Genomic DNA, 173,332 nt, shown 5'->3' with positions numbered 1-173,332 from the left:
AAAGTTCTGCATGCTTGTTGCCAAAAACTCTGTATTCTTATTTGCTAAAAACTGTGGATTACTAATTGCCGATTACACGTAGGACTTGGTTATTTGCGAATGGGGCAGCCTGCGACTGAACTCTCCGGTGGCGAAACGCAACGCATTAAACTGGCAACAGAGCTCCAACGTTCAGGCAAAGGAAATACGCTTTATATTCTTGATGAACCTACTACCGGATTGCATCCGGCCGATGTAGAAAAGTCGGTAGCGCAATTAAACAAGCTCGTTGATGGCGGAAATACTGTCATTGTAGTCGAGCATGACATGCATGTAATTGCACAAAGCGATTGGGTGGTGGATATTGGTCCCGGGGCAGGCGAAGAAGGTGGCCACATCATAGCCGAGGGCACGCCGGCTGAAGTAGCGCGGGTAAAGGCTAGTAAGACGGCCTTGTATTTAAGAAGAACGCTGGAGGGCATGCATGCGCTCCACAGTTGACGCTATTGAAAGAATTATAAAATTCAACCCGGCAGATTACACTCAGTCATTCCTTTTACAAACAGGCAAACGTTTGCAGACTTAAGAAATTGCAAGAATTTATTGAATAACTGCCCAAAGTCATCCTTAAACAAGAAAGCGCCGTAAGTTATTTAACTTGTAAGCCTTTAAACAAGACTGTTCAAAGTGTGTCAGCCAGCCTTACGGTAAGTCGTTGTTCGATTCGTTATACAATAGATCGCAACAATCCGCCTTCCACGCGAATGGAAGCACCATTTGTTGCTGATGCCAACGGACTTGAATAATATACTATGGTGTCGGCAACTTCTTCAACAGTAGCAAATCGTTGCAGGAGAGAAGTTGGACGCATATTATTAAAGAAATTATTTTCAACTTCTTCGGCAGACATGTTATTTGCCTTTGAGAGGTCTTCAAGAAAACTACCGACGCCTTTGGATTTTGTTGGTCCTGGTAAGATGGAGTTCACGGTTACATTCGAGCCTTTTGTCAGTTCCGCAAGCCCTCTGCCAACTGCTAATTGCGCAGTTTTCGTCATTCCATAATGAATCATTTCATCTGGAATGAAAACAGCAGACTCACTTGAAATAAAAATAATTCTACCCCAGTTCTTTTGAAGCATTTTCGGGAAGTAGTGTCTTGAAAGACGAATACCACTCATGACATTTACTTCGAAGAACCGGAACCAATCTTCATCGGGAATATCCGTAAACGGTTTGGGTTCAAAAATGCCTGCATTATTGATTAATATATCGACCTCTGGCAATTCCATAAGTAAGCGATTAACGTCTTCAACTTTTGAAAAGTCCGCAGGAATACCGGAAACTTTTGCGTTCGGTATCAATGTCTTTAATTCGGCTACGGCATTTTCGACAGATTGTTTTGTTCTCCCATTGATGGTTACTTCAGCTCCTTCTGCTAAGAATCTTTGTGCAGTGGCGAATCCGATCCCTGCCGTTGAGCCACTGATGAAAACGGTTTTATCATTGAGTTTTAAATCCATTTTTATTTTCGTTTTAATAAGTTATTGCTGTTGGTGTTTCCCTGAATGTTAAAAATGCAACGAAGGCTTTCAAAGTTACTAGATTTAAAATGCTTACCGCAGCAATCGTTGAGGATCTAAAATATTCAGGTAAATGTACATCTATCTGCCATTTTGTTTCGTTTGACAATACCGTATCACGCAGGCGAAAAGATTACTGTTACAGGAGAAAGCAGTTCCGAAGTTTGTTATGAAGCAGGCTTTGAAAGCCTCTCTTATTTTAATAAACTCTTTAAAAAACTAACGGGTGAAAATCCATCCCCATTAAAAAAAGATTTCTCCTTCGAGACCTAAGCGAACAATAATATTCAAGCGTTGAACACCGAAAATTTTTTTCTTCAAAATTTGAAGGGCTTGTTTCCCGTATTGGGTATATCTGGGTATAAACGGCCCCGTTAAACTTCAGGCTTTCGGAGCTCTATGTTGTGCTATTCATATGTAAATACGCAACACAACACTACTAAAGCTTTATCACTTTCTCTTCATTTAATACATCTTTATCTCGATTTTGTATAGAATTTAAATTCGGGAGAGAAACGACTTATTTCTAACTCTGAATTAATACTTCTAATTATGAGTACAAACAAAAATCAATTGGAACAAGTGTTTTCAGACGACACTTACCAGCTAACTGGTGTGGCTGTAGCAAAAGATGGCCGTGTGTTTACCTGTTATCCTTTATGGCCCGGGCCACATAAATACGATGTTGTCGAAATCTTGCCTGATAATAAAGTGAAACCTTATCCTGATGAACAATGGAATAATTGGAAGGAGGTGACGACGGAAAGAACAAATGGGTTTGTGTGCAGGCAGTGTATGTGGATGATGAGAATTACCTGTGGGTAGTGGACCCCGCCTGCCCTAATATGGAACAAGTATATGACAACTGCTTTAAGGTGGTGAAATTTAATCTGGGTACCAACAGCATCCAAAAAGTGTATTGGTTTGATGGCGTTCTAAGCAACAAAAGTTATATCAACGATGTGCGGGTAGACACCCGTAGAAAGATAGCTTATTTGACGAACTCCAATGAAGGGGGAATCGTGGTCGTTAATCTTGAAACGGGTACAATCCGGGAGTTGCTGAATAATCATTTTTCGGTGAAACATGACCCTTCCATCAAACTCATCGTAGATGGGAAAGAATTTAAAAAGAAAGGCAAACCGGTACATATTCAATCCGATGGCATTGCCTTAACCCCGGATGGCGAATGGCTCTACGACAAACCGCTAACCGACGATAAACTGTACCGCATTACAACGGAAGCCTTGCGTAATGAAGAATTGCCGGAAGAAGGCGTGGCGGCTGCGGTAGAAGATTTGGGAAAGTTTGGAGTTACGGATGGGATGATCTTTGACAAAGGGGGCAACCTATACCTGGGAGATTACCAGAACTATAAAATGGTTCAACTAACTCCTGCACATAAGAAAGAAGGTATAGTGGCAGACGAACGACTGGTATGGCCGGACAGTTATTCGATTTCGGATGATGGTTACTTCTACATCAGTTGCTCACATATCAACAAACAACCTGATTACAACGAAGGGGAAAATAAAAGGACAGGACCTTATACTATTTACCGGATGAAGTTGTCTGTTACTTAGAACCAACCATAAAATGAGCCTACCTAAATTGCCGAATAAATTCAAGAGCCAGCCGGCCCGTATTGTTTTTAATAATTTGATTAAATAAGCACTGCTGTAGCAATAGATGATTTGGGTCGCATTGGTTACCCTGAGGGAATAAGCACAAACTCACCTTTTGTACAAGATGAGTTTGTTTTAAAAAAACTTTACGCTGATGCAGCTGCAGTCTTTGCTTTTTTACCTGCGGATTGCTTCAAATCACTTTTCGATCTGCCTGGTTTTAAAATCACTTTAGTCCAGCCCTTATCACGGGCATCAAAATGCTCGTAGCCGTCAGGAGCATCATCTAAAGGCAATTCGTGTGAAATGATGGAGGACGGACTGGCTTTGCCTGCAGAGATCAGCGCGCAAAGCTCGCGGTTATAAGATTTAACATTACACTGCCCTGTCGCGATACGCTGCCCCTTCATCCAGAAATTACCAAAGTCAAAATCCATATGTCCCTTTTTCTGTAGAGGATCCTTGGAGTTGGGGTCCTGGTTTATAAAAACGCCAACCACACCGATAGAACCGGTGAACTTTACAGCCTGAACCAGGTCGTTCATGGTTTGGTTGGGCTGCTCTGTATTTCGTTGATTGCAGCATTGGTAACCCACGCATTCGCAACCTCTGTCGGCACCCTGGCCATCGGTCAGATCCATAACTTGCTCAACGGCAGAACCTTTTGAAAAATCTATAGGAATTGCTCCTAATTCTTCAGCCAGTTTCAATCTGTCCGGATGCATGTCAACCACCATGATTTTACTTGCCCCTTTAATGCCGGCTGAGATCGCGGCCATTAATCCCACCGGACCGGCACCAAAGATAACCACCGATTCTCCCGGCTTTAAACCCGCCAACTCCGTAGCATGATAGCCTGTCGGGAAGATATCGGACAGCAATACATAATCATTTTCTTTTTCTGCGGCATCTTCCGGCAGTTTAAGGCAATTGAAATCGCCATATGGCACCCTCAAAAATTCCGCTTGTCCTCCGTTATAAGGTCCCATGCCAGCAAATCCATATGCTGCACCTGCAAAGCCTGGGTTCAACTTAAGGCAGAAGGCCGATAACCCCCTTTCGCAGTTTTTGCAATGACCGCAGCTGATATTAAAAGGCATGCACACCATATCACCTACTTTAATTTGGGACACCGCCTTACCTACCTCCACAACTCTCCCAAGATTTTCGTGACCCAGGACTCTACCCGCCTCCATATTGGTTCTGCCCTCATACATATGAAGATCAGAACCACAAATATTGGTGGTGGTTATTTGTACTAGTACGTCGGTAGGTTGTTCTATTTTGGGATCTGGCACATTATCCACTCTTACGTCTCGTGGGCCATGATAAACAAGTGCTTTCATGTAGAATGTTTTAGAAGTGAAAAGATTGAACTCGTAGAGTGACATTCGCACAAAACGTATGCCATACACCGCTCTTCAATCCTTATACTTGTATACTTCATTTAACATTTAAACAGCCTATTGAAGCAGAGTATAATCGATGTTCTTCAGTTACATTGCCTGTACCCAGAGCGGTATCAAGCTTGTAACATCATTAATGCGACTGAGTTTGATATAACTGTAGGTCGTAGAAAATGTTTAATGAGACAACACTACCGTAGAAGACCCATACAATGGCGACCCCAAAAAATTAGCAGCTCGTGTAGTGAATCCTCAAAGAATTATTGTAGTGGCGGCAGGTCAGCCTTTCACATGGTTCTGCTGTGCAAAATCTTCCAGCTGTTGATAGCTTTTGTAAAGCCTTGCAATTGTCGCGAAGAATTTTCATTTGGAGCTGTATAATTTCGCCGATACTATAATAATCATCGCAAAGATTAATAAATACGAAACAATCTTGATGTACGAAGCAATAACCAAATTATTCTTGAATTAAGATAGACCCATATCGCATCGCGCACAAAAATAGCCTCTACACAAGCAGAGGCTATTCATTATTTGTTGATGACTTGAGTAAAGAGATTATTGTTTTACGACATTAGCAGCATTGACCTGTCCATTCCCAAAATAAGGATCTTTGCCTGGCGCACCTAAATCAACAGCAGAACTTTTCAGCTTAGATTCCAATTGGGAAGTTGAAATATCGCCATTGTACTTACCTACCAAAAGGGCTGCAACACCAGATGCCGCTGGACAGGCCATACTGGTTCCGGCCGCCCAGCTATAACCTGTAGACGAACCAGCACTTAGTACCATATCAAAAACATAAGATGGACGTGTAATGCCTATTACTGTTGCAGGTGTAGTACTTGCATCAAAATCACCTCCCGGACCAGCAAATGAAATCAGGCTGGAACCGTAGTTTGTATAGCTGGAAGGCACAAATAAAGACGTGTTTTCATTCAGTGCCCAATCATTCGGTGCATTAGCCGCAATCGTGACTACATCCACGCAATTCGCCGGGTAAAATGTTCCCTGCCCCTGCCCTGTAACATAGATGCCATCATTACCAGCAGCAACTATTGCCAAACTCCCCTTCTTACGGGCGTATTGAAAGGCTCTGTTCATGGAAGTGATCAGGTCTTGAACTTCTTTTGTTTCACTCACCTTTACATCATCGGTTGGGTCATTGGGTGTACCGTTATTGTCAACAAATTGCCCATTTCTGGGAAGCAACCCACCGAGGCTCATATTAATAATATCAGCACCCTGGTTCGCTGCATAATAAACACCTTCAATGATCCAGCTGAAAGCACCACTACCATTATCGCCTAATACTTTAACAAGCATGAGTTTTGCTTCAGGCGCAATCCCCGCAATTCCGATATTATTGTCAGAAGCAGCAACGATACCCGCCACGTGTGTACCATGGCTAAAAGCACCGGGATTAGCCATTTGTGCGGCCTGTCCCGGAACAAATGTTTTAGAGCCAATCACATTATTTACAATATCGGGATGGGTTAAATGGAAGCCACCATCCAGTACGGCTACGACCGCTCCTTTACCTTTATACCCTGCCTGAAAGGCACCTTTTGAATTTACCGAAGAAAGACTCCATTGCAAAGGAACAAAAGGGTTCGTACCTGATAAGCCTAAACTAGCGCTGGACTCCAGTGATTCGTTAACCATTTGTGTTTCATCAAAATCAACAATTTTATCGCCCTTGAGGGTTGATTTCAACCAATCCAGTTGTATGTCCCGCACAACATTTTGAACTTCTGCTAGCTTTTCCAGCTCCTGTTCAAAGCCAGGATTGGAAGAAGACGCCACAACGATACCCAAGCCATCAAGCTTTGAGGTTATACTACCAATGGCCGCTATTTTTTCCAGTAGGTTGCTGGATAAAGCTTGTTGCTTAGATAAAACGATATAGTTTATTTGACCATCCATCAAGACTCGGTTTGACGATAACGCAGTGGAAGATAGTTGGTTTGGAGAGGTGTCATCCGTAATTGAATTCTTTTTAGTGCAACTCAACAACAATAGCGAAGCGGCGCTGGCAGCAATAAGTAAATTTCTCATGTGTTTGTTCGTTTATGAATGATAGAAATAGAGAGAAGGGTAGTTGTTTTCACTCAGATTAAAAACGAAGATTTCATGGAGTACAAACAATGAAAAGTAATAACAATGTTTTTATAGTTCATGAAATATAACCATGATATGTTTATCCAACAAATGTTATTTCAAAGAAATAGGTTTATATTCAATACTAAACGAATATAGATTGTACTCAAAAGCTAAACAATAGTTACCTGGGTGACTTACCAGCAAGGCCACTTGAAAATGCAATGGCTGGTGATGGACTTCTTGCACAAATCATCATTGATAAACCTGTCGACCATCTGCCTCTCCATCGCTAAAGGGACAAAATCTTTAAAATCTTAGCCTACATCAGGACCATTTCTTATACAAGGTCATTGGAGCACCCACCTTCAATGAATGACATTTGTATTACAAATTAATTATGTAATCAAATAGAAATAGTTTTGACACAAAAATCAAAAGTTGCAGCTATCGGTCTTGGGCCAGACACTCTCTGATCGGTTACATAAGAAGGCAAAGCCGGTTAAAACACCAGGCACATTAAGCGGTGCTTCTTTTCAAAACGCAGCCTTTCAGCAGCCCGAAAAAGCAGTGATGTTTTATGCAACTGATGACATAAGCAGTAATTTTCAAATAGAAAACCTAATCGCCGAAACCGCTGGAAATACAAAGGGTACAGTTAAGAACTGGAAGGTTACTAAAAGGCCTACTTAAGCAACTCCGGGATGCATTAACTTCAACTATATGAAGCGGAATAACAAAATATTCATCATCACCGGCGATGCGGCGATGCTGTTGAAAGCTTTGAAGTTCTTTATGCCACTCACCGGTTGGCGGAAACAGGATATGAAAAAGTTATGATAGTGCCTGCTGTTAGACATTTTTATCCATGCTGATATACAAAAAATATGACCAGGTGGCTCTTGACCGGCAGTACAATAACCGGTTGCATGTTCCTGAATTTGCAACTTACTTAGCTAAATGGGAATCACTGAGCAACCAAACAGAAAAAGAAGGTCCGGCAATGAAAAACATTGCTTATGGTAAATTGCCCCGTGAGCAGCTTGATATTTACCCGTCGTCGCAGCCTTTTTCAAAAACATTGGTCTTTATTCATGGTGGCTACTGGCATAAGTTAGACAAAGGCAGTTTTCAATTTATCGCCAAAGCACTCGGGCCTTATGGTGTTACAACAGTGCTGATAAACTATCCGCTGGCCCCGTCGGTATCGATTGATCAGATATCAGCTTCATGCCGGGAAGCTGTTCAATGGCTATTCAAAAACATATCAGCATATAACGGAGACCCAGGTGAACTTTATATTGCCGGACACAGCGCCGGAGGACACCTTGCAGCTATGTTGCTTGCGACTGACTGGAGCGATTTTAATCTTCCATCAGATGTGATCAAAGGAGTAGTTGCGCTCAGTGGTTTGTATAATTTAATCCCAATCCGGCTTTCTGATATTAACCTGGTGCTGAATATGGATACGGAAACGGCTATCCGAAATAGCCCTGTTCAACTTTTGCCGCGAAGCCAGTGTCCATTGGTAATAGTTGTGGGTAGCAATGAAACAGATGAGTTCCTGGATCAAAGCAGGGAATTATACAAATCCTGGAAAGAAAGAATCCCGGTAGAAATGTTGGTCATGCAGGGACCTAATCATTATTCAATAGTAGAAACAATGCTTGACCTGAAATCCCCACTTCACCACGTGATGCTCCGGCAAATGAAAATTTTAAGTGAAAAACTACCCCCTTGATTGCATAAATGCAATGTGTTACCCTGATTTGTTTAACTACACAGAATGATAACCAGTAAGCCCATATCCTAATCTTTGATGTGAACAGTCAGGTTAGCATTTTTTGTGCTGATACTTGCTGCATAGGTAACCCTGCTGGCACCAGCAGTAACTGTAACTTCATATTCACCACAAAAGCCACGCAGGTTGTAGGCACCTTCTATATCAGTTTGCCCGTCTGAATTGGTCCACCATTCTTTGAAAACCAAATCAGTGTACGCCTTACCATTAGTGCGTATTGTCCAGTCTTTGTTCCATAATGCTGCCACAGGAAACCAATGCTGGCCTTCCCAGAACCCCCACTGGATAAAGCCTATAGTTGCAGGGTTACTATAAACAGCAGTCATGAAATCCCGCTGATAACTGGCCTTAAACTCCTCGTCGTTACTGTTAATATCAAATTCACTGATCTGAATTGGGTACCCCAAATCTGCAAACTTTTCCAGGCGTTCAATCACCAGCGGAATTCCAGGAGGTGTTCCACCGATATGGCCCTGTTCGCCGATGCCGTAGAGCGGGGCATTCTTTGATTTGAGATAACGTACTGTATTGTAGAAATGGTCAGCGGGTGAGCCTGGTCCGGTCCGGTGAAACATGGTATATTCATTGTAGAAAAGTCTGACGTCCGGCGCATAGGCATGGGCGGTATCAAACCATCTCAGCATTTCATCACGCCCCAGTATATCCAGCAGATCATGATGTGCATAAAGTTCATTGGTGACATCCCACTCTGCAAAATGCCCTTTCATGGTGGTTGTCTGATTTTTGATCAACCCGAAGATAGTTGCTCTTAAAGCAGCGGTATCATCTTTCAACCCTGCGAGGAATTTTGGTAAATGTTCCCAGGAAGGCCACAGCATTACATGCCCTCTTACGGGCAAATTGTGGTCTTTGGTCCATTGCAGTGCTTTTAACGTTTGTTGGTGTTTATCCCTGTTTTCGGCCCAACGTGGCCATTTCATTTCATTTTCAAAGACCACCTGGTTAAAATATTTCAGCAGTGTGTCCCGATACTTCTCCGAACCTGGGTCCGTGGTATCCAGCAACCTGGATGAGCTGGTGGCCGTGCCCCACGAATATGCATGACGCTTCATGCGGACAGATACCCTCGCATTCGGGACAGGCTTTCCTTTTGCATCTAATACTTTGATGATAAGATTTCCTTTTCGGTATTTGTCAATGTTGGCGGCAGCTGTTTTACGCCAGGGTGCATCCGGCGCGTCACCGTCATAACGGATCCTGGTTCTCGGGAGGTCAGCTAAGTTCACACCGGGAGAACATCGCAAAAAAGTAACGGGGCCCAGCTGAAAACGCTGCGCATAGGTATCAAATTGAATCACCAGTCTGGCATCCCCCGGCTGTACATCTTTTTCTATCAAAAAAGGAATACTGGTCTCTGTCCATTCAGATCCGATAGACACGCCTCTTTCCAAATGCGAAGGCCACTTATAAGCTCCGTTTACCAATTGGTCAAACCTAAGCTCAACGAATGCTTCACCTGTTTCCCTGGTACTTTGCAGGCATCGTGCCTTAAAAGAGATCCATAGTATGTCTCCCTTATTTAAAGCCCGTGATAATTGAGCCGATAAACCAATATTGCCTTTATCGGCAACTTTGTTAAAAGTATTTATCTCGTAGGCTTCCGCAAATGACTGCTGCGAAACCTTCACAGTACTTATAATGTTTGAGTGATCGCCACCTCCGAAATATTTTAATGACAATAATCCTTCACCTAATAACTGGGTGCCGCCGGATTGTTGCGCCTGGCAGACACACAGCTGAGATGTAAGAATAAGGAAGGATAGAAAACACTTAATTATTGTTAAAGGAGTGGATCGCATCATTGCCGGGTTAATAGTGACGTGCCAGTACAATTTCAAACAGCGTAAACACCAACGGATAAAACATTCCTGTCTGGTGTACAATCTTTCCTGTCTGCTGTGTATAATTAGGAATTAAAAGCAGCAACAACATTCACTTTAATAACAAATTCTAATACTTTAATATCAATCCTGATAACATTGCGCCCCGCTATTGCTGTCTGCAGATTTTCATCTGTTAATGTGAACCATAATTTTGTAAAAAAGAATATTTTAGCATTGATGAAAAACATAACAACAGTTTTATTCATGGCGGTTGGACACATTGCCACTGCTCAGCAAACAATAATTAAAGTATCCGCCGGCGATTACAAAAGGGTCCAAACCGTCGTAGTTGCGAGTTTATCAAAGCCGATAACATCAGCAGATTCTTATCAACTTGTGAACACAGAAAATGGTTCCACCGGGCCGGCCCAACCGATCCCTGGAAACAAAATAATATTTATTCTTCCCGATAGCCTGCAGCCCCACCAGGCCGCAACCTATAAATTGATACGGCTGACATCCAGGCGTCGCCCTGACCTTCCTGTGCAGGTGATAAAAAATGAGAAAGGTTTAAAGATAATGGTAAAGGGCAGGAATTTGTTATTCTATAATACTGCATTGGTACGCCCTCCGGTGGAGTTTCCAGAGATCTACTCAAGGAGTGGATTCATACACCCTTTATATACACCGGCCGGGAAAGTGTTAACTGATGATTTTCCGAAGGGGCATGCTCATCAACATGGTATCATGATGGCCTGGGTGAGCACCATTTTTAAGAACAAGCCCCGCGATTTTTGGAACCAACATCTGAAAACAGGAAATGTAGCACATGTTAACGTTGAAAGCATCAGCAGGGGTCCGGTAATTACGACGATACAAATCAGATTAAGACATTACACGAATTCAAACGAACAAGTGCTGGATGAACACTGGACTATTGCCATTTATCCCTTTCAACAATATTTTCTGTTTGACATCATTTCAACGCAGGTCAATAGTTCGAAAGACACTTTATACCTCAATAAATACCATTATGGCGGTATGTCTTTCAGGGGAAGCAAACAATGGAATAAAGATGACTCAGTCCATTTCCGCGGGAACTGGCGAATCAATACAGATCATCAAACAGATATTAAAAATGCCGATGGGACAAGAGCCACATACTTGTCTGCTTCAGGTTCGGTTGACGGCGTCCCCGGAGGAGTAACGGTGTTTGGGTTTCCGGCTAATTATAATTACCCCCAGCCCGTGCGGGTGCATCCTGTAATGCCTTATTGGTGTTTTGCACCAACTGCCTCGGGGCCTTTCACCATCAGTCCTTCAGAAAGTTTTGTGTCAGCATATCGTTATTATGTGCATGACAATTACCCGGAGCAAAACTTTATACAGCAATTAAATAATGATATGGTACACCCCGTTGAGATAACGATAACTGAGAAACAGGATTAATCTCTTATCAAGCCTCATGGTCAAACCTCACATAATACTGTTTGCGATAACTGAGTGGGCTTAACCCATACATTTGTAAAAACTGCCTGTTAAAATTTGATAAATTATTGAAGCCACATTCAAAACAAATTTCACTGATCGACTTCTGGGTTTCGATTAATAATTTTGAAGCGTGGCTTAACCTGATTTCATTTACAAAGCCAGAAAATGTTTTACGGGTGCGCTGACTGAAATACCGGGAGAAAGAGTTTTCCGCCATATTGACGAGACGCGCTACCTCGGAAATATTGATTTCTGTATCAAATCTTTTCAACACAAACTCAAATACCTTATTTAGTCTTTCCGACTCTTTGCTATTGTGACCAATTATTGTTTCATGAGAAATGTATTTGCAATCCCGGGATTCGGCTAAGATCAATAATATCTCTGCAAGGGTTAACCATCTCCTCATACCCGTGACGGAGATCAGTTCCTGCATTTTTTCTGAAACTATTTTATGGGTTTTTCCGGAAACTTCCAACCCCCTGGCAGATTTGGAGAAAAGTGATCTCAATGATTTTGCTTCCGGAAGCGAGAGGAAATCATTGCCAAGGGATGTTTCCAGGAAGTGGATCACTATTGATCTTGCGCGCAATTTGGACCGCGATGCATAGTATTCTGAATCATTGCGATACAAATGCGGCAGGTTTGGACCGAGGAAAGCAAGATTTCCAGCCGAAAAATCGCTGATATGATCTCCTATGAAACGTTTACCTGAACTTTCTAAAACCAATACCAGCTCATATTCGGGATGATAATGCCATGGTGTCGGAAAATATTTATAGTCAAACCCTTTCACTACAAAAGACTCTTCTGCTTCACGCGGTAGATGTTCCAGTACAGGTTTCATTCTGCTATTTTATCATCTAAAATTATCGGAAATTCCTCAATATATTGTTAGAATAGTATCAAATATTTAGGGATATCATGTAGTTTGATTCGATGTATACTTATAGTTTTGATCTTTAAATACTCAACGACTATGCCCTCACAATCTTTATCTGTTCAACAATTGAATGACTTCCAACGCGACGGCTATATCATTGTAAAAGGTTTTTGCAATAAAGCTGAAACTGATAAATTATACCAGGTTGCTATTGGCGATAGTGCCATGAGCAAACATGCTGTTAACGTTAATGATAAAAGCGGGAAAAAGAGTAAGTTGTCGCTCTGGTTCACTCCTGGAAATGATGTATTTGGATATCTAACCCGAAGTGAAAAAATGGTTAACCCGGTTTCTCAATTACTTGATAGCATTGCGCCGGTTTGCCATTTCCATTCAAAGCTTATGCAAAAGGAACCACGTGTAGGTGGAGCCTGGGAATGGCACCAGGATTACGGGTACTGGTATAAAAATCAGTTCATGTTTCCCGACAAGCTTATAAGTGTGATGGTGGCATTAACAACTGCCAACAAGGAAAACGGATGCCTCCAGGTTATCAAAGGTTCACACAAACTGGGACGCATAAATCATGGATTTTCCGGCGAACAGGTAGGAGCCGACCTGGTAATGGTAGAGAACGCGTTAAAAACCATGGAGCTTGTGTACTGTGAACTGGAGCCCGGAGATGCCCTGTTTTTCCATAGCAATCTTTTACACAGATCAGAAGCTAACTTATCCGATCATCCCAGGTGGTCCATCATTTCCTGTTATTCATCACAGGATAATCTTGCATACAACGAACCTTCCACGTCATGGAAAACCCCGGTGAATATTGTACCCGATGTGGCAATTCTTGAATGGGAAGCCGATTCATTGGCTGATGCGGATTTTCTGAAAAAAGAAAATGATCCGGCATTGAAAGAAACTGGTTGGGAAAAGGAAGCTACCACATGAGGCCAACTCGTAGCTGAGAAGCAACCTCTAAAACTAACTCGTTAACTGTTTTTCAATTTCCTCCAATGATTTTCCTTTTGTTTCAGGGATGTTTCTCCTGATAAATAAAAAGTAAATCAGGCAGATAGCTGCATGAATAGTAAACGTGACACCCAATCCGAAACGCTCTTTCAAAATTGGGAAAGAAGCTGTCGTGAAAAAATTAGCAATCCACAAACTTAACGTTGCCAGTGCCATTGCATTGCCCCGGATTCTGTTGGGAAAGATCTCTGATAAGAAAACCCAGGTAACGGGCCCCAACGTTGCAGAATAGATTGCTATAAAGCCCAACACAAAAAGGAGGATAAAAATTGATGGCGCTCCTATGAAAAAACATATCGCTAATGCTAACGCATCAACAAATAGCAATATAGAGCCGTATAATAATAGCTTTCTCCTGCCGGATTTGTCAATCAAAGCTATTGCCACAAAAGTTGCGAGGAAATTGATCAAACCGATAATGATGGATTGAAGAAAAGCAGAATCCTCTGCCATACCTGCCTGCTTGAAAATCACCGGGGCATAAGAAAAAAGAGAATTCTGGCCATCGGCCTGAGAAAAAACGGCAACCGCTATTCCCATCAGCAGAATCCACCGAAAATCCTTTTTCAATAGATCACTTAGCTTTTCTTTTGATTCGTTGATAAAACTTTTGCGTATCTCATTAAACTCCTGGGTTGCATATTCGTCGCCCCCTATCCTGCTTAAAATCTGTTTAGCTCTCCCGCCTTTGTTTTTACTTGCTAACCACCTCGGACTTTCGGGAACAAAAAATAAGCCCACGAAAAACAAGAGTGCAGGAACGGTTTGGGATGAAAACATCCAACGCCAGTTATCTACACCTGAGTCCAACAAAAGGTAATTGGAAAGATAAGCCAGCAACAAGCCGGTTACGATCGCCAGTTGATACAATGTAACCAGCCTTCCTCTTAATGAAGAAGGAGCCAACTCAGCAATGTATACGGGGCAAACTAGTGCCGCTGCACCTACTGCCACACCGCTTGCCAAACGCGCAATGATAAACCAGTTAAAATTACCAGCCCATCCTGTTGCAACGCCGGTAACGGCGAAAAGAATACCGCACAACAGCAATAAGGCTTTTCTACCAATTAAGTCGCTCAATTTCCCCGCCATTAAGGCTCCTGTCGCCGCGCCAATATTAATGCAACCTACTGCCCAGCCTGTATCTACCTCATCAAGCTTAAAATGAGCGGTAAAAAAAGGAACAGCACCGGATATGATCACGAGATCAAATCCAAATAAAACACCCCCGAGAGCAACAACCATACAAACCGGGTATATAAATCTATGGTTATACGGCTGAAGCGCTGCATTCCCGGAATCAAGTGAAACAGAAGGTATAAATGCCATTAAATTTTATAAATAATTAAACCACCCAAATAACAAACTAACCTATGGTAACAGTCCAAAATAAAAAAACCGTGAAGTAGAGACTTCACAGGTTTCGATTGCTATTGCTTGATAAATGAAAAAAATAAACAAGGTGTAAGATAATTGACGATTGAGGATTTTAACGAACAGTATCAATCAAGAAATGATACTATTCTAACATTTCTTAAATCACCAGTTGTTCCCTGGCGAATCTGGGTATCTACCTGAACTTCACCAGGCTTTTATCGATTAGAAGTATAGGTGCATCGTACACCGGTATGTCTGTGAAAGTAAACACCTTGCCGTCTTTACTCCATTGGGATGCGGGTATTTCAAAAACACCGCCTGTTATGATATCTACAAATACCGGTTGATCAAAATCTGCATTGGAGAAACTGATGTTGATCTTCTTAAGAATATTTTCATTCAGGGGAATGGTTTCATTTTGCCATATGCTGTACACTTGTTTACCGGAAGTTGCATTTCTATATCCATAAACTGCAAGACTCCGATCCGTGCTTTTTGAATACATCGGTTCACCGGTTGTTTTCAAAATATTTTTATTGTAGGTAGCATGCAGTCCCTTGATGCGTTCCAGCGAATGGTCGAAAATTGAGGTAACGTTTTGTATGGCATAGTAGGCAATTTTGGGTCGGATTGCTTTTTTTGTACTATCAGATTTAATAATGCCTTTATAATTCAACCGGTGAATCGGGCCACTGGTATATGCCATCTCAATCAAACCAAAAACGCTTGTCTCGATATCATGCCCCAGGTCACCCAGCATCCTCCTGGTATCCCATTTGGCCTGCGATAATTCAGTCCAGTTATAATCACCCAGCGCACCCCGGCCGGCCCCGCCTTCTGACGGCGCGCCATTCTCACCCTGCCTTAATTTTATATGGGGAGCATATTTGTCAAGGATTCTTCTCAGGGATTCCACTTCGGGATAATGTGAATCGGGATTGTAGACATAATCATGATATGTCATATTATCAAACAAGTTCATTTTTCCTTTATCTGCAATAGTTTTAAAAAACAGATCGGCATAAGGAAGAGAAATATGACCCAGCGCAAGTCCGGAAATACGGGCTTCAGGTTGAATGCGTTTTATAATTTCGGCAGTCCGGATATTCAGCAATGCCGCCTTATCAGCCGTATTTTCTTCATTGTCGGCAAAGTTTGGCTCGTTCCAAACCTCCCAGTCTTTTACCTTACCCTTGTAACGCATAACCATCGCGGTAACCCATTTATCCCAGGCTTTCAACGCTTCGTCAGAATGAGGAACGCCTGCACCGAGATTTGATCCTCCCCCGCCAGGATAATTGTGATTTCCATATGAAGTTTGTAGCCACGGCTTAAAGCCTCTTTGTACTGCATCGTTAATGATATGATCCAGCCAGGCCCAATCGTAAACGCCCTTCACTTTCTCCGTTTTATCCCAGCCGGCCTGCATTCTTAATAACTTAATTCCAAGCGGGGCAATATACTCTTTAAACGAATCGTAATCGGTGAAATCACGATCCATGGTTTCACAACCAATTAACCAGTTTGAAGAAGATATTTCGGCAGTACTCCTCGGCACCACTGTACCGAGGTATTTGAACGGGATAGCAAGCTCTGTTTTTACCCGGTATCGACCGGTGTCTATCTTTTGTGCCATGGCGTTTCTACCGCAGCAGAAAAAAGCCATCACTAATAAAAGATGATTTCGGTAAAAGTGGTTTTTCTTCATAATTTTAAAATTTACTATCCGTCTGTTTTCTAAAGTCTCAACTACCCGAGAGAAATGCTTTAACGATTACAGTCAGTCCTTTAATTGAATTCGGTAAGTATTCATTTCATTTTCCTTAAAAACTGGCGACAAGCCTCCCTGGATGACAGGCATGGAGTTTTCGTTCGTTTCTATATGGCTGGTTTGCCAGGCTTTCAAAACCGGCAAACTAAATTTGATTTTGGGATGGCTGGTCTTTCCTTTAACATTCCACCATCGGGAAATAAGGCCGTTTTCTATTCCCTCCTCAGCAGGCTTCAGGCTCCATAAAATGACCGAAGAATCATTACTATTAAGAAATGAAAAAGAACCAGTTGGGTAACCACTTGAATTTCCTTCGGCTTTAGAAGCGATTAACGGGTTCTGATGCTCCAGTGAAAACTTCATAGCACTCACTTCGTCAAAGGTTTTAGCATGTGAGGTCAGGCCAAATTGGTACCTGAATTTCGTTTGCCCATCCTGGTGATATATTCCCATCATTACGGTATCTTTTCTTGCACCCGAAGTGGTAGTGTATGGATCTGTTTGGCCCCCGGCAAGCGCATGCAGTTGGGCAGAAGCAGACCACAGTGAGTCGGGAGTACTATTACCTAACTTAAAAAAACTACAGTCAGTATTAGATAAGGTAATGCCATAGTTGCCGGAACTCATATCTGCGAAATGATTGAACGTCTGCCAATCGTAGCGGGCATTCTGACTTGCATAATGACCACCTTCGGTTTCTTTCCTGGCTGTAATTATGGCACCTAATTCCTCATGCCTTGTTGTGGGCTGATCGAGGTTGAATGAAAAACTCCATTTCTGGAGATTCGTGAAATTGGCAACTATACTATCCTCGATATCAATACGGGAACTATTAGCGAAAAGAGTCAGCCTGACAATATGAGGAATTGGATTGTTGGAGATTGCTTTTAGCGTCACTGAGACTGGTCCCGCATTTTCCACAACTACATCCTCGCCGTCATCGGGATTGGTTGAACCGAGATCATTTACATAACGGGAATCAACCGCTTTTACCAACTGCCTGTTTTGTGCCAAATCGAACCAGTCACTGATAACACCAGCTTTGCGTAATCTTACACGATAGAATTTGTTACTGATCACCTCTCCATCTACAGATGCAGCCACAGGAAGTTCCCCTGGCTTGCCCATTCGCACTTCAAATGTTTTATAACCTAAAGAAGGTATATTCTCAGCCCATATCCTGATATATTTTTTTCCTCCCTTATAAACCAACTGACTGGCCGCTTCTTTTTTTGTACTTATATCTATTACAGTTACCGGCTGGTCTCCGGAATATTCCCAGTCAGCTACATCACTCCTGTTCCAGCTTAATGCATTGAAAACGTAAATGCGATTATTCTGCCCGGATGGAATAAGTTTACTGAATTCATTTTTTGATAACGAATATAAAGTGTCAGTATAATCAGTGATTTGCCGGCATATTTTATTTTGCCAGTCTGCTCTCTGCCTGCGGGACACAGGGCCGTCTGCGGTCCAATCATGCTCCCAATATAATCCATAAGATTCCCAGGCTAACCTGCGCATCCCCGTTAACTCCCGGGCAAAATTTTTATTTCGTAAAGCTACCAGTGTATACAACGCCTCAGCTGAACGTAGCTTTTCAAGCGAACGCCTAACACGCGCCGTAGTTTCATTCATAGACACACAATAAGTATCCCACTCGTTACCATAACTCACTGATTCAACGGGTAGCCGGGTATATGAACGTTCAATATCTTTAAAGAAATCTTCTTCAATGGCAACCCGAACCTTTCTGGTGGCATTGGTGCCTCGCCTGGCGGCTGCAATAAACGGGTCAGAAACATATGTATCCAGATCGTCCCAGCCATACCCGAAGGCCGCTGCAACATTATAAGGATACCGGGACGTAAGACTGACCGTATCACACATTTTATCCATGTCCTCAATCAACTGCTGCATATCGCCAGCAGGATCAGTTGGTTTTTTTTCGCGACGCGCCTCGGCATATCCACCCAGTGTTCTTCCATTAAAAATAGTACGTGCATACCATTTCATAGTTACGGACCGGCCATCAAGGCCCGTAAACCTGTACAACTGGTGGCGCCTGTTTGAAAGACTCTCATCAGACAACCTGCTGGCACAACCACAAACACCCCGCCAGCTATATTTCGCACCTGAACCAGCCCAAAGAGAACTGAGTCCGAGTGGAAGGGTTTGATTCTCCATACAAACCGCCATCCTAAACCGAAGTTGATGATCGCGTTCCATTTGTCCGGCATGATACATCCCGCGAATAACTGCTTCAGTAGGTTGAGCACCAAAAGTACTCACCAGGAAATTCAATGGACTGCTGATATGGCCTGACCTGATATAATTTATCAGGCGGTTATATTGTGCCGGGCTCCTGTATTTTTCATATGCTCTTAACCAATAACTGCCGTCGCAATTGAACCTCGCCTGGAAATCCGGTGGATTAGATTTCGTTTTATCAATCTGATCAATGTAGTAATCCAGCATATGAACAAATGCGCTATCGTATTCAGCTTCATTCGCGGTCCACATGTAATCAGTATGATCATCGTTACCAAGGTAAAGCCTCTTAACCGCTTGAGCCATTGTAACCTGGCCTGTACATCCCAGGAAGATAAATAAAGGGAGGTATCGCGGAAGATATAGAAGAACCCGTTTTATTTCAGCCGGGAATAATCGATATAGAGTATAACAAAACATCTGCGGATACTTTTAGAATGAAGTTTGCATTGATAATTTCAAAAATGCATATCCTACCTGCCCATCCAGCCACCGTCGACCGTAATAATGGTTCCATCAATATAGTCTGACGCAGCGCCGGCAAGAAAGATGGTTACGCCTTTCAAATCATCAGCCTTTCCCCAGCGACCGGCTGGAATCCTGCTTAGAATGGAAGCGTTACGGGTTTCATCAGCCCTCAAAGCACTGGTATTGTCAGTTGCAATATACCCCGGAGCAATAGCATTTACATTTACGCCTTTAGAAGCCCATTCATTGGCCAATGCTTTTGTAAGTGAGCCAATACCTGCTTTACTGCTGGCATAACCAGGCACGGTTATGCCGCCCTGGAAGGTTAATAAAGATGCAGTAAAGATAATTTTACCTTTACCCCTTTCAATCATGTCTTTTCCGAATTCCCGGGCGAGAATGAAAGGTGCACTCAGATTTATTTCCATTATTTCATCCCAGAACTCATCAGGATGTTCGGCAGCGGGTTTGCGGCGAATGTTGCCAGCATTGTTTACCAGGATATCAATTACCGGTGTTTGTTTCTTAACAGCTGAAATGAACTGATATAAAGCAATCCTGTTTTTGAAATCAGCCTGGTAGCTATAAAATTTTTGCCCGGTCGCACGGACCGCCAGTTCTACCTCACTATTCTCGGGTTCAAGTGTGGCTGAAACACCAACGATATCCGCACCAGCTTCTGCCAATGCAATAGCCATTGACTTTCCAATCCCTCTTTTACAACCTGTAACCAACGCAGTCTTTCCGCTGAGGTCAAATAGTGTCATCATATCAAATCAATTTTTAATGATATCGCCAGAGCAATAATGATATCAAATAATATTTGGTTTACTAAAGAATTTTTATTTGGTGCAACGGGGATCACCTACAGTCTAAAAGATATTTCATTCCGGATGGATTATTGTCTATCGTTTCAAACACTTCCTGGATTTGCTCAAGTGGAAAAACCTGGGTAATTAATTTATCCAATGGTAATTCGCCCGAAGCAGCCAGTTCAATGGCAGTGTCAAAATCTTCAGGTTCATACACCCTTGCACCGAGCATTTTAATTTCTTTCCAGAAAAACCTGAACAAGTCAACAGGTTTTGATTCGCTATGAATGGCTACCATAACGATCCTGCCACGAACGCGCGGTAATTGCGTCATCACTTCAACCGCAGCTTTAACTCCTGACACTTCAAAAACAATATCAGCCATAGCTCCATCTGTAAAAGTCTCTGTCACTTTTACTATATCTTCCTGCACAGGATTAACGACATTCAAGCCAAGGGACCTACAAAGTGCAATTCTTTTTTCGTTGGGCTCAGATAATAATACATTCGCCTTTTTATGTTTTGCTACCAACGCAATTAAAACACCGATTGGCCCTCCGCCTAAAACCACTACATTTTCACCGGCCTTTAATTCACTTAATCGGATATCATGGCAAGCAACAGCCAAGGGCTCAATCATTGCACCTAGCTGAAATGAAAGATGAGCGGGTAATTGGTGGAGCGTATAGGCAGGAACATTCCAGTAAGTTTGCATACCCCCTGCACTATCGATTCCGATAAACTTTAGATTTTTTCCAATATGTTTAAACCCATTGTCCGAAGGATCTTCCTTTCCTGGTTGCAGAGGTCGTACAGCAACCCTGTCCCCTACTTTAACTGATGTAACGTTATTCGCGATCTCTACTACTTCTCCACTAACTTCATGACCAATAATTTGCGGGATCTTCACACGAGCGTCCATTTTACCGTGGTAGATATGAACGTCAGTACCGCACACGCCACAGAAAGCTACTTTTACCTTCACCTGCCCATCCTGCAGAGGTTCTGAAACTCCCGGACCAATACTAAATTTTTGATTTCCTTCATAATGTGCAGCTGTCATTGTATAATTTATTTATTGAAAAATATTATCGGGCCGATTATAAAATGGTGCTTAGCAATAAAATCTTTATGACAAGTCATGCCTCAAATTTTCGTTCAAGAATCTGCAACATATTGCCTTCAGGATCGAATAGATTTCGCACTCTTCCGCCACCGTATGCATTGGTTAAAGCACCTCCCCAATTCACTTGCCTGGTATCGAGATAAGTGATTGCAGTCTCTATATCCGCGACGCGAAGTGCAATATGACTCCAGCCCGGTGTCCATGTTGTTCTTTCCGGGCGTATGGTTGCGTCCTTTGGCATAATTTCCAGCAGCGTCTTGTCTGGTGCCATCAACATCCAAACGGGCTTTTCATGAAAAAAGAACTTTGTGTATCCTAAAACATCACAATACCAGTCAGCCAGCCCATGAACATCGTTTGCAGCTACTGCAGGGTGATCAATTCCAATAAATGATAGGGGGTTCATGATTTATACTTTAGATTTGGATTCCAGGGAATAGTCCTCGCCTGATTGTTTCAACTCCGTTAACTGATTTCCGATCTGCAACTCCAGGTTTAAATGTTCATGGTGAAGCCATTGTACTGAATATGTATATTTATCTTTTTCCATCATAAATCCATTTGATGTCTTATCAAATTTCCATTGCTGAATATCTTTGGCATCGTCCGCAATGATAACATGGGTACTGAAAATTTCGGTTCCACTGTTAATGGCTGTAGTCCGAAACAGCAATCCGCTTCCTGATGCGCCCTCACCCGGCTGATTGGGCTTAACGTGATACGCGTCGTGAACGTGGGCATATACGGGACCGCTTACACTGATATTCCCGGTTGATATTAATCTCAGTGCGGTTTTATTTCGAACGGCAATTATATGATTACCATCAATGCGGTGCTGTGTCTTAAAATCCCTGTTATTAACCATCCAGTTCCAAACCGTTTTAACTGGTTGGCTGGCGCTTACATGATCTATTACGACAGTAACATGCCGGTCCAACTGCAACCAATGCCTCTTAAATAAAGTTATTGGCTCACCATAAGCATCGGCAACCTCGGAAACCACTAATGAAACTCCACTAAGCCGCTTCACACAAAGCAGCCTTCCGCCTCTGTCAACTGGCTTACCCACTTGTCCGTTTGAAATAATCCGTCGGGATAAAACATTCCGCTGTTCCAATAATTTGATTTTAGCAAGATCCTCCTGTAAGCCAAGTTTATCCTGCTGCAATAAAAAAGTGCAGGTATTGTGCGTCTGGGTGGCACTCTCGAGGCCGTGAATGATATTTCTATAACAACTATGACCTGCATCAATCAGCAGCCGTTCGTTTTTGTATGCTAACATGAAGCTATTCAGATCGCCCTGCAGGTGTCCCGGTGCAAAACAGCCATTATTGTTACCAGCCTGGATCGCCAGTATTGACTGGCCCGTCCAGCTATCACGAACAAATGTGTTACCGTTGGAAAAAGTGGTGGTAAGTGATAATTGGGCCTTAACAGGTGAAATGGGTTTCACTGATCTCAGCAACAAAGGAAGCGTCAAAAATCCCCAGTCATTTCTCATCCCAAAACTAGCGAGATCATGTGGTCCCTGGTTTGGACAAGACGAATAATATTCATGAAACATCCAGCTTGCTAACCCGGCAGCGATTTTATCGTCCTTATACCTCGCCGCTACATGTAACAAAAAATCACCAGACGGGCGGAATATTGCCGCACTATCATTGAAATTTACAGCTCTTGCTCTTGGCTCCTTGCCCCAGTAACCTCCCATTGGCTTGCGATACATCATACTCTGCGCCATCCAGGTCATACCTTTTGCGTATGCCGCTATGTTCAGCTTCGCCGCCCTGGCAGGATATTTTCGAATCAAAGCTTCATAAGCCATCATTAAGGCGTTGCCAAGATAATTGCCATATTGTAAAGACTCTCCATAAGAGCCATCGGGTTGAAATGCCTCTGATAAAATGGTGACTTCGTTAAGCATCTCATCGACAACACTGTGATCTTCCAGTACCGATCCCGCTACTAACGCACCAGAGGCAAGTATACCTCTCCAGTTAGCAAGGTGACTATTCTTTTGCAGCCATCGCCTGCACAAAAGAATCCCTTTGTCTTTTAGTGCCGACTTTATTACTGTGACTTCTTCAGTTGAAAATATTTCTTCTGCGAGATCAAGTACTGCGCTGATGCCCCAGCATAGGTGCGCCGTTTCGAGATGACCTGTAAGTGGTTCACTATGATCGCGAAATGCTGGTCCAACCCAGTCATACTCTTGTTTCAGCGCTATTTCAAGCGCGACTTTTTTGATCCATGAAGCTAATTTTTTCGAAGGTCGTAAAGCATAAAGCATAGCGGCGTCGGACAAGTACTCTGATGCAGGATAGTACCAATCACTGGTATCTTCGTCCTGAACCAAAGTGCCGGACCTGACTCTTTTCATTACCCTTCGTTCGAGCGCTTTGAGAAAAACAGTCGTATGGCGGTCACCACCTGATAGAATCTTCTTTTTCTCCTGCTTCGTTAAAAAAATGCCCATGTAACTGAATCAACTTTAAAAATAACCGCCATTTTTTACAACGTCTGTTGGTTTCATGCCACTTTCTACCATGGCCCTGATATCATCTTCTTTGAATAATATCTTTTCTGCGGCCAATAATACTTCATAAGCAATATTCGCGGGAATGGCAATTGCACCATCGATATCGCCAAAAATCCAGTCGCCGGGATTAACGATCACTTCGCCCATCAATACGGGTTTCTGATAATAGTACATCCGGAATCTTCCAAGCATACCAGTATTTGCTTTGTATTTATGAAAAACAGGGAAGCCTTGTTCAATAATGGCATTGGTATCTCTGATTCCATTTACAATAGCACCGCGGCAACCAGCACGTGAGGCGGCCATTGTCATGACTTCACCCCATTGAGAGGTTACCCTATCTCCCGTGCAATCCCACACCACAACTGAATCCTCATGGAGATCTTCCAGCATTTTTGCCCGCATTTCAAACTCGCCATCTATCGTAATATCGGGGCCACCTTTTACGGTAAATGCAAGTCCGGCTATTTTCATTTCTTCACGCAGTGGATGAAACTCAGAGGGCAAACTGGTTGCATGCATTTTATAGTTAAATCTTAATACATCATTGACCGCACCGGTATACAAACGCAGGTAGCGCCTGCGCATTTCAGCTATAGAAATGGGAAACTCGACACCTGGCTTGACTATCATGTTTCCATTAGTTATTTTCTCATTTGTTGACATAAAACAGATTTATATAATTTTTATAAGGTTAAATCAGTCTCGAATTACCCGGCAAGAAATTTCATATTATCAAAATTGACTTCTCTGATCAACATGTAGTCTGGCTGGGTGAGGACAAAAACGATAACCCGGGCGACATCTTCTGTTTTCAAAAATTTTTCCCGGGCAACCTGCCTGTCACCCCAGTAGTTACTATCTACCGGACCTGGATTTATATCAGTTACCTTGATCCCATTTTTTAACACCTGGTCTGCTAATCCACTGCTTAAGCCCCTCGCTCCAAACTTTGAAGCACAATAAACGGGTGCACCTGGATTGGTTCTTTGTCCGGCCATTGATATGACGGTAATAATGTGACCTGATTTTTTGGGCTTCATTACTTTCAGTGCTTCGCGATTACACAAAAACACGCCGCGAACATTTGTGTTGATCATCTTCTCAAAAGTCTCCAGATCGGTTTCAGCAAGATCAGGGGTTGGCAGGCCGATACCTGCATTGTTGATCAGTATATCCACGGTGCCAAAAGTTTCTACCAGCTTTCTGAAGGCAGCTTTAACTTCTTCTTCGATGCCTACATCGGCACTAAGAGACAAAAGGTTCGGATGTTGAACCTCAGCTGTCAGGGGTTTACTACGACTTAACTCAACTACCTTTGCACCCTGTTCAAGTAACAATTGAACGGTTGCCTTTCCAATGCCGCTGTTGCCGCCTGTTATCAGCACTACCTTATCTTTCAATTCGTTCATATAGTTTCTAATTCTTTTTTGGTGGATGATATAACTTTACCAGGAACGTCCACAACTTTTCTATTCATGTACCACATGAAGAAAGCCAGGATCAAACAAATTACACCGGCAATCATGGCTGCTATGCCGCTAATATTTTCGATAGATGGCAAACTCATCCCAATGAAGAGAAAACCTGTCACTGTCAGCGCTACTGCATATAATTTATTCATAGATCTCTGGAAATTCCAATTCTCTACCGGTTTCTGTGCTTCAGTTAAAGGAGTGCTCAGCTTCTTAAAGAAATCATCTACCCTTTGCTGATAAGACTCGCTTCCGGTCATAAAAATTCCCGAGGAAAGAAATACAACTATACATACCACTATCTCTATCAGCGTTCCTGTTTCCCAACTAACCTGGGGACTTGCATTCAGAATTAAGCCTGTAACAATGCCAGCTATAACTGTAGCCACCGCACCCCACGGATGAGGTCTTTTCAATAAAATACCCAGTACCAATGGAACCGTCATCGGGATAGCAAATAATCCTGTAAACAATTTATTGGCTTCAAAAGCCCCACCAAAGCCGCCAACGAACAGTGCCCCAACCGTAATCATTGCCCCCAGAAACAATGTCATCAAACGGCCAACCCATAATAATTCTTTTTCCTTTGCATCTTTTTTAAAGAGCCGCTGATAAATATCTTTTGTTAGTACACCGGCTGTTACATTGTATTCTCCACTTAAAACGCTCATGGTTGCTGCAAACATAGCTGCAACCATAAGACCCATAATTCCCTGTGGAAGCACTTTCAGACAAACACTTACATACGCCATCTCCGGGTTGTCCAGGTTGGGAATAATTGCTTTGGCAGCCATCGATGGAAAGAGGAAAATAATGGGAAATATGAAAAAGAATGCAGCAGTCAACAGCGCTTGCTTACGCCCTGCCTTCTCATCACGAACGCTATAAAAGCGTTGAATGAATGTCCAGTTACCACTGAATTTGATCAGCACCATGCCGTAGTACACGAGGATAAACAGTGGAGTACCTTTTTTGCCATTGAACCATTCAAAGTGTTGAGGAATCGTCTGAAATAAATTTTGAAAACCACCTGCAGCGGTGATGGTCAGTGGAACAAGGATTAATGTAGCTACAATCAAGATGACGAATTGCACAACATCCGTAATCACTACTGCCCATAGACCACCGGCAATCGTGTATAAGGCTACGATTATACCGCAAACCAGGATTGCTGATTCAAGGCTCATTCCGGTTGCTGCTTTCACAAAAAGACCTAAAGCATATAAACGAACCATGTTATCCAAAATCTTGAATAACACACCTGACCATGAAAAGATCTGTCGCACCGGTGCGTTGAACCGGGTTTCCAGGTATTCCATTGGAGTCATCACTCCTGCCCTACGCCATTTTTTTGCAAAAATGGCAGCGCCCAATAACATTGGCAAAACTGTACTCCAGATTATTGTTAAAGCAATCAGGCCATCACTGTAGGCAATCCCGGCATAAGCTACAAATATGAAGGTGCTGAATTTCGTCATGAAATTGCTTATAGCTCCGGAAACCCAGGGTATAGCATTTCCTCCCTTAAAATAATCGCCAATATTTTTCACAAAGCGGCCAAGGAACAAGCCAATCCCTGCCATTAACAACATGTAAATGACGATTGCTGTATAGTCGAGAGTTTGTAAAGTATTCATTGACTTATGGCCTCCATTGAATTTGTGAACGTTCAGCAATCAATACCGGGTAGTCAGGAATAAGGATATTCAGAAAAGTATAGCTGTTATCATTTTCTTTTATGAATTGTTGAGCGGGTATCTGATACACTTTACCAGTAATAAGGTCAACATATACCGGATCTTTGAAAACTACGTTCTTTACATTGAAGGTGATGACCTGCGTTTCAGAACTATCCTCGACCGGCGCCAACCTGGTATTCCACAGCGTTAATATGTCAGCATAGTTCGTGTTCTTCCGGCTATATCCAAATGCAAAAATATCAGCCCTCGTGTTAAAGCGTGTATTTTTAATCCGGATGATTTCATTGGAAAAAATACTGGCTGTGTACTGATAAGCGTAATAAGACAATTTAGGCTTTTCTATACTCAGATCTGGTCTCGCCTTTAATAATCCTTTTGCATTGTATCCTTTCAGATGATCTGATCCTGCATAGTACATATCAGAGATCTGAAAAATATTCGTGACAGCTATATCATTTCCCATATCGCCGGCCATTCTTCTTAAATTCCATTTTGCCTGTGTTAATTCAGACCAGTCGTATTGTCTTAATGCACCCGTTGATTCGCCTTTTTTTACTGAATTAGCACCATTTTCGCCCTGCCAGAAGACAAGACCAGGTTTTTTGGCCAGCGCAACTTTTTTGAGATCGTCAACATTTCTATAAGTTTCTTCAGGACGATATTTATATCCGTGAAAAGCTATTACATCAATGAGATCAAGTTGCCTGGTTGCTTCTAAATAAGTAAGTAATGTATCTGCATAGAACTCCCAACCAGTACAGCAAAGCGATAAACCTATAAGTTTAGCATGAGGTTGAATTTTGCGAATAATACGGGCGGTTCGTTCATAGAAACGGGCGTAATCTGTTGCGGTAAATTTACTGCCAAGGTCTGGCTCATTCCAGATTTCCCATTCGTTGACCCTATCTTTGAAATGTTCAACAAAGGCGGCAACCCACCTGTCCCAGGCCTGCAGGGCTTCCGGAGACGAAGGTATACCTCCTGCCAGTAATGCATCACCGCCACCGGGATAAATGGGATTGCCATACGACGCCTGCAGCCAGGGCTGTACTCCCTGGGCCAATGCATCGTTAATAATCGGGTCTAGCCATGTGAAGTCAAACTGACCTTTCAATTTCTCACAACGGGCCCAGCCACCCTGTATCCGGATGCGTTTCGCACCCAGCGGGCCGAGATAAGATTTATAGGCATCATAACTGGCATAGTCCCTATCCAGCGTTTCACCGCCGATTGACCAACGGGAAGAAGTTATTTCCTTTGCAGACAAGGTTTTTACCTTTCCCAGCAATGTAAGATCCGGGCTGGGCTGCTGGGCTTGAGCGCCAGAGCAAATGCCGCTCAACAATCCAACTATTAATCCAAACATCTTTCGCATACCCTTGAATAATTTCTGATTTTAAACCGAAAGCAAACACCAGGTTCTAAAAATTATTAGTATCCTGCATTTTGGCCCAGTAATGGGTTTAAATCAGTTTCCCTTTGCGGAATAGGAAATAATCTATGAAAGTCTTTTGTGGGATAACCTTTAGCGGTCATGACCGGCAAAAATCTACCTGTCCTGGTTAAATCAAACCAACGTTGCCCTTCAAAAGCAAATTCCGATCTTCTCTCTGCTTCGATCAACAAACGCATTTCGGCCTGCGTTAATGTATTTGGCTTAGCGGGCAAACCCGCCCGGGTTCTTACCTGATTAACAAAAGGTACCGCAGCAGCGGGTTGATTTTGTTCGTTTAGTGCTTCGGCATGCATCAAAAGCACATCGGCGTAACGAAGAATGGGAAAATCAAGATCCGCGTCATTTGGCACAATTCCCATTTGCCTGTATTTCAACACATATCTTTCCATTACTGTGTTGGCTCCGTTAAGATAACTGTTAGCCATAGACGCAGGTTTTCTCAGGTCGCCCGCTTCATAAGAACTCTCCATATCGGCAGTAGGTCGCATAAATCCGTCTCCTGTTCCGCTTAATACTCCCCATGCAGGATTGGTGGCGCTCGCGCCCCAGGGGATACAAGCGTTCCAGATGGAGCTTCCCTGGCCGATATTTCCTGATTTGTATTGCACCGCAAGAATCATATCCTTGTTCGCCGTAAACGAAGTAGTATGACTGAATACTGCCGGGTACGAATTAGCGGTAACATTGTAAAGTCCTGAAGAGATAATTTCGTTTAGCTTATTTGCTGCATTGCTATAATTTTTTTGAGTGAGATATACTTTTCCCAACAGTGCTTTAGCGGCCCACCTGGAAGCCCGGCCCGCTTCGGACGAGGGAATGACTGACGGTAAATTTGATTCTGCAAAAGTGAGATCAGTAATCACCTGTTCATAAACTTTGGCGGCTTCTGTACGAGGAATATTGTAACCTTCCCGCGGATCTGAAAATTCCTCAGTGACCAGTTGCACGTCTCCAAAAATTTTTACCAGGTTAAAATAAAAATAGCCACGGAGAAACCTGGCTTCCGCTTCATATCTTGACTTTAATGAAGCCTCAAAAGTCGCGTTATTCAGGCGGTTGATAATGGTATTCACCCTTGCAATACCGACATAGTGGCCTGTCCATGCATTAGTGAAGTTTGTATTACTAAGTGAAAAGTTGAAGTCCTCCAGCTCGAACACATTCACCACACTGGTACCCCGCGGGAACCCATAATCACAATTGTCTGAGGTAACTTCCCCTAAATTAAGTAATGCTGATGATGCATTGCTGGTACCAAATAATCCATTATGCTTGAATGTTGAATATGCTCCAACGATGGCTGTATTAAAATCAGATGAGGTTTTATAAACATTTTCGGTAACTCTTGAAGTTTCAGGCAACTGATTGAGAAAATCTTTATTGCATGAGCTCACAGCTGCAATAAATGCAAATGCAGCAGAAATATATTGAAGTCTTATTCTTTTCATAACTGACAATTGAATTGATTGTTAAAAACTGAAGTTGATACCTAAAGTATAAGTCCTCGCCAATGGATACGTTCCAAAATCAACACCCAGCACTGTCTGCGTGTCGCCGCCATTGCCAACTTCAGGATCATAGCCTGGATAGTTTGTAAAAGTGTAAACGTTGTTTACACCAATATAACACCTGGCGCCCTGTAGCTTCAATTTTGCCAGGAGTGACGCGGGAATAGAATAGTTCAATACTATTTGCCTGATGCGGAAAAATGAGGCGTCATAAATTGACCAGGAGCTGTAAGCGAAATTATCATTCTTTCCACCCCTGATTGAGCGACCAAATGATCCATACTTGCCCCCTCCCGGCTGGTCCGGTGATCTCCATCTTGCCTGATCAACAAAAGCCATATTGTTTTGTACGCCTGAATTATTAACTGCAAACAGCGACGCAAATATTTCCTGTCCAATCATTCCGTTAGTGAGAATGTCAAGACTGAAGCTTTTAAAAGAGAAAGTATTGTTGAATCCAAAAAAATAGTCTGGGTGGGGACTCCCGATAATCTGGCGATCATTGTCATCAATTTTTCCATTCTTGTCTACGTCCTGAAATTTGAAATCGCCCGCCTTCGCAAATGGCTGAGCAGGATAAGCTGCCGCTTCTGCATCTGTATTAAAAACCCCCTCGACTTTTTTGCCGTAAAACATACCAATGGGTTCACCTACCATCGTAACATTAGAGTTTCCGCGACCGCCTGTATTGCCAAACAATTTATCATTTGGCGTACTCATCGATAGAACCTTGTTTTTATTGAAGGTGATATTGAAATTGGTGTTCCAGCCAAATTTACCCACGAGGTTGCGGGTACTTAAAGAAAATTCAAAGCCTTTGTTCTGTACCTCACCCAGATTAACAATGGCATTAGTAAATCCGGTAACGGAAGGTATCTGCACATTAAACAACATGTCCTTATTGCGTTTATCGTAATAATCTGCAACAAGATTAACACGATTGCTAAATAAAGAAAGGTCAATACCTATGTCTAATTGCGCCTGCGATTCCCATCCGAGGTTGGAATTTGACAAACTACCCGGAACAGAGCCAGGGGTTAATATATCTCCCAAGACATAGTTGGAGGTGTTAAGCAACCCTAAAGCACGGTAATCACCGATTGCATTGTTACCGGTGACACCATAACTGGCTCTTAATTTAAGATCTGAGATAAGTTTGATACCCTGCATGAACTTTTCTTCAGATATTTTCCACCCGATAGAGCCTGAGGGAAAGGAACCCCACTTCCGGTCATCTCCAAATCTTGATGACCCGTCACGGCGCAAAGTTGCGGTCATCAAATACTTTCCCTTGAAAGCATAATTCACTCTCGCCAGCAAAGACATGATGTTGTTCCTGGAAATATTTTCGCTGCCTGATGTTACCGTACCACCATTTATATTCTGAACAAGGTCATCAGGAAAGTTGGTAGCATTGGTAGTGATAGCATCAAAGTAATCACTTTGTACAGTGAAACCGGCAACTGCGTCCAGCTGGTGCATTTCCGAAATTAATTTACGATAAGACAGTGTGGTCTCGCTCAGCCAGCTTGTTGCTTTGTTGTTTGTAACCGAAGCGGTGGCGGGTGCTGTTGGAGAGTTGCCAGACAGAGTAGATGGTTTGTATTCGCGCCTGTCATAGAAATTTACGTCGGCGCCGATGGAAGATCTCAGTTTAAGTGCGGGGACAATGGCGTATTCAGCATATGCATTGCTGAACAATCTTGATTGTGAATTTTTTATTGAATACTCTCGGGCAATCTTAACCGGATGGGCCAGGCCTGCATTTCCATTTTCACTCAGGTATGTGGGGTAGTAAGTTCCATCGGCATTATATACGGGCAACGTAGGATCTAAAGTAAGAGCTGAATTAATGATACCAAATGCACCATAGTGACCCACAATCGGTGGCGTGATTTCTGTACTGAAACTTGGCAGTAGTGAGACGCCCACGTTAACCTTATTACTTACTTTGGCATCAACATTTGCTTTAAAACTATAACGTTTAAAGTTGGTGTTGATAATAATACCATCCTGGTCGAAGTAGCCACCGGAAATTGAGTACCGGATACCTTCGTTACCACCTGAAACAGAAACCTGGTAGTTCTGAATAAAAGCCTCTCTGAAGATGGCATCCTGCCAGTCGGTTCCGTTTCCAACCGAATCAAGGAAAGCCTGATTTTTATATTTGTCCGAGATTTTATAAGAATTTCCCCTGGCACTATTGGGATCATTGATACTTGCGCCAGGCGTGTTGTCAACATATCCTGCATTTCGGGCGTCTATCAGAAACGAAGAGAATTGCCTGGCATTCATCATTTCTAATTTATTTGCAACAGACTGTACGCCCACATAAGCATCGAATTCAATTTTCGCCTTTCCGGATTTTCCTCTTTTCGTTGTGATGATAACTACACCATTGGATCCACGCGATCCATAGATCGCCGTGGCTGATGCGTCTTTCAATACATCCACTGATTCAATGTCATTCGGATTAATAGTAGAGAGAGGGTTACTATATCCTACGCTGTTTACAGGATATCCATCAATTACAAATAAGGGCTCAATACCCCCGGTTATTGAACTAATACCTCTGACGAGGATAGTCGTATTACCTCCTGGCGCGCCGGATGTTGAAGAAATCTGCAAACCTGCAACCTGTCCCTGCAGGGCCTTATCAAGACTGTTAGTAGGAATCTTTTCAATTTCTTTCGATCCTATAGATGCAATGGAGCCGGTGAGATCCCGCTTACGCTGGGTTCCATAACCAACCACCACTACCCGGTCAAGATCTTTCGATGTTGCAGTAAGGGTAATCTCAAGGGAAGTTTGGCCATTGACCTCTATCTCACGGGTGCCATATCCGATAAAACTGACTTCAATCGTGGCTGTCGGGGCTGATATACGCAGGCTGAACAGCCCGCCGTCACCCGACAATGTTTTATTGGAAGAACCTTTCTCCATTACCGTGGCACCTTTTAATGGCTCAGCTTTTTCATCCAGGATCTTCCCCGTTATTTGAATGTTTTGTGAAAAAGCGCTTGATGCCGAAAGTAAACCAATCAGTAGCAAAGGGAAAAAAGAAAAACAAGGAGTTAGATTCTTTTTCATACTGGCAGCTTTAATAATTTTGAATTCAATATTATTGAATCGTTATTCAATATGAATTCAAATGTATTTATTTCCCTGAATAAAAAAAATTAATTTTGGAAATTGATTTATGTCATCCCGAAAAAAATTATACATTTCAGCTTTACCAGCTATTGATATTATGATACAGGTAGTAGTTAGAGCACTAGACATACTTGAGTTTGTTGCGCAGCATGGAAAGGAACCTGTACAACTGATCAAAATAGCAGAGAATGCCGGTCTTAATCAACCAACCTGCGCAAACATTGTTAAGACTCTTGTTGAGAAGAATTACCTGGAAAATGTGGGTCGGAAGGAAGGCTACCGGTTAGGCGCCGGAGCGTATCAACTAACCGGGAATCTTTCCTATAATCAAAATCTTATACTGGCTGCGAAAGAACCAATGGAAGAATTATCCGCTCAGTTGAATGAAACTGCATTACTGGGGGTGCTGCGAAATAATAAACGATATATTCTTCATGCGGTGCAGGGCGACCAGGACCTCCAGGTAAGAACGCGCACGGAAGCTGATATTTACCCAACAGCTACCGGGCGGTTGTTAATGGCATTTCTGCCGGCTAAGGAACTTGACAAGGTGATCCAGAGCATTGGATTGCCCGGCTCTGCCATCTGGCCGGGTGTTCAAACAAGAGAAAGCCTGGAACAAGCTTTGAAAAAAATCAGGGAGGAAGAATTCGTTCAGACGCTTTCAACTAAACATATAGTAGGTTTTGCCGTTCCGGTTTACAAAGGAAAAGAGATCATTGCCGGCCTTAGTGTGTTCCTGCCTGAAAGTAGGTTTACCCCGGCTCACAAAGATAAAATCGCACGCCTGATTAAACGCACAGCAAAAAAAATAAAGGAAAAACTGAGCCAGGATTAACCTAAACAACTATCACAAATCAACTTCCGTTACCTTACCCCCCACTACGAATGTATCCTGGATTGCCAGATTTTTTGAGAGGTAATAGGCGAGGTAATTCAACGGGATGATGGTATGTAAAATGGATTCTTTCTCATTTATGTCGCCGACGTAGATATTAAATACTGAAGCGCCAGCCTTACCGATCGTTGCGCTTAGTTGTTTGCTTCGTTCAAAAGATTTCCCGTTCGCAACAATATTAATTACCACGCTCCCATCTGCAGTTTCTTTAGGACCATGATCATACTGCGCAGTAGCCATGCCGTTAAAATTCAACTTCGTGCTTTCGCTTAAAATGAGGGCAGCCTGCATTGCAGTTCCCATATTTGGTCCGCTGCCAATTACATACAACCCCGTTACTTTTTTCTCCTGATACAATCTGAATATCCCATCAGCAATGGATTTGCCAACCTCATGATATTCGTTTTCCCTTTCTGCTACTTTGTCGACTGCAGATGTCACATCTAAACCAAAGCCAAGAAACAAAGCCAATAAGGTATTAAAGTAGGTCTTAGATGAGGATCCTTTTTCCTCGCCTGCCAGTAGAGGGATGACCGCCGACACAGCCGGAAATTTCGCCAATGGGCTCTCTATATCATTCGTAATAGCAGTAAATTTCTCAAATAAAGAAGCACACCAAAGCACTTCAGTGCTCCGGCCTGACTGCGAAAGCAGGACACCATCGGCATATTTGGATTGGCCCGCGAGGTAATTGTAAAATTCGGAAGCAATTTCAGGGAAGATGTTTATGCCCATATATTTAAAGCACAGCGGGGCAAAATAAGATGACCCCATGCCAATATAGGGCACACCAACTGGCAACATATCCGGTTTTGCAACAGCCAAAAAATCTTTCGCCCTTAATGGCATTTCCTGAATTTCAGATAACAACATATTTCTTATATCGTTTTTTGAGGTATTTATTTCAGATAACAATAATATATCCCTGGTATAATCTATAACATTGAATTACTGAATCTTTTTTGAAGTCAACCGTGAGATAGCTGATGGCTGATTGTCGGCATGACTCCCTATTCATCACACAATTGATAATACGACTTTTTTCTTTTCATGTGATAGCAATAATGCCCCACCGATAGCCAGCACAATTCCTATGAATTCAAGCGCTGTTAAACTTTCATTTAAAAACAATATCGCCAGCACTATGGTAAAAACGGGTTGCAATGCGCCGGCTATAGTAGTTACGGCAGCAGCTTTGCCCTCTGAACGATATGCCGCAAAGCTGGCGAGTACACCCAGACCGTTTACGAGGCCCGCTACAACCCCGAGGCCTGTTGTTTTCGATGTAATATTAAAGTCAATTTTGCCTGCCACCAAAAAGCCAAACGCGATTACTGCAGAAGTCAATACAAAAGCCGCATATGACCATTCAGCTGAAATGTAGTTCGTAGCTATTTTTTGAAATGCACTAAATACACCCCAGGAAAAGATAGCTGCTATAGAAAACAAGAACCATTCATTTAAACCAATGCTCTTAAAAAATGTAGCGCTATCGGTAAACAACATTGTTTCACCGGATAAAAGTAATATCGCTGGCACAGAAATTAATATCCCCACGACATTCACCCAATTCAACCTCTCCCTGAAAACTGATACTGCGATGATTATCGTGATCAGGGGATAAAGATTGGTAACTGGTATTACAATTGATGCCAGGCCCCCTTTTGTAAAAGCATAGTAAACTGCAAGGTTACCGGCAATAGCAACCGTTCCTGCCATACAGGCCCATACAAAACCCTTTTTATTAAAACTCTCGCGGGTACACCGGCGAAATATCAAAGGAAGAGAAAAAAGCATTCCTATAGTAAATAAAAAGTGGTTCATAAAAGGACTGACATTTTCTGAGATGAGTTTAGCGATAACACCCCAAACTCCCCACAACAGTCCGGCAGCCACAGCAAAAACAAACCATTGATTCTTTTTGATGTCCATATTTTTTTCATTGTTATTGCCTGAATAAAGCAGCACCACCCAACATCCCGGCTAATTCTTCCAATGTGGAAATTGCGAGCTGAAAATCATATCCAGGGAATGGTGACAGGTAAGTGCTACCTTTTATTTCATCTATATAGTGGCCCAATCCTTTAGCAATTCCCCCACCCAACACAATCATGTCCGGCGCAAAGAGATTTACATAGTTGTGTATTCCAATATGTAAATAATGAACCACCTTACTCACAACCGCTACGGCATTTACATTTCCATTTCGGGCGGCTTCAAAAATTTCAGCTGGCGAAAATCCGGCTTCCTGATATTTTTTTGCTTCATTTAATATTCCTGTGGCAGAAACAAGTGATTCGAGGCAGCCTGTTTTGCCACAATAACAACTTTCTCCATCCTCGGAAATCTTAAGATGTCCTCCCATGTGGGCCAATGGATTTTCGTCAGTAAATTGCCCGTTAACCACTAACCCCAAACCAAGACCAGTCCCTAAGGTTAAAGTTAATACACGCCCGTAACCTTCACCCATACCATACAATGCTTCACCCAATGCAACCACCCTTGCATCATTATCAATCTTGCACGGAAGTTTCAATTTCTGTTCAACCAGCGCTCTGATGGGATAATTTTCCATAAAATCCAAAAAGCCGTAAGTCGTCATCACCACACCATCCTTAGTAGTGAATCCCGGAACGCCAAACCCTATTCCATTTATATTGCAGGAATTTGAATTTGCCAGGATTGTGAACTCACTAACTATCTCTTCAACCTGCTCAATAAAAACCGTACTATCATTTCTTTCGGTTGGCTTTACAACACTCTGTAAAACACTGCCGGTACCAATATTGATGAGACCATATTTCGTCCTGGTTCCTCCGATATCCACGCCAATAAACAAGTTGTTCCTGCCTTGAACCATTTCTACCCCTTTTTGCTTTTTAGTTTAAAAGTTACGGACATGACCCGGCATCCCTGTCATTTCCCTTAAAAAAATATCCTGAACGTCTGCATTTTATTGTGACCTATAATAGCATCAACTGCGCCGTTGTTTAAAGGAATTGCCTGGTCGTCAGTTTCAATATGTGTTATGCTGAAAGCTTTTGACATCTTTGACTCTGATGATAACGTGGTTTTTCGATCTTTATCAGCGAGGTTCCACAATCTTACTACCACGCCATTTTCAACACCGTCCTCGGCCGGCTTAATCGCCCACACTAACACATCAGGATCAGAAACATTCAACATTGAATACTGGTTTCCATGATATACTCCACCTGTTCCTGTTATTTTTGCTGCAATTAATGGATTCTGATGTTGCAGAGAGAATTTCATTGCAGCCACCGCTGAATTTTCCTTGCCCATGTATGGCCTTATAGCAAAAAAATCTTCAAAATAAGAATCACCATCCTGGTTTACCAAACCCAGGCTATTGTCAACCTGGGCCGCAGCTAAAATTTTGATATGTGCAGAGGTATCATCCAGTACATTGTTTACACTTTTACCGGTTTTCATAAAATAAGCATCGCGGTTAGAAATTACGATACCATTCTGACGATCATTGATATCAACAAAGTGATTCAATGCGAGCCAGTCAACCCGGTTTGCCGTATCAGCATAATGTCCGCCTTTCGAGACAGATTTGGCGTGAAGAATTGCCCCTGCTTCTTCATGCCAGACATCCGGCTTATCCATGTTAAAGGAAAATGAATAGGTGACAGGTTTTGCATCAAGATTTTGCAGGATGTAGTTTTCGATTTCAATGCGATCCAGATCCTGGAACAAGGTTAATTTTGAAATATGCTTGACAGGTTTATAAGAAGTAGCTACCAGGGTAAGAGAAACCGGGCCCCGGTTTTCCAATACCAGTTTTTCACCTTCGTTTTTAGTACCCGAGCCGAGATCATTGAAATAAAGCTTCTCAAATGATTTTACATATTCGCGCTGATGGGATTTATGCCATAAACTGGTGATTACCCCTTGCCTGGTAAATTGTATTTTATAGAACTTGTTTTCAATAGTACTATCAGTCGTCAAAAAATTGAATGTAAACTCGCCTGGAGATCTTTGTTTTTTTATCTCGAATACTTTATATCCCAGGGAAGGTATATCACTTGCAAGAACACGCAAGAATGAATCATGACCCTTTTTGATTATTTGAAAGGGGATTTCTTTTCGATTTGATTTATCTATCACTGTAACTGAGGAGCTTCCAGTATATGGATAGTCACTGTAATCCGTACGCACCCAACTCAATGGATTAAACACAAAAAAAGATTCATTACCGTTTGCTGAGACAGGAAGAAGATTTCCGAGTTTTTTAGCGGATCGGTTGAACAGCGTATCAACGTAGGCAGTGAACACCTTTGCGGTCTTTTTTTGCCAATCGGCTCTTTGCTTCCTGGTAATATGTGGTCCGTCAGCCGTCCAATCATGCTCAAAATACATCCCGCAGGCTAACCAGGCTTTTTCCTTCTGTTCCGCAAGATCCGATGCAAATTTTTTATCTTTTAAAGCTATCATGGTATACATAGCTTCGGCGGCTCTTAATTTTTCAATACCCCGCTTTACCGAGGCGGATACTTCTGCCAGGGAAGCAAAGCTGTTTCCCCATTCCGTACTGCCATATGAAATAGTTTCAGAAGGTAGTTTATCTCCATAATTTTTTTCAAAGTCTTTGAAGAAGTCAATCTCATTGGAAACAATGATTTCGTATGCACTATCCGATTTTTCCGCGGCAATCTTCACAAAGCTGTTCGTCAGCGTCTTAAGATCATCGCCCCCTTTCCCAAAGGCACCCGCTATTGTGTATGGATACACCGGATCATTCATCAATGCTTTACAATCGATAATTGCATTAGCCTGGTGATTGGCTTCGAGGTAGTTCCCTAAGTTATACCGATACTCCTTACGGTTTGTTATCATAGATGGATTAACAGAATACCACTTCATCAACACTTTCTGATCATCAATACCTTTATACCAAAACATCTGGGGTCGCTTCCGGTCAAGCCCATTTACTTTAGTTGCACAGGCGCAAACCCCTTTCCAGGAATATTTCGCACCCGACCCGGCCCAAAGGGAAGCCAGGCCCAGGGGAAGCACCTGGTCTTCCATATTAAGCACCAAAGAAAGATCGAGATTATATTTTCGCTTCAGTGAACCGGCATAATACATATCACGAATAGCAACCTCAGCTGGTGCGGCACCCATTAAAACAATCATTGAGTTAAGTGGTACTGTAATTTTGCCCTCCTTTATCTGGCGGATAAGCTGATCAAATTGCTTACTACTTCGCGTATGTCTGTAATTATAAACCCAGTAAGATCCATCACAGTTCCATTTGCTTTGTTGGTTGTAAGGGAGGTGGGCAGTTGAATCATTCAACTTGATATAATAGTCAAGCATTTCTGAAAAAGCAGCCTTATAGGTTTCCTCATCACCTGTCCACATGTAGTCAGTATGATCGTCGTTTGCCAGATATATTTTTTTAACCTGCGCATTAACGTCGGTGCCGGAAATAAAGCTCAAACAACACAGGATCCATTTGATAACTAGCAGGGATGAATTTTCTAAGATTTTTTTTGACGCTGATTTGTAGAGCTGCATTCTTTTCACTAAACTATCCGGTTTTTGTAATTGTAAAAAAATATAAGTTGCTGTTTTCATAAGCGATTGTTAGTGCAGGTCAACAATACTAAGTCTACCAGGTGAAAATCCTTGCAGGATTATCAACAAGAAATTTATTGATTGATAAGTCTGAAATTCCTTGTTCTTTCATCCACGGAACTGCTTTCCGCAACAAGTATGAATAAGTACGATCGTTGCCATCTACATTTGTATCGCCCCATAGTATCTTAATTTCACCGTTCTCTACCTTCCATGTAAGATCCATAGTGGCCACCATATTTCTGTCGTAGCCGCGTTTGCATAGTTCCCTGATGATCTGAGCCAGGTCGCCGGGTTTTGTGTGATTCCAGTTACCAAAATTATTAAAGCTGAGGGTACTTCCTTTTTCTGTAATCGTTTCCAGGTAGTCAATTTCCTCTGTCACTGACCGACCCTCCCAACCGAAAGTAGCCTCGGTATGAGAAAAGTAGCAGTGGGCTAAATCCGCCCCGGAGTCTTCCAGGATTTTTTGTTGCTCTACACATCCGCTAACCGCATGGGTACAAATTGGTAATTTATACCGCCTATGAATACGTGCAGCGGCAATAAATAAATTTTTCTCGGCTTCAGTAATGGGCAATCTTTTCGTAGCAATTTTTATAACCCCGGGACGGATACCTGAACCCTGGATACCTTCTTCAATTTCTCTTGTCATGTGACGCTCACATGCTTCAACCGTTAAGGATTGCTGTTCGGGTGTAAGGACATAATAACCTGTGCAACAGATAACATTTATACCCGTGGCCAAAGATACTTCCCTTATACCTGCCACATCGCGTTGCGGGTTTACGTCAACAATTGTTTTTAAACCCAGCGCTTTGGCTTTATTTAGTTCGCTGATAGCAAAAGCGATGCTTTTCTTTTTTTCATTTGGGTCAGCTTGTAACGCAATATGTTCGTGCAAGCTGGTGATGCCCATCTCATGAGAATCAATTGAGCCGGTAGCTGTTGGAATAACAGAACCAGCGAACATATTGTAACGCTGATTTGAAAGCAACTTCTCACCAGGACAAATGGCGGCCATTGAGGCCAGACTTAGATAGCGAAGAAAACTTCGTCGTTTTATTGGGTCATATGTTCCAGCGTTTAGCATGCAGGTTTCTACGTCACTTTTTTCGGGATGGGTTGAAACTATAGGTTCCCCTTTCCACTGCGGTGGACTTCAGGTTACGAAAACTGCCGGATAAGTCCGTCAGCGGCTGCCCTTCGAACCCAGTATATCCTGAATTGATAGCCGGACTGCCTGGTTTCAGGCGAAAGTCAGCCACTGCAGGATCAGTTGAAGGGTTTACAAACAACGGATCAGCTACGATGTCATTGCTTCCTTTGATATTTGGCAGGAAGCCACCATAATAAAGGTTATTGATTCTTACGATCCCCGCTGTGTCCTTATCGGGTCGGTTTAGCAGCCACCGGTCATTGGGCCGGGTGGGCAGTGCAACAGAAATATTATTGATCAGGCGAACATCCTTACAATAGTCAAAACCCAGGTTGCCCCACTTTAGATCTTCAGTTATTCCATTATGATAAAGGGTGTTGTTAATTACATCTAAACGATGACTACCCCACATCTGAATACCTCCCCCTCCGTTGCCATAAACGAGGTTGTTTTGAATTAATGTTCTTCCAAGGTATTTATCAGGATGAATGTAAGCTTCAGAATTCGCATCAAAAAGAAATCCATCCCCATTAAATATCTTTGGAGTGCCCACCTTTTTATGCACTCTTACCTGGTTGCCATAGGCCTGGTTATTTCTCACCACAATTTTTGTGGCGTTATCCACCTTATCAAAATCGGCATACATCATACACGCGAATCCCGCTGAACAAAGCTCCACCGTGGTATAGCAATTATTTCGAAAAATATTGTTTTCTACCAGCAGATAATCAACTGTTTGAGTAAATACACCATAACCGCCGCAGTACTCAACAAGGTTATCAGCCAGGCGAAAATGATGATACATCCGTGTTGGTCCCCAGGATCCATCAATATTGATTCCGTTTACCTGGGTGTTTTTTGTAGCGGTACCAAGATCAGCGGGATAGAGTTTTTCAGCATTGTCAGCATTACCTCTTATATGTAAACCCCTCAACTCTATATACGACAGCATAGGCGCCTCTCTGAATGTTGAATCATTCCCAAGCGCAATGTTTACTCCATGCTGCCCATAAGCCAGGATTACCGGTTTGTGCCCCGGATAGTTTTTAAGAGTGATCCAGGCTGATGGAAATCCGGCATGAACAAAGTTTGCGACTGCTTTTTGATTTGCGGGGCCACCATAAGTGCCATTCATCAGCAAAATGATATCGCCGGGTTTCGCAATATTTAAAGCTTTTTGGGGCGTAGCAAACGCAGTAGTCTCAGATCGCCCATTATTGTTATCACTGCCATCAGAACTAACATAATATGCTGCACTGGAAAAATTAACATTGTCAATCCTTAGTTCCTCCATCACTGGCACGCCAGGCTTGCCATCCTGCTCACTGATCTCAAAGCTCAGGTTTACAAAGGAATCAAGTGGATTAAACTTACCAGCTCCTGCTGGTAGCATCCCGGATAATTCAATAGAAGATCGCAAGAAATAATTTGGTGTGGGAGGATAAACCCGGGCTTGTAAGCCTCCGGTTCGTTTCCTGGAAGCATCAAATGACTCTATTTTAACCAATACCGGTCGGATAGACGAAACCCAACTATCGAAACTCAAAGTAAGTTTACCCAGGTGAGTCTCCCTGTTTACGCATGGCCTTAATCCTGAACTGATTGCAGCCGACCAATTTCCCCGGCCAAGGCTGTCCTTAACCGATAACACCAATGCCTCTGAGGGTGTAACAGTGTTAGCAACATCAATAGTACCTGATTTAGCCCAGGTTAGTTTTGTCGTAATTCCGGAATCGCTTTTTGTGGCAGCTGCATCTGACCATTTTTCATTAACCCGGTAGTCTTTATGCCAAACCCGCTCACGATTAAAGTCAGTACGAACGATAATCTGCGCCTGGGTATATGTTATACCAAGAAAGAATAAAACCACAAAAAAACGCTTTTGCAAATAATTGAAATTTTGCATCATTAAATTATCAGCCCGTAAGTATTCATTCGTGTATCTGAATTTCATATAAGAAAATCTGAATTTAATTTATGTTATTCCATGATATATTTACCCGGCGGCTACTTTTATTTTAACTGTTGATACTTAAATAACATGATCTGATTTTTTACAGACATACACATGATGCAAACTTCAGAACGCCTCACTTTCATAATGAATCTTATTATACACTTTGAGATTTCTGAACAACATTTTAGTACGCAGCATACATCGGATCGCAATTCGTCCGAAATCGTAAACAGGCCCATTATTGTTATGCCCTGAATCCATTACATCAAACATCAAAACTCCATCTATTGCTCCCCTGATACGTTTGCCGGTCTGGAGGAACTGAATTTTATGCCAGGTATTTTTTGATAGTGGAATATTCCGGGAAGAAAATGCGAGAGCCTGGTTGAATGGTTGTTTCATGAATGCCGAATTATCCAGGTCATTACGCATATCTGCCTGTTCGCGATAATATTCCCAGTGATAACTACGAACATCTTCTCCGTAAATCATCGTCATCCGCCCGCTCTTTCGTAACGGATAATCTGCCATAAAATCCTCCCTGTTCATCCCGGATGCCTGTGTTAGCAGAAGGCTCAAGCCGCCATACCTCAATGACTGGTATTCGTATTCTACGTAGAGGTCACCTTCAAATGGCTTTCTTGTCCAGAGATACATTTGTGAATCCAGCAAATTGGCAGTCATCTCCTTTTCAATCGTTTCAATCAATAAACCTTCATTAGTGATCTTCACATCAACCGGATTCCCCTGAACATAAAAACTATCTAAATGCGTCGTTTTTTTAAAACTAAGGTTCAGCTGATTTTTCCAGCTGCCATCAGGATTGAAACTAAATGGCTTAGGATTTTTTCCTGCATATGTGGTTAAAAGCTCATCATTCAGCTGCTGATCAAATTTTGTAGTTGTCTGCTTAAAACGATCCTGTATTTCAGTTGGCAGCAAGACATGATTGTAAAAATTGACATCGGAATAACAGAAGGTAGGATTCCCAATGTATAATGATGAATTGATAGAATCACGATGTGGTCTGTGGGTTTTATATTGATCCTCTCTCCCCACCTCAATTCCGTTTACATACATACGATATTGATCCTTCTCATAGTCCCAGGTGAGAGCATATTGATACCAGGTATGAGGTTTGATATTAAAATGACTTACGCTGATCAGCGCTTTATGTGGCATGTTGAAAGCATTTTCGTATAAACGCTCTTTACCAAACATTGCAATAAAATTGGGATGCCACCCGTTGTACCATACCCATTTAAAACTGGCTCCATCAAAGTTTTGTGGATTTGGGTTATCCGATAGCAATGGATAATATCGCCAATGGGGATTACTCTTTGCCATGCCAGAATAGCTAAAAGATGTAGCCAGTTCCTCCAGGGATAACACCCACATTGTGACCGAACCTCTTTTCTCCTTCATGGTATGCGCCTTCATCTCCAGCACCGTCCGGATACTGGTAATGTTGAGTCCTGTCCTTCCATCAACTGTTATCAGCCTGGCGGGGCCATCGAGCTTAACCCGTTGATCTTTTTTTAATGAGGCATTAATAATATAGCTGTGAATGGGTTTCTGGTTTTGCAATTGCGCTTGAATATGCGATTTACCATTTGACTGGCCAGAGCATTTTGTGGAGATAAACCCCGGTTGGATTGCAATGGTCAAGAGAATAATCTGTATCCGTAAGTATTTCCGCATTGGCTATAATGTTAAGGCTTCTTATCCTTCCAGAATTTGAAATCATCCCAATACAACTGGAAGGTTCCTCCAAGTGCATTCATCTGGTTAACGATATTGTTGGATGAATAAAATTTTATTGGATTGATCTCGGAAAGTCCGTTGGGACTGGGGTCATCAGGATGGGCAGTGTCGCCGTTAATATCAAATACCACCGTTTTTGCCCCGCCATCGGGCGTAACGGCAAAGTAAAATCTACCATTTCCCTTATTTCCTTCTTTAATATAATATTCGAGGGTCATCCATTTCCCGATAGGCACTGCAAAATCCATATTCTTCCTATACCATACCTGGACAAACTTGCCAGCCTCGTTTTTTTGCGCTTCCGCTTTAAAGTATAATGGTGATCCGATTGTGGCCGATCCCTTATCTATATTAATGCCGAATCTGAATGGAAAAGCAGCATTTCCACTCCACCACTCATTATTCCAAAACTCAAAAAGAGTAATCCAATCACCGGCGCCGGGAAACGGTGAATTGATCAGCTTATTGAAATCAGCCGGTACGAATAATTTTATGGATTGATAAATTTCCTTCAACCCATTATTCCCGTACAACTCAGCCTGCACCCTGGCTTTTTTATTAAATAATATCCCTCCCACAGTATATTGAGACGAAGGCGGAACTTCTATATGTGGTGTTTTAATTGTAAAGCTCAATACTTTGTTGGTAACATTGACCGGATCGGGAACAATTGCTGCCAGCCTTTGGGAAGAGTCTCCCTGTTCGTAATAAATCCTGAAAGAACCAATATTGGGATGTGCGTTAAAGTCCGTTGACCAGTCATTTGGCTTACTGACTGTCGCGTCTGTTCCCCTGAATTCGGCGATCTGTGCCGAGATGGCTACCATCGATGTTGGACTTTCAAAACCAGTATTAAAGATCAGCTGACTATTTTGGGTATTTACAGAAGGTGATGCAGGGCCTGGTGTGGGTACAATAGCGGGATTACTTTCCTCCCTTTTGCATCCTGATATACTCAAAGATATCACCAAAACCGACGACCAAAAAAGCCCTCGTTTCATAAGCGGTTATTTACAAGTTGTCTGTATGGATAAAAGTCGATTTGGGCGTTGGTCACCCAACGAATTGGTTAACCAATTTAACGCCCATTTTTTATCTCACAAAATTTTATATGATATTTTGCCTTACAATAACCTGTTAATTATTTTCCGCATATGTAGTTGAGGGGAAATTGAGGAACTTTTAATGATTTTTGTTATCCGCTTGTGCCACTCTACATCGCTCCACATTCCGACAAACTGCGGTCCGCAGAAATTACTACTGGCAATTGAAACCCATTGGCCGGTACCCGCAGCAACGCTAACGCCAAGCTCACATAAATCCTTCACCCAATTCCAGTTCAGACCTGGAAAATCTTTATAGTCAACGATAGCCCAGCATTCTGTGCTGATTAAAGGCATTTGAATGTCTTTTGAAGCAGCCGCGAAAAGATTGATCTGATCCACCAACAATTTCTTCCAGTAGTCAGGCTTGCTGCGATATAGTTTCTCGCCTTTTTCAATAAGGTTTTTGTAACTCTCCGATGAAAATTTATGCCAGTTGTAACCCACTGTGTTGTTAAACTCTCCTTTGTTTAAAGAAGCCATCCATATATGCTGTTCAATCAGATCAAAATGGGGTAAAGGATTTTTCCTCAACTTGTCTCCCACATCGTCTCCTGAATAATCAAATGAAAAAGTGAGTGGGAGTTGAGGATATTTGTCTTTTACGAGTTGTATTGACTTCTTCATCCAGTTAAGTGAAGGGACAGTGCCCCAGTTGTGACTGGGTTCTGTAAACATCACGGACCACACTGAAGTCCATTCATTGCAGAGATCCACGTACAGAATAGTATCGAGCAGACTATCTTTCGCGAGGAGATCAAGCGTTTTGATCCATATCTCCGCCATCTTTTCTGGTGAGTTTACTTTACTGCGAACATTGTTGACGTCCTCCCGGTACCAGGTGGATAATCCAATTTTTATGTCACGGTTTTTACATTTCTGCATGAACTCTTTCAGCGAGGGATAAACGCTCACATTGATCTTTCCCGGACTACCCCAATCCTGCTGGTCCCAGACAGGCAACAAGGTCCATTCCTTTGCCGGATCCTCTGCCAGCAAATGGGGATAGGCATCGATCCTGATGGCATTGTAACCGCGAACCAACAACTCATCCAGCACCTTGTCCCAGTCTTCATAACTACCACCCGGCCACCTGCGTTCGAGCCAGCTAAAATCCCACATTGTAATTGCCCTGGGTTGAGCAATCTTACTAACACGGTTATTAAAGTTTTTGCTAAAGCCAGCCTGGCCAGCGAGAACTGCCATTGAAGTCAGCGCACTCTTCATTATAAAGTCCTTTCTTTTCATACTGATTTCTTGTGGTTTACTGTTATTACTGTTATAGCTTTAATAAACTATGAAGAGTTTAAATGGGACCCACAATTGGCAGAATACTGTAACAAATGGAAGTATAGTGCTCGTGGTAATTTGGGCTATATGTTTTTGATAATTTTCAGAACTTCGGGTCTGAGATAAGGTTGATTCAAACTGACCAGAGGTTTATGTGCATAGGGATCTTCGCCTGCAACCATCACGATGTCCCGCATATCTTCAGTAAGGGGAAACTTTCCGTCCTGATCCCAGGGCAACATACTTTCAGCGCTCATATAATGATTAACCAGTGCGGTTCTGAAATGATCTTTTGTTTTATTGCGAAGGGAGCTATGTAAGAGGTAACCATTAAAAAAAACAACATCTCCTTTTTCGGCTTCCAGGGGCACGATCTCCTCAGGTTTGTAGCCTGATACATCGATGGAATCTTCGTCAGCATATTCGCTGCTTTTGTTATGAACACGCTTCATAATATAGCCGGGCCGCTGGCTACCAGGCACCACCCAAAGACAGCCGTTTTCTACCGATGCATTGTCTATGGCAATCCAGACCCCGGTAAGTGATTTATCCCGCGTTGGTATATAATATTCGTCCTGATGCCAGGATTGGCCGGCTTTACCAGGGCCCTTTACGAATAACATTGACTGCATGCATTTCACATTTTTACTTATGATAGCGGTAAGAATTGCCGTAATTGATGGATGAGCAAGATAATTTTTAATAACAGGCGAAATTTTATGCGGAAAATGGATAGCCACATATTTTACCAGTACCTCATGATCGGACGTGTTGTAATCAACGGGCAACATGCCGTCGATCGATCCATAAAAACCTTTGAAGATTTTCGCGGTATCCGTTTTGAGCTCCAGAATCTCGGTTGCGGTCAGTAAGCCCTTTGCAACAAGATACCCATACTCCTGATAGAAGCTGATATTTTTTTCCGAGATAAATTTGTTGAATATAACTCCATCTTCCTTTTCCATAAAATGACCATTATCGTTATTTAATTAAAATACTTTCAAGCTCTTCCAAAGATTTCCCTTTGGTCTCGGGAATCTTGAACCATATGTAAAAAAGATAAATCCCACAAAAAAATGCAAACAGCAACAAAGTTGTGGCAGTGCCGGCCCATTTATTCAAAACCGGAAATGAGAAGCTCGCGGCAAAGTCAGCCAGCCACAAAAGGAAGGTGGCGAGTGATAAAGCCATTGCACGTATCCGGTTAGGGAATATCTCTGAAAGAATTACCCAGGTAACTGCCCCGAGACTGGCTGAGAAGCCAGCGATATAAGCAAGAAGAAAAAACAACACAATGTAATGATCAAAAAACTTAAACTGGAAACATGCAGCTACCACGAGCAAAGAAACAGCCATAACAGCGCATCCGGCCAATAGTAGTTTTTTACGTCCGATACGATCTACCAGCCAGATGGCAATCAGTGTGAACAATAACATGGTAACTCCAATAGCTATAGTTTGAATTGCAGCAGTATCAGTATTTACTCCTGTGTTTTTAAATATTTCGGGGGCATAATACAGGATAGCGTTGATCCCGGTGATTTGCTGAAATACTGCTATCAAAATACCCATCAATATAACACGCCGGAAAGCAGGCAAGAAAAGATCTTTCCAATTTCCTTTAGTATCCTTGTATGTATATTCAGAGATAGTTTCGATCTCCTTCCGGGCATAGACTTCGCCGCCTGTCTTAAACAAGACGGCATAGGCTTTCGATTGCTGTCCCCGTGCTATTAACCACCTTGGTGTTTCCGGAACAACGAATAATAAAAAGAAAAACAGGGCTGCGGGAAAAGCCTGTGACGCAAACATCCATCGCCATCCATTAACACCACTATCTGTAAGTAAATAATTCACTACATAAGCCATTAATATACCAGCCACGATAGCTAATTGATACAATGCGACCATTCTCCCCCTCAACGGTGCAGGAACCGTTTCAGCGATGTACATTGGCACCACCATAGCGGCCGCGCCCACAGCCAGCCCCCCTATAATTCTGAATAATACAAACACCAACAATGATTCAGAAAGCGCAACGCCAATGCCCGTTACCGCAAATAAAAAGGCACACAGAAACAGTACCTTTCGCCTGCCGAATAAATCTGCAAGCTTTCCGGCAAACATGGCACCAAGCCCGCAACCCACCAAAATAGAACTCACAGCCCACCCGAGGGTCACTTCATTTAAATCGAAATATGTTTTGATAAATGGAATGGTGCCAGAAATAATAGCCGTATCGAACCCAAACAGTACTCCACCCAAAGCGGCAATGATACTGAGAAGCCAGAGATAAGATTTATTGAAAACCTGGCCATTCGTTTGCTCCAACACAACGTTTCCGCTTATACTAATACCCATACGATCTGGCTTGACTTTGCTTTCTGTTGGAGGATTGCTGCGACGCAGCCTGGACAATAAATAACGGATGTTGGTAGATCTGTCATAAGCAATCGAGATTTGTTAAATGTAGGAGGCCTTGAATACGGGCAACTTCCCTATGCATAATTAATCTTTAAAATAATTAAGAACATTAATCTTAATACTGAAAACAAGAACTTTTTTACTATAATTATGTTGGAATAAACAGCAAAGTTCTAAAATTGCTTCTACTATGAAACCGCTTATTCAAAAGCTACCACTCAACGCTGAAACTTCTTTTATTGCAAAAACTTTTCGCACCCCCCATTTTGAAGTATCGTGGCATCAACATATTGAGTTAGAGCTGATTTTGTTTACGGAGGGCACAGGTATGAGTTTTATAGGAAACGCCGTGGGTGAATTTAATACTGGTGACATCTTTTTTATTGGAAGTAATGTTCCGCACACCTTCCAGAAACATCAGGGCGATCAGATTGCAAGCGCGGTTGTAGTACAATTCACCGATACTTTCTGGGGTAAACAATTTCTGCAAATCCCCGAGACTAAACAGGCCGTTCAGTTGTTTGACCTTTCAATGAAAGGATTAAAGATTGAAGGCAGTGTTAAAAAAGCTTTAGGCAAACTGATCCAACAACTCGAACACGCCGAAGGCTTTTCAAGGATAAGCACTTTATGCAATTGCCTGCAAATAATTCTGGACAATAAAAACAATGTGTGTCTTTCGTCAGACCATATGAATGTATTAAACACAAAATCCAAAGAGCGGCTGGATAAAATCTTTCAATACACCATTACTAATTTTCAACAACCACTATCGTTGCAGCAGATCGCTCAAATTGCCAACATGAGTATAACGGCCTTTTGTAGTTATTTCAAAAAAAGTACGAAGAAATCTTATATAGAATTCCTGAATGAGGTAAGAGTTGGCTATGCCTGCAAACTATTGCAGGATACTGATAAACCTATTCGCGATATCTGTTACGAATGCGGATACAATACACCAGAGAATTTTAACAAGCAATTTCTTTCTATTAAGAAAGTTACTCCCAGGGCATTCAGAAATCAGTTCCGGCTTACTGTGGGATAATATTCAATCTATATTGAAGTTTAAGCTGACTTAATTATTGATAACTTTTAACTCGGCTTTGTACTTTTTGTCCTCCAGTGAATATGCCGCCTTTACATGCCGTAGGTCATTGTTCATTATGGTAATATCTGTTACCCTCCCCTCAAGTGAAATAAATGGGACCTTCCCCGACTTGGGTTTAGAAGAATGTACAAAAAGATTGTCGATGTCCTTGCATCGGATATACGCTTTGGCCTCATTGGATACTTCAGCTTTAAATTGATTTAGCACCACATCTGTTGCATCCTCAAAAAATAAAGCAGGCCTGTTGTCTACGCTGGCTACACTTACACTAAGATTATTGAATTGAATTCCTTTTACATGACGGCAATTAATTGCGTATGCAGGAGTAATTCCAAAATTGCTGTACTCGGGGTATGATTTTGCTTTATCCTCCATTACCCGATCAGCATCTTCTGACGTTCCACCGCCTGCAAACTGCAGAGAGATGTTGGTTAGCGTTATGTTTTCCACGCAATACCCGGGCTGGCCAACTATACTCATTCCAATTTTTGTTCCTTCGGAGGGTTTGTGATAATAAGCACTGGTGTCAGGCTTCCACATTCCTATTCCATCTGCAATGATATTAGAAAAACTGATATTTTTAATCTTTCCAGGTTTGTCTCCTTCCCTCTGGCCGATTTTCACAAAGATCCCTCCGTTTACATTGTGCATGGTCATATTGTTCACAGAGATGCGTTCCATCGAACCGCCGTCAACTATCTCCAGCGCTATACCCGCAAAACGACATTCATAAATTACACAATTAGAAATCGTAATGTCTGTAAATGAACCCAGGCTTCCGGTACCGCATTTGATACCATTAGATTCGGACTTAATAATACAATTCGTAATCACCAGGTTTTTTACCCCCATGTAGGATCGCTTTTGGGACAAATACAATCATCTCCGCAATCAAAAAAGCTGTTGGATACCACCATGTTCCAGCAATCGACAATGTCTAATCCATCGTTGTTTCCTACTACCCTGCTTATTAATTGAATATTATCATAAGTGATATTCTTGCATTGTGCCAGTCTGAATCCCCAGCAGGCACTATTCAAAAGGGTAAGATCCTTTAGGCTGATTTCTTCGCATTTAACCAAATATACTGCATGTGGCCTGTTTGGTCTGCCGTGCTTAAGATTTCCGCGGTAAAGAGGATGTTCGCCCTGGCCATAAATTTTTCCCTTACCTCCTATACCTATGTTTTTTTGTTCAAATGCGTAAATAAGCGCACGGTTTGAGTAAGCACTATCCGCCTTGATCTTTTGCTGCGAACGTTTGATCCATGAAGCAGACTGATCAGGATATGCTGTACTGTCCACCACTCCTTTGAGGATGGCAGTTTCACTTAAATAAAGAGTGACGTTGCTTTTCAGATATATCGTGCCCGTCATAAAAACGCCGTTTGGAATAAGTACTCTGCCTCCTCCCTCAGTGTTACATTTATCTATGGCATCCTGGATGAATTTTGTGTTAATGGTATTTCCATCTCCTATGGCGCCGAAACTTTCAACATTAAAAGAAGCTTGCGGGTAGGCAGACCTATTAATTAAAGAAAACACAAAAACCAAAAACAAGAATTTTCCCATTTGAATTTTGAATATTATAGTTTAGCCAGTGATTTTATTTCCCAACCTTTTTCATAAGTCCGGCTCCAAAGTTTTTCGGCTTCCTTGTTATTTAAAATATGTCCGTTCTTAGGATCACAATGCAATGTAGTTCCGGTACGCTGTGCAATATTTGATAAGTGGCAAAGTAATACGCTTTTATGGCCTTCTTCAATCGAGGCTGTGGCCTTTGTATTACCACGTATGCTTTCTATAAAATTTAATTGATGGTACACATCGGCATCACCGGTTGAACTGACAATATCAGTTGAATCGGCCTTTATATTTGTCTTAATCTCCCTGATAAGCTTGTTTTTGTTGTCGTAAAGCTTTGCACCGTTAACCAGGGTGCCTTTATCACCATATACAATGAATCCCCTGCCTCCTCCTTCGGAGGGATAGGAATTACAGCTTCTTCCTTCCCATGTAATCGTTTTCCGGTCAGCAAACTCGAATGAAGCGATCTGCGTATCCGGCGTTTCCCAATCGTCTTTATATGCATAGCGACCACCGGCAGACGTAACCTTAGTAGGATAGTCAACGCCCATGAACCAACGAAGACAATCAATTTCATGATTACCATTGTTGCAAGACTCCCCTGTTCCCCAATGCCAGAACCAGTGCCAGTTGTAGTGCACGATATTATCTTTGAATTCTTTTCTTGGAGCCGGGCCTTGCCAAAGTTCAAAGTCAAGGGTCGCCGGCACGGGAATAACCTTTCCGGTCCCGATCGCGCCCCTGTTATTGGTATACCAGGCTTTACCCATGTAGGGATTTCCGATAATTCCTTCTTTGACAAGTTTAGCAGCTTCGATCAAATTTGGAAACGATCTTCGTTGGCTGCCAACCTGTATAACCTTTCCATACTTCACCTGTGCCTGGATCAGCAATTCACTTTCATACGGATTATGACCACACGGTTTCTCAACATATACATGCTTACCATTTGCCACACCCATTAAAGCGGCCGGCGTATGCCAATGATCAGGGGCGGCGATCACCAGCGCATCAAAATCTTTCTTTGCCACCAGTTTCCTGATATCTTTTTCGACTATAGGCTTACGTGTCACATCCTTTGCAGCATCCAGGCCCTTTTTTATAGCATTATCTTCAACATCACAGATATATCCAACTTCAACCCCGGTAAGTTTTGAAAATTTGCCAACATGAAAGCTCCCCCGGCTATTAAGACCCATGACTGCCACGACTACTTTATTACTCGGTGCATTTTTACCGAAGATGGGAAAAGTTAAAAACATACCACCCGCTGCAAGTGAGGAACTTTTTAGAAATGTTCTTCTTTTCATATCATTAAAAGTTATTTGAACAGTGAACTAACAATAAAAAAATAAAAGAACTGCGATGTAGAAACATGCAGTTTTGATTGATTCTTATACCACATAAGAGAAAGACTTGAACCTCGTCCATGGCTATTTAATCCCGCTATTACCATCCCGGAATATCGTATTACAGGTTTTTCATAGTTTATATCTTTGTTTATAGTTGTTGCTTTTTTAATGAGTCAATAGCATAGTGAGCGGCTCTTGCGGTGAGTGCCATATATGTAAGTGATGGGTTTTGACATGCACCGGATGTCATACATGCTCCGTCAGTTACAAAAACGTTATTCACACCCCAAACCTGGTTGTTTTGATTAAGTACCGAAGTGCGGGCATCTTTTCCCATCCGTGCTGTCCCCATTTCATGTATGCCCAAACCCATTGCATTATTGGAGTCTTTGGTTTGTATGTTTACGAAACCCGCAGTCTCCAACATTTCTGCACCAGTGGCAATAATATCTTTTGTCATCCGGTGCTCATTTTCAGTGAATGCGGCATCAATATTCAACAAGGGAATACCCCAATCATCAACCCTTTCTTTACTAAGTGTTACTTTATTCTGATGATGAGGCAAACATTCACCCATACCTACCATGCTCAGCTGCCAGGATCCGGGGGTGGTCATTAGTTCTTTGAGATCAATTCCGATAGATGCATCCTGTGGGTTTTGCTTTTTGCGACCACTGGAAGCGGCAAACGCAAAGCCTCGTTTATAAGCTGTTTGATGATCCTTGCCCCAATTTCTGAATCTTGGAATATACACACCGGTAGGTCTTCGGCCATAATAGTATTTGTCATTAAATTCAGGGTGTTCGCCCGAGATTCTGCCGTTGTAATTATGATCCATTAAATTATGACCCAACTCGCCGCTATCGTTTCCCATGCCATTTGGAAATCGTGATGAAGTCGAATTCAACAAGATCAGTGTTGAATTCAGAGTTGAAGCATTCACAAAAATTACTTTAGCGTAAAATTCTGTGACAATTTTTGTTTCGGCATCTATAACCCGAACACCAGTTGCCTTCTGTGAACTATTATCAAACATGAGAGAGTGTACTACAGAAAATGGCCTGATGGTAAGATTACCAGTTAACTTAGCTGCGGGAATGGTAGATGAATTGCTACTGAAATATGCTCCGAATGGGCATCCCCTGAAACAAAGATTCCGGTATTGACAGGGTCCCCGACCCGATAACGCAGTGGACAAATTAGCTGTCCGGGACATAATCAGGTGGCGACCGGGATAATTTTCAGCAATACTTTTCTGCAGATGTTTTTCAATTGCATTCATCTCCATAGGTGGTAAAAACTCACCGTCCGGAACCTGGGAGAGTCCGTCCCTGTTGCCACTGATGCCGGCAAACTTTTCCACATAGCTATACCATGGCGCCAGATCTTTGTATCGGATAGGCCAGTCAATTGCAATACCTTCCCTGGCATTGGCTTCAAAATCTGCTTCGCTCCAGCGCTGTGTCCATCGTGCCCACAATAAAGATTTACCACCTACCTGGTATCCACGTATCCAGTCAAAAGGGCGCGTTTGCTGGTAAGGATGTTCATTATCCTTAACAAAAAAATGTTCTGTAGATTCCTCGAAAGCATAACAACGGCTGAGTATGGGATTTTCCTTTCTTACTTTCTCAGGCAAAATATTTCTATGCGGAAAATCCCAGGTGTTTTTGTTAGCCGTTGGATAATCTTTAATATGTTCCACCATTCGACCGCGTTCCAGCACCAGCGTCTTTAAACCGGCTTCACAAAATTCCTTGGCTGCCCAACCACCGGTTATACCGGATCCAATAACAATAACGTCGTAAGTATTTGCCTTTACACCTTTTACATTAAGGTTAACATTAAGGCTGTCATTTGGATTTCCCATAACTTAACCCATTACAAGTTTCATCAGATCAACATTTACCTTTTTATTCCAATGCAGCTGATTTTTGTATCCTGCCTGCAGTTCAGCCCCAGACTAATTATTTTGGAGACAGAATTGTTTAATAACTACCACCCGAATACTTTTTTGACATTCTGGCGACTTATTTTCCAGTCGTCCTGTAATGAGTTCGAAGGTGTAAAATCGGGGGGAAATGCAAGTTCGATGGCAACATCACCTTTGAAATGCTGGGCCTTCAGAGCCTGGGCTATTGCTTTAAAATCAGTAACGCCCTGGCCAACATACTCTGTCCATCTACCATCAGCATATTGATCCCTGATATGCATATACACCATTTGCTTACCGTAAGAATTAATGAAATCAACAGGATTGACACCTCCCCTGATCAACCAGTTTAAATCGGGACCTAATTTAAAATCAGGGATTCTTGCCAGGGTACCTTTGAGATCATGCATTCCGTTTGCTACTTCATAAGTATGGTTGTGAAGGTTAGCTTCAACACCATTGTTGGTACAAACACGACGGATCTCTTTTAATATTGTCGCCTGTGCATCCAGCTCTGACTCAGTTTTGGAACGCCTGGCATCCCCTACTGAAATACCTAATGCTTTTCCATTTAGCTTGCTTAATCGGGGAACTACTATATTAATATCATCCAGTATTTGCTGATGCTGGGCCGGATCCCACATCCTGAAATTCTGACTATTATAAGATGAACCAAAAACCGGAAGTTTGTATTTGCTGATGAACCCTGAAATTCGTTTGACTGCGTCATCATGGCGTAATGCATTTGCCATAAGTTCGATACCATCCAGACCCGCAGCACTCATGTCGGCAAATGCAGCTTCCATATTTGGAGTAACATCCCAGTTTGGGGGAAACTTACTGGCATAAACCCACAGATGACCATTAACTGACACCTTAGCGTTTTGTTGCGACAGCGCATAAACTTCAGCAATAAGATTATCGGCTAATATTGCTGCCCCGGTCACTAACGCAGTCCGCCTGATAAAGCTTCTGCGCGATGTATTTTTAAATGATGGCATGAATCGTTTGCTGTTGATTTAATCTGAACGAATTTAACGTCTTTACAAAATCGATGCTGTTAATCGATGCTGTTAATTAATGCTATCACTGAGCAAAATGGATATACTTCTCACTCGCTGGTTTAAACTCAATCCAATTTAAATCGCACTCATCCAGATCCATTCCGCCTGCCTGGATTTTTAGCGTACTGCGGCCATCTTTATTGATTTTTATGCCCCTCTTATGTATGGTTGCCCAGTTTGAATACTCACCTGTGTTGGGCACTTCGATATAAGCAACCAGCTTATCATCAATATAAATGTTAAATGCCTTATGATTCATAGGCGTTGCAATCCTGATATTAATGTCATATACACCAGCTTTAACGTCAACAGTATATTTTAACCACTCCCCAACAAAAAACCAACCAATCGTAGGTGATCCATCATTTGATTTGTACCAGGCTGGCTTTCCCTCAACAGGTTCCATCCCCTTGATACCTACGCCTTCATTCAAACGATATCCTTTCCCCTGGTTACTGGTAGTGCGATCATGGTAGCCTACACCCTCGCCACCCAGATCAAAATCTTCGGCTTCAATCTTTCCGGGTATGGTGCGAACTTTACCTCCATAAGGAGTCTGAGCCTTCAAGGTTGTTACACCAGCAAAGAATAAAACAACAACCAGGCAGCTTAGGTAATTTAATCTCATTGAATCTTTATTAGTGGTTTAAGATGAATGTTTTGGCCTTATACTCTACTCTAAAATTAATTTTCGAGGGTAAGCAAATATTCCCGTGTTTCAGTAACCCTGTCCCTGACGCGGTTTCTGAATATCAGGTTTGTTGTTACGCGATAAGTGGTATCCGCTATTCCTGCTTTTTTATACCTGTAATTCAATACAAAGTCACGAGTCCGGGGGTCATAGGAATTTGTGCCGTCTGCCGTAACTACCGGTTGCCCAGTAACACTTTCATAACTTATTGCGCGGTTTGCATCTACATTGAGATTAAAATTTAGCCCGCTTGTAAAAGCCGCAGGTGCCGATGTTGCTCTTACCTTATAAGGCCCCTGTGTTAGTAAGCGCCAGGTGTAGGTATCGGCTTCTGATAAGGCACTATCGGACACTGTTTTTGAATCAATAATCGCCCCATTCACCTCTTTCCGGATTACATTTTTGAAGAGATAATAGCCATCAACCCCCGCAATATATTTAACTGAAACTTTAATACTGTCCAGCCCTTTCGCAATAGAGTCCAGAGAGGTAGACACAATTTTCACTGGCAGGGTATATCCTTCCAGTGCATTGAGATTCCTGTACATCGATTTAGGATCGTTTAAAAATGTTACAGAATCCAGCACAATTGTGATATATCCCAGGAACTGACCAGCAGGAATTGTAACCCTTGCTTTAGCACCCAACTGGGCAGAATTATAGTAATTTGGTGGCAGCAACTCACGTGTATCAGTAGGCGATGTTTTGTTATAAACAGCGCCGATTTCAAGCTCAGCTGTTTCATCTTTTTTGTTTTCCAGTACGCCCGCCATCGCTGCGCCGATTTTAAATTGCAGGCCCTCTCCCACTACAACGGTGCGCGTATATTCCTGGAATGAAGCAAAATAAGCGGTAGTTTTTGGCAACCGGGGATTCAGGTATCCGTCATCATATTTTTTACAGCCCCACAACACTAATAAAAAGGCAACGCCTGTGACTACTCTATTCATAAATCAATTTTATTATTGTTCGAAAATTACCAGCCAATGTTATTGATCAGGTTTTGAGTCTTTACGAGCTCTGCATTAGGAATTGGCATATATGGCGATAAAAATGCCCGGGCTTCAATCGGATCGCTTGAATAAATTCCAAAAACAGGTCCGTTGATCGCTGCCAGATCGGCTACAGAGGTGGCCAGGCGTCTTAAATCCCAGAACCGGAAATCTTCAAAGCACAACTCAACACGCCTTTCATTTAAAACTGTGTTCAAGAACGCAGCGCTTTGAGTTACCGTTGGTAAATAAAGATCATTGGCTACACCTCCTAAGGCCCTGTTCCTGACTTTCGCCAACACCTCGCGGGCAGAATATCCATGAATTTTTGTCATTGGATTACCGGTGACCCTGATTGCTGCTTCTGCAAAATTTAAATACAACTCAGGTTTTCCTAAAAATATTGGAGCGAAAGAAGTCGTAACTGTTGTGGCAGCCGATGGAAGTCTTACGGTGGGATCTAATAATTTTTGAAGGTAAAAACCACTGCGCGTTGCATTTATATCCGAACCAAAGGCATCAGCCCCGCCAGGTCTCGCATCTATAGCTATATTGGCGAATGTCTCTCCCGAACGAACAATAAACAAATCAAGTCTTGGATCCCGGTTCACAACTATATTATTTTCATCATATGGTTTGGTTGGTGAAGTTCCCCTGGGATAGCCGTCGTTCATTGAAAAAGCATCGACAAGGTTTTTACTGGGGTTGAATGTGCCCCTGCCGCTGTTAGCCCGGGGTGGAAAATTTTCTGCCTCCAGTGTATTTACATTTGCACTCACACGTCCGCGAAAGAAAATATCTTTATTCGTATAATTTGCGTTGTTTAAATTATTCTTATTGAAATAGGTTGCAAAAGGTAAAAGGTCATCAAACCCGGTTCCGGTAAGGCCATTGCTTACAGCTATTGCCTCTGCTGCCGCTTTGGCTGCCTTATCCCATAAAGTAATATCATTGGTTTTGTTAAAAGCCGGGCTTGCGGCATACAAGTACGTTCGGGCCTTCAGAGCTCTTGCTGCTATCCCGGAACCTTTGCCTGCATCGGCTACAAGTCCATCCATGATAGAACCTGACGCCCTTGAGTATTGAACAGGAAGATATTTAAATGCACTATCACAATCTGCTGCGATCCGTTCAGCACACTCCAGGTAAGTGTTCCGCGCCAGATCGAGTTCGTCACCCGCTTTTAAATTTCGCGTTGAAATTGGAAATCCCCGTGGCTGGCCATCTGTACCCACACCACCATATTTCTGTAACAGATCAAATTGAAACCAGGCGCGTAAAAAATATGCTTCACCAAGTGTTTGATAAAAAGTCTGCATATTAATAGTGGAATCAATATTGAAGGTTACCGGTGTAGGATATTTGCCCTTGGTCGGATCCAGAACCATGCGTTCAATATACCAGTTGATACGATTGATACTGGCGTAGTCATTGGTCCAGTTGTCGCCGAGTGGATTGCTTTGTGCAGATAATCCGCCACGAGCGGCCCGCGATGCTGGTGTATTTTCATTGTTCGTAACGGCATTATCGGTAGCGGCTTCGTAGTTGAAGTTTATACGATTAGGAATGCTCCAGTAAGTATTATACAGTACACCTCTGAAATCGTTAGCTGACTGCAGCAATGTTTCCTCACTGAGATAGTTATCTTTTTGTGGCTCCATGAATTTTTTACATGAGCTGCCCCAGAAAAGGAATGAAATCAATAGTAAATATCTGAAAAGCTTCATATTACAATACGTTTAATGGCAAGTTGATTTGTTTAAAATGTAACTGTTATGCCTGCTGCAAAAGTTTTAAATAAAGGGAAATCAGATATTCCTGCATTTAACGATTCGGGATCCGTTTTGTCTATTTTGGAAAAGGTCAAAAGGTCCGTTCCATATAGGAAAAACCTTACATCCTGGCTTTTGATCTTACTTAGCCATTTGGAAGGCAAAGTGTAAGACAATGCAACGTTCTGTAATTTCAGAAAGCTATTATCCACTATCCAATAATCAGAAGTCTGAAAATCATTTGCACCAGTCCCTGTGGTTAGTTGCGGGTGAGCTTTACCATTTGGAAGGCCATCATTCACCACAGTAGAATATTTTCGGGTTGAATTGACCTGGTAGAAAGGGTTATTCAGAAGAGACTTATAATTGCTAAACCCCATAAACTGTGCATACAATTCAATGCCTTTGAATCCGAACTTAAAGTCAGCACCATACATGATCCGGGGACTATTGTTCCCGATGATGACCCGGTCGTAACGGTCAATTATTTTGTCTCCGTTAAGGTCCTGGTATATGATGTTTCCAACCCTTAAAGATGCATTGTCTATAAATGAAAGGGAGGGCAAACTGCTGGCACCTGCTTTGATCTGATCGATGTCCTGTTGTGAATAAGTACCTACAGCCTTATACCCGTAAATTGCATCTTCTGGTGTTCCCTGCTGGGTAAAAGCAGGATCAGGCGTTTCGTCAATCAGTATTCTTTCGCTTTTGCCATAAGTAAAGTGCCCCCCGACCTGGTAGCTAAACGCGCCAAATTTTCCTGCATAAGAAACTTCTGCTTCGATTCCTTTTAAGCCTTGCTCTCCGTAGTTAGTGAATGGCAAAAACGCAGGCCCCCCGAGAATTCCAGGAACGAGGTTTTCTTTTTTACTTAGCAGATCAGTTTGCAGGTATTCGAAATAAGAAAATTTCCAGCTCAGCATTTTAAACATCGTTGCCTCAAGGCTCAAATCAATCTGCCGTTGTTTTGGCCAGTCCAGCTCAGCATTTCCAACCTGGTTTAGCTGACTTGTAGGTGATATAGATGAGGTGTTAAAAGAATAATTGCCTACACGGGTCCATGACTCACGCCATTGGTTAGGAGCAATATTCCCATCACCCATAATTCCCCAGGAGGCATTCAGTTTTAAAAAATCAAAGAATCCCAAGGCTTCTACAAACTTTTCCTTTGACAATAACCACCCCACACCCAGTGCAGGGAAGGCTTTGAACCTGTTATCAGGTGTATAACTTTGTGAGCCGACATAATTCACTGCTCCTTCAAAAGTGTATTTTCCATCGAAAGTATAATTTGCACGAAGTCCAAGGTTCTGACGCTTATAATCCTGCAGATCTCCGGCATACACATTTTTTGAAATGAAATAGATCAGATCAGCATCGATCGCATGCTTACGCTCCGTGACGCGATACGATATGGTATTAATGAAACCCCATCTACGCCCATAGTCATCATCAGCAAGGGTTTGGGCCGTTGCTTTAATTGGTGCCTGGATAGTATTGTATGCAGCCGCAGTTCCATCAGGATTGAAAGCTGTTATACTATAAATTCCAACGGTATTTAGTTTCTGACGATTCTGCTTATGATAGAAGTCAAATGAATATGCGGGTTTCCAGGATAATCCTTTCAGAATTTTACCCAGGTTAATGTCGAAACTCAGGTCAGTTTGCATTCTCAGGTAATTTTCCTCGGTATAACCCCGTTGCACCTGGTGGGCGTAAGGATTGTCCCGAAAAGTTGCGGTTCCACCGGCACTATCTCCTCTCACAAAAATAGGATAGGCATTGGGGTACCGGGAAGAAAGGGTTCCTAGTATCGGGCCTCCCAATTCACCTGGGTATTGCTTGTAAGCAGCGTAGCCGGCGAAATTGGCATGAAGCGTTATAGCATCTGAAAATTTAGAATCCAGGTTTCCCTGGAGGTTGAAAACAGAAACACCTCTTGGATTCGTGGCAAACTTCTCATAGTCCCCCTCATTTTGGTAAGCCCCGTGAACGTAATACTTTGTTGCGGCGTTTCCACCGTAATATTCAGCGGCCACCCGGGTAATATCCATTGAAGTGTTTAAAAACTCGTCGTAATAATCCACGTTTGGATACTGCAACGGCCTGGTACCATCACGGTATGCATCCAGTGCTGCCTGGCTATAGACCCCGGTAGAAATTTTATCATTAGAAAGCGCCTGGTTATAGGCAGTGGCAAAATCATATGCGTTGAGATATTCCGGCAATACGGTAGGCATCTTGATACCCCTTCGTACAGAAGCATGAAATTCATTTTTCATGTTCTTTCCTCTTTTGGTAGTTACCATCAGTATGCCATTTGACATGCGCCCTCCGTACATTGCTTTGGATACAGCGTCCTTCAGTAATCTTATTTCTTCTATCTGTTCAATGTCATATGGATTTAACGGACGCTCGATTCCATCTACCAATGTAATATAACCGCCAATACTTCCTCTCACATAAGAAGTGAAATTATCTTCCCCGGGGTTTCCGTTATTCTGCAACATAAACAAACCCGGCATACGGCCAGCCAACGCTTCCTGGATCATTAAGCTGGGATAAGTTCGCAATTGATCACCTTTTACAACGCTCATGTTCCCCACAAAACGATTATAGTCCTGGCTCGTATACAATACATTCACCGCTTCAATCCGGGCTACTTCTATAGTATCAGAAGCAGCTTTTGTCTGAGCGGTTACCCATTGCTGTGAGCACATAACAAGTGTTACAAGTAATATATTTCTAAAACGATATTTCATATCTCTTGAACTAAAATTGAAAAAATTGATTACAGGATATGCACATTATCACCATCCTGGATTTTGATTAAAATTTGGTCCAAGGAAAGTATTACTTGGATTGATAGGGAACAGGTAATGCCGGTCAAGGTATTTCAACTGTTGATTATCGGGCATTAACACTTGTCGGTATTCAAATGTATTGGCTGCGGTGCGCCTGATATACAAGGCTTTTAAAGTGGTTGTATTAAGATCAGTCAGTAATTTCCATCTTCGTAAATCATAAAAACGTTTGTCTTCCAGGCATGTTTCTACACGGCTTTCATTCCGCACCACCTGCTCGAAATTGCTTTCCGATCCAATCATGAGCCATGGTTTCGAATTGTCATAGAGCGGCATATTGGCCCGGGCCCTGACTTTATTAAGAGCGCCAACTGCTGTAAGTGTAAAGCCGTTAATCCCGGTTGGAACGGCAGTGGGTCCCCAGGCACGGTTCGCTGCTTCAGCGTAGAAGAGATATAAATCTGCAAGACGGATAATATTCCACATTACATAACTGGAACCTCTCAAAAACATAGCATCTGAATACAGCTTATAATTGTAATATCCTGTAACTGTCCATCCTGCATTCAATGCATTGCTCTGACATTCCTGGGCTGGGACATTATTGTATGACTCATTCCAGATCTCTACAGCTCTTCCTGAACGCTGGATGGTGGGGTTAACATGTCCGTTATACATGAACGTTAGCGCGAAACGAGGATCACGCCCGGTGTGATTGATACCATTTCCGGTGAAAGGAGTGCTTCTATATTCAGCACTATTAGGATCAACTGGTTCGCCGTTGCTCCATTGAAACGATTCTGCCAGGTTTTCTGTGGGCGATTCAGCACCTGCTGTATTACTGCCAAATGCAACTGATCTCGGGCGTGTATAATACGGCCCGAAATCGAAATTCTGATTCCACATACGGCCGAACAATACTTCATGAAGCGCTTCTTCATTTACATCTACAAACATATTTTTCCAATTAGCGAGATTCACCAAACGATAATAACCACTTCCTTCGGCAACACTCAGTGCCTGTCCCGCTGCTATAGCAGCATCCTGCCATAATTTTTTATCCCCGCCCGGATTGGAAAAGGGGCTTGCCGCCCATAATAATGCTTTGGCTTTATACGCTAATGCAGCAACTTTTGAAGGTTTACCCCAAACCGCGTCTTCCACCACCATCGGTAAATACAATGCTGCACTGTCAAACGAAGTAGCAATTTTCTGAGCTGTAACGGTATAAGAGTCGCGGGGAAGATCCATATCCTGTGCAGGATCGAGTGGGTAATCTATCCATGGCATTCCACCCCAACGCTGCAACAATTCAAAGTAAAAATGACCGCGTAAAAAATATGCCTGGCCAAGAATGGCATCTTTTTGTTCCTGGGTTGCGACTGTAAGCTGGTCAATATTTCTGATCGAAAGATTAGCAACCCTGATAGCTCTGAAGAAAGTTGAAAACCTCCTGTAATCGCCTTCATTCCAATAAACCGGGTCTCCACTGTTATAATAGTTATTCCCTTTACGGTTACCATTGCCGCTTATCCAGTCAACATTCAGCCCGGGGATAGTATTGTCTGATAGCTTTTCCCTGGTACCGTACACCGATTTTCCATAGTAATCATTATAGTTAGGATTCGTGGTATTAATGATGTTATTATCATCGAAATAAGCACCACGAACATATAGTTGATCAATGAACCGCTGACTTTGTGTTAAGTCAGTGAATATCTGATCCTCGGTAAAGTTTACCGAATCAGGAACCTGGTCCAGATACTTTTTACATGAGCTTAGTTGAAAACTACAACTAAGGATAAAAATAATGGCGGCAATCTTATTTTGCATTGCAGTTTTTTTTTAGGTTTAGAAATTTACCTTTATAGACATTGTAAACCTCCGGGGAATGGGATAGAATGAGAAACCGACATTCGAAACGGTACTTTCGTTTTCAGGATCTCCCCAGATAAAATCCGGTGCCCATGTTATCAGGTTGGCTCCCTGCAAAGCCAATCTTGCAGATGACATTCCTACCTTTTTCAGAAAAGGTCCCGCAAAATTGTATCCCAGTTCGGCAGTTTTTAAACGGGCATATTTGGCATTCTGTAAAGCTTTATTTCCCGGGCTCCAGGCGCCCATGGCACCATACTTTGCATCTGTGTTGTCAGGAGTCCAGACATCATCTGAATTCTTTATCATCACATACATTTCTCCGGGATCATTGGTCCATAACGGATTAGTGTAACCGCCGAGGTTACGCGTAACATTATAGGCACCTTGTATCATGAAACTGAAATCAAAACTACGGTTGTTGATACCTGCTGAAAAACTAAACGTTCTGTCAGGGCGATCACTGTACCCTGTTGGTACAGCATCATTACTGGTGGTGGCATCACCATTAAAATCCAGAAGCATATCAGCTCCAACTGTCATTAAACCTGTTTGACGCAGGGAGTAATTGGCGATCGCATCAACATCACCATAATATCCGATATTCCTGGCGGTGGCATTAAAGTTGAGAGGCTTACCTTCACGTTTCTGGTAGTCTGGTGTAAGATCGGGATCATCCTGGTCGATGACACGGTTCTCATTGAAATTGAAATTCCCTTTCACCCAGAAGTTAATCTTGCTGCTGATGGCACCATTATAACCGGCCTCCAACTCATATCCATGGCGTTCGACAGATCCGATATTCAGGGAGAGTAAGGTTTGACCGAACCAATCAGCCAGAGATCTCCTCGCCATCAATATACCCGTTCTTTTCTCCTGGTACAATTCAGCTGTAAAAGTGAACTTGTTTTTAAACGCCCCGAGTTCAAACCCAAGATTATGTTTTTGATTTCTCTCCCATTTGGCATCGGCGTTGGGAACATTTCCTTCTCTCACTGTGGGAAGAGTAGTTGTTGTGCCGGGAGGACCCAATATAGCATTGCGATAATTTGAGAAATCCGAAATATAAAGGTAGCCGGTACCGGTATTGTCATTTCCGGATTCACCATACGAATACCTGACTTTCAAATTATTAACCTGTGGTAGTATCTTTTGAAAAAAAGCTTCCCGCGCAATATTCCATCCTCCCGCGATGGCGGGAAAAAAACCAAAGCGATTTTGCGGCGCAAATTGCTCAGAACCAGAAATTGCCAGGTTGGCTTCAAGCAGATATCTACCCTCATAATCATAAGTGCCACGGGCAACCCAGTTTTCCTCGAAATGTTGGAAACCTGCTCCAGACTGGCTTACACGTCGCTGAAACAATCCCAGTCCGCTTACATTATGTTTTCCGAAGGAGTTTACATAATCAAACTGCCCGCTATAAACGTAATTGTAAGAAGGATCACCATTCCGGGTAAGCGCTGTTTGATAGGGTGGATTAATTGGAGTGTAATTATCTATTGTGGTACCTATATACCGCTCCCAGATATGTGTGTTACCGACCAAACGAAGTTGATATTGCTCGCCCTGGTAGGTATATCCGCCGCCACGGAAACTAACATCATTGTTATATGAGAATACTGCTTTAAAAGATAATCCTTTCAATAGTGCATCCAGCCTTTGAACCAGGTTGATGTCAGCCCCCAGCCTGTTATTTACAAAACGTGTGGTGCCTTTAAAGTTCTTGCGCATAAAACCGGGTACACTGCTTGGATTAATCAGATTCATGCCCACCCGGTCTCCTGTATTCGGAAAAAGTGGATCAGGATATTGTTCGAGGATTGAAGCAGGATAGATGTAAGGTGAAGCATAAGGAGCTGTGGTGTACAGGTTATTCATCACTGAAGCCTGGTCGCCCTGCCCATCATTACCACCCTGGCTCTGTGCACCAACATAACCACCAGACGATATGGCAATTTTAGTGGTTCTGGTTACATCGAAATCGAAATTCATCCGAAAATTGAGCCTGTCATATTTGAAAGAAGGATCATACTGTGTCTGATAATTCTTAGTAAGATCCCCCTGGTTGAGATATCCTAAAGAGATGAAGTATTTCGCGTTTTGGGTACCTCCTCTTGCCGAAACAGATATACGGTGATCCGAAGCAACCGGCTTAATCATAAGGTCCCAGAGATTTACATCAGGGTAGATATAAGGCATATCCTGTACCCGGTAATGTTCCAATATCTTTGCCCCCAATACGTTTCCATAAGCGTTTCTGTTGCGATACAGCATATCGCGCGCCGCAAGGGTTTTATAGGAATTCTCCTGAATGTTAGAATTAACGGGTGTTTTGAGGGTATGATCATACGAAGCTGAGATTTCCATCCGACCAGACTGTCCGCGTTTGGTTGTAATCAGAATTACACCATTTCCGCCTTTCACTCCGTATGCTGCAGTTGCCGAAGCATCTTTCAAAACTGAAATGGTTTCGACATCATTGGGATCTAAATCGTTTAGTCCTCTTTCAATACCATCCACCAATACAAGCGGCTGGTTATTGCCGGTAAACGATGATAAACCCCTTATGAAAATACGCGCGTCATCTGCCCCGGGTAAACCAGTTGCCTGAACGGTAACCATGCCTGGTACCAGCCCGGTTAGTGAGTTTGCGACGGAAGGTATACCCGACCGAACCAGCTCAACCCCTTTAACAGTAGAAATAGCCCCGACTACTGTAGGTTTTTTCTGTGTACCAAAACCTACTACAATTACTTCATCCATGCCACCGCCCTCTTCCTCCAGTGCGATGTCGTCAATATTTGATCTGCCTCCAATCAGAATTTCCTGTGGCTTCATGCCTATGTAGGTAATTACCAGTGTTTTGCTATTAGCCGGAATGGTGATTGAAAAGAGCCCGCCGGCGTCTGAGGTCGTAGATTGCTTACTACCCTTTACATTAATCGTAGCACCAACCAAAGGCTGACCCTCAGCATCTTTAACCTGGCCACTAATTCTTTTTGTTTGTGTATACGCGGATGAGGACAGTAAGAATAGCATAAAACTGAAGAAAAGCATCTTCATGCCGGGGCATTCAAGTCTCATATAGCAGTCAATTAGTTTTTAAGAAAAGGCTTTAGATAATTGGGTTCCACCGCAGATATCGGGTGAGGACACATGATATCTTACACAATATAATAAATATTGGTTAACCAATTATTGGTTGACCAAAATAATATAATTTTTCTGGAACTGAGATTTTGGCCACAACGTTCAGTTAGCCCGCCAATTACCTAACCCGGATTTCCTCCTCCTGCCGAACCGGGCAAAACTGTTCACGTAATAAAATACCCGAGATCAATCTCCGGTCATATTCCATTGCCTAAATATGCTGTGGTATACTACTGTACTTCAGAGTGTTTACTATAAACGGGGTAACGAAAAACTATAGCAACGTTTACGCACCTTGCCGTTGGTCATAATGGCAGTGCGTGTTAAATGTGCATACTCACTAAACTTAAAATTAGCGTCCTTTTCAGAGATCCGCATTACCTTAAACACTCAGTTCTGATACAATTCTAACTTTTTTAAAGAAAGAGCGCATGATTGGAGATATATAAATACAATTATCTGCGGAACAAATAAAGGTTTCCAGGATTATTGTGAACTATCTGCTGATGAATTGATGATTTTTACGGAGCAGAAGAAAGCGGGAGGATCTGAAACCATCCGTTGGCTTGCGGGGATCGACTAATGCTGTCTTGCGGGTATCAAAACAAAAGGCGTTTATCCATTGCTTCCTGCAAATGGTTCGCCATTGCTTTAGCCGCTATTTCCGGCTTTTGTTTGATAATGGCGTCTAAAATCTTATGATGTTCCGCGACAGCCCTTTCACCCCTCCTGGCTTTAAATAATTTTTTCTCTACTATATTTTTTATGACATCAGGAATCAAAATGATCAACAGGGACTCAATAACTTTGTTGCCGCCAGCTGACGCAATCTTCATATGAAAAAGAATGTCTTCATCAACAGCATTCTTGCCCCGCTTGACTTTCTGGTCGTATTCGCTAAGGGCGTCTTTCATTAGAATGATATCGTCTTCTGTCCGTCTTTCCGCAGCCAGTCGCGCTGCATTTATCTCCATGTAATATCTGCTCTCTATGAGCGAAGAAAAGTCTTCTTTATTAAAATTGATGATATCAGTAAAAATATTGTCCATTATTTTCAAACTGATCCCGGCTACATAAGTGCCACTCTGGGGGGAGGTCTTTAGCAAACCATAAAACTCCAGCTTCAATATAGCTTCCCTGACATACCCGCGACCCACGCCGAATCTTTCTGCTAAAATTCGTTCTGCGGGCAACCTGTCACCTGGCTTGAGCTTTCCCGTTACGATCAACTGGCGAAGTTTATTGATAATCTTGTCTACCGGAGTTTCCAACTGGATGGTTTCGATATTTTCCAAAGCTTTGAGGCTGACTTCCATACAAATTTATAATTAGCTATCTAAAAACAGGGAACTGGTTAACCAAAATTAAACAAAATACAGAAAATGCGCACTTAATTGTTCTGATCGTTAATGAATAATCCGCGGATGTAATAGATAAGCAATAAATTGGTTTGCCAAAACAGGGTTCTTGTCTGATCTTCCACTATTTTTAAGAGCCGGGCTAATGCGCTCAAAGTGAAATTAAGATTCCTGCTGCCCAAAAAAATGCTTTTTTATTATACTGATACGGAATATGATAACCAGTAAGAAACTAATCGTATTTTCAGTTACTGCAGTCTTACTGATAACAGCAGCCGCAGTATTTTTCTTTTCGTCAAGTCCATTTCGAAAAGAGTTACCAGTTCCTCCAGGCGCTTTAAATTATCCAAAAACAATAATTCAGCAATTAGAAAGCCAGTATCGTAAAGCGTATTACTTTACGTCAGCCAGGACTATTGGTACTTTGGGAATGGCATACCAGGCAAATTTGGAAAATGAAAAAGCAGCAATATGCTATCGGCTGGCCATCAAAAAGGATCCTCAACAATGGTTGTGGCATTACTATTCAGCAAAGCTACAGCTGGAACAAGGCGAACCACTGAAAGCCATTGCTGCATTTCACAATGTAGTAAACCTGGAACCTGACAATCTGTTGGCACGGTATTACATGGGAGAGGCCAATCAAAAAACCGGTGGTGTACGGGAAGCAATGAAAATGTTTTCATACATAATAAATGCTGAAGACAACCATCAAAATCTTAACCCTTTGCGGGAAACCAATTTTCCGGTTAAGACTTATGCACAATTTCAACTGGCACGGTTGTTCAACCAATACAATCAACCCGATAGCGCTGTTGAATTATTGACTCAAATCATTAGCGCACATTTGAATTTCGGACCTGCCTACCGCTTACTTGGCAGTATATATCTAAACAAAGACAGTATATCCATGGCAACCAGGTTAACAGTAAGGGCAAATGATCTGGCTGACTATTTTCCCCCTGGTGATAAGCATCTTGATGATATTGCCTTATTGTCCCGTTCTGAAGAATACCTGCTTAAACAAATTGATGACGCAATAAGAAGCGACAATTTTACCTGGGCCCTGACCTTAAGTGAACATGCACTTAATTTTTTACCACTGAACAGGCAGGTCATTTCCCACTATATCCGCGAGAACATTCGCCAGGGAAATAGCTCAGTTGCAAAAAATTACCTTGATCAGCACCTCAGCTTATATAGTAACGATCGCAAAGAATTGCTGGAGTTTATTGATTTGCTGTACGATAATGGTTTGCCGGAAGAAGCGTTACAATATTTTAATCAGCTCAGGATATTGATGCCGGAGAATCCCGTGTTACCTGTTTGGCTATATAAAAGAGGCAAAAGAACTGAGGGTATGAGTATCATAAATGGTATGCTGAAAAAATATCCACATGATGAAAATATCTTAGCTTCCGTAATTACTATGCTCCTGGAGGCAGGCGACATTGAAAAAGCAGAACAGTATTTAACATCTCTTAAAGCAAAAAATACCCAAAGTGCAGAATCGATAAAATTATCCGGCTTGATAGCAGAAAAGAAAAATGATCTGGTAACAGCGCTGCAGCTATACGAAGATGCCTTCAATGCCGGCGAAAAGAGCCTTACGTTTTGTAAAGAATTATCGGGCACATTCATGCGCCTCAAGAACTGGCAGAAAGCAGATGAGTATTTCAAACTTTCGTTGAATGTACACCCAAACGAACCAGAGTTATTAGAGAGCTACGGTAAATTTTTACTTGCCTGCCCCGAAACAAAATTCAGAAGTTTACCAGGTGCATTAGAGTATTCCGAGCGGGCGTTTATAAATGTCTACGGGAATTACGAAACCCGGCTGAGCGCGGGCAAGAACGTGGTGATCGGTTATATCTCCTCAGGAGACAAAAAGAAAGCAGCGTTTTTTATAAATCAAACACTGGCACTTGCTAAAAAAGGAAATCGCCAAGAAGAGTATATAGAATTTTTTAGAGCTCTGACGTCCGCACCTTAGCATCGTCCACAGCGCACATTACTTTCAACTAAAATCCTTTCCCGGATAATACCGGTCCGACACTGCTATTCAAGGCTGAAGTTTGCCATTATTTGTCCAGACACAAACCCGGCTCAGCCGGTCGTAGGGCGGATAGATATACAAGCCCCCGGTAACGAGATCCATCAATCCATCTTTATTCAAATCACAGATTTCAAGCGTGATTAAATGCGTCGGATTACTGGCAATATCTCTTTTTGTAAAGTTCATCATCCCATCATTTTCCAGCCATATCATGCTTTGTGCCTCTGGTTTTTTCCAGATGTTAAAAGCACTTACTGCAACAAGATCAATATCTCCATCGTTGTCAATGTCGGCCGGACGGCAATTATATGCCCCTACGAAGTTACAGATACGATGGAGCTCAAACTGCAGATCGCCTTTGTTCTCGAGCCACTGAATACCATGCCAGGGTCTTTCGGCAGGTTCAGTATAATTAAATGAGTCACCATTTGTATAAATGATATCCTCATCACCGTCCTTATCAAGGTCAGATAGAAATATACTGCTTGATCCAAAATCTTCATTGCTGGATCCCCACAGGATTTTGGTTGAAAAGATACCGGCTCCGTCGTTCAGATAACAATATATTTCCTCCCATTCCTGGCTTACCAGGGAAAGGATATCCAGGTCCCCATCGCGGTCGATATCGGAAATGATCACATTGATTGGACCCGACAGCTGCTGCAATGAATGACCTTTAAATTTCCAATGTCCCAGGTTTTCCATCCACTGCGTTTCGCCGTCATTATAACCAAATTGCGCAACAGCGAGATCTAAGTCGCCGTCTCCGTCCAGGTCACCCGCCCGCACATCCGAAACCCTTGCTATATTACCAGCTATAACATGTTTCTGAAACGTGATACCGCCACGACTTTCCAGGATTACGACTGATCCGATTTTTGCATTGTTGGGATAAAGTGCACCAAGTACGGCAACCACAATATCCTGATCACCATCTTTATCAATATCAACTACCTGCGCATGGGCGGGTGCTACGAGGCTGTCTGCTATCAGAAACTCTTTATATTGACCCCTGGGATACTGACGGATCCATGAAACAGAATTGTGCCGCGTGTCACAAACAATGATATCGGCCAACTGGTCCAGATCAAAGTCAGAAACATAAACATGCGAAACCTGGGGTGTATCTGCAAAAGGTTGTCCTACATTTACGACAGTTAAAAAATCAATTTTGGGAGCAGTACGTTGCGAGGAATCCCGGGCAGAAATATTTTGATTATTTATTGAATCATTGTTGACGGGACGTGAATCCGGGTCTGGGTTATGTCTGAAATTGAGAAAAATAACCAGAACGGTTATAGCCAAGATAGTAACGACGATAATGACTGTTTTTTTTCTCAAAGCAGATTGTTAGTATTTGGGAATTGCGTGAGCGTCCAAAGCATTTGCTTATTTCCTTTTGTCAATTTCAAAAAGCTCACCAAAGTATAAAGCGTCTGATTGTATCTCGAATCCTTTATTTTGCAGATCAAACCCACTCATGGTTTCAACAACCTTTCCCGCCATATTCTTCACTTCATATTGTGTGTCCGGCTCAAGGTAACCAATCTGTATTTTCCTCCTGGCCTCCGGTGCATGATGCCTGAATACTCCGATAATTCCCCCTTTTCCACTTTCAGTATTGATTCGTTGAAACCCATCCCATTGGCCGTCTGCCGGCTCACCAAAGACCGGAAGATCCTGCCGATAGCTCATAAAATCATGTTTGGTTTGCATCTGCTGCAACCAATCTGCGTACACACGATACTTTATCAATGCATCTGAAGTTAGTTTTCGCGGATCACCCAGCATAATTGGCAAAGATCCGGCTAAGGATTTTATATGCATCTCCCAACCTTTATCATCCATGCGGGGGTTCCCAATGACCAGGGCGGTAGCGGATACTGCCGGGGCTCGCCACCAGGCCATGTTACGAATGCGGAGATCGCCCACATCATCGGCCTGGTAAAAATTAGACAACCAGTTACCCTCCGCATGTTTTAACATAGCATAGTCTATCAACTGCAAACCACCCATGGCTTCAAAGGTGCAATCGATGAATAAATTGTTCTTAGCGGCATGCAATTCGTCAAAAAGCTCCCACATATAATCGTAATTGGTAACCAGCGATTCATGTTGATCTTTATGACCAGGATGATTAGTGGCATAACAACCAGACTTTTCAGGATTAAAAACATAAGCGCTGGTTACTACAGAAAAATCCAATTTGAGGTATTCAATGCCATTATCCTTTATGAGGGGCACCAGAATATCTTTAATGTAGTTTTTCCATCCGGTCGAAAAACAAGCTGATCGTATCTGATCGCCGTCTCCTTCTATATGCAAATTTGCATAGCGACCATTTTTATCTTTGACAAACCACTCCGGATGTTGGCTATAAACCCTGCTTTCCGGAGATGCACTACCAACGCTTACCCAAAGTCCTGGTTTCATACCAAGCGATTTGATATAATCAAAAACAGGCTTTAATCCATTAGGAAACTTTTTCTTATCAACTTCCCAGTCACCGAAATTTGTTTCCCATCCATCGTCAATTACAAACTCTTTCATCCCGGCGTCAGCAGCAGACTTAGCCAGTTCCCTGATCAACTTTTCATTGATCTCCTTTCTGAACGGGTGCCAGGTATTGTAAACAAAAGTCGGTTTTTCACTGAGCCCGGATAACCTGATCCCCATGTGTTTTCTTACATAGTCGGCGACCACCGTACTCATCAGTGCTTCAGGATTTTTCTGGTTATTGTAAACTATTGTGAAAACGTCGGGAGTGGCAAAAACGGTTCCGGGTTGCAGCCATTTCCGAAAGGGATACCGGTCATTCTTATGCGATAATCCGGCGATAATTTCCGCTGCGTCCCAAAATACCTGTGTGTTCTTAATCACTCCCGCAGCTTCATTACCAATAGCTACCCCTGACCCAATATCCGGATTATGGACAATCACTAAAGGATCCTGGCGGCTACCTGCAAACGGCCCAATCGATTTTCTGCGGCCGTAATCGCTGTAAATCCAGCTGTAAGTGGGAGCCAGGTATTTGTTAGTGGTAAGTTTTTCGACGTCTACAGACTCCAGCATCATTGCTTTATCAGTCAGGTTTTTAATTATCAATTTTTTCCTGATTACCGGTAATGCCGGGTACAACAAAAGATTAATGATCAGCTCAATTTTTTTATCAGAGCTAACCAGGGTTATACCGGCACCCTGACCTTGCAGCGAATCGGTAATGGCCTGGATACCCTTCAAAGTCCATTTGCTTTTTCCTGTATACGACTGACCGTTCATTTCAAATGAAAAATCCGAGTCCGCAGTGGTGAATAAATTAAAATCCCCCTTCTGGGGCTGATAGGTTTGAGTGAGGAGGTGTCCCTGTTTTCCGGGTAGCTCAATGGTTCGCTTTACCTGCCCGTTATTAAGGGTAAGCAAAGTGTTAGTCCAGCTGGCAAAAGCAGTTGTTTGTGCAAAAAACATGGATGGGCAGATAAGGCACAGAACAAATAATCCGACTTTCATTTAATTATAATTTTTTACCTGGTACTTATAGTGCCATTATTTCTGATTTGGATCAATTTCGATTGCGGGCTCAACTGCTGCCTGTTGACATTGATGTTATCTAAATCAACCAGCCGGCTATCATCAAAATAGAATGCGGGCCTTGCTTCTCCTTCAGCGTAATTAACAGAAATATCTTTCATCATAACAGCAGTATAAACTTTGAAAGGTCTTATTCGTTCTTACTCAAACTTTATATTCGTAGTGAAAGAATTGACATCCATACCAGCATCTGACAAGGAACCCACGGCCGTTCCACCGAGTTTAAAGTTCCTGAAAGTAATACCATTAACAGGGCTTAAAGCTGTGCCATAAATATCGCCTTCATCTGGATTTTTATCATCAATGGTAAGATTTTCAAATAACCAGTTACTAACCGTTTTCTTTGCGGAAGTCACGACCAGGAACTTGTTGGTATTGTAGCTACTAAGTTTAGGGTGTGATTCTATACGCAGATTTCTGAAAATGATATCACTTATTTTGACGGCATTGCCTGAAGCTCCGCCATCTACCAATATTACCCCTACTCCGCCATCTTTGCCGATGAGGTTGATATTATCGAATTGGATGTCGGTTGTATTCTTCTGATCATTTAACCAATACAATCTACCCCACGGACCTCGCCACGCTACAATATTGGTAATCTTACAATTTGAAGCACCATGCGACATGAAAATATCATCGTTATTAAAAATAAAACAATCATCAATGATATGATTATTGCCATTCACCCAAAAACCATCCGTGTTACCATTCCATGAAACCAATTTCAGATTTCTGAACTGATTATCGTGGGTAAGATTATCGCTATTGTAAATGGGAATCGTCCAGCCACAACTGTTAGCAATAATAAGGCCCTCCATTTGCAGATTGCTTACACCATTTCCCTTAATAGCTGAATGTGCACCCAACCAGGAGATGTCGGTAGATTCATGTTTCCACTCCCCCATCGACAATATTCCGCGTCCCTTAATGTTTACATTGGACGTATTATATGGAATAAGAAACGAACCTTCAACCACTGCGCCAGCAGCTATGTAAACACTTTCATTTGACTTTATAGATTTTTGCAAACCGATTTTATGTACACCAGGTCCATAATAATAAGTAGCTTTTGTGTCCGGTACGTCCGGTGCTTCAGTAAAAATGAACAAGGGATTTTTACGATCATTCACCTCCACAGATATTTTTCCTGGCTTATTCAACGTAAAACTTATTGAGTTGCCCGAATGAACGGGGATAATGCCGCTGTTCAAGGGTCTTATTGTAACATTGCCAGCCATTACAGCATAGGTTATTTTCACTTCTACTGCGGTTTCGGTAAAAGCGAAGCTTGTAAAAGATGCTGATATCTGTGGCTTGGCAGGACTACGAAAATATTTGTCTACCCAATAATTATCCGTCTTGTATACGAAACATTTTTGGAAAGCCGACTCGCCTTTCCTTCTCACTTCCACGATATAGTCATTGCTCTGAGTTAAGTGTTCAACCGTGGCCAAACCAGCACCGGGGGATGGATATACTTCGAGCTTACCAGTTATCCCAACACCAGGTTCATCCGGGACCGGACTATCTTTTGTATTGCTGCAGCTTAATGACGAAAAAAGCAAAAGACAAAATAACAGGTTAATAACTTTTATCACAATTACAATCGGTTTTAGATGTTTATCGTTTATAAGCCGATGAGAAACTATTACAACAGGCTTACACATTTGAGAAGATTAACTATGGGCGTTTATTTTTCCATAATTGGAAATCATCCCAGTAGATCTGAAGTGTTTTCCCCTGGTCCTTTACATATTTAACCAATTCTTTAGATGTATAAAGTTTCATCGGATTGTATCCAGTCAATCCACCAGGCGCAGGATCCTGGGTCATATGAGTGAAATTATGTACATCGTATACTACCCTTTTCTGTCCTTTATCAGGCGTGATGGCAAGATAAAACCTGCCTGTATCGGCGTTCCCCTCTTTAAAATAGTATTCCATGGTAAACCATTTACCGATGGGAACGGTGATATCAGATGAAGATGCCTCAGCTCTCCAGACTAATTTCTGCCCCGGGTTTTCTGCTTCCAGTATAAAATTTAACTGATCAGTAATGCCTGCCGGTTTCCCGATACCTAGGGTAATACGAAACCCATACGGCTCTCCTTTTACCCACCATTCGTTATTCCAGAATTCAGATATCGTACACCATCCGATTTTTTGTGGATAGGATTTCAGTACATTGAAATCCTCAGGAATAAACACCTTTACAGATTGATAAAATTCTTTCAGACCTTCTTTAATACCGTACAAATTGGTTTGAATACGAGCTTTCTGTTGACCCTCCGATGCAAGCCAGGAATCATTTAGCCAATACTGTAATACATGATTGTTCGGATTGCCAGGTTCGGAAATAATCCTGGCAAACCGCTGTGAAGAATCCCCTCCGGTGTATTGCACCTGCATGGTGCCCCTGGTCGTAAAGTTTTTCAGGCTATTATCCGAATCATTCTGCTGAGTGTATCGGGTGTCTTTTCCGGCTAAACGCTCCAACAATGCACCATAATCATTAGTGCCAGGTTCGGTCACAACCCTGGAGTTTCCCTCGAAACCAGACTGAAAAATGAGTTGCTCTTTTAAGGATGTTTTCTCATTCTGTGCCCGGCACAAAGGAGATAAGAAAAAGGTAAAGCATAACAGCGCGGCAGGTAAAAATCGTTTTATCCTTTTAGCAGGCATATCGTTTTGTTATTATTGATCGTCCTTGGAACTAGCGTGGCTTTGCCTGACTATACAAGCTTTGAAAATTAAATGACTGTCGTTCGTTCATCCAGGAAGAATATGAAATCTCACCAGGCCGATGGAAAGGGTGTTGAATAAATTGAGGATCAAAGTGACTCATAGTAAACATCCCGTTGGAAGCAGCATATGAATTCAACCAGATCATCAACCACCATTTCTCATATTCTGTTAAACACTCCTCATACCTGGCATCTTTTATACCAGGAAACAGGTATCCCTGGTCATCAGCTATCCGGGTCATGATATGGCTACATCTTTCAGCACAGATCCTGAGAATATCCCAGTCAGTTGTAAGCAATCTGCCACATGCCATTACCCATTCACTAAAGTCACTACAGATTTTCAACTGGGGAAAATCCAATAACAAATCACGGGTCTCCCACGGATTACAAGTAATGGTCCCCCGTTGTAGCTTATGACAAATCCCTACCCTCAGCGCATTCTGCCACCGTATTGCCTCCGTTGTGAATTCATACTTTTCATCCATCCCCCAATGATCAACCCCGCTCAGACTATTAATCAAAACAGGATCGTAATCGATGGCTTTTAACAGCTGATTATGAAAGGAGTGTAAATGACCATCAACTGAGGCCCCGGATGTAGATATCTGGATTATAAGACTGAGATCAAGTTTCCGCAACGTCTCTACCAAATCGTCTTTGCCGGCTAAAGCTGACAAAGGGGCTTCTATTCCATGATACCCGTGGATCTTCAAATCATCTAAAACCAGATTGGAAACATTATCCAGCGACTTGAGATGATAAATCATTTTTAACGACTGGTTAGCTGCTGTAACCAGCCGGTTGTTATATTCAGGAACGTAACCTTCAGCAACTAAGGCATCTAAACACTCAGTTGACAGTTCTATCCTGTCTGGAGTAACCAATGTTTTTGACAGCAAGCGTGATTGGTTGAGCATTTTCAGCAGTTATTAATTCATACAAATGTTAATGCCAGACAATGCATATGCGTTACTAAATATTCTGACCTTACAAAACAATCAATAACTCTCAGTTACAATGATCATGTTTTCCTGGTGAAAAGAAAAGAACTATTCTATCCAGATTATGTACTATTCTATCATTCGGAATTTGCAGTTAATTGTTAGCATAAGAGAACATTACCAGCGATAGCAGCCAGTTTCATTTCAACAAAAAATCAGCTTCGTCTGAAATTGTATTTCTTTTTTCATCAAGCAGATTACCGTAGTATTTCTCAATGGGAGTGTAGCTGGATGTATGAATGTCTTTATAAGGTTTGTTCGAGACCAGGTTATATGCAGTAATAATTGACCAACGAGGCCGGTCAGATAAATTCGCTGCCGATGCATGAAGTATATTACAATGAAAGAAAGCTGTGTCACCAGGTAACATTTCCAGGTAATCCAGTGGCATAATCTTCAAAGCTTCATTTACTTTTTCCAGATCGGCACCAACCTGCTCCCCCGAAAATCCATGATCTACTCTACCCATTTTATGAGACCCCCGAATCATCTGCAAACAGCCGTTTTCCCTGGTAGCTGCCGTAAGTGCAGTGACGACACTCAACATTTGTGGAAACAAAAATCCATTATTTTTATACCAGTATCCATAGTCCTGGTGCCACTCCCATGCTCCCCCGGCCTTTGGTTCTTTCTGCATAAGCTTGGAATGATAGTGAGCCACAGAACCTTCAAGAATTTGCTCAACGGCATCAATGATCCGTTCTGATCGGGCAAACTTGCTGTACAAACTGTCATCAAGCGCATACCACAACGCCAATTTTGTTTTTAGACCGGCTGCATCAACCCTATCAAAAGTTTTCTTCGCCAGTAATTCATCCCCGATAGCGATCTTATATAAAAGATCTACTTCCTGGGCCGAGAAAAGGTTTTTTACGACTACATAACCATCACGGCGATAGTCCTCAAGATGTTTCTTTGTAAATGGATTCATTCTTAATGCTGATTTTATTATTGATCAATCAAAAAGCAATACATAAATAGAAGTAGATTATACGATCCATTCCTTCCTTACCAGGGGTGCAGCGAGTAATGCGTTCGCAGCATTACTATTAAGAAATCTTTCATCTACAGGATCCCAGGTTAATTTCTCTCCCGTTTGACAAGCTATGAGTCCTATTTGTGAAATTGTTATAGTACGATGCCCGGTTTCAATTGGTTCCAAAGTAGGACGGTTCTCCTTGATGGCAGCAATGAAATCAGTTTTATCCCAGAGTGTACCTGACAGGTCCAGTTCAGATTTGCCTGTAACGGAATCCAGTAAGGCCGGGTTGCTTGCGGATAGTATACCGGAATATCCCTCAACCATTATCCATCCTTCAGCACCTTCGTATTTGATATACGGCTTGCTCGTGGGTGTTTGCTCACATGTGAGCATCACACCATTGGCATACCGGTAAGTAACCTGGAAATTGATCATAGTGTTCCATAAGCTTTTGGGAAATTCACCCCGTCCTTCAACTTCAACCGGGCCGGTTTGTTCAGAATCATTTGCCCACTGTGCAACATCAAAATAATGTGCGCCCCAATTGGCGATCATTCCCTGGGCATATGTATTAACACGCATCCAACCCGGGCGTTTCAGGATATCGAATGGCGTATGAACACGTTGATCGGTATAAGGTACAGCCGCAGTTGGGCCCAACCACATATCGTAATTCAGTTCCTTTGGTACTGGCATATCCGGTTGGCAGGGAACAGGCATCGGATCAGCAGGAAATACAATGTTTATTCGTTGAAGAACGCCTATACGCCCATTTCTAACCAACTCAACTGCCCGGTTCTGCGGTCGCATTGACCTGAATTCACTATCAGTCCTATTTACGACCCTAAATTTCCTTAAAGCATCTACGAGGTTTCGTCCATCATTAACGCTCATGCTCAACGGCTTCTCACAACTAATATGCTTGCCCGCTTTTGCGGCCATGATAGCCATAGTCACATGCCAGTGATCAGGAGTTGATATCATAACCGCATCAATATCTTTATCGATGAGTATGTCCCTGAAATCTGATACGGTTTTGCATCCATTGTATTTACCGGACGTATTGTTTTTTGCGTACCGGGCCTCTATAGTTTCTTTTGTTTTCTTCATCCGCCAGCTATCAGTATCACAAATTGCCAACACATGTGCATCCGGAATATCCAGTATGCCAGGTATCCGGGTTCCGGGTATTTTGACATCGGCGCCTTGTAAATTTTGGCCATAACCCTGTCTTCCCAGGCCGATTAATCCTATGTTGATTCGATTGGATGGTGCATTCTTTCCAAAAACGGATGAAGGCACAATAGCAGGAGCCAATGTTGAAAAAGTAATCAAGGAAGAATTTTTCAAAAAATTTCTCCTGTTCATTGTTCCGGTAATTTTAAGTTATTAAATGGCCTTACAATGTCAAAAATGTTTTCACTGGTGTTCACGTAACAATGATACTCATAAGCAGCTTCTGATTATTTGCCAAAACTTGCTGAACCTTTAGAAATTTTTGCATCTTTAGGTAGAATTTTGAAAACAGAAGATGTATGCGTAAACCGCGGTTGCTAACTGTAAATGCACAACAAACTTCCTCATTTGACATACGTTATGAAAAAGTAGCGTATTTCGACAATCCCTGGCATTATCATCCTGAATATGAGCTGACATTGGTAACCAATAGCAGGGGGATACGGTTTGTAGGCGATTGCGTAGAACCATTCAGGGAAGGTGACCTCGTATTACTCGGATCCCATCTGCCCCATTACTGGCGCAACTACGAAGAATATTATCATGAAGATAGTAACCTGACTGCAGAAGCGTGTATCCTGCGTTTTAAACCTTCTTTGCTGGAAATCAATTTAAATATGCCTGAAACCACAGCCATTCAGAAATTATTCAAAAAATCATCCAGGGGCATTTTGTTTGGCGAACTAATAGCGCAAAAAATTGAACACCAAATGGTAGCCCTCACCCAACAATCGGGTGCCGAAAGATTAATAAGCTTCCTTCAGATCATGCACTTTTTATCCGGGGTGCCGGAAACGAGGCTCCTGTCTTCAATAGAATTCGGAGCTGGCAGGCCGGAAGCAGACAAGGGAAGAATGGATAGCGTACTAAATTATATTCACCAGCATATTCAGGATGATATACCATTGCAGGAGATAGCTGCTTACGTTCATATGAACCCCGCTGCATTTTGCCGTTACATAAAGTCCAGAACCAATAAAACCTTCCTGGAATTGGTAAATGAAATCAGGATATCAAATGCCTGCCGTTTGTTATTGGACGATCATGCTACCATTTCCAATATTGCCCATGCTTCAGGATTCAAAAATGTAACCCATTTTAATTACACCTTTAAAAAAGTGATGGGAAGAAATCCTTCCGACTTTAAAAAAGCTTAAATGGATTTTTTTGTTATTCCCAAACGATTACCCATTAAAACCTGTTTCCCGGATTAATAACCGGTTAAAATTTGTTCTTTGTTTTTTGTTTATCCATGATGAATATAAGATTCCTTCAGACATTACTATTCTGTGATCAGTCAGTTTTGGATCAAAATGCGACATACCAAATGCGGATATGCCGGCCTTCAATTGCATCTGCCAGATCAAATTCCACCAGCATTCATAAACGTTTAAATACTGGTTATATAAACTGTCATTTACTTCAGGTGAAAGAAATCCGTCTTCATTCCAGATCCTGGTATGAATGTGTATACATCTGCCTGAACATAGATTCATAATTTCACTCTGCGCCACCAGTAAGCGACCAGAGGCTGCAACCCACTGACCAAAATCAATACTTAGGTACATTTGGGGGAAGGTCAGCAGAAGTTCACGGGTATCCCACGGATTACAGGTAATACGGCCACGATTCAGATAATGACCAACTTTGATTCCCGCCATTTCTTCTATTTCAAGAGCGGCGGCCATAAATTCCATTTTTTCATCCATACCCCAGCTATCAACTCCACTAAGACAAGTAAAGTACAAAGGCTCTAAATGAATGTTCGATAAAAGTTGTTCCCGAAATGAAGCAATATGGTCGTCAACTGTATCACCGGATGTTGCCATACGTACAATCAGCGCGAGGTCATATTTATTTAATAACCCGGGGAGATTTTCTTTTTCTTTTAAGCAGCCAGGCATAAGCTCAACACCATTATATCCAGCAGCTTTCAGCCGTTTAAAAACATCATCGGTGATGATTTCAGACGAATTAAGTTGATAGGTCAATTTCAGGGCAAATCTATCTTCTGAAAACACTGAAGGTTCACTCTCCAGCGACGCCGCCTCACTGGCGAAAATATCAATGCAATCTGGTGATAACTGCAAGCGATCTGCAGACACCAGTGTTTGTGACAAATTATGATGATGTAGCATATCAGGATTAATTTACTGAGAATCTTAATCTGGAATGTTGCAAGGGATTTACAAATCCGGGTTTATTAAAAACTCTGTACTCGGAAATGGAAATATATAATCAGATTCAGTGATGGTATTAGGGTCTAATGGTGTTTCGATCGGGTCCCGGTTTGAATTTGCTGCTTTAAGCATTTCTAGCCTGACGAGGTCAAAAAACCGGTTATTTTCAGCTGCAAATTCCCAGGCACGCTCCTGGACAACGGCTTTTGCAAAATCATTGGCGGATAAGCCGGATAAAGGTGCAAGCCCTGCGCGTGTTCTTATAAGATTAATACAGTCGTAAGCTAACTGATCCGGGCCGCCTGAACGTGCTTTTGCTTCAGCATAAATTGTCAATACATGTGCATACCTCATCATCGATATTTGCAAAGAGGATTGCCAGGTTACCGGGGGATTATTGGCGTTGATGAAACGCTTTTTGAAATAAGGATGCTGACTTGATAATTGTTGCCAGGTAAGTATTGTTCCGTCAGATTTCTTATAGGTATATGCGAATGTTGCATCTTTCCTGGCACCCGCCGGAAAATTATTGAAAAAATATAGTTCTGAATATGCGACATTCCATCCGCCAATATCATTAGGGAGATAGTATTGGCCAAGTAATGAATTGGAAGTAGTTCCATTAGCCTTATTTGTTGTTATCGCAAAAACATCTTCAACATGTTCAGGTTTATCAGGATCATTTGCAAAAAGGGCTGCTATCGATGGAACCAGGTCAAAGCCATATAGCGCCTTATTGTCGATTACTTCTTTTGCTTTTGCAGCTGCCAAAGCATATTTACTCTGATCTTTTATCGGCCATCCCGCCTGGGTAAGATAAACATCAGCCAGTAGTGCTTTCGCAGACCCTTTATTCGAACGACCGTAATCGCGCTTAGTGTTCCCCAGTAATGTTTCGGCTTTTGCCAGGTCTTCCTCAATCAATTTGTAGACCTCCTCAGGCCCGGATCTTTTAATTGATAACAACATCATTGTAAAATTGGGCTCGGTTATTATTGGAATATTTTTATAATAACGAACCAACCAATAATAACTTAACGCTCTTATGAAGAAGGCCTCCCCTGCTATAATCTTTATTTTATTTGCATCACCCTTTGTTCGCTCATAGTTAGCTATCACATTGTTTGCACCCTGTATTGCTTTGTAACAGCCCTGGTAAATGGGCCTGGTACCAACATCGTTGGTACTAACATTCATGGTTTCAAATTCCGTTTGTAATTGAAGGGTGCGTGGGCAAGTGATGTCATCTGCACCCATGGCAGCATCAGCTGCTGCGCCAGCTATAAAACCCATTCCAAAAGTTACAGCCAGCCCCTTGTAAGACCCGGTGAGTGCGCTTTCGAGCCCTGCCTCATGATCCAGGGCGGCATCTCCGATAACTTTACCTCTCAGATCCTCTTCTAAAAATTTCGAGCAACCGGCTATTAAACAAAGCACCAGGCCAGTCATCAATAGAAATATATTTTTCATTGGTAATTTTTTAAAATGTTACAGATAGACCGAGTGTATATGTTTTGGCATTGGGATAAGAACCGTAGTCAATACCCTGCTGCAGATCAGTAGCAATGCCCACCGAATTTGTTTCGGGATCGATACCTTTATAATTGGTAAATGTTACCAGGTTAGTGGCACGAACGAATAATTTAAAATCACTGATGCCGGGAATTAAGGTTTGAGGAAATTTGTACGTAAAGCTTAGATTTTTGAGCCGGATAAAATCACCTTTCTCCAGGAATAATGTGGATTGGGGTTGAATTTTATTCGTTTTACTAAATGCTGGAAATTCGGAAGTTTCGTTTTCGCCCGGGATATACCGGCCCTTAATTTCCTCTAAAATGGCTTGCCTGGTATCTCTATCAGCCATCAATGCAGCCCCCCTGGAATAATTTAATTTATCGGCTCCAAATACACCCTGGAAGAAAAAATTCACGCTGAAGTTTTTGTAAGTCACTGTGTTGTTAAACCCCAATGCCATTTCAGGTAGACCATTTCCAATGATCTGGTAATCTTCTGCACCAATCAGTTTGTTGCCATTTAAATCCTGGTAACGTGCATCACCTGGGATGTTTCCAAATTTAGCAGCCTCGGCAGCTTCTGATGGTTTCCAGGTACCCAGGTATCTTAATCCCCATAAAGAACCGAGTGGCTGACCTGGCTCATATACAAATTCAGGAGCGGTGGCAATCCCTGAAACATTAGGAGATGAAAATATGCGTGGGGCAACACCACCCAGTGACACTACAGTATTTTTTACATCAGAAATAACAAAATCCGATTTCCATCTAAAGTTATTAGTCTTGATTATCGTAGCACCAATGGATAATTCCCATCCTTCATTTTTGATCTCTCCAAGGTTTGAGGCCAATTCGCCGCCTCCGGTATAGATAGGCAACGGACGATTTAACAACAGATCAGTTGTGTTCTTGACAAAGTAATCAAACTCCACATTAAGTCGGTCGCCCAATAAACCAATCTCTATACCAATATCTTTCTGGGTTGTGGTTTCCCATTTAAGATCTTTGTTACCCGGGTTACCCAGCTGAATAGCCGACGTGAGCGTACTGCTGTTGAAGGCGTATAAAGATGAAGTATTATACCCGGACTCCGTTGCATAGGGATTGATCGCCTGGCTTCCTGTTTGCCCCCAACTAGCCCTTAACTTGAGAGCGCTGAAAACGTTCAGATCCTTTATGAAACTTTCATTGGCAACGTTCCATCCCAGCGCCACGGCAGGAAATGTGCTGTATCGGTTATCTCCCCGGAATTTCGATGATCCATCTCTTCTCACCGATATCGATAACAAATATCTATCCATCAAAGAATAATTGACGCGCCCCAGTAATGATAGTAATGACCATTTTGTAAAACCAGACCCGGCTGTGAATGCATTCGCCTGGCCAAGATTATCATATTTTAATTCAGGGAACTTTAAACCAGTTGCACTTGCATTAAAAAAATCATCTTTGAACACCTGTGTTTCAAAAACCGCCACTGCATTTATCCGGTGTATTGTATTGAAAGTGCGCTCATAGCTTAAAGAGTTCGTGGTTTGAGTAGTTATACGGCGGCTATTGGATTTTGATGCCGTTGGTATACCGTTAGTGATTGAACTACCGTTAAACGTTTTGCCTACCAGCGATAAATAGTCAATTACAAACTGGACATTCAAAGAGAGGCCTTTAATAAATTCATATTTTAAACCCCCAACGGTATTTACATTTGATTTTTCAAGGATATTTTCCTGATCGTACACCAAAGCAAGAGGATTGTATTTGTTCGAACTGGTGGGATCATTCAAAGTGTAGCTACCGTTAACATCATACACAGGTGTAGTTGGTGCCCAGGATAATGACTGGACTATGGGGTTATTCGTTGATCCTGTTCGTATCTGTGTGTTGAGATTAGATGACCGGGCCCCGAATATATTTAGTCTGAATGAAAGCTTATCGGTAACCTGTGTCGTCATATTGGATCGGATCGAAAACCTGTTAAATCCTGAGTTTTGCACAACTCCTTTTTGATCAACATAACTTCCGGAGATGAGAAATGAGGATTTGTCCGAAGCACCTGAAACACTTAACTGATGATCGGTTCCCGGTGCTGTCCGATAGATCTCGTCCTGCCAGAGAGAGCCACCGTTTTGCTGGAAAGTCTTTATTTGTTCATTGTTAAAAGCAGGATTTAAACCTATGGCGGCATTGCGTTGGTTCACCACCGTAGCAAAATCCGCCGCGCTTAAAACATCATATTTCCTGATTACCTCAGACTGGTAGAACTGGCCCTGGTAATTTACTTTAACCTTTCCCTTTTTGCCGGCTTTAGTTGTGATTATTATTACCCCATTGGAACCACGGCTTCCATAAATTGCAGTCGAAGAAGCATCTTTCAGTACTTCGAGTGTGGCGATATCATTCGGGTTTATTAAATTATAATCTGCACCAATATATCCATCTACCACATATAAAGGCTCATTGCTGCCCAGGGCAGAATTTGCTCCCCGGATTCTGACCGATACATCTGCACCCGGGGCCCCTACTGTATTTGAAACAACTACACCGGCAGCCCGGCCCTGTAAAACCTGGTCTACTCTTGTAATCGTTTGATCAGCATATTTATCCGGCGATACTGACGAGACAGCGCCAGTGATGTCAGACTTTTTAGCCGTTCCATAACCTATCACTATTACCTCTTCTGCACTATTATCTTTCTTTTTCAAACTTATACTCAAAGGCTTTGCTTCGAGAGCCCTGATCTCAAAATTTTGAAATCCTACATAAGAAAATACGAGTACCCCTCCTCCCTCAGGTACCTGGATTGTAAATTGGCCTTCCTTATCAGTTACAACACCTTTACCAGTTGATTTCAATACAACGGAAACATCCTGTAAAGCCTTTCCTTCTTCATCCACCACCTTTCCACTAACAGTAATAGGTGGAGGAAGCGGAGGATTTTCCGGACTATGCAACGTTGCTTTTTTGCCCTTGATAATGATTGTCTTCTCAACGATCGTATAAGTCAGGGAAGTGTTTTGCAGGCACTTTTCCAGGGCCTCTTCAATGTTAACATTCTGCACCACTACATCTACCCTACCTGTCCTGTCCAGCAATTCAGTGGAGTAGAGAAAGTTATAGCCTGTTTGTTTCTGGACCGCTTTGAAGAATTTTTTCAATGTGGTGTTTTTCATATTAACGGACACGTTCTGGGCGTGTCCATCTCCCGCAAAAACCTGGAAGCCAATAAAAAATACGAATATGGCAGTGAGGTTCATAATCAGCATCGTTTTGGCGAAACACCGGGCATAACGGCATTTCAGGAACTTAAAATCCATAACTTTGTTTCGATTTTGATTAAACAATAAAACAGTCCGTGATAGATTGCGTAATTGGATTAATTCAAAATTTTTACCGGGGGTGTCGTAAGCACTCCCGGCTTTTTTTGAATCTCTCCGAATGATTTATGATGTAAGTATGTTGTCAGGGCATGACAACTACTTTTCTTCCTTCAACTTTGAAACTGACCTCTCCGGTTAATTCAAGCATTTCCAACACTTTCAAAATATTTACATTTCGTGACAGTGTACCATCAAAATGCTGTGAAACAACTCCTTTGTATTCCACGTCAATATCATACCACCTGGCAAGCTGACGCATCACATCTTTAATCTCAGCGTTCTCAAACTGAAAATTCCCATTCTTCCATGCAATTACTTCTTCCAAATTTACATTGCTAATGAGCTTGTCATTTTCCGCAATGCCGTTTTGCCATTGCTGGCCAGGCTTCATTTGAATTCTTCCTTTTGCTGAGTTTATATTTACGATACCGTTAATTAGTGTTGTACGAACCATAGGTTCATCCTTATATGCATTGATGTTGAATTCAGTTCCTAATACTTCTACTTCCTCAGTGCCATGTGAAGGGGAATTTATTGTTACTTTAAATGGATGCAGGGGGTCTTTCGCAACTTCAAAATAAACTTCCCCCGTAATTTCTACCTTGCGATCATCACCCACAAATACAGTTGGGTATCGCAGAGTGGAGCCTGAATTTAACCAAACCAGGGTACCATCTGCCAGGGTCACCTGAAATTGTCCACCAAGAGGTGTTGCCAACAAATTATACAAAAGCTCTTTTGGTTGTTCATTATTGGAATTATACGATAACTGCCCACTGCTTAGCTTCGTTACATTTGCAGCCCCTTGCTGGCCTATGGTACCAATAGGTGAATTGTCCAGTATGATAGAAGTACCGTCTGCTAATGTAAGTGTGGCCTTGTTTCCGCCTGGCATCACCCCCATGGCAGTATCCGCTTTGGCTATTGTAACCTCCCGCGAGCCAGAGCGTTCAGGCCGGTTTAGATAATAATACAATCCTGCTGAAAGTGCAAGGAAGAAGGCAGCTGCGACCCATCGATACTTAAACCATGGAGATATTTTTCTTACAGGGGTGACATCTGAATTTTTTTCATTAATCTGTTGAAGAAGAAACTGGACCTTTTCATTCCAGATGTTATCATTAACAGCAAGAGGAGTGTCTGCAGCCTGAAGCCATAAGTCAGTGAGTTCAGACTGAAGCATTTCACCCTGATCTTCCACATCCAATAACCGCAACATTTCAGAATATTCGGGTTTCTGTATAGAGTTGGACAGATACAGCTGAAAAAGCTCATTTAAGCGGTGATGGTCCTTTGGCATATGGCAATGTTTGACAGTAACGCTGTATACAAGACGTTAAAACAAAGAGAGTGTACCAATGCCCTGGGAAGTATTTTTGTATTTTACAGGAAAAGACAAATTACGCTATAAAGTTTTTCAGTGATGACCTTTCTGATGAATTCCAGGGAAGCTGCGAGATGGTTTCGCACCGTGTTTTTTGAAAGGTTTAATCGCTCCGCAATTTCCTGGTTTGTAAGACCACCATGATGATGTAAGTAAAACACCTTTTGTCGTTGGGGGGACAGTTGTTCCACCGCCTCAGCCAATATGTTTTCAGTGGCTTTTAGCAACAACACCGTATCGGCATATTCTCCGGACAAAGGTTCTTGCATGTTTTCCCAAACCTGCTGTTGCAATACTGAATCTTTCTTGAGTTTTCTCAAAAAATCTATAGCCCGATTATAGGCTACCCGGAACAAAAACGCTTCAAAATTCTCAATTTCTGTCAGGGCTTCACGACCATGCCATATTTTAAGAAAAACATCCAGAACTATTTCTTCTGATTCTTCCGCGGATTTTGTTATTTTGAACGAATAGGTAAAAAGCTGGTTACGATAGCGTTGAAAGAGCATATTAAACGCCGCCTGGTCGTTGTGGCTGATTTTCAGGAGCAAGAGAGCATCTCCATGATATGGCGTTTTCTCATTCAAGTCAGGCAGTTAATGTTGGCAATATTAATGACAAAAATATTGCAATGTAGGGTTTTCAGGCATTTTCTTTACAGCATAGTAAAGGAGTGGCACCACTTATCAGCCTCACCGATCAGGTGATTGCATCGTTACAACATTGACGCTTACACCATTACTTTCATTGCCGTTTTTATCGACTGCAGTCACCCTTATGATCAGATGCCCGGTCTTTTTTGAGGCTGGTATAGTATAGCGAAAAAAAGTTGGAACATTGTTTGACCTGACTCTTTTATAACCTGGTGCGTCGCCAAAATGAACATATACGTTATAAGCTATTGCATCAATACTTTTTTCCCAGGAAACATCTACTTTACCGTCTTTAGTATCTTTAGCTAATAGGTTCCCCGGCGTGGCTACTTTAAGGTCCGCAGGGATTGAGGTTATGATATACGTTTCGCCTTTCACGGATGCAATCGAAATAAAATCCCTGGTATCAGACATTGTTTTTACTATTTTACCACTGGCACTCTTAACAACAGCAAGGCCGATATTAGGATAATGCAATTTACATAGTCCTCCATTTTTTGATTGAATAGTAAAAGTTTGTACATTATTTTTTGTCCATTTTGCAGATACTTCAAAGTTACCCCGCGCCAGTAGCCCACTGTAAGACCCGGTAGACCATTCTTTCGGCAGCGCTGGCAATAAATCAATGAATCCCTCATGACTTTGTATCAGCATTTCGGCTACACCTGCCGTGCCCCCAAAATTTCCATCTATTTGAAAGGGAGGATGACTATCCCATAAATTATCCAAGGTGGACTTTTGCAATAACGTTTTGTAAAGCTGGTAAGCTCTTTGGCCATCCTTGACCCTCGCCCACAAATTGAGACGAAATGCAACACCCCAGCCTGTTGCCTTGTCGCCACGCCTGTTCAGCGTTTCTTTCGCTGCATCCAGCCATGCCGGTGTAGAAGAATTTATGATGGTTCCCGGATAGAGACCCACCAACTGGGAGATATGCCGGTGCCTGGGATCAACGATCTCTCCATAATACTTTTCTTCCCGGTATTCCTTTATCTGGCCAGACCATCCGACCTGGATAGGATCTAATTTTGGCAACTGAAGCTTTATGACTGATAAAATAGGATTATGATCTTTCAAAATAGCAGCAGCTTTTAAAACATCACTATGATTTTCATAAATCATTTGCTGGTCAAAAGCACTACCAGTCGTTTTATAATGTTCTTTACCCGCACGTCTTTGTTCCGGGGAGTATGAAGGAGATGTGAGCAGTAAACCTACCGTATCAGTTACTACCCTGGATAAAAAATTTGACATGCCCAGTATGGCAGGGTAAGCAATTTCTCTCAAAATTTTCTTGTCACCGGTAAATTCATAATAATCCCAAAACATTTTACTGGTCATGGCACCTGTGCCAGGCCCGGAGTGTACGCCTGGAGTGCTGATATTATAAGCGCTTGCACCTGTTCCGATGGTCCATCCATTATCGCCATCTTTTGAAAGACGAGCCGGATTATTTTTTTTTATGTATTGCGTGGCACCCTGGGTAGCAGCCTGGCGATAAGCAAGGTTATAATCAACAAAACTTTGAAACAACTCCGTTAAATTGGTATTGAAAACCGGCCAGTAATTCATCTGGATGTTGATGTTATGCCAGTATCCGCCAGTCCACGGCGCAATATCATATTGATTCCAGATGCCTTGAAGATTAGGCGGTAAGGTCCCTGGCCGCGAAGAGCATATCAGGAGGTAGCGGCCGTATTGAAAATATAATTCTTCAAGGTAATGATCTATCTTTCCCTGCCTGTAATTTTTTAGCAACAAGTCTGTAGTTAACATGGAAACCTCAGAACCAAGATCAAAATTCACTCTTCCAAACAAATTCTGATAATCTTTCCGATGACGATCCAGCAACTCTTCATAGCTTTTTACAGATGCTTTTTCGATGATCCCGCTTACTTTATCATTTGGTGAGCTGGTATCTATTAATTTCTTAAAGCTGGAATGTTCTAAAAAAATATGGCTATCCAGTGTATAGTTTGTGCCCACTGCCACTATTATCATCGCATCATCTGCATTTGTTACCGTTATCGTCCCATGATTGGAACCGACATCATTTGTTGCGCTGACTTTTCCCCCTGTTGCTATCACCTTAAACTTTCCGACGAACTTTATATTCAGATATTCGAGCTTGCCGGATAGAGTGATCAGTCCGTCATTCGCGATTACCAAGCCCTTTCGCCCGTTATTATTGGTTGCTGCTCCAAAATCTTTTTGATACGGGATCTCCGGGCGCACCCTGAACGTCAAACTTCCTTTCTGGCTGGCTGTTAATTTAATCACCATTACTTTGTCAGGATAGCTGGCAAAATATTCTCTTGAATACGTTATTCCATCCTGCCGATATGTTACACCAGACAAGCCATCATTCAGTTGCAGGCTGCGGGAATACTGTACAGGGCTGGCATGATTGAAATCGATGTACAATTCTGCAAAGTTGGTCAAACCAACCCCTCCGTACAGGCTTCTTGCAGCCAGTGAATTTTCTGTAATCTGAATTCTCTCCGTAGTTGTCCGACCAAATAACGAAGCACCCAAATAACCATTACCGATAGGCAGAGACCAGTTTTCCCATGCAGGATCGAGCGGGGTTGCCTCTACCAGAGCTTTTCTATTCAGTGAATCCAAATGAACGACCGGGAGCTCTGGGGCTGGTTTATCATACCATAATCGATACAACTTTTGAGTCTGCTGGGCAGATAGCGAAGTAATTGAAACGACCACAATAACAGATAAAAAGAGGAACTTAAATTTAGGAGAGGAAATCCGGATAACAGATTGAAATGCCATTTAATCTCTATTTGAAAAAAGGGGTTTGAAAAAAAGAAAAGTTAACAGCACCAGGGTTGGTAAACCACTAATTGGTTAACCAAATATACGTTTTTTTACTCTCTTAATTTCGCTGTTACCTGATTTCTGCTTCAGTTCCAAAGTTGCTATGGCCACCTCGGGATAGAACTGATCCTCTTAACAGGAAACAAAAAGGCGAAAAAACTGGCTCAGCGCCGGACAGGGAAAGCCCGGGTAATTAACGGATTGTGTGCTTTAGGAAAAATAAACAGCAGTTTAAAATCATCGTTTGCATCCAGGCTCCCATATTTAGCAGCTGCGGAGCCGGTAAAATAAAAAAGCTCCTGGAAAGGAGCCTTTAACAAATGAATTACGCAATCTAACATCCGCTACGCATGTAAAGTTGCATAGTGAAATTCGCACATATCATGGTTATAGGATAACACTATATGAGCAATTATTGATACTTTCACGCCATCTTTTGCCCGACTTACTTGTGATATGCTGCTTTAAAATAAACAGTAGCGTCTTGTCAACAGTAGCAGGGTATCGGGAGGAATAGAAGTTGCATCTTTCAAACAATCACCGTTCCGAACGCCAATTAGCAACGCGTCTTAGTTCAGTTACCTGAAACCAGCTTCGTTTCCAGCCAGTCTTTCCAAATATGCTTTACACAGGCATAACCCTTGTTTGCTTCACTTATTTTTTGCACCATCAGCTTTCCATTAGCCAGCGACTGATAGCCGTTTTCTAATTTAAAAATCAAATCGTTTGACCCAACCATCATTCTATTATCCATTTCTCTTGATATAATTGTTCGATCTACTTTTCCCAGGAGCTCTAATGTTGTCCTTGTGATTACATTGTTCCACCAGCCTTCGTAACAGTACATGGCGGCACTTCTTTCTCCAAAAGCATCAGTGGTTTGAAACTCGTAACACATACCTTGCTGCCCTTTGTAGGGTGACGAAGCGTTTATGGTGTAAGCCTTACGGGACAGGCTGCTATCTGTAACAACATGTACATACATCTTCTGATGTAAATCTTTATAAAGCCGCGTTGGGTGATAAGGTAACTGCGTACCGTTTACTAAACTTTGATAAGTAAAGGGCATTTTAACGCCCTTAGTAACACCTCCGCCGGCATCTTTACCGCCGTTTTCCAGCAAGGCTTTGCCAGCAGCTGTCCAGGCATCAATGATATTCTTAAACCTGTACTTTTTCAGTTGTGCCATATATTTGTCAAAACTGAAATCCTTTAGTATGTTGTCAACGGCATCTTTACCGCCGAAAAAATGAAAGCCGGCAATCATTATTCCAACATAACCTTCCTGATGGTTGGGGTTCCATGTTTTTCGCCAGTCGTAGGTTTGGTATAAATCGGTTGAGATTTGATTATAGAAATTTTGACAGTAATTACCTGCCACTACCAAACACTTCATCAAAAAGCTGAGTTGCTCCCGCTCTTTAATTTTCAATTTGTTCCATAGGGTTGAATTATATTTAATCAGTACCAATGCCTGCGCCAATGGATTATCGGCCCAACCTGCAATGGTACCGCGGCATGAGGGTTCGTTTCCGCCTGCCAATAACACTCGTAATTGCTGTATGATTCTATTGTGAACTGCCTGCACCGGAAAATTTTCAGTTGGACGGGCCCGGTATAAATAACTGGTAAAAGCCAGATAGTACAATGCTTTACCTGCTTCCAATGCATCGATATTCAATGAAGGAAAAAAATATTCTTTTCCTATGCCGCTATCATTTTTCCAACGAAGGTCTTTAGCTGTTAATGCAGCCTCCAGGGCGGTTGGCGAGTAGTATTCCTGGGCCAGACATGCATGTGCCCTTATGAAGACAAAGATCAACAGTAATATTATCCAATTCTTTTTCATTATACTGATTTAAGGCTTCGCCACCCAGGGTTAAACTAAAGCTGATGATGAATATGAATATTTTCAGGCATACCTGCACAAAAACTTCAGGCATTGATACCTGTAATTTATTGGCTGGTGTTCACCGGTGCCATCAGTCTCAATTCTGCAACCTGCAGTGCCTGGCCCGCTTTCTTTACAACATCGATTTTAACAAAGCGAGCCTTTACCTCATCAAAGCTTAAGACAGGCGGGCTGCCCAGCACACCCCTTCTCTGGAGTATCGTTCTCCATGCGTCGTTTGCACTTCCCCGAACACTAAGTTTAAGTCCATAGGAATGATTCCATTCAACGGTTTGTCCCTTCTCTGAAACCGATAGCGAGCTGATAGGCTTCGCGCTTCCAAAATCAACAAAAAGGCTACTGACACTGTCCTCCAACGCCGCCTCCCAGGCTGTTTCGCCCAGGTTGTCAAAAAGATTTGCGGGACTGTAGGAAGTATTCTTATTTTCTTTAAGTGCTGAGGAGGTCGTATTTTGTACAGTTGCTAAATTTTCCTGTCCATCAACAATCGGCAAATCAAAAGCAGTGCGGTCCAATTCCATTCGAACCACTGTGAATATCGGTTTGGTGCCACTTACGCGATCATGAAAACGGAGCGCAAGTTCCTTTCCCCTGCTACTCCATGATACCGGTTGTCCATCCAGTCTTTTTAATTCCCTGATCTTTGCAGGCAATAGTGGAAGGGTTAGCAGGGTATCCACTTTATCGGAGACAAACAAGTACACGAAATTTCCCTTACAAGTAGCCGCTCCCCATTCGCCATCGCGGTAAGGTCCTCCCCTGCTTTCATGTACTGCTTCTTTATTCGTCGTCATCCAATCGGCAAACTGCTGTAAGCGTTCGGCATCCGGTGGGTATAGATTACCATCCTCCATCGGTCCTACGTCCAGCAAATAATTGCCATCCCTTGAGATCGTATACACAAGGTTCCGAAGCAGATCCCGGAAAGGATACGGTGGCATGGGTTTATTGTAAACCCACCCACTTGGGTTTATGGCTTCACAGGTTTCCCAGGGGGCTTTTCGATCAAAAGGCCCTACCATTATTTCAAATGAAAGAAAGTCTTCTTTGACTGCTCCATGAATTCCGAGCATGATCTTCGGGTTCCGGGCATACACCCGGGCAGGCACTTCCCTGGTCAACCTCTTCCACTTATCCATGGGTACAGGTTCAATACCATCAAACCAAAGCACAGACACCGGGCCATAGTTGCCTGTCAGCTCGTCCAGCAAGCCCAGGTAAAAGCTGTTATAACGTTCATGGTTAACCGTATTATAGTCGGGATGCTTCCAGTCTTTTGGAGAAATCTGCCAGCCAAGGGCCAGGCCCTGGCGCCGGCAAGCTTCTGCAAAGAGTTTAGCCACATCTTTTCCATAGGGTGTTTTCATGATATTATAATCGGTCGCTTTTGTGTCGAACATACAAAAACCGTCATGATGCTTTGCCACAAACACAGTATAACGCATACCTGCCTGGTAAGCTAGTTTGAGCCATTTATCGGGATCGTAATGAACCGGGTTGAAGCTTCTATAAAATGTATCATACACGTTGGCAGGCACGTCTCCATGAGGATTGAGCGCGCTTTTCCGTCCATGCGAATGCGAATGAGCAAGACCCTTTCCCGACGATGGTCCCCAGTGCACAAACAGACCCATTCGCAGGTCGCGCCATTGCCGGAAAGCTTCCTGTTGATTTCTTTGCTGCGACAATAGAGCACCCGGCGTCAGAGCCAAGAAAACGAGGGCAAAAAGACCCGTAATACAACGCATAAAGAGATTTTTATCTGACTAAAACAGCTAAAGACTGATTACGAAGTGCAGGAACAATAACCGGGTTAACCCTATGTGAAAACACCGTGGTACAAATGAATGTTAGCCGGCCCTCTCTTTTAGTGTACTACTCTCAAAGACTGAATGTAATGTAGCCACCCTTAAAGCCGGCAGCAGGATTCGGGCTTACGGCAACCGTGAGGTATTGTTTTTCGTCTATCGAATAGGTACAAGGTATAGCATTGGCCGCTCCAGGCAGTTCCGTTTCCCAGAGTACGGCGCCCGTTTCCTGGTCAAACGCCCTCAACTTGCGGTCGCCGGTGGCTCCAATGAAGATAAGGCCGCTTGCCGTGGCAATGCCTCCGCCCCTGTTGTACATCCCTGAGTTCTTAATACCTTTCTTCGCCAGCCGGCTGTCTTCTCCAAGAGGTACCTGCCATCTAATTTCACCACTGTTCAGATCAATAGCGTTCAGTGTACCAAAAGGCGGCTTTATAAGAGGTATCTTACCGGAATCAACAAAAAAATCATAGCCTGAAAACCCATACGGCTCTTCGCTCCCGCTTTCTTCATCTCCTTTCTTTGCCTTTAGCGCGGATGCGGGAGACGTGTTTTTCAGATACGCAACAATGTTATCAATCTGCTTCTGCGGTAAGTGTTGGAAAGAAGGCATCGGTTCCGCCCCTTTCTTTACAACACTTGCAATTTTAGCCGCTGAATATAGTTGTACTTTTTCGCTGATATCCGGGCCTGAAGTCGTGCCCTTCTGATCCTTTCCATGACAGGAGCTGCAATTGAGCTGAAACAAAGTTTCACCATCCAGCACGTTATTGGCAGCTAATTTTTTCAGGTCTTTAATTTGTAAGAACCCGGGAAGATCCGTTGCATTAACGAACAATACACCGCTTGATGGATTGTAGGATGCCCCGCCCCAGTTTGCGCCACCATGGGCAGCAGGCACAATAACAGAACCATTTAAATCAGGTGGAACATAAACATCAGTGCTGTACTTATCCACCTTTAGCCGGTCAGTTACATATCTGAGAGCTGCTGAATCAAGTGATTCATAAAACTCCCGTTGATACCCCTGCCGGGTAAAAGGTGCGGGCCTGGTGGGTATGGGCTGCGTAGGCCAGGGTTTTTCTCCAGGCATCGGGCTTACTGTACTCACCGGCCTTTCCTCAATAGGAAACAAAGGATCTCCGTTGTCGCGGTCAAATAAAAAAACATAACCCATTTTGGTTACCAGGGCTACGGCATCTTTTTTCTTACCCTGATGGGTAACCGTAACAAGATTTGGCGGAGATCCGTTATCACGGTCCCATAGATCATGATGGGTGGTCTGAAAATGCCAGAGCCGTTTACCAGTTTTGGCATCAAGGGCCAGGAGGCAATTTGCAAATAAATTCTGCCCTTCACGATCGGCACCATAAAAATCAAATGATGGAGACGCAGTGGGCACATAAACAATACCCCGCTTCTCATCCAGCGCCATTCCGCCCCAGCAATTGGCTCCGCCATTTTTTGTTCGGGCCGTCGCGGGCCAGGTCTCATACCCATATTCGCCTTTCAATGGTATGGTATGAAAAATCCATTCGAGCTTTCCGGTATTCACGTTGAACGCTCTTATATCACCGGATACAGAGGGTAATTCATCCGGCACTTTACAACCGACGATATACAGATCTTTAAATATAACACCAGGTGCATTATTGGTTACCGCTACCCGTTTGCGCATTGCGGTGTCCAACGAAAGACCGGTATAAAAATCAACCCTGCCCCCGTTACCAAAACTTTTGATAAGGCTGCCGTCTTCGGCACTGATCGAATAGAGCGTCGCACCATAAACAAAAAGAAGGACGTCAGGACCATCCTCAACTTCATGATAGGTTAATCCCCTCGTCCATGTGTTGATGTCAGTACTGTCCGGAACAAAGGACCAGAGTAGCTCACCTGAGTCCGGGTCTAAAGCAACCAACTTTTTTGAAGGCATAAACGCAAACATTCTGCTCTTTACCACAAGGGGATTAAAAAGAATACTCGTGCCGATTGTGCTGGTATCCTGGTACTGCCAGACTTGTTTTAGCTGGCTGACATTTTTTTTGGTTATCTGTTCGAGTGATGAGAATTTGTTTTGGGAAAGATCTCCTCCATAGTGCCGCCACTCCTGGCGTTTGGATGCTAACCGGTCGTGGCAAGCGAAACCAATGAATACTAAAGCAAAAATGATGGTGACGGTTACGATACGTTCAAGACCTTTATCTTTTATTATTTTCATGTTACGCCAGGTAGTTAATTTATCCAAACAGTAGTTTTCAAACAGTAGTTACTTTACGCAAACAGCAGCTTTATGTTTTGCAAACAGTAGCTTTATGTTTTGCAAACAGTAGTTCTATATAATTCAATCAGTAGTTTCATTTTATTGAAACAATAGTTTATTATTTGTTGATCATTTGCAGTTGCTGTTTATAAGTCTGCCACTGCCTTATGCTGGTCTGGACTAGTTGCGCCTTGTTGCTTTTTATATTATAACATTGGATCGCGACGGGCACCTTCATCTTTAAATCAACCAGTGCATAACGAAGCAATCCGTAGGTATCAAAATCTCCGCTGCCCAACGGCAGTATATAATCTTCCCATATCACCGGCTTTTGGCTTACAACATTGTTGGCGCCGTTTATGATGATCATTTTGATATGGGGCGCGGCGGTTTTCAACTGGGTTTGGAGGGTTGCACGTTCCTCGCTGTTGGTCGTCGCTAACCAATGACAGAGGTTAAATGACACACCAAGGTTACTCTTATTCACCTGCCGCGCCAGGGCAACGGCATGATCAAAACGTTCGACATAAAAAAAACGGTGTGGATAAATGGCTACCTGAAGGCCAGCACTTTCTGCCCAGCCGGCAAGGTCCCTTAGCAAACGAATTACTAAGGTATCAGCGCCATGGGTGCCTGCGGGATTTGCCTTTGTATTGGGTATGTAAGGTGCCAGGATGAATTTCGTTCCCTTCAACTGACGGATATATCCGGGAAGACCCGGGTCAATATAAGGGGTATCCAGATTTAGTTTAAAGTAAAAATAACCCGCCTTTACCCCGGTTGTCTTTATCGCTTCATACATGGATTCAAAACTCTCCAGGCCGCTGATCTCAATCCCATCAAAACCAGCTTGTTTTACGTAACCCACTTGTTTGTCGGGAGTATTGTATACGGAGTCTCCTTTTATCATGTTATGTAACGCATACACAGGATTTCGCAATGCCTGGGCAGCGCATGCAACGACACTAAAGAGAAGCAGTTGACAAACAATTGTTTTTTTCATTGAAGATCATTTTCTCATTCTTCAGAGATAAGGTTCTCTGCTCATTTTTTTCCTATAATCCGAGGGTGACATTCCTTTGATTTCCCGAAATTGGCGACAGAAATTTGCCCAGTTATTGTAGCCGGATTCAGCGCAGATAGCGGATATCGGCCTTTGGCTTTTCGCCAATTGTTTGCATGCCTTTGCAATGCGCACTTCTTTGAGAAATTGGATATAGCTTTTCTTCGTATTTTTTTTGAAGAACCGCATAAACGTAGAAACACTCATGTTCAACAGCGTAGCCACCTGTTCCACTTTAATCTCTTCCTGCAGGTTGGCGAACGTGTACTCAAAAATTTTTCCTATCGCTCCCTCCGCTTCCCTGTGAATGGTGCCGCCTGATAGTGTCAGGTAGCTTCGATTCTTACGATTCTCCGCGATATGATGCAAACAATCAAAAAGAAGTCGAAAATAATGGTAGCCTTCTGAAGCTTCCATGGTCCGGATACTTTCGGAAAGGAAGCTTTTTGATGTCCCTGTTATTTGAACCCCTCTTGCTGACTGGGTTAGCAACTGCCGGATACTTTGCAGTTCGGGAAGCGACCAAAACTGATCTCCGAAAACCGACTCGCGAAATTGGATGACGATAGCACTTCCTATTGTATTTTCCTCTTTTTTTCTGAACCAGTGTGGTAAGTTTGAACCCAAAAAAAATATATCACCCTCCTCATAGTCCCCGATATAGTCGCCCACCAGGACATTCCCGGAGCCTTCTGTCATTAAGACGAGTTCGTATTCTACATGATAATGCCAGGGCGTTTCAAAATCAGGAGTACGATAGGTTCTGCAAACAAAGGAGGTATTCTCTTTTAAGGGCAGTTTTTGCAAAAGGTCTTTCAATTGCGAAAATTTAAAAGAAACGTAAAAAGGATACAGATACTACGGAATGTTCGGACACTACTGAACGGGGCCGCGTCCAGACAACGAAAATGAATGTTAATGCCCGGCAAATCTTATTTCTTCCAATGACTTACCTTTTGTTTCCGTTAGAAAGATAAAAGAAAAAACCAGCTGCGCGCCAGACATCAGCGTTAAAAAGGCAAAGGTACCTCCACCGCCGATTGTTGAAACTAACCACGGAAAAAGAAATACGACAAGAAAATTTGCCGACCAATTGGTGAGTGCGGAAAGCGACATCGCCTTTCCCCTGATGGCATTGGGAAAAATCTCTGCGACCAATGTCCAAAAAGCAGTACCAATACAAGTAGCAAAAAATGCCACATAAACCAACAGTAATACGAGCACCTTTGTACCCTCAAACTGATTCGTGAATTGCATATAGGTTAAGGCCCCCAAAGAGCTGGTCATCCCCGCCGAACCAAACAGATACAAGAATTTTCTTCCAACCCGGTCTATAATTGCCACTCCCAACAGCGTAAATAAGACAAAACAAATTCCAATGCCAAACGTCGAAAATAAAGCTGCGTCGATTTGCCAGCCGGCCGACTGAAGTATCCTTGGCGCGTAGTCTACAACCGTGTTGACACCCGACAGCTGTACCAGTATAGCCAGGGTGATTCCTGCCAGCAGTAATTTCTTTTCTGCACCGTCTTTCCAATTCAGGTTCCGCACAGCCTTCTCCCGTTCTCCCCCTAATAACTTCGCTAAAGCGGCCTTTCCTCCTTCTTTGCCGTATAACTTTTCAATGATGCCTTTTGCTTCCACGGTTCGACCCTTTAATAAAAGCCATCTTGGACTTTCAGGAACATATAACAGTAAACACCAAAAAGCTATGGAAGGCACTACACCGGAAATAAACATCCATCGCCAGTTCCAGCTACCGATATCGTGCAGGAGGTAACTAACCAGGTAAGAAAGCACTATTCCGATGGTGATAGCCAGTTGGTATAACGACACGATCTTACCTCTTTGCCCGGAGGGAGCACTCTCCGACAAGTACATGGGCGATAAAACGGAAACAGCACCCACTGAAACGCCACCCAGGAACCGGAATATAATAAACAAGCTAAAGTTTGGAGCCAGTCCTGTGGACAGCGAAGTGACGCCGAAAAGGAGTGCGATATATAATAGAACTTTCCTTCTTCCCCAGTTATCGGCTAGCTTTCCAGCCATGGCTGCCCCTAATACAGCTCCCAGCAAAAGCGAGCTGGCGCTCCATCCTACTTCCCATTCGTTCAGCTTAAAGTGTTGTTCAAGGAAAGGGATCGCCCCACCAATGATTCCTACATCAAATCCGAACATCAGTCCGCCCAGCGAAACAGCAAAGCCAATAAGGAAAGCGTTTTTCATTACTTCACCTTTAAGGTAATTTCACTCTCCTTGTTTAAAAAGTCTGCGCTTTCTACTTTGCGCGAACCGCTTTTCAATAATGCCTCATCCCCGACCATTGCTATGGGTTCGATGCACGACAGGTGCTTTTCACGGAAAGGAACGTTATAACTCAGGTTGTACGCCGAGATTACAGACCAGCGTGGTTTGTCTGAACGGTTGGCATCAGAGCGGTGGAGGATATTGGCGTGAAAGAACAATACATCCCCGGGTTGAAGCTCCACGTAGACAAGTTCCGACGTCTTTTCTGCCTCACGCACAAAGTCAGGATCTGCACCTTGTTGCTCGCCGATGAGATTGTGTTCAAAGCGTTGCATTTTGTGGGTGCCTTTCAATACCTGCAAACATCCGTTTTGGATCGTGGCTTCCGTAAGAGCTACCATTACGGAGATCATTGCTTCGGGATAGAGAAAACCATTTTTGTACCAATAGCCGTAATCCTGGTGCCATTCCCAGGCCCCGCCTGTCTGGGGCTCTTTTTGCATGATCTTGCTGTGAAAATGACAGACATCGCCCTGTTTTCCCAATAAAGACTCTACCGCCTTTACCAGTCTTTCCGACCGGGACATAAGCCCGAAAGAATCATCACCCGGAGTAAACCAAAGGGTAAGTTTGGTTCGTTTACCTTCCTGATCCACCAGGTCAAAGGCATTCTGGGTAACCGAGTCATCCGTGGCCAGGCGGTGCAAAAGATCAATTTCATCTTTGCTGAACAAGCCTTTTTTTACTAAAAAGCCATCGCGGTGGTATTGGTCCAGCTCTGCTCCTGTCAGTTGCGCAGTCATCTTAATTCAATTTTATTGTTGAGTGTATAGTTCAGCTTTTTGACTCATGATGCGCTCACGGCTGAACAATGTTTTGCCACCTGGGTCACAGAAAAGCATTGTTTTCGAAGAGCAAGGCATCTTTTATTATGCGCTCCGGGCAAGCCTCTGCACCAGGGCCCGACGATCCACAAAGGGAATCGCCAGAGCCTCATAAAACTAAGGGGACTTTGGTAGGCGCTGATGACTTATCTCAGCGTTCTTTTATACTATTTGGGCAATATAAAGGAAGGGAATGCGGATGTCTGTCAGAGGACAAAAAAGGATCAGTATTCGTCGAGTTCTAATCTTGTTGATGCTGGTGAGGAAGTTTATTCTGTCTCTGCCTACTCGTCGTCAAGATAACTTCCATATAAAAAATAAAAAGTTTTAGTTTTATTTAGAAATGTTTCATTACTTTATTGTTAAATTTCAAAAATTAACGTTTGTTTGACAAAATGGCTGACAAGACACCTACTTATAAACGCCTGATTCTTAAAGAACTATATTTTTCAAAAAGCGCTTCTTGCGCCATGCTGAGTTCCAGGATAAATAAGAGCTTAATGCTGACAACAAAGATTTTGAATGAACTCATAGAGGATGGTTCGGTGATCGAAACCGGGCTTGCACCGTCAAGTGGCGGTAGGCGGCCGGTAATGTATTCGGTAAAGCCGGATGTGATGAATATTGTTGCTGTAGCAATGGATCAGCGGGTGACCCGTATTTCGATAGTAAACATGGATCAGCAGAAGGTTCAGCCTGTTGTTTCTTTTTCACTGCACCTTGCTGATAATCAAAAGGCACTCTCCATTCTTGTAAAAAAAATCAAAGAGGTTATAGAAATGTCGGGTTTACCACCAGAGAAACTGGTTGGGATTGGCATTGCGATGCCTGGTTTTGTAGACGTCAGCGAAGGTGTTAACTATTCATTCCTGGACGCGAAGGGCACCTCGATTACTGAATTTGTTTGTCAACAAACAGGGTTGCCGGTTTATATCGATAATGATTCGAGCATGATTGCCCTGGCTGAACTTCGCTTCGGTGCAGCGATGACCAAGAAGAATGCCATGGTGTTGAATATAAACTGGGGGATCGGACTCGGACTTATTTTAAACAGGGAGCTGTTTCGTGGGTATAACGGATTTGCAGGTGAATTCAGTCACATTCCGTTATTCACCAACAACAAACCCTGCAGTTGCGGGAAGTTCGGTTGCCTGGAAACGGAAGCTTCATTATTAGTGGTCGCCGAAAAGGCACAGCAAGCGTTGCGGAATGGGCAAATGTCAATACTGAAACAATATACCGAAGATCATTTGGAAGAATCCAGCGAGGATATCCTGGTATCAGCAACCAAAGGTGACAGGCTGTCGATCGAGCTTTTGTCTGAAGCGGGGTATCATATAGGCAGGGGACTGGCGATACTCATACATATCTTAAATCCGGAATCGATTATTTTAAGCGGACGTGGATCAATGGCGGGGAAAGTGTGGCAGGCACCCATACAGCAGGCATTGAACGAACATTGTATTCCGAGGCTGGCAGCAAATACCGCCATCGAAATATCTAACCTGGGCTTTGATGCAGAACTTATCGGTGCTGCTGCACTGGTCATGGAAAACATAGAAACCGATGGTCGTTCAACAAATAGAAATGAAGCGGGGATGGAAATAGCCCACGATTTATTTTAACCGTAAATGCTATCGATTATTATTACTATAAACAAACAAACCAAAACTACACTGTAATGAAAAGACCCATTATCAGATTACTTCTTTTCGTTCTGATAAGCACCTGGACAACTTTTGCCATGGCGCAGGACAAAAAGACTATTACCGGGACTGTCAGAGATAGTTCCGGAGCTTCCTTATCGGGAGTTTCTTTCCTTGTCAAAGGAACTAAAACTGCCGGCACTACAGATGCGAACGGCAACTTTCGTGTATCAGTAGCCGGAACAGGACAAACCCTTGTTTTTTCGTCAATTGGATTTCTGACCCAGGAAGTTGCAGTAGGCTCCGGGGAGAACATGGTTGTTGTACTGGAGAATAATTCTGCTGAACTCAATGAAGTGGTTGTAACGGGTTTCGGTGTAAAAAGCCAGACGCGTAAACTTCCGTTTGCCGTCCAATCTGTTCCGGGCGAAGAACTTGTACGGGCAAATACTGCAAACGTAGTAAACGCACTCCAGGGTAAGGTTGCCGGTGTAATGATAAACCAGGGTTCTGGTGGACCTACATCGAGTTCAAGAATCCGGATCCGGGGTAATACTTCGCTGAGTGGAAACACACAACCCTTATTTGTAATCGATGGGGTATTGATTGAGCCAGGAGTTACCGGTGCCGATTCATGGGGAGCGGCTTCTGACTTCGGTAATGACATCAAAAACCTTAACCCTGACGACTACGAATCCCTTACTGTATTAAAAGGAAGTGCAGCAAGCGCATTATATGGATCTAAAGCACAGAATGGGGTAATACTTATCACTACAAAAAAAGGTAAGGGACGGAAAGGACTTGGTGTTAATTTCAGTCATACACAAAGTTTTGACCAGGCCTACCGGGTGATGGATGTGCAAAATGTTTTCGGGGCAGGTATCGTGGATACTTTCGCTATTGACAGGGCCACCGGGCAAAGCATAGTTGATCCGACAAATTATATATTCAGCTATGGTCCGAAATTCCAGGGTCAGCAGGTACGTGATCTGGATGGCTCAATGATTTCATGGAATCCGAATCCGGATAACATTCTTGAACCTTATCAAACGGGCCGTTTTATCAATACCAATGTGGCAGTTGAAGGGGGAAATGAAAGAACAACTTTTCGTTTTTCATATACCAACACACAAAGCAATAGTGTAGTACCAAATAATAAGTTAATAAGAAACAACTTCAATCTTCGCGCAACACAAAAACTGTCCAACGTATTTAACCTGGATGCATCAGTAAATTATGTTGCTTCGAAAGGTCTTAACCCATTGAGACAAGGTGGAAACGAAAACCCGGTTTTCGGACTTGTTTATGGTTTGCCCAGGAGCTATGACGCTTCTAAGTATAGCCAGATGTATATAGATACTGCCAGGGGTGGCCGCCGCCAGGATGCGACCAACTACTATGGATCATCCGGTCTTTGGTGGAATCTTTATGAGCAGAATCGTCAGCAAAGAGAACAGAATTTCAGAGCAAATGTCGACCTGACTGCGAATGTTACTCCATGGTTAAACTTCCTGGTCAGAGGTAACATAAATAATTCCAACCTGGTTAACGAAGAGAAGCTTCCAGGCCAGGGTGTGAATTATACTGGTGGTGAATATAGCATCTACAGCCGCGAACAGAGAACTATGCGTTTACAGGGGCTGGCTACCGCCACAAAAGCGTTTGGGGAGTTTGAAGGATCATTAACTGCCGGGGGCGAGACATACCGCGACCTTGGTGGAACCGGGGTAGCTTTGAGAACGGATGGCGGATTAAAAATACCCTTGCAGTATATCATCGCGAATTCTGTAAATTCTCCGGTTATAAATACCGACAGAACAATCAATCTTCCGAGATTCCGCACCGATGCGATCTATTTATACGGTGATGCTACCTGGAGAAATATGCTGACCGTCAATTTCAGTGCACGGAATGACTGGAATTCATCACTAACATATCCGCGTACAGGTGGTGGTGACTATTCATTCTTTTATCCTGCAGTTGGATTGTCATGGATATTTACTGAATTATTAACAGGCAGCGAAAAATTGGATTTCCTCTCTTTTGGTAAACTCAGGGCAAGTTATGGTCACACCGGTGCAGCCACCAATCCTTATTATACCAGCAGGGGATATTATGGTTTGCTGGGTAACTATCGTAGTGTAGCTGATGGCGATATTTCTTACTACGGGTATCCTGAAAATCTGTTACCAAACCCGGATGTAAAGAATGAGCTGACAAAAGAAATAGAAGTCGGTGCTGATATCCGGTTTTTCAATAACCGCCTGGGTGTTGACTTCACTTACTACAAGAAAAATACCTACAACCAGTTTCTCTCATTTGCCACTCCATCAGAAAGCGGTGTGAGTAACCGACTTTTTAATGGTGGAAATATCCAGAACCAGGGTATTGAAATTTTGATTTCTGCAACCCCGGTCAAAACAAAAAACTTCGAATGGACCACCCTGATCAACTATTCCAGGAACAGGAACAAGATTATTTCTTTAATTGAGGGTGTGGATTATTATGAGCTCAGCCTGGCTTTCGGTGCCGATGTAAAATCTATCGCCCGCGCCGGGAGAGATTATGGTACAATAATAAGTGGTTATTCTTATTCAACTTACCAGGCTAAAGATGCGCAGGGTAAACCGATCGATCACGTGAACAATGGCAAGAAGATGATCCTCACGAACGGTGCTTACAGAAGGAGTAGTGATGCGGGACAGGGTGAAAAAGAATTAGGTACGGCCATGGAAAGATATCTGGCCTCTAACATTAATACGTTCCGGTACAAAGACTTCACGTTAGGATTCCAGTTGGATGCGAAAATCGGGGGTATGATGGCTTCTGCCACTCACCAATATGGTTCAACTTACGGATCATTTGAAAGTACTCTTTTTGGTCGTTCAGCTGAGTATGGTGGTTTGAAAAGAAATGTCTATGCTACAGGTGGTACCGGAGTTGTTACTTCATCATTCAATGATGGTATTGTTCCCGAGGGCGTGTTCCCTGATGCGACTTCCTATGTTTCGCCAAAAGATGGTAAAACCTATAATTTAAGTGGGATGACTTACCAGGAGGCCTATGACAAGGGAATTATTGAACCGGTAAGTGCCCGTTTATATTATGCCCGTCTCACACAATGGTCAACTGGTATACGTGAGTATTCTGTTTTTGAAAATTCATGGGTAGCGGTACGTGAAATTTCATTGGGTTATAACCTTCCTAAAAAATGGGCTGGTAAAGCACATATGAATTCGCTTCGTGTTAACGTGGTTGCACGCAACCTGGGATACCTTTATACCACAACAAAAGACGGTGTGAATCCAGAAGGGCTGTTGAGTAATCGTCCGGGTGAATTCGCTGAATATGGTGGCCTGCCTTATGTCAGAAGTTTAGGTGTAACAGTAAACGCAGGATTTTAATCAAAACTTAAGCAGCAAAATGAAAAATTATTCAAAGTATATATTAGTCCTGGGCCTACTGGTAGTGGGCACAGCTGCCTGCAAGAAAGAAGCCTTTGTTGAGGTAAATACGGATCCAAGGACCTTGTATTCTATTCAGCCAAAAGAACAGTTTCTTAATGCTATTGTTAAAATTCACGGTACAGATTTCGAATGGTACTATGATAATTACAGGAGGATGATGCCCTGGATGCAGTATCTCACTCCGCAAAATGGTAATGCCGTTTCCTTTCTCCAAGATATCGGTAATTTCAATCAGCGCTACGGAGTTTTCTATAACAACGTAGGTAATGCATTGGAAGACGTAATTGAAATGATCGAATCATCTCCGGAAGCAGCTTCAATGGAATACATGAAGCAGATCGCAATTATCGTTCAGGCCCAATATGCATTTTATGTGTCGGAGATAAACGGAAGTCTTGCTTACAGCCAGGCTTTCCGGGCGCGTTATGAAAATTTGCTGACACCGGAATATGATACCCAGGAACAATTGTTCACACTGGTTGACCAGGAAGTAAAAAATGCTATTACGGTTTTAAAAACACCGCAGCCGGTCACCCAGGAAAGTTATGGTACGCATGATCAGTATTATAAAGGCAACTTTGCGCAGTGGATCAAGGCAGCAAATGCACTTCGTTTGAGGATGGCAACCAGGCTTGAAAAACGCAATCCGCAAAGGATGAAAGCCATCGCGCTGGAAGTGCTTGCTGATGCAGGAAATCTCATGACAAGCAATGCCGACAACTGGGCTTTCACTACGCCTGCAGCTTTCTCTTCAGGTGGTAACTGGAACCCGGAAATTCAAAGAGCCCCTAAGCCAACTGTCGATTTCATGTTTCTCAAATCTGATCCCAGGCTTAGACTTTATTATGCCCAGAACAATTATTCCCAGGAGAATTTTAACCTGGCAAAGGCGCAGGGAAAACTTCCCCCAACTGCTGTGTTTAATCCAAGAAGATTTGTCGGAAGTTTCACCAGCCCAGATCAGTCTGCAGACCCGGCAAATGCAACATACTACAATCTTACCCGTACTATTAATGTGAATGGAACGACCACTACGCTGGATACACTTTCGCAGATTCAACGCCGGCTGTTTTATCCTTCTTTCAACGGCGGTACCGGCACACATTTTTTCCCGGTTATCACTTATTCCGAGTTTGCTCTTACCAGGGCTGAACTTGCCGCAAAAGGGGTGACTACAGAAAATGCTGAAACGCTGTATAACGAAGGTGTGCGTGCTTCTATTACATTATATAATACAATAGCACAGTCAGCCCAGATTACTGAATATGTGGCTGTGACAACACCTGAAATCGACGCCTACCTTCAGCAACCGGACATTAAATATAATGCTGCAAAGGGTGTGGAGCAGGCAGTAGTACAGGCTTACCTGCATTTTTACAAACAACCGAACGAAAGCTGGTCATTGTGGAAGAGAACAGGCATGCCGAATGAGACAACATTGCTATCCCTGCCGCAGTTTCGCGCCAATGGCGTAATTCAGCCCCTTCCAAGAAGGGCACAGGTTAAAAATCCTTCTATTACATCGCTGAATTATGAGAATGAAAAAGCAGCTCTTGATGCAATGGCCAGCGGTGAAGGTTTCGGTCAGGGTCCAAGTGATATGTTTGGCCGCGTCTGGTGGGACAAGCCTTAGATTCATGTGACCAAAAAGAAACAAGCCGGTCCAGGCTGAACACTTAAAAATTACTTTTTTATATTGGAAACTTCGGGTGTTCATTCACCTGAAGTTTCTTATTTTAGCAATGATTGGATGCGGTTCATATTTGTGATATTAAGTATTGGTCTTTCCGTTGGTATATCAGCCCAGGAGGTCATCAGGACCGCCAGCTTTTGCGATACGGGCTTGCTTCGTCATCTTGAGTTGCAGGTGTCAAATGGATCAATACAACCAGTTGTGGCCAGTAATCTTCCTTTAAACATACTTGTGTTCCTCTCACCTGAATGTCCTCTTTCTATCAATTATACAAAAACGCTGAACGAACTGGCAACAGACTTCAAGGGCCAGGTGAATTTGATAGGAATTATCCCGGGCAGAAGTTATCTTCTGCCACAGGTAGATAGTTTTGTGAAGGACTATAAACTCAAATTCAAAGTCTTTATTGATACCGGAAAAAAAGTTACAAAAACAGTAGATGCAACAGTAACACCTGAAGTAGTATTGTTTCAGGATAATGGCAGGATAGTTTATCGGGGCGCAATTGATGATTGGGCAGTAGCGCCGGGAAAAAACAGGCGAAAGGCATCTAATCATTATCTCATCAGGGCAATTGAATCCTCTCTCCGGGATAAGCAGGCATTATTAAGTAACACCAGGCCGGTAGGTTGCCTGATAAATAACTACTAAACTTATCTAAAGCATGAAATTGCTGAACACGATACTGTTTTCAATTTTTTTTTGTGTCAATGCAGTTGCGCAAACTCCCACATTTCATAAAGACATTTCACCGATTATCCAGGCAAGATGTACACCCTGTCATAAACCCGGGGAAGCAGCGCCTTTTTCTCTTATTACCTATACAGATGTTTCAAAACGTGCCACATTCATAAAGGATGTAGTTACCAGTGGATTTATGCCTCCCTGGAAACCTGATAATTCCTATGTACATTTTGCGAATGACCGCTCATTATCAAAAGAAGAAATAAATATTATCAGCAAATGGGTTGACGCCGGCGCCCCTGAAGGCAAAGCGATCGCTAATACTGTTAAGGAAAAGCCTGTACTGGCAGGAACTTCTTATTATCGCAAACCGGATCTTTCTTTAAAACCAAAAAGCTTTTTAGTTAAAGGGGACAACCTTGAGCGGTTCATTGTGTATAAAATTCCATTTGAATTACCCGATTCTGCGAATGTGGAAGCAATTGAATTTTTCAGCTCCGATAAAAAACTTATCCATCATTCAAATTTTGCTATACATCCTGTTGACACTTCTATAGATATCAACCGCGGACCAGAATTTATTAATCTCACAGAACAAAGCCGCATACTATACAATCAATACATGCCTTATAAAAAAAGCATGACCTATTACGGGGGATGGATACCGGGTACTTCGTTTGAAAATTACCCGGAAGGTATCGGTTGGGTAATGCCCAAAAGAGGTGTAATCCTGCTTACTGTACATTATGGACCCGGAGTAAAGGATGTTGAAATTGAAAACGGTGTCAATTTCTTCTTTACCCCAAGGCAGATTGAAAGAAAAATAAAAGTTATCAGTATTGGCTCAGGAGGAGTTGGTGAAGACCGCATCCAGCCCAGGTTCACATTTATACCTGCCAACAAGATCAGCCATTTTAGTTTGCGCGTTGATAACAGGTCAGAAACCATTTCTGTTTTATACCTATGGCCCCATATGCATTTGCTGGGAAAAACCTTCAGGTCATTTGCCGTCTCACCATCTTTTGATACGATCCCTCTGGTTCATATTCCACAATGGGACTTCCGCTGGCAGGAAATCTATCGTCTGAAGAGCCTGTTGAAAATTCCACAAAATTCTACCATCGAACTTGAGTGTGATTATGACAACACTGCACAAAATCCTTTCAATCCTAATTCTCCACCTGAGGGCGTTTATTCCTGGGGAGATATGAAGACCAACGAAGAAATGATGACCATGGTAATCGTTTTTCTCTCCTATATGGAAGGTGACGAGAAAAAAGATCTTGTTTTCAAAAAGTATGATCATTGAAAAAGATTCTTAGTCTTATTTTTCTTATTGTTTCTGCATGCACGTTAACGGCACAACAAAAATCATTGCCGCTGTTTACGAAACTAGCACCATCAGCCACGGGAATCATATTTACAAATATGATCAGGGAAGATGATTCACTTCATATCATGAAATATGAGTATTTATATAACGGCCATGGAGCTGGTATCGGTGATTTTAATAATGATGGCCTGCCAGATGTTTTCATATCCGGCAACACTGTGGCATCCAAACTTTATCTCAATACTGGCAAACTACATTTCGAAGATGTAACTTCCAGGGCTGGGTTAACCCATAAAAATACATGGGCAACCGGGGTTAGCATTGCAGACGTAAACGGTGACGGACTGCAGGATATCTACGTGTCCCATTCAGGAGCTTTCCAGGATCCTGCAAAACTTGCCAATGAGTTATGGATAAACCAGGGTGTCACCAATGGCGTTCCTTCATTTAAGGATGAGGCTTTAGCATATGGTCTCGATGCGCCGGGAACTCAATCTACACAGGCGCTGTTCCTCGATTATGATCTTGATGGTGACCTTGACATGTTTTTACTTAATCATTCGAATCACACATATAATCCATTTCTGAATACGCGGAAAATCCGCTCTGAACCCAATTTGAAATTTGGTAACCGGTTATTCAGAAACGACAAAAAGGGAGCTGTGACGAGTTTTACCGATGTAACACGGGAGGCAGGAATAGTAAACAATGCGCTGAACTTCGGATTAAGTGTAAATGCTTCTGACATTAACGGTGATGGCTATCCTGATATTTATACTACCAGCGATTACACAGAAAAAGACTGTTTATATCTTAATAATGGCAATGGAACATTTACGGAAAAAATAGAGCAATCTGTCGCCCATATGTCAAAATACAGTATGGGCAGTGACATAGCCGATTATAATAACGATGGACGGGTCGATATTCTCACCCTGGACATGCTGCCGGCTGATAATTACCGGCAGAAATTATTAAAAGGTCCCGATGAGTATGATCAATATCATATGCTTGCTGACAGCGGATATTATTATCAGCAGATGCGGAATATGTTACAATTAAACCAGGGCTCCGATCGCAATGGGAATCTCGTATTTTCAGAGATCGGCCAACTCGCAGGAATCTCGAATACAGACTGGAGCTGGGCCGGTTTGTTTGCTGACTTTGATAACGATGGATGGAAAGATCTTTTTGTTACCAATGGCTACCTGCGTGATTTCACTAATCTTGACTTTCTTAAATATTCGGTTTCTGAGGAACAACTCCGGGAAGCAAAAAAAGGAAATTTTGATTTCAAAACTTTCAACCTGGTAAAAAAGATGCCGTCTAATAAACTTGGCAGTTATTTATTTCGCAACCGGGGAGACCTGACATTTGAAGATAGCAGCCAACGTTGGGGAATAAACGAACCCGCCGTCTCGAACGGTGCGGCCTACGCAGACTTCGACAATGACGGCGATCTCGATCTTATCGTTTGTCGCAACAACGAACCTGTAGCCCTCTATGATAACAACGCTGAGAAATCAAACAAAGGGAATTATCTGAAATTGGTATTAAAAGGTAAAGGGGACAACACAGCTGCATTCGGCGCTAAAGTACAGGTGTATACAAAAAGCTTAATGCAGCTCCAGGAACTTTATCCTGTAAGGGGATACCAATCTTCGGTGTCTACTTCTCTGCATTTTGGTCTTGGGAAGGCTGCGTTTGCTGATAGCATAAAAGTTACCTGGCCCGATGGTAGCATAAGCATTAAGTATCATGAGCCAGGCAACCGGGCGATTGTTTTTGACTATGTGAATGCCTCTCCTGGGAATAACTTAACCGGAAACCGGGGCAGCAGCCTTGTTTACAAAGCTGGTGTACAATCCATACCAGGTTCAGATAAAAGCTTTGTTGATATTACAGCCGGTACAGGAATAAAGTTTGTTCATAAAGAAAATCAATTTGTTGATTTTAAAGGGGAAGTATTGTTGCCCTATCAGCTATCCCGTTCCGGACCTGCGTTGGCTTCGGCAGATGTTAACGGTGATGGGTTGCATGACGTATTTCTTGGAGGTGCTATCGAGCAGTCCTCCATATTATATCTTCAGAATACTGCCGGATCTTTTACCCCTGCACCCTCACAGCCATGGGCAACCGAACCGGTGTTTGAGAATGTAAATGCAATATTTTTTGATGCGGAGGGTGATGGGGACCAGGACCTTTATATAGTGAGCGGTGGTAATGAATATGCGGATGGTTCACCTGAATATGGTGACCGTCTCTTTTTAAATGATGGAAAAGGAAATTTTAGCTTATCGAAGGCTTTTTCACCCATGCTGAGCAGCAAGAAAGCCGTTGCTGCCGGCGATTTTGATAAAGATGGTGATCTTGATCTTTTTGTCGGTGGGCAATCAGTTCCCGGCTTGTTCCCGAATGCTGCCCGAAGTTTTTTGCTGCGCAATGATTCAAAAAATGACCTGGTCGCTTTTACTGATGTAACAGCTGAAGTTGCGCCGAAACTATTAAACCCGGGGATCATCAATGAAGCAGTCTGGATGGATTTAAACAATGACAATTACCCGGAATTGATGCTGGCAGGCGAATGGATGCCCCTTGAGTTGTTTGTAAATAACATGGGAAGCCTGGTGCCCGCAAACAAATCAGGGCTTGAAGGTACAAACGGGCTTTGGTGCTCCCTTACCCCAACTGACATTGATGGTGACGGTGATATTGATTTTATAGCCGGGAATGCCGGTCTGAACACACAGCTGAAGGCTTCACCATCTGAACCTATGGAAATGTATGTAGCTGACTTTGATAATAATGGAACTCCCGATCCATTAATTTGTTATTATATCGACGGCAAGAGTTATCCGATGGCTTCACGTGATGAATTGCTTGAACAAATGCCGGGTCTGAAGAAGAAATTTATTTATTATAAAGATTACGCTTCCAGTAACCTGCAGTCGATACTCACAAAGCCGCAGTTACAAAAGGCGGTAAGATACACCGTTACGGGATTGTCTTCGCTTATACTTTATAATAAAGGCAACCTGGTGTTTGATACAATATCATTGCCCCTGAGTGCTCAATTCTCAAACCTCAATGGCGTTATGGCAACCGATATTAACAACGACGGAAAAAAAGACCTGGTAACAGCAGGCAACTTCTATCCTTATCGCGTCCAGCTCGGTCGCAGCGCCGGAAGTGTGGGCCTTATATTGTTAGGTGACAAGGAACGTGGATTCAACGCGTTGGATCCCGCACAATCAAATTTTTTTGCAACCGGTGACGTTCGTAAACTCATCGCGGTGCCTGGTAAATCCGGAACAATAATACTGCTTGCAAAAAATAATGGAGCGGTTCAGGTTTATCAATTACAATGAGAACTAAGCTTATCATATTACTTTTAACTGTCTGCAACCTGGGTAATGCCCAGAAAAAAGTTGTACCGCAAAATATTGATCCAAACGAAGCGGAATACCTGCACAGGATTCAGCTTGCACTTACGGAAGTGATCGTACACGATATATTTTCTCCGCCGGTCGCAAGCCGTATCTATTTATATGCTAACCTGTCTGCTTACGAAGTTCTTGCTTTGGAGAAAAACAAACTCACATCATGTGAAAACCTGCGAAGTTTTCCTTCTGTTTCAAAAATAATATTTGATAAATCCCAGGTTTACCTGCCACTCGCTGCCATGTCTGCTTTTGTTCATACATCGAACAACCTTATTTTTTCAGAAGGCCTTTTACAGGATTCAGCAAAACAAATTTTTAATTCTTTCAGGAATAAAATCAGGAATAAAAAACATTTTGATTCTTCAATTGCATTTGGAAAACGGGTAGCAGATAGTGTTCTTAGTTTTGCGGCGAAAGATAATTACCGGGAAACCCGTAGTATGCGCCGATATTCGGTGAACTCACTTACCGGCAGATGGATTCCAACGCCACCGGCATATATTGCTGCAGTGGAACCACATTGGGGTAAGGTTCATACATTCCTTATTGATTCTGCATCCCAGTTCAAACCACCAGTACCGATTGCTTATACTCACGATATCGCCGGAAGGTTTTACATTCAGGCACTGGAAGTTTACAACACCGTTAAAAATATTACCCCTGAACAGAAGGCCATTGCTTCATTCTGGGACTGCAATCCCTTTTTTGTAAATACAAGTGGTCACCTGGTATTTGCCACCAAAAAACTTAGCCCGGGTGGTCATTGGATGTCTATTGCGGGTATCGCAGCCAGGAGTAAGAGCGCCGATATTTTTACAGCTTCCAAAGCATATACGTTTACAGCTATAGCGTTGTATGATGCTTTTATAAGTTGCTGGGATGAAAAATACAGGAGTAATTATATCCGGCCGGAAACTTTCATAAACTCGAGGATCGATGAAAGCTGGCGGCCATTGCTGCAAACGCCACCTTTCCCGGAATACACCAGCGGGCATAGTGTAATTTCCACTGCGGCCGCTGTTGTATTGACGAAGTTATTTGGTGACAAGGTAGCCATTGAAGACAATTCGGAAGTGCCATATGGACTCCCGGTGCGCTCATTTAACTCCTTTCAGTCAGCCGCAGATGAAGCAGCGATGTCAAGACTTTATGGAGGTATTCACTTCAGGGAAGCAATTGAAAATGGAAAGTTGCAGGGTAGCAACATCGGAAATTGTATTGCGACGCGGTTGATGATAGCAGAAACACAATAGCTAGCCAACCTCCCATTCCTGCCAGCAATACAATCGGCGAATACATCATTGCTGCGGTTCGCACTACCCTATTTTTGATTATACCCCTGCCGAAATCCGAAAAATTGATAACTGATTAATCGTACTGTGGTCTGATGTACCGTGGTCTGAGAAAAGCCAAAGGGCACTCCTGCGGGTGCCCCTGACTGTAAACTTGCTACCGGAAACTGGTCCGGAAAATGTATCCCGGTAAAAAATCATACGATATTGGATCATCAAAGGCGAATTGATATAATAGTCACCGTTTAAAACGTCTGTATAATACCAACTACCAATATTCTACATAACTGATTGTTGTTCGTGACACTTAATATCCGGGGTTTTGAGTGACTTGTGGTGCCATCTCTCTAACGATCGAAGGAATGGGCAGCAGCAAATGTTTCGTGTCTATGGGTGATGCCAGTCCCACCGTGTTTGCATCACTTAGCGGCTTCACCTTCGCATTCATTACGGATAATGCACGGCCGGTACGAACCAGGTCAAACCAACGATGCCCCTCAAATGGAGACTCGCGACGCTCCTCGAGATAAACTGCTTCGCGGAACTGATCTTTTGTAAGATTTGTTGGCAGCGGATCGAGGCCGGCACGGACCCTCACCTTATCGATGCTGCTGTAGGCGTTTGCAGGACCCTGCGATTCATTGACTGCTTCGGCGTACATCAATAGCAGGTCAGCATATCTGAGGATATACCAGTCCTTGCCGGACAGTCCATCACCGGTGCCCGCAGCAACGTCAACATAATTTTTGATGTATTTATAAGGATAATATGTCCCTGCTTTTGTGAAGCCATCCGCGATAGAACTTCTTCTTACATCTTTAGTTTCATAGGCATTCTGAATGTCTGCAGTGGGTTGGTTCCATCCAAACGCAAGACCGTTCTGAACCAGGACCGTTTCACTGCTTAATGGCGCACTAAAGTTGGGCAGGCTTGAACCTAACCCTGAAACGCCCGCAATATAATAAGCCTGCCAGATTGTTTCAGCGTTACCCTGCTGGCCGGTCTTGAAGAGATCAGCATAGTTTGGTAACAGGCTATAAACATTCATGTCTATTACTTTCTTAAATTCAACCGCCGCTTCGGTAAATTTCTTTTGGGTCAGGTACACATTACCCAGTAAACTCAATGCAATCCCCCTGTCTGCCCGACCGGAGTTATCGCCAGTATTGCGGTTTGTAACCAACAGCGTTTCAGCATCTTTAAGATCTGCGATAACCTGGTTATAAATCTCGTCAACTGTATTTCTTCCTTTTTGATAACTGTCGTCGATGTTTTCAAATCTTTCAAGTACCAAAGGCACACCGCCATACAGACGCACCAGGTTGAAATAAGCGAGTGCTCTTAACACTTCAGCCTCACCTTTATACTGCTTTTTCTTTGCAGCATCTATGTTAGCATCAGCAAGAAAAGTTATGATATCATTGGTTTTCTGGATCAGTGAATAACTCACATCCCAATAACCGAGTAAATGCTCATTGTTCGCAGTAAGTGTGAAGTCATCGTATTCCGATTTGGATAACGGGCCGGCCGACCCGCCCGGCACATAAACAGAAGCGTTATCCGATCTTATGTCAGTCAACAGAAAATAAAAGTTGCCTGAACTGTACAGGTTGCCCAGTGATGAATAGGCGCCTATAATTGCCTGCTCGAAGTCAGCAGTTGTTTTATAAAATGCAGCTTCATTGGATCTGTCATACTGTTTTGTTTCCAGGAACTTCTTACAGGAAGAGATCGATATTACTCCAGCCAGCAATAATGTTTTGGTCAGAGCTTTGATAAAATATTTGTGTCTCATTATTAAACCTTTTTGAGCCAATAAACTGGCGATGTTTAGAATGTAATGTTTAAGCCAAGCGTGATCGTCCTCGTGAGTGGGAACGTTCCGAAATCCATTCCTGGTGTCAGGTTATCTGTTCCTTCTACCGTATTTACTTCCGGATTAAAACCTTCATAGTTCGTGAATGTGTAAAGGTTCTGTACGTTTACATAAGCACGTGCATTTTTGATAACCTTTGCTCCCAGGATCCTTGGCAAACGATATCCAAGAGTGACATTTTTAATTCTCACAAAAGAAGCGTCTTCTACGAGCCAGCTGCTGATAACCGGGTTGTTGCCCTGGTAAGCAGCATAGGTTGGACGAAAGGTCTGCCCATCACCGGGTTCGGCTTCGGACTTCCAATAGTTCTTGAATAGTGAGCTTACGGCCTTATAGTTACCCGATGTTTTGAGAAGGTTTAATACTTCTACTCCCTGGACACCCTGTATTAAGAAGGTAAAGTCAAAGTTTTTGTATGAAATCGTATTGGTAAGACCAAAAATGAAATCAGGCAGGTTATTACCGATGTTCGTTTTATCAAAATTATCAATAAGTCCATCTGGCTTGCCGTTTGGACCGGATATATCTTTCAGCCTCGGATCGCCGATGGCTGTGATACCTGAAGCAAGTTTTGGTCCTGCAGCCAGTTCCTGTTTGTTCATGTAAACACCATCATAGATGAATCCATAATAACTGGCCATTGTTTCACCAACCCTTGTTCTGTGTGTGATCGAGTTCACAACCCCATAGTTGACACTGAAGATGTCATCATTATTTGCATTGAGTGCTTCAACCTTATTCCTGTTTACTGACACGTTGAAGTTGGTGGTCCAGGTGAACTGGCGTCTCTCGATGTTTCTTGTTTCAATATTCACCTCAAAGCCTTTGTTCCTGAGTTTGCCCAGGTTTCTCAGGGTCTGGCTGAAACCGGTAAAAGTGGGTACCGGTACTCCAAACAACATTCCTGATGACACTTTATTATAATAATCGGCAGTAATATTTACCCTGTTGTTAAAGAGTCCTAAATCAATACCCACATCCACTGACTTTGATTGTTCCCAGGTAAGATATGAGTTACCAAGATTTTCCTGTGATAAGCCACTTACCCTTCTCCCATCTCCTGCACCAAGGATGGCATTGCGGGGACCCACCTGCCCTATCGCCCCATAGTTACCGATCTGGTCGTTTCCAACAATACCATAACTCGCCCTCACTTTCAGATCACTGACAGCAGTGATACCTTTCATGAAGTTTTCTTCAGACACGCGCCATCCGATTGCTGCTGAAGGAAAACTTCCCCATTTTGAGTTAGTACCAAACCTGGAGGAGCCATCTCTTCTGAAGGTAGCTGTGATAAAATACTTTTCGTTGAAATCATACTTTAACCTGCTTATAAGCGAAGCCATGCTCCATTGTGATTTGCTCGCACTTGTACCATTAACGATACCGGCATTCACCGTTTGAACCAGGTTGTTTGGGTATTGATTAGCACTGATGGCCGAAGATGTAAAAGTCGCCATCTGTTCAGAGAAACCAACCAGCACATTTAAATGATGTTTCTCAGAAAAGATGTTATCATAAGTGAGTGTGTTTTCATTGCTCCAGTTAATATTTTCCCCTGTATAAGTTCTGCCGTATAAATTGGATCCGCTGACAGAGATTGTAGAAGGAACAAACGCGTCTGTTTTGATGTTAGTGACATCGGCGTTGATACTGGCTCTTAACGTCAGGTGCCTGGTGAAATCAATGGTTGTAAATAATGTCCCCACAGTGTTAAACATTCGCATAACATTTTCATACTCTTTGCTAAGGCCAAGACCGTTCGAGAAAAAGAGCGTCTGCTTAGGTGTACCGTCATCAAAACTTACGGTTTGCGAGTTAGCATAGGTACCGTCAGGGTTATAAACCGGGAAAATCGGTGGTGAAGTCACGACTGCCGCTGTAACGCCGCCGTAGTATGACAAACCGCCGGATGTTGAAATGTCATTGATGCTATAGGAAGGAGCGATCCTGAAACCGACTTTGATTTTGTCGGTAATGTTAGCATCGATATTGCCTCTGAGTGAAAACTTTTTGAAGCCCTGTCCTTCTGTAATGGCTTCCTGGTTGATGTAATTCCCGGAAAGATAAAAGCGCACATTATCAGTACCGCCGGATGCGGACAGCTGGTAATTGTTCATAGGTGCAGTACCATATACAATGCCTTGCCAATCGTTGTCTGGTAGTGTTGACGGATTGCGGAACTCATTAGGTATTTTCAGATTCGCGTTGGAGCCGCGTACCGAGTTAGGGTCCGATGGGCTTCTGCCGGCAATTGGAACGCCATTGAGATAAGTGTAATTATAATTCCTGATATCAATTTGTCTTTGTGCCCATTCGGAAGTAGTTAACATGGGTATTTTATGATCGATCGTTTGCCAGCCGTTACTAACGTTAAGGTTCACCTGCGTTTTACCCTTGGCACCTTGTTTAGTGGTGATGATCACAACTCCGTTTGATCCCCTCGATCCATAAATAGAAGTAGCGGATGCATCTTTTAAGATGTCGATAGACTGTATGTCGCCCGGGTTAATAGAGGCAAGTGGATTGGTTGGAACATTTGCCCCTGTAGCGCCCTGGGCTGAATAGGAACCGGTCGTATTATCGAGCGGCACACCATCGATAACATATAACGGTGTGTTGTCTGCGCTGATCGATCCAACACCCCTGATTTTGATGCTTAAACCTGCACCGGGAGCAGATGAAGCCTGCTGCACCTGTACACCAGCAACCTGGCCGGCCATTGCTTCACCAAAAGATACCACCGCTTTATCCTGCAGTTGCCTTGCTCCTACGGACGCAATGGATCCGATTACATCTTTTTTAGTTTGAGTACCATAACCAATTACAACCACTTCATTAAGTGAAGCATCAGGACGGCTTAAAGCAATATTGAGGTTTGCGTTTGCTGCTGCTTTCATCGTCAAAGTGCCGTAACCAACAATAGTAAATTCGATTGTAGAGTTATCCGGTGCATTTATGGAAAAGTTTCCACCCGCATCTGTGGTGGTTCCGTTTGTTGTTCCTTTTACAACGACCGAGACCCCGGGGAGCGGTTCGCCGGTTATTTTGTCGGTGACCTTACCCTTGATCGGCGAACTCTGGGCAATGCCCGTCCCGCCAAAATCTGCCGCCCGCAGCAAATTGCTGTTTGGCAAGGTTACAAAAGCAAAAAACAGAAGGAATTGAAACGATTTGAAGGACAAAGCACAGGCAGCAAACCTGGCAGTCGCAGGACGTCTTCTCATAGCCGTTAAAGTATTTGGTGGGTTTAAAATCCGTTCGTAACGAAAATAATGAAAAAAAAGAAAAAAGATAGAAAATTATAAGAAAACGAAAAAATAATTCGGACATTATCACGTCTTTCGAAAGACAACAGTTTCGAAACCTGTTTATTTCGAAAGAAAATAGGTTGGCATTCCGCAATCTGGTATGGGGATGAGGGAAGCCCGAACGCGTAGCTCCTATAAAGGTCCTTGTTTTATATGCCGATGGAAAAGCTACTTCTTACCTGAAATTGAATTAGGCGGTGCATTGATTATGTATTGCGCAACTGCTTTAGAGCGATATAAGTCATCAGGCCTATACTTAATTCCAGTGCCGATTCATCAATATCAAATGTTGGAGTATGGAGGGAAGATCCGATGCCCTTTTCCTGGTTGCCAACACCAAGCAGGTAGAAACAGGATGGCGCCTTGTGTGAATAGCTTGCGAAATCTTCTGCTGCCATCCAGATTTGTGGTTGTTCGATATTTTCTGCTCCGATATATTCAGCGGCAAAACCTGCTACTGCCTCAGTAAACGCTTCGTTATTTACCAGGTATGGATATCCGCGCCGTATTGTTAGTTCACAGCTTCCGCCCATTGATTGTGCAATACCCTTTGCCATTTGAGTGATGCGCTCATGTGCTTCGTTGCGCCATTCTTCGTCAAGGGTTCGAAATGTTCCTTCCAGGTATACTTCATCCGGAATAACATTAATGGCTCCATTTGCAATGAACTTTCCGAATGACAAAACAGACGGCACCGCGGGATCAGCCAACCGGCTCACCACCTGTTGAAGGCTAACAAGCATTTGCGCAGCAATCATCACCGGATCTATGTTACGGTGAGGTTGCGCCCCATGTCCGCCTTTGCCACGAACAGTTGCGACAATTTCATCCATCGAAGCCATAAACTTCCCCTTTCGGATGCCTATTTTACCAACGGTGATGAACGGGGAAACATGTTGCCCGAGTACAACATTGGGAACAGGGTTTTCGAGCACCCCTTCGGCAATCATCATACCTGCACCACCGGGAAGGAGTTCCTCTGCAGGCTGAAAGATCAGTTTAACTGTTCCTCCAAATGATGCAGTTAATGACTGCAGCATCTTCGCTACACCCAGTAATGATGCAGTATGTGCATCATGTCCGCAGGCATGCATGACGCCGGTATTAGTAGAGGTATATGCAACATTGTTAGCTTCAGTGATCGGCAATGCATCGATATCTGCACGAAGTGCGATCACATTATTGCCAGGCAGCTGTCCTTTAATAATTGCTACTACACCGGTGTTTGCCATTGACGTCCAGGATACACCGCATTTATCCAGGTTGTTTTTGATATAGGCAGACGTCTTGAACTCATTGAACGACAATTCAGGATTCGCATGCAGGTGACGGCGATGATCAATTACTTCACGTGAAAGGTCCGCTGCCCGCTCCCTTATTATCTCTATCAACATTAGCTTAGACTTTTGTCTGTTTCCAAAAAACGTTTTACAAACGAATCATCCGTCAGGTGAGGATACATATTATATATCCGGTCAAGCTCCTGGTCCTGCCCTGGCGACAAACATTCATTTGGATCGAGGCACCAGGTGCCACCCAATAAACCCTGTCTTCTCAATACCTCATGAATGCCAGGTATACAGCCATGAAATGAATTGCGTGCATCGAAGATCACTTCGTTCATATCAGTAACTTCAATACCCCGGGTCAGCAGTTCACGAAAGTTGCCGGCATGAACAGCTGGTTCAAGAGGCAAAATATCCGCGTTTGCCAGACTGGCTTTTATCTCCGCCAGCAGCTCCACTGCCCGTCTCGTCCAGACGGCCCAGTGACCGAGCAGCCCCCCGACAAATTGTTTCTCTACCTGCCTGCCATTTATCGTAAACCGATAACGCGTAAGCAGGTCTGCGACAATGTTATCATCGTTACCGGTATACAACGCAATATTATCCTTTCTTGGAGAACCGCAAACTGCACGAACAACGTCGAGCGTCTGATACCTGTTAAAAGCTGCGACCTTGATAGCATGCACGTTTTTTATTTCTGCAAATTTCTTCCAGAAATCATAACTCAGTACCCTTCCACCAACCGCGGGTTGAAGATAGAAACCAAAAACAGGAATGATTTCTGAAACGGCCTGAACATGACTGATGAGTTCAGGTTCTGAACGATTGTTCAGACCACCTAGACCAACAAGGCCGAGGTGATAGCCATATTTAACTGCAAGTTCCGCTTCGCGGGTTGCACTTTCCGTCGGGCCCACAATGCCGGCAACTTTTATAAACGGCCCACCAATATTTGCTTTATCAATTTCCCCGGCAGCAAGCGCCAGTACTTTCTCATAAAGGTTGATCGCGGGTTTCCTGATTTCAAACTGGGTGGTGTGTACGCCAACAGCAACACCACCAGCCCCGGATGCGATATAATAGCGTGTAAGTCTCCGTTGCCTTTTTTCATCCAGCTCCCGGCTTTCATTCAAGGCTAATGGATGTGCAGGAATAACAGTTCCAGAGTGGAGGAAGTTTTTGATCCGTGGGTCAAGTGATTGCATAATTTCTTATTTAAAACTTTCCGTTTCTTTCCTGGAAATGTGTGTCTTTTGTCCAAACCTGGCCACCGCTTTCCAGCCATGTCGCAGTAATTTCTATCATCTTCTTTAACGTGACGCGCGGATAACCAAACAGCTTATGTGCCTCCGAAGCATTGCTCAATAAGGCAGAAGTTTGTGGTTCATTGACAAATACCGGCTGCTTGTTAAATGCAAGTCCGAACTGTTCAGCCAGCCACTTTACCGACAAGGTCTCAGGCCCGGTAACATTCAAGATCTTCGCAGGAACACTACAATGAAGCAGGCTTCTGATCGCAATTTCGTTTGCATCACCCTGCCAGATAACGTTTGCATTACCAGAGATCAGATCGATCGGTTTTTCATTTCGAACAGACTTAGCTATTTCGAGTAAAATGCCATAGCGAAAATCTATTGCATAATTCAACCGGTATATAAGTGTCGGTATGTTATATTTTTCTGAGAAGTGCTGAAACAGTCTTTCACGTCCCAGGCAAGATTGACCATATTCACCCACCGGCGCAACAGGATGTTCCTCGGAACAGCCGCCAGAAGTAACCGGTACAAATGGATATACGTTGCCGGTTGAAAAAGCTACGATTCGGGATTCGCGGTATCTCTCAGCCACACGACCTGGCAGATAAGCATTCATCGCCCAGGTAAAAGCTTCTTTACCTGTTGTACCGAATTTCGTTCCGGCCAGGTACAAAACATTTTTTGCATATGGCAGACTTTTCAGTTGATCTTCGTTTAACAGATCGGCGGAGACTGTTTCAATATCATCGTTCTGCAGTTGTTGCTGCAAGGCATTATCAGAAAACCTGGAGACACCGATAACCCGCTTTACCATGCCTGCCTTTTGTATAGCCTGTCTCGCCAGCCTTGCCATAGATGGCCCCATTTTTCCCCCAACACCAAGGATGATGATATCACCATCCATCTGCGCGATGTCATTGATCAAAGCCTCTGAAGGTTGGAGGAGTTCCTGTTCAAATTGTGATAGATCTTGCATTTGTTTCTGGTTATTTAATTAGTTCATTCAGATTAGCGATTGCCAGGATGATGATCAGCAGTAACCCCAGCCCTGCCAAAACTTTCATCCTGGGAGAGTTTTTTAAAGATCCCATCAGGCGTTCATCATTTGCGATACCGTATAAAGCAATACCAATAAAGGGAACAATAAGAATAGTGATGCTTTGTGCAAAAACGATCAGTTCAAGTGGCAGTTTACCAAAGGCAATGGCGATGCTGGCTCCGACAATCATTACCAGCGCTACGAGATAACGGGTTGTCCTGGCGTTCAACTGGTAACCAAGACCGAGCGTATCGGCAAGCAATGTTCCACCCAGGGTAGAATTCCCTATCAGGGCAGAAAAAGAGGCACCAAACAAGCCAAGTAAAAATAACGTTGATGCATAGCTGCCGAACAATGGTTCGAGTGCTTTGGCCATATCCGTTGCACTCGAAACGTGCAGGCCTGTGGAAAACAAAACACCTGATGCACACACGAGCACAACTGCACTCATTACACCGAGTATAACAATGCCCGTCAGGCTCGCATTATGGTTCAACCTGACACCAGGATTAATTCGCTTCCTTTCCTGTACCAGGTAAGACTGGTAAAGGGCACCAACTATGGAAAAGGTGGAAGCGACAAATGCAATCACCAAACCAAGTGAACCGGCGGGAATTGAAGGCACAAGGCCAGTCACAACTTGCGCAGGTGCTGGTTTCACAAGGAAAAGCGTGGTAAGAAAGGCAAAGAGCATAAGCATGATCAGCGCAATCATGATTTTTTCCAGGAGTTTGTAAAAGGAACGGAAAAACAGCAGACTGATCGCGATGATATTAAATGTTATGATCCACGGCGTTTTTGCCGTACCGGTTAGTTCAGCCATTGATATGCCAACACCTATTGAATTCCCTGCCTGGAAAGAGGCTGTAACAAGGAAAACTCCAAATCCAATCCCCAGAGCTGCTTTATTGCCCCATTTCTGTCTTATGGTTGTCAGCAGAGATCGATCTGTGGCAATACCGATACGTGCCGACATCGTGGTGAAAACGGCCATAAAAATGATTGCAACAACTATGATCCAGATCAGTGAATAGGAAAATTCTGCTCCAAGCTTTGATGTAATGGTAATCTTGCTCGGACCAAAAACAAGCGCCGCTGTAATAAGCCCGGGTCCAAGCGACATTAGCCATTTTTTCATTGATGTAAATCCATTTTGTTTTATAGGGGCGGCAGATGTAGTTATTGTCGGTGTCGGCTTCATGTTTTTGTTTTGTGTGCAATCATTATTCTGCGGCTTTCCCCAACTCAACCAATTGCTTCTCTGTGAGCGTTCCGGGTTTCTGGCTTCTTAACTTTTCAACCTGCTCCGCAGATATAGACTTCACTGGTGTGGTAACATAGGCATTATGCATAAACCGGATGATGTCTACTATCTGTTCATTGGATAGATTATTTGAAAACGTAGGCATGGTGTTATTGAACTGGTAAAGTTGTCCATTGATGTGTATAGGCCCTTCGAGACCATGCAGGATGATCATTGCAAGCCGGCTGGCCGGACCGGAAACATATTCCGAGCCGTTCAGTGGTGGGGCGACCAATTCGATTCCATTACCATCTGCACCATGGCACGATGCGCAATTGTTGCGAAATAAGGTTAATCCGTTTGTTCTTGAATCGACCGGTGCACGCGCCTCGACATATATCGGGTTCATTTTGCCTTCCTGTTTGTTTTTAATAACCAGCGTCAGCATATTGTCAATAATGCCGGGTTTGGACGCACTATTCTTTTCTGACAACAGCGAATCACGGAAGTCTTTTTCAAAGCCTGCGATGCTACTGACAATCCCTTCCTGGTATATTGGCCTGGAGGGATATAACTTCGACATCCTGACAAGAATGGGAAGAAAAGTTTTGGGCGACAACTGTGTCCATTTACCAAGTGAGGTAGCCAGGTAAAGATTGACAACAGGATTGTCAAGTTTTAGCAGGCCATTGGCCAGCGCTGCCATAAGCTCAGCGTTTTCACCAGTAGCAAAAGATTGGAGCAAAGACAGCGCATGCGCAGAAAGAAAGGGTTCACCCAACCGGGCGGCCTTTGACAGCAGATCAAATGAAAGTGCGTTCATTCCTTCGATTATATGAAGCGCATGTATCGCTGGTATAGGGTTGGTCTTGTCCTGCACCATTTGTTGCAAAACGGGAATGATTGATTTGTCCTGTCGCGCGATAAGTAATTGTTGCACCCTGTCGCGAAGCCAGCCATTCTTTCCTTTCAGCATCGCAATCAATTCGTCTGAGTTGCTTTCAGAAAGATCAGGCATTCTGGTGCGCTTGCTGGAAGTTGGCACTATCCGAAGGATCCGCCCTGCACTCTGCAGCGTGTCCAGTTGCTTTGCGGCAATACCTGCATTGTAATATTGAGTGGCGAAGGCGCGGTACTCCATAATACCCCGATGCATGTCAACGACATACATGGCACCATCGGGCCCATTAAAAAGATTTACCGGTCGAAAACCTTCATCCGTAGAAGCAAGAAACTCACGGCTTTCCCAGGCCTGCGTTGCTATGGTGGAATCATCTTTAAAGGTCAGAATATTCCTTTTGATAAGATTGGCCTGTGGTTCACAGGCAAAAGCATTCAAATTGTATTCTGCAGGAAATGCGCCACCGCGATAAATCAGTGGACCACATGCGGCGGTTACATTTAACAACAGACTGTCTTTATCAAGAACGCCTTCAACATATCCCCTGTTTACAGTAGTTGCATGCATTGGGTATACCCTTTGGTTCCGCGTCAACACTTTGTTTATACCCTCTGCCGGTTTATAATATGGATTGCCGACAAGAGCACCTGGTAACACATAGTCACCCGCAATTTGTATTGTATTGTAATTATAATAAAGCCTGCCGACATCATCTTTGGAAATACCAAACTGGCCACGGAATGGTGTTGGTTCTCTTATCCATTTGCCATTTTTCATCTGGTACCTGTATTGAGAATTTGCACTATAGATCCAGTTATCAATATTCATCATAAGACCATTTGCCTGGGCTTCAGGACTTCCACCTTCGCCGTAGGTAGAATCAACCAATGTGGTCATTCCGGGCTTGTCGTCGTTAATTTCTACATACCACAGATAAGGAGGCGCAGTATACAACAGACCATCGTACACATGAGATAAGGACCTGGGTAACACCAGACCATCCAGAAAAACTTTATAACAGTCAGCGTATCCGTCATCGTCGGTGTCTTCAAGTATGCTGATCCGGCCGGTTGGCTCATCATCTCCCGTTCCTTCAAGATCAGGCATAAAACCTCTCATTTCGACGACCCACATCCTTCCGCGGTTATCGAAATCAAGACCTACCGGTGCCTGGATAAACGGATCGGAAGCAGCTAGCTCGATCCTGAAACCTTCAGCAATCTTATAATTATCAAAAGATAACTTCGCATTCATCTTTTTATCATTACAAGCTGCGGTTAACATTAACAGGAAAACGACTACCCGGCATTCAGGTCTCAACTTCATAAAAGCAATTTCTATTTAGGCCGCGCAGGACTCAACACGCACGACCAGAGTTTAAGGTTAAATTCTACTTGCAGTTCACGGAGGTCAGGAACTTTTATAATCTTTGCGCGCTGTCCTTGTCGAGGTAAAGTGTTGCTGCGGGATGGTTTCTAAGTGAGGTGGAAGGAAACATCTCTTTCATATCAAAATATAAAGTTCTGTAAACTGCAAGAGCCTTATTCTTACCAGGCACCATACAAAATATGGTGCTTGCATTTAGCAAAGCAGGAACAGTAAGCGTAATAGCAGTTGTTGGCACCGCGTCGATGTTTGGAAAGCAACCATCATGTACCTGCTGTTGCCTCGATGCCTCGTCAAGCTCAACGGTTTTTACAAGTACCGGATCATTAAAGTCTGCCGTATGCGGATCATTGAAAGCGATATGTGTGTTTTCGCCTATACCCATACAAACAATGTCGACTGGGTTTTCTTTCAGGAGCCTGGCATAACGTTCACACTCACCCGAAGTGTCACTTCCGCTTCCGTTGATGTAATACACCTGGTTCGGTGGCAGTTTGTCGAAGATTCTTTCCCGCAGGAAGGTGGCAAAACTTTGTGGTGAGGATTGCTCCAGGCCAACATATTCGTCCATATGGAAACCGTTAATCCGGTTCCAATCGATACCTTCCTGGATTGATAAATGGTGTAAAAATTCATTTTGTGACGGTGCTGCAGCAAAAATGATGTTGATAAGCCCTTCACGGGATCCCTGCAGGGTCCTGATCTGTTCGGCTGCATCCTTCGCGGCTTCAGCCCCCATTGCTGACCTTGTTTCGTAAACCTTTACTTTCAGTTTGCCGGCGGTTAATTTTGTTATCGGAGTGATTCTGGTCATTGACAACGTTTGTACTGTAGTTGTTTGTTTTTTGTTTTTGGATATCAACACCGAATTGCTTTTCGTTGATAATCGTTAGTTACTGCTGATAAGATTACAGTCTGAAACCAGCTGATCAAATCTCTTGAAAATCAATTCCCGAATACAATTCTTTTATTTTTTATCACGGTTTTGATCCTGATTTTTCCGCCCTCTACATCAAACAAAACAAAATCTTCACCGGCCGGCAACCGGATGCCTTGTTTTGCAACCATATCGGAAACGCTTACTGAAGCCATTTTCCAGGCCTCGCCAAGGCTCGCCAACTTATGCGCAGTCAGTGTTTCTACGTTTTCCAACAAGCTTTTTGCTGCTCCTGCTAAAAGCCCCGGAGTAGTCTTAAGGCTAACTCTTTTTTCCGCGTCCAGTATTACTGAGCCGCCGATAGGGCTTTGATATTCGCCGGGTGCCATACCGGCAAAACAGGTAGCATCACTTACAAGCAGTGTCGCTTCACCTTTTACTTTCATCACCACTTTTATAAACGAGTCTGGAACATGTAGTCCATCCGCTATTATGCATGCATATAATTGATCCGTTGCAAGTATGTCCCATAAAATGTTTGGATGCCGTGGAATGTTAAGTGGCACGGCATTCCCCAGATGGGTTGAAAGTGATGCACCAGCTTTGACCGCAAGTTGGATCTGATCGAAGTTTGCCATCGAATGCCCGATGGACACGATAATTCCATGGTTCCTGCACTTTTCTATAAAATCAAAAGCGCCTTCAAGTTCAGGAGCAACGGTAACGAGCTTAATGCGGCCCTCCGCAGCTTGTTGCCATCCTTCAAACAGTTGCCAGTCGGGCAGCTTTAGAAATCTTTCATCGTGTGCACCCCTGGCGCCGTTAACACTGGAAAGAAATGGACCTTCCAGGTGAATACCAGCAATACAGCTATTAACTAAAGGATCAGATGCACAAGCTTTTCTTATAGTTGAAAGTATGCTTGAAAAATTTTGTTCCGAATTGGTAATCAGGGTTGGAAAAAAAGTTGTTATCCCCTGGCTCAGTAAATAATAAGCAGCATCGGTTACCTGTTGTGCTGTAACCGAAACATCATTGAAGTCGATACCGTTAACTCCATTGATCTGCAGATCGATCAATCCAGGGGCAATATAATGTCGGCCATCGGCCTTACTTCTGGTATTGATACTTTCTGACAGGCTCGCCACATCTTCGGCGGGGGCTCCGCAATTCTGCTCAGTTATACCCAACAGGATTCCATCTTCCAAAATAACTTCGGTTGGCACCCCGGAAATACAATTTATATATACTACACTGTTCTTCATTTCAAACGCCAGGGTTTGTTTTATTGGTTAGTTAGCAGGTTTTTTCAGTGCATTGATCAGCTTTGTAACCTTATCAGGTACAACGCGTGTTGTTAGACCCACACCAACAAATACCACCACCGACACAAAAGTCGGGAGGCCTACCTCGAGCGCAAGGCTACTGAAATGTATTTGCTTACCAATAATGAATGTAAGCAAACCGGCAAAGATGGACGCAATTGCAGCTTTTGGTCCGCATGTCTTAAACGGAGGAAGCAAACCAAAAAGCAAAGGCAGTGCGGTTGGACCTAAAAGCGCCGCAAACCAATTTATGATCAACCCCAATACCCCACCGAAACGTTCATAGTTTAAGGCGATGATAATCGTTGCCAGCGTAAAAATGAAAGTGGTAATTCTTGCAGTACGCAATGCATTTGGATCACTACGAAATTTTGGTGAGATCACCGGTAGAATGTCGCGGGTGATTACCGCAGCAATAGTATTTACATCGGATGAAGTCATCCCCATGGTTGCCGCGAATAGTGAAGCAACAACAAGGCCGATCATGCCCTGGGGCAGGATCTTCAACATAAGCCAGGCATATGATTCATTTGGATTCTGCAAACCTGGTAAAATGATTGGAGCCGCCCACATGGGAAAGAATAATATCAACGGCCAGAATAGATATAAAATCCCGGACAGCCTCGCCGCTTTGGATGCTTCTTTTTCATTTGGGGAAGAAATATACCTGGTGGCAAGGCTCCAGATGCCGCCGTTGTAACTTAGGAAACAAATAAAAAACATGACAGCAACAAAGCCAGCGGAATAAGGATCATTAAACAGATTGCCATGCGCCGGGGGCAGTTGATCCCAGACGGTGCTGATTGAACTGATACCACCAAGACGGTTCACTACCAGTACGAACATCACTATACCACCGATAACCTGAACAAGAAATTGGATAAAGTCAGTGATGATAACACCCCATAGTCCACCAAAGGTGACATATATAATTGTGACCACTCCTGAAACAAGAATCCCTGTTGTCATTGAAATACCGGCAACGACATGCAATAAAATACCAATCGCCGCCCATTTTGCACCAACATCAAACACTTTCAGTATAACCCCTGACCAGGCAATGATCTGTTGGGTTAAAACATTATATCTTATACTGAGATACTCAAGCGGTGATTGTATTTGAAATTCTCTTCTTAAGCGGACCCAGTACACGGGGAAGATATGCGCCGCACCAACGATCGCGAACGCTACCGGTAGTGCCCACCACATGTACATTGTAAAACCGTGTGTATAGGCAACAGCGGCATAGGCAACAAACACTGCACCACTATGGCCAGAGACATGATGTGAAATTCCTGCCAACCACCAGGGCAATTTGCCACCGGCAACGAAGTAATCTTCAGAATTTTTACTCTTGAAGTAGGACATGATGCCAACAACAACCATACTCAAAAAGAAAAGAACAATCGCCAGGAGATCCAGAAAGTTTAGTGGCATCTTTAGTTTGTATAAATTTAAACTTTGTTAATAATAAAGTTGAACAATATTACTTATAGCTCCGGGCCTTATGGTGATTGACATTATACGCCACCACTGCTAAACTTTCGGCTCCCAGCCCGGTGCATACTCGCGCGACCAGTATTTAGCTGCTTCCTTATTGCCAATGATGTGACCGTTATCCGGGTTGATGTTCAGCGTCTGACCTGACCTCAAAGCAATGTTACCGAGTTGTACGAGCAAGGTACTTTGGTGGCCGCTCACGATATCAGAATTTAATTTAGTTCCCTTACTGATTCCCTCAAGAAAGTTCACCAGGTGAAACGCGTCCAGCTTTTCTGCCGGGTTAACGAGATTTCGCGTATCGATGTTATCAGTACTCTTTACCTCTTTCACGATGTTGGAATCAAGATCGAAAATTGTATAAGCGTTGCTACCATCTATTTGTAATGATCCCTTATCACCATAAAACATAACGCCGCCACTACTTCCATCGAGAGATTTGCCATTGCAACTGCGTCCTTCCCAGGTCATGAGGGTGTTGTTTTTAAATTCCAGGTTGATCACTTGTGTGTCGGGTGTTTCCCAATCATCTTTGTAGCGGTACCGGCCACCATTGGAACTCACCTTAACCGGGTAATCAACTCCCAGTCCCCACCGAGCAATGTCAACCATGTGTGTTCCATTGTTGAGCGCCTCACCTGTTCCCCAATTCCAGAACCAGTGCCAGTTATAATGTACCACATTATCCTTGTATTTCCTGCGTGGTGCAGGTCCTTGCCAGAGTTCATAATCCAGCCAGTCTGGTACGGCTACCTCTTTACCGACACCAATAGAAGCACGATTATTAGTGTACCAGGTTTTTGCAAAGTAAGGCCGCCCGATCACGCCGGCTTTTAATTCGCCTATTGCAGCGATCACCTTAGCCCATGACCGACGCTGATTGCCCATTTGCAAAACACGGTTGTACTTTTTTGCTGCTGCCATCAAAAGTTCACCCTCCTGTGGATTGTGACTACAAGGTTTTTCAAGGTAGACGTGTTTACCAGCCTTACAGGCAAGTATAGCCGCAGGTGCATGCCAATGATCAGGTGCGGCAACTACCAAAGCGTCAAGATTTTTATCTTCAAGCGCCTTTCGGAAATCTCCTTCAGACTTTGGCGCCTTGTTCGTAATCTTCTGGATTTCAGCACTGAATTTTGCTGCGGCCCTTTTATCGACGTCGCACACATACATCACTTCGCAATTTGCCTGTTTTGCAAAATTGCTTCCGAGCGCAAAGCCGCGGCTGTTAACTCCCATGCTTGCGATCATGATTTTTTCGTTTGCACCGATAATCGACGCATAACTTTTAGCGCTGAAGCCAGGAAGAACACCGCCAATCGAAACTGCCGCAGCTGCCTTTGTTGTATTTTTTATAAACGCTCTTCTTGAGTCTTGCATAACAAATGTTTTATCTCGTGATAAATTATTATTGAGTTTTACAGATTAAAAGTTGGTGCCTGTTTTAGATTTCCTGTCAATATTATTGAGCATGAGAAAGTATTCAAAAAACAGGTAGGCTCTTTCATTTGATAAAGCTGTCGGTAAATGTTCCGTCCGGTCATTCGTCATTCCAACCCTGTTTCTATAGCCTAACAAACGGTTAACCGCAAGTGAATGATTCAAAGGTATCCAACGTTCTTTTGTGTCTTCCGCACCTCCCGAAACGAGAAAAGGCCGCGGCGCCATGAGGGCATGCAATTCGTGGAGGTCATGGCCCTTCCTAACCAATTCGGGGTATGATCCATAGGCCGGATTAGTGGGGGTAATCAACCCTCTTTCCCGCCATGGACGCGGATGATAGCCCAGATACCAGGGTTCCCAGTAGTTTACGTTTTCACGTTTCTCATCGAACACTATGCCGGCGTCGGACCAGGCAGCGCAGGCAAACTTGTCAAAAAGGCAGGATGCAAACATCGCCCATTTCCCCCCAAAGGAAAGGCCCATAATGCCAATTCTTGTGGAATCGACTCCGGAATAATTTGCAAGCACATGCCATGCATTTGCAGCAGCATAAGCAAGCATCGACAATGGTTGTACACTCGCATTGTCTACTGTGGGGTAATACAAGGAATACGTCTTTGCCTCAGTTGCTTTTGTTGTACCGATTGAAAGAGTAACAAAGCCGCGTTTCACCAGTTGATAGGCAAAGTCCGCCTTATTTTTTGTTCGTTCCGATTTCCCCAGGCCCGCTCCTGTCTCCGGCTCATAAAAAACTGAAATGACCGCCGGCCGTTTAGCGTTGCCAGGAGATACACTGACACTATTTGGTTGCGGTTCACTACCAGGTACCGATTGCCCGGTAGGTACAGATGGATCATCAGGAACCAGGAGATAGCCATCTGTTTGTTCGTTCGGAAGCCATTTAAAGCTTATATGGTATTGCTTATATCCCGGCATCTGCACGGAATCGAGAAACTGCATCTGCTGATCAGTAAGTAGTGCCGGCCATTCCCCCATAATCGTGGTCCATTCCCGGAGAATTTCTTTGCGTCTTTCCAGCCAGTCCTTTGCGGTTTTAACCGGCTTTCCGCTGTAGAATTTTAATGGTGTACGATAAGCACCATATTGATCCCTGTACCCGGCCGGCGCACTGAAAAATGGCGCCAATTCGGTCCAGATAGCAGCCTTATCTTTTTCACCCGCAACAACACCAGTGGTCTGTGCGTGCATTGGGAAGATGAAGCAATAAAAAAAAGCGGGCAAAAGCAACCGTTTCATGTATAAGTCTTTCAAAAAATCAGGTCGTCGAAATATTAAATTATGATTGAAGCCCTATGGCTGATGGCTTCATTTTTTTCCGGCTCTGTCAAAAACCTCCTTCAACTTCACTTCTTTCCCTGTTTTCTTGCTTTCATCTGCAGCTTCCATGAACGCAAGAACTTCCAACGTTTCTTCCTCTGATACGGGAACTACACCTGAATCAAAAAACCCAATGATCTTTTGCCAGAGTGGATCATAACCCGGAGACTTATCTAATTTTTCTATTCCTTTCTCACCAAAAACGGTTACACCCATATCGCCTTTGCCAAACCTTGTGCCCCGGTATGTTCCTATCCGATTATCATTCCAGGTACCAACTACGAGGTCACTATCAGGACGATGAGTTCTGAATACGCTTTGACACCCCGTACCCATAATGGAATACAGTATCTCTACTCCATGGATCCCATAGTAAAATAAATCGGGATGATGTGGTTCTATATAACAATGGCCATATGCATCTGCACCATGAACCCTGCCTATTTTACCACCGGCTATTTCTTTCGCACCGGGAATGTATCTTAACGATGACGCTGTAAAAATCGGCGAGTCATATTTCTTCGCTGCTGCATAAATCGCCATAGCATCTTTTAGCGAAGCTGCGACCGGCTTATCTATAAACATTCGCTTGCGTGCCTTAAGAACGGGCAGGGCTTCCTGCAGATGCCGGCGTCCGTCAACCGATTCAAGCAATACCACATCGACCTTTGTCAGCAACTCCTCAATCGAGCCCACGATTTCAACACCGAGGCCTTTCACGGTTTCCGTAAAGCCTGCAAGTCTTCCGATACTTTCCTTCATATCGGCGCTGCCTGCAGTAGGATATGCAGCCACCACTTTATATCCGCCCCAATCCATCCCTGGTTTAGGGGTGTTCAGACTTGTGGTCACTGCTGTCACATGCGAGGTGTCCAAACCAATAAGGCCAACACGTTTTCCGGGGGCAACATCATTGATTTTCAAACTGCCGTTAGCAAATAAACCAGCTGAATTGGCAAGCAGGCTAAAACCTATTCCACCCATTGCAGCCTTTTTAACAAAGTCACGTCGCTTCAAATAATTTTCCATACTTAAATTTTATATGATGCTGTCTTCAAATATCGCGTGTTTAATTTCAGTTTTTACCCGTGCAAGATGTATTTGAAAATATTGGTCCTGCTGCTCCATCACGATCGCTTCGTCGCTATGATAAAACGATTTAAATACTTCCACCTGCTTATCGATCTGGAGCATCAGCTTTCGAACTGTCTCCTCAGTTTCATTTATTGACAACACAAAACGATAAATCTTCTGTTCGGCATAAGATTCAACATGGACGCCTTCAATGTGAATCCGTCTGCGGGAAATCATTGTCACGAGCCTGACAATCAGACCCGGGTTATTTTCAGTAAAGACTACTAAAGTAAAAGGCTTTATCAATTGATAGCTCGCTTTTTGCAGTTTGTTTCTTAATTATTCTGGACGATTCTCAGTTTTTCTTTTACTAACTCGGTAACGCTGTTTGTAGCCGGCGGAAATACTTTTCTCAGATCAATCTCTTCACTATCCTTCAGAACGGTCTGAAGCGTTTTCATAAAAACGTTCTTGATCTCTGTGGCGAGGTTCACCTTACAGATGCCGAGCGAAATTGCCTGTCTTAGTTGTGATGCGGGTACGCCAGAGCCTCCGTGCAACACCAGTATGCTTTTAATACTTGAATGAATTTCGGCCAATAAGTCAAACCGGAGTTTAGGCTCTTCTTTATAAAATCCATGCGCAGTACCAATTGCGATAGCAAGCGCATCGACTCCTGTTTCTTCAACAAAAGTCTGTGCTTCTTCAACTCTTGTAAATCCATTATGCAAATGAGACTGGCCGAGTTTCGCAACGTATCCGAGTTCAGCTTCAACATTGGCCTCGTAGGCAGCGGCTATTTTGACCACTTGTTTGGTAAGCCTGATGTTGTCGACAAAAGGCAATTCACTACCATCTATCATAACCGAATCAAAGCCTGCATCAAGGCAAGCCTGTGCAAGCTCTACAGAATCACCATGATCCAGGTGCAGCCAACCCTCTACTCCATGTTCTTTAAGGCCGGTCCGTGCTGCATTGACAGCCGTCGATAAGCCCATATAGCTGATGGAGCTGCTTGTAAGCTGTAGTATCAGAGGCTGATTCAGTTCACTGGCGGCCTTAAGTACTCCCTGCAAGGTCTCAAGGTTGTAAAAATTTGTAGCCAGCAATCCCTTTTTCTGCTCCGTGAGCAACTTCATCTTATGCTGTAAAGTCATATATCTATAGTTCTATCTGGAAAATTGATTTTGCTTTCCGGGCGAAAGAAGGCAGGTCTGAGAAGGCACCGGTTCCTCCCGGGGCGGTTGTGTTTATGGCGCCGGTCAGGTTACCAAAGAGCAGGCACTCATACAATGACTTGCCCTGCAGATAACTACTGATGAATCCGGCATTGAAACTGTCGCCCGCACCAATGGCATCCACGAAATGCGAGTGGAGGTAAGGTGTTGCTTCAGTATAGGTGCCTTTATCGTACGCAAGTGCACCGTTGATCCCTCTTTTCACTACCACTGTGTTACAAAAATCATTGAGCACTTCGAGGGCATCACTCACCTGCGTCGTGTTAGTAAGCGCAAGTATCTCTGCTTCGTTTGGTAAGAAGAAGTCAACGTAAGGAAGGCAATCCCGGAAAGGAAACTCCCAGCTGTTTGCGGGATCCCATTGTAAATCGAGCGAGGTTGTCAGGCCCTTTTCTTTGGCCGTTTTGAAAACAGTTACAATATCTTTTTGCAAACCCTTTTGCAGAAAGTATGAGGAGAGATGGAGGTGTTTAAATTCCGTAAACTTGTCCACCGGTATATTATTGAACCCAAAATATTCCATTGCTCCGCAATGAGTAACATTTGCACGGTCCTGCTCGTAATTCAGCACCACCGTTATTCCGGTTTTATATCTGGCATCCGCTATCACCAGTTTTGTATCTACCCGCCGGCTCACGAGTTCCCCAACAATATAGTTTCCAAATATGTCATTCCCGACCATCCCGCAAAAGGAAGTAGCAATACCAAGGGATGCAAGATTGGCAGCGAAAATGGCCGAAGAACTGCCCAGCGTAAAAACCATATCTTCAGCGAGTATCTCATGACCCACTACCGGAAGTGCCGACAGCCGGTTTAATAAAATATCAACATTCAGTTCCCCTATTACCAGTACATCTTTACGCATAATCTATTGTTTGCTTTTCTTAACGCTAGTGAGAATAAGAATAAACTTTTATTGTTAAACTGAGATGGATTCCGGATAGATGGTTACTCCCTGTACAACACGACTGATAGCACCGGATACAGATGGATTATCAGGTTGTAGTCCAACATAAATTGAATGGAAAAAACCAAGTATCTGACCCACCAGCGTCGCGCTGATAAAAGACAATTCGGTATTATCTTTTAACGACGATAAGAACGTAATATCAAGCGCCGAGTTTTTTAGTGCTTCTATCCGCTGGTTGATCCCGACGGTGGGAATGTTCCGGGCATCAGCATCAATTGACAAACACAGATCACGTTCGTATAAAAATACATGTTCATCCTGCGAAAAAAGATAGACAATAAGTGAGTTTTCGTTTACCACCACTCTTGGTCCATGGCGAAAGCCAAGGAACGAATCATGCTTGCATATGATTTTTCCATCCGTCAGTTCCTGGAGTTTCAGATGACATTCCCTTGCAATTCCCAGTAACGGTCCGGAACCCAGGAAAATAACTCTTTCATAAGGTTGCTCTGCAATTGCTTTGATCTTAGGCAAATGCTTTCCCAGCAGTTCCTTTCCATCGCTTATCAACACTTCCAGCGAAGGCAGCAAAGTTTCCAACGCTTCGATCTTTGATACAAGTATGATCGATAAAAGCATGGCTGTAAAGCTACCGGTCATGGCAAGGCTCTTATCGTTCGCCTTTTCTGGTAAGATCAGATTGTAAGCGTTTGATGAACGCTCCCTCACCAGCTGACCATCACGGTTACAGGTAATTACCAGGTGGACCACTTTGTCACAGTAATCATTGGCCATTTGTACCGCTGCGAGACTTTCGGGGCTGTTGCCGGATCTTGCGAATGACACAAGCAATGTCGGCACTTCTTTGAGAAAGTATAACTCGGGATGGGTTATCAGATCTGTTGTTGCTATCGCCTGTGTGATTCTCCTGGTGTTTGCCTGGACAATTCCCTGTGCAGATTCGCCTATAAATGCCGAAGATCCCGCACCAGTTAAGATGATTCGGTAATCAGTGTTTGCAAGCAGGGGTGCAAGAAATTCCCTGATGGCTTTCTTCTGTGCAAACACCAGATCATACACTTCCTGCCAAAGGGCCGGTTGCCCCTGGATTTCGGATGCCGTATGCAGGCCACCTTTTTCTACAATTTCTTCCTGGTTAAAAAATAAATATGCCATAAAGCTGGTTAATGCTATTTTAATTCACTGGCCGGAGCCGGTCCTTTTAGGTTGATCTTACTTTTCTTATCCATTTTAGACTCTGCATTCCCCATCAACAAAGCTGAAATGATTGCCAGCACCGTACCTGTCACTATTAGTGGGTGCGGTTTAACGGCATATATAATTAATGAAATAACAACGGTGAGTACTGGTGACAGAGCAGTGGTCATTGGAGCAATGATTATTGCTTTTCCATAACGAAATGCATATACCAGGCAAAGCGCGCCAAACGCATTCAGGATCTGGATGCCTGCTGCCAGGTAAGGTCCATTCAATCCGCAATTGATTGGTTTCGAAAAGTCGGTCATCCAGAGGGCTACCGGAATAAGTGCAACTGAACTGACTGCCATGTAGAAAAAAATACTTTCTGCCTTCATGTTTTGATTCGCAAATCGCATAACAAAACCCTGTACACCCCACACAACAAGTGGTATAATTATCAGCACGATCCACAGGTAACCGGAAGTACCGCTATTACCTGGCGGTATGTATGACAAAAGGAATATGGATATAACGGCTATGCCTATACCAAGCCACCCATATATCCCGGTGGACTCTTTCAAAAATAAAACGGCTAATAATATTGTTACCACAGGCGTCAGAGAAAGGATTGGGAACACGAGGTATGCAGGTGCAATCTTTAGCGTAAAGAACAGCACCAGTTGTCCTATTGCACCCATAAATCCGGCGAGGCAACCAAGCAATATGGATTTGCGATCGTAGTCCAGCTTCCACTTGTTTATTATCAGCGCCACCACCGTTGCGGGTATCATAGTAAGGGCCCATACCACATATCCAAGCGTCGCAGGAAACCCATTTTTTTCCGGGAGCTCAATGAGTGCTCCCCAGGCTCCCATGAACAGCACATGTATGACAACGAAACTTACCCATGTTTTTGTTTTCTGCATATGTTGTCTTGAAAGTCTTTGTTATTGTTTAACCAGGTATTTATCAAACCATGCGAGGCTACGCGAAAGCAGATCGAAACGATTATGTGGCCTGAGGTCCGGTCTCCAGCCATGCCCTTCTTCTGTATAATGCACCATCGTTGTGTCCACACCCAATTTTTTCAAAGCGATGAACATTTCTTCGGCCTGCGATACAGGCACTTCATTATCGAGCGCGCCGTGTAAGATCAATGTGGGTGTCCGTACGTTTTTTACGTTTCTTAGCGGTGACCATTCCCACAACAATTCGAAGTTGTCGTAAACACTACCATTGAATTCGGCCTCTATGAGAGAATGATATAACGAGGTGCCGGCAAAACTTACCAGGTTGCTGATGCCTCCATCACTTACAGCGGCTTTAAACCGGTCTGTTTGTGTGATAATCCAGTTGGTCATAAAACCGCCATAACTTTGACCGGTTACGCCAAGACGTCGGGCATCTATCCAATCGTTTTGTCGGATCGCTGCATCAAGTGCTGACATCAGGTCCTTGTAATCGCCTCCACCCCAATTCAACAAAGTGCCGTTGGAAAAATCTTGTCCATAACCACTGCTGCCGCGGGGATTTACATATAACACACCATATCCGGCCGAGGCTAACAATTGCATCCGTTCTTCGAAATCAAAACCGAACATGTTATGTGGCCCGCCGTGAATCACAAGTACGAGGGGATAAGTTTTTGTTCCGACAAAATTTGCCGGCTTTATGATCCAACCCTGAATCTGTGTTCCATCAAAGCTTTCGGACCAGAAAGTTTCAGTATCCTGCAAACATTTATCCTGAAGTACTTTGCTGTTACCAGTTATCTGCCTGCTTGTTTGATTAATTAAGTTGTAAATGAAGACTTCGGTAAGATGGGTTGGATCGTTACTTATGAAAGAGATTCGATCACCAGCATTACTTATTGAATACCCGTGAATATGACATCTTTCACCGGTCACATGTTCAACACTGCCGCCATTGGTTCTTACCTGGTAAATAGCTGTTGTGCCATGATTACCCGCCGTGAAATAAATAACTGAATCTGAAGGATGCCAGGCGATTTGTTCTATCCTTCTGTCAAAAGACCGGGTTAAACAATCGATATTATTTTCTGCTAATGATAAGATATATAGTTGAGTATCTTCTGCGGGGCTGTCATTGGTGGCTATCATACCACGGGTCGCCGTGAAGGCTATATGGTTTCCATCAGGCGACCATGCAGGTTGAATAACAGTACCAAAATTTTCGGTGTACCTGCATGTTTTAAAGTTTAGCAGATCTATGCTCCACAAATCATGCAATTGGTTATTATCAGGATCGGCTGACCTGTTACTTACGAAGGCAATCTGGTTACTATCGGGTGACCAGCAGAGAGAGTGTTCGTTGAAGGCTGAATCGGTCACAAGCTGCGGTTCGCCACCTTTCGAAGAAACTACCCAGATATGCGAAAACCTGTTGTCAGTAATAGAAGGCCTTCCCCTCCCGCCCTTCGTTTTGTATAATAACCTGTCTATAACCTTCACAGAGCCTTGTTCAACCTCAGCAGGCAGAAACTCTTTCGTACTTATATATGCGATCTGCCGGCCGTTTGGTGACCATGCAAAAGTTTTAAGAGACAGGTGACCCATGAAATAGTGCGACTCATAAATGGGCACAAATGACTTCCTTGAATCGCCAGGCATCGAGTAAATCCAAATGTAATGCTGGCTTTTATATTCGCTCAGGTAAGCGATTTCATTTGTAACCGGTGACCATTGTGGTCCTGAGCCTTCCCATCGAACCAGTTCAATCCCGGTGGCAATTTCAACAATGCTGATAAAATCCTTCTGGCTGTTTGCTTCCCAATCAACGCTGGTGGTCACATAAGCGATATATTGCCCATCGGCAGAATAGCTGACGCTGCTGAGGGCGGCAAAGTCTTTCAGATCCTCCACCACTATCGGACGCTTTATTATGTTTTCCGCTGTGCTCATAAACATTTACCAGGTCTGATCGTTGCGTTTAAATTTGCAATCGAACGATTTGCCTGAGATATCAGTTACTTTAGTTTTTTGTTGACTGGCTGATTAGTTCACCTAAAAGCTTTCGCACTTCATCCCATTTTTTCGGGTCATAATTCCAGACATTAATGTTGCCAACCGCATCGTTACCATACGGTCTTCCAATTATACTGTTTACAATATCGTTCGTGCGTGTGTCATTCTTGTCTATTCTTGCCAGTATTCTCATGTACTCATATTCCTGTACCCCGTTGCGCATTGTTTTCAACCTGATGGAAGGGCAGATCGATTTTACGTTAGGGATGATTCCGGGGCTATACACAAGCAGGGCATTGCCGTTCATCTTCTTCTCATCATATCCGTCCGCATTGCCACCGTCGTTGGCGCTTTTCCATGTTTCTGTATCATACCAGGCTGCCTTCCATCCTGCACCCAGACCCCAACTGAGCCAGGAATATGCCTTATATTTCCAGGCGCTCCAACTAATGGCCCGATCATTCACCAGTGGAAGGTCGGTAAAGGTTGAGCTGCCAACCCAACCATTTACCTTGCTTTCATAAATCATGGGGCCGTATAACCACTGCCTGATTCCCATGTTTGCGTATTTCTTAAATCTTTTTTCATCAAATTCGATAGTATGAACAGCCCAGGAGCTGATCGAATTTTCAATCACCTTCATAGCCGTATCGGTATAAGCTCCATCAACCCGGAATTGCGCCACCGGATATTCCTTTTTAAACAGATCACCGTAGTAAGCCATCCGATCCCATGCTTCTGGAAAGTAAGATTCATCAAGGCCATCCAGGTAAACAGTAAGATCTGTTGTTTTTGGATTCACCATCAGTTTCAGATGATCCCGTACATTTCTAACTACCTCTACATATTTAGCGCGATTTTCCGGCTTTTTCTCTACATCGGGTTTACCTACATCCGGCCAGCCACGGGTACCATGTTTTCCATAAACATCGAAAGGCAACAGGAACGTCTCTATCGGTGTTCCATAACCGGGGCCATACTCGTATCCATGTTTTTTGGTAAACGCTTCGCCGCTAAAATACTTCCTGAGCCTGTTGTCGAAACGGGTCCAGTCGATCGTCAGTTTGCCCGCATTGTCTTTGAGTTCCGGTTCGTAAGTCGGATCGATAATGGCAACACGATTTCTTTTCATCAATTGGTAAGTCTCCAACTCTTCTTTGTCGTTCATGCGACTCACAAACCCTTCGTGCTGCAGGCTCGCCTTGAGGAGGTTTTCATTGGGCAACGCGAAATCAAAAACATTCAATTCGATTGGTACCGATTGGATGACACCAGCAATCTTAACCGAAATTGTACTAGAGTAAATACCACTCTCAGCATTTGATTTTTCATATGGAATATATTGATCAACCCAGATTAACAGGGATTTCTGATTTGGAATCCGGTTATTGAAATCAGGTAGCTGTAAGGGATATATCCAGGCATTTACACCCAGGGATAATTCACCTTGTTGAATATGTTTGAAAGGGATCAACGCATCCGGATACCATCCTGGGCCAAGCGTCGCATTAGGATAACCGGTGCTACCTGCCAGTACCTGCACTGACCATTCGAGGAATAGCTCAGGTTGAACGTTGAGTTCTTTCTGGTTCTTCTTAAAAGGTGCCATCGTAACCTCTATGCCTTTTAATGGCTTTTCACTATTATTTGTCAGCACTACCTGAAAAGAGACATATTCACCCCTTGCTCCCTCTATGGATGCCCGCTCTCCATTAAAGATCCAGTTATTCTTCAGCAGCGATCCTGCTGTGAAAGTGCCCGCAGCGGTCCCGTTGTAAGGTTGGTCATAGACCTTATGCGATACCGGATCGATCCTGACAGATGCAGGCAAAACTGAAATGCCCCAGCCGGGGCCAGCGCCATTAGCCTTGCAAACAAGAACAAATGAGAGTGCAAGAAAAAGAAGCGTTGAATGTTTTATCATACGAATAAGATAATCCGATTACAAAGAGTGGCTGCAGATAAGTTGATCAGGTGCATCTTTACAAACATAAATAAAAAAGACGCGCAATCGAAAGTTTTCGAAAAATTTTTTTTATGGATCGAAAGGTTTTAAAAGGCCCATTCCCCTATATTGTAAGGAAGAGACTTAATTTTGGATTAAAAAATTAATGAAACTGGTGTTTCACCTTTAAATAATTAACTAATTACGGCGGTGAGACGTTATATACGCGGAAAAGATGCAGTTTCTTTATTTAATCCTTAGACAAATTCTTTCATATACTAATTTTTTATTTATTTTGCTTCATAAGAAATCGATCCACCAGGCTGTTTCACTTGCCTTCACACACATAGTTATACGACTTGAAAATCTCCCTTGCCCATGCTAAAAAACAATATGGATGTAAAAAAAAGCATTTCAACTGTTGAAAGACGAACCCTGATACTGGAAAAGTTGGAAGCAGAGGGGCAGCTTGACGTGATATCATTAAGTAAGGAACTTGGTGTGAGCGAGGTAACTATCCGCAATGATCTGAACTGGCTGGAGCAAAAGAATATGCTGATCCGTGCCCGTGGCGGAGCGATCAAGGTTGAGCGTGTTGCCGCAGAATTCAGCTTGTCTGAAAAGAATAAGCTGCATTACCAGGAAAAGTTAAGAATCGGTAAAGCAGCCGCTGCACTGATAGAAAGCGGTGACACAATTATTCTGGACTCGGGCACCACGACCATGGAGATTAATAATCACCTGCCGGATACAGGAACACTCACCGTTATTACAAATGCGCTTAATATTGCGAATAAACTGGTGGAGCATGAGCAGGTGAATGTAATTGTGCCCGGTGGGTTCCTGAGAAAAAATTCATTATCACTGGTTGGTACAACCGCAGAAGAAAGCTTTAAAAATTATTTCTGCGACAAATTGTTCCTTGCGGTAGATGGTTTCAATACCACCTTTGGACTGTCGACACCCAATGTTGAAGAAGCTCATTTAAACAGGGTTATGATTTCTATTGCGAAACAAGTAATCGTTGTAACCGATTCAAGTAAGTTCCACAAAAGGAGTTTCGCATTTATTGCTCCGATATCAGCGGTGGATATTGTAGTCACCGATGCTGGTATCCCGGAAGAAGATAAAAAAAGGCTGGAAACGGCGGGCATAAAAGTAATCATCGCTTAAAACATTCCCGGATTACCCAAAAAAAACGAGCACCGTAAGACTACAGTGCTCGTTTTTCATTAAATATCTGATCTAGTTTTTATCCCACCACAATGGTGTTACATGCGTATCGGGTCCACCCAATAGTGACACTGCTTTTTTAATTTCTTCATTGTTAACCTGGTATTCCTTTTCAGGATACGGAATTCTTCTAACCCGTTGTGTAGCCGTGTTGGTAATGTTGGGATTGTCCGAATTTACGACCTGGTATAATTTAAACCTGTTGTGTCTCCTGATATCGGCCCAGGCTTCTTTTCCATCCGGAAATATAGCCAGCCATTTTTGTATTGCAATTTGTTCAAGCTGGATATTTTGATTTACCGGATGAAACGCAACAGAAACATTTGTTATGGCTGGTGAATTAAGAAAATCCTGTGGGGCGATGGGCACCTGGTTGCTATTGATATACGCATCAATCACCGTGGTATTGGTGATACCCCACTGAAGCAAGGAGTTACGAATACCTTTGTCATAGAAGCTTTTCGCAGTTCCTCCCATATTCCATCCAAGCATGGCGCCTTCTGCACGAAGAAAATCTGCCTCGGCCGCGCTCATTACATTTAAAGGTGTCGATTCAAAGGTTGTAATGCCCCCGGAGCCAGGTGAAGTCCATCTTGCACCAACATGTGAATTAGCTGCATTGGAATTTAAGGCATTTCCCAACTGGGCAGTATTGTAGCCATTACGGAAACCATTGTATTCATTATTGGCGCGGGCAGGAAGCCAGTATACAGACATCCGGGGATCCTGGTAGCCTTTCATTATTGACTCCATAGTAGCACTCATCCTAAACTCATTGTACTCAGACATGGAGGACAATGGATTGAATGCAGTACTGGTTGTATTGGATCTCTTCATAAGGGCGTCGTCGCCGGGGCTTGCAGTAAAGGTTCCGGCAGCCACTGCCGCTTCACCTTCTGTTTTAGCAAGGGTAGGATTGACCGCCGAAATTCTCAAAGCAAGTCGCAGACGCAGGGTATTTGCAAACTTTATCCATTTAGTAACATCACCACTATAAATGAGATCAGCTGTGCCGAAGGGTTTACTTGCAGTGTTTTGTTTGAGCACAGAGACCGCTTCAGTCAGACGCTTAAAGAAATCAGCGTAGATTTTGTCCATTGGATCATAGGCGATTGATTTCGCCCCGCTACCCGCCTGGAAGTATGGAATGGGGCCGAAATAATCAGTTATACGATGAAATGCAAGAACCCACCAGATATTACACAAAGCGTATTCAGGCGATGTGGGTTCCACCTTCTGCATAATAATCTGCAGTTGCGGCATCACTGCTGAGTAAGCAACTGTATAGACGGCATCTGACCATGCATGTTGCACAGCGAGACGATCTGTGGCGAAGTTTACGCTTGTATTGGCATAATACTGCGCATAGAGATCCGCAAACAGATTCTGGTCTGTCTGGTAGCTGCTATAGGCACCATGCAAAGCGCGTGTGAAAAGGAAAGGAAGTTCCCCGCTTGTAATTGTTGTAATCTTACTGGGATCAGAATTTATCTCGGTATACTTTTTTGTACAGGAACTGATCATCATCAGGGCCATGACACCGGCGACGAGGGCGGCACGGTAACTTGTTTTTATTTTAGATTTCATCATTGTAAGTTTAAATGGGTGGTACTAGAAGTTAACATTCAAAGTAAAGCCAGCAGTTCTTGTGGACGGATAATTACCGTAGTCAATTCCCATGTTATTACCATTGCCTCCGGCTATATCCGGATCATAACTCATTTTTCTTTTTCCAACTCCTGGCAAAGCAAAGATTGAACTACCACGGTAGATCCAGAGCAGATTCCTGAATACAGCAGATAGTGTGACCCCTTTTACGACATTTGTGTTAAACCATTTCCGAACCGGCAGGCTGTAGCCAAGAGCAACTTCCCTCACGCGAAAGTTGGTAGCGTCATATGCAAATAACTCTCCTATTCCACTGTTTCTTTTACCTGAAACGGATTGCCAGAATTGTTGTGCATTGATATTTGTATTTACAGCTGCTCCATCTTTATCTACACCGCCCAGGTTCCAGTTACCTTCGCGGAAAGGAACGGTACTTTCGGTAAGCCCGGTGTGCGACATATTTTGCTCTGTACCTGACATTATGATGCCGCCTACTCTTCCATCAACAAGCACACGGAGGTTAATAGCCTTATAGCTGAAAGTGTTTGTGAGACCCAGAATAGCTTTTGGATTGAAATTACCAAGCACTGATGCTGCCTGCCCGTTTTCGGATGAGCTCATTGGTGTGCCATTGGCTTTAACCATTAGTTTGCCAGTTTTGTCTGTTGCCCATCGGTGACCTATTAACTCACCATAGCTGCCGCCAACTTTTACCATACCTCTTGCACCCCAGTCCATATGGGTTCCGAGGTAAACTTCGTTCATTCCCGGTGCGAGTTCGATCACCTTGTTGCCGTTTATTCCCGCATTCAGGTTAGCCTCCCACTTGAAATCAGTGTTCATGACCGGTACTACATTCAACACAAGTTCAACTCCTTTGTTTTCGATATTACCTGCATTGAAATACATAGCAGTATACCCGGAGGCAGATGGTACCGTAACCTGCAGCAGTTGATTAAAAGAGTTGCTTTTATAGAACGAAAGTTCGAAGCCTAAACGGTTATTTAGAAATCTCGCCTCAATATTAGCTTCCAGATTCCTGATGATTTCTGGTTTAAGATCCCGCATCGGAAGTGTGCTACCCCTGCTCAACATTCCCTCACTTAAGCCGGGAGTGAAAGTAAATTGCTCATTTATCACTCCAAACTGACCTCCGTTACCAACCTCTGCGAAGTTCAATCCAAGTTTAAGAAAAGATATGGCAGAAGGAAGGTGAGTCATTTCGTTCAGGATAGCAGAAGCACCGGCAGAATAATATTGAAAAGCATGGGGCGCAGGAAGCCTGCTGTCCCAGTCATTCCTTATACTTCCATCCAGGTAAACCATGTTTTTGTAGCCAACATTGAACTGACCGAAAACGGACTGAGTCTGCACGCGCGAATGATTTACAGCGCTGGTTGTGGCCCGGGCAAACGCAAGGTTAAACATATTAGCCTTGTTCAATCCTCCGGAATTTTTAACAACACCATGTGACAGTACATCCTGGTAAATTGCACCGGCACTGTAATCAACTGTAAAGTCTTCGCCGACATTATTTTTCCCTGTCAGGATCACATCATACCATTGTTGCATCGTTGTGAGGTCTGTTTCCGCATATACACCACCGTTAGTCATGGCGTGGCTTATTGTATTCAACTTAACGCGGGTTTCTCTTTTATAAATCGTACGGTCGAGGTTGGCCCTGCCAGTTATATCCAGCCAGCTTGTAATTTTGAATTTCGCAGACACAAAACCAAGAATCTGATCACGATTTTCTTCCGTATGATCATTATTTACCAGCCAATACGGGTTGCCATACAAGCCGGGGATGGTGGATGGCCACGGCGTACGGTTAGGTATTCCGAATACATCAAGTACCTGGTAACGTTCCGCTTCTTCGGTACTGATATTACGTGGCATCTGAATTACAGACATCATTGGTGTATTACCTTCCCCGCTACGCGGAATGTTCGCGATGTTCTGCTTGAGATAAGTAACTTTCGCATCAGTAGAAAAGCGCTTGCTTATCTGGTTGCTCAGGCGAAGATTTACCACATGTTTCATCAGGTCATTAGAACGGACGATCCCCTTGACTGCATTGTTGGTATAAGAAAGATATGTCTGCGCTTTTTCGTTTCCCCCTGACACTGAAACCGAATTATTCAAGGTCAGTCCTTTCCGGAAAAAATCTTTAACGTTATCCGGATGAGCGATGTAGGTTCTATCTTCTCCAAAATGATTTTTGTAAGCCTGGCCCTGCAATTTTGCTCCCCAGTTCGACCCCGAGTTTCCATCGATTACGCCGTTAGTACCCTGCCCATATTCATTTTGTAAAGCGGGCAATGAAAAAGGAGATTCGCTCACGACGTTAGAAGTAAAATTTACTGACATCCGGTCCCTGGAGCCTTTCTTAGTGGTGATTACAAGTACACCATTACCAGCCTGGCTTCCATACAAAGCGGCTGCGGATGCACCTTTGAGCACTGTCATAGATTCAATATCATCCGGATTTATTGTAGAAGCCATGTTGTTGAATACTTCAGAGTAAACCGGTACGCCATCTATTACAACAAGAGCACTGTTCGTTCCTTGTATTGACCGGTTTCCCCTGAGAACAATTCTCGCTCCCGAACCAACTCCACCGGAACTTTGAGTGATCATGGCTCCGGCTATCTTACCCTGCAGTGAATTCAGAACGTTATTTGGATCCCTCACATCCGTTAATGTTTTTGGGGAAACGGTCTGGGTTGCATAAGGTACACTCCTGGCTTTTCTTGTGATGCCAAGTGCGGTAACGACTACTTTTTCCAACTCACCATCATTCTGACCAAGATTGACAATGATGTTTTTTTCATTTGCTCCAACTTCCTTATTTATTGTTGTAAACCCCACGGAACTGATCTGGAGCGTAACAACGCCTTCGGGCACCTGCAATGAAAAGTTACCTTCATTATCAGAAGCAGTGCCTGAGCTGGTACCCGAAACAGTGACTGTAGCCCCGGCAACCGGTGTTTGTTGTGACAGAACTTTTCCGGTTAACAGCCTCGTCTGGGCCTGGATACTCAATCCCCAAATTAAGAGGAAAAAGAGAAAGAGTTTTTTTAGATGTAGCATTTAGAGTTGATTTTATAAATGAAAGTGAGCATTGACGTGTTATTGTAAAAGACTGACTCAAGCAATTAACGGCCCCTGGCGCAGGACTTGCGTCCTTACCTTAGCTTAATAACCACTAATAAACGGGGGAATGGCAGTATCGTCAGATCATCCTCGTTGATTCATCATATCATTCGCGAAATACTTTAGAGATACATCAGATTCCTGCAATCAATTCCCGGCCGGAAAAACCATGAGCTGGCTTAGTGCTTCGTTCTCTCCCATAATTATATAATTTCCTGCGGTTGCAGTAGCCATCGATGCAATCTGGAACCCACGCCATTTAATCCCTTGTTCAAGGCCCGGGGCAACCATTTCGAATTCAGGATTGCCAAGATCACGAAACCCTTTCTGCGGGTGATAAGTAAACAGGTGCGCATAACCGGGAGTTGCACCTGCCACGCCATAGAGCGTTCCGTTTTTTCCGGGGGTCATAGTCATTATGCGTGGCATCATGATTGGTTTGCCCAGGTTAACAATAGTTTGTTGTACGGGGTCAAGACGAAAAAGTTGACCGTCAGCAGCATTGCTGCCATAGATGGTTCCATCCGGCATTTTCGCCCACGCGTCAACACGTCCGAGTACTTCTCTCCCCCAAACGAATGGCAATTCATCTTTTAGAAGAGTAAACGATTTATCAGCCGGGTTGAAACAGAACATTTTATTGACTGAACGACTTCCGTAAACCCGGCCACGGGCATCAACAATCAGTGCACGAGATAGATAATCTTCGGGAGCCAGGGCAAAGGAATGATAAGTACCGAGATCTGTTTCCGAAGGAACAGTCTGGCTATAGACCACAGTTTTGCCAGTCTTTAGATTGTGAGTAAAAAATTTGCCCGAAGGATGAGCAATTCCATAAAACTCATTGGCGTCGGTATTAAACGTCAATGCGAAGACACCTTCTCCAGGTATAGGTTCACCGAGATCCTTAACTACTGGCTGACCTTGCGGGTTCAGCTGCACTTCAATGATATGCCCGCCATTACCAGATCCTGGCTGAGGCATTGTTCCGGCATAAAACAATTTTCCGGATCTGGAACTTGTAAATCCTGTGCCGATTGCCAGCTGTCCCTTGATAAAATCATCAACTGATTTAACAGCCGTCAGTTTACGCTTAGACAACGAAGTAGTAAACAGAAGTGGTGACATCCCTTTGTCTGCTGTTGTACCACCCAAAACATAATCGCCCGAAACCGCCAGTGAACTCATCGCATTACGATACATCGGCATCCGGAGCTCATCACTGTTTTCAAGAGATGTCTCAACTGCAAAACTGCCTTTCGGACTAAAAAAGGTATACTGAGCCTTAATGGAAACAGGAAAGAGGGCCAACGTTGTCAGAGAAGTTATGATCAGATTTCTCATGTTAATTCACCTCCTTTTCTGGGTTAAACTTGATTAAAAATGGCAGGCTGCCGTGTTCAGAAGTATCTGGCCTTTTCCGGCCGGCAAAATATAAGTTGCCATCCTTATCACGGATATCTGAGCCGGTGACTTCAGTAAGACGGCCGATTGGAAACTCCAGAAGAATCTTTGACAGGCGTGAAGTTGGATCAAATTCAATCAAAACGGTCTTGTCCTTCCTCACATAATTACCGTGACCACCGATAACATAATACAGCTTACCGTTCACCCCTACATTCAAATTCGGGACATAAGGTTTCCACTCTTCACCTTTAGCTGTTTCAAAAACGCCGCCGAGGTCCTCCCATCTACCAACACCATTTTCTTGCGGGTAGAACGCAACAAGTTTCGCACCGTAGGTTACGAGGTATATGATGTTCTTAACCGTATCCTTTGCGAAAGCGGTTACACCTGTAATGATTTTTTCACCGGGAGTACCTGGAAACGCAGGCAGGCTCTGCTTCGCAAATACCAATTTGCCGGTGGATTTCTCATACATTACCAGGCGTTGTCGCCAGTCGACATAGTAACAGTTACCCCAGCGATCGGAAAACAACACGCGGGGAACATGAGAACTACCAAGCCTGCCCGCATCCTGCAATTTATTTTTTTTAGGGTCGTAGATCAGGAAGTGCACCTGCGGATAACTGATCGCATAGATCAAACCGGTTTGCGGATCAACCTCCAAATCTTTGATGCTTTCATACTGCAGTCCCATTCCCAGGTTTGTAACCTGTTTGGTTTTCGGACTCCACTTCATAATAAAACCACCGGCGTAACCATGTGGGTGATTCATAAGGTACTCTTCCCTCGACTCGCCACCGTCTGTGGTGAAATACATATCACCACCAGGGCCAGCTACTATTTTTGAGTGAATTTTTCCCTGCCATTGAAAGGGTCTGAGATAGCCGAGGTCTTTAACGAATCCGTGTAACTGCATTTTGTGCGCAGCCGGCTCATATTCATAAAACCCGACATTATCAGCATGATTGGTCACCCCGATATAAACACTGTTGTTAGCGGGATTATAACCGATGGAACCCCAGGTTGAATGCGCTCCGGGAAAATCAGGATAGTCGATAAAGCTGATATTTTTCTCTGAAGGAGATTTTTTCCCTGATGTATCCTGGAAACCATGGGAAGACAGGCTGCTGAACTGGAGGATCAGCAGCCCTAACAGGCAATCAATGCGCATTCGGAATGACCTTTAGTAAACAAATGATTTGAAAAACCAAGATAGGAGAAATATTTCAAAACCTTTTAAAAAACCTAAAATATTAATTCAAATAAAAAGGTTACGAAAGTAAAGACTTATTATACCTTATATTTTTTTCGCGCGGGATGTATAGTTTATAAGCCAGGACTAACACAACGGCAAGCACATACTCACCCATATGCCTGCGAAATAAACTCAATATTTTTCCCATTCGATATGCTCGTTGCGTTCCGGTAAATTGTGAGTTTTCGCAAACTGGTTCCTCGCTTTGAGCACGTCCTCAGCCCATTTACCAAAGGGATATTTTAATTGGCGGTATATCAGGTAGCTCATGTCAACTGTTCGGATTGGTTGGTGGTCCTTTACATCATCAACCTGGTCAAGAAATTTACGCCCGTTTGCTTCTGCAACACGTGGGTGCCAGTCCTGGTACCAGGTAGTTGTTATGAGCTGTAACGCCAGGTTGCGTTCATCACGGATCTTCATGGCATGATCAAGTGCTTTATCCAGTATTGCTACTGCACTGCCAGCATTTGTTGATGCAAGACCGGAAGAAATTGCCAATAGTTCATTGATCTTTTTCAGGTCTAGTAACATGTTTAAATTCTGACGGGTAAGTAATGCTACTGATTGAAGTACCTGTAGATTGTAATGTTGATAATCTGCGGTGTTCATATTCTGATCTAACAACTTCATTAGTTCATCATTCTCCGCGAGGAACTTCTTTGACGCTTCAAGTCTCGGTTTGTTTGCAGTGTTCCAGGCATTCGCAACACTAAGATCTGATCCTGCCGGTACGGGCAGCGGGGGCAAAGTCTGATCCCTGGCTAACCTCGGAGTATCATAAATCTTGTAAGAATTGCCAAAAATTGGTGTTCTCCAATCAAAGAAGTCCCAATCCCAGCTCTTATCCCAGAAGTCAGCCTGGGTACTTAGCAATTCGTAAACCCGATCCATTTGAACATGGTTAAATCCGTAGAAGGATTTGTAAAACCGCTGCGTAAGATCATCAGCATTTACCTGTTTATTATTCCAGCCAGGTGCAGCACCTGCAGCGTAGCCCAACCAGAAGGTCTCAGGATTCAGGCCAGCATCACCCCAGGCAGCTACAATCACACCCATTAAATCGGCTTTGCGTTCTGCTATCGTCGACTTAATTCCCTCGACAACTTCTCCTACCCTGCCTTTTTTTATTTCGCCCTGTGGTTCGTCATCGTCTTTAATCTCAACACTATTATTCACCGGGGCAGTCTTTACTGCGGGGGGTCTATGATAATTTGGAAACAGAGGTTCCGCGCCCTGTGCAGAAGTATAAATCAACTGGCGCATTCCATGATCTTTTATTTTGCCTGCCCAATCTGAGTTATAAACACCGCTGATGATATGAGAGGGTAATGAATTGATATCTTCACTTTTAAGTGGAAACTCAGCCCAGATTATGACCTTTCTTCCCTTAGCGTGAAGTTTATTAGCTATCCGGGTAATGTATTCTGCCAGCAATTTATTACCTCCGCCCAATTCATCCGCCCGCTTTTTCTCAGCAGGCGATTGACCAACGTAGTAAGCCTCATCCGTTGAGAACAACACATACTTTCCGCCCTTGTTTGCAGCGAACAGTTCATCAAACATTCCAAGCAACAACTCATCGGCCTTAGGATTGGTAACATCCAATTCGTAGTTCGAATTTGCAAAAGCCCTCAGGGATTTGTATTCCGGATGTTTAAGTATGAAAGAGATATGTGCTGGTCCATCTATCCATGGCACCAATTCAACATAATGAGCTTTTGCATATGCACTGAGCTCTGCATAATCGCTTGCGGAATATGCATAGGGCTCTACAAGTGCACTTGCCCCTTTGAACTGGAAATGTCCTTCCAGCTTAACGGTAAATGCGTTTATTTTATAATAGCTGGCTTGTTTGATTGCACGCTTCATTGCGTCAAGGCGCTGGAGATGATGGGCATTGTCCCAGTAGATCATTCGCAGATCCATATCAGGCCAATCCGATATTTTTCCGGTGGTGAAATATAATTTGCCGCCCTCAGGTTGCAGTAACTGTATGAGGGTTTGCACTCCATAAAACAGTCCGGGTGCAGCGTTTGCCGTAACCGTTATCCTGGATCCTTCAAGTTTAATATCATAGGCCTGTTTTGCTATTGCAATTCTATTGGTATCTGTTGTCGGACCGGGTTTGATAAAACCTGCCCTGATCGCGAGCCGGATAGTTTTGACACTGCCGGAAGATTTTGTTGTCAACCGAACCCCAAACCGTTCCTTCAATTCAGCAGTAAGACTCGCAATCGCAGGATGTGATGTCGTGATATTGTTTCCCAGGCTGATAGACCAGCTATCATCGAGCTGGTAACGCTGACCAGTAAACGAAACGTTCTGAGGTACAGGCAATAAGCCTGCCCCGGGCGATTGACTGGTGGCAATCTTTTGCTGTGAAAAAGAAACAATTGAAAAGCAATTGCTGAGGATCGCCAGTGCAATGAAATAAGCCTTGTACATAAATTAATCAGTTTGATATTGAATTCAATGGGAGATTTCAACTAAGAAAATTACAAATCGCCTCTTTTTAGTTCGTTTACTGCATGGTCCACTGCCCTTGCTGTTAGCGCCATATATGTGAGGGAAGGGTTTTGTGTGGAAGTGGAAGTCATACATGCGCCATCTGTGACATAAACATTTTTGCATTCATGCAACTGGTTCCATTTATTCAGCAATGATGTTTTTGGATCATTGCCCATTCTTATCCCGCCCATCTCGTGAATATCTAGGCCGGGACTTTGAGTGGAACTTTGTGTTTTAATATCTGTGAAGCCTGTTTTTGTCAGCATTTCGGTGAACTGCTCAAAATAGTCCTGGCGCATTTGCTCATCGTTGTCATCATATTCAACAGAGACTTTTAATAATGGCATATCCCAGTCATCTTTTTTGGAACGATCGAGACTAACCATGTTTGTTTCTTTAGGGATTGTTTCTCCCATCATATGCGAGCCGATTTTCCACGGACCCGTTTTTGGATTCAACAACCTCTCTTTGAGACCGGACCCGACACCACTTTCATCTACATGGGAACTCCGGTAGGCTGAAAAGCCTGCCGCATAACCCCTCAAGAATTTTGTCTCTTGTTTGAACAGATTTCTAAACCTGGGGATATAGCCTCCACCCGGGTGACTACCTACAGTGTCATAATCTTTAAAACCTTCAAAGGTCGCCGACAGTCTTGCGCTATAATTGTGGAAAGCCACAAATTTTCCCATCAAACCATTATCATTCCCCAACCCATTCGGGAAGCGGCCCGAGGTCGAATTAAGCAATATGAGATTTGAATTGAGCGCGCCTGCATTAACAAAGATCACTTTGGAATAATATTCTATAACCTCCTTTGTGTTTGCATCAATAACACGTACGCCCGTTGCCTTGCCTTTTTTATCATCATAGATAACAGAATGCACCACGGAAAATGGCCGCAGCGTCATGTTGCCTGTCTTAGCTGCCCATGGAAGCGTTGAGGAATTGCTACTGAAATATCCTCCCAGCGGACAACCGCGCTGACAAAGGTTACGGCTCATGCACTGAACCCTGCCCTGTTCAAAATGGATTGGCTGCGGCTTTGTAAGATGCGCCATTCTCTCACTGATTAAATGCCTGTGCTCATACTTTTCAGCCAATTGCTCCTTAAAATAATTTTCAAGAACGTTTAGCGGAAACGCAGGGAGAAACTCCCCGTCGGGTAATTGTTTTAATCCATCCCTGTTCCCCGCAATGCCAGCAAATTTTTCAACATGGCTATACCAGGGAGCCATATCTTTTTCACGTATGGGCCAGTCTACCGCAAAGCCATCCCGAGCCGGCCCTTCATAATCAAAGTTGCTCCATCGCTGTGTGGCTTTTGCCCACATGAGCGATTTCCCACCGACCTGGTAGCCCCGGATCCAGTCAAAGGGCTTGTCCTGCACATATGGATGCTCAGTGTCTTTCACAAAGAAATGTGCTGCATCTTCTTTAAACGCATAACAACGATTGATGATGGGGTTGGCCTTTCGTATTTCCAAAGGCATTTCGCCGCGATGCTCAAACTCATAAGGAAACTTCGTGGCCGTCGGATAATCCTTGATGTGTTTTACATCCCGGCCCCGCTCAAGCACCAGTGTTTTCAGCCCTTTTTCGGCAAACTCCTTCGCGGCCCAACCACCACTGATTCCAGAACCGATTACTATTGCATCAAAGCTTCGCTCTTTTACAGATCCTTTTTGTTTGTCGCCCATGAGCCTAAGTGTTTTTTATTTGATGATAGCCGTTATATGGTACCGAAGGAATCATTTCATACTTGATGATATTCACAAGCACGTATTTGGAAGTGAGATAACCCTGGATAGTTTTTGCTTTCATGATCTTATAAAAGTCGAAAACCTCGGGTGCGAAAGACTCTTTTTTCTCAATGCCTTCGAATATTTGCTGCTTTTGTTCGTAAGTACATGCTATGAATGAGTGTTTGAAACGCTTTTTAGTGCTTTGGTCAAGCTCATCGAGGCCACGCAAAAATTTGTCCTGGTCTTCCCGTTCGTAGCAATCATCAACCATTTTGAGAACGAACAAATGTGCTCCGACTTCCTTTGCACCGGGCGTATCTGTTTGGGGAATAATGGTAGCAGCAATTTCTGCCAGCAGCTTTTCCTGCTGCTCATCTATCTCAATGGTCTTTAGTGCTATCGAAGCCTTACCCTGGCGGTTGAGGCAAGCGGGAAGCATGGTAACACCACCGGCAAAAAATAAGAAATTGCGTATTAATGAACGTCTGTCCATACTCAAAGATTTTTAATTAAGAATGATGAATTAGTTTTCTACGTAGTTCATCATCTTCTGAAGTATTCTAAACCTGCTCACAATCCCCGGTTCCGCTAATTGTCTGACAAACATCTCTGCTTTTTTCTCGTCATTATTATATTTTGCAAATACCCAATCAAACCGGGCTCCGGCCGAGGCCTGTGTTATGCTCCAGTTACGAACAGAATCCTGTTGTGCCTTCCAGCCATTCATTAACTGTTGTAATTCGATCTGCCGGTTTTGTTGCTTTAAAACCAACATTCCGATATAATTACCAAACGGGTTTTGACTACCCATCCAATGCTCTTTGTCGAGTGAATAATCCGCGATTCTATTTTGGTAAACACCCGCCTGTTTTTTGTTTCCCAGTTTTATCTCGCAAAAAGCTGCCATGAAATCATGCAGCCTGGTATCAGGATTATAAGGGCTGCCTGATCCAAGGTGCTCCGGCCATTTCCTCGCTTCCGCTAAATATGATAATGCATTCCTGTATTTTTTCTGATCTATCATTTTCAAGGCAAGGGAAAGATTAGCAAGTTCATATAATTCATGTCCTTCCTGCGCGCCTTCCTGCGGCAAGACCAGGGTATTTTTTAATACGGCCAGACACTCAGTAAACCTATCCGTATTCAGGAGTGCTTTTGCATAATCCATCGAGATGATTGGATTCAGCCTGAATCTCTTATATGCTTCACCGCTCAATTGATAACATTGGTTATACAAACCCTGGTCAAACATGTGTTCATTGCGCGCATGCCATGTTCTCCATTGCGTAGAATCGAGGCTCAAAGCGCGCCCCAGATCGGCGCTTACATAAGGTGCTTTAATTTTATCATTTCCAAACAGTGCTGCCCTTGCCAGGTAAAATGAAGGAAAGTCAGGCTCGTTCGCACAATCCGAAAAGAGCCTCATTGCCTCAGCCGTTTGAAGATTATTCCATCTAACCAGTGCGAGGTAATAAGTAGTTTTCCATGAAGGAAGTGCATTGTTGGCCCAGTTAAGAACAGACATCGATTCCATTCTGAACGGGAATACAAATGCGGGTGATAATGCAATCGCCTGTTTTAGATAAGACCCGCTCGCAGCAGCATCTGTATCTCGTTTCAGATAAGCGAGCCAGTAATACACGGTTGGATAAGAAGGTGACTGTTCCAATACTGTAATAGCCTCTTCGGTTAGCCCCTGGTTCGCATAGGTGATGGCAAGTTCGAGATAAGTTTCATGCGACAACTCATTCCGGATAGCTGATTTGAAGTGTTTCAGACACGAATCGGAAGGTTGAAGCAAATACTTTTCAAAACGTGCGTAATGGTTTAAGGGATCCACATCAAGCAAGAGGTTTATAGTACTGTCAGCCCTTGACTTTTGCTGCAGCTTCCGATACGCAGTTATTAAAAACTGGTATGCCAAAAGATTTTTCTTATTATAATCCAATGCCCTGATTGAATACTGAGCCGCCTCCTCAAAGTTTTTTTTCTGCAATTGAATACCAGCATTATAAACAACCGAGGCCGATCGATATTCGATACTACGGGAAGCCATGTTGAATGCTTCTTCTGCTTCATCAAGCTTTCCCTGTTTCAACAATAAATTGCCATAGATAAAATTAGCGGCACCATGATAGGTATCATACTGCAACACTTTCTGCGCATGTCTAATACCAGCTTCGTAGTCACCCGCCCGGTAATAGTATTCCGCTACCCTGCTTAACGCGTCATAGTGACCTGGTTCGATCGACAGGCACTGCTGATAGTTATCAAAAGCAGCCTTGTAATTTCGCATTGAATTTTGTTCTTCTGCCATTCTGAAAAACCGCTGCGCTGACTGGTATAGGGTATCGTTAGGTGAAGCAGTTACCGGTCTGTTAATGACATTTTCTTTTGGTGCAAACAGTAACTTGCCTTGTCCCAGGCTAACACGTGTTGAATTTAAATCAACCGAAGTCAGCAAGAGCATTCTGTCAAATACCTGCATTGGCTGTAAGTGAAGCAGCTCCCCAAGAACACGTACACCTTTATGAAAAACAATAAGGCTATCATTAATAATTGTATGTGGACTAATCGCAATCTTCAGACTATCACCGGACACCATCACGTTTAAGGTTCCGAACGCATTCGCATCTGCCATGCCACCGGTATTTTTTACAGGAAACCAGATTTCGTTCTTACTTTCCGCATATAAAGGACGGTGTGATAGTTGGGTGAATGGACTGTGGTAGCCACTTCTCTCTGCTGCCTGGTTCAGGATAGCGCCTGACTGGGCTTCGATATATTGCCCATCCGCATCTGTTAACAAATCTTCCCAGATGGCCCCTTCCCTTGACAGGGCCCAGATCCATAATTTTTTTCCCGGTGCATCAGCATATGGTGCCCAGTGGCCGAAACCAAACTTCCTGTTATGCCAGTAACCTCCAAACCAGTTGCGTGCGTTGCCCACAACGTGATATGACTTACTCTCCCCGAAATTATTTTCTTTATAGATGGCAAGGTTACGACCGTTTTTATCGATTGGCCACGGTGAGGCGCTACCATCATGTCCTATATGATGAGTACCGGGAAAATAAAACTGCAGATCATCTGACGCTTTGAATGCAGCGTTTTCCCAGGAAAGATATGACTGGTGCAAAGGAGTTGGATTGAACCAGATGGAATTAGTTTCAAAATAAGCTTTGTCTTTAGGCAGCCTGATATCCACCCGCCATTCGGAACGGGATGCAAGGTCAAGTCCTCCGACAATACAACTAACACTTCCATCTTTGTTGTTGCGGATAAAATAATCAACAGCCGACGCTGCCCAGGGAGCATGCCCCAGGTCGAGACCAAAGTTATGCTCTATACCGCCACTTGTCCATGGGCCACGAATACCAATTGCCCGGAACTTCATCACATGATTCAGATAGACAAATTCATTATTTGTCGACTTCTCAACAGCACCCATAACTTTGCCACCAACTTCCGGCAGCACAGAAACAGTGATATAAGGATTTTCCAGTTTTACCACCTTCCAGTTCTGCATGGTGCTTTTATCCGTATATCCATCAAAAACAAAGTAAGGATAGAAAGGAGCAACTTTTTTGTTAAGCCCTAAAACTGGTATCGGATTTGGGTCAGAATATGGATATGTCCGCAACGATTCTGTTGTTTCGGTGACCTGTGATTGCTGAGCAACACCCATCGTATCCAAAGAGACGAGGTGAACAAACAAAAGCACCGGTTTTAATCCAAATCTGTAAATCCTCGACAGCTTCATGCTTACGAATTTTGGTATTTGCTCAAATACAATGATACGAAAGCAGAAAATAAGAAAAAAAAGATTTCGAAAACAATTTTTTTATGAATCGAAATAAAATAAAAGTTGTTAATTGCTGACCAACAGAATCACATATGGCAAAAAGAAGAGATTTTCTAAAAATCGCAGGCCTCACCGGGCTTGCATTTGCTCAAAACAACATATTCCCAACTATGGCCGCAGGTAATATAATCCGACCTGATGTTTCTGGTTCTGCCGGAATCGAAGAAACGAATGATGACACAGATCTCAGCGTAATCGGTCTTTATGGTGCATGGGCAGCTTCACTACGCGGAAACAAGTTACCCTCCCTGTCTTTCCGAAGACCGGAGTTTACCAACCTCGAAAAATGGCGCAAGTCTGCAAAACAAAGAGTTATTGAAAGACTTGCGATTCCTGACATGGGCGGCCTTCCGAAGGTAACAGTACATAAGAAGTCTACTTACGACGGACTCCATATAGAGGAGATCAGCTGGGAACTGCCTTATGGACGCCCAACGAAGGCCATTCTCTTAAAGCCCGTGAATGCAACAGGTAAACTTCCGGGAGTGCTTGGTTTTCATGATCATGGTGGTAACAAGTATTTTGGATGCGACAAAATCACGAAAATATCTGATAAGCAGCATCCGCTGATGAAAGATCACCAGGAACATTATTACACGGGATCAGCATGGGCAAACGAGATTGCAAAGCTTGGCTACGTTGTGCTTGTGTCAGATGCTTTTGCATTTGGAAGCCGTCGCGTTATGATTGAGGATGTCCCGACCCGTCTAAGAAATGGCATTAAAGAAGGCACCGACGATAACCACGAAAGCATTCAGGCATATAACGCCTGGGCCACCACTCATGAAAGTATAATGGCGAAATCACTTTTCTGTTCAGGTACTACCTGGCCGGCAGTGTTTTTTGCTGAAGATAAAGTAGCACTGGATATCTTATGTGCCCGACCAGATGTAGATGCCAGCCGCGTGGGCTGTGCAGGGTTATCAGGTGGGGGGCTCAGAACTGCTTTTTTAGCAGGACTTGATCAAAGAATTAAATGTGCTGTTAACGTTGGGTTCAACACTACCTGGAATGATTTCCTGCTGAACAAGTCGTTTACACATACCTGGATGGCATATATACCCTTGCTTCCGGCAGAACTTGATTTTCCTGAAATTATGGGTCTGCGTGTTCCACTCGCAACACTCGTTCTGAATGACCGGGAAGACCAATTATATACTTTACCCGAAATGCAGAAAGCCGAAAACATACTAACGGAGGTTTATAAGAAAGCCGGCGCTGCGGAGAAATTTAAATGCTCGTATTATCCCGGCCTGCACAAATTCGATAACGACATGCAAAAAGAAGCCTTTCAATGGTTTGACCGCTGGCTGAAGGCTTAACATAAAATAAACATTCGTCGCAGCCTTAGATTACCACCGACTCGATTTGAATACCCCATGCCTAAAACAAATTATAGAAATGTCAGCAACGCGAAATATCCGTCGTGATTTTATCAAACAGGCTACCGGCGCCCTCGGCGGATTGGCTATACTTTCTGCATTACCAAAATCACTGAGAGCGGTTGAAGACCGGCAATCTGCGAAGCCGCCACGTTTAAACTCCTTGGTCCAACAGCGCATACGGTTCGCCGTTATAGGCATCAATCATGGTCACATCAATTCCCTGGTTGACATGATGATTAGGGCCGGGGGCAGCTTCGTTTCCTTTTATGCGAAAGAAGCGGACCTGAGCGCAGCGTTTGCAAAAAAATATTCGCAGGCCCGAATTGCGGGGACTGATAAAGAGATATTGGAAGATAAAACTATCCAGCTGATTTTATGCGCAGCAATTCCTGATGAAAGGGCATCAATAGCAATTGCCGCAATGAACCACGGTAAGGATTTTCTCGTAGATAAGCCGGCCGTCGCCACGTTTTCCCAGGTGGCCGAAGTACGTAAAGTGCAGAAAAGCACAGGCAGGATTTTTTCAGTCTTTTACGGAAGACTCGAAAATCGTGGATCATTAAAAGCTGGCGAGCTCGTAAAGGCCGGCGCAATAGGTAAGGTTGTCCAGACAATCGCGGTAGCTCCCCATCGTACAAATCCGCAAAGCAGGCCTGAATGGTTTTGGAATACCAAACGATACGGTGGTATCATCAACGATATCGGCTCCCATCAGTTTGAAGAGTTCCTGTTTATGACAGGATCAACGAAAGCTTCTATCGTCGCTTCACAGGTAGCAAATGTCAATCATCCACAACACCCTGCATTTGAAGACTTCGGTGACGTTATGTTGACCGGTGACCGCGGAACAGGCTACATGCGCCTCGACTGGTTTACCCCGGGTGGATTGCAGAGTTGGGGTGATGACCGTATTACAATACTTGGTACGGAAGGTTATATCGAACTGCGCAAAAATCTTGATATCGCCGGCCGTGAAGGCGGTCAGCACCTTTTTCTTGTAGATCAAAAAGAAACGCGTCATTTCGATTGCAGTAAACAACCCTTGCCCTTCGCACAGCAATTCATCGACGACATACTTAACCGGACGCAAACAAGTATGCAACAGGAACATTGTTTCCTGGCTACGGAACTGGCGCTTAAAGCCCAGGAGCAGGCAAAGAAGATCACGATTGTCACCTGAACGTGAATGCGGGTTATGACTTTGAAGACAAGACCAGAAACCCGAAAAACGTCCCTTGTAAAGAAGTATTGGGTTCTTTTGGATCAGAAATACAAATGGTACTATCGTTCCCTTTGCTATGTGGCTAAAACTTAATTACAAAGGATCAGCAGTTACTTTGAACTTCGAATCAGCCCGGACGTTCAACTCTTTTGTGATGTTGGATTTAATCTCTACTTCTGTGTAAAGTTTGTAGGAGGAAGCTTTAACATATTTATCGAGTTTAGAATTATCCGAAATTAATTCGATGGTTGAAACTCCCATCGGTATGTTGTCAAGCGATGCAAGAGGCACTTTATCGTTATTATCTGTACCGATATAAATTCGGATGCTTTTCAGGAAGTTGAAATTTTCTGCTGCCGGGTCAGTGATGGTAAGGGTCAGCTTCTTTAACACCACATCTTTCACCAGGTTTGCCCGGGTATTATTGTTTTCAAAGGACTCCTCTGAATTCATGGTTACGGGAACAGGTGAGATGATAGGCACGGTCAATATACCACTGGCAGGTATCTTGATGTTTTCGGAGTTGGAGATTTCGAATGTCAGCAGATTACTCAGCTTCTTGCAGCTGGCAAATCCAAAACTAAAAAGCAGCAAACAGTAAATAGTTTTTTTCATTGTAGCGGACACGACTGTTAGATATGTATAGAAAATCATAAGTGAAATTCAAGCTTCTATAAACGTGTCATAGCCTATGATTATTGTATGAAAAAATACAAAGCAATAATCTAATTAACCCGGTTATTTAATTCGTCAAGTCCTGTTTTCCTGTTTGTAGCAGATTTCATCTTTTTGTTGCCAAAACGGCAGGAAAAATTGATTTTTAGCTGGCGGCTTTCCCATCGGCCACTGGCAACCACATTCAACGCACCGAAACTGCTTGTTCCGGACCAGGGCATCGTAAAAAAAATATCTGCAATACTCATTTTCAAACTTGCATTATCATTCCAGATTCGCTTTTGCAGACCAGCATCCAGTGTCCATATCGACTTTGTTTTATAAGTTCCCGCCCAGACAGAAGGGCTGTTGTAAAATCCACTCAATTCTGCCGTCCATTTTTTTCCCAGAGTAAATGTTTGTTGTTGATAGAAACTTGCTACTGTTGCATCCAGGTTAATAGATTTCCCCTTCTCAAACGTCGCCCTGTACCGGCTGTGATAAACAGACAAGTTTATATAAACCGACCACCATTCCGTGATTTGAAAAGGATAACTGATATTCATGCTCAGTATCTTTTGGCTGGCAAGGTTACGCTGCATTATAAAAGTCCTTTTCGTTTCGATGGTATCTGAAACCTGGGCGAAGAAATCTTTAACATCACTAAAAGAGAGGCCGGTCGTCAGTTTGTATTTGTAAGTATGGCGAAGTTCATACACATTGGTGTATTGAGGCTTTAAAAAAGGATTTCCTTTCTGATAAGATAATTCATCAATTTTGTTTTCAAACGGATTTAAATCGTGGTACCGCGGCCGGTCAATACGGCGACTGTAGCTAATGCCAAAACTGTTGCTGGTATTCAGTTGCATATTGACACCTGCACTCGGAAACAGATCAAAATATCGTCTCTTAATATTCTTGTCTGTATCGTTTGCGACAGATTGTAAATCACCCTCACTGGTTGTTTGTTCCACCCTGAGTCCAACCTGATAGTCAAACTTTTTTATTTTCAATTGGTATTGCGCATATGCTGCGAGTATTTGTTCCTTGTATATGAATTGATTACTTCTCTGATCATCATAAATGGGCCTGTCCGAAACATCATGATTAAAAAATTCAAACGTATTGTCCGTTTCTACGTCTAAAAGCTTTATACCAAATGACACCCGACCGGCTTTAAGATTCTGTTCATAGTCTGCTTTAATACCTGTAAGTTTGATATCTGCTGGAGAGTTTGTACTAAAAGTGTAACGTGAAAGCCATGCCCCGCTGGCAAGATCCGTATAAGTATTCGGTGTAAAGCCGTTGTTAAGCAAAAGAAATGTTCCGTGGTCAAAGTCGATGGTAATCAACCTTCCGACTGTATCTGCATATTTATAATTTAAATTTGCACTAACATTGGTCCTCCGGGCACGATTGAGTCCGGTTGCTGTCAATCTCTGCCCGCCGGCAAGGGTACCAATACCCTCAATTGCAGTTATACTATTTCCTGCATATTCTGTATTTCCGAGCCCGCTGTTTACAAGTATGCCGAACGTTTGTTTTTTTGAAATAAAGATATCCAATCCCGTTTTCAAATTAATTACTCCTGCTTCTGAAATGCCCGACGACACCTGATCATATATGGTATCATTTTGCACGCGAAAAAAATTCAGTTGACTTCTGTTTGTATTTGCAGAAATGCTGTAATTACTAAAAAAGTTTACGCGTTTATTACGATAATTCAGAGAAGCGCCGACGGTATATTTCGCGTAAATACCGATGCTGTAACCACCACTAAAGCTGCCATTCCAACCTAAGTTTGTATTTTTCTTAAGCCTGATATTGATGATCCCGGCGTTCCCCGCTGCATCATACCTGGATGACGGGTTAGTGATAATTTCGATAGCTTCAATGTCATAGCTGTTTATACTCCGAAGATAGCTGGCAAGGTCTGTGCCGGTTAGCGGTGTTGGCTTGCCGTCAATATGGATCCGCACACCGTTTTTACCGGCAAGAATGATGTTATCATCTTTGTCTACCAGGGTACCCGGAGCTTTTTGAAGTAACTCGAGGGCGTTACTGCCACTGGCATTGATACTTCCTTCAACATTGAACACGAGTTTATCCGGTTTAATTTCAATCAAAGGCTTTCTGGCTGTAACAACTACTTGTGTTAATCCTACAGGTAATCGTACAAGTCTAATTTCAATCGATGTTGTTACAAGGGCTCTGTATACTGGTTGATACCCGATAGCAGTAACGTAAATCAAGAGTTGTGGCGCCTCTACCTTATCAATCACAAATTTGCCTTCCCGATCAGTCATGACAATTTTAAGAAGAAACGAATCACTCGCTCTCAACATACTGATGGAGGCGTTTGTAACCGGGCTGTTATCTTCACTCATAACATGGCCTGTGATAGTTTGCGCATTCAGCATAGTACATTTCAGCAACAATAATATGATCAGACTTCTCATAAAATAATTTAGACACGCAACCTAAGCTCCATATATGTATTTTTCCCGGTGGAACTGCCGGTTAAACAATAGTATCGCCGAACGAACTGAAAGTGATTCGTCGGCGTTTTTGTCGCTTCGTCGAAGGCAAGCCTGGTGAAGCCGCTTTTAGCTTAAGTTTGTTCAAAATTGATAACACACTGAAAACCCGTGACAACCTGGTATGGCATCTTTCACTTAAAGACGTTTACCTATTTGTGCTTTTCTATGCACTGATGGGAATTTCTTATTGGGTGGCGCTCTATATCACATCAAGCGGCAGTTTCAATGCGTGGCAGCAAACGATTATCAATTACCTGTTAAAGTTCCTGTGGGCAATACCAGTGTATTGGCTCATTTTTAAGCAGTTCCGGCATTGGCCATTTTGGAAGCGGTTGCGCCTTCACGGGTTGACGATGCCCCTCTATATTTTAGTCTGGCTCAGCAGCTTTTATTTTTTGATCGATAATTTCTTCCCCGAGGCGGGACGCTTACGTGGTGCTGGTACATACTGGGATGTGTATATCGGTTCGTTACTATATCTCGTAACTTTTGGCACCTTGCATATTTATGAGAATTATAATGAGATGAAATTGCAACAGCAAAAGGAAAAACTGCTCGAACAACTGGCACATGCCAGTGAGTTGAATGCGCTGAAGGCTCAAATTCAGCCACATTTTCTGTTTAACTCCCTTAATTCTATTAGTGCTTCAGTACCTCCTGAAATGGAGCATACCCGTGAGCTGATTGCAAGGCTTGGAGATACTTTTCGGTTTGCCCTTCATAATGCTAACGAAGAAACAATTCCTATAAGAAAAGAGCTCGCCTTTATAAAAGCATATCTCGATCTTGAAAAGGAAAGGTTCAGTGACAGGTTGCAGGTAACCTATAAAGTGGATGAATCAATCCTTGATACGCCAATTCCACCCATGTTAATGCAACCCCTTGTGGAAAATGCTCTTCACCATGGCATTGCGAAAAGCATAGAAGGCGGGACTGTTCACGTCAGCGTACTGAGTGATGGGAAAGATGTTGTGATTACGATCTCAGATTCCGGAGCTGGTCTGAATGGAACCTCCATGGATGCAGTTTTAAAAAAAGGAATAGGTTTAAGTAATACAAATCTACGTTTGAACAAGTTGTATGGAAATGAAATCAGAATCGAAGAGAACCGTCCCATCGGCGTGAGCGTCTCCTTCCGCATACCTAAATCTAAATTATGACGGAACAGAAAGTGGTTATTGCAGACGATGAGATTCCCGCTCGTAACCTTTTAAAGGAATATCTGCAGGATTATCCGAGCCTGAAAGTAATTGCAGAATGCAAAAATGGTGTAGAAGCATTGAGTGTAGTGAATGTGTTACAACCCGATATAATATTTCTCGATGTACAAATGCCCGGAAAAACGGGTTTTGAAGTACTGCAGGAGATGGAGCATATTCCAAAAATCATTTTTTCGACAGCCTTTGATAATTATGCCCTGAAAGCGTTTGAAGTTAATGCAGTGGACTATCTGCTTAAGCCTTATACCAGGGAGCGCTTTGGGACAGCAGTTAGAAAGGTGTTATCAAATGATCGGGATATGATGAAGAACTTACAGCTTTTATCAGAAAATCTTCAGAAGAATTTGTATCCCGATCGCATTCTCGTTGAACTCGGTTCTAAATTGGTCAGCATATCTGTTTCAGATATCCAATGGGTTGAAGCAGAACGAGATTATGCAAAGATTCACACAGCACAGCAACATTATCTCAGCAATAAAGGCATTGGCGAACTGGAACAGAAACTTGATCCGCGCATCTTTGTTCGCATTCATCGTTCACATATTATCGCCTTGAATGCTATCTCGGAGGTTCATAAAGAACCCACCGGTCCTCAGATTTTATTAAAGGACGGCACCATCTTAAAGGTGAGTCGTAGTTACACGGAAGTACTACGCAGGTTCATTTATTAGAACGCTGGATTGCCTGCGGCGGAAAAAAATCTTATGAAGCAACGGGCAGGAAGAAAAAATTTATCAACGGTAACCGATCTGTGATACAGCTTCCTTATATTCATATACTAATAAAAACATATGAGAAAGCTAATTGCCCTGCTACTGCCGACCATTGCATCCATGACGGCTGTTGCACAAATTGATGCAGGTCTTTTCAGATACCCCGATGTATCTAAGACAGATATTGTGTTTACTTATGCAAATGACTTGTGGATGATGCCAAAGACAGGTGGTACTGCTGTTAAACTCAGTTCACCTGCGGGAGTTGAAAGTTTTCCAAAATTTTCTGCCGATGGCAAGCGGGTTGCCTTCACCGGCAATTACGATGGCAACGCGGATGCGTATATGATTCCCACCACCGGTGGTGTACCTGTACGTCTTACCAGCCATGGTTACCCGGACCGTGTGGTCGACTGGTCCCCAGACGAAAACAAAGTAATATTTGCTTCGAACCGGGAAAGTGGAAAAGCAAGATTTAGCCAGTTTTATATGGTAGCCGCGAGCGGCGGCCCGGCTGAAAAGATGCCACTGGCCTACGCGGAATACGGCTCATATTCTCCCGATGGAAAACAGATGGCAGTGGTAATAAGAACGGAACGCCTTCGCAACTGGAAGCGTTATCGCGGTGGTAATGTTGCCGATATCCATATCTACAATTTCGCCAACAAAACTTCGGAGAATATTTCTGCTGCTGATGATGCACCTTATGATTTTCCAATGTGGCACGGCGACGCCATCTATTTTCTTTCCGACAAAGGTCCCGAGCAACGCACCAATATCTGGAAATATGATGTAGCAAAGAAAACGTCAACGCAAATAACCAAGTACACGGAATCTGATGTACACTTCCCCTCGAAGGGACCGGAAGACATAGTATATGAAGCGGGCGGCAAACTCTACATACTTCCATTTGCTACGTTAAAGCCAAAAAGTGTTGATGTAAGTCTTGTTACCGACAAGGCATTACTCAAGCCCCGGCTCGAATCGGCCGAAAGAAATATTCAGACGGTGGTATTAAGTCCTGATGGTAACCGGGCGTTGTTTCAGGCCCGGGGTAATATATTTTCCGTTCCGGCAGAGAACGGGTTTGTGAAAGATCTGACACATAGCTCCGGCGCCGCCGAACGCTACCCGGCGTGGTCCCCGGATGGCAAATCCATTGCATACTGGAGCGATAAATCCGGTGAATATGAATTATACCTGATGCAGACCGATGTGGAAGGTTCAGAAAAAAAGATAACCAGCTATGGTGAGGGCTTCAGGTACCAACCTTATTGGTCGCCAGACAGCAAAAAGATCGCGTTCATTGACAAAGCAATGAAGATACAGGTAGTTGATGTGACGACCGGCCAAACCACGCAGGTTGACAGGGGACTCCGGATGATGCATGGAAATCTGGCTAACTTCCAGGTGAAGTGGTCGCCTGATAGCCGTTACCTTACCTATAGCAGGGACCTGGATAATCAGCAGCAGGCTGTTTTCATCTTTGACTATAATAGTAAAAAACTGCACCAGGTTACTTCTGGATTTTATAGTGCCTATAGTCCGGTTTTCGACCCGGAAAGCAAATACTTGTTCCTTATCACATCGCAATCATTTCAACCGATATACAGCAGTATCGACAATTCATTCATCTATGGAAACTCCGCACAGGTAGCTGCGATAGCGCTGCTGAAAACCACACCATCACTACTGGCACCGAAGAATGATACAGTTGCCCTTAAACTTGATGCACCTGCGAAAAAAGAAGAATTGATCAGCAAGGCAGAGAAGGAAAGAAAGGATACATCGTTAAAAGTAAAACCCCTACCCTCTGCTAAAGATGTACTGATTGATTTCGATGCCCTGGAGCAGCGGATGGTGATACTTCCCCTGCCAGCAGGCAACTACGGACAGCTTAATGCTGCAAAAGGAAAGATCATTTACATGAAAGGACAAAACACCGGAACCACAGGTCCTGGTGCCATCAAATACTTTGATATAGAGAAGCGTGAAGAAAGGACGATCCTTGAAAATGCTAATGGTTACCTGCTGTCGGAAAACAAAGGAAAAATTTTAACTGCACGACCAAACAATCAGTTTGCGATCATCCAGGTTGCCGAAAACCAAAAATTTGAGAAGCCATTGCGTGTGTCAGAAATGCAAACAATGATAGATCCGGCTGCGGAATGGAAGCAGATATTTGCAGATGCATGGCGTATTGAGAGAGATTATTTCTACGATCCCAATATGCATGGTGTCAACTGGAGCCAGGTCAGGGAGCGCTATGGCAAAATGCTGGAAGGAGCCACAACCCGTGAAGAAGCAAATTTCGTAATAGCTGAAATGATAGGCGAGTTAAATGCATCGCACACTTACTTAAGTGGTGGTGACCTGGAGCGTCCTAAAACACAAAACACCGGTTACATCGGTGTAGATTATGAACCGGATGGCGAATATTACAAGGTCAAAAAGATTATCCGTGGCGCTTCCTATGACGCTGAAGCACGTTCACCACTCGATATCTCAGGGATCGATGCAAAAGAAGGGATGTATATACTGGCAGTAAATGGTGTACCTCTCACTACAGCAAACGACCCTTATGTAGCTTTTGAAGGGCTGGCAAATAAAGCTGTGGAAATAACATATAATACGAAGCCTTCTTTCACCGGGGCAAAAACAGTAATTGTACAAACCCTGAGCGATGAGTATCGTCTGCGACATCTCGCCTGGATCAATGAAATGGCAACAAAAGTTTCGGAAGCTACCAACGGCGAAATAGGATATATATATGTTCCAAGCACGGGAATTGATGGCCAGAACGAACTGATCCGCCAGTTTAACGCGCAGTGGCATAAAAAAGGTTTAATCATTGATGAAAGATTCAATGACGGTGGTCAGATACCTGATCGCTTTATTGAAATCCTGAACCGCGATCCGTTAGCTTATTGGGGTATCAGGGATGGCAGCCCATGGCCCTGGCCGCCGTATGCACATTTTGGACCTAAGGTAATGCTGATGAATGGCTGGAGCGGATCCGGCGGGGATGCGTTCCCTGATTATTTTCGCAGGAAAGGCCTGGGGCCCCTGATAGGCACGCGTACCTGGGGAGGATTGATTGGCATTTCGGGCACACCGCCATTGATAGATGGTGGTAGTGTAACAGCTCCAAGCTTCCGCATGTATAACCCCGACGGCACCTGGTTCAAGGAAGGTCATGGCGTAGACCCGGATATTCCGGTTGATGAAAATTTAGGTTCAATGGCACGGGGCGTGGATCCGCAACTCGAAAGAGCAATCACGGAAATAAAAACATTATTGAAATCTAAGGAATATAAAAGGCCTGAACCACCGAAGGTGGAGAAAAGGGGTTTTTAAGTTCTTGTTTATAGACCACTTTCCGCCCGCCTTTGCTTAAGCAAAGGCGGGTTTTCTTGCATTACCATATTGATTATTAATGTGGTCACTCTTTCCGGGTGTTTGGTTGCAATGCTTAAGGCTCTATTACGAAAGCCGTCAGTTCAGCCAATTTTCCGTCCCGGAACTTCCATACATCGCAGTACCAATACTGAACACTTGTCCCCTTTTCGTTTATCAATGTGATTTGACCAAGTGCGGTGACATAATCATCCTCTGCAATTAGCTTACTGACATCAAATTTTGGCGGCTCAATATATTCAGTTAACATCCATTTGCGCACTTCCTCTTTCCCATCCAAAACCTTGTCGCCAACAAAGATCCATTTCGTATCCTCCGTGCAATACTGCAGAAAGACTTCATAGTCTCCTTTGGAAACGGCTTCATTTGCTTTCATTAAAAGTATCTTATTGTTTTCTGTCATTTTAGGTGAATTTATATGATGAAAGCACTGCCAGCTTTCTCATGAATGTGATTTTAAAATCTGAATAATCATCAATGTTTCTATCGGACGAGATAGCAACTATCGCCTGTTAACTCGTGTTTTACACAGCGTAGGGTCAATACTATGTTAGCCCCAAACTATCTCACAACCGTAGCTTCAAGCTCAACATTCAATGTTTCGTTTAAGGCAACCACCTGCAGAAGAGTAACCGCCTGTTTCATTCCGTGCCTCGTCACGAAATCCCGGAAGACATCAAAGCACTTTTTAA

General features: G+C 43.2%; 118 protein-coding genes. 24 read left to right on the top strand and 94 right to left on the bottom strand.

The features are described 5' to 3' along the window. The first annotated feature begins 99 nt into the window (after positions 1–99). A complete protein-coding gene (locus tag ACX0G7_RS12955) occupies positions 100–480 on the top strand; it encodes a hypothetical protein (protein ID WP_458923907.1) in 381 nt (126 codons plus the stop codon). Between the two features lie 226 nt (positions 481–706). Here the strand turns inward: ACX0G7_RS12955 and ACX0G7_RS12950 are convergent, their stop codons facing one another. Beyond that, the gene (locus tag ACX0G7_RS12950) at positions 707–1,501 is read right to left on the bottom strand and encodes an SDR family NAD(P)-dependent oxidoreductase (RefSeq protein ID WP_458923906.1); all 795 of its coding nucleotides are present in this window, start codon (positions 1,499–1,501) and stop codon (positions 707–709) included. Between the two features lie 153 nt (positions 1,502–1,654). Here ACX0G7_RS12950 and ACX0G7_RS12945 point away from each other — a divergent pair, with 153 nt between their 5' ends. From ACX0G7_RS12945 to ACX0G7_RS12935, 3 genes are all read left to right on the top strand, one after another. Further along, complete coding sequence (locus tag ACX0G7_RS12945) at positions 1,655–1,834, top strand: helix-turn-helix domain-containing protein (RefSeq protein WP_458923905.1); 180 nt, start codon at positions 1,655–1,657, stop codon at positions 1,832–1,834. Positions 1,835–2,113: 279 nt separating this feature from the next. After that, the gene (locus ACX0G7_RS12940) at positions 2,114–2,386 is read left to right on the top strand and encodes a hypothetical protein (RefSeq protein WP_458923904.1); all 273 of its coding nucleotides are present in this window, start codon (positions 2,114–2,116) and stop codon (positions 2,384–2,386) included. Continuing rightward, positions 2,344–3,144, top strand: a complete 801-nt coding sequence (locus ACX0G7_RS12935) for an L-dopachrome tautomerase-related protein (RefSeq protein WP_458923903.1) — start codon at positions 2,344–2,346, stop codon at positions 3,142–3,144. Before ACX0G7_RS12940 ends, ACX0G7_RS12935 begins: the two co-directional genes overlap by 43 nt. Before the next feature lie 188 nt (positions 3,145–3,332). Here ACX0G7_RS12935 and ACX0G7_RS12930 read toward each other — a convergent pair whose 3' ends face one another. After that, positions 3,333–4,532: a glutathione-independent formaldehyde dehydrogenase gene (locus tag ACX0G7_RS12930; protein WP_458923902.1), complete on the bottom strand. Its 1,200-nt coding sequence runs from the start codon at positions 4,530–4,532 to the stop codon at positions 3,333–3,335. A 618-nt stretch (positions 4,533–5,150) separates the two neighbouring features. Next, the gene (locus ACX0G7_RS12925) at positions 5,151–6,650 is read right to left on the bottom strand and encodes a S8 family peptidase (RefSeq protein ID WP_458923901.1); all 1,500 of its coding nucleotides are present in this window, start codon (positions 6,648–6,650) and stop codon (positions 5,151–5,153) included. A 910-nt stretch (positions 6,651–7,560) separates the two neighbouring features. Between ACX0G7_RS12925 and ACX0G7_RS12920 the strand changes: the two genes are divergently transcribed. Continuing rightward, entirely contained in the window at positions 7,561–8,433 is an 873-nt protein-coding gene (locus tag ACX0G7_RS12920; RefSeq protein WP_458923900.1) for an alpha/beta hydrolase, read from the top strand. 68 nt (positions 8,434–8,501) lie between these two features. Here the strand turns inward: ACX0G7_RS12920 and ACX0G7_RS12915 are convergent, their stop codons facing one another. Together ACX0G7_RS12915 and ACX0G7_RS12910 are read right to left on the bottom strand one after the other, a co-directional pair. After that, positions 8,502–10,142 carry an endo-1,4-beta-xylanase gene (locus ACX0G7_RS12915; protein WP_458923899.1) on the bottom strand — a complete coding sequence of 547 codons (1,641 nt, stop codon included), beginning with the start codon at positions 10,140–10,142 and terminating at the stop codon, positions 8,502–8,504. Between the two features lie 278 nt (positions 10,143–10,420). Beyond that, positions 10,421–10,585: a hypothetical protein gene (locus tag ACX0G7_RS12910; RefSeq protein WP_458923898.1), complete on the bottom strand. Its 165-nt coding sequence runs from the start codon at positions 10,583–10,585 to the stop codon at positions 10,421–10,423. A 16-nt stretch (positions 10,586–10,601) separates the two neighbouring features. Here ACX0G7_RS12910 and ACX0G7_RS12905 point away from each other — a divergent pair, with 16 nt between their 5' ends. After that, positions 10,602–11,786: a DUF6807 domain-containing protein gene (locus ACX0G7_RS12905; protein ID WP_458923897.1), complete on the top strand. Its 1,185-nt coding sequence runs from the start codon at positions 10,602–10,604 to the stop codon at positions 11,784–11,786. Between the two features lie 7 nt (positions 11,787–11,793). Here ACX0G7_RS12905 and ACX0G7_RS12900 read toward each other — a convergent pair whose 3' ends face one another. Beyond that, the gene (locus ACX0G7_RS12900) at positions 11,794–12,675 is read right to left on the bottom strand and encodes an AraC family transcriptional regulator (protein WP_458923896.1); all 882 of its coding nucleotides are present in this window, start codon (positions 12,673–12,675) and stop codon (positions 11,794–11,796) included. A gap of 132 nt (positions 12,676–12,807) precedes the next feature. Between ACX0G7_RS12900 and ACX0G7_RS12895 the strand changes: the two genes are divergently transcribed. Beyond that, positions 12,808–13,662 (top strand): phytanoyl-CoA dioxygenase family protein, encoded by an 855-nt coding sequence (locus ACX0G7_RS12895; protein ID WP_458923895.1) that lies wholly within the window; start codon positions 12,808–12,810, stop codon positions 13,660–13,662. A gap of 33 nt (positions 13,663–13,695) precedes the next feature. Here the strand turns inward: ACX0G7_RS12895 and ACX0G7_RS12890 are convergent, their stop codons facing one another. The 13 genes from ACX0G7_RS12890 to ACX0G7_RS12830 form a co-directional block, all read right to left on the bottom strand. After that, entirely contained in the window at positions 13,696–15,072 is a 1,377-nt protein-coding gene (locus tag ACX0G7_RS12890) for a sugar porter family MFS transporter (protein ID WP_458923894.1), read from the bottom strand. Positions 15,073–15,313: 241 nt separating this feature from the next. Continuing rightward, positions 15,314–16,828: a GH39 family glycosyl hydrolase gene (locus ACX0G7_RS12885; protein WP_458923893.1), complete on the bottom strand. Its 1,515-nt coding sequence runs from the start codon at positions 16,826–16,828 to the stop codon at positions 15,314–15,316. Positions 16,829–16,900: 72 nt separating this feature from the next. Then, positions 16,901–19,582 carry a glycosyl hydrolase-related protein gene (locus tag ACX0G7_RS12880; protein WP_458923892.1) on the bottom strand — a complete coding sequence of 894 codons (2,682 nt, stop codon included), beginning with the start codon at positions 19,580–19,582 and terminating at the stop codon, positions 16,901–16,903. Between the two features lie 53 nt (positions 19,583–19,635). Beyond that, complete coding sequence (locus ACX0G7_RS12875) at positions 19,636–20,400, bottom strand: SDR family NAD(P)-dependent oxidoreductase (protein WP_458923891.1); 765 nt, start codon at positions 20,398–20,400, stop codon at positions 19,636–19,638. Positions 20,401–20,491: 91 nt separating this feature from the next. Further along, the gene (locus tag ACX0G7_RS12870; protein WP_458923890.1) at positions 20,492–21,505 is read right to left on the bottom strand and encodes a zinc-dependent alcohol dehydrogenase; all 1,014 of its coding nucleotides are present in this window, start codon (positions 21,503–21,505) and stop codon (positions 20,492–20,494) included. Between the two features lie 76 nt (positions 21,506–21,581). After that, positions 21,582–21,974: a VOC family protein gene (locus ACX0G7_RS12865; protein WP_458923889.1), complete on the bottom strand. Its 393-nt coding sequence runs from the start codon at positions 21,972–21,974 to the stop codon at positions 21,582–21,584. 3 nt (positions 21,975–21,977) lie between these two features. After that, on the bottom strand, positions 21,978–24,044 hold the full coding sequence (locus tag ACX0G7_RS12860; RefSeq protein WP_458923888.1) for a heparinase II/III domain-containing protein: 2,067 nt from the start codon (positions 24,042–24,044) through the stop codon (positions 21,978–21,980). Between the two features lie 15 nt (positions 24,045–24,059). After that, positions 24,060–24,773, bottom strand: a complete 714-nt coding sequence (locus tag ACX0G7_RS12855) for an RraA family protein (protein ID WP_458923887.1) — start codon at positions 24,771–24,773, stop codon at positions 24,060–24,062. 44 nt (positions 24,774–24,817) lie between these two features. After that, on the bottom strand, positions 24,818–25,519 hold the full coding sequence (locus ACX0G7_RS12850) for an SDR family oxidoreductase (RefSeq protein ID WP_458923886.1): 702 nt from the start codon (positions 25,517–25,519) through the stop codon (positions 24,818–24,820). Then, entirely contained in the window at positions 25,516–27,219 is a 1,704-nt protein-coding gene (locus ACX0G7_RS12845; protein ID WP_458923885.1) for a sodium:solute symporter family protein, read from the bottom strand. Before ACX0G7_RS12845 ends, ACX0G7_RS12850 begins: the two co-directional genes overlap by 4 nt. Positions 27,220–27,223: 4 nt before the next feature. Continuing rightward, positions 27,224–28,657 (bottom strand): GH39 family glycosyl hydrolase, encoded by a 1,434-nt coding sequence (locus ACX0G7_RS12840; RefSeq protein WP_458923884.1) that lies wholly within the window; start codon positions 28,655–28,657, stop codon positions 27,224–27,226. 56 nt (positions 28,658–28,713) lie between these two features. After that, entirely contained in the window at positions 28,714–30,186 is a 1,473-nt protein-coding gene (locus ACX0G7_RS12835; protein WP_458923883.1) for a RagB/SusD family nutrient uptake outer membrane protein, read from the bottom strand. Between the two features lie 21 nt (positions 30,187–30,207). Next, a complete protein-coding gene (locus ACX0G7_RS12830) occupies positions 30,208–33,336 on the bottom strand; it encodes a SusC/RagA family TonB-linked outer membrane protein (protein ID WP_458923882.1) in 3,129 nt (1,042 codons plus the stop codon). A gap of 109 nt (positions 33,337–33,445) precedes the next feature. Here ACX0G7_RS12830 and ACX0G7_RS12825 point away from each other — a divergent pair, with 109 nt between their 5' ends. Continuing rightward, the gene (locus ACX0G7_RS12825; protein ID WP_458923881.1) at positions 33,446–34,237 is read left to right on the top strand and encodes an IclR family transcriptional regulator; all 792 of its coding nucleotides are present in this window, start codon (positions 33,446–33,448) and stop codon (positions 34,235–34,237) included. A 12-nt stretch (positions 34,238–34,249) separates the two neighbouring features. Here the strand turns inward: ACX0G7_RS12825 and ACX0G7_RS12820 are convergent, their stop codons facing one another. The 11 genes from ACX0G7_RS12820 to ACX0G7_RS12770 form a co-directional block, all read right to left on the bottom strand. Continuing rightward, a complete protein-coding gene (locus ACX0G7_RS12820; protein ID WP_458923880.1) occupies positions 34,250–35,170 on the bottom strand; it encodes an SIS domain-containing protein in 921 nt (306 codons plus the stop codon). 144 nt (positions 35,171–35,314) lie between these two features. Then, positions 35,315–36,229: a DMT family transporter gene (locus ACX0G7_RS12815; protein ID WP_458923879.1), complete on the bottom strand. Its 915-nt coding sequence runs from the start codon at positions 36,227–36,229 to the stop codon at positions 35,315–35,317. A 13-nt stretch (positions 36,230–36,242) separates the two neighbouring features. Continuing rightward, positions 36,243–37,157, bottom strand: a complete 915-nt coding sequence (locus ACX0G7_RS12810; protein WP_458923878.1) for an ROK family protein — start codon at positions 37,155–37,157, stop codon at positions 36,243–36,245. A 65-nt stretch (positions 37,158–37,222) separates the two neighbouring features. Then, entirely contained in the window at positions 37,223–39,766 is a 2,544-nt protein-coding gene (locus ACX0G7_RS12805; protein WP_458923877.1) for a glycosyl hydrolase-related protein, read from the bottom strand. 172 nt (positions 39,767–39,938) lie between these two features. After that, positions 39,939–40,928: a phosphotriesterase family protein gene (locus ACX0G7_RS12800; RefSeq protein WP_458923876.1), complete on the bottom strand. Its 990-nt coding sequence runs from the start codon at positions 40,926–40,928 to the stop codon at positions 39,939–39,941. 82 nt (positions 40,929–41,010) lie between these two features. Then, entirely contained in the window at positions 41,011–42,951 is a 1,941-nt protein-coding gene (locus ACX0G7_RS12795) for a right-handed parallel beta-helix repeat-containing protein (protein WP_458923875.1), read from the bottom strand. Positions 42,952–43,143: 192 nt separating this feature from the next. Then, positions 43,144–44,721 carry a DUF1961 family protein gene (locus ACX0G7_RS12790; protein WP_458923874.1) on the bottom strand — a complete coding sequence of 526 codons (1,578 nt, stop codon included), beginning with the start codon at positions 44,719–44,721 and terminating at the stop codon, positions 43,144–43,146. 11 nt (positions 44,722–44,732) lie between these two features. Next, positions 44,733–45,785, bottom strand: a complete 1,053-nt coding sequence (locus ACX0G7_RS12785; RefSeq protein WP_458923873.1) for a hypothetical protein — start codon at positions 45,783–45,785, stop codon at positions 44,733–44,735. A gap of 123 nt (positions 45,786–45,908) precedes the next feature. Beyond that, the gene (locus tag ACX0G7_RS12780) at positions 45,909–47,135 is read right to left on the bottom strand and encodes a cellulase-like family protein (protein ID WP_458923872.1); all 1,227 of its coding nucleotides are present in this window, start codon (positions 47,133–47,135) and stop codon (positions 45,909–45,911) included. 125 nt (positions 47,136–47,260) lie between these two features. Next, complete coding sequence (locus ACX0G7_RS12775) at positions 47,261–48,142, bottom strand: phytanoyl-CoA dioxygenase family protein (RefSeq protein WP_458923871.1); 882 nt, start codon at positions 48,140–48,142, stop codon at positions 47,261–47,263. Positions 48,143–48,158: 16 nt separating this feature from the next. Then, entirely contained in the window at positions 48,159–49,538 is a 1,380-nt protein-coding gene (locus ACX0G7_RS12770; protein WP_458923870.1) for a sugar porter family MFS transporter, read from the bottom strand. 253 nt (positions 49,539–49,791) lie between these two features. On the opposite strand from ACX0G7_RS12770, the gene ACX0G7_RS12765 reads away from it, so the two are divergent. Beyond that, positions 49,792–50,646: an AraC family transcriptional regulator gene (locus tag ACX0G7_RS12765; RefSeq protein ID WP_458923869.1), complete on the top strand. Its 855-nt coding sequence runs from the start codon at positions 49,792–49,794 to the stop codon at positions 50,644–50,646. Positions 50,647–50,676: 30 nt separating this feature from the next. Here ACX0G7_RS12765 and ACX0G7_RS12760 read toward each other — a convergent pair whose 3' ends face one another. The 12 genes from ACX0G7_RS12760 to ACX0G7_RS12705 all read right to left on the bottom strand — a co-directional run bounded on the left by ACX0G7_RS12760 (position 50,677) and on the right by ACX0G7_RS12705 (position 69,247). Next, complete coding sequence (locus tag ACX0G7_RS12760; RefSeq protein ID WP_458923868.1) at positions 50,677–51,561, bottom strand: hypothetical protein; 885 nt, start codon at positions 51,559–51,561, stop codon at positions 50,677–50,679. After that, the gene (locus tag ACX0G7_RS12755; RefSeq protein WP_458923867.1) at positions 51,552–52,280 is read right to left on the bottom strand and encodes a glycoside hydrolase family 28 protein; all 729 of its coding nucleotides are present in this window, start codon (positions 52,278–52,280) and stop codon (positions 51,552–51,554) included. The genes ACX0G7_RS12760 and ACX0G7_RS12755 overlap by 10 nt, the downstream gene beginning before the upstream one ends. A gap of 14 nt (positions 52,281–52,294) precedes the next feature. After that, a complete protein-coding gene (locus tag ACX0G7_RS12750; protein ID WP_458923866.1) occupies positions 52,295–53,605 on the bottom strand; it encodes a Gfo/Idh/MocA family protein in 1,311 nt (436 codons plus the stop codon). A gap of 190 nt (positions 53,606–53,795) precedes the next feature. Further along, a complete protein-coding gene (locus ACX0G7_RS12745) occupies positions 53,796–55,517 on the bottom strand; it encodes a GMC oxidoreductase (protein ID WP_458923865.1) in 1,722 nt (573 codons plus the stop codon). A 125-nt stretch (positions 55,518–55,642) separates the two neighbouring features. Beyond that, positions 55,643–56,581: a sugar phosphate isomerase/epimerase family protein gene (locus ACX0G7_RS12740; protein ID WP_458923864.1), complete on the bottom strand. Its 939-nt coding sequence runs from the start codon at positions 56,579–56,581 to the stop codon at positions 55,643–55,645. A gap of 85 nt (positions 56,582–56,666) precedes the next feature. Further along, positions 56,667–57,272, bottom strand: coding sequence for a carbohydrate-binding domain-containing protein (locus tag ACX0G7_RS12735; protein ID WP_458923863.1), 606 nt, complete (start codon positions 57,270–57,272; stop codon positions 56,667–56,669). Positions 57,273–57,328: 56 nt separating this feature from the next. Further along, entirely contained in the window at positions 57,329–58,285 is a 957-nt protein-coding gene (locus ACX0G7_RS12730; protein WP_458923862.1) for a DUF1735 domain-containing protein, read from the bottom strand. Positions 58,286–58,311: 26 nt separating this feature from the next. Beyond that, positions 58,312–60,054, bottom strand: a complete 1,743-nt coding sequence (locus ACX0G7_RS12725; protein WP_458923861.1) for a RagB/SusD family nutrient uptake outer membrane protein — start codon at positions 60,052–60,054, stop codon at positions 58,312–58,314. Positions 60,055–60,086: 32 nt separating this feature from the next. Beyond that, positions 60,087–62,861, bottom strand: a complete 2,775-nt coding sequence (locus ACX0G7_RS12720; protein ID WP_458923860.1) for a SusC/RagA family TonB-linked outer membrane protein — start codon at positions 62,859–62,861, stop codon at positions 60,087–60,089. Positions 62,862–62,909: 48 nt separating this feature from the next. After that, positions 62,910–64,736 carry a RagB/SusD family nutrient uptake outer membrane protein gene (locus ACX0G7_RS12715; RefSeq protein WP_458923859.1) on the bottom strand — a complete coding sequence of 609 codons (1,827 nt, stop codon included), beginning with the start codon at positions 64,734–64,736 and terminating at the stop codon, positions 62,910–62,912. 18 nt (positions 64,737–64,754) lie between these two features. Continuing rightward, entirely contained in the window at positions 64,755–67,865 is a 3,111-nt protein-coding gene (locus tag ACX0G7_RS12710; protein ID WP_458923858.1) for a SusC/RagA family TonB-linked outer membrane protein, read from the bottom strand. Positions 67,866–68,530: 665 nt separating this feature from the next. Next, entirely contained in the window at positions 68,531–69,247 is a 717-nt protein-coding gene (locus tag ACX0G7_RS12705) for a FadR/GntR family transcriptional regulator (RefSeq protein ID WP_458923857.1), read from the bottom strand. A 256-nt stretch (positions 69,248–69,503) separates the two neighbouring features. Here ACX0G7_RS12705 and ACX0G7_RS12700 point away from each other — a divergent pair, with 256 nt between their 5' ends. After that, the gene (locus ACX0G7_RS12700; protein WP_458923856.1) at positions 69,504–71,282 is read left to right on the top strand and encodes a tetratricopeptide repeat protein; all 1,779 of its coding nucleotides are present in this window, start codon (positions 69,504–69,506) and stop codon (positions 71,280–71,282) included. A gap of 69 nt (positions 71,283–71,351) precedes the next feature. On the opposite strand, the gene ACX0G7_RS12695 is transcribed toward ACX0G7_RS12700, so the two are convergent. The 8 genes from ACX0G7_RS12695 to ACX0G7_RS12660 form a co-directional block, all read right to left on the bottom strand. Next, positions 71,352–72,686 (bottom strand): FG-GAP repeat domain-containing protein, encoded by a 1,335-nt coding sequence (locus tag ACX0G7_RS12695; RefSeq protein ID WP_458923855.1) that lies wholly within the window; start codon positions 72,684–72,686, stop codon positions 71,352–71,354. Between the two features lie 48 nt (positions 72,687–72,734). Then, positions 72,735–74,852, bottom strand: a complete 2,118-nt coding sequence (locus tag ACX0G7_RS12690) for a glycoside hydrolase family 36 protein (protein WP_458923854.1) — start codon at positions 74,850–74,852, stop codon at positions 72,735–72,737. 14 nt (positions 74,853–74,866) lie between these two features. Continuing rightward, on the bottom strand, positions 74,867–75,037 hold the full coding sequence (locus ACX0G7_RS12685) for a hypothetical protein (protein WP_458923853.1): 171 nt from the start codon (positions 75,035–75,037) through the stop codon (positions 74,867–74,869). A gap of 36 nt (positions 75,038–75,073) precedes the next feature. After that, the gene (locus tag ACX0G7_RS12680) at positions 75,074–76,534 is read right to left on the bottom strand and encodes a glycoside hydrolase family protein (RefSeq protein ID WP_458923852.1); all 1,461 of its coding nucleotides are present in this window, start codon (positions 76,532–76,534) and stop codon (positions 75,074–75,076) included. Positions 76,535–76,616: 82 nt separating this feature from the next. Further along, positions 76,617–77,618 carry a hypothetical protein gene (locus tag ACX0G7_RS12675; RefSeq protein WP_458923851.1) on the bottom strand — a complete coding sequence of 334 codons (1,002 nt, stop codon included), beginning with the start codon at positions 77,616–77,618 and terminating at the stop codon, positions 76,617–76,619. Between the two features lie 31 nt (positions 77,619–77,649). Then, positions 77,650–78,600, bottom strand: a complete 951-nt coding sequence (locus ACX0G7_RS12670) for a hypothetical protein (RefSeq protein WP_458923850.1) — start codon at positions 78,598–78,600, stop codon at positions 77,650–77,652. Positions 78,601–78,823: 223 nt separating this feature from the next. Then, entirely contained in the window at positions 78,824–79,615 is a 792-nt protein-coding gene (locus tag ACX0G7_RS12665) for a phytanoyl-CoA dioxygenase family protein (protein WP_458923849.1), read from the bottom strand. 57 nt (positions 79,616–79,672) lie between these two features. Next, the gene (locus ACX0G7_RS12660; protein ID WP_458923848.1) at positions 79,673–81,034 is read right to left on the bottom strand and encodes a Gfo/Idh/MocA family protein; all 1,362 of its coding nucleotides are present in this window, start codon (positions 81,032–81,034) and stop codon (positions 79,673–79,675) included. 167 nt (positions 81,035–81,201) lie between these two features. On the opposite strand from ACX0G7_RS12660, the gene ACX0G7_RS12655 reads away from it, so the two are divergent. Continuing rightward, positions 81,202–82,059, top strand: a complete 858-nt coding sequence (locus ACX0G7_RS12655) for an AraC family transcriptional regulator (protein ID WP_458923847.1) — start codon at positions 81,202–81,204, stop codon at positions 82,057–82,059. Positions 82,060–82,086: 27 nt separating this feature from the next. On the opposite strand, the gene ACX0G7_RS12650 is transcribed toward ACX0G7_RS12655, so the two are convergent. From ACX0G7_RS12650 to ACX0G7_RS12590, 13 genes are all read right to left on the bottom strand, one after another. Beyond that, positions 82,087–83,040 carry a hypothetical protein gene (locus ACX0G7_RS12650; protein WP_458923846.1) on the bottom strand — a complete coding sequence of 318 codons (954 nt, stop codon included), beginning with the start codon at positions 83,038–83,040 and terminating at the stop codon, positions 82,087–82,089. A 48-nt stretch (positions 83,041–83,088) separates the two neighbouring features. Next, positions 83,089–84,552 carry a RagB/SusD family nutrient uptake outer membrane protein gene (locus tag ACX0G7_RS12645; RefSeq protein ID WP_458923845.1) on the bottom strand — a complete coding sequence of 488 codons (1,464 nt, stop codon included), beginning with the start codon at positions 84,550–84,552 and terminating at the stop codon, positions 83,089–83,091. 10 nt (positions 84,553–84,562) lie between these two features. Then, positions 84,563–87,910: a TonB-dependent receptor gene (locus ACX0G7_RS12640; RefSeq protein WP_458923844.1), complete on the bottom strand. Its 3,348-nt coding sequence runs from the start codon at positions 87,908–87,910 to the stop codon at positions 84,563–84,565. 145 nt (positions 87,911–88,055) lie between these two features. Next, on the bottom strand, positions 88,056–89,273 hold the full coding sequence (locus ACX0G7_RS12635; protein ID WP_458923843.1) for a FecR family protein: 1,218 nt from the start codon (positions 89,271–89,273) through the stop codon (positions 88,056–88,058). Positions 89,274–89,356: 83 nt separating this feature from the next. Continuing rightward, positions 89,357–89,944: an RNA polymerase sigma factor gene (locus ACX0G7_RS12630; RefSeq protein WP_458923842.1), complete on the bottom strand. Its 588-nt coding sequence runs from the start codon at positions 89,942–89,944 to the stop codon at positions 89,357–89,359. A gap of 105 nt (positions 89,945–90,049) precedes the next feature. Next, entirely contained in the window at positions 90,050–92,797 is a 2,748-nt protein-coding gene (locus ACX0G7_RS12625; RefSeq protein ID WP_458923841.1) for a glycoside hydrolase family 95 protein, read from the bottom strand. A gap of 619 nt (positions 92,798–93,416) precedes the next feature. Then, the gene (locus ACX0G7_RS12620) at positions 93,417–94,691 is read right to left on the bottom strand and encodes a hypothetical protein (RefSeq protein ID WP_458923840.1); all 1,275 of its coding nucleotides are present in this window, start codon (positions 94,689–94,691) and stop codon (positions 93,417–93,419) included. A 107-nt stretch (positions 94,692–94,798) separates the two neighbouring features. After that, positions 94,799–96,502 carry an alpha-L-fucosidase gene (locus tag ACX0G7_RS12615; protein ID WP_458923839.1) on the bottom strand — a complete coding sequence of 568 codons (1,704 nt, stop codon included), beginning with the start codon at positions 96,500–96,502 and terminating at the stop codon, positions 94,799–94,801. A 133-nt stretch (positions 96,503–96,635) separates the two neighbouring features. Beyond that, entirely contained in the window at positions 96,636–98,780 is a 2,145-nt protein-coding gene (locus tag ACX0G7_RS12610) for an outer membrane protein assembly factor BamB family protein (protein WP_458923838.1), read from the bottom strand. A 160-nt stretch (positions 98,781–98,940) separates the two neighbouring features. Further along, positions 98,941–99,825 (bottom strand): sugar phosphate isomerase/epimerase family protein, encoded by an 885-nt coding sequence (locus tag ACX0G7_RS12605; RefSeq protein ID WP_458923837.1) that lies wholly within the window; start codon positions 99,823–99,825, stop codon positions 98,941–98,943. A gap of 21 nt (positions 99,826–99,846) precedes the next feature. Next, a complete protein-coding gene (locus ACX0G7_RS12600) occupies positions 99,847–100,704 on the bottom strand; it encodes an AraC family transcriptional regulator (RefSeq protein ID WP_458923836.1) in 858 nt (285 codons plus the stop codon). A gap of 96 nt (positions 100,705–100,800) precedes the next feature. After that, complete coding sequence (locus ACX0G7_RS12595; RefSeq protein ID WP_458923835.1) at positions 100,801–102,114, bottom strand: sugar porter family MFS transporter; 1,314 nt, start codon at positions 102,112–102,114, stop codon at positions 100,801–100,803. Next, the gene (locus ACX0G7_RS12590) at positions 102,114–102,938 is read right to left on the bottom strand and encodes a phytanoyl-CoA dioxygenase family protein (RefSeq protein ID WP_458923834.1); all 825 of its coding nucleotides are present in this window, start codon (positions 102,936–102,938) and stop codon (positions 102,114–102,116) included. The genes ACX0G7_RS12595 and ACX0G7_RS12590 overlap by 1 nt, the downstream gene beginning before the upstream one ends. 581 nt (positions 102,939–103,519) lie before the next feature. On the opposite strand from ACX0G7_RS12590, the gene ACX0G7_RS12585 reads away from it, so the two are divergent. From ACX0G7_RS12585 to ACX0G7_RS12555, 7 genes are all read left to right on the top strand, one after another. Next, positions 103,520–104,644 carry an ROK family protein gene (locus ACX0G7_RS12585; RefSeq protein ID WP_458923833.1) on the top strand — a complete coding sequence of 375 codons (1,125 nt, stop codon included), beginning with the start codon at positions 103,520–103,522 and terminating at the stop codon, positions 104,642–104,644. A gap of 56 nt (positions 104,645–104,700) precedes the next feature. Further along, entirely contained in the window at positions 104,701–108,069 is a 3,369-nt protein-coding gene (locus ACX0G7_RS12580; protein ID WP_458923832.1) for a SusC/RagA family TonB-linked outer membrane protein, read from the top strand. 19 nt (positions 108,070–108,088) lie between these two features. Further along, entirely contained in the window at positions 108,089–109,765 is a 1,677-nt protein-coding gene (locus ACX0G7_RS12575; RefSeq protein WP_458923831.1) for a SusD/RagB family nutrient-binding outer membrane lipoprotein, read from the top strand. 117 nt (positions 109,766–109,882) lie between these two features. After that, a complete protein-coding gene (locus tag ACX0G7_RS12570) occupies positions 109,883–110,476 on the top strand; it encodes a redoxin domain-containing protein (protein WP_458923830.1) in 594 nt (197 codons plus the stop codon). 13 nt (positions 110,477–110,489) lie between these two features. Next, the gene (locus ACX0G7_RS12565; protein WP_458923829.1) at positions 110,490–111,818 is read left to right on the top strand and encodes a c-type cytochrome; all 1,329 of its coding nucleotides are present in this window, start codon (positions 110,490–110,492) and stop codon (positions 111,816–111,818) included. Next, positions 111,815–115,210: a VCBS repeat-containing protein gene (locus tag ACX0G7_RS12560; RefSeq protein WP_458923828.1), complete on the top strand. Its 3,396-nt coding sequence runs from the start codon at positions 111,815–111,817 to the stop codon at positions 115,208–115,210. The genes ACX0G7_RS12565 and ACX0G7_RS12560 overlap by 4 nt, the downstream gene beginning before the upstream one ends. Beyond that, positions 115,207–116,538 (top strand): vanadium-dependent haloperoxidase, encoded by a 1,332-nt coding sequence (locus ACX0G7_RS12555; protein WP_458923827.1) that lies wholly within the window; start codon positions 115,207–115,209, stop codon positions 116,536–116,538. The genes ACX0G7_RS12560 and ACX0G7_RS12555 overlap by 4 nt, the downstream gene beginning before the upstream one ends. Before the next feature lie 346 nt (positions 116,539–116,884). Here the strand turns inward: ACX0G7_RS12555 and ACX0G7_RS12550 are convergent, their stop codons facing one another. From ACX0G7_RS12550 to ACX0G7_RS12455, 20 genes are all read right to left on the bottom strand, one after another. Beyond that, positions 116,885–118,372, bottom strand: coding sequence for a RagB/SusD family nutrient uptake outer membrane protein (locus tag ACX0G7_RS12550; RefSeq protein WP_458923826.1), 1,488 nt, complete (start codon positions 118,370–118,372; stop codon positions 116,885–116,887). A gap of 35 nt (positions 118,373–118,407) precedes the next feature. Continuing rightward, positions 118,408–121,680, bottom strand: coding sequence for a SusC/RagA family TonB-linked outer membrane protein (locus ACX0G7_RS12545; RefSeq protein WP_458923825.1), 3,273 nt, complete (start codon positions 121,678–121,680; stop codon positions 118,408–118,410). A 290-nt stretch (positions 121,681–121,970) separates the two neighbouring features. After that, complete coding sequence (locus ACX0G7_RS12540; RefSeq protein WP_458923824.1) at positions 121,971–123,158, bottom strand: M20 metallopeptidase family protein; 1,188 nt, start codon at positions 123,156–123,158, stop codon at positions 121,971–121,973. Next, positions 123,158–124,255, bottom strand: a complete 1,098-nt coding sequence (locus ACX0G7_RS12535; protein WP_458923823.1) for a dihydrodipicolinate synthase family protein — start codon at positions 124,253–124,255, stop codon at positions 123,158–123,160. Before ACX0G7_RS12535 ends, ACX0G7_RS12540 begins: the two co-directional genes overlap by 1 nt. Positions 124,256–124,265: 10 nt before the next feature. After that, on the bottom strand, positions 124,266–125,282 hold the full coding sequence (locus tag ACX0G7_RS12530; protein ID WP_458923822.1) for an NAD-dependent epimerase/dehydratase family protein: 1,017 nt from the start codon (positions 125,280–125,282) through the stop codon (positions 124,266–124,268). 10 nt (positions 125,283–125,292) lie between these two features. Then, a complete protein-coding gene (locus ACX0G7_RS12525; RefSeq protein WP_458923821.1) occupies positions 125,293–126,483 on the bottom strand; it encodes an Nramp family divalent metal transporter in 1,191 nt (396 codons plus the stop codon). An 85-nt stretch (positions 126,484–126,568) separates the two neighbouring features. After that, positions 126,569–128,815, bottom strand: a complete 2,247-nt coding sequence (locus ACX0G7_RS12520; RefSeq protein ID WP_458923820.1) for a DUF7133 domain-containing protein — start codon at positions 128,813–128,815, stop codon at positions 126,569–126,571. A 94-nt stretch (positions 128,816–128,909) separates the two neighbouring features. Beyond that, a complete protein-coding gene (locus ACX0G7_RS12515; RefSeq protein WP_458923819.1) occupies positions 128,910–129,689 on the bottom strand; it encodes a glucosamine-6-phosphate deaminase in 780 nt (259 codons plus the stop codon). A gap of 131 nt (positions 129,690–129,820) precedes the next feature. Beyond that, the gene (locus ACX0G7_RS12510; RefSeq protein ID WP_458923818.1) at positions 129,821–131,017 is read right to left on the bottom strand and encodes an N-acetylglucosamine-6-phosphate deacetylase; all 1,197 of its coding nucleotides are present in this window, start codon (positions 131,015–131,017) and stop codon (positions 129,821–129,823) included. A 27-nt stretch (positions 131,018–131,044) separates the two neighbouring features. Next, positions 131,045–132,514 carry a sodium:solute symporter family protein gene (locus ACX0G7_RS12505; RefSeq protein WP_458923817.1) on the bottom strand — a complete coding sequence of 490 codons (1,470 nt, stop codon included), beginning with the start codon at positions 132,512–132,514 and terminating at the stop codon, positions 131,045–131,047. Positions 132,515–132,613: 99 nt separating this feature from the next. Beyond that, positions 132,614–133,957 (bottom strand): Gfo/Idh/MocA family protein, encoded by a 1,344-nt coding sequence (locus tag ACX0G7_RS12500; protein ID WP_458923816.1) that lies wholly within the window; start codon positions 133,955–133,957, stop codon positions 132,614–132,616. Positions 133,958–134,002: 45 nt separating this feature from the next. After that, the gene (locus ACX0G7_RS12495; RefSeq protein ID WP_458923815.1) at positions 134,003–135,277 is read right to left on the bottom strand and encodes an alpha/beta hydrolase family protein; all 1,275 of its coding nucleotides are present in this window, start codon (positions 135,275–135,277) and stop codon (positions 134,003–134,005) included. A 69-nt stretch (positions 135,278–135,346) separates the two neighbouring features. Beyond that, entirely contained in the window at positions 135,347–136,387 is a 1,041-nt protein-coding gene (locus ACX0G7_RS12490; RefSeq protein ID WP_458923814.1) for a Gfo/Idh/MocA family protein, read from the bottom strand. Positions 136,388–136,396: 9 nt separating this feature from the next. Further along, positions 136,397–136,738, bottom strand: a complete 342-nt coding sequence (locus ACX0G7_RS12485) for an ACT domain-containing protein (RefSeq protein ID WP_458923813.1) — start codon at positions 136,736–136,738, stop codon at positions 136,397–136,399. A gap of 29 nt (positions 136,739–136,767) precedes the next feature. Beyond that, on the bottom strand, positions 136,768–137,589 hold the full coding sequence (locus tag ACX0G7_RS12480) for a class II fructose-bisphosphate aldolase (RefSeq protein ID WP_458923812.1): 822 nt from the start codon (positions 137,587–137,589) through the stop codon (positions 136,768–136,770). Positions 137,590–137,593: 4 nt separating this feature from the next. After that, positions 137,594–138,535 (bottom strand): carbohydrate kinase family protein, encoded by a 942-nt coding sequence (locus ACX0G7_RS12475; protein WP_458923811.1) that lies wholly within the window; start codon positions 138,533–138,535, stop codon positions 137,594–137,596. 54 nt (positions 138,536–138,589) lie between these two features. After that, a complete protein-coding gene (locus tag ACX0G7_RS12470) occupies positions 138,590–139,756 on the bottom strand; it encodes an SIS domain-containing protein (RefSeq protein ID WP_458923810.1) in 1,167 nt (388 codons plus the stop codon). A 14-nt stretch (positions 139,757–139,770) separates the two neighbouring features. Further along, complete coding sequence (locus ACX0G7_RS12465) at positions 139,771–140,706, bottom strand: DMT family transporter (protein WP_458923809.1); 936 nt, start codon at positions 140,704–140,706, stop codon at positions 139,771–139,773. Between the two features lie 21 nt (positions 140,707–140,727). After that, the gene (locus tag ACX0G7_RS12460; protein WP_458923808.1) at positions 140,728–142,701 is read right to left on the bottom strand and encodes a S9 family peptidase; all 1,974 of its coding nucleotides are present in this window, start codon (positions 142,699–142,701) and stop codon (positions 140,728–140,730) included. 70 nt (positions 142,702–142,771) lie between these two features. After that, the gene (locus ACX0G7_RS12455; RefSeq protein WP_458923807.1) at positions 142,772–144,688 is read right to left on the bottom strand and encodes a hypothetical protein; all 1,917 of its coding nucleotides are present in this window, start codon (positions 144,686–144,688) and stop codon (positions 142,772–142,774) included. 399 nt (positions 144,689–145,087) lie between these two features. On the opposite strand from ACX0G7_RS12455, the gene agaR reads away from it, so the two are divergent. Further along, positions 145,088–145,882, top strand: coding sequence for a transcriptional repressor AgaR (gene agaR / locus ACX0G7_RS12450; RefSeq protein ID WP_458923806.1), 795 nt, complete (start codon positions 145,088–145,090; stop codon positions 145,880–145,882). Between the two features lie 72 nt (positions 145,883–145,954). Here agaR and ACX0G7_RS12445 read toward each other — a convergent pair whose 3' ends face one another. The 8 genes from ACX0G7_RS12445 to ACX0G7_RS12410 form a co-directional block, all read right to left on the bottom strand. Next, the gene (locus ACX0G7_RS12445) at positions 145,955–147,529 is read right to left on the bottom strand and encodes a SusD/RagB family nutrient-binding outer membrane lipoprotein (protein WP_458923805.1); all 1,575 of its coding nucleotides are present in this window, start codon (positions 147,527–147,529) and stop codon (positions 145,955–145,957) included. 24 nt (positions 147,530–147,553) lie between these two features. Continuing rightward, complete coding sequence (locus ACX0G7_RS12440; protein ID WP_458923804.1) at positions 147,554–150,643, bottom strand: SusC/RagA family TonB-linked outer membrane protein; 3,090 nt, start codon at positions 150,641–150,643, stop codon at positions 147,554–147,556. A 210-nt stretch (positions 150,644–150,853) separates the two neighbouring features. Beyond that, the gene (locus ACX0G7_RS12435) at positions 150,854–152,050 is read right to left on the bottom strand and encodes a hypothetical protein (RefSeq protein ID WP_458923803.1); all 1,197 of its coding nucleotides are present in this window, start codon (positions 152,048–152,050) and stop codon (positions 150,854–150,856) included. A 1-nt stretch (position 152,051) separates the two neighbouring features. Then, complete coding sequence (locus tag ACX0G7_RS12430; RefSeq protein ID WP_458923802.1) at positions 152,052–153,284, bottom strand: hypothetical protein; 1,233 nt, start codon at positions 153,282–153,284, stop codon at positions 152,052–152,054. Between the two features lie 216 nt (positions 153,285–153,500). Then, positions 153,501–155,816, bottom strand: a complete 2,316-nt coding sequence (locus tag ACX0G7_RS12425) for a glycoside hydrolase family 20 zincin-like fold domain-containing protein (RefSeq protein ID WP_458923801.1) — start codon at positions 155,814–155,816, stop codon at positions 153,501–153,503. A gap of 50 nt (positions 155,817–155,866) precedes the next feature. Beyond that, positions 155,867–157,579, bottom strand: a complete 1,713-nt coding sequence (locus ACX0G7_RS12420) for a GMC oxidoreductase (protein ID WP_458923800.1) — start codon at positions 157,577–157,579, stop codon at positions 155,867–155,869. Between the two features lie 4 nt (positions 157,580–157,583). Beyond that, the gene (locus tag ACX0G7_RS12415) at positions 157,584–158,117 is read right to left on the bottom strand and encodes a gluconate 2-dehydrogenase subunit 3 family protein (protein WP_458923799.1); all 534 of its coding nucleotides are present in this window, start codon (positions 158,115–158,117) and stop codon (positions 157,584–157,586) included. Positions 158,118–158,147: 30 nt separating this feature from the next. Then, positions 158,148–161,387, bottom strand: a complete 3,240-nt coding sequence (locus ACX0G7_RS12410) for a DUF5107 domain-containing protein (RefSeq protein WP_458923798.1) — start codon at positions 161,385–161,387, stop codon at positions 158,148–158,150. A 134-nt stretch (positions 161,388–161,521) separates the two neighbouring features. Here ACX0G7_RS12410 and ACX0G7_RS12405 point away from each other — a divergent pair, with 134 nt between their 5' ends. Beyond that, positions 161,522–162,811 (top strand): dienelactone hydrolase family protein, encoded by a 1,290-nt coding sequence (locus ACX0G7_RS12405; RefSeq protein ID WP_458923797.1) that lies wholly within the window; start codon positions 161,522–161,524, stop codon positions 162,809–162,811. Between the two features lie 79 nt (positions 162,812–162,890). Next, complete coding sequence (locus ACX0G7_RS12400) at positions 162,891–164,054, top strand: Gfo/Idh/MocA family protein (protein WP_458923796.1); 1,164 nt, start codon at positions 162,891–162,893, stop codon at positions 164,052–164,054. A gap of 135 nt (positions 164,055–164,189) precedes the next feature. On the opposite strand, the gene ACX0G7_RS12395 is transcribed toward ACX0G7_RS12400, so the two are convergent. After that, positions 164,190–164,711: a hypothetical protein gene (locus ACX0G7_RS12395; RefSeq protein WP_458923795.1), complete on the bottom strand. Its 522-nt coding sequence runs from the start codon at positions 164,709–164,711 to the stop codon at positions 164,190–164,192. 110 nt (positions 164,712–164,821) lie between these two features. Continuing rightward, on the bottom strand, positions 164,822–167,209 hold the full coding sequence (locus ACX0G7_RS12390; protein ID WP_458923794.1) for an outer membrane beta-barrel protein: 2,388 nt from the start codon (positions 167,207–167,209) through the stop codon (positions 164,822–164,824). Positions 167,210–167,367: 158 nt separating this feature from the next. Here ACX0G7_RS12390 and ACX0G7_RS12385 point away from each other — a divergent pair, with 158 nt between their 5' ends. The 3 genes from ACX0G7_RS12385 (at position 167,368) to ACX0G7_RS12375 (ending at position 172,580) form a co-directional block, all read left to right on the top strand. After that, positions 167,368–168,450, top strand: coding sequence for a sensor histidine kinase (locus ACX0G7_RS12385; RefSeq protein WP_458923793.1), 1,083 nt, complete (start codon positions 167,368–167,370; stop codon positions 168,448–168,450). After that, on the top strand, positions 168,447–169,181 hold the full coding sequence (locus tag ACX0G7_RS12380; RefSeq protein WP_458923792.1) for a LytR/AlgR family response regulator transcription factor: 735 nt from the start codon (positions 168,447–168,449) through the stop codon (positions 169,179–169,181). The genes ACX0G7_RS12385 and ACX0G7_RS12380 overlap by 4 nt, the downstream gene beginning before the upstream one ends. Before the next feature lie 120 nt (positions 169,182–169,301). Further along, positions 169,302–172,580 carry a S41 family peptidase gene (locus ACX0G7_RS12375; protein ID WP_458923791.1) on the top strand — a complete coding sequence of 1,093 codons (3,279 nt, stop codon included), beginning with the start codon at positions 169,302–169,304 and terminating at the stop codon, positions 172,578–172,580. A gap of 115 nt (positions 172,581–172,695) precedes the next feature. Here ACX0G7_RS12375 and ACX0G7_RS12370 read toward each other — a convergent pair whose 3' ends face one another. Continuing rightward, positions 172,696–173,043, bottom strand: a complete 348-nt coding sequence (locus ACX0G7_RS12370) for a nuclear transport factor 2 family protein (protein ID WP_458923790.1) — start codon at positions 173,041–173,043, stop codon at positions 172,696–172,698. Between the last annotated feature and the right edge of the window lie 289 nt (positions 173,044–173,332).

Source organism: Flavitalea antarctica, assembly GCF_054461535.1.
Note: the sequence above shows the minus strand (reverse complement) of the source record. Positions and strands in the feature narration are given on the sequence as shown.

Coding starts and splice junctions, on each gene's coding strand:
- ACX0G7_RS12495 (WP_458923815.1), bottom strand. CDS start 135,277: ATGAAACGGTTGCTTTTGCCCGCTTTTTTTTATTGCTTCATCTTCCCA.
- ACX0G7_RS12370 (WP_458923790.1), bottom strand. CDS start 173,043: ATGACAGAAAACAATAAGATACTTTTAATGAAAGCAAATGAAGCCGTT.
- ACX0G7_RS12545 (WP_458923825.1), bottom strand. CDS start 121,680: ATGAGAAGACGTCCTGCGACTGCCAGGTTTGCTGCCTGTGCTTTGTCC.
- ACX0G7_RS12900 (WP_458923896.1), bottom strand. CDS start 12,675: ATGAAACCTGTACTGGAACATCTACCGCGTGAAGCAGAAGAGTCTTTT.
- ACX0G7_RS12700 (WP_458923856.1), top strand. CDS start 69,504: ATGATAACCAGTAAGAAACTAATCGTATTTTCAGTTACTGCAGTCTTA.
- ACX0G7_RS12670 (WP_458923850.1), bottom strand. CDS start 78,600: ATGCTCAACCAATCACGCTTGCTGTCAAAAACATTGGTTACTCCAGAC.
- ACX0G7_RS12840 (WP_458923884.1), bottom strand. CDS start 28,657: ATGCGAAAGATGTTTGGATTAATAGTTGGATTGTTGAGCGGCATTTGC.
- ACX0G7_RS12465 (WP_458923809.1), bottom strand. CDS start 140,706: ATGCAGAAAACAAAAACATGGGTAAGTTTCGTTGTCATACATGTGCTG.
- ACX0G7_RS12800 (WP_458923876.1), bottom strand. CDS start 40,928: ATGGCCGCCATTTGTCCTGGTGAGAAGTTGCTTTCAAATCAGCGTTAC.
- ACX0G7_RS12615 (WP_458923839.1), bottom strand. CDS start 96,502: ATGCGTTGTATTACGGGTCTTTTTGCCCTCGTTTTCTTGGCTCTGACG.
- ACX0G7_RS12550 (WP_458923826.1), bottom strand. CDS start 118,372: ATGAGACACAAATATTTTATCAAAGCTCTGACCAAAACATTATTGCTG.
- ACX0G7_RS12525 (WP_458923821.1), bottom strand. CDS start 126,483: ATGAAAAAATGGCTAATGTCGCTTGGACCCGGGCTTATTACAGCGGCG.
- ACX0G7_RS12400 (WP_458923796.1), top strand. CDS start 162,891: ATGTCAGCAACGCGAAATATCCGTCGTGATTTTATCAAACAGGCTACC.
- ACX0G7_RS12425 (WP_458923801.1), bottom strand. CDS start 155,816: ATGTACAAGGCTTATTTCATTGCACTGGCGATCCTCAGCAATTGCTTT.
- ACX0G7_RS12440 (WP_458923804.1), bottom strand. CDS start 150,643: ATGCTACATCTAAAAAAACTCTTTCTCTTTTTCCTCTTAATTTGGGGA.
- ACX0G7_RS12575 (WP_458923831.1), top strand. CDS start 108,089: ATGAAAAATTATTCAAAGTATATATTAGTCCTGGGCCTACTGGTAGTG.
- ACX0G7_RS12430 (WP_458923802.1), bottom strand. CDS start 153,284: ATGCGCATTGATTGCCTGTTAGGGCTGCTGATCCTCCAGTTCAGCAGC.
- ACX0G7_RS12455 (WP_458923807.1), bottom strand. CDS start 144,688: ATGATAAAACATTCAACGCTTCTTTTTCTTGCACTCTCATTTGTTCTT.
- ACX0G7_RS12515 (WP_458923819.1), bottom strand. CDS start 129,689: ATGACCAGAATCACTCCGATAACAAAATTAACCGCCGGCAAACTGAAA.
- ACX0G7_RS12655 (WP_458923847.1), top strand. CDS start 81,202: ATGCGTAAACCGCGGTTGCTAACTGTAAATGCACAACAAACTTCCTCA.
- ACX0G7_RS12555 (WP_458923827.1), top strand. CDS start 115,207: ATGAGAACTAAGCTTATCATATTACTTTTAACTGTCTGCAACCTGGGT.
- ACX0G7_RS12880 (WP_458923892.1), bottom strand. CDS start 19,582: ATGTTTTGTTATACTCTATATCGATTATTCCCGGCTGAAATAAAACGG.
- ACX0G7_RS12505 (WP_458923817.1), bottom strand. CDS start 132,514: ATGCCACTAAACTTTCTGGATCTCCTGGCGATTGTTCTTTTCTTTTTG.
- ACX0G7_RS12620 (WP_458923840.1), bottom strand. CDS start 94,691: ATGAAAAAGAATTGGATAATATTACTGTTGATCTTTGTCTTCATAAGG.
- ACX0G7_RS12650 (WP_458923846.1), bottom strand. CDS start 83,040: ATGCTACATCATCATAATTTGTCACAAACACTGGTGTCTGCAGATCGC.
- ACX0G7_RS12460 (WP_458923808.1), bottom strand. CDS start 142,701: ATGAGCACAGCGGAAAACATAATAAAGCGTCCGATAGTGGTGGAGGAT.
- ACX0G7_RS12865 (WP_458923889.1), bottom strand. CDS start 21,974: ATGAACCCCCTATCATTTATTGGAATTGATCACCCTGCAGTAGCTGCA.
- ACX0G7_RS12850 (WP_458923886.1), bottom strand. CDS start 25,519: ATGAACGAATTGAAAGATAAGGTAGTGCTGATAACAGGCGGCAACAGC.
- ACX0G7_RS12855 (WP_458923887.1), bottom strand. CDS start 24,773: ATGTCAACAAATGAGAAAATAACTAATGGAAACATGATAGTCAAGCCA.
- ACX0G7_RS12540 (WP_458923824.1), bottom strand. CDS start 123,158: ATGTTGATAGAGATAATAAGGGAGCGGGCAGCGGACCTTTCACGTGAA.
- ACX0G7_RS12475 (WP_458923811.1), bottom strand. CDS start 138,535: ATGCGTAAAGATGTACTGGTAATAGGGGAACTGAATGTTGATATTTTA.
- ACX0G7_RS12955 (WP_458923907.1), top strand. CDS start 100: ATGGGGCAGCCTGCGACTGAACTCTCCGGTGGCGAAACGCAACGCATT.
- ACX0G7_RS12860 (WP_458923888.1), bottom strand. CDS start 24,044: ATGGGCATTTTTTTAACGAAGCAGGAGAAAAAGAAGATTCTATCAGGT.
- ACX0G7_RS12660 (WP_458923848.1), bottom strand. CDS start 81,034: ATGAACAGGAGAAATTTTTTGAAAAATTCTTCCTTGATTACTTTTTCA.
- ACX0G7_RS12790 (WP_458923874.1), bottom strand. CDS start 44,721: ATGCGGAAATACTTACGGATACAGATTATTCTCTTGACCATTGCAATC.
- ACX0G7_RS12470 (WP_458923810.1), bottom strand. CDS start 139,756: ATGGCATATTTATTTTTTAACCAGGAAGAAATTGTAGAAAAAGGTGGC.
- ACX0G7_RS12885 (WP_458923893.1), bottom strand. CDS start 16,828: ATGAAGAAAAACCACTTTTACCGAAATCATCTTTTATTAGTGATGGCT.
- ACX0G7_RS12640 (WP_458923844.1), bottom strand. CDS start 87,910: ATGGATTTTAAGTTCCTGAAATGCCGTTATGCCCGGTGTTTCGCCAAA.
- ACX0G7_RS12705 (WP_458923857.1), bottom strand. CDS start 69,247: ATGGAAGTCAGCCTCAAAGCTTTGGAAAATATCGAAACCATCCAGTTG.
- ACX0G7_RS12735 (WP_458923863.1), bottom strand. CDS start 57,272: ATGAGATTAAATTACCTAAGCTGCCTGGTTGTTGTTTTATTCTTTGCT.
- ACX0G7_RS12920 (WP_458923900.1), top strand. CDS start 7,561: ATGCTGATATACAAAAAATATGACCAGGTGGCTCTTGACCGGCAGTAC.
- ACX0G7_RS12765 (WP_458923869.1), top strand. CDS start 49,792: ATGAAACCGCTTATTCAAAAGCTACCACTCAACGCTGAAACTTCTTTT.
- ACX0G7_RS12835 (WP_458923883.1), bottom strand. CDS start 30,186: ATGAAAAGAATAAGACTTCAATATATTTCTGCTGCATTTGCATTTATT.
- ACX0G7_RS12925 (WP_458923901.1), bottom strand. CDS start 6,650: ATGAGAAATTTACTTATTGCTGCCAGCGCCGCTTCGCTATTGTTGTTG.
- ACX0G7_RS12710 (WP_458923858.1), bottom strand. CDS start 67,865: ATGAGACTTGAATGCCCCGGCATGAAGATGCTTTTCTTCAGTTTTATG.
- ACX0G7_RS12570 (WP_458923830.1), top strand. CDS start 109,883: ATGCGGTTCATATTTGTGATATTAAGTATTGGTCTTTCCGTTGGTATA.
- ACX0G7_RS12845 (WP_458923885.1), bottom strand. CDS start 27,219: ATGAATACTTTACAAACTCTCGACTATACAGCAATCGTCATTTACATG.
- ACX0G7_RS12830 (WP_458923882.1), bottom strand. CDS start 33,336: ATGAAAAAGAATCTAACTCCTTGTTTTTCTTTTTTCCCTTTGCTACTG.
- ACX0G7_RS12930 (WP_458923902.1), bottom strand. CDS start 4,532: ATGAAAGCACTTGTTTATCATGGCCCACGAGACGTAAGAGTGGATAAT.
- ACX0G7_RS12415 (WP_458923799.1), bottom strand. CDS start 158,117: ATGGACAGACGTTCATTAATACGCAATTTCTTATTTTTTGCCGGTGGT.
- ACX0G7_RS12940 (WP_458923904.1), top strand. CDS start 2,114: ATGAGTACAAACAAAAATCAATTGGAACAAGTGTTTTCAGACGACACT.
- ACX0G7_RS12810 (WP_458923878.1), bottom strand. CDS start 37,157: ATGGTTCAAGGCAGGAACAACTTGTTTATTGGCGTGGATATCGGAGGA.
- ACX0G7_RS12745 (WP_458923865.1), bottom strand. CDS start 55,517: ATGGGAAATCCAAATGACAGCCTTAATGTTAACCTTAATGTAAAAGGT.
- ACX0G7_RS12610 (WP_458923838.1), bottom strand. CDS start 98,780: ATGAAAATAATAAAAGATAAAGGTCTTGAACGTATCGTAACCGTCACC.
- ACX0G7_RS12510 (WP_458923818.1), bottom strand. CDS start 131,017: ATGAAGAACAGTGTAGTATATATAAATTGTATTTCCGGGGTGCCAACC.
- ACX0G7_RS12635 (WP_458923843.1), bottom strand. CDS start 89,273: ATGCCAAAGGACCATCACCGCTTAAATGAGCTTTTTCAGCTGTATCTG.
- ACX0G7_RS12380 (WP_458923792.1), top strand. CDS start 168,447: ATGACGGAACAGAAAGTGGTTATTGCAGACGATGAGATTCCCGCTCGT.
- ACX0G7_RS12520 (WP_458923820.1), bottom strand. CDS start 128,815: ATGAAGTTGAGACCTGAATGCCGGGTAGTCGTTTTCCTGTTAATGTTA.
- ACX0G7_RS12480 (WP_458923812.1), bottom strand. CDS start 137,589: ATGACTTTACAGCATAAGATGAAGTTGCTCACGGAGCAGAAAAAGGGA.
- ACX0G7_RS12645 (WP_458923845.1), bottom strand. CDS start 84,552: ATGAAAAATATATTTCTATTGATGACTGGCCTGGTGCTTTGTTTAATA.
- ACX0G7_RS12755 (WP_458923867.1), bottom strand. CDS start 52,280: ATGGGAAAATTCTTGTTTTTGGTTTTTGTGTTTTCTTTAATTAATAGG.
- ACX0G7_RS12375 (WP_458923791.1), top strand. CDS start 169,302: ATGAGAAAGCTAATTGCCCTGCTACTGCCGACCATTGCATCCATGACG.
- ACX0G7_RS12565 (WP_458923829.1), top strand. CDS start 110,490: ATGAAATTGCTGAACACGATACTGTTTTCAATTTTTTTTTGTGTCAAT.
- ACX0G7_RS12595 (WP_458923835.1), bottom strand. CDS start 102,114: ATGAAAAACGCTTTCCTTATTGGCTTTGCTGTTTCGCTGGGCGGACTG.
- ACX0G7_RS12815 (WP_458923879.1), bottom strand. CDS start 36,229: ATGGACATCAAAAAGAATCAATGGTTTGTTTTTGCTGTGGCTGCCGGA.
- ACX0G7_RS12760 (WP_458923868.1), bottom strand. CDS start 51,561: ATGGGGGTAAAAAACCTGGTGATTACGAATTGTATTATTAAGTCCGAA.
- ACX0G7_RS12905 (WP_458923897.1), top strand. CDS start 10,602: ATGGCGGTTGGACACATTGCCACTGCTCAGCAAACAATAATTAAAGTA.
- ACX0G7_RS12585 (WP_458923833.1), top strand. CDS start 103,520: ATGCTGACAACAAAGATTTTGAATGAACTCATAGAGGATGGTTCGGTG.
- ACX0G7_RS12605 (WP_458923837.1), bottom strand. CDS start 99,825: ATGAAAAAAACAATTGTTTGTCAACTGCTTCTCTTTAGTGTCGTTGCA.
- ACX0G7_RS12890 (WP_458923894.1), bottom strand. CDS start 15,072: ATGGCATTTATACCTTCTGTTTCACTTGATTCCGGGAATGCAGCGCTT.
- ACX0G7_RS12720 (WP_458923860.1), bottom strand. CDS start 62,861: ATGAAATATCGTTTTAGAAATATATTACTTGTAACACTTGTTATGTGC.
- ACX0G7_RS12675 (WP_458923851.1), bottom strand. CDS start 77,618: ATGCCTGCTAAAAGGATAAAACGATTTTTACCTGCCGCGCTGTTATGC.
- ACX0G7_RS12770 (WP_458923870.1), bottom strand. CDS start 49,538: ATGGGTATTAGTATAAGCGGAAACGTTGTGTTGGAGCAAACGAATGGC.
- ACX0G7_RS12875 (WP_458923891.1), bottom strand. CDS start 20,400: ATGATGACACTATTTGACCTCAGCGGAAAGACTGCGTTGGTTACAGGT.
- ACX0G7_RS12390 (WP_458923794.1), bottom strand. CDS start 167,209: ATGAGAAGTCTGATCATATTATTGTTGCTGAAATGTACTATGCTGAAT.
- ACX0G7_RS12910 (WP_458923898.1), bottom strand. CDS start 10,585: ATGTTTTTCATCAATGCTAAAATATTCTTTTTTACAAAATTATGGTTC.
- ACX0G7_RS12775 (WP_458923871.1), bottom strand. CDS start 48,142: ATGGAAAAGGAAGATGGAGTTATATTCAACAAATTTATCTCGGAAAAA.
- ACX0G7_RS12410 (WP_458923798.1), bottom strand. CDS start 161,387: ATGAAGCTGTCGAGGATTTACAGATTTGGATTAAAACCGGTGCTTTTG.
- ACX0G7_RS12395 (WP_458923795.1), bottom strand. CDS start 164,711: ATGAAAAAAACTATTTACTGTTTGCTGCTTTTTAGTTTTGGATTTGCC.
- ACX0G7_RS12785 (WP_458923873.1), bottom strand. CDS start 45,785: ATGAAACGAGGGCTTTTTTGGTCGTCGGTTTTGGTGATATCTTTGAGT.
- ACX0G7_RS12500 (WP_458923816.1), bottom strand. CDS start 133,957: ATGCAAGACTCAAGAAGAGCGTTTATAAAAAATACAACAAAGGCAGCT.
- ACX0G7_RS12590 (WP_458923834.1), bottom strand. CDS start 102,938: ATGACTGCGCAACTGACAGGAGCAGAGCTGGACCAATACCACCGCGAT.
- ACX0G7_RS12740 (WP_458923864.1), bottom strand. CDS start 56,581: ATGCCATCATTTAAAAATACATCGCGCAGAAGCTTTATCAGGCGGACT.
- ACX0G7_RS12685 (WP_458923853.1), bottom strand. CDS start 75,037: ATGATGAAAGATATTTCTGTTAATTACGCTGAAGGAGAAGCAAGGCCC.
- ACX0G7_RS12820 (WP_458923880.1), bottom strand. CDS start 35,170: ATGTTGTTATCTGAAATTCAGGAAATGCCATTAAGGGCGAAAGATTTT.
- ACX0G7_RS12825 (WP_458923881.1), top strand. CDS start 33,446: ATGTCATCCCGAAAAAAATTATACATTTCAGCTTTACCAGCTATTGAT.
- ACX0G7_RS12690 (WP_458923854.1), bottom strand. CDS start 74,852: ATGAAAGTCGGATTATTTGTTCTGTGCCTTATCTGCCCATCCATGTTT.
- ACX0G7_RS12420 (WP_458923800.1), bottom strand. CDS start 157,579: ATGGGCGACAAACAAAAAGGATCTGTAAAAGAGCGAAGCTTTGATGCA.
- ACX0G7_RS12950 (WP_458923906.1), bottom strand. CDS start 1,501: ATGGATTTAAAACTCAATGATAAAACCGTTTTCATCAGTGGCTCAACG.
- ACX0G7_RS12730 (WP_458923862.1), bottom strand. CDS start 58,285: ATGAATAGAGTAGTCACAGGCGTTGCCTTTTTATTAGTGTTGTGGGGC.
- ACX0G7_RS12750 (WP_458923866.1), bottom strand. CDS start 53,605: ATGAAAAGAAGAACATTTCTAAAAAGTTCCTCACTTGCAGCGGGTGGT.
- ACX0G7_RS12490 (WP_458923814.1), bottom strand. CDS start 136,387: ATGGAAAATTATTTGAAGCGACGTGACTTTGTTAAAAAGGCTGCAATG.
- ACX0G7_RS12715 (WP_458923859.1), bottom strand. CDS start 64,736: ATGCAAAATAAGATTGCCGCCATTATTTTTATCCTTAGTTGTAGTTTT.
- ACX0G7_RS12895 (WP_458923895.1), top strand. CDS start 12,808: ATGCCCTCACAATCTTTATCTGTTCAACAATTGAATGACTTCCAACGC.
- ACX0G7_RS12535 (WP_458923823.1), bottom strand. CDS start 124,255: ATGCAATCACTTGACCCACGGATCAAAAACTTCCTCCACTCTGGAACT.
- ACX0G7_RS12725 (WP_458923861.1), bottom strand. CDS start 60,054: ATGAAGCTTTTCAGATATTTACTATTGATTTCATTCCTTTTCTGGGGC.
- ACX0G7_RS12435 (WP_458923803.1), bottom strand. CDS start 152,050: ATGAGAAATCTGATCATAACTTCTCTGACAACGTTGGCCCTCTTTCCT.
- ACX0G7_RS12780 (WP_458923872.1), bottom strand. CDS start 47,135: ATGAAAAGAAAGGACTTTATAATGAAGAGTGCGCTGACTTCAATGGCA.
- ACX0G7_RS12870 (WP_458923890.1), bottom strand. CDS start 21,505: ATGACAGCTGCACATTATGAAGGAAATCAAAAATTTAGTATTGGTCCG.
- ACX0G7_RS12665 (WP_458923849.1), bottom strand. CDS start 79,615: ATGAATCCATTTACAAAGAAACATCTTGAGGACTATCGCCGTGATGGT.
- ACX0G7_RS12405 (WP_458923797.1), top strand. CDS start 161,522: ATGGCAAAAAGAAGAGATTTTCTAAAAATCGCAGGCCTCACCGGGCTT.
- ACX0G7_RS12580 (WP_458923832.1), top strand. CDS start 104,701: ATGAAAAGACCCATTATCAGATTACTTCTTTTCGTTCTGATAAGCACC.
- ACX0G7_RS12530 (WP_458923822.1), bottom strand. CDS start 125,282: ATGCAAGATCTATCACAATTTGAACAGGAACTCCTCCAACCTTCAGAG.
- ACX0G7_RS12625 (WP_458923841.1), bottom strand. CDS start 92,797: ATGGCATTTCAATCTGTTATCCGGATTTCCTCTCCTAAATTTAAGTTC.
- ACX0G7_RS12445 (WP_458923805.1), bottom strand. CDS start 147,529: ATGAAATCTAAAATAAAAACAAGTTACCGTGCCGCCCTCGTCGCCGGT.
- agaR (WP_458923806.1), top strand. CDS start 145,088: ATGCTAAAAAACAATATGGATGTAAAAAAAAGCATTTCAACTGTTGAA.